Origin of the sequence: Sodalis sp. RH15, assembly GCF_047324255.1 — a bacterium.
Classification (GTDB): Bacteria; Pseudomonadota; Gammaproteobacteria; order Enterobacterales; family Enterobacteriaceae; genus Acerihabitans; species Acerihabitans ligni.
In genome coordinates, this window is sequence record NZ_CP178738.1 from 4,258,246 (window position 1) to 4,488,931 (window position 230,686).

Sequence of the window (230,686 nt, forward strand, 5' to 3'; positions counted from 1 at the left end):
CTCGGTGGTCTGGCCCGGCTTGATATTGAGGGAGTACTCCAGCGCGGCCTGAATGCCCTGGTAACCGGTGATATGGCATACCACGCTGTCGCAATAGCGGATGATATGCCGTCCCACCGGCTGACGAAAAATCTGGCTGTAAAAGGTGGCGACCCCTTCCACATCGCTGCCGGGGATGCCCAGCACCTCGGCGATGGCGTCAATGGCGCCGTCCGGCACCCAGCCTCGCTGCTTTTGCACAATCTTCAGCGCTTCGATGGAAACGGCGCGGGCATCTTCGTAATGCTGTTTTTCATGCTCGATGGCATCGCGCTCGAGGGCGCTCAGCACAAAAACCTCGGCCGCGGCCGGCTGGCCGGATGCAACGGCCTGTTCATGGGTGGCTTTAGATTCTGGCATAATTAGCGGTCCACATCTGACATAACAAAATCGATACTGCCCAGGTAAACGATGAGATCGGACACCAGGCTGCCGCGAATAACCGAGGGTATTTGCTGTAAATGCGGGAAACTCGGCGTGCGGATGCGGGTCCGGTAGCTCATGGTGCTGCCGTCGCTGGTCAGGTAATAGCTGTTGATCCCCTTGGTGGCCTCGATCATCTGGAAGGATTCATTGGCCGGCATCACCGGTCCCCAGGACACCTGGAGGAAATGGGTAATCAACGTTTCGATATGCTGCAACGTGCGTTCTTTGGGCGGCGGCGTAGTCAGGGGATGATCCGCTTTAAACGGCCCCTCCGGCATATTGTCCAGGCATTGCTGAAGGATGCGCAGGCTCTGGCGCATCTCCTCCACTTTGAGCATGACGCGGCTGTAGCAGTCGCTGATGCCGTCGCCCACCGGCACTTCAAAGTCAAAATTTTCATAGCCCGAATAGGGCCGCCATTTACGCACGTCGAAGGAAATACCGGTAGCGCGCAGCGCAGCGCCGGTAACGCCCCAATCCAATGCCTCCTGGGCATTGTAGGCGGCGACGCCCTCGGCCCTGCCGCGCAGCACGCTGTTCTTCAGCGCCGCTTTCACATAGGAGTCCAGGCGTTTGGGCAGCCAGTTGAGGAAATCGCGCAGCAAGCCGTCCCAGCCGCGGGGCAGGTCGTGGGCCACGCCGCCGATGCGGAACCAGGCCGGATGCATGCGGAACCCGGTAATGGCTTCCACCACGTCATAGATTTTCTGGCGATCGGTAAAGGCCAGGAACACCGGCGTCATACCGCCGATATCCTGAATATAGGTACTGATATACAGCAGATGGCTGTTGATGCGGAACAGCTCGGAGAGCATGACGCGAATGACATTTACCCGGTCCGGCACCACAATACCGGCCAGCTTTTCCACCGCCAGCACGTAAGGCATTTCATTGACGCATCCCCCCAGGTATTCCACCCGGTCGGTGTAGGGAATGTAGCTGTGCCAGGACTGCCGTTCACCCATTTTTTCCGCGCCGCGGTGGTGATAACCGATGTCGGGAACGCAATCGACTATCTCTTCGCCGTCCAGCTGCAAAATGATGCGGAACGCCCCGTGGGCGGAGGGATGGTTCGGACCGAGATTCAAAAACATGAAGTCTTCGTTTTCCCGGCTCCGCGTCATTCCCCACTCCTCGGGTTTAAAGGTCAGCCCTTCCATTTCCAGATCCTGCTTCTGCTTGGTGAGCGTGAAGGGATCGAATTCGGTGGCCCGCGCCGGATAGTCCTTGCGCAGCGGGTGGCCTTGCCAGCTTTTGGGCATCATGATACGCGTCAAATGGGGATGGCCGTCGAAGGTCATGCCGAACATTTCCCAGGTTTCACGTTCATACCAGTTGGCGTTGGGAAAAATCTTGGTGGCGGTGGGCAGGTGCAGGTCGCTTTCCGACAGCGCCACCTTAAGCATGACGTCCCGGTTCCGTTCAATGGAAATCAGGTGATAAAACACAGTGAAATCCGCCGCCGGCAGGCCTTCGCGGTGAGAGCGCAAACGCTCGTCCACGCCGTGGAGATCGTACAGCATCACATAAGGCTTCGGCAGTTTTTTCAAGAACAGCAGGACGTCGAGAATCTGCTCGCGTTTGACCCATACCACCGGGATACCGGTACGGGTGGGTTGTACGGTGAAGGCTTCCGGGCCGAAACGGTCACGCAATTCGCCGATAACCGGATCATCAAGGTGATCGCGGGTTTGCCAGGCCGGCTGGGCGAGGTTTTGCGTCATCAACTTTGTCATAGTTTTTTTCACCAAATTAAGGCTATACCGGCGTCATGCCATTGTGCGCGCTGACTGATTATGGCCGACAAATGTCGTGTTGATTCGCGCTTTAAAACTAAATTTCGTCGGGGGAACGCAGGTTGGTCACCGCGATTCTTTCACCCTGCTTACGATCGCGCTCCGCCTGCATATTGGCGCGATAGACCCCCTGGTCACCCACCACCCAGGACAAGGGACGCCGCTCTTTGCCGATGGATTCCTTCAACAGCAGCAACGCCTGAATATAGGCCTCGGGACGCGGCGGACAGCCGGGAATGTACACATCCACCGGCAGGAATTTGTCTACTCCCTGCACCACGGAATAAATGTCATACATGCCGCCGGAGTTGGCGCAGGCACCCATGGAAATCACCCATTTGGGCTCCAGCATTTGATCATAAAGGCGCTGGATAACCGGGGCCATTTTGGTGAAAGGCGTACCGGCAATGACCATGAAGTCCGCCTGGCGCGGAGAGGCGCGGATAACCTCGGAACCGAAGCGCGCCACATCGTGCACCGCGGTGAAGGAGGTGGTCATTTCCACGTAGCAGCAGGAAAGGCCGAAGTTATAGGGCCAAAGAGAATTACCGCGGCCCCAATTCACCACATCGTGCAATACCGTTTCAAGTTTGCCGAGAAAGACGCTGCGATTGACCTGGCCCTCCATGGGATCGGCGACAACTTCCTGTTTTTGCAGCGGATAGCGGTCATTCCCGTTATCACCGTCCGGATCAACCCGGGTAAGTGTATAATCCATTTTTTTGCCTCGCTGTTACGGCTGTCGACGTTGGTTTTCGGCGATGGGGCCGGACCGGCGCAGACGCAGGGAACGCTCAGGCGTCCAATCCAGCGCGCCAATCCGCACCAGGTAAACCAACCCCGCCAACAACACTAAAATGAAAACGGCTGCTTCGCAAAAGCCGCCCCAGCCCACTTCGCGGATAGAGGTGGACCAGGCGTACAAATACAATGCTTCCACGTCGAAAATGACGAAAAACATGGCAACCAGGTAATATTTGGCCGAAAGCCGCAACCTTGCGGTTCCAACGGGATCGATACCGGATTCAAACGGGACGTTTTTCGAGCGGGCATGGGCTTTTCCGCCCAGTAGGTAACCGCCGGACAACATAAAACAGCAGAGACCGGCGGCGCCAACGAAAAATACGGCAAGCGCCCAGTAATGGGCGGTGACTTCAGTGGTTATTGACATTCTCTTTGCTTACTCATCAAAAGTGGCGTTTTGCAGCCTGCTCTTTAACGGCAGTTCGACTCACCACATCGATTTATGGGAAGGATTTAAAAAACCGCATAGTGCTGCAGCCACCGGCAAACACAGTCATTATGTGGGGTTTTTACTCCTTTGCATAACCTTTTGTCAACTTGGACAAAGGAAACTTCATAGTAATTTACACCTGCAATATCTTATTAACATTTGATGCGTATGCTCGCCGCTTAATCGAGTCAGTAAACGACACGAAAAAGGGAATCCCCTTGTTCGGCGATTGCGTAACCTGAAAGACACTATACCATTTTCACGAGAAATCATGTTATTCCGCGTTTTTGGTAAGGGCAAAATATGATCCAGGACACAATTTTGCAACTTTTAGGAGTGAAAGTTGCACAGTACGTGCGCCCTGCAACGATTTTTTTTTCAGAAACAACGTTTTGATTTTTATTTGCACGAATAAAGAGATGCTTAACATTGCCGACGCAACAAAATCCGGCGCCGGAATGCCGCAAGGATAAATTAGGTAGAGAAAAGTGGAGGTAATAAGCTTTATAATCAAATAAAAATATATAATTGATATTTTAATAGATTTTAGTAGATTAAGCCCCATTAATCAGGGGCTTAATTAGGCTACTCAACACAGCTACTCATCACTGACGGTAAAGCTTTCTCCCTTCCCTTCCCCGTTCACTGCCCGTGGCAGAACAGGACTATAAGAACCGTTGCCGGCATTGATCGCGCTGAAAATCGCCATAGCCAGCTCATTTTCGCATTGAGGATTTTTACAGAGCACATACTGAGTGTCGGGCAAAGACGGCAATCCGTCGCTTTGCCCCAGTACCCGTAAATCCGCGCTCATCATCTCCACCGGCCGCGCGGTGACGCCGAGACCCGCTTTAACCGCCGCGCGGATAGCCGCCAGGGTAGACGCACTGTATGCGATACGCCATGGGATACCCGCATCTTGTAGAAACTCTATAGCCTGGGTCCGAAACGGGCTTGGCTCATCGGAAACCACCAGCGGGATCACATCACCGGGACTGAAACGGTAATCGGCGGCGCAATACCACAGGGTGGGAGAAGTACGCAGAGTGACATGGGAATGTTTTCCTTCACCCAGCGTAGTGATAGCCAAATCCACCTCTCCGCTGTTAAGCATTTCCTGCATCTGCGGGCCGCGTTTGACACAGACATCAATTGACAGCTTAGGGTATATCCTGGTGACCCTGCTGAGCAGGAAAGGCAGTATGGAGTCAGCCGTATCGTCCGATGCGCCGATTGTCAGCGAACCTTGGATATTACTGTACATAAGCGACGTACAGGCCTCGTCGTTGTAAAGTAAAATCTTCCTGGCATAACCAAGCAATTGAATCCCGTGTTCGGTCAAAAGCTTGTTCCGACCATGACGGGCAAACAATTCTTTTCCGACAAGCTGTTCTAATCGTTGCATCTGCTGGCTGACGGCCGATTGTGTTCGGCATACTGAAGCTGCTGCGGCCGCAAAGGTGTTGAGATCAGCGACGGCAACAAACGTTCTCAATAAATCAAGATCTAGATTGAGCACTGGACGATTTGCATTGGTCATAATATTGTCTTCACTTATGAATTCTAATTACACACTACTACCCTGGCGTTCAAAAAAATCGCATTTCCAAGCTATTACTGTTATGCACGTATCCCCACAGCCTTAACAACAAAATCCGGGGTCGTTTCGATAACCGATACGCACTTTAATCTTGCGGAGACTTTGCGATTTACAGGCAAAGTTCACACATATATAAATGGTAGCCAGCATCGTTGAAACATAGCGCCCGTAGTGGATAAAAGGCTAAATTTCGCAAGGATATCATCTACATAAAGCTAAATGTAAAACAAAGAAAGGCTTAACGGTAAACTAAAACTTAAATGTAATTAATTAAATGGCATGCTAACTTCAATTTCAAATGTTGAATATTAGTGGCTAGGTCCAATTTTTTTATCCCAACCCGCTTTATTTACATAAATTTTTCTTAACTATTGTTTCTTCGGTAAAATATATCTCATGGCAAAATTTTCTTACTGGTAAATGTATACCATAAATAGCTACCTTAAACGAAACAACAATAATTTGTAAGCATCAAAAGTTGACCTTTATTTTTCAATGGGAAAGTGCTCACATGCCGATGAAGTAGGGATACTTTACTTGGGTGAAAAATGTGATAAGTATCATGATACCTGGCTTCATCCCGGCCCTTTTGCGCTAAAAGGAATGCGAAAGGGATATTTACGCAATTTTTCTTAACATCTTAACCGCTGGTAACTAGACCGGTCGCCAACCGACCTCTTTTATCAGAGTAGACCCTATTCGCCATCATTAGTATATAAAATACTCAAACCGTGAAACCAAGCGGAATGTAAAGATTATCACATCAGAATAATATATCTAATGATTAATATTTTATGGATTTTTTAACTGAAAAAACGGTTAATGTAAAATTGTCTGTTGACATCCTGTTTTCAGCCTGAACATTACCGCTATTGACGCCCTGAAACCTTCTAAAGGACAAACCAGTGGAGTACATTATGCAGAATGCGCGATTTCCCGGTTAAAATACGTTTTCCCTGCATAAGGCATAATATCGTGAGCACTAGCGTTGAAAAATCCAGTAAATTGGAAAATGTTTGTTACGACATTCGGGGCCCGGTGCTCAAAGAAGCCAAGCGTCTCGAAGAAGAAGGTAATAAAGTCCTTAAGCTAAATATCGGCAATCCCGCTCCGTTCGGTTTTGAAGCGCCGGACGAGATTTTAGTGGATGTGATTCGCCATTTGCCCACCTCGCAGGGCTATTGTGATTCAAAAGGCCTCTATTCGGCCCGTAAAGCCATCATGCAGCATTACCAGGCACGCAATATGCTGGATATCACCGTTGAAGACGTGTATATCGGCAACGGCGTATCCGAGCTCATCCTGCAATCAATGCAGGCGTTGCTTAACACCGGTGACGAAATGCTGATACCCGCCCCTGATTATCCGTTATGGACCGCGTCAGTAGTGCTGTCCGGCGGCAACGCCGTACATTATCTCTGTGACGAAGGCGCCGGTTGGTTTCCGGATCTGGACGATATCCGCAAAAAAATTACGCCGCGCACCCGGGGACTGGTGATCATCAATCCCAATAACCCCACCGGGGCGGTCTACAGTAAAGAAATGTTATTGGAATTGGTAGAGATAGCCCGTCAACATAACCTGATTATCTTCTCGGATGAAATCTATGACAAAATACTTTATGACGAGGCGCAGCATCATTCAATAGCCGCCCTGGCGCCCGATCTGCTTACCTTGACCTTTAACGGCCTGTCAAAGACCTATCGTGTCGCTGGCTTTCGCCAGGGCTGGATGGTACTGAACGGACCGAAAAAACAGGCCAAAGGCTATATTGAAGGACTCGAAATGCTGGCGTCCATGCGATTATGCGCCAATGTGCCGATGCAGCATGCCATCCAGACCGCGCTGGGGGGCTACCAGAGCATCAGCGAATTCATTATGCCGGGGGGACGGTTATACGAACAGCGCAACCGGGCCTGGGAACTGATTAACGATATTCCCGGCGTCTCCTGCGTCAAACCCAGCGGTGCGCTTTATATGTTCCCTCGCATCGATGCCCGTCGTTTCAATATTCTTGACGATCAGAAATTGGTACTGGATTTGCTGCTGGAAGAGAAAGTGCTGCTGGTCCAGGGCACGGCGTTTAACTGGCCGTGGCCCGATCATCTGCGCATCGTCACGCTGCCAAGGGTGGATGTGCTGGAAAGCGCCCTCGGCAAATTCAGCCGTTTTTTGCAGAAATACCATCAGCAATAAGAGCGAGTTATGAACCAAAGCCATTTTTTTGCCCATCTGTCCCGGTTGAAGCTGATTAATCGCTGGCCGTTAATGCGTAACATCCGCACCGAAAATGTATCTGAACACAGCCTGCAGGTGGCGTTTGTGGCCCATGCCCTGGCGGTGATCAAAAACCGCAGGTTCGGCGGCCGGCTGAATGCCGAACGCATCGCTTTGCTGGCGATGTATCACGATACCAGCGAAGTGCTCACCGGCGACATGCCGACGCCGATTAAATATTTCAATGCGCAGATTGCCCATGAATACAAAAACATCGAGAAAATCGCCCAGGGAAAGCTTATCGAGATGCTGCCGGAAGAGCTGAGGGAGGATTTCCGGCCGCTGATTGACGAGCAATACTATGCCCCGGAAGAGAAAGCAGTGGTGAAACAGGCGGACACCCTTTGCGCCTATTTAAAGTGCCTGGAGGAGATTTCCGCCGGCAACAATGAATTCACCCCCGCCATGGCGCGGCTGGAGAAAACCCTCGAAGAGCGTAACAGCCCGGAAATGGACTATTTTATGACGGTGTTTATTCCCAGCTTCAGCCTCTCCCTGGACGAAATCAGCAACCACGATTCGCCGCTGTAACGGCTATGCCGGCCCGGCCGGCATAAATCTATCGGGAATGCATTGCCTGGCAATGGCGGCCGGAATGAAAGCGTCTTGAGCAAGCCTTAATCAGAAGGGAAAGAGCACCGGCACCAGCAGCACGCTCGCCGCCATCACCAACAGGGTGAAAGGAACGCCGAGGCGGATAAAGTCGCCGAATTTATAGCCTCCCGGCGCCAGCACCAGGGTGTTTACCGGCGATGAAACCGGCGTCATGAAAGCCGAGGAGGCGGCGATAGCCACAATCATGGCGAAGGGATACGGGGACACCGACATTTCATGGGCGGCGGCCACCGCGATGGGCGCCATCAGTACCGCCGTGGCGGTATTGGAAATGAACAGTCCGATGACCGCGCAAAGGACAAACAGGCTCAAGAGCATCATATGCGCTCCCGCCCCGCCCGATATGTCCATCAGCAAACGCACCACCAGCTCGACGCCGCCGGTCTTTTGCAGGGCCAGGGCGAACGGCATCATGCCGACGATAAGAATCAGGCTCGGCCAATGGATGGCGCGGTAAGCGCTTTCCATATCGATACAGCGGAACTTTCCCATCAGTACACAGGCGATAAGGGCGGCGATGGGATTGGGGACCTGATCGGTGAGCATCATCGCCACCATCAGCGCCAGGCAAAACAACGCATGGGGCGCCTGGCTCACCGCCGGCGCCACGTCGTCCACTTCCGCCGGCAAATTGAGCACGATAAAATTGTATTTTTGCATCTGCAGCTGGCGGATAAGCTTCCAATCGCCGATCACCAGCAAGATATCCCCCAGCGTCAGCTCTTCGTCGATGAGTTTGCCGGTCATCGCCTCGCCGCCACGGCGGATACCCACCACGTTGAGCCCGTATCGGCTGCGAAAGCCCACCTGCCGCAGGCTTTTGCCCAGCAATGCGGAGTCAGGAATCAGGCTGACCTCCGCCATGCCGACGTCCCGCGCCTGTTCGGAAAAATATTCGCCCCGCAGGATCATCGGCTCCAGCAGATGTTCGCTGCAAAATTGCCGTAGTCCCGCCTCGTTGGCTGAAATATCCACTAACAATACATCGCGCTGCTGCAGCTCGGTATTGCCCCCGGCGCTGATCATCACCCGGCGGAATTTGCGCCAGCGCTCTATACCCACCACGTTGGCACCGTAGCGATCGCGCAGCCGGAGATCGTCCAGCCGCTGCCCGATCAATGGCGAACCGGGCCGCAGCGCCAGGCGCCGCGCGCGTCCGCTCAGTTTGTAATCATGGATGAGATCGCGGAATGTCCGGCGTTTCCACCGCTCACGCTCCGGGTCGCTGTTGTTGCCGTTTAGCCAAAAACGCGCTACCAGCATGTAGCCGATACCCATGATCAACACCATGATACCGATGGGAGTCACGGCGAAGAAACCAAATCCCCGCGCGCCGTCCCTTACCAGTTCGCTATTGATTACCATATTGGGCGGCGTCGCCACCAGGCTCATCATGCCGCTGATAAGGGCGGCAAAACTCAAGGGCATCATTAGCCGGGCGGGGGACGTTTTCATGCGCGCCGCGACGCTCAGCACCACCGGGATGAAAATAGCCACCACGCCGGTGGAACTCATGAACGCCCCGAGGGAGGCCACGGTGATCATCAGGAGAATCAGCATGCGGGTTTCGCTTTTGCCCGCCGCCCGCATTAGCCACTCCCCCATTTGATAGGCTATGCCTGTGCGCACCAGTCCTTCGCCGATGACGAACAGGGCGGCGATAAGCAGGACGTTGGGATCGCTGAAACCAGCGGTGGCTTCCGCCAGCGTCAGCGTGCCGCTGAGCACAAAGGCGATAATCACCAGCAGCGCCACGACATCCATGCGCACTTTGCCGGTGGTAAACAACAGGATGGCGATCAACAGCAGGACGAGCACCCAGATGAGTTCATTAGTCACGACATTGTCCCTGATGATGTCGGTATCTCACGTGTTTCAGTCAGCGCGCTCTCCCTTTAACACGTCGTTGCACGTTCGGTGGTAGCGGGCCTAGCGCGCCGTGGGGCGCTCGGGCGGGCGGTAAAACCACGCCCGCTTCGACCCCATCGGCACGCTCTCCCTTTAACAGGTCGTTGCACGATCGGTGAACTCGGGCCTAGCGCGCCGTGGAACCCTCGGTTGGCTCGACCCCATGCAGCGGACGGGGATTTCGTCAGGCAATGAGACTGACCCTGGCGCCGTCGGCTTCACGCTCGATTCGCAGCTGCTCCAGGGAAGTGAGCAGCATGCCCACGGCATCCTTTTGCGGCGTTTGGGCCGGCGGGTTAACCGCAATCACCGGACAACCGGCGGCCAGCGCGGCCTGGATGCCGGCGATGGCGTCTTCCACCACGATGCATTCACGGGGCGCGAACCCCAGCTTTTCCGCCCCCAGCAGATAGGCGTCCGGCTGAGGCTTGCCCCGCGCCACCTGCTCGGCGGTAATCAATACCGCCGGCGCCGGCAGATTGCCGGCCCGGATGCGGGCGGAGGCCACCGGCATCGTTCCCGATGTCACGATGGCCCAGGGAATATCCAATTCATTCAGGCGGTTGAGCAGCGCCACCGCGCCAGGCAACGCCGTCACGCCGTCGATACACTCCGCTTCAAATTTTTCCAGGGCGAGGAATTCAGCCCGCAGCGTCTCCTCACTGGCACCCGGCATAAAATGACGCAATGAGGTAATCGCCTGTTTCCCATGGATAAAGTCAAATACGTCCTTAACGGAAACGCCTTTGCTTTTGGCCCAGTTACTCCAGGCTAACTCCACCACCGGTAATGAATCAATCAAGGTTCCATCAAGGTCAAACAAAAAACCTCTACAAAGCACTGGCATATCTCCGGATTAAGCCGTCAGGCATTGATGATTTGCGTAATTTCAACCGCGCTCAAATGGTATTGACGCGGGCAGGATTGCCAAACGGCGAGCATGCGCAGGTATTTATCCCACATTTTGGTCTGGGCATTAAATCCGTGCGTGCCGGAATCGAAGTGGGTGTAGCGCCCTTCGGTAAAGACCATAAAACGAACATAGGCCAGGTAACGGGATTCCGTGGCGGCATCGAAACCCAGGAATGATAAACGCCGTTCATCAATATCCTGGCGATCCTTCAGATTGCCCCAGGACACCTGCATGGCGTGATGCATTTCCATAATATCGATAATCGTGCGGCAGACATCTTCGCTTAACTGACCGAAATCCCGGTCCAGTTCGGCCATCTGCAAGCCGTATCCGCGCTCCACAATGGTCTGCTGGCGGCGGTAACGCTCGGCATTATCCGGATCCAGCATGATCATGATTTTATACTGGTTCGACAGAATAAGCCGCTGGGCGTTTGTCATCTCCATCATCCACTCCTGATTTTGTATCTTGAATCGCCTAAACTATCCCGTCGTTAGCATGTCATAATGCTGGCGGCGACGGTATCGGAAGCCGGCGCTTTTTTGATTTAAGACAGCCGATGATGAAATATCGGCCCGCTGTAACAAGAAGCGGGCACGAGGTTATAAATCGTCTAAAAAAGCTTTGTCGAGCAGCTTGAAGGCGCGTTTGAGAACATCCGCCAGCATCTGATAGGTGGGCGCGCCTTCCACCGGCGCCATGGCCTGCCCTGCCTCGGTAAGCTGGTGGCGCACTTCGTGGAACCAGTGCAGCAGGGTCGGCGGCAGCGGCGTGACCGAGCGCTTGCCCAGCCACCAGAGCCCTTGCATCGGCAGGCTGCAGGCGAAAACGGCCGTCGCCACCGCCGGACCGAGCTGTCCGCCGAGGGCGATTTGCCAGCTTAGCGTGAAGACGGCCACCGCCGGCATAAAACGCACGGCGAAACGGGTGGCGGTGATCATACGATTTTCCGGAAAAAGCGGCGCCAGGCGTTTGTCGGTCGGCCAGGTTTTCATATAGTCTTGTCCGCGCTGGAAGATTTTATACCAGCTTACCGAACCGGAGGGGATTGTCGCCATAGCGGACCTCAACTTTACGAATAAAAATTAAATTTTTTGTGCAAAAACACAAGATAATTTTAGAACATTTAAATATATTTTGTCTTTGCTGCCGGCAGTCGTTATCCTTGTTGCCGTCTCGCGGCAGGATAAACCGGCCCCGGACTGCAGGCTTTCAGTATCCTCCGCCGACGGCGGCGAGGGAATAGGTAAAATTACGTTTCAAAAAAAATTGATTAACTTCAACTATTTTCGATTTCATGTCAAAAAAATGACCTTTGGCATGATGTTAATCATAAATCTCAATGGGCTAATGCGCTACGCTTTAAGACTGATTGATGATTTATTAACCATGCACAATACATAGGTACTTCCATGTCGAGTAAGCTAGTACTGGTTCTTAACTGTGGCAGTTCATCCCTTAAATTTGCCATTATCGATGCTGCAAGCGGTGAAGAATTCCTTTCCGGCCTCGCTGAGTGCTTCAACCTGCCGGAAGCGCGCATCAAGTGGAAGATGGACGGCGCCAAACACGAAGCTGAATTGGGCGACCGTGCCGCACACAGCGAAGCATTACGCTTTATAGTTAATACAATTTTGGCGCAAAAACCAGAATTATCGGCACAAATCACCGCCATCGGCCATCGCGTCGTCAATGTCGGCGAAAAATATACCAGTTCCGCCGTCATCACGGACGCGGTGTTGCAGGCAATCAAGGATTCCATCCCGTTTGCGCCGCTGCATAACCCCGCCCATATCATCGGCATTAACGAAGCACAGAAGAACTTTCCGAAACTGGCGAAGAAAAACGTGGCGGTTTTTGATACCGCGTTCCATCAAACCATGCCGGAAGAAGCCTATCTTTATGCCCTGCCGTATTCCATCTATAAGGAACACGGCATTCGCCGCTACGGCGCCCACGGCACCAGCCACTTTTATGTGACCCGCGAAGCGGCCAAATTCCTGGGCAAGCCAATGTCGGCGGTTAACCTTATCACCTGCCACCTGGGCAACGGCGGTTCGATCACCGCGGTGCGCAACGGCGAAAGCGTGGATACCTCCATGGGACTGACTCCGCTGGAAGGCCTGGTGATGGGCACCCGCAGCGGCGATATCGATCCCGCCATTATGTTCTATCTGCATAATGCCATGGGGATGTCGGTTGATCAAATCGACCATATGCTCACCAAGGAATCCGGCCTGCTGGGCCTGACCGGCGAAACCAGCGATATGCGCTGGGTCATCGATAATTACGCCGCTAAACCGGAAGCCAAGCGTGCCATGGACGTGTTCTGCCATCGGCTGGCCAAATACATCGGCTCTTATACCGCGCTGATGGACGGCCGTCTCGATGCGATTATCTTCACCGGCGGCATCGGTGAAAACGCGGCGATGGTCCGCGAGCTGACCCTTAAGAAACTGTCGCTGCTGGGCTTTGAAATCGACCAAAAACGCAACGAGGCCGCCCGTTTCGGCAACAGCGGCATTATCACCACCGATACCAGCCGTCCGGCCATCGTGATCCCGACCAATGAAGAGTTGGTCATAGCCCAGGATGCCGCCCGTCTGACCGCGTAATGATTTCACCGTTCCGCCGCAGGCCTTCCCCGGCGGAACACTTGTTTGACCAACGAGCAACCGTATAAAAGAGGTTTAGCCGTGTCCCGTACAATCATGTTGATTCCCACCGGCACCAGTGTCGGACTGACAAGCATCAGCCTGGGTGTCATTCGCGCCATGGAACAAAAAGGCGTGCGACTCAGTGTCTTCAAACCGATCTCACAGCCCCGGTCCGGTGACGATGCACTTGATGCCACGACCAATATCATCCGCGCCAATTCCACCATTCCCTCCGCAGAACCGCTGCGGATGAGCCATGTGGAATCGCTGCTGGGCTCCAATCAGCAGGATGTGCTGATGGAAGAGATCATTGCCCGCTATCATGACAATACCAAAGATGCGGAAGTGGTGCTGGTGGAAGGGCTGGTCCCGACCCGCAAGCATCAATTCGCCAACGCGCTGAACTATGAAATCGCCAAAACCCTGAATGCGGAAATCGTTTTTGTGCTGTCATTGGGCAATGATTCTCCCGATCAGCTGAAAGAACGGATTGAACTGGCCCGTTCCAGCTTCGGCGGCAGCAAGAATAAAAACATCATCGGCGTTATCGTCAACAAGCTGAACGCGCCGGTGGACGAACAGGGCCGGACCCGTCCTGATTTGTCCGAAATATTCGACGACTCCAGCAAGGCCAGCGTCACCAATATCGATGTCAAGCAGCTGTTCGACAACACTCCTTTACCGATACTGGGTGTCGTACCCTGGAGTTTTGAACTGATCGCCGTGCGCGCCATTGATATGGCCAAGCATCTGGGCGCCACCATTATCCATGCAGGGGATATCCAGACCCGCCGCGTCAAATCAGTAACGTTCTGCGCCCGCAGCCTGCCGAATATGCTGGAACATTTCCGTCCGGGTTCGCTGCTGGTGACCTCCGCCGACCGTCCCGATGTCCTGGTGGCGGCCTGTCTGGCGGCCATGAACGGTGTGGAACTGGGCGCCATCCTGCTGACCGGGGGCTATACAATCGATCCCACCATCAACAGCCTGTGCGAACGCGCATTCCAGACCGGCTTGCCGATGTTCAAGGTCAATACCAATACTTGGCAGACGTCCCTTAATCTGCAAAGCTTTAGCCTGGAAGTCCCCGCTGACGACCATAGCCGTGTGGAAAAAGTGGCTAACTACGTGGCCGGCCATATCGACAATACGTGGATAGAATCCCTGACCGCCAGCTCCGAACGCTCACGCCGCCTGTCACCGCCTGCTTTCCGCTATCAGCTTACCGAACTGGCCCGCGCGGCCGGCAAACGTATCGTGATGCCGGAAGGGGATGAACCCCGCACCATCAAAGCCGCAGCCATTTGTGCCGAACGCGGTATTGCTCACTGCGTGTTGCTGGGCAACCCGGATGAAATCCATCGCGTGGCCGCCGTGCAGGGCGTGGAACTGGGCAAGGGCATCGAAATCATCGATCCGGAAGTCGCCCGTGAGCGTTATGTGCCGCGTCTGGTTGAGCTGCGCAAGAGCAAAGGCATGACTGAAGTGGTAGCGCGCGAACAGTTGGAAGACAACGTTGTGCTGGGCACCCTGATGTTGGAACAGGGGGAAGTGGACGGGCTGGTTTCCGGCGCGGTCCATACCACCGCCAACACCATTCGTCCGCCGCTGCAGTTGATCAAGACCGCCCCGGGCAGTTCGCTGGTATCCTCGGTGTTCTTTATGCTGCTGCCGGAACAGGTTCTGGTTTACGGCGACTGCGCCATCAACCCGGATCCCACCGCGGAACAACTGGCTGAAATCGCCATTCAGTCCGCCGACTCCGCCGCCGCTTTCGGTATCGAACCCCGCGTGGCGATGATTTCCTACTCCACCGGCACCTCCGGCGCCGGCAGCGATGTGGAAAAAGTGCGCGAAGCCACCCGTCTGGCCAAGGAAAAACGTCCTGATCTGGTGATCGACGGTCCGCTGCAGTACGATGCGGCCATTATGGCCGATGTGGCGCTGTCCAAGGCGCCGAATTCGCCGGTAGCCGGTAAAGCCACCGTGTTCATCTTCCCGGATTTGAACACCGGCAACACTACCTACAAAGCGGTTCAGCGTTCCGCCGACCTTATCTCCATCGGGCCGATGCTGCAAGGCATGCGCAAGCCGGTGAACGATCTGTCCCGCGGCGCCCTGGTGGACGATATCGTTTATACCGTCGCCCTGACCGCCATTCAGTCAAAACAGGCTGAAGGCAAGTAAACGCAGTTGCCATGACATGATGCCGGCGCAAGCCGGCTTTTTTTTGCCGGGCGTTCCCTCAACAGGTTCGCTGCGCGATCGGCGATTGCGGGCCTACCGCGCTGTGGGGCGCTCCGGCGGGCGGTAAAACCACGCCCGCCTCGACCCCATCAGCACGCTCTCCCTTTTACAGGTTCGCTGCGCGATCGGCGACGGTTATTGGTCGGCGGGCCTTTCCTGCGTCGGGGAAGGGGTGAGGGGCTTGCCGTGGCTTTGCTGGTTATTGCGGCTCATCCACAGGGAAAGGGCTTTGAGCGAGTCTGGGGTAAACTCATCGCAGCGGGCGGTGATCTCTTCCGGACGCAGCCATTTCACCGCTTCCACTTCCTCGGCCTGCAGGGCGAAAGGACCATGGGAAACGCAGCTGAACAGCGCGCCCCATACCCGGCAATGCTCGTTTTCAAAGTAGAATACGCCGTGCTCGGCAAAAGGAACGCCGGCGATGCCCAGTTCTTCCTCCGCTTCGCGGCGGGCCGATTCCAGCATATTCTCGCCGCTTTGCACCACGCCGCCGGCGGTGGCGTCAAGATAACCGGGGTAGAAATCCTTGGTCTCGGTACGGCGCTGCACCAGGATATTGCCGGCGCCGTCATGAACCACGATATAGCTGGCACGATGGCGCAGGCGTTCGGCGCGCATCTGCTGACGGCTGGCCTGGGCAATGACCTCATTCTCTTCGTTGACGATGTCAACCCATTCAATACCCGCAGCCTGACTCTGTTGCACCATCTTTCGAATCCCTTGTTATAAGACGCGGAAGAGCCGCGCACCTTTTGTAAAAATTTGAAAAAAAATCCTACCGAGATCCGTCATAAATTAGTGGTTAATCGCGACTTGCGCAATAGTTTCGCTCGTTTCCAATGAAACTACCCGCAAAGTGCCGTTTTCCAGCAGGCCGTAGCTGGGGGGAAAGCCGCCCTTGGGCAAACTTACCGACCCGGGATTAAAGCAGATTATCCCCTCGGCTTCTGCGGCCTGGGGAATATGGGTATGGCCGTAGGCCAGTACATCGCCCTGGCGCATCGGCGGACGGGCGTCGGGATTATACAAATGGCCATGGGTTAAAAACAGCCGGGTCCGCTCCAGCAACACCTGCTGCCATGGAGCGGTAATGGGGAAGTTCAGCAGCATCTGGTCGACTTCGCTGTCGCAATTGCCGCGGACCGCGATAATCCGGTCAGAGTAATTATTCAACAGGGCAGCCACATCCGCCGGGCGATACTCTTGCGGCAGCGCGTTGCGCGGGCCGTGATAAAGCAGATCCCCCAGCAGTATCAGCCAATCGGCCCGGCTGGCGTCATAGGCGGCCAGCATTTGCCTGGCGCCGGCCAGGGAACCGTGTATATCGGCGGCGAACAGCAGTTTCATTTACCTCTCCTCACGCTTGATGACAGGACAAGACAGTTATTATGGCCTAGCTTAACAAACTTCTCGGACCGGGTAACGATTCGGTTGTGAATGCCTTTAGGATGCGTTCCAGGGATATTTGTTTTAGAGTGTCTAGCGTTGATGTCAATACACGGCGACAAGGAGGAAATATGATTGACCTGTATTACGCCCCTACCCCTAACGGCCATAAAATCACCCTTTTTTTAGAAGAAACCGGCCTGCCTTATCAGATTCACCCCATTAATATCTCGGCAAATGAACAGTTTTCCCCGGCATTTCTCGCCATATCCCCCAACAACAAGATTCCGGCCATTGTGGACCGTGATCCCGCCGACGGCGGCGAGCCGCTGAGCCTGTTTGAATCCGGCGCCATTTTGCTTTATCTGGCGGAAAAAAGCGGCTTATTGCTGTCAAAGGATCTTCGGGAGCGGCAATCCACTCTGCAGTGGCTGTTCTGGCAAGCGGCGGGATTCGGTCCGATGCTGGGGCAAAACCACCATTTCAATCACTTCGCCCCCAAGCCGGTGCCCTATGCCATTGAACGTTACCAGGTGGAAACCGCGCGGCTGTATGGTGTTCTCAACCGGCAGTTGCAGCAACATCCCTACCTGGCCGGCGAGCACTACAGCATAGCCGATATCGCCACCTATCCCTGGGCGGCGTCCCATCAGCGTCAGCGCATCGATCTGGCGGACTATCCTGCGGTGCAGCGCTGGTTCGACCTTATCAAATCCCGCCCCGCGGTGGAACGGGCGTACCGGCTGGCAACCAGATAAAACATCTCCCTCGCGTTTCGTCCCCTGCCGGAACGCGTCATTTACCTGATCGGCGGTCGCTTTTTCCCGCCGGGCAGTCGCTAAATTCTCAATTAGCGGTGACGAAGCACTCATTTCTGCCGCAATATGTCCTATGATTGAACCATAACGGTATGGCAGCACCGGTGCGACAGGAGAGCGAAGATGAAGATATTGATTACCGGAGGAACCGGATTGATCGGGCGGCATCTGATAGTCAGACTGCTGGCGTTATCACATCGGATTACGGTGTTGACCCGCGATGCGCCCCGCGCCCATCAAAAACTGGGCTCGCATATTACCACGCTTACTTCCCTTACGTCCTGCGGCAACCTGAATGAGTTCGATGCGGTTATCAATCTGGCCGGCGAGTCCATTGCGGAAAAACGCTGGACTCCGGAACAAAAGGACCTGCTGTGCCGCAGCCGCTGGGATATTACCGAGCGGCTCAGCCAGTTGATAAACCAAAGCGATAATCCGCCCTCGGTCTTTATCTCCGGGTCCGCCGCCGGCTTTTACGGCAATCAGGATCAAATACTGGTCACCGAAGACGAGCCGCCGGCGGATGAGTTCTCCCATACCCTGTGCGAACGCTGGGAGGCCCTGGCGCTGGCGGCGCAAAGCGACAAAACCCGGGTGTGCCTGTCACGCACCGGCGTGGTGCTGGCTCATGACGGCGGCATGCTGAGCAAACTGTTGCCGCTGTTTAAAATGGGGCTGGGGGGGCCGGTGGGCGACGGACGCCAATTTTTATCCTGGATTCATATCGAGGATATGGTCAATGCCCTGCTGTTTTTGCTCACCACGGATAATCTGCGGGGTCCGTTTAACCTGGTATCCCCCTATCCGGTGCATAACGAACAGTTTGCCGCGACGCTTGGCGAAGTATTGCACCGGCCTGCGGTGATGCGCGCGCCGGCGAGAGCGGTTAAACTGCTGCTGGGAGAAGGCGCGACCCTGGTACTGGGGGGACAGCGCGCCGTGCCTAAACGCTTGGAGCAGGCCGGGTTTGTCTTCCGCTACAGCGAGCTGCGCGCCGCCCTCGAAGAGATCGTCGCCTCGGCGGCCTAGCCGCGCCGCCGGGACGTTATTTCAGCGCGCCGGAAAGGAACTGCTGCAGGCGCGGGCTTTTCGGATTACCGAACACCTCGGCCGGAGGCCCCTCCTCTTCGATAACCCCCTGATGCAGGAAAATCACGTGACTAGAGACGTGCCGGGCAAATTCCATTTCATGGGTCACCACCACCATGGTTTTACCCTCCTCCGCCAGTTTTTGCATGATGCGCAGTACTTCCCCCACCAGTTCGGGATCGAGCGCGGACGTCGGTTCGTCAAACAGCAGTACATCGGGCTCCATCGCCAGCGCGCGGGCAATGGAAACACGCTGCTGCTGTCCGCCGGAGAGATTGATGGGATATTTCGCCCGGGCGCGCTCGTCTATACCCACTTTATCCAGGTAGCGGACCGCCCGGTCATGGGCTTCCCGTTTGCTCAGGCCCAGCACCTGCACCGGCGCTTCCATGACATTTTCCAGCACCGTCATGTGGCTCCACAGGTTGAAATGCTGAAATACCATGGTCAGACGGGTACGCAGCAGCTGCAGCTGCTTTTTATCGAAAACCTTGAGCTGGCCGTCATGGTCGCGCACCATGTGGATATCGACGTTATTGACGCTGATAGACCCTTCGCTGGGCTTTTCCAGGAAATTGATACAGCGTAAAAACGTGCTTTTACCGGATCCGGAGGATCCGATAATGCTGATGACATCCCCTGCCCGCGCTTCCAGGGAAACCCCCTTGAGGACTTCCTGATCCCCATAGCGCTTGTGCAATTCTTGAATCAATAACTTAGTGTCTTGCATATCGTTACCCATAGTCAGCGCCTTAGGGATTATTGCGGCTTAACGTGTCGCAGCCAGCGTTTTTCCGCCTGTTTGAACAACCCGATCAGCACGAAAGAGATCATCAAATATATCACCGCCGCAATGCCGAACGCATAAAACGGCTGGTAAGTCGCCGCATTGATATCCCGGGCGATTTTCAGCACGTCGGGCACGGTGGCGGTAAACGCCAGCGCCGTGGAATGGAGCATCAGGATCACTTCATTGCTGTACGCCGGAATGGCCGAACGCAGGGCCGAAGGCAGAATGATGCAGCGATAGAGCTTGAACCAGGTAAAGCCATAGGCCCGGGCCGCCTCGATTTCGCCGCTGGGCACGCCGCGGATAAATCCGGCGAAAATTTCCGTGGTATAGGCGCAGGTATTGAGGGTCAAGGCCAGGACGGTACAGTTCAGGCCGCTGCGAAAAAACGTATTGAGGAACTCCGTGCCGCGGATAAAGTCCAGACTGTACATGCCGGAATAGAACACCAGCAACTGTACATAAAGCGGCGTACCGCGAAAGATATAGGTAAACAGCCAAACCGGAAACCGGAGCCACGGCAGCGGCGATACCCGCGCGACCGCCAGAAAAACCGCCAGTATCCCCCCCATGACCACCGAAGAAACCAGTAGCCAAAGGGTAATGGCCAGACCGGTGAAACGATAGCCGTCGCTCCACAATAATGCATGGCCGTATTGTTGAAGAATCTCAATCATAGTTCGGCCTTTTTAACACCGTGGGAGTAGCGGCGCGTCAGCCACAGCAAAACCCCGTTAGACAACGTGGTAAATATCAGATACACCACGCCGGCCACAATAGCGAAATAGAACGGATGGAAAGTGCCTTTACCGGCCAGTTGTGTGGTTTTCACCACGTCTTCCAGGCCCAGCAGGGACACCAGGGCGGTGGCTTTGAGGATAACCTGCCAGTTGTTACCGATGCCGGGCAAGGCAAAACGCATCATGGCGGGAAACATGATGCGGCGGAAAATTTGCCGGCTGGACATGCCGAAGGCCGTAGCCGCTTCTATTTGCCCTCTTGGCACCGCCATGAAGGCGCCCCGGAAGGTTTCGGTGAAATAGGCACCGTAAATGAAGCCCAGGGTGATGATGCCCGCCGACATGGGATCGATATCGATCTGATCCATGCCCACGGCCTCGGTCAAGCTGTTGAGGGCGATTTGCAGGCCGTAGAAAATCAGCAGCATCAGCACCAGATCGGGCACGCCGCGGATAAGCGTGGTATAGCCTTCAAAGATGCCCGTCAGCACACGGCTTTGGGATAGCTTTGCCCCCGCGCCGAAAAGACCGATAACCACCGAGAGCAAAACGGAGCTTATCGCCAGTTCGAGGGTGACCAGGGCACCGTTAAAAATAAGTTGTGCGTAGCCATAAAACATCGATCATATCCTGTCCTGGCGGAGGATAAAAACAGATATGCCCGCAGCGCTGGCGGGCATACCGCGTATGACAGGATTAACCGCCGTAAACGTCGAAATCAAAGTATTTCTTGGCAAACTTGTCGTATGTGCCGTCTTTGCGCATATCGGCAAAAGCTTTATTCAACGCGGCTTTCAGATCCGTTTCATCTTTACGCAGGCCCATACCGGTACCCACGCCAAAGAATTTATCGTCTTTCACCGACGGACCGGCAAAAACATAGCCTTTGCCCGCGGGCTGTTTCAAGAAGCCTTCGCTGGCGGCCACTTCATCCTGGAACGCCACATCGATACGGCCGGCGGCAAGATCGGCATAAATCAGATCCTGGTTCGCGTAGGCCACCACATCGATACCTTTGGGCTGCCAGTTGGCGTTGGCGTACGCTTCCTGGGTCGAACCCTGCAATACGCCCACGCGTTTACCCTTCAGGGAATCCAGCGTCGGGGTGATATTGGTGCCGGCTTTGGCAATCAGGCGCGCATCGGCGGCATACAGTTTGTCGGTAAAATCAATTTCCTGCTGGCGTTTTTCGGTAATGGACAAAGAGGAGATGATGGCATCGATTTTTTTGGCTTTCAAGGAGGGAATCAAGGCATCGAAATCACTTTCCACAAAGGTGCACTTTGTTTGGATACGCTTACAAAGTTCTTTCGCCAAATCGATATCGAACCCCACCAGCTGACCGCTGGAATCCTTGGATTCAAACGGGGCATAGGTAGGATCGGTGCCTATCTTGATGCTTTTTGGTACCGCCGCGAAAACGCTTCCGGCGTAAGCCATTGCCAATATAAGAGGAAGAACTTTAACCAGCTTATTCATACATTACCCTCTGAATTTTTTTAATTAGATAGACCCTGTGATGTTTTCAGGCTTTTCCAGGCTTTTCAGGCTGATTAACTGCACTTTCCGTGCCATTTTAATCATCGGCGCCGCCGCCCTAGCCGGGGCGGCGTAAAGAGACCTTCCCGTCTCCTTTTCGACGGCATCCTGACCGGAGATAGCGCAAGCCGGTTCCGGATTGCCTAAAAAGACATCACACTTTGCACCATGATTATACACAGCATGATCATTATTGGTGCAATGTTATAAGAACGCGCCATCAGGCAGCGTCCGCGGCAAAAGCCAAGGCCGTAAAATGGAACCGTCGGCCAGCTGGGGCGGCGGTTCAGGAACCCTGCCAGCGGGCAAACAGGTCGTGGGGAAGCTCAATGTCAAATTGATCCAGCACCCGGTTAACCGTTTGATCGATAATATCCTGTAGGGAAGAGGGTCGGTGATAGAACGCCGGCACCGGCGGCATGATTACCGCCCCCATTTCCGCCGCGGCGGTCATTAAGCGCAGGTGGCCCAGATGCAAAGGCGTTTCGCGCACGCAGAGCACCAGGGTGCGGCGTTCTTTTAATACGACGTCCGCCGCCCTGGACAACAGGCCGTCGGTGTAGCTGTTGACAATGGCGGACAGGGTTTTCATCGAGCAGGGCAGAACCGCCATGCCGGCGGTTTTAAACGAACCGGAACTGATACTGGCGGCGATATCGCGGCTGTCGTGCACCTCGTCAGCCAAGGCCTGCAGATCGCGCACGCTATAATCGGTTTCTAGCGCCAAAGTCTGGCGCGCGGCGTTGCTCAGCACCAGATGGGTCTCGACACCCTCAATCGATTTCAGCACCTGCAGCAGCCGTACGCCATAGATTGCCCCGCTGGCCCCGGTAAGGCCCACAATCAGTCGTTTTTTCGTCATACCGGAAGTTGTCCCCATGGCGTGTGCCCTAAATAAAAACACCCGGAGCGTTTAACCGCCCGGGTGCGTGAAATTTTGCCCTCTCCGGCGGCACGGTATGCCGCATGGTAGGGCAGTCTTTAAGCCAATGCACCGGGAAGGCGTGGATCAACCTTCGTTATACATTTCCAGATTTTCCACTTCATTCTGCATCCGGACCGCTTTGGCGTCATCATTACGCAAGGATTCCAGATAGTCCAGATAGCGCTGATCCACATCCTTGGTGACGTAAATGCCGTTGAACACCGAGGATTCAAACTGCGCAATATCCGGGTTATCCTCGCGCACCGCCTGTTCCAGGTCGCTAAGATCCTGGAATATCAACGCATCGGCGCCAATCAGCGTGCGGATTTCATCCACCTCGCGGCCGTGGGCAATCAGTTCGGTGGCGCTGGGCATATCGATGCCGTAGACATTGGGAAAACGGATTTCCGGCGCGGCGGAGGCCAGATAGACGTTTCGGGCCCCGGCCTCCCGCGCCATTTCCACGATTTGCTCGGAGGTGGTGCCCCGGACGATGGAGTCATCCACCAGCAGCACATTCTTATCGCGGAACTCGGCGCGATTGGCATTGAGTTTGCGGCGCACCGATTTGCGGCGAACCTGCTGGCCCGGCATGATAAACGTCCGGCCGACATAGCGGTTTTTCACAAACCCCTGACGATAGGGCAGATTCAGGATGCGGGCGATTTCAAGGGCGATATCGCAAGACGTTTCCGGAATCGGGATCACCACGTCGATATCCAGATCTTCCCATTCGCGGGCGATTTTCTCACCCAGTTTCTGGCCCATGCGCACCCGCGCGCTATAAACGGACACTTTATCGATAAAAGAATCCGGGCGGGCGAAATAGACATATTCAAACAGGCAGGGATGGTTCTGCGGGTTTTCAGCGCACTGGCGGGTAAACAGCTGGCCTTTTTCGGTGATGTACACCGCTTCGCCAGGAGCCACATCGCGCAGGAATTCAAAACCCAGGGTATCCAGCGCCACGCTTTCCGACGCCACCATATATTCGTTGCGTCCGTCGGCCAGGGTGCGTTTGCCGATCACCAGCGGACGGATGCCGTTGGGATCGCGGAACGCCACCAGCCCGTGGCCGATGATCATTCCCACCACGGCATACGCGCCGCGGATCTGCTGATGGGTCGCGGCCACGGCGGCAAAGATATTGTCCGCTTCCAGGGGATAATCCGGAAACCGGTCCAATTCGCTGGCGAAAATGTTCAGCAGAATTTCCGAATCGGACGTGGTATTGATATGCCGGCGCCCTTTATCGAACAGCTTGGTACGCAGCTCATGGGCATTGGTCAGGTTGCCGTTGTGGGCCAGGGTGATGCCGAACGGGGAATTGACATAAAAGGGCTGGGCTTCGGAAGCGCTGGAACTGCCGGCCGTGGGATAACGGACATGGCCGATGCCCATGTTGCCTTGCAGCCGTTGCATATGCCGGGCTTCAAAGACGTCTTTCACCAGGCCGTTGGCTTTGCGCAAACGAAAGCAGTTCAATGCATCGATGGTGACGATGCCCGCGGCGTCCTGCCCACGATGCTGAAGCACCGTTAACGCGTCATAAATCGACTGGTTGACCGGCATAAAACCGGCGATACCGACAATACCGCACATGTAGTCATTTCCTCATCAGCGTTACCGGAGCGATTAATGCTTCGGTAAAAAACTCGACGTGCTTGCCAGATAGTCAAAAAACCATCTGATGATACCGCTGAACTGCGGTATCAGCTCCGACTGATGCCAGTCAGCGCTTTGGGCAAAGCCGGTGAAGGTGTCCAGAAAGAACAGGATCGCCGCGACGATCAAGATGCCCCTGAGTGCGCCGAAACACACCCCCAGCACCCGGTCGGTGCCGGATAACCCGGTCCGCTCCACCAAAGAGCCAATCACGTAATTGACGATTGCCCCGACTATCAGGGTCGCCACGAACAACAGGGCAATCGCGATACCGTTGCGAACAAGCTGATCTTCAAAGCGGGTAAAATAGACTGCGAGATATACATAATAGTGGCTGGCGACAAAAAAAGCACATCCCCAGGTTATTAACGATAACGCTTCCCGGATAAACCCGCGAATCAGGCTTACCAAGGCTGAAAAGGCAATGATGCCGATGATGACATAATCAACCCAAGTCATGCGTACATCCCATGATAATCCGCCCCGACAACTGGTTCGCGGCGAATTCTATCAGAAAACGAAAACGTTTGCGCACCGGAATTCCGTCCTGTCATTAAATAAATAACGGCGATTAAAAAAAGCCGCCCGCCGCAGGAAGATAGAGCGGAACGGTGAAAAAGCCGGCATTTTTGCTCCGCGCCTCCCACGGTTAACGTACCTGATAGGCACGCAGCTGGCCGCTCAGGCCGCTTAACTGATTCATTTCCGGCAGCGCGCCCTGCAACTTATCCTTTGAGGCGTCCGGTCCGACAAAGATCCGGGTAATCTGGCCCGCCACCGGTTGGGACGGCACGGTATAGACCCGATAACCCGACAGCCTCAGCTTGGCGGTGATTTCAGTCACCTTGGCGGCGTTTTTCAACGCCCCCAGCTGTACCACCCAGGCCTGGCCCTTCGGCGCCTGCTCGGTGGTTTGCTGTGCTTCGGGCTTCGGCGCCGGCGTGGCGGGTTTCGGTGCCGCGGCCACGGGCCTGGGCGCCGTATCCTCCGCGGAGGGCGCCGGCTTGCTTTCCGGTCTGGCGATGGGTTTCGCCGGCGCCGTTTGAGCCGCCGGGGACGACGGTCTGTTTTCCGGCTTCACCGCCGGCTTGGCCTGCGCCGGACGGGGCGCCGGTTTCACCTGCTCCTGACGCGCGGCGGGCGCATTGGGCTTTGGCACCACAATGGCGGGTTGTTCCGGGGCATCGGGGACCGGCGCCGCCGACTGCGACTCCCCTGCCGGGGCGTTGTTAGCCTGCTCCACGGCAGCCCCCGCCCCTTCCGGCGGCTGGCTGGGCAACGCCTGGTTGGCCTGGGGAGACACCTCGGTTTCATCGGTATCCCCCGGTTTGGGCACCAGGGGGATGGCGGCGAATTCATCCTGATAATGCTTCTTTTTGCCGTCCAGCAGGCCCGGCAGCACTATCACTCCCAGCGCGACGATGATAATGGTGCCCACCAGGCGGTTTTGAAATTTACTCGCCACGTTGTTTCTCCGCGTTAACCACCGCCAGGACCGGCGCAACGGTATGAAACGACCCGAACACCAGTATGCAGTCCGCCGGATCGGCGTCCTGCAGCGCCTGGCGCCAGGCATCGACCACGTCGTCGAACCGGCGCGCCCTGTCCAGATGGGCCGCTACCTGAGCCGCGCTGGCGCCGCGCGGCCCGTCCAGGCCGGCGCAGTACCATTCGTCCACCTGTCCGCGCAGGCAGTCCAGGGTAGCGGGAATATCCTTGTCGGCCAGCATGCCCACCACCGCCCGGACTTTGCCCGCTACCGCCAGCTGCGAGAGCTGGGCGGACAAATAGCCGGCGGCATGGGGATTATGCGCCACGTCGAGGATACATAAAGGATGCCGCCGCACAATCTGGAAACGGCCCGGCAGGGACGCCGTCTCGAGTCCACGGCGGATGGCCGCCTCGTCGTACTTGAGAGACGAACGCCGCAGGGCGGCCAGGGCGGTGGCGGCATTGGCCAGCGGAATCGTCGGCAGCGGCAGGCCGGTGTATGAAACTTCTTCGTCACGCCAGCACCAGCTGTCCTCATTGCGTTCATACCACCAGTCGCGATCGCGGCAGTACAGCTTCGCCCCCACGGTTTGTCCGTAGAGGTCGATAGAGGACGGACGGTCCGGCTCACCGATTACCGCCGGTTTGCCGCCGCGCAGGATGCCGGCCTTTTCCCGGCCGATGCTTTCGCGATCCGGTCCCAATAATTCAGTGTGGTCAAGACCGATGCTGGTGATGACCGACACATCCGCATCGACGATATTGGTAGCGTCCAGGCGTCCGCCCAGCCCGACCTCGAGGATAACCACGTCCAGACGCGCCTGTTTAAACAGCCACAGGGCCGCCAGGGTGCCGAATTCGAAATAGCTGAGGGAGATGTCGCCGCGGCCGGACTCAATAGCCGCCATGGCCTCGCTGTGCCGCGCTTCGGGCAATTCTTCGCCGCGGATACGCACCCGTTCGGCATAATGCAGCATATGAGGCGAGCTGTAGACGCCGACGCTATAGCCCGCGGCCTGCAAAATCGTTTCCAGCAGACGGCAGGTGGTGCCTTTGCCGTTGGTGCCCGCCACGGTGAAAACCCACGGCGCGGGCCGCAGCAACAGCAGGCGGGCAGCCGCCGAACCTACCCGTTCCAGGCCCAGGTCGATGGTTTTGGCATGCAGGCGCTCAAGGTAATAAAGCCACGCGGCCAGCGGCGACGTGGCTTGAGGAGTAAGAAGCTTTTCCATACGTCCCGTTCATTGACTGTACTGATTTACTAAAAAGCCCCGGACCGATTGCAGCGGCGGGCTGAGTCCCGGTTATACCCCGTCCTGATGCTCCTCGGGAATGAATTCTTGTCGCGGCTCCGGCATATGGGTGGCTTCCGGCTGGGGCCGGTGGGTAAATTTGGCCAGCAGACCGGCCAGTTTCAGGCGCAGCTCCGGCCGGCGCACGATCATGTCGATAGCCCCTTTTTCCAGCAGGAACTCGCTGCGCTGGAAACCGGCCGGCAATTTTTCCCGTACCGTCTGCTCTATCACCCGCGGACCGGCGAAGCCTATCAGCGCTTTCGGTTCGGCGACGTTCAGATCGCCGAGCATGGCCAGGCTTGCCGAAACGCCGCCCATGGTGGGATCGGTCATCACGGAAATATAGGGTAAACGCCGGGCCCGCAGTTTTGCCAGGGCGGCGCTGGTCTTCGCCATTTGCATCAGCGACAGCAGCGCTTCCTGCATGCGGGCGCCGCCGCTGGCGGAAAAACAGATCAGCGGACATTCGTCTTCCAGCGCCTGCTCCACCGCCCGGACGAAACGCGCGCCCACCACGGACGACATGGAGCCGCCGATAAAGGCAAATTCAAACGACGCGGCCACCACCGGCATACCGTATAACGAGCCTTTCATGACCACCAGGGCGTCTTTTTCGTTGGTGGCCTTCTGGGCCGCCGCCAGGCGATCCTTGTATTTTTTCGAATCTTTGAATTTGAGAATGTCCCGCGGTTCGAGCTCGCTGCCCAGCTCCACTTCGCTGCCTTTATCCAGGAAGGAGAGCAAACGCGCGCGCGCGGTCATACGCATATGGTGATCGCATTTGGGACAAACCTCCAGGTTGCGCTCAAGCTCCGCACGATATAAAACCTGGCCGCAGCTATCGCATTTCGTCCAGACGCCTTCAGGGATATTCGCCCTGCGCGCCGGGGTGATAGTGCTCTTATTGAGAATTCGTTCAATCCAGCTCATCGATAACCTTTCTGTCTGAACCTGGCAAGCGCCAGTCCGCTATTCATAGTAAGACCACTGAGCGGGCATAACATTCGCCGCCATCTTCCGCAGGGGAAAGGAATGGTCTTTGAAAATGTTGCCCATTAAACCATAACCGCCAACGAGTTGGGATAGAAAACTCTGCCCGATGCGTATAATTCACGCCTAACGCAGCGGTAAAAAGCGCATTATCCTCGCCGTGCGGCCCGCCGGTGCCGCCACACTTCTATCAGACCGGGCAATACGGACAGTACGATAATGGCCACAATCAGTAAATTAAGATTACTCTGCACCACCGGCAAATCGCCGAACAGATAGCCGGCATAGGTGAACAGGGCAACCCATAACACGCCGCCGACAATGTTGAACAGGGCGAAATGACGATATGACATATGTCCCATGCCGGCCACAAACGGCGCGAAGGTGCGGACGATTGGCACAAAACGGGCCAGGATAATGGTTTTGCCGCCGTGGCGGGCATAAAACCCGTGGGTTTTATCCAGATAGCTGCGGCGGAAAATCCTGGAATCGGGACGGCTGAACAGCTTTTCGCCGAACAGCCGTCCGATGGTGTAGTTGACCGCATCCCCCAGCACCGCCGCACAGGCCATCAACAGCGCCATCAGATGCACATCCAGGCTGTTGGACGGCAGGGCGGCCAGCGCGCCGGCGACGAACAACAGCGAGTCTCCCGGTAAAAAAGGCGTCACCACCAGGCCGGTTTCGCAAAACAGAATCAAAAACAGGATGGCATAAATCCAGATGCCGTACTGCGCCACCAGCTCCGCCAAATGAACGTCAATATGCAAGATAAAATCTACGACAAAATGGATCAATTCCATATATAACCGTCCCCGGACGCGAAAAAGGTATCAATAAAATGTTATTCCGCCAAAAACAACGGTCCCAAGGCCGGCACGGGCAAAGCAAAGCTCGCCGGATAATCCACCGCCACCAAATATAAGCCTTCCGCTTTGGCGGTGGCCGCCGCCAGGGTTCTGTCGCGGGCCGCCAGCAGCTCTTCAATCCAGCCCTCCCCCTGGCGCCCGCACCCCACTTCCATTAGGCTGCCTACAATATTACGAACCATATGATGCACGAAAGCATTCGCTTTAATATCCACCACCACATAAGCGCCCTGACGGGTGACCGTTAAATGTTTAACATTGCGCCACGGGGTGCGGGATTGGCACTGCATGGCGCGAAACGACGTGAAATCATGCTCTCCCAGCAGGCAGCGCCCGGCCCGTTCCATTTTATGTTCATCCAGCTGATGATAAAAATGCGTCACGCCGCGGGACAATATGGCCGGGCGATAAGGATGATTATAAATAATATAGCGATAACGGCGGGCCGTGGCGCTAAAACGCGCGTGAAATTCCGCCGCCACGCCGGACACCCAGCGCACCGCCACGTCCGCCGGCAAATTGGCGTTCACTCCCAGGGTCCAGGCGGCATCCTCGCGACGGGCGCGGGTTTCAAAATGCACCACCTGGCCGGTGGCGTGCACGCCGGCATCGGTGCGACCGGCGCAAAACACCGTCACCGGTTCGTCCGCCACCTTGGACAAGGCCTGTTCCAGGCAAGCCTGGATGCTGACCACCTCCTGCTGCCGTTGCCAGCCGTAAAAACGGCTGCCGTCGTACTCAATGCCCAGCGCGATTTTCATCGGCGCCGAGGCGAATCCCGATACCGCCTGCGACATTAATTCAAATACTCCGTTACCAGAAACTCCGCGGTGAGCAACGCCATCAGCGCGCCGCCGAAGCGGACATTATCCGCCACCGACCAGAATTGCAGCAAATCCGGCATGCCGTAATCGTTGCGCAAACAGCCGATGCTCAGTTGCACCTGTCCGGACGCATCCTCCACCTGGGTAGGGTAATCCTGCTCTTCGCTGACGCTCAGATGTTCACCGCTGTCCAGCAAATCGCGAGCCTCCCCCGCCCCCATGGGACGCTGGGTTTCCATATGCACGATTTGCGCGTGGCCGTAAAACACCGGGGCCTGGACCGTACCCACTGAAATGGGCAGCCCTTCGTCCAGCCATATCTTGCGGACCTCGTCCACCAGGCGACGCTCGGTTTGCACGCTGCCCTCTTCATCCGGCAACAGCGGCAGCAGATTAAAGGCCAGCTGCCGGCTGAAAAATCCCGGTTCGGTGGGCAGCCCGTTCAGTAAACGCGCGCTCTGCCCTGCCAGGGCGTCCACCGCCGATTTGCCCTGCCCGGACACCGACAGCAGGTTTACCACATTCAGACGCGCTAACCCGGCCTGTTCGGTCAAGGGCTTGATGGCCAGCAACAGCTGACTGGTCAAACTGTCCGCCACCGCCACCAGGTTGCGGTTGCGATAGTCCGCCAGCACCTGGTCGTTCACGCCGGGCACCACCAGCGGCACATCCGGCTCGAGGGCATACAGGCCGCTGCTGTCGATAACCAGGCAGCCCGCCGCCGCGGCCTGATCGGCATAGCTTGCGCTGGCGGCGCTGCCGGCGATAAAAAACGCCAGCTGCGCCTGCGACCAGTCGAACTGCGCGGCATCTCCCACCAAATAGCTTTTGCCGTCATAACGCAGCGTCTCGCCGGCGCTTCGCTCACTGGACAATAAATAGAGTTCCCCTACCGGAAACTGCCGTTCCTGCAATAATTCCAGCAACGCAGTACCCACTGCGCCCGTCGCACCCAGTAGGGCGATATTCCAGCCGTCAGACATGATGTTCTCCAGAAAGGTTAAGAATCCGCGGGGACGGCGTTAAAACCGAGATCCCGTAACAGACCGATACTGACGGGGTCATCGCTTTCCACCCGCAGCGACGACCACTCGCGGCGCTCCTGATACTGCCGGCGCAGCCGATCGAATTCTCCCGGCACGGCCGCTTGGCGCCGCAGCGGCGCGTCATCGCGGCGCACATCATACACCAGATGCGCCAGCCGCCTTAGCATCCCTTCGTCCACGGGCCCGTGTATCCGCACCCGTTCAACCGCCGGAGCCGGCAGCAGCCGCTCCAGCGGGGCATGCATCGGCGTGCCGAGAAATTGGCTGTAAGCCTCGTAAACCTGGGTGGTGCCGCGCGCTTTGCCTTCCAGAGAGTAGCCGGCGATATGGGGCGTGCCGATATCCACCCGGCCAAGCAGCGGCAGAGACAGCGCCGGCTCCGGTTCCCAGACATCCAGGATAACGCTCAGCTTCTTGCCCCGTTCCAGGGCGGCCAGCAGGGCGGCATTATCCACCACCCCGCCGCGGCAGGCATTAACCAGGATCCGTCCGTCCGGCAGGGCCGCCAGCAGCTCATCGTCCACCTGATGCCAGGTCTGATAGGGCCCGGAACGGTTCAGCGGCGTGTGGAAGGTCAGCACATCCGCTTGCGCCACCAGTTTTTCCAGCGGGTAAAACGGACCGGCGCCGCCGCTGGCGGCCAGGGGCGGGTCGCACACCAGGGTACGTACGCCCAGTGACATTAAACGACGGTTCAACCGGCCGCCGACATTGCCCGCCCCGATAATGCCGATGGTTTTATCCTTCAGGGCAAATCCGTCCCGCTCCGCCAGCCACAGCAGCGAGGAAAAAACGTACTCAACCACCGCCACCGCGTTACAGCCCGGCGCCGCGGAAAAGCCGATACCGGCGCCGGTAAGCCACTCCTCGTCCACATGATCGGTGCCCGCGGTGGCGGTGCCGACAAATTTCACCCCGCTGCCCTGCAGCAGGCCGGCGTTCACCGGCGTAACGGAGCGCACCATCAGCGCGTCGGCCTCCCGCAGCTCCTCGGCGGTGATGTGACGCCCGGCAACCGGCCGCACCTCCCCTAACCGGCTGAACAGCTCTTGGGCGTAAGGCATGTTTTCGTCCACCAGGATTTCCACATCGGGCTCCGTCAGCCATGAACAGGCTGTCATTGAATATAAAAAAGGAGAATATTCTGCCACTGAAAGCCATGGAAACCCAATGCTAACATGCAAAATTTCAGCACAACCTGTTACCGAGAACGCTGCATGAAGCGGTTTTTTTTTCGACGCCGCACCCATTAACAGCAGAAAATGCCTTCCTGACGCTTGCTGCTACCCTATAATTGTGCGACTTGTTATTATTCGCCGCACTATTTTCAGACGCCCGCCGATATGACCGGGTTGAATGGCAGCAACCCTCTCTACGAAAGGATGAGTCATATGCAACCTGTACAAGGTCCCGGCAACCCGGTACCGGGGGAACAGCCACAGGGTCGGATGGGCGCTCCGTCTGTTGTGCGGGACGCTGACAGCCCGCTCAGCACCGCGCAACGCACCGCGCTTGAACGGCTGATAGTCAAAATCATGGCGCTGAGCAGCAGCAAGTCGCCCGAAATCTGGGCCGCTCTGCGCCATCAGCTGAATATACCCGGCGAGGGGGAACTGACCTCAGGTCAATTCCTGCCCGCGGAACAATTGCTGCAAGGGCGTCTCGATCAGGCGCAGCAGACCCATGCCGGGCGGCAGTTGATGCAACAGTTAACCGACCTGCTGCCACAGGGCAACAACCGCCAGGCGGTGAGCGATTATATCCGGCGGGAGTTCGGCCATACCGTCCTGAGCCAGCTGGATCCCGAACAGATGCAGCAGGTAGTGGAACTGTTGCAACAGGGCCGGCTGGACATTCCCAAACCGCAGCAGGCCGCCATCTCGGACCGGACCCTGCTGCCCGCCGAGCACAGTGCTTTGAATCAGCAAGTCATCCGGCTGGCGGCGGTAACCGGCGAATCGCCGACGGATACCTGGCAGAGCCTGATGACCATGATGGGGTTGAAGGCCGGCGATCCCATTCCGGCTCGCCATTTTCCCCTGCTGATGCAGTTTGTCCAGGGCCATGTGACACTGTCACAACAAGCCTCCCCCACCCTGGCAACGGTACAGGCCACCCTGAAACAGCCCACCAGCAGCGATGAGCAGCAGGCGATTGAAGCCTACTGCCTGCAGCATTTCAACGCCACCGCGCAAAGCGTGCTGACGCCCGCCCAGGTCAGCGCGGTGATGCAGTTCCTGTTTATCTACCGCCTGTCGCGTACCCAAAGCCAACACCAAACCGCCGACGGTCGCCTGTTGCAACCGGCCATGAATCCCCTGATCGCCACCGAACCGAGGGAACACACCGTGGGTATCGCCAAAAGCCGCTGGGCGGTGGTGCTGGCGCTGCTGGCGGTATTAGTGCTGATTTGGCTGCTGATTTAGCGCCGGGCGATTGTTCCTGCCATAACAAAAAACCACCTTCGACCGGTGACGGTATCCAGGTGGTTTAGGTTTGATGCCGGTGGAGGAAAGCCGACCGGTTTATTGATATTTACGCATCACCAATGTGGCGTTAGTGCCGCCAAAACCAAAGCTGTTGGTCATCACGGTGGTCAATCGGCGTTCGGTGGGCTCGGTGATAAGATTCATGCCTTCCGCCTGGGGATCAAGCTCCTCGATATTAATGCTCGGCGCAATAAAATTATGCTCCAGCATCAGCAGGGTAAAAATGGTTTCATGCACCCCCGCCGCCCCCAGCGAATGACCGGTCATGGCTTTGGTGGATGAAAACGCCGGCTGCTTGCTGCCGAAGGTTTCGCGAATGGCCCACAGCTCTTTCACATCCCCTACCGGGGTAGATGTACCGTGGACATTCAGGTAGTCAATGGGCGTATCGACATTTTTCAGCGCCATTTTCATACAGCGAATCGCCCCTTCCCCGGACGGCGCCACCATATCGGCACCGTCGGAATTGGCGCCGTAGCCGATCACTTCGGCATAGATATGCGCACCGCGGGCCAGCGCATGCTCCAGCTCTTCCACCACTACAATGCCGCCGCCGCCGGCGATGACGAAACCGTCGCGATTGACGTCATAGGTGCGCGAGGCTCTGGCGGGGGTTTCATTATAGCGGGTGGACAGCGCGCCCATGGCGTCGAATTCACAGGCCATTTCCCAGCACAGCTCTTCACCGCCGCCGGCAAAAACCACATCCTGCTTATCCAACTGGATCATTTCCACCGCATTGCCGATGCAATGAGCAGACGTGGAGCAGGCGGAACTGATGGAGTAGTTGACGCCGCGGATTTTAAACGGCGTCGCCAGACAGGCGGACACGCCGGAACCCATGGCTTTGGTAACCATATAGGGGCCGACGCCGCGCAGGCCGCGAGCGCGCATACCGTCCGAACCGGCCACCTGATTACGCGGCGAACCGCCGCCGGAACCCACGATAAGGCCGGTGCGGTCGTTGGAAACGTCTTCGGGACTCAGTCCGGAGTCCTGGATTGCCTGTTCCATGGAGAGATAAGCATAAATTGAAGCATCACTCATAAAGCGTGCAATTTTCCGATCGATGAGCCCGGTAGTATCGAGTTTGATATTGCCCCAGACATGGCTGCGCATGCCCGAATCCTTCAATTCCTGAGAGAAAGTGATTCCGGAGCGGCCTTGTTGCAGGGAGGACAGAACTTCTTTCTGGTCGTTCCCGATACTCGATAAAATTCCCAGGCCGGTAATCACTGCACGTTTCATTTAATACCTCTTGTATTTATATATGAGATTCTGTGTGGCACTTTAGCTTACAGTTGTACGCTGAACAAGTCCGATCAGACGAAGTTTGCAAAATTTGCGCCCCGAAGCACACATGGTTAGAATCGCTTCACTCCTTGATAAATGAGGCTATCGCCTTGAATCCCGCCCCTATCGGCCATGCGGTGCTTAATTGGAACGAACAGGGTACACCTGTATCCCGACAATTTGATGACGTTTACTTTTCCAATCAGGACGGGCTGGAAGAAACCCGCTATGTTTTTCTGCGGGGCAACGGCCTGCCAGCGCGTTTTACCGGGCATCGCCGGGCGTCTTTTACCGTGGCGGAGACCGGTTTCGGCACCGGTCTGAATTTTCTGGCCCTATGGCAGGCATTCCATCGGTTCCGCCGGGACAATCCTGACGCAATCCTGCGGCGGCTGCATTACGTCAGCGTTGAGCAATTCCCTCTGCGGGTCGCCGATCTGGCGCTGGCCCACGAACGCTGGCCGGAATTGGCCGATTACGCATCCCCATTGCGTGAATCATGGCCGCCGGCCATCGCCGGCTGTCACCGGTTGATCCTGGACGGCGGCGCGGTGACGCTGGACCTGTGGTTCGGCGAGGTGAACGAAGTACTGCCGGGACTGGACGACAGCCTGAACGGCCAGGCGGACGCCTGGTTCCTTGATGGCTTTGCTCCGGCGAAAAATCCCGCCATGTGGAGCGATAGGCTTTTTCAGGCCATGGCACGCCTGGCCGGGCCGCAGGGAACTTTTGCCACGTTTACCGCCGCCGGGTTCGTCCGGCGGGGATTGCAGGCGGCGGGATTCAAGGTCGACAAGCTGACGGGTTTCGGTCAAAAACGGGAAATGCTGTCCGGACAGCTTTCTACCGTCGCCCCCCGGATCAACGGCACGCCCTGGTATCACCGGCACAGTCCGGCCGAGCCGCAGGAAGTGGCGATAGTCGGCGGCGGTATTGCCGGCGCGTTATGCGCAGCGGCATTGCAGCGGCGCGGAGCAAGGGTTACCCTCTATTGCGCCGACGACGCCCTGGCTATGGGCGCCTCCGGCAACCGCCAGGGCGCGTTGTATCCCTTGCTCAATATTGAGGACGAGGCGCTGACGCAATTTTTCGCCGCCGCGTTCCCCTTCGCCAGTCGCTGCTACCGGGAATTCGCGCGCCAGGGCATTTCGTTTGAACATCAATGGTGCGGCGTAACGCAATTGGCCTATGATTCGCGCAGCGCCCGCAAGCTGCGCGACATCCTGGCGCTGGGTTTGCCCGAAACCCTGGTGCGCGGCGTGGAGAACGGGGAGATGGAGCAGCTGACCGGACTGGCTACCGGTACCGGCGGCATCACCTATCCCCAGGGGGGCTGGCTCAATCCGGCGCAGCTGATAGCCGGTATAGTGGAAAGGGGCCGGCAATACGGCATGAGTATCCATTACGGGCACCGTGCAGAACGTTTGGAGCCCACCGCCACCGGCTGGCAATTGCGGTTCTCCCACGGCGTCTTGGCCAATCATGCCGTGGTGGTGCTGGCCAACGGCCATCATTTGCTGCAGTGGCCGTTCACCAGCGCCCTGCCCCTCACCAGCGTGCGCGGGCAGGTGAGCCATATTCCCGCCGTACCGGCGCTGAACGCCCTGAAACAGGTGCTCTGCTATGACGGCTACCTGACGCCCGCCAGCCCCGGCTACCAGACCCACAGCCTGGGCGCCAGCGCGGTGTGGCATGATGAAAGCACCGATTTCAGCCCCGCCGAGCAGCGGCAGAATCTGGACCGGCTTACCGCCTGCCTGCCGCATCAGGCATGGACCGGCAGTGTGGATATCCATCATGACCAGGCGCGCTGCGGCGTGCGCAGCACCGCGCGGGACCATATGCCCATGGTGGGCAATGTGCCCGATTATGCCGCTACGCTGGCCCATTACCGGCACCTTCCCCAATTGCTGGAGAGCGGTGGCGCCATCGAACTTGCCCCCCACCACGCGAATCTCTTTATGCTGGGTGCCCTGGGCTCGCGGGGACTGTGCTCAGCGCCGCTGGCGGCGGAAATCCTGGCGGCGCAAATCTTCGGCGAGCCGCTCCCCATTAGCCGGGAGCTGTCGGCGGCACTAAGCCCCAACCGCTTCTGGGTAAAAAAGCTGTTGAAAGGGCGTGAGCTTTGAGCCAACGCCGTGAGGATCAAAAAGAGAGGTTCAGTTTCGCCCATACCGTTCGGCCCGGTTCATTCACCGGCTCGTTGGCGGAATAACCGAAACCGCTGTTGCCCGCCAGGTTCAAGTGCTCGCTATAGCGTTTATTAAAGATATTATCGATGCCGCTGCTTATCTTCACCTGTTCGGTCAGCTTGAACGCGACGTTGGCCGACAGTACGCCGAAACCGGCACCGGCATCAAAGTCCTTCCCCACCACGTTGCCTTCATTCAAGGCCACCCTACGCTGGGCGCTGACAACGCGCCATAACCCGGCGGCGCTCCATTGCTCTCTTTCATATACCAGGCCCACCCGCGCCTCCAGGGGCGGCATCTGCGGCAACGGCCGGCCGTCACGGCTATTTTTGCCCCATGAGTAGGCCAGCGCGGCATCGGCTTTCCACCGTTCGGTTAACGGATATTCCAGCCCCACTTCCCCGCCCATAATGACCGCATCGGTATTATCGGCCTGGCTGCGGTTGGCGTTTTGCGTATCGTATTTGATAAGGATGAAGTCGTTGACCCGCCCCAGGTAAGCCGAGATCCATCCATTGTATTTTGCTCCGCTGTAGTGGGCGCCGATATCAATCTGGCTGGTCTTTTCACTTTTCAAGTTAGTGAAAGGGGCGCCGCCGCCGGGCCCGGCAGAGGGAGAAAACAGCTCCCAATAGTCCGGAAAGCGCTCGATATAGCCCAATCCGGCATAAAACATGAACGGCAGCGCCGCCGGCCGGTGTTCGTAACGGACAAAACCGGCGGGGGTGGCGGCAGATCGGGATTGCTGGTTTTCAAAACCGTATTTTTTCCCCCGATGCCGATCGATACGCGCCCCGCCGACATAGCGGCTCGTCTCGCCGGCAAACCAGGTCAGTTCGCCAAATGCGCCGTAATGCGCAAATTGCGCGTCTTTGAACCAGGTCCGGTCGGTTTTGCCGCGGTGGCTATCGGCTTGCATATCCACGCCCGATTGCAGCTTGAGGTCCTGCCATAGCCAGTCGGTGACGACGCGCCCGCCGACGGTGCGCCGATCCAGGTTTTTGCGTTTGGCGGCGCTCACGGCATGCCGCATTGATTTGCAGCAGCAAGCCAATGGTTTGGCTGGGGTACGCAGGGTGGTATTGTCCATCACATGGTTGGCATAGCCGTAGTAAATCTGCGCGTCCAGTTTGTCCAATATCCGGCCGATATCCTGTTTCTCGAAACGGGCGCCGAGGCGCTCATGCCTGAACTGCGAACCGTCCATGCCACGGCCGGCATAGCTGGCCTCGCCGTCGCCCTTGCCGCCGCTGAACTCCACCAGCGTGTCGGCGTCCGGCGTCCAACCCAATACCGCGTCCCCGCTCCATTTATTCCAGCGGGACGGAACACGCCGATACGCACCGTCCCTATAATCCCCGGCCCGCGACTGCGTGCCGATCAACTGCAAATAGCCCCGATCGCTCCCCAGGCGAGCATCGATATTTTTATCGAGGCGCCGGTTGGATCCTGCCAGCAGGCCGGCATCGGCGCCGGCCATGCCTTGATCAAAACGGGGACGGGTCCGTTCGAACCGCACGACGCCCGCCGAAGCGCCGGGACCCCACAACACCGTTTGCGGTCCTTTTACCAGGGTCAAGAGGTCAAAGCTTTCCGGCGAGATATAGGCGGTAGGCGCATCCATGCGGCCGGGACAGGCGCCGAGGACTTCCGCTCCGGAGGCAAGTATCTTCAAGCGCGAGCCGAACATGCCGCGAAAGACCGGATCGCCGTTGGTCCCGCCGTTGCGGACCTGGGAAAATCCCGGAATGGTTTTAAGGTAGTCAGCGCCATCGCTGGCGGGAACCGGCTGGCGCGGCGTTCTGGGCGAGGTAACCACCGTCAGGGGAGAACCCCGCGGAGCGGTAACCGTCATGACCTCCGCATCCCCGTTTTTCCGCCGCGGATCGTCGCGCTCTTCCGGCAAGACGGGCTGTGCGGCGGCGCCATTGAGCGCCGCCAGGGTGAAAATGGGCACCAGACGGACAAAACCGCGATATCCGGGCAGGTTTTTAGGGAGAGAGAATTTGATAAACATCAACTTTCCTTATTTGTAAACGTCCTTTGACCAACGGTCGGTGGAGACAGGCCGAAGAGATAATGGCAATGCCGGGGAAAGAAGCCGGTTCGCCAGGCGGAAACTCCGTTCCGGCCGTTTTAATCAGCGGGAGAGCCGCCTGGATAACCTGACCACAGCCGTGGTCAGGCGTGTTAAGGCGAATCGCGGGACAAGGGATCGGGAAAGATGAAACCGGCCGGCAAGAAAGCGCTAACCACAGGGTGTGAATTTTACGTGATTAACGGCGCCGGCGGGCTAAAAACTTCAGTTTCGTTTACCTTTGGTAAGCGCAATGTTCAGATTTTTGCGCGCTCATACAGCTTGTGCCACATACCCAGCACCAATGCCTGATCCGGCGGCGACAGTTCACCGTTGCCGATGGCTTTGTTGATACCGCCCTGTACGCGCTCATGCAGGGCCTCCAGGGTATGCTCATTGTTCTCTTCGGCTTCAGCGACCGCAAGCGTCAGATGGCCGCGCAGGTAGCCGCCGGCAAACAACTCGTCATCGCTGGCGTGCTCCACCATATCGTCAATTATCGCCAGGATACGCGCTTCAAAATCTGCGATCATCAAATGTCCTCTATTGATTATTCTGCGCCGAAAACGCCGCGGGATCGGCGGGATGGCGAAACAGCGCCGGCGTCAGCGGCCGGGTCTGGTAATACGACTGCAATGCCCCGATAAAACGCCCTGCCCGCTGCGGGATACCGCGGGACAGATAGTCCATGACCTGATGGTGCACCCGGCCCTGGAAAGCGATGCGATCCGGTTCACAGTCGCCACTGAGATTATCGCAGCTGACATTGAAGGGAAAGTCCGCCGCGACACAAAACAGCCACTCCAGCGCCTGCGGCCTGATTTCCACCTGCTCGAACCGCTGCTGGGTCGGCGCGTCCCGTCCGTCGGGACAATACCAATAGCCGAAATCCACCTGCAGACGGCGGGACGCCCCGGCAATGCACCAATGGGAGATTTCATGCAGCGCGCTGGCATAATAGCCATGGGCGAACACAATGCGGTGATAGGGAATCAGATTATCGGCAGGCAGGTAAATCGGCTCCTCATCGCCCTTGACCAGGCGGGTATTGAGGCTGTCGGCGAAACATCGATTGAATATCTCAATCAGCTGCTGGAAATGATGGGTTTCGGTTTGCATGATCTCGTTATATTTTACCAATGGGAAGCCAGCCACAGCATGATGTCGGCGCCATGGCTGTCATAAAGGAGCTTCAGGCTCATTAAAAATGATACTGCCACAATCATCGGGCGAATCAATTTTTGCCCTTTGGTCAAAACCATGCGGGCGCCCAGCCGGGCCCCGAAAATCTGGCCGGCCAGCATGACAAATCCTACGCTCCACACCACTTTACCCGCAAGCATAAACAGTATCAGGCCGCCCAGGTTGGAGGTGAAGTTCAATACCTTGGCATGGGCGGTGGCTTTGGCCAGATTAAAACCACTCAGGGTCACATAGGCCAGGGCATAAAACGAACCGGCGCCAGGGCCGAAAAAACCGTCGTAAAAGCCTACCCCGCAACCGGCCACGAGGGCGAACGGCCAGGCGGACAAGCGACGCTGCCGATCCTCCTCGCCGATACGCGGCATCAGCAGAAAATAGAGGCCGATGCCGATGACCAGCAGCGGAAGGATCTGGCGCAGCAATCCGGCCTGCAGGTGCTGAATCAGGATAGCGCCGGTCATGGAGCCGAGGAACGTCATGGCGATGGTCAGTTTTTGCCCGCCCAGATCCACCGCCCGTTGACGAATAAAATAGAGGCTGGCGGAGAAAGAGCCGCCTACCGATTGAATTTTATTGGTGCCCAGCGTTTGCGCCGGCGACAGTCCCACTGCCAGCAGCGCCGGCAGTGTGATTAATCCGCCGCCGCCGGCAATGGAATCAATAAACCCCGCGAAGACCGCCACGCCGAACAGCAATATCAATACCGGGGGTGAAACCGCTAACCAATCCATGTTTTTTCCGTGACTCTTTTTCCAAGCCGGCAGCGGCCGGCGATACCGCCGGCCGTCTGAAAACGGCACGGCGCCGGCGCGCCGTCGGCAGTAAATTATTCCGCTACCAAGTGGTTATCCAGCAGTGCCTGACACGACGGCGGTAGCGGCGGCGGCGCCTTTTTCACCGGCGGCTTGCCGGGTTTGGGCGGCAGGAACCAGCTTTCCAGTTCGGCGCCGCAACCGTCGCCCGCCGGCGGCGGAGCCTGATCCTGGCACTTCCGGCTATCGGCAGGACAGCGCAGGCGCACATGCATGTGGGCACGGTGGCCGAACCACGGCCGCACCTTGTTCAGCCAGGCGCGATCCGGCCCGGCGACACGGCACAGCTGCTTTTTAATGGCCGGATTGACAAAAATACGCGTCACATCGCTGTCCTGGGCCGCCAGCTTAATCAGCATCATGGTTTGCGGCTGCCACAGGCGCGGATTGACGTCCCGTCCGTTGGCCGCCACCAAATCCAGCGGCTGCGGTTTTAGCAATTCCTGCGCCGTCCAGCGCTGACGCGGCGTCTGCAGCCAGATATCCGCATCCAGCCCTGACTGATGGCTGGCATGGCCGCTGCTGAAGCGGCCGCCGGCCGGCATCGCCATGTCCCCCACCAGTACCTCCCCCAGCCCCAGATTCCGGACCTGGTTGCTTAACCGCACGATAAACAGCAGCAGATCGGGATGGCCGAAGTAACGACGCTGATCCGGGCGCAGCACCTGATAGTTCGACGCCTCCAGCTGCAACGGCCGGGCGCCGACAATACAGCCGTTGGCGAAAGCGCCGATGGCCTGCGGACTGCCGGCCACCGGTTGGGTTATTTTTTGCCAGGGAGTGGGAACGGCCAACGCATTGAAAGCCAGCGCGGCCAATAACCCGACTATCCATTGTCGCATTTCATTTACCACCGGGGCAGGGTTGGGACGACATCGCCGTTTTGCGCGCGCTGCCGTAAGAGATGATCCATCAGCACGATGGCCAGCATGGCTTCGGCGATGGGCACCGCACGGATGCCGACGCAGGGATCGTGGCGCCCGCGGGTCACCATTTCCACCTGTTCGCCCTGGCGGTTGATGGTACGGCCGGGCACCATGATACTGGAGGTGGGTTTCATCGCGATATGGGCAATGATGGTTTGCCCGCTGCTGATTCCACCCAGCACCCCGCCCGCATGGTTACTGACAAAACCCGTCGGCGTGATTTCATCGCGGTTTTCGCTGCCGCGCTTGGTGACCACGGCGAAACCGTCGCCGATTTCCACCCCTTTTACCGCATTGATGCTCATCAGGGCATGGGCCAGATCGGCATCCAGACGATCGAATACCGGCTCACCCAGGCCGGCCGGCACCCGCTCGGCCATTACCGTTACCTTGGCGCCGATGGAATCGCCGTCTTTTTTCAGGTTGCGCATGAGTGTATCCAGCGCATCCAGCTTATCGGGATCGGGACAAAAAAACGGATTTTGCTCCACCTGTTGCCAATCTTTCAGCTCACAGCGGATATCGCCGATTTGCGCCAGATATCCCCGCACCAGGATGCCGTGTTTTTGCGCCAGGTATTTTTTCGCAATCGCCCCCGCCGCCACCCGCATAGCGGTTTCACGCGCCGAAGAGCGGCCGCCGCCGCGGTAATCCCGCAGGCCGTATTTCATTTCGTAGCTGTAATCCGCATGGCCTGGGCGAAACAGATCTTTGATGGCGCTGTAATCCTGGGAACGCTGATCGGTGTTTTCAATCAGCAATCCGATACTGGTGCCGGTGGTGACCCCTTCGAACACCCCGGAGAGGATCCGCACCTGGTCCGGCTCGCGCCGCGCCGTGGTATAGCGTGAGGTGCCGGGCCGCCGCCGGTCGAGATCGTGCTGCAAATCCGCTTCCGTCAACGGGATGCCGGGCGGAACGCCGTCCACCACGCAGCCCAGCGCCGCCCCGTGGGATTCGCCAAAGGTCATGACGCGAAATAATTCGCCAATACTGTTCCCTGCCATCGGGACTCCTTTGTTTAACCAGAATAAGTAATCAACCTGAGCTGCACGTTTATCAGTAATCTGTCAATAAATACCGATACCTATCAGTCCTTATACAGTGCAAAGGTTTCGCTGCAGGCCGCCAGCTGCGCCCGGGTCAGCATAAAGACGCCGTCGCCGCCGTTGTTGAATGTCAGCCAGGTGAAAGGAATGTCCGGATACTGCTCCAAAAGATGGACCATGCTGTTGCCCACTTCGCAAATCAGCACACCGTCTTCGCTCAGGTAATTCGGCGCGGCGGAGAGAATACGGCGCACCAGCTTCAGACCGTCGCTGCCCGCCGCCAGGCCTAACACCGGTTCCGCCCGGAACTCCTGCGGCAGGTCGCTCATGTCCTCTTCATCCACATAAGGAGGATTGGTGACGATCAGATCGTACTGTAACGCCGGCAGCTCACGGAACAGATCGGAACGAATGGGCGTGACCCGCTGATCCAGGCCATAGGATTGGATATTCATTTCGGCCACCGACAGCACATCGCCGGAAATATCAACCGCATCCACCTCCGCTTCCGGAAAAGCAAATGCGCAGGCGATGGCGATACAGCCGCTGCCGGTGCACATGTCAAGAATATGCGTCGGCGGTTTGGGGAGCAACGCCTGGAATCGATTGTCTATCAGTTCGCCGATGGGGGAACGGGGAATCAGCACCCGCTCATCCACATAAAACTCCAATCCGCAAAACCAGGCTTTATTGGTCAGATAAGGTACCGGGATACGCTCGTTAACCCGCTTGACCACCCGCTCCACAATACGGTAACGCTCACTGGAGGTCAGCCGGGAGTGGTACATTTCCTCCGGAAAATCCAGCGGCAAGAACAGGCTCGGCAGGACCAACAGTATCGCCTCGTCCCAGGAATTATCGGTGCCGTGACCGTAAAAAATCTGCGCGGCGTTAAACCGGCTGACCGTCCAGCGCAGCAGATCCTGTATCGTATGCAGCTCGGCCGCCGCTTCATCCACAAAAATTTTATCCAATTTGCTCTCCGCAAGGGCGATGTCATCTTATCTGCCGGTTAGTTTGCCATGAAGCGCCTCACAAAGCAGCAGGCACAACCGTCCCTGGACGGGTCGCACCGCACTTTTTTGCCGGAAATTTTCGCCGTTAAGGGAAAAGAGAGGGTAGACTTGCTAAAAATAGCAATTGCAGAGTGGGGAATGAAAAAAAGATATCAACTGGCCGAAGAGGAACGCCATCTGTTTCGCGAGTCCATAACCGGTACCAAACCCTTGCGGCAGGATACCGTTAAACCGCCAAAGCCTCGGCTGAATACCAATCATCTCCCCGCCCGGCGATTGCTGCATGAACAGGTGGACGCCAGCTTTTATTTTTCCGATGAGTTCCAGCCGCTGCTGGAGAGCGAAGGTCCGGCCCGCTATATGCGTCCTGACGTCAGCCCCTATGAAGTGAAAAAATTACGGCGGGGTGATTACATACCTGAATTATTTCTCGACCTGCACGGCATGACCCAGGCCGAAGCCAAGGAAGAACTGGGCGCCCTGCTGGCCGCCTGCCGGCGAGAACACGTACACTGCGCCTGCGTTATGCATGGCCACGGCAAACATATCCTCAAGCAGCAAACGCCGCTGTGGCTGGCGCAGCATCCGGACGTGCTCGGTTTTCATCAGGCGCCTAAAATGTTTGGCGGCGATGCCGCGCTGCTGGTGCTGATAGAGCTGGACGAATAGCGCTGACCCGGTAGGCTACAACCGGGGTCAGACCTTCGCCAGCAATTGCGCCGGGCTGATTTGCCAGTTCAATACCCCATTGCCGTCCGCCGGATCCAACTCCACGCAGGCCACCGCCGAGGTGGCAAACATCGGCGCCTGCTCCGTGGGACACAGATCGGCCACCAGGTAACCCACCAGCGGCAAATGAGAAATCACCAGCACGGTGCCCAGTCCTTCGTTGGCCAGCGCCTGCAAATAACAGCAAATCATGGCCACATCGCCGCCCGGCGTCAGCTCCGGCAGGGTCTCTTCACCGTCTGGCAGCACCAGTTCCTCACGCACGACATCCAGCGTTTGCCGGGCGCGCAAATAAGGGCTGACCAAAACACGATCGGTATCAATAATCTTGCTACTCAACCAACTCGCCATCAGGCGTGATTCATCACGGCCACGAACAGTTAAAGGTCTTTCAGCATCACTGGCGGCTTCTAACGCAGCGTCGCCGTGCCGCATAATCAAAACTTGCATAGTGCACCGTTGTTGTTTGACAAAAAACGCCATGGGGAAACAGGTTTTACCGTATTAAGCCATGCTGTCGCTAAATCTAGATTCTATGACAACCTGAAATACGCATAGCTAACCGTCCCCCCGAAGCGACCGGGCATTGAGAGCTCGAAATCACGTAATAAAACGCTGCTTTTTACATCAATACCCACTAGGTAGTCAACACATCGAACACAGATGCCCCTCCCGAAAACAAAATGTCATAACAAAAACGTCTACTGAGTGTAATGGCTATTAGCATAAGACAACGCTTTCAGACAAAGGTGCGCGTTAAGTAACAGTTTTGCAATTGACACCTGCCGACGCCCCCTGGGCGCCCTTTCGGCCCATCGCAACCCGGCCGCGGATCAAACCGGCTCCGACGGGGAAGAGGTTTCGGCTGCATGGCGATATTTAATATTCATAAAAAAACAATCTGCGGACAAACGAGCACAGCCGTCAAAGCGCCGGCAAAGATGCCTGCCCGCCCGGCGCCGGTACGTATTTTTATTGTATTGCTATTTAACTTGACGCAATAATCTGACCTGTATCAGTCAAGTTTTTATCGCCGACACCATTTTGTCAATAACGTCAACTTGCAATAAATGACATTCATGACTAACGATTCGGGGCTTTATCGGACCAGGCCAGGCGCATATTATACCCGCAGGCTTCTATTGCTATTTCATCCCTCCAATTGCCGTTAAGGCATAATTCAAAATATAGCATGCCGTCGATAACCTGCATCATTCTCGATCCATTGTGGCTGGCCCGGGCGTTTTTACCGTTTCGCTTCCCACCGGCCGGTACTTCTCCGGTACTTTTCCGGTACTTCTGCCGCCCCGTCGCTTTTTTTCGGGTTTATCATTCGACGGCGCCGGACGTATTACATCACGGCATACCAGGCCCGCTATTTCGAATAACAACTTAATTATCTTTATTAGGAATTCAACCATTTTATCCGCACGGTAAAACTTCAATAATTTTGCAAGCGCTGTTCGCCAGACACTCTATAGAATTTCAAGTGAGTGAAATAGCGGGCATGGGATTTTAGTGATCGGTAAGCAAACTTACGAAACTCACGGGACTTGATATTGCAGATATAACATTAAAGCTGAAAAAATAATGAGGTAAATCCGATAATCGCGGTCCGTTTGAGGACCGCGATATCAGTAAATTAGCGCAACCCGAGCTGGAATATCAGGCTCTCAGCCTCACAGCTGAAGTTAAAATCGGCCGTTAACGCCACACCGCCTTCAGCAGGCTCAATGCGACTGGTTATCTGGCAAGGATCGGATTCCACCGCGCGGGCTTTTTCCGTCAGTTTTGCCAGCATGGCTTCAGCCTGGTGGCGGTCCGCATAGACCTGGCTGAAAGATGCCTTGCGATCTTCGTTGTCGATAATGGTGCCGACATCGACACAACAGCAGGCGGCCGTTTCTTCAGCGCTGCATTTATTAATTGAATGAGCCATCGTTTTTTCTCCACAGGATAAACCTGTCTGACAATAATAACCTTACAAAGTATCTGTGCTTGATTATACGCTTCCCGGCAAGATGATAACAGGGATAAACCCACCGCCCCTGGCTTATCGCCTATGCATTAAGGGCGGAGGCCGGACCTTATCCGCTACGGCGCATCGATACTCTTCAGATCGCCTTGTATCGCCTTCGCGTTCGGGTTTTCCTGCGGCACCAGACGGCCGCCGCTGGCCAGGAAATCGTGCCGCTGGAAATAAGCCGCGCGCACCAGGGCGTACGGGTCGGCGGAGTTACGCAGCAGACTGTCCGAATCCAGCAATTCAGCGCGGGTTTCGATGCCCTGGAAGACAAATTTGCCGATGCTCATCCACCAGGTAAGATAACTCAGGGCCGGATAGAAATTATCCGCCAGGCCGCCGATATCTTCCCGAGGCGTAAAGCTGCCGTAAGCGGGCAGCACCACATACGGACCGTATCCTACGCCGTAGGTGCCAAGCGTCGTGCCAAAGCGCCTGGGCTGCTCCTTGGCCAGCTTGGGATTCGCCATGGAGGCCACATCAATCAGCCCGCCCATGCCCAGCAGGGTGTTCAGGAAGAAGCGGTTAAAATGAATCATGGCTTCGTACGGCTTGCCTACGGCGAAGTAGTTTACCATGGACGCCGGTTCTTCAAGGTTGCTCAGAAAATTGCTCAGTCCGTTACGGGCCGGCATCGGCACATAATCGCGCCATGCCACCGCCGCCGGACGCACCACATAAGGATCAAGGACATTGTAGTTGAAATTGAACATTGTCCGGTTGAACCCTTCCAACGGATCAGATCGTTTCTGAGCCGACTGATCGGTTTTACTGGCGCACCCCAGAATCAATATAGTGGCCAGCGCCACGCCTGACAGGCGGTAATTCATCATTCGACTCCGTTTTAATTTATTATGCCCGCCTCTAGGGCACTTGTTGATCGATTTGCACGGCAATCCGGCCGGCGCCATTGAAATCCTGTACAGCACTCTCGCCAAACCACTCTCCCGGTTTCGCCTCGGCGGTACCGTCCAAAGAGAGTCTGACCCGTACTTTCAGCTGAACCTGGGCGGAAAGTAAACGCTCCGGCATCATGGCGTTGCCGTCGTCGAGAGATAACGATAATGGAAAGCGACTCAGCGGTAACGTTTTTATCGCCACCGGCTGCGGACTTTTACCGTCGGTAACCGAGATAATCACGACGCCCCGCCGCGGTAATCTATCGGCTATCGCCGGCGCGGGCGTAACGGTAACATCGAGTTTAGCCGTCTCCTGGCCGGTTTGCTCACGGGCCAGGGCGATACTGTGCTTGATAGCCTCCACATGAACATCGCCCGCGGGCAATAATGTCAACAAACGCTGCCACAGTATAATAGCCTGTGGGAAATTATTCTGCTGATACTCACTGACGGCCAGCAGATCCAGCGTCGGGATATCGTCCGGATGACGCTGCGCCATCTGCCGCAGTAGCCGATTGCCGTCCAGGTTGTCACCCGCATCGGCGGATCGGGTCAGCACATCGGCATAATCGAGCTGGATGCCCTCGTCGTCCGGCGCCAATCGCCAGGCCCGCTCGAAAGCATGGGTGGCCATGGACGCGTCCTTCAATACCACCCCGATCCGCCCGAGAATCAGCCAATCCTGCACATTGTCCGGCCGCCGCTGCAGCGACGCGCGCAACCCCACCGCAAAATCCGACAGCTCGCCGGGCGTCAACTGCCGGGCCCGGGGGTCCATGATGCGGGCGCGCAGCGCAGGCAGTTCAGCCACCGTCTGCCGCCAGCGCCAAAGCTGCCCCAAACCACCGGTACCCGCGTAAAGACCCAGCGTCACCACCACCAGCGCCACCACTCCAGGTAGCAGCGCCCAGGCGCTCGACGTGCGCCAGGGCGCTTGCGGTACCGGTGGAATATCCGCCAGCAGGTTTTGCTGTAAATCTTCAATATGCCCGGAGCGGTCGTCGATCACGCCCTCCGCTTCCTCATGGGCCAGCTCGTCCAGGCGCCGCCGGTAAAACAGCGTATTCTGACCGTCGCGGGTCAACGCGCCTGGACGGGGACCGTGGCGCAGGGCCGGCCATACAAACGCTCCCCCCGCCGCCGCCAGCAGGACCAGCATGGCCACGCCCAATGCTATCATGATTGCTTCCCGTCCGGTTTATCCAGCAACTGCTCCAGGCGCCGCCGCTCATCGGATGACAGCGGTTCTGCGCGGCCGCCGGGCCGCGCGGCCTGTAATACCACCGCCAGACCGCCAAGCATCACCACCAGCAGAGGGCCAAGCCATAACATCAGCGTCAGGGGATTTACCGGCGGCTCATAGCTAACGAAATTACCGTAGCGCGCCACCATATAATCGATAATCTGCCGTTGAGTCCGGCCCTGCAGCATCAACTGGTAGACCTTGGCGCGCATTTCGGCGGCGATAATCGCATCCGAATCGGCAATGCTGTTATTCTGGCATTTCGGACAGCGCAGCTGCTCGGTTACTTCGCGATACTGCTGCTCTTGCGCCACGCTGTTAAAGTGCCGGGCATCAATGGCGGCGCCGGCGGCGGTGCTGCACAGCAGCAGAACCGTTAACAGATTGCGCAGGATCATTCAGGCTCCCCCGGCATATTTTTCATAGAGCGGCCGCACTTCCCGCTGCCAGACCCCGGCATTCATATCCCCGGCGTGCCGATAGCGGATAATACCCCGTCCATCAATCAGAAAGGTCTCCGGCGCGCCATACACCCCCAGATCCAATCCCAGCATGCCGTCGCCGTCATACAGGCTCAGCGCATAAGGATTGCCCAGGGTATTGAGCCAGTTCACCGCTTTGAGCCGGTCGTCTTTATAATCCATGCCCACCACCCTAATACCTTGTGCCGCCAGAGTATTAAGGAATTGGTGCTCTGCCCGGCAGGTGGGACACCAGGTGGCCCAAACGTTCAGCAGCAGCGGCTTACCGTCGCGCAATACCGATTGATCGTATTGCTTCGCCGGATCGTCCAGAGACTGCAGAGTGAAAACCGGCACCGGCTTGCCGATAAGCGCCGACTCCAGCAAAGTTGGGTCATCGCCATGGGCGTTGCGGGTCAACTGCACAACAAAGCTCGCCGCCAGCGCCAAAAACAGGAGCAGCGGGACCAGTAGCAGCAATCTGGTTTTCATTGCTCACCCGACTCGGACAACCGGGACTTTTTCTGGGCGCGATAACGGGGATCCGCCAGGCAGCACGCGCCGCCGGCCGCCATCAATAAACCGCCCAGCCAGATCCAGCGGACAAAAGGTTTGTAATAGAGCCGGACCGCCCAGGCGCCGTCATCCATTTCCTCACCCAGCGCCGCATACAGGTCGCGGGTTAAACCACCGCTGATGGCCGCTTCAGTGGTGACGGTCCGGCTCACGCTGTAATAGCGTTTTTCCGCCTGCAGCCTGGCCTCCGGCTTGCCGTTATGCGTCACGTCGAAGACCGCCGCCGCGCCGGTGTAGTTCGGCCCGGTCAGGCTTCGTAAAGCCTGGAAACTGAACCGGTAGCCGCCGATGTCCGCCAGATCGCCGGTTTTCATCCGTATATCCCGTTCCAGACTGTAATTCTGGCTGAAGGTGATGCCTATCACCGTGACCGCCACCCCCAGATGGCCGAGCACCATGCCCCAGTGGCTAGGGGTCAGATGAGCCAGACCTCGCCAGAACGAGCGGCGATGGCCGGCGCGCTCCCGTAACTCCATCAGGGTCAGAGTCATCACCCAAAGGGACATCATCAGACCGGTTACGGTCATGCCGCGAATGTCATCTCCCATCAGCCGGGGCAACAATAACGACATGGCCAGGCAGCCCGCGAACGCCCATGACAGGCGCTTGATCCATTTTTTTGCCTCATCCCGCCGCCAGCGGATAAGCGGACCAATCCCCATCAGCAGCGCAAACGGCGCCATCAGCCAGGTGAACATACTGTTAAAGAACGGCTCGCCGACGGAGATACTGCCCATGCCTAACTGTTTATGGATCAGGGGCAGCAGCGTACCCAGTAGTACCACCAGCATTGCCGCCATCAGCAGCACGTTATTGCTCAGCAAAAAGGTCTCGCGGGAGAACAGCTCGTTTTGCGCCCGGCTGCGTACTTTGCCGCCCTGAATGGCATACAGCAGCAGCGAACCGCCGATCAGCAGCACCAAAAATGCCAGGATAAACATCCCGCGCGCCGGATCGGAGGCAAAGGAGTGTACCGACACCAGCACCCCGGAGCGCACCAAAAATGTCCCCAGCAGACAGAGGGAGAAAACGGTAATGGCCAGCAGCACGGTCCATGATCTGAAGGTGCCGCGTTTCTCAGTCACCGACAGGGAATGCAGCAGCGCCGTGCCCGCCAGCCAGGGCATAAACGAGGCGTTTTCCACCGGATCCCAGAACCACCACCCGCCCCAGCCCAGTTCGTAATAGGCCCAGGAGGAGCCGAGCACGATGCCTAAGGTCAAAAAAATCCAGGCGGCCTGAGTCCAGGGACGCGACCAGCGCGCCCAGGCGGTGTCCAGACGACCGGCGATAAGGGATGCGATGGCGAAGGAAAACGCCACGGAGAATCCCACGTACCCCATATACAGCAGCGGCGGATGAAAGATTAACCCGATATCCTGCAGCACCGGATTCAAATCGTGCCCGTCAATGGGATAATCCGGCAGGGTACGGCTAAAGGGATTGGAGGTGAGTAAAATAAAGGCGAGAAAACCGGTATTTATCATCCCCATCACCGCCAGCACCCGTGCCACCGCCTCGTCGGGCATACGGCGGCTGAACAGCGCTACCGCCAGCGTCCAGCAGCCCAGCAGCAGCACCCACAGCAGTAACGACCCCTCATGAGCGCCCCAGATGGCGGCAATGCGGTAATATAGCGGCAGGCGGGTATTGGAATTATTCACCACGTAAATCAGGGTAAAATCATTGACCACAAACCCGTACACCAGACAAATAAAGGCCCCGCTGATGCACACAAACAGTCCGCAGGCCAGCGGACGCGCTGTCGCCATGAGCGTTGCATCCTGACGCGCCGCGCCCCACAGCGGATAGATGCTCAATAACAGCGCCAGCGCCATAGCCAGGCAGAGCAGGAAATCACCCAATTCGGGAATCACGGCGTCACCTTCGTTTGGATAATACTGAAGCTGCCGGAAGCGGAGCGCGAGCCAACGGAAGGAAGAATGGCCGAACTTTTCACGTCTTCCGCCACTTCGGGCGGCGTGTAATTTTCATCGTGTTTCGCCAGCACCTCCTTTGCCTGCACCAGATTACCGGCCTCCAGCACACCCTGCGCCACCACTCCCTGCCCTTCCCGGAACAGATCCGGCAGGATACCGTCATAACTTACCGTAATCGCACCGGCGGCATCATAAATTTTAAAGGTCACTTTCAGGGTTTGCGCATCCCGCCGCACGCTGCCGGGCATGACCAGGCCGCCGATGCGCAGACGCTGGCCGATATGCGGCAAAGCATGCTGCTCGCCTTTACCCAGCAGCATCTCACGCGGGGTATAAAACAGATCGATATTGGAACTCAGCGCATACAAGAAAAGCGTCACGGCAAGCGCAACGCCCGCCAGCATGCCGAACAACAGATAGAGGCGGTTTTTACGGCGAGGATTCACTGGCCATCCCCCCGTTGCGGGGCGGCGGCGCTGTGCGGCCCGGGGGCTGATGCGCTCTGGCGGATACGCCGCAGGCGCGCCTGCCGACGACGGATTTCCGCCAACAGGGCCCGGCGCTGCCACAGGGTATGCACGATTAACGCCGCCAGCGGCGCCAACGTCGAGGCCACCGCCAGCCAGACATAGAAAGCATACCCCCCCATGGCAAAAAAAGCCGTCCAGGAACTGAATGCGGGGTTCATGACGCACGTCCCTTTGCCGCCAATGCCACCACCCAGGGACGATGGCATTCTTGCCGCAGGATCAGATTGCGCAAACGCATCAGCGTTAGTGTCAAGAAAAACAGCAAATAACCGAGGATGGCCCAGCGCAGCGGGGTACGCATACTGGGATCAATGCTTTGCTGCATATGGCTAGAACCCTGATGCAGGGTATTCCACCACTCCACCGAATAATGAATGATGGGAATATTCACCACGCCCACCAAGATCAGAATACCGGCGGCCCGTCCGGCCAGGCGCCGATCTTCAAAAGCGTTATATAAAGCGATGACGCCCAGATATAAAAACAGTAATACCAGCTCAGAGGTCAGGCGGGCATCCCATACCCACCAGGTACCCCACATAGGCTTGCCCCAGGCGGAGCCGCTCACCAGCGCGATAAAGGTAAATACCGCGCCCACCGGCGCCATCGCCGCCGCCGCCAAGTCCGCCATCTTTATTTGCCAGACCAGGCCAACAGACGCCGCCAGCGCCATCGCCATATAAATTCCCATCGACCACATGGCGGCGGGCACATGTACATAGATGATGCGAAAACCATTACCCTGCTGATAGTCCGGCGGCGCAAAACCGAATCCCCAGACCCAGCCCACTATCAATGAGCCCGCCGTGGCCAGCGCCAGCCAGGGAATCAGACCGCCGCACAGCCGGTAAAGCCGCTCAGGCCTGCTCAATTGATGCAACAATTTCCACATGCAACATTGTCCACTGTCAAAACCATCCAACCGCCGCGGTGAAATTCATTGCAACGTTACGCGTAACGCCGCGGCGGCGGCAACAGGCGCCCACATGACGCTTAATACCAGGAATGCACCCAAGATCGCCAAAAAACCGTCAATGGGTAAACCCTGCGCCGCGTTATCAATGGCCGCGGTAGCGAAAATCAACACCGGAATAAACAAGGGTAACAATAATAAACTCAGCAAGACACCGCCTTTGCGTAAGCCGAGGGTTAATCCCGCGCCCACGGCTCCCACCAGGCTCAGCGTCGGCGTACCCAGCAACAATGACAGCGCCACGGCCCGCCAGGTGGCCAAATCCAGGGACAGCAGCAGCGCGGCCACCGGCGACAGCAGCAGCAGCGGCAAACCGGTCACCAGCCAGTGCGCGCAGACCTTGCCCAGCACCGCGATGGGAAGCGGCAACGGCAACAACAGCAGTTGCTCAAGGGTGCCATCATGAAAATCCTCCCCAAACAGGCGCTCCAACGATAAGAGACAGGCCAGTAAGGCCGCCACCCAGATGATACCGGGGGCGATACGGCGCAGTAATTGCGGTTCCGGCCCGATCCCCAAGGGAAACAAGGTTATCACAATCAGAAAAAACCACAGCGGATTGATAATATCGCTGCGGCTGCGTAATGCCGAGCGCAAATCGCGGCGAACAATCAGCCAGAACATGGCGTCTCCCGTACCGGCATCAAGGCCATTTTACGTATCGCCACCGACGCTGGGGGAAGCGCCTGATGGGTGGTAAGCAAAACCATACCCCGGGCCGCGCTGTGGCCGGCGAACAAGGACATCAGCTGCGCGGCGCCCTGTTTATCAATGGCGGTGAAAGGTTCGTCCAGGATCCACAAACGGGCCGGACTCAGCCATAAACGCGCCAGCGCCACCCGCCGCTGCTGGCCGGCTGACAAGCCGGCGGACGGCAGTTCCTCGTATCCCAGCAATCCCGCCTGCTCCAACGCCTGCCAAACGGCTTTTTCGTCCCGCTGACCGCCGCTGGCCGCCTGGTAAAACGCCAAATTCTCAAAAGGCGTCAAAGCAAGTTTGATGCCGGCTTGATGCCCGATATAAAGCAGATCCCGATGATAAATTTCACGCACCAGGCTGATATTTTCTTGCCCCCAGCAAACCTCCCCGCGCTCCGGGCGGGCGAGTCCTGCCAAAATACGCAGCAGGGAGGTTTTGCCGGCACCGTTGCCGCCTTCAATCTGGAGAATGTCCCCCGGCTCGACCCGAAAGCATAAACGGGAAAAAAGCTCGCGATCGTCGCGGATACAGGCCAGGTTTCTTGCTTCCAGCATCGGAAACTCAGCTCTTCATTAACAGGAACGCCATCATAGCACAGGCAACCGAAGCGGGAAGTTAGCCATCAATGTAATCACTTCAACCAAGAGGCTTATTGAATGAAATCAATAAATGCATTGAAGGCAACCCTACCCTGCGTGGCCGGCACTCGATTTGATTTACCCGTATAAATGGCCATGGCGCGTATCACCCGGCCCCCTGATAACCGGCCGGTGCCGGCTGCCGCGCCAGCCGTGAACACGGGGCGGAAAATGTTTTTTTCACCACCATTGACGACGGAATAAGCAATCGAATCGTTAAGTGCTTATTTTCGGGACCGAATCGGGTATAATGCCGTCCGCTATACGGTCCTCGTAGTTAAACGGATATAACAAGCCCCTCCTAAGGGCTAGTTACAGGTTCGATTCCTGTCGGGGACACCACTGATAGCTCAACTGGCATCTACCCACATCTACTAATTCCCCTCAAACCCGCGTCGTACTTGAAATCGAACTCTACCGAACTCAGCTGAAATAACTTCCAATCAACAATCATGTGGGGGTATTATCCGGGGTATCCCAAAACACCCCGCACCAGCACACCCCCACATGCCCTTATCAGTACGTCAAATCAAGACATTGAAATCTCAAGAAAGCTTTACAAGCTGGCAGACAGTGATGGCTTGTTTCTGCACATCATCATCGCCGGTAACAAATCCTGGCGATTAAAATGCCGCTTTGAAGAAAAAGAAAAACTGATGACGTTCGGTCTTTTCCCGGCCATCACGCTTGGTGAAGCAAGAAAACAGAGAGATAAAGCGCGGGCGTTACTTGCTGCTGGAGTTGATCCGTCTGAAGAAAAGAAGTCGCGCAAAGCTGAATCGCTCATTACGTCAGGCAACACGTTCAAGTCGATTACCCTGGAATGGTATGACAGCCGTAAACGCACTTGGTCAGAGAAATACGCTGACGAAATGATTAGCATGTTCGAGAAAGACATATTCCCGTTTATCGGAGAAACGCCAATTTCCGAGATAAAGCCACTGATGCTGCTGGGGGTATTGCGGAAGTTTGAAGAACGCGGGGCAATGGAGCGGGCAAGGAAAGCGCGGAGACGATGCGGTGAAGTCTTTAGGTATGCCATTGGTACAGGCAGGGCTGATTATAACCCGGCGCCAGACCTTTCTATAGCTTTGGGTGCACTAAAGCCCAGGCATTATCCATTCCTTCTTGAATCGGAGGTGGGGGTATTTAACCAGGCACTGGCGGCATATGGTGGGGGTATTTTGGTAAAGGTCGCCACGCAGGTTTTGCAACTTACCGGTCTAAGAACGGTGGAACTTAGGAAGTCTCGTTGGTCATTTATCGATTTCGAGAATGCAATATGGGGAGATACCCCCAGAGTTGATGAAATCCCGCCGACCGCATGTTGTGCCAATGTCTCGGCAGGTGATCGCGCTGCTTGAATTTTTGCGTCCTATAACCGGCCATTATTCCTACATTTTCCCAGGCCGCAGCGACAAGAAAAAACCTATCAGTGAAAACTCTATCCTTGGCGTAATAAAACGAATTGGTTTTGATGGCAGGGCGAGCGGACATGGATTCCGACACACCATGAGCACTATTTTAAACGATCATGGTTTCGATCCCGACTTGATAGAGCGCCAACTCGCGCATATTGACCGCAATAAAGTCCGAGGTATTTACAACCACGCCCAATACCTCGACAAGCGGCGCGAAATGATGCAGTGGTATGCAGACTATCTCGACGGGCTGTAATGGCTCTCCCCGCAAAATCCCTCCTATACTTAAAATCCCATAGCAACAAAGACGACACTATGTTCGGAAGATTCGCTCAGTTTGAAACACGCGAGGAATACCTCGAATTCCTGAACGCTGGCGTTGAATTTGTCGGCGCGCGCGATGGCGAGCCCATTGGCCGGTACAACGTTGCGCCAGGCACGCGTGTTCTGCTGCTGAACCAGCGCGATGACAAATTGCACCTCGATCCCGTCCATTGGGGCTATCAGCCTGCATGGGCGAAAGAGAGCGGTCGCCCTCCCCTTATAAATGCCCGCGTCGAGACGGCTGCCACCGGCCGGATGTTTAAACCGCTTTGGAATACTGGGCGCGCGCTGGTTATGGCTGACGGCTGGTATGAGTGGAAAAAATCCCCGGACGACGCGAAGATAAAACAGCCCTATTTTATCTACCACGAAAGCAAAGAGCCGATCTTCTTTGCCGCGATAAGCCGGTTTCACCCTGACGCCCTGGACGCACAGGAAGATGACGGTTTTGTTATCGTCACGGCGGCCAGTGATAAGGGTCTGGTAGATATCCACGACCGCCGGCCGCTGGTTATGACGAGAGAGGCTTCACTCGAATGGCTATCACCCGAGACAACGCCGGAACGCGCCGAAGAGTTGGCACATGATTGCGCTATACCAGCTGACGAATTCGCATTCCATCCTATCGGCAAAGCCGTAGGAAATATCCACAACAATGGCGAATCAATAATTAAGCGTATATACAATCCATTAGTTTAGATAGAATTACCATCCCCTGATCTAGCCCCTAAGCGACCGTTTAAATTTCACCATAACCATCCATTTCGTTTAATCTCTTTTAAGTTTCCCTGTGATTAATTAGTTTTAGCCTTCTCTTGCGTTGAAAATAGGCGTTATTACTGGCTTATTATCTGCAAAAGAATTTCAAATAAAATTAAATTTTAAATAATTAATCTAAGGAAAGAATATGTATAGTCCTTCAAGTCTAGGGAATTGTGGCTGGATTCCACAAGGCCAACCTGATTGCGCACCTCCCTTACAATTCAATAACCACCCAAATTTTAATTCTGAGAGTCTTCAACAAATTCAGGCAGCGCACAATGAAGCTCAGCAACAAATTAATATCCAAGTTAATGAGAACAGACATTATGCTGAACAGCAACAACGCGAAAATGCTGAAAGGGAGAGAGTAGAAAGGGAGAATCAAGCCAAATTAGCCCAAGAAGAAGCGGCTCGTCAGGCGCACGAAACGGAACTGCGTAGGCTGGAACATGAAAGATTTTGTGCAGAACATCCGCTTGAGGCTGCCGAAAAATACTTTAACGATACTTTCCACCACTTCAACAAAATGGCGAGTGAGGTGACCCACGCTGAAAATTCAGTTCGGGAAAGTGAACAAAAATTAGCCCATTTAAACGATGAATATCAAAAGACCGCTTTTGCTTATGGGGAAAAAATGCGGCATGCACCCGAACGTATAGGTGGAAAAAAAGGTGCATTGGAAACCAGATCATGGTTTCAAGCCGACCGAGACCGCGTATTGAAACATATACGTTATGAAATTTCCGTGGCCGAAAATGATCTTCATCACAGAAGGCCGTGCCTTGAACGGTTCAGGGAAGCACTACATAAAGCCACCGCTGAAAAAAATAACGCAGAAGCTCATCTTGCTCATGTTAAAGAGACTATCAGACACCAACAGGAAATCCATGCTGCCCACATAGCACAACAGGAAGTTCAACGTAAAGCCATTGAAGCAGACGAGGCACCGCGCAAAGTAGAAGCCTCAAATCTTAAGGAACAACATAAAACGCAAGGAAAAGCTGAGGAAGCGTCCAGAGTCGCTAAAGAAGTAATTGCAGTCAGGTCCGTAAACAACGAGAAGGTTAATTCATTAGCAAAAGATTTTAGTTTCCTGAGTACCACACAACGAGATTTGAAATCTAAGGAAATCGCCGCTTGTGAGACGTTGACATGTGAGGTTGGAGCGCAGGCTAAATGGAAATCCATAGAGGCGAGCCAAGCCCTCGCTTTCGCCGGTGGGATGGCCGCTGGAGTGCCTGCTGAATTTCACGATGCAGTGAAGGGTGTCTATGACATGGCGACTAATCCTGCCGAAACATATACGGCTCTTAAGGCCCTGGTAAATAGTAATAACGTGCTCGGTAATGTTACTGATGCGGTTAAGGAAAAGTGGCTAGCCCATATTGACAATATGATGACCGCACAGGAAAGAGGCGGCGTGGCGGGATACTTTGAAGCAGGTGTTGAAGGTGGCAAGCTTGTTACTGATGTTGCTTCGATAGGTCTTCTAGGGGTTGGCGCAGCGAAAACGGGTATATCTGTTCTGAAATCAGGGGTGATGGCCGGCGAAAAGATTCTTGGGAAATCAGTTAATAAAAATCCCAATCTTGTTAATAGTTTCAATCTACATCCGCCAATCAAAACATATGGTCCTCATCAATTAGGGCCGTTAGGTAATCCAAACGATCTTACCACTCCTGCCTCAACATTCAGAAGCGGTACATATGTTGAAAAAATAGCAACTGAAGAGTTATACTTTTATCGTGATCATGGAGGTTCAGCTAAAGCTAATGGCCGTTTTTGGACTACTGAACCATCAAATGGACCTTTGCAGTCTCAGCTTGACAGTGCAATTCTTCCAGAATGGGGAAATACTTTCGAAAATCACTCAGTTATAAAAATACCAACAGGTACCAAATATTATGAGGGATACTCTGCAAGCCAAGCTGGATCGCAGGGGATGCAAACAACATTACATGGTGGTGGGACACAGATATTTCTGCCATCTTTGAAAAATGAGTGGATATTAAATAAATGACCATTAAAAACAAAATTGAGAAATGGAAAAATAATAAAACTTCATTCTTTTTTTTCCTTCCTGATGGGCCATACGGGAGGCCTTTTGATAACCAATATGTTATCGAATCGATAGGTTTATCCCGTGATGGGCTTGAAATTATATTTTCCGACGACATTGTCTTAAGATTCTCTGGAGAGCCACAACTTTTAACTGAAGACGATAAAATTAGGATAATAGATTTCAAGGAACTTCTATTCATCGTGAAAGGAAAAATTTTAAAGCAATATGCCCATGGCGATGTGACCATCAATGGCTTTTGATAAGCTAACTCAAACGACCTGATTTTTCGATCGGTATAGTACTTCACTTTTAGCCGATACCAAGGCTGAAAAATCGTCCTGGCTCCGGTCGGGACATTCTAATTTGCCCTCACATTCGGCAAATCAGCATAACGCGTTTTATAAGCCGGGGACAGTAACGCCCGTTTCATCTGCCAAGCTTGTTGAATGCCCTGCCCTGCAAACCATATATTGCCTTTACCCGAGTGGTTTATCCCGTCTAGAACCCGCATCAGCGCTTCGCTATTTACACGCGGCTGATGTTCATCGAATAGCGCCAACTGTGCAACGCCGGCGCGGGGTGCGGCATGGCGCGTGTGCATGAAAAACGTGGCCGCCGGACGGCTGACGCACAGGGCGTCTAGGCTCAACGGTTTCTCTTCGTAGTCTTTCGCAGGTGATGGGAATGCCATTATATTAACCTCTAAATACTGTTCATGCGTACAGTATAGAGGGCTGATTTTGAGGTTGTAAACGGGTAATACAGCAGGTAAACGTGATCTCTTCCCATTAAACAGGACCAGGCTAAACTGGAGTTTTCTGCCCTTCTTTTCCTTAAAAAAGAGGCAATCCAGCCATGAAACAGATCCGTGAACTCCAGCGTCTTCTGGGTAAGAAAGCCATGGAAGCCGAGATCCTCAAAGAGGCGGTTGAATACGGCAAAGCAAAAAAATGGATTGCACACGGACCCTTATTGCCCGAGGACGACGAGTAAAACCGGTAAGTGAAGCCTTGGGAGTGTCGCGTGCGCAGCTCTCGCTTTATCGTTATCGGCAGGTTGACTGGCAGGATGGCCGCAAACAGCGGCATCAGGATGATGGCGAATTACTGGAACGCATCCGTGCCGAAGTTGTCGACCTGCCGAGTTATGGCGATAGACGCATCTGGGCTAACATGCGCCGCCGTTCGGAGCAGGAAGGTCTGCCGAAAACGGGTATGGCGCGTGATGCGTGATAACGGCTTGTTGTTAGAGTCGAAACCCCGGCCCAAACTGGATACCCGTCGTCACACTGGCCGGGTGGCGGTTGCCGACAGCAATCGCCGCTGGAGTTCGTATAGCCTCGAGTTCCGGTGTGATAACGGCGAAAAGCTACGAGTCACCTTCGCCATCGACTGCGGCGATCGGGAAGCATTGACGGGGCGGCCAGCACGGGTGGCTATGATAGCAATAGGATACAGGATGCGATGCTACGTTCGGTTGAGCGGCGGTTCGGTCAAAATCTGCCGACATCGCCCATCGAATGGCTGACGGATAACGGTTCGGCCTATCGCGCAGAAGAAACCCGCAGGTTCGCTAAAATGTTGGGCCTTGAGCCAAAGACAACCGCTATAAGAAGTCCTCAGAGTAACGGTGTAGCGGAAAGCTTCGTCAAGACGATGAAGCGTGATTATATCGACATGATGCCTAAGCCGGACAGCCAGACGGCGGTATTAAATCTGTCATTGGCGTTCGAACATTACAACGAATATCACCCGCACAGCGCTTTAGGATATCGCTCGCCAAGAGAATATCGGCGCCGGGGGAAACCATCAACCTAAGCGGGAATAGGTGCATGGATATATGGGGTCAAAACCATTAATCAAATCATATGCAGCATCTGTACGTACACTATTCACAACAAATTTATTAAATTAATTTGATCCTCATAAGAAGCGTCAGAATAATATTCTCAAACATTATTTACTGACGCCATCATTCATCTTTGCAATGATTTAATTTCATCTTTCATTAAATTTATAAGTCATTTTTAATCTCCATTATGAAGTTATTGCTGTTGAACCAACTGTACCAGAGCTTAACCATTGTGTACCATCCCAAACAATACCGATAATTCCACTTGCAGTAGGCAATAGATAATTTACAACATCTCCTTTATGGGGTAGATAAAAAGTTGATAAATTTGCCACTTTATTATAATCAGTGGAGGGATTTCCCACAATCCAACCATTGTTTTTAATATTGATTGGTCCTTTACATGCACCCCAACTTACCATTGGTGCAGTAGTAGAGTCAGAACGATTATTATTAATATCGCATATTTCTAATAATGCCGAAATTAAACGAAGACCAAATGTAGTTGCATTATTGTTAATAACATTATGTGTAATGCTACCAAACCGACTTGGATTATTAAAGCATGCTATAAAATTATAATGAGCAGTTAAACCTCCGGCAGCAATATCTTGATTTCTATAGACAACATTATATGATATTTCAAAATTTTGTAAAGAATTCATATAAATAGGATGACCCCCTCCCACCATAAATGAATCCGGTAGTGCTGCCCATGTATTCCCATTTAATTGCGCATGAAGTTGGCCGCCTAAAGTGACTGACCCAACATTGTGAAATACATTAGAATTAAATGTTATGCTTTTAATTTGACCATTGAAGTTAATTGTAAAGGGACCAGAATATTGATTATTATCAACGTTCCATAGGTTACCACCACTATCATTAGTGCCGAGTTGCATTGCTGTAGTGCCAAGATTTATGAACGTATTATTGGTCATTCTCAACACATCAGTATTAGTAATTCTTATATGTCCAGTAGTATTAACCATATCGGCATTAAATGTTATTGTATTACCAACAAATTCAGTCAAATAAATTGTATTTGTTGTTAATTGATCACACAGAGTTGCTTGATCAAACAGATTAAATCTACAATTGGTTATTCTATTATGTCCTTTAGAATTTACAATAGCATGGGCATGCCTACATGTAATTGTTGCTCCATCCATAATAAATATTGAATTTGGATAATTACCACTAAACGAACCATTAGCAACGGTAGAATCTTGAAAATAATATCCTCCTTGTGGATTTATTTTATAAGAACATTCAGCTTTATCAAAAATTCCACCTTGTACGAACATATTTGACGCATTTATTAATGGCAAATAACAATTAGTAGAAATACAATTCAACACTTTAACACTTGTAGTATTTTCACTTTTTATACCTAGAACGTATCCAGACACAGACACATTTTCAAATGTAACATATTGGGTTGTATCCGCATCTTTTAATAACACGCCAGAATGATCAGTTACAGTAGTTATTCCAGGGGGTACTTTGGAATTATTACTTACTCCCATTGGATATTCTGCATAACATCCTATATATCCTACTAAAGTTCCATTAATAACAACTCCTGTTTCAGGAGAAACAATAGAAGGATCACAGATATACACTTTCGTATTTATAAATTGTGAATTTTGTACTTTACCATTAGCACATCCCCACATGAAACAACCACTGCCAAATGAATCGGATTTTAATGTATTAGTAAGACGATTAATTAATTCATTAGCCGCAACATCTTTAACCAATACATTATCAACATAGGGGCCATTGCAATTTCGGAAACGCAAGGCATTTCCCCAACAATTTTGAAATGTACAATTACGTACAATAGGGTATGAACTACCCCATATATCTAACATAGTAGTGCCACAACTATAAGGGGTTGGGTGGGGCCCAACACCCATTGTTGCATAAGTATTACCGCCTTTATTAGCCTGATTTGAATAATCAAAGGTAAACCCTTCAATAACGAAGGAAGGGAAATAATCACCTCGTCCATAACCTGTGGGATCAGCACCAAAAAATAGTAAAGCGGTCTCACTTGAATAGTTAGTGGTTGTAATATCTATCGGTATTGGATCTACATTTTCCCAAATAATTTTACATCCATAACCTGTAATTATAAATGAAGGACCATTCATTGCTGTAGTAACATATCTCATTGTTCCTAAATTAACAGTCCCTTTCGGAAAAATAAGAGTTCCACCCTTTTTTATAATATAATCAAATGCGGCTTTTACATATATTCCCCTATCTACCCCATCACCGGTGACTCCAAACCATGTTGCATTTATTGCTGATTTTAGTGCCCTCCTCCAGATATAATCATCGTTTACCCTAAAAATAGTACCTCCGTCGTCATCCGATGTTGCGTCGGCCGTATAAATAAATTCTCCACCACCACATTCCAGTCCGGGAAAATAGGATGCAAGAGATATTCTGGTACCCGATGTCGATATTGTTACTCTTAAAGTTGCAACGCTGTCTACCTGGCCAATAAAAGATAACCCTGTAGTTGATGCTAAATTAAGTGCCAATGCTGCGGAGTCATTAACAACCCAGGCCCCGGAACGATAGATTTTATAAACGTTATCCGTTGTGCTGAAAAACTCATCTCCTTCGATTGCCGTTGCGGGGTCCGTTGCGCTTGGAGCCAAATTATGCACTATTCTGGCTTCATCTGCCGTAAATCGCTCCTCTACCGTGCCGGTGCTGGTATTGACTAACGTTCCCCCGCTAGATGATGACAGTTCCGTTGAAAACGCGCCAATAGCGGCTGTTAATTCTTCTTGAGTAACGAGATCACTGTATTCTTCAGATGTCGGGATCACACCGGTGACTGATATCGATGTTGGCATAACCTACCTCCAAATGGTACTGTCAATGAAGGCAAAGCCTCCCACTGGAAGACGCTTTGCTTTGTGGTCATACACGAACTACTGTATATAATTACAGGCTATGCCACCGGGTAGGATTTGTGAAGCAATAAAACTGCATTTAAACGCAACGCATTGAGAAATAGAGAAATTTATCTATTTCGGCATGATGAGCTCCTTTCCCTTAGGTTCCATTTGCTGCGGACGTTTGGGCCCTATCCTGGCCTTTTTTTTAACCCTCTCGCTAAGACATACTCTGATTTTCTCCCACCTCAATCACTTTATCCTTCAATGAGAATATCGTTAGGTTTCCTAATGATTACTGAGTAAGGAAAAATCATGCCAGGTATTCCTTTGCTAGATATCAATAATCTGTCAGATGTAAGCGATGCCGCCACGGCGCGGGAGAATTTGGATGTGTATGACAAGGATGAAATTGACAATTCCTCTTGGAGCGGGCGGGCAAGCGGTTCGATAACGGACGATACGACAGAGCAGCTTGGACTAAAGCTTCCCGCCATAAGCAATTCGTTAAGTACTGATGTGGGAAGATTGCGGGATGCGCTAGGAGGTATTGATATATTTGCCACTTCAGTTATGAAATTAATGGACCTGTTTATTTATCCTGACGCTTATTATCAAACAGCGGATGGCAATGATTGGCAACCAGCACTGACAAGAGCGAATGCCTATGCTGTCGAGAATAACCGAGTGCTTATCCTCCAGAGAAAATATCAGGTTCTCAGCACGTGGAATCTGACTAGCGGTACAAATATATATGCTACTGATGGTGGCGGATTATTTACGCTTCCAGATACTCCTATAACGCTCCTGAAATCATCTAATACAACGAATATAACTATTACAGGTTTAGATGTAGATGGTGGTGTAAGTGCAGCCATTACGACAAAAAATTCTACACGCGCTATAAGATTTATTAACGTTGAAGGGTTATACTTGAAAGAATGTCGTGCGGGAAACTCTGCTGATTGGTGTCTCTCTATTGAAACATGTATGACCGTCAGAATATACGATACCACAATTTATGGAGGCGGTAGAGGATTACCAGGGGGACGCGACGGAATTCATATTTTGGACGGAACAAATGTAGTCGTTGATCGTGCAGATATTGATTCCGGCGACGATTGTGTTGGTATCACCTCTGAATACCTTGGGACAAAAAACATAACAATTCGTCGTATCGTTGGTAAATCTGATTTTGCTTCTGTTGTCATTTATAATGAGGAAGCGCCCGGAGGAACGTATGCATCCATGCCTTGCAGCAATCTCGATATTAGCGACGTAAAGACTGCCAATGACACCATTGCTAGGGATGTTATCAGAGTCATTAAGTATGGTACAAACTCAGTTATTAATAATATTTTTATAAGTAAGGTGAGGGGTAATGCTTTTAGTCATGCATTATATGTTTCAGGCGTGACAAAACTAAGGCTTCATGATATTCAGGTCCATAGCACTCAAGCACATGGTATTTATATTTCTAATTGCCAAGATGTTGCAGGAGAGGCAGAGGGTTCATCTGATGTATCAAATGCAACCTACCAAGGAGTGAGCATATTTAATTGCAGCCGCATATATGCCAAATATATAAGCAGCAATTCGAATGGGTATGGTCTGCAATTGAATGGAGTAACAAGGTCTGTAATAAAACCGTTTTGTCTCAATTGCGGCGCTGGTTTGTTTTCCTCGAATACTGGCGGAGGTGCCAGGGTCGTAAACTGCACCGATCTGATCCTATCGGAAGGGATCCTCGATGGTGATGATGGAACTACCTATGCCGGACTTAATACAGATGGAGGGGGTAATTCAAACGTTATCAGGGGAGCCGGATTGATAGTTAAAGAAATTCCTTTACCCAATTTTGGCCTCGCTGATGGAGCACCCGCAGAAAATGGGTTAGATCTAAACACATTATATAAAACTACGCTAGGTAGAATATTGGTAACACCAACCAATGCGCCAACTGAAAGCGGGACTTGGTTTCTTACCGCAATAGGATATTATGTGTCTAACAGCTACCGCACTAGGCAAATATTATACGGTTACGGAACATCTGGTAGTAATGGAGACTCTATTTATACCCGTGTCTATAATGGGACTACATGGAGTCTGTGGAAACAGTTCACATTATCCTAATCGCATATATCAGTGTACATGTGTTATTTCTCAAACTTGGGCCTAACCTGGCCTGAGTTATTTAACAGCTATAAAATGAAAAATTTATCGGATTCATCGTCTGCGAAATTTTAACTTCTGGTACTTTATGCGTAATCATGAATATCTCTTTTTAGGTTAATTTAAAATTAACGACAGGAGACTATTAATTTAACATTTTCGCGAGAACTGAACTAAAGGTCAGTTTACTGAAAATAATTGGGTAGAATCTACCCTTGAAGCAAAACCATTTTTCGGCAAATATAGCCAATATTAAAATGAGAATTTTAAAGCCATAATTATCTATTCAGTTTTAAAAGAGGGCGCCAAGATTGCAAAGACGGAAATTTGATTAAAATTTCATCATTTTTTTTGCTACATCATACAAATCTCAGCTATCTTTAACGGGCCGGACCCAGTGCAGCAACGGCGGTCGAGTTTGGATAACAATGAGCCTGACCCTGTTGACGGAAGTTCGGCAATAAAGAACCCCTTTGTCCCTCCCAACTATAGCCACTGAGTCTGGATGACCTTTGTTACAGCCTGTATTCGCTTTCCGGTTACAAAGATAAAACGCCGATAAAGGCCGATTATCAACCGGTTATACATTCGCTTCTGACTAAAGGTTCTTGATATGACCAAGACTCTGATGATCGTCTTTATGAGCCAAACGCTTTTAGCTTGTAGCGCCGTGGGGCAATACCACGTTGACAAACAGGCCGAGGAAAAAGCAGATTTACACTTCATTGGCATCCCGCTTCTGGCCGGCGCGGTGGGTTCAAGTTTCCCGATAACGGAAAATTACAGTCTGACAGCGGGTCATGTCGCCAGGATAATGATGTTAGAGGTTAAAGCCTACAATCCTCTGTGCGACGTGGCGCTGATCTATCAGGACAATCATGGCAAGTCCATTCCCCAATTGGCTCCAGCCGCTGCGGGAGAGCATGTCAAAATGTATGGCTATAACGCGTATACCACCGAGCCCACTTCGTCCTCAGGCGCTATAGCCGCGTTTGGCTGGTGGGACAAGCCAAAACAGAGCTGCTACATTGCTCTCAGTAGCGCGGGCGGCATACAGGGTATGAGCGGTGGTCCGGTTTATGCGGATGATGGCAAGGTGGTGGGAATATTTACCGCAACGCATCCTCAAAGGAATCAAACCATATTTGTTCCTTATCAGGAGATTGCCCGCTGGGTCAGCTTGGAAACACGTAGCTGATGCAGATGACTCTCCAGGGTCTATTTGGGCCGACCATGACCCATTTTTTTTTAAGCCGGCTAAACATCCCTTATTGATTGTCAGGGAGCTGCCGTCTCAGGTCTGGCACCAATTCTGGATTAACGTCCATACCGCAGTCGCCGCCGGGGAGAGCGAACGATTGCGCCGGCGCGCCAGCTGCAGGCGCCGGTTCTCCAATGGCCACAGCTGACGCGTGGCCAGGCCGGACCCTTCAAGGGATGACAAAGCCAGTTGCGGGATGACCGAAACCCCGATACCTGACTGCAAAATACGAAATATTGTTGTTACATGTCCCAGTTCCTGAATGACTCGGGGAGTAACGCCATGACGAATCAACGCATTATCGATCAAGGGCCGGCTACCGGAGGCATAATCCAGTAACACCAGCTCCTGATTCTGCAAGTCACTCCAATTTACCTGTTTCTGACGCGCAATCTCGTGGGTCTCAGGCAGCACCAGACAAAAGGGTTCCTCCATGAATGTCTCGGTGTAAAGATCTGAGGGCACGGAAGGCTCGATAATCACACCAAAATCAACTTCGCCATTCACCACCATCTGTAAAGTCTGTTGCTGCACCTGATCATGTATTATCAAATTGATTTGTGGATAATTTTCCACAACCTGCGTAATGCAGTCAGGCATAATTCCTGCGGAGATAGTCGGGCTGGTGGCCACATGCACCAGTCCACGGTGCCGCTCGCTCCGGCGCTGGGCATTAGACAGCGTGTTGGCGAGTTCACCCATTAAATGGCGAAGCTCTTCCGCCAGATCGGCCCCCTCTTTCGTCAACAGAACCTCCCGGGTGGTCCGATCAAATAATCGGATCCCCAGCTCATTTTCCAGCTCACCGATACTATGGCTCATGGCTGATTGCGTCAAAGAAAGCATGTTGCCCGCACGGCTGAAGCCATGATGATCGGCAACCGCTAAAAAAATACGTAACTGCCTTAAAGATATGTTTGAGATATTCATGATTTAAAATCATCGATAGAGTAAAAAAAAACATTTCCCCATTCGGTTCCCGTGGGTCTTAATAAACACCAGAAACAGGATGAAGAGCCTTGGTGTTTCGATACTAATTAAATAATCATTAAAATTATTAGAAACACCTCTCAAATTTATTTAATAAAACGCAAAAGAAGAAAAAATGATGAATAAAACAGTGACAGGCGCCCATAGTAACAGATGGATTCCATTTTGTTATTAATACGCTACAGTTGAATAACATTCAAAACCGGAAATTTAAAATATCGCGGTTATATCAAACTATTCTGATTCACTATGTAAACGGGTCAATAAATATCAAGGGATTTGCAGAATCCTGTGTTTCATTCAGTAGAGCTGAGCACAGTTTCCGCTGGCGTGATACTGCATATTCAAGTTAATGAGTATAAGCGTTGAGTGCAACACACTGCGAATAAGCTGTCATTTCTTTCGTTGAATGTTTCCTTGCGTGTTTCACTTTAAACCTTACGTTTTAAAGCTTCCTAATTTAGGAGATACTGTTATGAGTGAGACTATAACTACGCAGAATCGTACAGACAAAGAAATATTAGGTTTCAGCCGATGGTGGCTTTTTGTATTGGCTTTCCTGGCAATGTCTGTTATTAGCCCTTATGAATATGCCTGGTCGGTTATTGCGCCGCATTTTGCAAAAATCTATGGCTGGCAGCCAACTAAACTTTCGTTGATGTTTACTACGTTTGTCATTTTCCAGGCATTCGGCACATTGCCTGGAGGGATTCTACGCGACAAGTTTGGACCAAAGATTGTTTCTGTCGTCGCCGGCATCGTTTCGGGGCTGGGCATTCTGATCTGTGCATATGGCCAAACTTTCTCTTATGGCATCATTCTCATTGTCTGGTGTATCGGTTGTTTCTTCTGCGGATTCGTCTACAACGCGGCGGTGACGACCTGCAATAAGTGGTTCCCTGACCATAGAAACATCACAATAGGCATCATATCCGCTGCTTTCTCCTGGGGTGCCATTCCTTTTATTTTTCCTATTCAAGCTATACCAGACAGTGCCCCGGACAGTACCTTTTTTAGCGTGATTTACGTTATGACTGCGATTATCGCTGGCGTCATTATCATTACCGGCCTTTTTATGAAAGATCCGCCGAAGGGTTGGAACCAATTTGCGCCGTCGATGACCGCCAAGAACAAAACGGCAAAACGACCTTGCGACAAGCAGTACAGTATGGGAGAAGCAATGCGCACATGGCAGTTCTGGATGTTGGTTGCCTCTTTCGTTTTAGCCTCATCGGCGGGTTTGACCTTTATTTCTAATAGCATCAAATTTGCAGCAGCGTTCCACTTCAGTGTGACTGCGGGAACGGTTGTAACCGTTGGGATTGCCATTACCAGCGGTCTAAGCCGAGTTATTGGCGGTTGGATTGCTGATAAAATTGGCGTCGACAAAACGATGACGGTTTTTTATATTCTTTGCGGCCTGTTTTCGCTGGTAGCGCTGTTCTTTGCTGAAGCAGGCAGCTCAACGGGCTTTATCAGCAGCTGTATTATATCCATCTTCTTCTGGGGGGCGCTGTACTCGCTATTTGCTTCCATCGTAGGTTATTACTATGGCGAAGTCGCTTCCGGATCCAATTATGGCATGTTGTATGCCACAGCCAAGGGGCTGGGCGGAATATATGGCGGTGTGCTATCCGCTTATTTAATTACCACCTACGGTCATCCTTTCACCATTATCGTCTCTTCAGTGATGGCTTTACTTTCTGGTTTCATTCTCATTCCGCTATGGAAACATCCTCCCGTCTGGAAGGAAGCGGATGGAATATTGATCTCAACGCATTTTACGCACAAAGCATAAACCACCTGGATTTATTACAGAGCCTAATAACATAGCAAATTAAAGAGAGTCACTATGTCTTCTATCAGCGAAATTGACACCGAAATTGATGCAGTATCTGAAACTCCTGTATTGATTGACGGATTCCATCTTTTCCTCGATGCGCTCAAACTGAACGACATCAATACCATCTTTGGCTTGCCTGGAATCCCTATTACCGATCTCCTGCGAATGGCCCAGGCTGAAGGCATGCGTGTTATATCATTCCGTCACGAGCAGCATGCCGGTAACGCAGCGGCGGCAGCGGGTTTCCTGACCGGTAAGCCAGGCATCTGCATGACTGTTTCCGCCCCTGGCTTTCTGAACGGCCTGACCGCCCTGGCCAATGCGACGACCAACTGTTTTCCCATGATTCTGATCAGCGGCTCAAGCGAGCGCGAGATAGTCGATCTGCAGCAAGGCGATTACGAAGAAATGGATCAACTCGCCATCGCCAAGCCGCTGTGTAAGGCCGCCTTTCGCGTGCTGCATGCGAAAGATATCGGCGTAGGTATTGCCCGGGCTATCCGTGCGGCCGTATCCGGCCGTCCCGGCGGGGTCTACCTGGATCTGCCGGCCAAGCTGTTCTCGCAAACCCTGCCGCTTGAGGCAGGCCGCGGATCGTTGATTAAGGTGGTAGACCCTGCGCCGAGACAGCTGCCCGCACCTGAGTCGGTTGCGCGCGCGCTTGATCTGCTCAGAAACGCCAAGAGACCGCTGATTCTGCTGGGCAAGGGAGCTGCCTACGCGCGCGCTGATGCCGATATCCGAGCGCTGGTGGAAAAAACCGGCATCCCCTACCTACCGATGTCCATGGCCAAGGGTCTGCTGCCGGATACCCACGAGCTGTCGGCCGCCGCGACGCGTTCCTATGTCTTGCAGGAAGCCGATGTGGTTCTGCTGGTGGGTGCCCGCCTGAATTGGCTGCTCTCCCACGGTAAAGGCAAAACGTGGGGACAGGAAAAAGGGCCGAAAAAATTCATACAGATCGATATAGCTCCCACCGAGATTGACAGCAATGTGGCCATCGACGCGCCGCTCATAGGCGACATCGGTTCTTGCGTGAGCGCCTTGTTGAACGGCATCGGCAGCGACTGGGCCAAACCATCCATTGAATGGACCGGCGCCATCGCAGACCGCAAGGCGAAAAACTTCGGCAAAATGGCCGCTACATTGGCCGCCCGTCCGTCGCCAATGAACTTCCAGAGCGCACTGAGCATAGTGAAAGAGGTAGTCAAGGACAATCCGGAAGCCATTGTCGTCAGCGAAGGTGCCAACACCCTCGATTTTGGCCGCAGCATCGTGGACATGTACCTGCCGCGCAAGCGTTTGGATGTGGGAACGTGGGGGATCATGGGCATAGGTATGGGCTTCGCCGTCGCGGGCGCCGTAGTGACAGGCAATCAGGTTATCGCTATTGAGGGCGATTCAGCCTTCGGCTTCAGCGGCATGGAGGTTGAAACCCTCTGCCGGTACAACTTGCCCGTGTGCATCGTCGTGTTCAACAACAACGGCATTTACAAAGGTACTGACAAGAATGGCTCTGGCGGGGCCGATATGGCGCCCACGGTATTCGTCAAGAACGCACGCTACGACATGATGATGCAGGCTTTTGGCGGCGTGGGCGTGCAGGTCGCCACCACCGATGAGTTGCATAACGCCATGAAACAGGCAATCGCCTCCGGCAAGCCGACGCTGATTAATGCCGCTATCGACGAGACGGCCGGCACCGAAAGCGGCCGCATCACCAACCTGAACCCCGCTAAAGCGATCAGGAAATAAAGACTAAGGAGATTATATTATGAGTAATAATAAAAGCTTGCCTTTGGCCGGCGTTAAAATCATCGACTTCACCCATGTTCAAGCCGGCCCCGCGTGTACACAAATGCTGGCCTGGTTCGGCGCGGACGTGATCAAAATCGAACGTCCTGGCTCAGGCGATATAACCCGTAATCAATTGCGCGATATTCCCAATGCGGACGCGCTTTATTTCACCATGCTCAACAGCAACAAGCGTTCTCTGACGCTGGATACCAAGAAGCCCGAAGGCAAGGAAGTCCTGATTAAGCTAATCAAAGAGAGTGATGTGATGGTTGAGAACTTCGGTCCCGGCGCGCTGGATCGTATGGGTTTCACTTGGGAATACATTCAAGAACTGAACCCGCGCATGATTCTCGCCTCTGTTAAGGGTTTTAGCGAAGGTCATCATTACGAACACCTCAGGGCCTATGAGAATGTTGCACAATGTGCCGGAGGTGCCGCCTCCACCACCGGCTGGTGGAAGGGAGAAAATTCCGGTCCGACAATTTCGGCGGCGGCATTAGGCGACAGCAACACCGGCATGCACTTGGCCATCGGAATCCTTACCGCCTATATTGGCCGCCAGAAGACCGGCAAAGGGCAGAAAGTCGCCTGTGCCATGCAAGACGCCGTACTCAACCTCTGCCGTGTCAAGATGCGCGACCAGCTTCGTTTGGACAAAGTGGGCTACCTGGAAGAGTATCCGCAGTACCCCCATGAACCCTTCACGGACGTCGTACCGCGCGGCGGCAATGCCGGCGGCGGCGGCCAACCCGGCTGGATTCTCAAGTGCCTGGGCTGGGAGACCGATCCCAACGCTTACATCTACTTTACGGTACAAGACCTGGTATGGACCCCTATTTGCGACGCGATAGAGCGTCCGGAATGGAGGGAAGACCCCGCCTACACGACGCCGAAGGCGCGTCAGCCGCACATTATGGATATTTTTGCCGCCATTGAAAATTTCATTTTGACCGCGGGCAAGAACAAGTATCAAGCGGTGGATTATTTCGGTAAGTTCGGCATTCCTTGCGCGCCGGTGATGTCGATGAAGGAACTGCTGCACGATAAATCACTGCTTGCGAGCGGTTCCATCGTCGAGGTACCGCACAAAGTGCGCGGCAGCTATTGGACCGTCGGTTGCCCGATCAAATTCTCTGATCTCAAGCCTGAAGTGACCGCCTCGCCGCTGCTGGGTGAGCACACCGACGAAGTGCTGGCCGAACTGGGCTACTCGAAAGAGCAGATTGCGGTCATTCACACATCCAAAGCAGTATAAGCGCCATGGCACTCACTCTAGAGCAGTTCCTCACGGTGATTGGCGACGCGGTCGTTATTTCCGATGTTTCCGGGACCATCGCCGCCTGGAACCCGGCCGCCGAACGTTTGTTCGGCTTCACCGCCGGCGAGGCGTTAGGCGCCTCGCTCGATATTATCATTCCCGAGCGGCAACGCCGGCGGCACTGGTCCGGCTACGACCAGACCATGCATACCGGCATCACGAAGTACGGCACATCACTGCTCCAAGTACCGGCCTTAACGCGTGATGGCAGCACTATTTCCATCGCGTTCACCGTGGCTTTGCTGCCTGGGGAGGACAGCAAGCCTGCGTTAATCGTCGCCGTCATCCGCGATGAGACCGCCCGCTTCAGTGAAGAACGCGCAGTGCGCAAGCGTCTGGCCGAGGCACAAGCCGAAGTGCAATCCAAGTCGCCTTCATAGAAGGCGGCTTTTCAAGCGGACCGGCGGTTTTGGCATGCTCTTAGGGTGAGCAAAACGGATGAATATACGGAATTAATTCGAGGGAAATTTTCATGAGCAAGGCATTGGACGGGATCAGAATTATAGATTTTACCCATGTGCAGTCCGGCCCGAGCTGTACCCAGTTGCTCGCCTGGATGGGCGCCGATGTGATCAAGATAGAGCGCGTCGGCGAGGGGGACGCGACACGCAAGCAATTGCGCGACATTCCCGATGCGGACAGTCTTTACTTTACGATGCTTAACCACAACAAACGTGCGATCACGCTCAACACCAAGACACCCGAGGGCCTGCAGGTGTTAGACAGCCTCGTCAAACGTTGTGATGTGCTGGTTGAGAACTTTGCTCCCGGCGCGCTGGACCGCATGGGTCTAACCTGGGAGCATATTCACGCCACCAATCCACGCATGATCCTCGCGTCGGTCAAGGGCTTCGGGCCGGGTCGCTATGAGGATTGCAAATCCTATGAGAACGTAGCGCAATGCGCGGGCGGCGCCGCGTCAACCACCGGCTTCGACGATGGACCGCCGGTGGTTACAGGTGCGCAGATCGGCGATTCCGGCTCGGGCCTGCATCTCGCCCTTGGCATCGTCTGCGCCCTTTACCAGCGTCACGCCACCGGGCGCGGACAAAAAGTGTCGGTGTCAATGCAAGACGCGGTGCTCAACTTATGCCGTGTCAAACTGCGTGACCAACAAAGGCTGGAACGTACCGGCGTGCTGGATGAGTATCCACAATTCCCCGATGGCCACTTTGGCGAGGCGGTGCCCCGTGCCGGCAATGCCTCCGGCGGCGGCCAGCCGGGATCGATTCTCAAATGCAAGGGGTGGGAAACCGACCACAACGCCTATATCTACTTCATCACCCAAGCAGCGGTCTGGCCGGCGGTGTGCAAAGTGATCGGCGAAGAGGGCTGGGCTGAGGACGAAGGCTACAAAACGCCCGCCGCCCGCCTGCCAAAATTGAAATCGATCTTCGGGCGCATCGAGCAATGGACTATGACCAAGACAAAATTCGAGGCTATGGAAATTCTTAACCATTATGACATCCCCTGCAGCCCGGTTCTCTCAATGAAGGAGATTGCCGAGGATGACGCCCTGCGCGCCAATGGCACTATCGTCGAGGTTGATCATCCGGTGCGTGGCAGATACACGACGGTTGGCATGCCCATCAGGATGTCTGACAGCCCGGTGAACATCACCTCTTCGCCCTTGCGCGGCGAACATACGGTTCAGGTTTTGCGTGAGTTGGGCTATGGCGACGAGGCGGTGGCGGCCCTGCGCAACAAAAACGTGATTTGATAAGGAGTAGTGTTGATATCAGGGTTATCCATGCAGGCGTAGTCGCTTGTTGCTTAAGTAGATTACGCCGTTCCTTGAATGAATAATGTCCCTTCTTTCACTGATAGTTCCAACTGCCCTTTTATCTTTTGGCCATCTTTAGCCCGCAGACCGGCGGGCACCGCCATCGGCGCCGATGGAAGCCAGGACTTCACCGGCGACCCCGCCATGTCCATTACATTCCATGGACATTTGCTCTCAATGAGATACAATGAGTAAATTATTTTTTTTATTTCTTTGATATGAATAGATTATTTTATCGTTATGTATCCGTTGGGATAGTCAATACGTTAATACACTGGGCGGTTTTTGCGATAATCCGTCATGAGTTTACTAACAACCAAGCCATATGCAACGTCATCGGCTTCTCCTTCGCCGTGACGTTCTCATTTTTTGCCAACGCGAAATTCACATTCAAGCGCAAATCGACGATAAAACGTTACATTCTTTTTGTCGGCTTTTTGGGATTGATGAGCATTGTTTTCGGCCTGATCGCTGACACGTTCAATATCCAAGGGCTATATACGCTGATTTCGTTCTCAATATTCAGTTTGATTTGTGGTTTTTTATATTCAAATTATATCGTTTTCAAAGGAAGTAATGATTAGCTTGTTTTATCGGGGCATATTACCCCAGATAAAGCGATAATGTTGCCTAAAATTTCGGTTTGTTAAGGCATTTTTCTTTTGATATAATCGCCTAAAATATGAACACCGGATGACTGCGATGCTGCCAACCTTGAATTTTATCAACGAGTTACTTCGTCTCCTTCACCATCTATTTTAGCCCGTTTTTATAATGCAAATCTGCTTTACATTGATAGCACAGAAAAACGCTCGCAGAAACATGATAAAGAAAACCATACTCTATGGTGGGTCTGTATATCAAAAACTCGCCGAGATATAACGTTGACATTTCATTGTACATAATACCTTGATGTCAACAAAATAATCCGATGAATTTCCAGAATATAATAATTTTCTATTTTAATCCCTAGTCAGGTTATTCGTTTTAAGTAGCCCGCAATATCATTCATTTCCAAAATTCTTTTATTGATAATCAGCCTGGGTCATTGTCCTTTTCCCGTCCGTTCTGGAGCAATTGAAGACTATCAGCGCGTTCTCTTTCCACAGTTTAAGGGTATAAAGTACGCCGGAATCGATGATAATCTTGGCGGGGTAGTTGCCGATGGACGAGGTATAGGTTTCATTCCCTTGGTTGCGGCATTCGCTAAAATCCATAGCGGTGTCATCGATTGTTACCGCCGGACCGACCTTGGGAAGCTTTCCTTTTGAATACAAAGTAGTGAGATTTTCTTTCGTATAGGTAACGCTGGCGAAAGCAGGCACCGCCGTGACTATTAATAACAATGCAAGTATCAATGTCTTCATAAGGGGTTTCCGGGAAAATTTTTCACATCATAGCATCCCATGGCAAAACCGCCAGATAGCGCGTTTGAAGCATGGCGTATCGAACTCATTCATGGCCCAGGCGTAAACGCAGTTCTTGTCACTGTTGCCCGTTTTACTTCTACCGCATAGTGGCGCTGGGCATTAAAACAGTTCTGGTTTGGCCGCTATACCTTGAATGGCGATTTTCTCAGACCAGTGCTTCACAAAAATTTTGAATAGGTAACGATATGAGTCAACGTTTAGATTACTTCAAGCTGTCGGCCGGATTCGCCGGGAAATATCTCGACTTCAATGCGGCCCTGGCCGCCAAACCCGTCATTAAAGAATTCAGCCACCTGGTGACCATCCGGGCTTCGCAAATCAATGGCTGTGGGTTTTGCCTCGACATGCATGTCAAGGAAGCGAAAATTCATGGCGAGCGTGAACTGCGTTTATACCATATTGCCATTTGGCGTGAGTCAACGCTGTTTACGCCAAGGGAAAAGGCCGCATTAGAATGGACCGAGGCCTTGACCACCCTCTCAACGCACGGCGTCAGCGACGTCATCTATGAAGCGGTGCGCGCGCAGCTCTCCGAAGAAGAGGTGTCGGATCTCAGCTTTTTAATCGTTGCCATCAATGGTTGGAACCGGCTGAACGTGGCGTTCAGAGCGGTCCCGGGCTCAGCGGACGCCGCCTTTGGATTGAGTAAGGCCGGGTTAAATTAACTTTGAATGGCACCAGTCTTCCTAAAGCCCGTGATACCCGCAAATACATGCCTGAATGAATAGAAACAGCAAAAAAAATTGTGATGAACATCACATAAACTTGATTTTATGTGACGCAGATCATACTATTAATGCCGTAGACAACATTCATATTACATTGCCAAACGGGCTGGACAGATGAAATTACGTAACTTGTTGAAAAAAATGCTGGCTTCATATCTTAACACTGTAAAAGATGTGCCGCCTGGCGCGATGTTTTAAGACCACGCATATAAAAAAAAGCTGCTACGGCAGCTTTTTTTATGCTTCTACCCGGTTGATGCCGCTTTTTCCCGCCTACTTTCTCTTTACGGAAGTATTAAGCGTCTATCGGAGGGGAACCTGCTCCGGCCATCACGGCGTTACGCAATGGCTTGATTAAGGGATAAAACCCGTTTTACGAGCTCTCGGCGTTGGTTTCCTCACCATTCACTTCAACGAATTGCGAAACCGAAATCAAGCGGACAAAATGCGACAACAGCAAATCAACGTCCGTTTGCAGTATTTCTTCACTGGCGCTGGCAGCGGACAGTATGGCTTTTTCAATATTGGTCGCCATTACTGGAGAGCTTCCTTTACCCACGGTTAGCATTAACGCGGCTAAAAGAAGGGACTGAGCCTCTACTTGCGCTATCAAATCCTTGGTAGCGGCATCAACTTTCGCCAATTTTCTCAGGATATCAATGACAAGGTTTTGCATATTATATTTCTCGAAAAAAAAAAGGCGGTAACGACACTGTCACAACCCAAACATAGCCTGATCATGATACTCTTTTAATGATTAAGATCACATCCACGGACTGTAAGTATTCACATCAAAGCTCTCCCAATCACTAGATCCGTCCGGTTCCGCTCCCTTTCGCGAAGATGAAACTCTGCTGGCAATCATACTAAACATTAATTTATCTTATGTAATAACATCTCCTTAATCATTCTTTCTGCGAAACAACTTTTCAGCCGGGATTAAAGAGCGCCAGCGATAAGGAGCTATCTCCAGGCGAGTTTTTGACGATTCGCTTCTAAGGGTTTCTTCCGACCGGGAAAAAGTGATCGCTTGGGCAATGAGATGGTCCGGGGGATGTTATATGACGCTATAAATTTAACAAAAGTTTATCCGCCGGGCCGATAAAAAGGATAGGTAAAAAATAACAGATGTATCAGATTAAGCAGAAAATGAAACAACGTCGAAACCCATAGTTTGCCGCTCCATAACCAGGCCAAACCATAAATAACTCCGGCCAGGGTGGCAAACAGTACCAACATCCAGCCGCCGGCTGTATGCGCCAACCCGAATAGCAGCGACGATACGCCCAGGGCAATGGCGGGATTATGAGTCCAGTCCTGTAAACGCTGCATCAGATAACCACGAAACAATGCTTCTTCCGCCAGGGCGACAAAAAAAAAGTTGGACAGGATAAACCAACCCAGCCAAGAGGGAAAATGGGGCTCAACACGAAGCCCGCCAAGCAGGGTTGCCAGGCAGAGCAAGGCAAATATGCTCAGTGCCAGTCCCGCCCAATAAAACCAGCGTGGATGCGTCGGCACTGGTCTTGATAACAATGTGGGCATACATGCCAGCAGCAAGACCGGCACCAATGCTTTATCAATATTGAGATACAAACTGAATCGGGCGCTCAAGGGACCTATGGCTATATTGTCGACAACGCGGGGATTATGAAAACCCGGGAACAGGTGCATAAACAATCCCAGACTGCCGAGTAAAAGAAGGGCTTCGCCGCCGACGGTGAATGCTCGGCTGCTGCGGAAAAAACTTTTAGCCGCTGCCGTCAATTGGAAGAAAATCAGCGCCAGTATCGCCGGCCAGCCCAAAATCTTTTCATACACCGCCAGGAGCAAGGCCGTGAAAAAAACAGCCGCGGTGATTCGCCGATCCAAACGTGGGAAGACTCCGCAGGTGAGTGCGGCGGCCAGAAGTACCCACATAGCATTGCATCCTATAAAATAATAAAAAACGAAGCGGAATAGTCAATAATGTGGGATGAATTGTAAACCGGGCGGCAATAGTGCTTTTACGAGCCGGATTTCTGCGTAATGAATTCTTTATATTGATGAGCTGAAGTCTAGCAGGAATATCTAAAGGCTCAACCGGGCATAGCCCGGTTGCAGTATTCTCATAATGCCTGATCGGCGACATGTTTGGCGGAGCTGGGTTTCAATTGCCCGTCGGCGCGGAACATGGCTTTGATGCCCCGCACCGCCTGCCGGATACGATCCTGGTTCTCAATCAAGGCGAACCGGACGTGGGTATCGCCGTAATTACCGAAACCGATCCCGGGAGAGACACAGACCTTGGCCTCCGACAGCAATTTTTTGGCGAATTCCAGCGAACCCATGGCGGCATAGTGTTCCGGGATTTTCGCCCAGACATACATGGAGGCCTTGGGATTCTCCACCATCCAGCCCGCCTCGTGGAGACCGCGCACCAGCACGTCCCGGCGCTGGTGATACTGTTCGGCGATATCCAGCACGCACTGCTGGTCCCCTTCCAGCGCGGCGATGGCGGCCACTTGCAGTGGTGTGAAGGTGCCGTAATCGTGGTAACTTTTAATGCGCGCCAGCGCGTTGACCAGTTCGGCATTGCCCACCATAAACCCGATGCGCCATCCCGCCATATTGTAACTTTTTGATAGGGTAAAGAATTCCACCGCAATCTCTTTGGCGCCCGGTACCTGCATAATGGAAGGCGCTTTCCAGCCATCATACACAATATCGGCATAGGCCAGATCGTGGACCACCAGGACCCCATACTGGCGCGCCAGCGCCACCACCCGCTCGAAAAAATCCAGCTCGACGCATTGAGCGGTGGGATTTGAGGGAAAGCCGAGGATCATCATTTTCGGGGTGGGAATGCTTTCACGAATGGCCCGCTCCAGCTCGCGGAAAAAGTCCACGCCCTCCACCAGCGGTACGGAACGTACCTGCGCGCCGGCGATCACCGCGCCATATATATGAATGGGGTAGCTGGGATTGGGCACCAGCACCGTGTCACCATGATCAAGGGTGGCCAGCATCAGGTGCGCCAGGCCCTCTTTCGACCCGATGGTGACAATTGCTTCGCTATCAGGATCGATCTCCACCCCATAGCGATCGCCATACCAGCGCGAAATTGCCCGCCGCAGACGCGGAATGCCCCTGGAGGTGGAATAACCATGGGTATCTTCGCGCTGAGCCACGGTGCAGAGTTTTTCTACGATGTGCGGCGGTGTCGGCCCGTCGGGATTGCCCATGCTGAAATCGATAATATCTTCACCGCGACGGCGCGCCGCCATTTTCAGCTCGGAAGTGATATTAAATACATAAGGGGGGAGACGATCGATGCGTGTAAAACGCCGTGGTGAACCGGATTCGGCCATAATTTCCTCAATGTACGTTAGCGCCCGGACCATCCGAGCGACGCTGACCCTATTTAAGGTCTGGTTAAAACCTATCCCAGAATCAGCGGCAATACAATGGATAACCGTTCCGCGTCGGTACAAGAGAATATTCGTCGGCGGTTCTTTCTCCGGGGCAGAACTAAGATACCGGTTAAGGCCGGCTTTATTGTCGAACGTGCTTTGTTTAGCGGTTAAGGGAAACTTTTTGCGCTGTAGATACAAAAGCGCGGACATTAAAAGAGGTAAAAAACTCAATCCAAGACAGCATAATTTCCTCTTTTCAGCGTCTAACTCACTCTAGCTAATGCATAATTGGGGAAAATAGGCTTCCTCTTTATTTTACTCAAGTTTCCTCAATTATATATTCCTCACGCGAAGCCCGGGACGGCGCGGCTGGAACATTGACCGCCTTTTGCTTATAGTAGCGGCAGTACTGTTAGATGAGCGGGACGGGGTTGTGAAAGAGATGTTTGATATGCTGCTGGCGGTCTATGAACGCGCGGCATTGATGTTGATTTGTCTGTTTTTATTGACCAGAACCCGTCAATTTCGGCAGCTATTGCAAAAAGAGCAGCATACCGGCCAGGAATTGTTGGCGGTCACCGCCATCTTTTCCCTGTTCGCGATTTTCAGCACCTATTCCGGTATCCATGTGGAAGGCTCGCTGGTTAACGTACGGATTATCGCGGTCATGTCCGGCGGTATCCTGTTTGGCCCCTGGGTCGGCATTACCACCGGCATCATTGCCGGTGTACATCGTTATCTCATTGATATCAATGGTCCCACGTCGGTCCCCTGCCTTATCAGCAGCGTAGTGGCGGGGTTTGTTTCCGGCTACATCAAATTAAAAATCATTAAAGAGCATCGCTGGGGGATCGGCATCATCGGCGGCATGCTCTGCGAGTGCCTGACCATGCTGCTGGTGGTGCTGTGGGCACAGCCGATGTCGCTGGGGCTGGATATCGTATCAAAGATTGCGATGCCGATGATTCTGGGCGGCGTCAGTATCGGCATGATTGTGCTGCTGGTGCAGGGGGTGGAAGACGAAAGAGAAGTGATTGCGGCGCGGCAGGCCAAGCTGGCCCTGGATATTGCCAACAAAACATTACCCTATTTCCGACATATCAACAGTGAATCCCTTAATACCATTTGCGATATCATCCGCACCGATATCAAGGCCGACGCGGTGGCCATCACCAATGAGCACAATATTCTGGCTTATGTCGGTGTTGGCGCCGAATTTTATAACATCGGCCATGAAATCATCAGCGATATGACCAAAGAGAGTATCCAGAGCGGCAAAATCACCATCAAGAATAATGATGAGGCGGAACGCACTCCGCAAATACATTCTCTGATCATTATTCCCCTATGGGAAAAAGGCGTCGTGACCGGTACGCTGAAAATTTATTATCGCCATGCCCATCAGATCACCAATTCCCTGAAGGTTATGGCCATCGGCCTGTCGCAAATCATCTCGACCCAAATTGAGGTTTCCCGCATCGAACAGCTGCGGGAAATGGCCGACCAGGCTGAGCTGCGGGCGTTGCAAAGCAAAATCAATCCGCATTTCCTGTTTAATGCCCTGAATGCCATTTCATCGTCTATCCGCATCAATCCGGATACTGCCCGCCAGCTTATTATCAATCTTTCACGTTATCTGCGCTATAACCTGGAGCTTAATGATGCCCAGATTGATATCAAAAAGGAGCTTTATCAAATCCAGGATTATGTCGCCATTGAGCAGGCGCGGTTCGGCAGCAAATTAAGCATCATTTACGATATTGACGAGGAATTGTCTTTTTCTATTCCCAGTCTGCTGATCCAACCCTTGGTGGAAAATGCTATCGTCCACGGTATACAGCCTTGCCGAGGTAAAGGGGTAGTGGTGATTTCCGTCAGAGAAGACGGCGGACGTATTCGCATCTCGGTGAAGGATACCGGCAACGGCATCAGCCAAGAGGTGATTGAACAGGTGAAGCGCAACGAATTACCGGGTAAAAAAATCGGCCTGCTGAATGTGCATCATCGCGTATCGTTATTATACGGCGAGGGTCTCCATATCCGCCGTCTTGAACCAGGCACTGAAATCTGGTTTTACATTCCCCATAAAAGCAATAAGCTGGCCGCCTGACAGCCGGGATTTATTGTTCAGAGAAAGCGAAACCGTATGAAAGCCGTTATTGTCGAAGATGAGTTCTTATCGCAGGAGGAATTGAGCTATCTCATCCGTAAACACAGCAGTCTGACCATTGAAGCCACCTTTGAAGACGGCCTGGACGTGCTGCGGTATTTACAGGGCCATGAAGTGGATGTGATTTTTCTGGATATCAATATTCCCTCTCTGGATGGCGTTTTGCTGGCGCAAAGCATCAGCAAATTCATTCATAAGCCGCAGATAGTTTTTATTACCGCCTATAAAGAACATGCAGTGGAAGCTTTTGAGCTGGAGGCCTTCGATTACATCCTCAAGCCCTATCAAGAATCGCGCATTGTCACCATGCTGCAGAAACTGGAAGCGCTGCTTGCCGCTCCCGCCGCTACGCTCCCCAGTAGTAACAATTCCTCTTCCGACCGCCATTCCATAAATTTGCTAAAAGACGAACGTATTATTGTTACCGATATCAATAACATCTACTATGCCGCGGCACAGGAAAAAGTGACGCTGGTGTATACCCGTAAAGAAATTTTCACCATGCCGATGGTGATCACCGAATTTTGCACCCGGTTGCCGGAAGCATTTTTCTTCCGCTGTCATCGATCTTACGTGGTGAATTTGACGAAAATTCGCGAAATCGTCCCGTGGTTTAACAATACCTATCTGCTACGGTTAAACGACCTGGATTTTGAGGTGCCGGTGAGCAGAAGCAAGGTCAAAGCCTTCCGCCAGCTGATGCGGTTGTGAATAAAGCAGACAGCGCCTCATGGCACGCTAGGCCCGCTATCACCGGACGTGCAACGGTCGTGTTAAAGGGAGAGCGCGCCAATGAGGTCGAATCGGGCGTTTTTTTCCGCCCGACCGAGCGCCTCATGGCACGCCAGGCCCGCTATCACCGAACGTGCAACGATCGTGTTAAAGGGAGGCCGGGCGCTTTAAAGCTCGCTGCCCATCAATTGCCGCAAATGGGCGCCGGCACCCAGCAGGCCCGGCTGCTCATGGGTAATCAGATAAACCGGAATGGCGGCCAGATAACTTTTGAAACGGCCCTTATCCTCGAAAGCCGCCCGAAACCCGGACGCGCGGAAAAAATCCTTAAAGCGCGGCACCAGACCGCCCGCAATATACACCCCGCCAAAGGTTCCCATGTTCAGCGCAAGATTCCCGCCGAAGCGGCCCATGATTTCGCAGAATACCGACAACGCGCGGCGACAGTCGGCATCAGCGCCGTCAATGGCCCGATCGGTAACCTGCGATGGACGTAAATCTTCCGGAGTCCGGCCCTCGGCGGACATCAGGCTGCGGTAGATATTCACCAAGCCCGGTCCGGACAGTACCCGTTCGGTCGAAACATGTCCCCGTACGGCATGCAGTTGGGTCAGAACAGCGATTTCATCGTCGCTGCCTGCGGCAAAACCCACATGCCCACCCTCGCCGGGCAAACTTATCCAGCGTTTGTCCTGACGCAGCAAATGACAGACGCCCAACCCGGTACCCGCGCCATAGACCACGATCGGTCCCGGCCGGGGCTTGTCGCCGCCGAATTGTTCCACATCGGCCTCGCCTAAGACCGGTACCGCCATCGACACGGCGGTAAAATCATTGATAACTTCCAACAGCGCGAAACCAAGGTTCGCTTTCATCTCTTTGATGGAGAAGGTCCAGGAATTATTGGTCATCTCCACCCGATCGCCGGTAATGGGGCAGGCAATGGCGATACAGGCTTCGGCGGCGGCAACCTTCTGCGCCTCGAGATAGTGCCGGATCACGGCTTCAAGGGTGCTGTATTCCTGGGAAGAATAGGTATGGATATGGGAAATTGCCCCGCTGTCCACATCGCACAGCGCCAACCGGGCATTTGTCCCGCCGACATCACCCACCAGGGCGTATTTAGTCATTATATTCAAGGCTCCACTTACTTTGCACATTGCCGTAGGGCAAACGTCGGACAAAAAGTATAAATAATAAAATAATGATACCAGTTATAATAACCATTGCTATATGTTGGCAAAGCTTTAAATAGGATGAGCCTTCCATCCTCCTCTTACCCTTCGTCTCCCAGCGCAAACGCAACGGCCGAGGCGGCATGAATCGCCGTAGTATCGAACAAGGGTACAGCGGCGTCGTCCTGACTGATTAACAATCCTATCTCGGTGCAACCCAGAATGAGCCCCTCAATGCCTTGGCTCTCAAGTTTGGCGATGATACGTGCATAAGCCTCACGGGATTCGGGACGGATCCGGCCAAGGCATAACTCCTCGAAAATCACCCGATGGATAATATCGCTGTCATGATCATCCGGAACCACAACCTCGATACCGTGGGATTGCGCCAGCCGTTGGCGGTAAAAATCCTCTTGCATGGTGAAGCGGGTGCCCAGCAATCCCACCCGGCGCAGCCCTTGACGGTTTATGACCCGGCCGGTGGCATCGGCGATATGCAGCAAAGGCAAGGTGCAAGTCTGTTCTATATTATCCGCCACTTTATGCATTGTGTTGGTACATAACACAATAGCCTCCGCGCCCGCCTGCTGTAACGCCACTGCTTTATCCGCCAGCAATTGCCCGGCACGGCGCCACTCCCCGCCGGCCTGCATTTGCGCGATGTCGGCGAAATCCAGGCTGCAAAGAAGCAGGCTTGCGGAATGCAAGCCGCCCAGCCGCTCGCTAATCCCTTGGTTGATCATACGATAATAGGGTAAGGTAGATTCCCAGCTCATGCCGCCGAGCAGTCCGAGCGTTTTCATGGCATTGTCCTTTTGATCCCGGCGGCGGTATACGGCCGGGCGGATTATACATCACAGAAAAAATAATTTAACCGAATGTATCCTTGTCACAGGTTGAGTTCAATGTCCGCATCAGCTTGAATTGAGAGCTTTAAGATTACAGACACCCAAAATGTGATCGCCTACCGGGCGGCGGCGGTCAATAATGGCTACCCTACCGTCCCGCTTAATGATTTGAGGAATTTGTATGGTTTATTTGGCCAGTCCTACCCGTTATGAGGACATGGTTTATCGTCGCTGCGGTGCCAGCGGCCTTGAGCTTCCGGCGGTGTCACTAGGACTGTGGCATAATTTTGGCGATATAACCCGGTTTGAAAACAGCCGCAATATGGTGCGTCGCGCTTTCGATCTGGGTATTACCCATTTCGACCTTGCCAATAATTACGGGCCGCCTCCAGGTTCGGCGGAAGAAAATTTCGGCCGTTTGCTGCGTGAGGACTTGCATCCCTACCGCGACGAGCTGATCATTTCCACCAAAGCGGGTTACACCATGTGGCCGGGGCCTTACGGCGATTGGGGATCTAAAAAATACCTGGTATCAAGCCTTAACCAGAGCCTGCGGCGCATGGGCCTGGATTATGTGGATATTTTTTATCACCACCGTCCCGATACCGCCACGCCGCTGCTTGAAACCATGACCGCCCTGGATCTGCTGGTGCGTCAGGGCAAGGCTTTATATATCGGATTGTCGAATTACCCGGCGGAGCTGGCCCGGCAGGCATTCAAGATTCTGCAGGATTTGGGCACCCCGTGCCTGATACACCAACCCAAATACTCGATGTTCGAGCGGTGGGTCGAACCGGAATTACTGGATGTGCTGGCGGATTCCGGTGTTGGCTCCATCGCCTTCTCACCGCTGGCGGGCGGTCTGCTTACCGATCGTTATCTGGACGGTATTCCGGAGGATTCGCGGGTGGCCACCGGCAGTCATTTCCTGACCAAGGAACGGCTGGATAGCCGGACGATGGATAAAGTGCGCGGGCTTAACGCCATCGCCCTTGCCAGGGGACAAAAATTATCGCAAATGGCCTTGGCCTGGATACTGCGCGGCGACCGGGTGACATCGGTACTTATCGGCGCCAGCAAGCCGGAACAAATCGAGGATGCGGTGGGCATGCTGTCCAACCGCGAGTTCAGCGCAGACGAACTGAGCCAGATAGACGCCATCCTGGGCTGACGACAATCGCCTCACAACACGCCGTCAAAAAAGGCCCGAACATAGTCCGGGCCTTTTCAATGATTATTACCGGAGCAGGGTTTATGCCAGCGCCGTACACACCAGCAGGTAGATATTCAGCGACACCACCACCACCACGATGCACCAGCCGATAATCTTTACCAGACGGGTATTGACCATCTCATTCATCAACTGCCGATTGCCGGTAAAGACCAGCAGCGGTATCAGCGCCAGGGCGATGCCGAAACTCAGCAGCACCTGGCTTAACACCAGGATTCGGGTGGGATCCAAACCGGCCATGATGACGATAAAAGAAGGCAGCATGGTGACAAGACGACGCACCAGCAGCGGAATATGGAAATGGACAAACCCCTGCATCACCACCTGCCCCGCCATGGTGCCCACCACGGTTGAGGAGAGGCCGGCCGCCACCAGGCTCAGACCGAACACCGTCGCCGCGGTATGGTTCAACAGCGGCGTCAAAGTCAGATAAGCCTCGCCCAGATCGGAAATACCGGCATGTCCGCTGAAATGGAACGCCGCCGCCGCGGTGGCCATCATGGCCAGGTTAACAAACCCGGCGGTGGTCATAGCGATAGCGACATCCAGTTTGGTGGAGGAATAACGCTGGGCTCGGGTGCCCTTCATGGCGTTCTGCGTCAGCGACGAGTGCAAATAGATAACATGGGGCATAATGGTCGCACCCAGCACCCCGGCCGCCAGAAACACCGAGTCGGCGTTCGGCAGGGTGGGAATCAGCATACCCCGGCCCAGCTCGGCGATATTCGGTTGGGAAAAAAACAGTTCGGCGATATACGCGGCGGCGACGAATACCAGCAACCCGCCAATCACCACTTCAAGCGGTTTCTGGCCCCGGTGCTGCAGCATGAGGATTAGGAAGGTGGCAATGCCTGTTAATATCGCGCCCTGCAGCAGCGACACCCCCAGCAGCATCTTGAAGCCGATGGCGGCGCCGACAAATTCCGCCAGGTCGGTGGCCATGGCGATAATTTCCGCCTGGATCCAGTAAGCCCACACCGCCGGACGCGGAAACCGGTCACGAATATGCTCGGCGAGGTTTTTACCCGTGGCGATGCCCAGTTTTGCCGACAGGAGCTGGATAAGCATGGCCATAAAGTTGGCCCAGACCACAACCCACAGCAGACGATAGCCGAAGCTGGCCCCGGACTGGATGTTGGTGGCGAAGTTACCCGGATCGATGTACCCGATAGCGGCGATGAATGCCGGCCCGAGCAGGGACAGCTTGATCTTTCGCCCGGAGCTCTTTACCTCATCAACGGTTCGGCTATTCAACATATCGGTTACCCTTATGATCCATCGAGTCAGCTTCATCGTACCCAAACGATAATAATTATCAAGTGCATTTGGAACGTTTCAGCTTATCTCTGTGATAGATGACGATGATGAGCATATAGGGCGTTAATAACCCAATCTGATGGCAGTTGCATCCCGCGCTGGAGATGATGTAGAGCGTTTTTTGGGCTACTACCAAATGTTAGCACATCAAAAACATATATGGCTACAATTATAACAATTTTTTTAATTACACCTCTAACCACCTGTGCCTGACCTAGGTTGCTAGATGATTTTTCTATATTTGCAACTTATAACTCGTTTTTAATGCTGCCGTTCCATAGAATAAGCGGCGAATTATTGCATGGCTTACGATTGGAGCTTCTATGTCCCGGATTTTTCATTTTATTCTCGCCCTTGTCGTCGTGGCGATTTTAGCATTGCTGGTCAGTCGCGATCGTAAAAACATCAGACTGCGCTACATTGTTCAATTGCTGGTGATCGAGATTTTACTTGCTTATTTTTTCCTCAACTCATCGATAGGACTGGGGTTCGTTCAAGGTTTTTCCGCATTATTCGATAAATTATTAGGCTATGCCGCCGAAGGGACCGGCTTCGTTTTTGGCAATATGAACAAACAAGGACTGGCGTTCTTTTTCCTGAACGTTTTATGTCCGATTGTTTTTATCTCGGCGCTGATCGGCATTTTGCAACATATCCGCCTGCTGCCCTGGATTATCCGGATCATCGGTACCCTGCTGTCCAAGGTTAACGGCATGGGTAAACTGGAGTCGTTCAATGCCGTCAGTTCACTGATCCTCGGCCAATCGGAAAATTTCATCGCCTATAAAGATATCCTGGGCAAAATGTCTGAACGCCGGATGTACACCATGGCCGCCACCGCCATGTCAACGGTGTCGATGTCCATCGTCGGCGCCTATATGACCATGCTTCAACCGAAATACGTGGTGGCCGCCCTGGTATTGAATATGTTCAGCACCTTTGTGGTTTTATCGCTGATTAACCCTTACCGGGTCGAGAAGGAAGAAGAGCTGCAGATGAGCAATCTGCACGCGGGACAAAGCTTCTTCGAAATGCTGGGGGAATATATCCTGGCGGGTTTTAAAGTGGCTATCATCGTCGCGGCCATGCTGATTGGTTTTATCGCCATTATTTCCGCTATCAATGCATTGTTCAACGTCATCTTCGGCATCAGTTTCCAGGGGATATTAGGTTATATCTTCTTTCCGTTCGCCTGGGTCATGGGCGTTCCCGCTCACGAAGCGCTGCGGGTCGGCAGCATCATGGCCACCAAACTGGTATCCAATGAATTTGTCGCCATGATGGATCTGCAAAAAATCGCCGGCCAGCTGTCGCCGCGTTCGGAGGGGATTCTTTCGGTGTTCCTGGTCTCATTCGCTAACTTTTCCTCCATCGGGATAGTAGCCGGGGCAATCAAAGGCTTGAATGAGCACCAGGGCAATGTGGTGTCGCGCTTCGGTCTGAAGCTGGTCTATGGATCCACTCTGGTTAGCGTGCTGTCCGCGGCCGTTACCGGACTGGTCATGTAATAGCGAATAAAAAAATCGTTATCATTAGGGCCGCAAGGCCCGTTGGGGTCGGGGAAATCTGACCCTTTTTTTGCTTTGTTGGGATAATGATAGCCTTAAGATGTTTTCAATTATTGATAAAAAATACTTATTCGTAAGAGACCCGGTCTGGTTTATTGCGATTGCTCATACAATACGACCCGGCATTTCCATTTATTCTCCTTTCGTAGCATTCAACAAAGCTCGTACCACAAATTCCTTGTATGCTGCACATTACACCATGGATGAAGTATATCCGAAGGATTTGATCTCACAACAGCAATCAATTGCCTATGAAAGACATGCAGGTATGAGCTTTGCTGAGAATAACCTAGTTCGTGCTACACGAATTGTTTTTCCTTACGGGAACGATCCTTAGCAAAGACTGCGATTTGATTAGCACCAAACAAAAAACGAGAATAGTCAATAATAGATAAACCTGCTTCTCGACCGACCTCCTCGAGCCTAGACCGATCCAGTAAATCCTCATGCTCTTCACTGGCATGCTTGGAGAACAGCCCAAGGGAAGCCCCTAGATGATGAACCCAATCTACCGAAGGATGTGGTGTAGTAATAATGATGTTTGATGCTGGGTTATCATCAAGATAAGCAGCAAGAGTTCTTAAAAATTCAACGGGATTTTTTACATGTTCAATAACCGCCAGAGAAACCACAGTGTCAAATTTATTGGTTATTTCCGACAATTCTGGAACAAAGGTATGAATAGAGAAATGCTCCCGGGCGATTTGAAGAGATACAGTATCCCTTTCGACGCCGAGATAACAATCAGCATCTATGTGTGCGGCAAGCGTACCCGATCCACAGCCAAAATCAAGCACACGGCCCTTGAGATAGGGGACTGCACGCCGGATACGTTCTCTACGCAAGTAGGGTGACAATAATCCCTCCGCCCCTTGGTCAGCCATTTTACATTTTCCTCAAGTCAGAAACTGCTCTGTTTGTTAGGTAGGGGATATCTGAATAAATTTTTTCATACAATTCGCAACAACGTTGATACTTTTTCACCCCTAACGAATTTTTTCCATAAGAATAAAAATGATAAAGAAGCGAGTACCCTTACTCAATTATCATATTGCTCTAATAATCAGTGCCTAATTAATTCAATTTTCTCCAGAGCAATACCAATAGTCCTTATATCTTCATTAATGCCTAGATTGTGAGGCGATGTAGCCTGTGGGACAGAAATTTCAATTTGCTGGTTCCCTTCAAGATGGCTTAACGGTAGGGAAACCCTATAATCATCATCACTAACAGATATGAGTTCTTTTTGCCATATTTTCCCAGATTGCATAGTGGAAAATTTTACCAGAACAGGCCTGGCTGCGCTTGAACCATAAACATAAAAATGTCGCGCTGCAGAACAAGATCCTTCCACGCAGTCCTTAGGGACAGGGAGACGTAGCGTCGATTTTTGCTTAGACCAGACATGATCTTTGCCGAAATTGATAGTATAAATAAAATTGCACTGTTAGCCATAGATATGTTTTCTCTAAAGATAGGTAAAACTAACCACCCGTACAAAAAAGCGGCTATAGCAATCGCTAGGTTGTATTACTAACTAATGTTCTTTTGGAAAATTAGCAGCTTTAAAACGAATATCTTCCAATAGTTTACGATTTGCTGACAATAAATCGGCTATAAATGCAATTAAGATAGTCTGAAAACCCATACCTAGAAGCACGGAAGCAAGAATAAGTGACTGGATATGTCCCTCTCCCTCCCTTGCAAAAAAAAACCAAAGGAAACGGATACCGATTAAGAAGCCAGCGCCAAATAAAACGGTACCAATAGTGCCAAAAAATCTAAACGGTCTGTATATTATGAATATACGTACTATAGTTGCTATACTTCTATTAATATACGCAGGGATACTTTTCACCAGCCTTGAAGGACGCAACTCTTCATTAACTCTGATAGGTACAGAAGTAATGATGATGTTTTTTTGTCCCGCCTGAATAATCGTTTCAAGCGTATAAGTATAGTCATTAAAAACCATAAGCTGTTGTGCCGCAGTACGGCTCATTGCCCGAAAACCGCTTGGAGCATCTGGAACATCAGTTTTACTGGCAATTCGCACAACCCAGCTACCCAATTTTTGCAAGAATTTTTTTATGAGAGAAAAACTTTCTATTGTGTGTATTGGGCGAGCACCAATGACTATTTCTGCTTGGTGTCCAAGTATGGGCTCGAGCAACAGGGGGATATCGTCAGCATTATATTGATTATCGGCATCGGTATTAACAATTATATCAGCACCCAGTCTTAGACAGGCATCTAATCCAGTCATAAACGAGGCAGCCAATCCTTTGTTACCCGCGTGTCTAATTATATGATCAACACCATATTCTCTAGCCACTTCTGCTGTATTATCCTGGCTACCATCATCGATGATAAGCCATTCGACGGTTGTAAAACCCGGAAGCATTCTAGGCAGCGCAGATAGCGCAATAGGAAGCGTTTGTGCTTCATTGAAGCAGGGTATTTGTATGATTAGTTTCATTATATTCGTTCCAAAAGTCTGTCAGTCTTTTGACAATAGACAATGAATACTGAGTATATTCTCTATTAAATAAGTAAAAAAACGACATTTGATGTACAATTCACAAGCCAAAACTTAAATTATATTAATATGATTAATAAATATTTGAATCCTTGCGTCTAATCCTAGCGCCTTTTTACATACTTTTAGTTAAAATTCTTAAACTTAGATTTTTATAACATATTTAACTAGTTAATGTAAGTCTACTTGAAGGTGAAATCAGCTTTATCTACTCCATAATGACTCAATTTGAATCTTAGCCGGTTTGAATCAGCGAACAGTGTCCTTTAGGTAGACAGCGACATGAAGATTGGGACGTCTCAGCCCTCTTAAGGATTTAGTAGGATATTGTCCCGACATAAAAAAACCGGCTCTAGGCCGGTTTTTTCAACATAAAGAATTTGGTGGAGCTAAGCGGGATCGAACCGCTGACCTCTTGCATGCCATGCAAGCGCTCTCCCAGCTGAGCTATAGCCCCAACGTACTGCTTTTCAGAATCACGATTCAAACCAATCCTGCGATTGGTGGAGCTAAGCGGGATCGAACCGCTGACCTCTTGCATGCCATGCAAGCGCTCTCCCAGCTGAGCTATAGCCCCGTTCCATACATATCATATTCTGTGGACGGGGCGCATGATATGAAACCCGGCAAACGGTGTCAACGGCTAAATGTATTAAACGCATCAAACGCTGAAAAAGCCGCCAAATCAGCGGCTCCGAACCTGTTTATTGTTCACGCCGGGTAATAAACGCCAAGGCCATGTCAATTCGAGCCAGGGTGCGGGCCCGGCCTACCGCATGCACCGTCACATCCAATGCCGGCGATTGGCCGGCGCCGGTGACGGCGACCCGCAGCGGCATCCCCACCTTGCCCATGCCCACTTCAAGCTCCGCTGCGGTCTGTTCGATGGCCTGGTGAACCCGCTCCGGCGTCCAGTCGGTCAATGCGGCCAGCTTGGCGCGCGCCAGCTCCAGCGGCTGCCGGGCAACCGGCCGCAAATGCTTCTTGGCGGCGTCGGCATCGAATTCCTCGAAATCCTGATAAAAGTAGTGGCAGGAAGACGCCATCTCCTTCAGGGTCTTGCAGCGTTCCCCCAGCAGGCCAATCAGCGCCGTGAGCTGCGGGCCATTGCTGGTGTCGATACCCTCTTGCTCCATATGCCAGAGCAAATGGGTGGCCACATACTCCGCCGGCAGATGATTGATATAATGATGGTTAAGCCACAGTAACTTTTCGGTATTGAACGCGCTGGCGGACTTGTTGATATCTCCCAGGCTGAACAGCTCTTTCATCTCGCCGATGCTGAATATTTCCTGATCGCCGTGTGACCAGCCCAGACGCACCAGATAGTTCAGCAGCGCTTCGGGCAGGAAGCCATCGTCGCGATACTGCATCACCCCAACCGCCCCGTGGCGTTTGGAGAGTTTTTTGCCATCGTCCCCCAATATCATCGAAACATGGGCGTACTCAGGCACCGGCGCCCCCAGCGCTTTCAGGATATTGATTTGGCGCGGGGTATTATTGATATGGTCTTCGCCCCGGATAACATGGGTGATTTCCATATCCCAGTCATCGATCACCACGCAAAAATTATACGTGGGGGAACCGTCGGTGCGGCGGATAATCAAATCGTCCAGTTCCTGATTGCTGAACTCGATGGGGCCGCGGATTTTATCGTCAAAAATCACCGAACCCTCTTGCGGGTTGGCAAAACGCACCACGCACGGCTCATTCGCGTCATGATGCTCATGGCTGTCGCGGCAACGTCCGTCATAACGGGGCTTTTCCCCTTTAGCCATCTGCTCTTCACGCAGCGCTTCCAACCGTTCCTTGGAGCAGTAGCATTTATAAGCGGTGCCTTGTTCAAGCATCTCATCGATAACCGCGTTATATCGGTCAAAGCGTTTGGTCTGGAAATACGGACCTTCATCCCAATCCAGATTAAGCCAATTCATCCCATCCATAATGGCATCAATAGCAGCCTGGGTTGAGCGCTCCAGATCGGTATCCTCGATACGCAGCACGAACTCGCCGCCGTGATGGCGGGCAAAAAGCCACGAATAAAGAGCGGTACGGGCGCCGCCGACGTGCAGATAGCCGGTGGGGCTGGGCGCAAAACGGGTTTTAATTTTCATTGGGGATATTGCCTTAATCACGCTTGGCTGACAGTGGGAAGCGCGGCTTCCCGCCGTATATAAAAAGTGGACAATATTCTACCACTCCCCCTCGATTCCTCAACGCCGTTTGACTTTAGCGGCGTTTTTTACCTATATTCCGGTAGCGGCAAGTCAATTCTTGACTAATTTTACGACGAACACACTTTTTACTTTGAAAAACCGTTGACTCACTTGGCAGTATCCCTATAATGCGACACCACACGGCGGGGGTGATTAGCTCAGCTGGGAGAGCGTCTCCCTTACAAGGAGAGGGTCGGCGGTTCGATCCCGTCATCACCCACCACTTCATTTTGGGTGGCTCCGCTGTGAGAAATAGAAGTAATACGCTGTAAGAAGTGGGTGATTAGCTCAGCTGGGAGAGCGTCTCCCTTACAAGGAGAGGGTCGGCGGTTCGATCCCGTCATCACCCACCACTTCTTAAGTCAGTATTGTTTTGATTTTCGGTTTTCAGAAATGGGTGATTAGCTCAGCTGGGAGAGCGTCTCCCTTACAAGGAGAGGGTCGGCGGTTCGATCCCGTCATCACCCACCATTTCTGATCTTTAAGTGGGTCGTTAGCTCAGTTGGTAGAGCAGTTGACTTTTAATCAATTGGTCGCAGGTTCGAATCCTGCACGACCCACCACTTTCAAAATACTTCCCCTAGCAGCAAATTTCCGCTTAACGCTTATATCGCACGAGTCGTGCTGGATGAGAACCTGCGCAGGTTCGAGCCGAGCGAAGCGAGACAGCGTTGCCGTATGGCAACGACCCGAAGGGCGAGGCCAAAGGCCGAGTCATCCTGCACGACCCACCACTTTCAAATAAAAACTCTCCCCGGCAAATGTTCTCTTTACGCTTATATCGCACGAGTCGTGCTGGATGAGAACCTGCGCAGGTTCGAGCCGAGCGAAGCGAGACAGCGTTGCCGTATGGCAACGACCCGAAGGGCGAGGCCAAAGGCCGAGTCATCCTGCACAACCCACCACTTTCGAAAAACACTCCTTTGCAGCCCACTACTTCAAACCCTTAGCAACATGAAATCCGCAGACAATTCTTATTGCCGGCATTTTTAACCTACTGATTTATAATCATATCCTTACCTGCCATAAAAATTTTTGAAACTTATCAATTAAATATCTTGCTATTTAATAGCGAACTATTTAAATTAGCTTTCATTGGATGCACAACGGCAAAAGGTGAAGCGAAAATTTCCCCTTAGCGCTTAGTGTAAACGTTGCAGGTATAGCTCTGATTAACTAAATAGCACACTACTAATTTGCAAAATACTTAATTGAGAGCAATACAAGAAGCTTACCCGTCGCCTCGGCGACATCACATTCACTGACAGAAGGAAATTGACCATGTCCAAATTAGCCACCATTTTCACCGCCTCCCTGCTGACCATGGGAATGAGCAGCGCCTTTGCCGCGACCCAGCTTCCCGCCGCCGATCGCCAGGTGCAATCGTTCCTGAACGTACTGAACAGTTCCGGCGGCAAACCCATGGAACAGCTTTCGCCGAAAGAGGCACGCCAGGTTCTCACGGACGCCCAGGCCAATGCCAAGCTGCCGCCGGCCGACGTCTCGGATAAGACCATTACCGTCGACGGGCAGGAAATTTCGCTGAAAATCGTTAAACCGGTAGGCGCCACCGGCACATTACCGGTATTTATGTTCTTCCATGGCGGCGGCTGGATCCTGGGGGATTTCCCTACCCATGAACGCCTGGTGCGCGACCTGGTGGTGGAATCCGGCGCGGCGGCGGTATTTGTGAATTACACCCCCTCTCCGGAAGCGCATTATCCGGTGGCCATTAACCAGGCATACGCGGCAACCCGCTGGGTAGCGGAACATGGCGATGAAATCGGTGTGGACGGCTCACGCCTGGCGGTAGCGGGCAACAGCGTCGGCGGGAATATGGCAACGGTGGTTTCCCTGATGGCGAAAGAAAAAGGCGCGCCGAAGATTCGCTTTGAAGCCTTAATGTGGCCGGTAACGGATGCCGACTTTGATACCGGCTCCTACAAGACCTACGCCCAAGGCCATTTCCTCACCCGCAATATGATGAAGTGGTTCTGGGACGCCTATACCAAAGATGCCAAACAGCGCAGTGACATCCACGCCTCACCGCTGCGCGCCACCGAAGCGCAGTTAAAAGGCCTGCCGCCGACGCTGATTCAAACCGCCGAGCTGGATGTACTGCGTGATGAGGGGGAAGCCTATGGCAGGAAGCTGAATGCCGCCGGCGTTGACGTAACCGTAACCCGCTATAACGGCATGATCCATGACTTCGGATTGCTGAATCCCTTGAGCCAGGTCCCGGCGGTACGTTCACAGATCCTGCAGGCCGCCACCGAACTGAAGACCCACCTGCAATAACCCCAGCCTAGATAGCGGCCATACCGGCCGCTATCTCAGGACGTACAACGAGCCGGTTAAAGGGAGACCGCGGGCGAAATGAAAAACCTAATGCCCGCCCCCGCCGCCCTGGGCGACAAACGGCGGTTTGGCCAGAAATATCACGATCACCAGCGAAAAGAAAATCCAGCCCAGAAGGGTGAAATAATCGACGGTGGACATCATATAGGCCTGCCCTTCCACCAGCTTGTCCAACTGCGCCATGGCCCTCTGGCTGCTACCCCCCAGCTGTGCAATGTACGACTGCGTATTCTGGCTGTAAGGCGTGATATTCTCCACCAGCTGCGCATGATGGAATATCTCCCGACGCTGCCAGATCCAGGTGGTCAGCGAGGAGGCAAAACTCCCTCCCAGCACCCGCAAAAAGGTCGCCAAACCCGAACCGTCGGCAATCTCCCGCGGCGCCAGGCTGGACAGCAGGATACTGGTGGTAGGCATGAAAAACAGCGCAATGCCGATACCCATAAAACCCTGGATCATCGCTATATGATAATAATCCACCATGGTATTAAAATCGGCCCGCATAAAGCACGATACGCCGATCACCAGGAACGATCCCCCCGACAGCAAGCGCAAATCGAACATATGGGCATAACGCCCCACCAGCGGCGACAACAGGACCGGCAATACACCCATCGGCGCCGCCGCCATCCCCGCCCATACCGGCGTATAGCCCAGCTGGGTTTGCAGCCATTGCGGCAACAGCAGGTTTATGCCGAAGAAACCGGAATAACCCAGCACCAGCGCCAGGGTACCGAAAGAGAAATTGCGATAGCGGAACAGGCGCAGATTGACAATAGGATGTTTGTCGGTGAATTCCCAGATGACCAGCGCTATCAGCGAAACCGAAGAAATTACCGTGCCGACGACAATGAAATTGGAACTGAACCAATCGAGATCGTTGCCTTTGTCCAGCACCACCTGCAATAAGCCCACCCCCAGCACCAACAGCCCCAGGCCGATATAATCGATAGGCTGATGCTCCACCTCTTCCGGCCGTTCCTTCAACTGGGTGAAAACCAGCATGGCGGCGAAGATACCGATGGGCACGTTGATAAAAAAGATCCACGACCAAGAGTAGTTATCGGTAATCCAGCCCCCCGCCAGCGGCCCGATAATGGGCGCCACCACCGTCACCATCGCCAACAGGGACAGCGCCATTCCCCGCTTGGCCGCGGGGTAAATGGACAACAGCAGGGTTTGCGCCATGGGATACAGCGGTCCGGCGAAAAAGCCCTGCAGCGCACGGAATATCACCAATTGCGTCATGCTTTGGGAAATACCGCACAGAAACGAGGTGATAATAAACAGTATCACCGAAGCCAAAAACAGCTTGGTCTGGCCGAAACGCCGGGACATCCAGCCGGTCAGCGGCAATGCGATGGCGTTGGATACCGCAAACGAAGTAATAACCCACGTCCCTTGATCAGAGCTGACGCCCAGATTGCCGGAAATGGTCGGTAAGGCCACATTGGCAATCGTGGTATCCAGCACCTGCATAAACGTCGCCAGCGACAGTCCGATAGTGGCCAGGACCAGGCTGGGCGGACGAAATGATTGATCACTCATGGCGGCCCCGCATTAATTTTGTCCTTGACCGGCAACCCGGGCCTGCTCGCCATTTTCATGGATGATGCGCGCCACTAAACTGTCAGCCTCTGCCAACTGATGATCGTAAACATCGGTGGCAAAACGCGGTTTTTCCTGAGGATGCGGTGCCAGCACCGGCCCGTCCTGGTTATGCAAATCCACGGTGACATTGGTGGATAAGCCGATACGCAGCGGGAACTTTTCCAGATGGTCCGGCTCCAGGCGGATTCGCACCGGTAAACGCTGGACGATCTTAATCCAGTTGCCCGTGGCGTTTTGAGCCGGCAGCAGGGAAAACGCGCTACCGGTACCGACGCCAAGGCTTTCCACTTTACCGCGGTAGCTCACCTTGCCGCCGTAGAGATCGGCATCGATTTCCACCGGTTGGCCGATACGCATGTCCACCAGCTGGGTCTCTTTGAAGTTGGCGTCGATCCAGATCTGGTCGAGGGGAACCACGGCCATCAACGGAGTGCCGGGCTGCACGCGGCTGCCCACCTGAACCGAACGTTTCGCCACGTAGCCGGTCACCGGCGCCACCATGGTGCTGCGTTCATTATCCAGGAAAGCCTGGCGTAACTGCGCGGCGGCCGCTTTGACATCGGGATGGTTGCTGATGGTGGTATCGTCCACCAAGGCAAAGGTCGTGCTCAATTGCTGTTGCGCCGAGGTCAGCGAGGTTTCCGCCGAGGTCAGCGTATCGCGGGAATGGGACAGTTCTTCCTGGGAAATCGCCCCGTCCCGCGCCAGGTTGGCGCGGCGCTGATAGTCGTCCTTGGCGCGCTGCAATTCAATTTTACGCGCGGCCACCTGGGCCTTGTAATTGTCCACATTGCTGTATAATCCGCGGACCTGACGGACCACTTTCGCCAGGTTGGCCTCGGCGCTTTGCTGTCTCACCCTGGTATCGCTGGGATCCAGGCGCACCAGCACCTGCCCTTGCTTCACGAAATCGCCGTCGTCCGCGGCAATGGCGGTTACCGTACCCGCTACCTGGGGAGTGATTTGCACTAAATTGCCATTAACATAGGCATCGTCGGTATTTTCAAAAAACCGTCCATGGAACCAGTAGTAAAGGCCGAAGCCTACGACGGCCACAATGATTATCGCCAGCAATATCAACAACAGCAGTCTGCGTTTACCCGGCTTCGCCCGCGGGGTCGCAGGCGTTGCGTTTTGATCTGCTTGTTCAGAATTGGAATTCATCTCAGCCATAAAAATTATTCTCAGTGTGCTTGATTTACGGCCACGGTTTGCGCGGCGGTCGATGGAACGGAAGAGTTGAAACCACCACCCAGCGCCTGCATCAACAGGATAGCGGTATCGGTACGTTCGGCATTCAAACTGGCCAGTTGACGCTGGGCCTGGATGAGCTGTTGCTGCACGCTCAACGCATCGAGATAATTGCCGACCCCGGCGCTATAGCGCTCCATAGCGTTTTTCCATGAGTCATTGGCGATATCGCAGGCGCGCTGCTGCTGTTGGATCTGAACCGCTAACGAACTCAGGCGGGTAATGGTGTCGCCGATGTCCCCCAGCGCATTCACCAGCGACTGGTTGTATTGCGCCACCGCCAGATCGTAATCGGCGTTGCTGCCGGCCAGGTTCGCCCGCAGGCGACCGCCGTCAAAGATAGGCAGGGATATGGCCGGCCCGACGCTGAAATAGCGGCTTGGGGCGCCGAAGAAGGCATCTCCCAGCAGCGATTGGGCACCCGCCGCCGCGGTCAGATTAAGATTGGGATAGAAGGCGGTACGGCTGACCTTGATGTCTTTGGTTGCCGCTTCTACCCGCCAGCGGGCCGCCACCAGATCGGGCCGGCGGCCTAACAGTTCCGCCGGAAGCCGGGCCGGCAGGGTTACCGCCGCCGGAGCAATCAGATGCGGACGGGGTATATTCATTGCCCGGTCCGGTCCCTGTCCAAGCAACACCGCCAGGCGGATGCCGGCCGCGCGCACCTGCTGCTGGGCGTCGGTCAAGGTGGATTCCGCCGAGGCTTCCAGGCTTTCGGTTTGCTGATATTGGAATTTACTGTCCAGTCCGGCGGTATACCGTTTGGACGCCAGATCCAGCATGGTATGGGTACGCGCAAGATCCTGTTTCGCCAAATCTTCCATCACATAGGCCTGGCCGAGGGTATTGTAGGCGCGGGCGACATCGGCGGAGAGGGTAAGTCGCGCGGACTGTCTGTCCACCTCGCTGGCGTTGGCGCGGCCGACGGCGGCTTCCCAGGCGGCACGCTGGCCGCCCCACAGATCAAAGGTATAATTGAACTGCGCCGACAGATCCCGCTCGGTGAAATACTCTTTCCCTTTACCCTGCGGGTCTTGCACCTCGGACAGCCGCTCACGGGTAATGCCGCCGCTGGCGTCCAGGGTCGGCATGCGGTCGGCCTGCGCCGACATGACCGCGGCGCTGGCCTGGCGGGCGCGGGCATCGGCCACCTGCATATCGGGGCTGGATTGCAACGCCTGCTGAACCAGTATGGCAAGCTGCGGGTCGCCGAGGCTGTTCCACCAGTCCGCCGCAGGCCAGGCCGCGGTGGAGTGCGGGATCGCCGACAAGGTACGATCGCTTTGTAACGTCGAGACGTCCAGCGTACGGCCTTCGGTATGTAAACCATTAGGCAAAGCACACCCCGCCAGAACGAATGAACAGAGCAGCGGTAATAAACGAATGCGCAACGGCATGGTGAAATTTACTCCTTAACTATCGGCAAGAACCGCCAGCTTTTTCAGCAGGCGATCAAATTCATTGAGTTCGGCGGGCGTCAACGGAGCTAACAAATCATTAAAGGCTTTGACGGCAATCCCGCCGATTTCCTGGCAGAACAATTGCCCTTTTTCGGTCAAGGCCAAGTGGTGCTGGCGACGGTCGGCGGTGCTGCGTACGCGCATGATCATGTTTTTATTTTCAAGGCGATCGAGCATGCGCGACATGGCGCCGCTGTCCAACGATATGCAACGGCAGAGTTCCGCCGACGTACTGGCCCTTTTCTGATTCATCAGCAGCATAACTTTGAATTGCGCCGCGGTAATTTCGTAGGGCGCCAGGTATCGTTCTAGAAACCGGTCTTTAGCACAATTCAACCGGTTGATGTTCCTTCCCCAGGTATAAACGGTATCAACATCATCTGAGGTAAAGTGACTCATGAAATCTATGCCTAGGCAACTATTAGGCTGGCAACTATACCGCCTGGTGCAGAGGTAAACAACAGTCAGTTTTGTAACAAAATGTATTTTAGCGTGCGTTGAAAACGGTGCCGGTTTTCGGCGTAGATTACCTTTCAGCCCAGTCGCTGCGGGCTTTGAGACTTTTTATTCCGGCGTCGCGGCACCGGTAACAAAACAGTTCAACGTCACGACGCTGACGGTCATGACGGCGGGACTGAGATAGCCTGACCCGCTGATTATCCCTTATTCGACGGCGACCCGGCAACGCAAACGGGCAGAGGCTACCCTAAGAAAAGCATGAATAATCAATTATTCCCTCCCGCCGGCGAAAGAATAAGCAATGGTATACCCAAACGGCGGGCGCGCCGGCACAGCAATGGCCTTTATATCGGCGGCCGCGGAAAAAAATTGAGCAAAAGCGGGAAAATCAATCTCAGCCCACCGTCAGCAGGGTCAACACCTCTTGCGGGGAGAGGGCATAAGCGCAGTCAAAACGCATCCCCGCCGGCAGATGCGGCGCCAGCTCTGTGGTCAGTTCAAGGCTGATTCGCCGATCGGTCAGTTGGATAACCCTGGCATCCAGAAAGTCGAAATAGCGTTTGACGTGCGGATAAAGCGCCTTAAACAGGCTCTCTTTGGCGGAAAAGGCCAGCGTCAGGCCAGCGGTAAAGGGCAGCGACGCGCTGTCCAGCAGTTCGCGCTCCCCGGCGGCGATGATGCCGGGCCACAGGGTCGGCGTCCGTGCGTCGGCAATCATGGTCTCCACGTCAATACCCACCCCGGCCCACCCTTGCTGTGGGAGCAATCGGCCGATACACACCGCAAGGGTTTCATCGTGAGACAGGGAGCCTTGTATCGATTCGGGCCAGCAGGGGGCACGATCCGTCCCGGCCAGCAGCGGGAATGAACCGGCCCCCAATCCACGCAGCACCCGCGCGGCAACGATCCGTCCGGCCAGATACTCGGACCGGCGTTTGCGCGCCGCGCCGGCGATGGAAGGCGGCAGCGGAATGTCATGCAGGCCGTAATCGGCATCCCGATAGCTCAGGGTATCGAACCGGCAGTGCCAGATGCTCAGATGCAACGCCGGATCGACAAGATCGGCAGGACCGAACGGCAAGCCTTCGGCCAGAGACAGGATATACGGCGCAGGAAGAACCATAAAATAAAAACGTCCTCAAAATCACCTGGAGATATTCACCAGTATATCTGTCATCTTGATCCATCATCACAATTTCGCCGGCGGAAGATGCGGTTCCTCCTGGCCGAACAGCGGTTTGACCACACCGTATAGCGCCGGGTTGTCGCTTTCATCCTTAAGCCCGATGCCCGATAAACGACGATGCAGGGACTGCTCCAGCAGCCACGCCAGCTTAAAGGCCGCCTGGGGATAATCCAACCCCTCGGGCCGGATATTGGAAATACAGTTGCGCTCCGATTCCAGGCGCCGGGTATTCGGTCCCCAGGTAAAATAGATCCCCAGGCTGTCCGGCGAGGACAGGCCGGGGCGTTCGCCGATAAGTATCGCCACCGTTTTGGCCCGGAGGCACTCGCCGATGTCATCCCCCAATGCCACCCGCGATTGATGCGCCAGCACCACCGGCGCCGGCTTGAGGCCGAGGACAGCCAGATAGGGCAGCAATGCCCGGATAAACGGCACCGCCTGCCGGTGAACGGCCTTGGAAGATAGGCCGTCCCCCACCACCAGCAGCAGGTCGGCCTCTTTATCAGGATATTCCAGCAGCATTCGCCGACTGTCATCGCCCAGCCTGCGGCCGAGATCGGGCCGGCATAAAAAAGTCTCCCGGCTGGCGGCCGCGCTGTGCACCGTCAGGGTAGTCAGGCCGTCCGCCGCCAACCGGGCCGCCAGCGCCTCGCTGTCGAAGGGCTGGTGCACCGCATCGCGGGCCTGGGCATGGGCCAGGCCGAACTTCAGTACTTCCCGCGTCGGCAGGCTGGCGCCGGCGCGGCCCAGGGCGATACGGGCCGCGGTGAATTCCCGCAGGCTTTCCCATGGATTATCGTGAATCACATTACCCACCGGAAATTTGCCGGCCAAGGGCGGATCGATTTTACTCATAGCTCACTCCCGCCGCCCAGATGGGGTAAATGCTGCAATAGCGGATGCCGGCTGCCGGTATCGCGCAGCCGCCCGTCGGCATCGATGATTTGCATGCGTTTTAGCCAGTCGGAAAATTCCGGCGCGTGCTTGAGTCCGAGCAGTTCACGTATATACAGCGCATCGTGAAACGACGTGCTCTGGTAGTTGAGCATAATATCGTCCGCCCCCGGCACGCCGATTAAAAAGGTCAGCCCGGCGGCCCCCAGCAGCGTCAGTAAGGTATCCATGTCATCCTGATCGGCTTCGGCATGGTTGGTGTAACAGACGTCGCACCCGAGGGGAACCCCCAGCAGTTTACCGCAGAAGTGATCTTCCAGCCCGGCGCGGATGATCTGCTTGCCGTCATAGAGGTATTCCGGCCCGATAAATCCCACCACGGTATTGATCAGCAGCGGCTTGAAGCGCCGGGCGATGGCGTAGGCCCGTGCTTCGCAGGTCTGCTGATCGACGCCGTGATGGGCATTGGCGGACAGGCAGCTGCCCTGCCCGGTCTCGAAATACATGACGTTATCACCCAGGGTGCCGCGCCGCAGGCTTAACGCCGCCTGCCTGGCCTCCTCCAGCAGTGCGAGGTTGATACCGAAGCCGGCGTTGGCCGCCTCGGTTCCGGCAATGGACTGGAAGACCAGATCCACCGGCGCCCCGCGCTCAATCAGCTTGATGGTATTGGTGACATGGGTCAATACGCATGACTGGGTGGGAATGGCGAAGTGGCTGATAACATCGTCGAGCATATAGTTGAGTTTTTCCAGCAGCGGCAGGCTGTCGCTGGCCGGGTTGATACCAATTACCGCGTCGCCGCAGCCATACAGCAAACCGTCCAGCATGCTGGCGGCGATCCCTTTCAGGTCGTCGGTGGGATGGTTGGGCTGCAGCCGCACGCTCATATGGCCGGGTAGACCGATGGTATTGCGAAAGCGGGTGATCACCCGGCATTTTTTCGCCACCAGAATCAAATCCTGGTTGCGCATGATTTTGCTCACCGCCGCCGCCATTTCCGGCGTTATGCCGGGCGCCACATAGGCCAGGCGGGCGCTGTCGGTGCGCTCGGAAAGCAGCCAGTCGCGAAAATCCCCCACCGTCAGATGGGAAACCGGGGCGAACGCTTCCTCGTCATGGCTGTCGATAATCAGGCGCGTGACCTCATCCTCTTCATAGGGGATCAGGGGTTGCTGCAAAAAAACGCGCAGCGGCAAATCCGCCAGCGCAATACGCGCCGCCATACGCTCTTCGGCGCTGGCGGCGGCAATCTCCGCCAGATAATCGCCGGAGCGCGGCGGCGACGCCTTGGCCATCAGGTCCCGTAAATCGGCGAAACGATAATGACGATGGCCTAATGTGGCTTGAAACATCGCTCCTCCCGGATTACTCCGTTAACGTCAACTGTGCATCCGGCGCCGCCCGGTCGCGGGCGTGGCGGGTCAGGCGGAAATAAGCATAACCCAGCAGCATCATGACGGCGAAAATCATGAACAAGAGCTGGTTATAATAAATCATGGCCACCAGGCAGATGACCGCCATCACCAGCGCGAACGCCGGCGCCAGGGGGTACATGGGCGCCCGGAACGGCCGGGTCAGCCGCGGTTCCAGACGGCGCAGCCTGAATAGCGACGCCATGGAGATAATGTACATCACAATAGCACCGAATACCGACATGGTGACGATGTTTGCCGTCAGGGGCTGGCCGCCGATAATAATCAGCGAATCGGAAAATATTGCCGCGATACCCACCACGCCGCCGGCGATAATGCCCCAATGGGGCGTGCGGAACCGGCGGTTGACCCTGGAGAGGGGTTTTGGCAGATAACCGGCGCGCGCCAGGGCAAAGATCTGCCGCGAATAGCCCATGATGATACCGTGAAATGACGCGATAAGACCGAACAATCCCAGCCACACCAGCATATGCAGCCAGCCGCTGCTGCCGCCGACAATGATTTTCATCGCCTGGGGCAGCGGGTCGTTGATGTCGGCAAGCTTGGTCCAGTCGCCGACGCCGCCGGCAAAGATCATAACGCCAAGAGCCAGCACCGTCAGGGTTAAAATACCGCCGATAAATGCCCTTGGAATGGTGCGCTGGGGGTCTTTCGCTTCCTCCGCCGCCATGGACGCCCCCTCTATGGCTAAAAAGAACCAGATGGCAAAGGGAATGGCGGCGAAAATACCGGAAATCGCGCCGACGCTGAAGTGTTCCGCGCCGGCCCAGCCGCCGCGGGTAAAATTGGCAAAATCGAATCCCGGCGCCACGACGCCCATAAAGACCAGCAGTTCGAATATGGCCAGCAACGTGACCAGCAGCTCAAAGGCGGCGGCGATACCGACGCCGAGTATATTGAGTATCATGAACACAACGTAGGCCCCCACCGCCACCCATTTGGGCTCCACCGCCGGAAACTGGACGTTGAGATAGGCGCCGATGGCCATGGCGATGGCCGGCGGGGCGAAAACGAATTCCACCAGGGTGGCGAAGCCGGCGATAAAGCCGCCGGTGGGGCCGAAGGCACGGTGGGCATACGCGAAAGGACCGCCGGCGTGGGGAATGGAGGTGGTCAATTCGGTGAAACTGAAAATAAAGGCGCAGTACATGGCGGCGATGGCCAGGGCGGTAATCAGGAACCCCAGCGTCCCCGCCTGGGCCCAGCCATAGCTCCAGCCGAAATACTCACCGGAAATAACCAGACCGACCGCGATACCCCAGAGATGAAAACTCCCCAGCGTGCGTTTCAGTCCGGGTACCGTTTTGTTGTTTTCCATGGCGATGTCCTTTGATACGTAAGTATTTGTAAATTGCAAAGGTCATACCAATTTAGGCAATGATAAGACAACCGGCTGATTTAATAGAATTTTCAATATGATAATAGCATACTGCGCCGTTTTGACCGTCGGGCGATAACAAGACCGCCCTGTTCCGGTGCGTCATTTTACCCTTAACCAACGTCAATGGCCTGCGGCGGTGCACGCAAAGCAAAGACGACCTTCGCCACGCGGGGGAACAGCATGGTTCCCCCTTGCCGAATACAGTTTTTCGGTATCTTCCAGGGTGAAACGGCCCAGGGGATTTTGATCGAAATTCTTGATGTTCTTGCGGCTGACGTTGCGGTACGGGCTGTAGTAAAGATCGATCCAGTTCGCATCCGCTTTCGCCAATCCTGGGCGGTACAACCGCCCACCGGCGGCGCAAAATATTTACTCCCCCGCCCTACTTTCATCCTGTTCCCCGAAAGCGCATGATATTGCGCGCTGAACGTTGTGGACATCCCCCTTAATCCGGCCGGCAGGCCACAGATCCGGCAAGGCTTGCACAGGTGAGGGCAATCGATTGCGGACGTTCTCCCCGCCCGGTGGGCAGGATAACCTCGCTGCGGGTTTGCCAGGATTGACCTTCGGCGCCGCACCAGATGCGCTGCACCGGCATCCGGTCCTGATGCTCGTTAAGGATAATCACTTCGCCGCTGGCGAGATTTTTCCATAGCGGCGCGGAGATTTTTTTGCCGGCCGCCACCCGGCCCAGATCCAGGGAATACCAGTGGGCGGTGGTGGCCTGGCAATCCAAGGGGGATGTGCCGCCATTGCCGACGGTAAGTGAAAAAGGCAGCAGGCCCTGGGCGCCGCGCTGGCTTTCAGCCGGTTCACCGGCATAGATTGCGGTGGTGAAAAATAAAAAACAGGACAATACTAGCCCCTTTGATTTCATTGCATCCTCGTGTAAGAACTGGTCTGCCGGACGGAAAGCAACAGGAAAGAGCGTATTCGCTGCGTTGTCAATCATATTATTTATTAAGGAAAAAGCATGATGGTGAAGAGGTGGTTAACATATGCAACCCTGGCGTCGGCCATGATAGCGGGGTGTCCGGCGACGTTCGCTGCGCAAATCAGTTCCATTGCGATATTAACCCCCGAACCCGGCACCGATTTCGGCTGGAATCAGCAGGGGATCGCCGCCGCCAAGGCGGCGGGCGCCAAAGAGGGCGTAAAAGTCCAGGTGGCGGAGAATCTCGGTTACGGCGATGTGCGGCCCACTCTGCGCGATTTGGCGGATGACGGGGCGCAGTTGATTATCGCCCATGCCAGCGGCTACAACCAGGCGGCGCCGGAAATCGCGGCGCAAACCAAGATTGCGGTGGCGGTGACCGACAGCCCGTCGTCCCTGAAAGCCGGCAAAGTGGCGGACTATACCGTCAGCGGGCAGGAAGGAGCCTATCTGGCCGGCACCCTGGCGGCTAAAATGTCCCGCAGCGGCATTGTCGGCATCGTGGTGTCCGGCGAACCGCCCGCCTGGAACGCTCAGGCCACGGCGTTTATCCTGGGGGCCCGTGCGGCCAGGAAAGACATCAAAATCCGCTATGCGGTCATCGGCCCGGCGGCCTACAGCGATGCCGCCGGCGGCAAGCGGGTTACGGCATCGGTTATTGCCGCCGGAGCGGATATCATCTTCGGCCAAGGCAACGGTTCGAGCTTCGGCATGCTGCAAGCGGTGGAAACCACCCCGGCTCTGGACGGCGGTAAAGTCTATTTCATCGATGTGGTGGGCGATAAATCCAGCATTGATAAAGGCAATCTGCTCAGTTCGGTATTATGGAATTTAACGCCGGTCTTCACCGCCATGATTGAAGACCTCAAGCAGGATAAATTCGGCACCCACAACTATAAAACCTCCCTGGCGGACGGCTCTATCAGTCTGTTGAAAACCAAACATATCCCCGAGGACATCTGGCAAAGCGTCAATCAGGTGCGCGACGAGATAATCAGCGGGAAAATCACCGTGCCGGCGGATTACGACGCTAAAACGCTACACGACCTGCTGGCGGCAAAAAGCGAATAGCCCTGTTGCTGTCGCCTCGCCGGAGTCTTGCCCATCCGTAACGCTCCGGCCATTTCACAAGAAGAGAATATGATGAGCCAGAATCTGCCCGCAGCGGCATCTCCCGTCGTCACCGTCAATGGGCTCACCAAACGTTTCCCGGGTATTGTCGCCAATGACCATATCGATTTGACGCTGTGGGCCGGAGAGGTTCACGTATTGTTGGGAGAAAACGGCGCCGGTAAATCCACCCTGGTGGCGATGCTGGCCGGTTTGCAGCGGCCGGATGAGGGTGAAATCGCCGTTAATGGCCGGGGAGAGGTTCTATACTCGCCGCGGCGGGCGCTGGCGTTGGGGATCGGCACGGTATTCCAGCATGCCATGATGGTGCCCGGTCTGAGCGTGGTGGATAATATCGCCCTGGGAGATCCCTGGTGGCGGCGGCCGGCCCGCCGTTTTTACGCCGAGCGGGTCGGACAGATTGCCCGGGATATCGGGGTGCGGGTAAACCCGTTCGCCCTGGCGGGGTCGCTGTCCCTGGGAGAGCAGCAGCAGGCGGAGATCGTCCGCTCCCTGTTGCGCGGCAGCCGGGTGCTTATATTGGATGAAGCCACCGCCATGCTGACGCCGAACAACGCCGATGAATTGGGTCAATTGATGCGGCGGCTGGTGGCGCAGGGAATGGCGGTGGTATTTATTACCCACAAACTCAACGAAGCCCTGGCCTGGGGCGACAGAATCTCGGTATTGCGCCGGGGACGCAAGGTGGGTGAAATCAACCCGCAACGCCTGAAAACCCTGACCACGGAACAGGCCACTCGCGAAGTGATGCAACTGATGTTCAATTTATCCGCCGATGACGGCGACACTACCCCTGTTGGTTCTCCCACGAGTACCGGGAACGGTGCAATCCTTGACGGCTCCTCGGCAAATGAGATGCCGACTGCTGCAAGCCGCCTCGCGGCCATCGGGAACGATGATACCGCTTACGACGCGCGCGCCGGGAAAAATGCCGATACCAAGGACACATTCGACGTCCATGTCGCCGCCGGGCCGGTGCTTGCAGTCCAGGCACTGGCGGTGAACGATGCGTTGGTTCCCCTGAGGGACATTAATCTTGAGGTGTCCGCCGGGGAAATCGTCGGCATTGCCGGTATTGACGGCAACGGACAAAAACAGCTGGCGGAGGCGCTGGCGGGTCAGCGCCCCCTGGCCGGCGGCCGGATTTTGCTGGCGGGGGAAGCCATTGAACAGCTAAGCATCGGCCAGCGGCGCAAGCTCGGCCTGCGATATGTCACCGACGATCGGCTGGGTGAAGGCACCGTGGGGGGGTTCCCGGTGTCTATCAACCTGCTGTTGAAACAAATAGGCGAAGCGCCTTTCTGGCGACGGGGCATTGAACAGCCGGAGGACATAGCCCGCCATGCTCGTGAGCGTATCGCCGAATATGATATCCGCACCCCGGAAGTTGATACACCCATCGGCAAATTATCCGGCGGAAATATTCAGAAAGCGCTGCTGGCCCGGGAACTCGGCGGCCCGGCCCGGATGGTAATATTTGCCAAACCCACCCACGGACTGGACGTACGGAATATGACGGCGGTCCGCGAGCGCATACGCCGGTCGGCCCGCGCCGGCATGGCGGTCATTCTGATCTCCACCGATATGGAGGAGTTACTGGGGCTGGCGGACCGCATCGGGGTGATGTCCGGCGGCAGAATTGTCGGCATGGTGGCCAAGGGACCCCGCGCCCGCAGCCAAATCGGCGAACTGATGAGCGGAATAACGCTATGAGCGGCCAATCCGAAGGTGCTCGTGCGCTGTCCCGCCGCGGGCCGGCGCTGGCCCGGTTGAAAAATGTCTTGGCCCAGGTCGGCTGGTCTGTGGGACCGGTCATTATCGCCCTGCTGATCACCGGCGGCCTGCTGCTGCTCATGGGCGTCAATCCCCTGGAGTATTATGGTTTTATCCTGCGCAAAGGGCTGCTGACGCCGGTGGGATTCCAGGCCACGCTGACCCGCATGGGGCCGCTGCTGCTGATCGGCGCCAGCCTGATTGTCGCGTTTCGCGCCGGATTGTGGAACCTCGGCGGCGACGGGCAGTTTTTATTGGGAGCGGTTCTGGCCTCGGCGCTGGCGGCGCCTCTTGATAGCCTCGGCTCGCCGGTCTGGCTGACATTGACAACGGGGCTGGCGGTAGGAGCGGTGATGGGGGCGCTGTGGTCGTTATTGCCCGCCATGCTCAAAGCCTGGCAGGATATTAACGAAATCATCACCAGCCTGATGATGTCATTTTTAGGCGTTTCCCTGGCGAACGTGCTGGTGAAACTGGTGTTTTTCGATGCCGGCACCACGGTGCCGGAGACCCGAACCCTGCCCTATGAGCACCGGCTACCGTCTTTATTCGGCACGAATATTTCCAGCGGTCTGCTTATCGGCCTGGCGGCGGTTATCGCGGTGCATGCCCTGATGACGCGAACGGCATTCGGTTTACAGCTACGCACCATCGGCGCCAACCCACGGGCGGCGATCCATGCGGGTTTGCCGCTGGGGCTTCTGACCGTAGCGGTGTTCGCCCTGTCAAGCGCGCTGGCCGGCCTGGCGGGCGCGGTGGAAGTGCTGGGCATCGAGGGCAATGTGCGGGCGGACTGGAACCCGGCCTACAGCCTGGTGGTGGTGCCGCTGGTATTCCTGGCCCGGTTCAACGGCTACGGCACCATCGCATTTGTCTTTATTTTTTCGGTGCTGTCTATCGGCAGCGAGAGCGCGGCCCGCAGGATGGGCGTACCCAACCATTTTACCCTGGTGACGGTGGCCATCCTGCTGTTCGTGTTCGCACTGCTGGAGATGGTGGCGCAGCGGCGACGCGACAGGGACGGGAGTCTGTGATGGATCTACTGAGCCAGGGGTTTTTGAGTTCACTGCTGCTGGGGGCGATTGTCGCCGGCGTGCCACTGCTGCTGGCGGGGCTGGGGGAACAGTTGTCCGAAAAGGCCGGAGTGTTGAATATCGGTCTGGAAGGCATGATGCTTACCGGCGCGTACCTGGGGTTTTATATTGCCTGGCATACCCAGTCCATGAGCCTGGGTCTGCTGGCGGGCGCCCTGGGCGGTATGGGCGTCGCCGCGTTGATGTCCCTGTGCTGCGTCTGGCTGCGCCTTAATCAGATCGTGATCGGCATCGCCCTCACCCTGGGAGCCGAAGGGGCCACGGCCCTGCTGCAATATATCCAGTTCAGCCGCACCTATCCGCGGCTGGGCAGCGTCGATACCCTGCCCCTGCCGCTGCTCTCCCATATTCCCTTTATCGGCCGGATCCTCTTCAATCAGCCGCCCATTGTCTACCTGGCCATCGCCGCCGTGGCGCTGTTCGCCCTGATCTACCGTTATACCAACCTGGGATTGTCCCTGCAGGCCGCCGGCGAAAAACCCGTCGCCCTGGATGCCGCCGGGGTGGATGTGCTATGGATCCGCACGCTGGCGGTGCTGACCACCGGCCTGCTGGCGGGCGCGGGCGGCGCGTTTATGTCGCAAATCGGGGCGGGAATATTTGTGCCTTACATGACGCAGGGCAACGGGTTTATCGCCATCGTGCTGGCGATGCTGGCGCGCGGCAGGCCGTTATGGGTGCTGGGGGGGGCATTATTATTCGGCGCCTGTTTATCCCTCACCACCGCGCTGCAGGTCCTGGGGGTGGCGGTGCCCACCGATGTCATCCAGATGCTGCCGTTTATTGCGGTGATGCTGGTACTGTTAATCTTCGGACGACGGGCCAATCTGCCCAGCGCGCTGGGTACTCCGTATATCCGTGGATCTCGCTGAGGCAAGGGGAGTTGCGGCCACTGAGACGCCGTATTCATTGCAGGGTCGCGACTCGGTTTTTCACCGTACATTGTCTGCCGCAATTTAATTTACCGCGATGTATTGTCCTGCGCCAGGCGGGATAACGTCTCATTAATCGTGGCGGTCATGGCATCAAGGGTTTTGGTCAGGCTCCCCAATCCATTCACATGCACCAGGCAAAGGCTTATCGGCTGCAAAAAATCCTGCACATCAACGATACTGACCTCGTATTTGCCTGTCCCATGGTAAAGAAATTCCCGCGATATCAGGCCCAGCCCCAGGCCGGAGGCGATAAAACGCAGCTGTTCGTCAATGCTCTGCGATTCGACGCAGATACGCATATCAACGCCGCGGCTATGCATCTCGCGGACAAATGCATCCCGGTAGCCGCAGCCTTTGGCGTTCAAGATCCAATTTTGTCCGCTCAGCCCGGCCAGGGTGGCTGAACCGGTAAAGGCCGGGGCTTTCCTGCTTTGAATGACCACGGCATGCAGGGTGGCCAGGGATCGGACCTCGAGGTAAGCGGGAGGGCGGACACCGGCGGCGAACATCACCACAGCGGCGTCCACCTGGGCGGCATCGATTTTCTGCAGCAGGCCGGCGGTCCAGTCAGAACACAATTGCACATCAAGGGCGGGAAATTCGGTTTTTAATCGGGTCAATAACGACAGCGAAACCACATCGCCGATGGCGTGAGTCACACCGAGCCGCAATGTGCCGGTTGGCTCGCTCTCCACGTTGGCCAGCGCAAACAGCTCCTCGGCGTTACGCAACAGTTCCCATGATCTGGCATGGATACGATGAGCCAACGGTGTCGGTTTAAGGGGTTTGCTTGACCGATCGAATAATGCGCCGCCGAGCGTGACTTCCAATTGTTGAATGCGCCGCGACACGGCGGACTGTGTCAGCGACAGCTTATCCGCCGCCTTACTTAACGACTGCCCTTCGAATACCGCTAAAAACGCCCTCAAGCCATCAATCATTATGCTTATCTCGAATATTAGAGATGAAAATCTTACGCTTGATTCATATTAGTATCAACCTTACCTTGAATGGGCGACGTTTGGCGCTGCCTGGGGGTGCAAATAGACCCTCTTTAACAATATGGATTCATAACGGTTTTCAGCCATTCCTTAGGACACAATAGTATGCCGACTCAGACGATGTCCCATCCCCCCGGCCGAAAAACCATCGGGGGTTACATATTTTCAGGCTTATGCGCCAGTCTGGTGAGCATCGGACTAGCCCGTTTCGGCTACGCGCCGCTGCTTCCGGTCCTTATCCAGCAGCATTGGTTTCCCGCCGGAGACGCCGCTTACCTCGGCGCCGCGAATTTGGCCGGTTATTTATTGGGCGCGCTGGCGGCCCATCGATTGATCGGCCATGTGTCGAATGTCACCGCGCTGCGCCTGATGATGGTGTTGGCCACGGTTGCATTCCTGGCCTGCGGGTTTCCGGTATCGGTGGCGTGGTTTTTTGGCTGGCGGCTTCTGTCGGGCGTCGCCGGCGGCATCATTATGATACTGGTGACCTCCACCATACTTCCTCATGTCCCCGGCACGCGCAAGGGATTGGCAAGCGGCGGGATTTTTCTCGGGATGGGGCTCGGCATCGCCGGCTCCAGCACCCTGATTCCATTTTTACTGCACATGGGATTACGGGAAGCCTGGTTCGGACTGGCGGCGCTGTCCGCGCTGTTTACCGCGGCGAGCTGGTTCGGCTGGCCACCCTCGTCGCCGCTGACCTTAAACAGTCCGGGGAAGAACGCCAAGACTCACGGCCCGCATCGTTCCAACGCCGCTTTTCGCCTGTTCTACCTGGAAACCGCATTAATGGCCGCCAGCCTGGTTCCGGGGACGGTATTTCTGGTGGATTTCATCACGCGGGAACTGGGCGCCGGGGCCGGGGCGGGAGCTCGTTTCTGGATGTTATATGGCGTCGGCGCAATTTTCGGTCCGCCGTTGTATGGAGTACTCGCCGACCGTATGGGGATCCGTATATTTACCCGGCTGGTTTTGCTGCTTCAGGGGCTGGCTGCCGGCTGCCTTTACCATACCGGCAGCTATACGGTGATTGCCTTATCAACCCTGGTCATCGGCAGCTTCGCCACCGGCGTGGTGCCGGTATTTCTGGCCAGGACGCACGATTTGATCCCCCACGACACCGGAACGCAAAATGTCGTCTGGGCCCGGGTGACCATTGTCACCGCAGCATCCATGGCCGCTGCCGGCTACGCCTGCTCGGGGATCCTCAGCATCTCCGGAGACAACCATCGGCTGCTGTTCCTGAGCGCCGCCATCACGCTGCTGCTGGCGTTGGTCATCGGCCCGCTGGTGAAAAGCCTCAGGCTCATTCCGTTGCTATTTCCGTTTTAACGGCTTGATAAGCCCTTCCAGCCCTTCGATTTTAATCGCCAGGGTGATGGACATCAGCTCACCCAGCCGGCCGGCGGGGAACTCACCCTGCCGGGCAAACCAAAGCAGGTACGGCTCGGGCAAATCGATAAGCGCCCGGCCCTGGTATTTACCGAAGGGCATTTCGGTATTGGCGATGGCGACCAGATCTTCTTTTTCCATTTTCCCCTCCCGGCACCGCGTTATTCACCCAACAGGCGCATCATTTCCGCTTCATCGATAACCTTGATATTCAACTGCTGGGCCTTGGTCAGCTTGGAACCGGCCGCTTCCCCGGCAATCACCAGATCGGTTTTCGCCGAGACGCTGCCGCTGACCTTCGCCCCCAGGGCCACCAGGCGATCCTTGGCCTCATCCCGCGACAGGCCGGATAGCGACCCGGTCAATACCACGGTTTTGCCGGCAAAAGGATGGTCGATGTCCCCGGCCGCGGGGGCCATCACCGGCGCCGGCCAGTGAATGCCGATCTCCGGCCCGATAAGCTCGGCGATAACGTCCAGATTATGCTGCTCTTCAAAGAAATTACGCACATGAGCCGCCACTATCGGGCCGATATCCTGCACCGCCACCAGGTCTTCGATGTCAGCGGCATACAGTGCGTCCAGGGTTTTAAACTCCGCCGCCAGGCTTACCGCCGTGGCTTCCCCTACTTCGCGAATCCCCAGCGCGTAAAGGAAACGGGCAAAGGTGGTCTGTTTTGCGGTTTCCAGGGCTTCCACCAGATTTTGCGCCGACTTGGGACCCATGCGTTCCAGGCGCGCCAGGCTCTCTTTGCCAAGACGGAACAGATCGGCGGGGGTTTTTACCAGTTCGCGCTCCACCAGCTGATCAATGATTTTATCCCCCATACCGTCCACATCAAGGGCCCGGCGTGAAACGAAATGCTTCAGCGACTCTTTACGCTGGGCCCCGCAGACCAGGCCGGCGGTACAGCGCGCCGCCGCTTCCCCCTCCACCCGTTCCACGTCTGAGCCGCACACCGGGCAGTGGGTGGGGAATACCACCGGCCGGGCATCCGCCGGCCGCCGGTCCAGCACCACACCCACCACCTGCGGAATAACGTCCCCGGCGCGGCGGATTATCACGGTATCACCGATACGTACCCCCAAGCGCTCGATTTCATCGGCGTTATGCAGGGTGGCGTTGCTGACCATGGCCCCGGACACCAGCACCGGCTCCAGACGGGCCACCGGCGTGATGGCGCCGGTACGGCCCACCTGGAACTCCACATCCCGCACCCGGGTCATTTGCTCCTGGGCCGGGAATTTATAGGCGATGGCCCAGCGCGGCGCGCGGGCGACGAACCCCAGGCGCTGCTGCAGGGCCATGGAATCCACTTTAATCACCACGCCATCGATATCAAAACCCAGCGACGACCGTTCTGCCTGGATCCGGCGATAGAAATCCAGTACCTGCCCGCTGCCGGTGCAGCGCTCGATACGATTGCTCACCGGCACGCCCCAGGTCTTGAACAGCTGCAAACGCTCCCAGTGGCTGCCCGGCAGTTCGCCCTCTTCAAGCAGGCCGACGCCATAACAGAAAAATGTCAGCGGGCGTTTAGCGGTAATGGACGGATCAAGCTGTCGCAGGGAACCGGCGGCGGCGTTACGGGGGTTGGCGAAGACTTTTCCCCCCTCCCGAGCGGCGGTCTCATTGAGCTTACGAAAACCGTCTTCGGACATGAACACTTCACCGCGGATTTCCAGGCGGCGGGGAATGGCTCCGTTGCCGTCTCGCAAACGCAGCGGGATGGTGCGGATAGTGCGGACGTTGGAGGTGATATTCTCGCCGGTGGTGCCATCGCCCCGCGTTGCGGCGCGTACCAGCTCACCGTTTTCATACAGCAGGCTCACCGCCAGGCCGTCCAGTTTCAGTTCACAGCAAAACGTCAGGTCGTCGTCGCTTCTCAGGCGATCCATCACCCGTTTGTTAAAGGCCAGAAAGCTCTCTTCGTCGAACACATTATCCAGGGAGAGCATCGGCACTTCATGGCGGACCTGGCTGAAAGCGGTAAGCGGCGCTCCGCCGACCCGCTGAGTGGGGGAATCGGCAGTGAGCAACTCCGGATGCTGGGTTTCAAGCTCGCGTAATTCCGCCATCAACCGATCGTATTCCGCATCCGGCACTTCCGGCGCATCCAGGACATGGTACTGATATTCATGATGACGCAGCTGGGCGCGCAGCGCGTTGATTTTTTGGTCGATCTGTTCCATAGCTCACCGTCAGCGAAAAAAACCCCCGCAAGCGGGGGTTATTATGACCGAATCGTTAAAACGTAAAAACCGGCACGAAAACCTCGTCACCTCAGGCGCCGTTCTTCACCTCAAGCACCTCGCGGATCCGCGCTTTGTACGTATCCAGCTTCTGCGGCGTCAGCATGCGGCGCTCATCATCCAGCACCACGCCGCCGCAATCATCGGCGATACGCTGCGCCGATTGCAGCATGAGTTTAAAGTTCTGATTAGCGTCGCCGTAGGAAGGCACCATCATGAACATCGACACGCCGGGAGTGGTGAAGGAGCCCATTCCTTCCGGATCGAAAGACCCCGGTTTCACCATATTCGCCAGGCTGAACAGTACCGGGCCGCTGCCCGCCGGATTGAGGTGGCGGTGGAAAATATTCATTTCACCGAACTGCAATCCCGACTGCAAGATGCTTTGCAGCAGCTCCTCGCCGCCTATGAGCGTGCCGTTGTGGGCGGCGACATGCAGCACCAGCACCGTCTCTTTGCGTTTAACCGGTTCCGCCGGCTCCTGCGGCGAACGGCGCTCTTCCCCGGCGGGGACCGATGCCGACGACGTGGGGACATGCCTGAGGTCATCGTCGCCGAACAGCTCCGGCTGATGGGCCGAAGCCGCCGACTCCTCGGCGCGGGCCGATGCGCGCTTGGCGAAAAAGGATTTATGGCGGGGTCTCGGCGCGGCCGCGGGCTCTTCGTCTTCTTCCGCCGCGTCATCCAGCAGGGGATCGAAATCCGATCTGGAACGCGCCGGCGTTTTTAACACCTCCGGCGGCCTGGAATCATGTTCAGGGGTATCATATTGCCCAAACGAAGGTTCGTCGGTTCGCAGCTTGGTAACCCGAACCTCGCCCACACCTTCTTCACGCTCTTCAAGCGGAGGCTCGTCCTGTTCCTGACGATCTTGTTTCAGTCGTTTAACCGGTCGATCGCGAAAAACCGATGAGCGCTCTTTACGGCTGGTCCACAGGCCGTGTAATAGCAACGCTATGATAGCGATCGCACCAACAACGATTAATATCAGACGCAAATCCTGCATCATTGCCATCTCAGTTGTTCTAATTCATTGCCAACGCGGCAAACATTTACTCTCTTAACTCTATTTGCCTGCGTAGACAAGTGCAAGTCCGCACGGTACTTTCTGACAATAAAGATAGCGTCAGCACATTTTTTTGCTGTTTTTTCGAACAAAAGTCCCAAAACAGCAGAATTTCATGATAACCCATACACCAATTTTTCTTTTTATCGGTGAGAAAACGGCGAAAAAAAATGCTTAACGACATAAAATCCCGTAGTGGCTTCCATTATTTTGTCCGCGGATGGCGATTGATCACCCTGCCCGGCATCAGGCGATTTGTCATTCTGCCGCTGCTGGTGAATATTTTGCTGCTGGGGGGCGCTTTCTGGTGGCTCTATTCCCGTCTGCACCTGTGGATCCCGCAATTGGTGGAACATATGCCCGCCTGGCTGCACTGGCTGGGCTATATCATCTGGCCACTCTCCATTCTGGCGGTGGTGCTGATCTTCAGCTATTTTTTCAGCACCGTGGCCAACGCCATCGCCGCCCCGTTCAGCGGCATGCTGTCGGAGCAGCTGGAGGCGCGGCTGACCGGCCGGCGACTGCCCGACAGCGGGGTGGTGGCGCTGCTCAAAGACTTGCCCCGGGTCATGCACCGCGAATGGCTGAAGCTGCGCTATTACCTGCCGCGGGCGCTCATACTGCTGATTCTGCATTTTATCCCTGTTTTCGGCCAGACGGCGGCGCCGGTGCTGTGGTTTTTTTTCGGCGCCTGGATGATGACCATACAATATTGCGACTATCCTTTCGATAATCACAAAGTCGGTTTCGCGGCCATGCGCCATGCGCTGCGGCGCCATAAAATCCGCAATATGCAGTTCGGCGCCATGGTGGGGATTTGCACGGCGATTCCGGTGCTGAACCTGCTGATTATGCCGGTGGCGGTTTGCGGCGCCACCGCCATGTGGGTGGACAGCTATCGTGACGAATTCACCAAACCCACGGGACAGTGAACCTGTTCTTAAAACTTATGTCTTAATAACATATCGATATACTTTTCTTTCACTTCCGTCATCAACCTGAAAGGGTATGCTCTGATTATCATTCCCTAGATTGGCATAAACAGTAAAGGATCGGTCATGAGCAATATTTACGAAGATAATTCCTATACCATCGGCCACACCCCGCTGGTACGTTTGAACCGCATCGGCAACGGCCGCATCCTGGCCAAAGTGGAATCACGCAATCCGAGCTTCAGCGTGAAATGCCGTATCGGCGCCAACATGATCTGGGACGCGGAAAAGCGCGGCGTCCTGAAACAGGGTGTGGAACTGGTTGAGCCCACCAGCGGCAATACCGGTATCGCGCTGGCCTATGTCGCGGCGGCGCGGGGTTATAAACTCACCCTGACCATGCCGGAAACCATGAGTATCGAACGTCGTAAATTGCTCAAGGCGCTGGGTGCCAACCTGGTGCTGACCGAAGGCCCGAAAGGGATGAAAGGGGCCATTGCCAAGGCCGAAGAAATCGTCGCCACCGATCCCAAGCGTTACCTGATGCTGCAGCAGTTCAGTAACCCGTCCAATCCAGCCATTCATGAACAAACCACCGGCCCGGAAATCTGGGAAGACACCGACGGCGACGTGGATGTCTTTATTGCCGGGGTAGGCACCGGCGGTACCATCACCGGCGTGAGCCGCTATCTGAAGAACACCAAGGGCAAAAAGGTGATTTCCGTGGCGGTCGAGCCCACCGATTCACCGGTGATAAGCCAGGCGCTGGCAGGGGAAGAAATCAAACCCGGTCCGCATAAAATCCAGGGCATCGGCGCCGGATTCATCCCCGACAATCTCGATTTGAGCCTGATTGACCGCGTCGTCAAAATCACCAACGACGAAGCCATCAGCACCGCGCGCCGCCTGATGGAAGAAGAAGGCATCCTGGCGGGTATCTCCTCCGGCGCCGCCGTGGCCGCTGCCCTCAAGCTTCAGGAAGACGAAGCTTTCGCCAACAAAACCATCGTGGTGATCCTGCCCTCTTCCGGCGAACGTTATCTGAGCACCGCGCTTTTTGCGGATCTGTTCACAGAAAAAGAACTACAGCAATAAGTGTACGGCTCCCTCGCCCACAATTCACCTCTATCAAGCACCCGTCCGGGTGCTTTTTTGTGGACTGGATCATATTTTTGCCCCCTGCATAACTGATTTTGTTGGCTCTGCCTTGTATTTAAGCGGACAATTATTTCGATGTATGAAATTAATCAGGCTATTAATTGTTCTTGTAGCTGAATCGATTAACGCCCTATAGATTTTGATTAAAAAACGGCATAATGATTGGTAGCGTAACGGCATAACAAAGCCTTCACAAGATTTAGCCAGAAATGCTTTTATACCGTTTTTTGCTCGCATACATCTTCGCCTTTGTAACATACTCAGGCACTAACCATATAGGCTAAAGTCCGCCTTTAAGCTAAACTTTAGCCCCACAACATTGATATCATCTAATAAGTTGGGGAAACATAATGTTCCAGCAAGAAGTTACAATTACTGCACCTAACGGTCTTCATACCCGCCCCGCCGCACAATTTGTAAAAGAAGCCAAAGGCTTCGTTTCCGACATCACGGTTAGTTCCAACGGTAAAAGCGCCAGCGCCAAAAGCCTGTTCAAATTACAAACCCTCGGCCTGACTCAGGGCACCGTCGTTTCCATTATCGCCGAAGGCGAAGACGAACAAAAAGCGGTTGAACACTTGGTTAAATTGATGGCAGAGCTTGAGTAATCCCGGCCCGGTCTTTTAAGTCAACGCGAGATATGAGTGAGTAAGGTAGGGTTATGATTTCAGGCATTTTAGCATCACCGGGTATCGCCTTTGGTAAGGCGCTCCTCCTGAAGGAAGATGAGATTATCATCAACCGGAAGAAAATTCCTGCCAGCCAGGTTGAGCAGGAAATCGAGCGTTTTCTGGCCGGGCGTGCCAAAGCATCCGCACAGCTGGAAGCGATTAAAACCAAAGCCGGCGAAACCTTCGGTGAAGAAAAGGAAGCAATCTTCGAAGGCCATATCATGTTGCTGGAAGACGAAGAGCTTGAGCAGGATATCATAGCCCTTATCAAAGACGAACTCGCGACGGCGGACGCCGCCGCTTACAACGTTATCGAGACCCAGGCCAAGGCGCTGGAAGAACTCGACGACGAATACCTCAAGGAGCGCGCCACCGATGTCCGCGATATCGGTAAACGGCTGCTGAGGAATATCCTCGGCATGCCGATCATCGATTTAAGCTCGATCAGCGAAGAAGTCGTGCTGGTGGCCACCGATTTGACGCCGTCGGAAACCGCCCAGCTCAATCTTGATAAGGTGCTGGGGTTTGTCACCGACCTGGGCGGCAGGACCTCTCATACCTCCATTATGGCCCGTTCCCTCGAACTGCCGGCCATCGTGGGCACCGGCAGCGTCACCAAGTCAGTGAGCAATGGTGATTATCTGATTTTGGACGCGGTGAATAACCAGGTCTATATCAATCCGACGCCGGAAAAAATCGAACAACTCAAGGCGCTCTACAGCCAGTATGTGCAGGAAAAGACCGAACTGGCCAAACTCAAGGACCTGCCCGCCATTACCCTTGACGGCCATCAGGTGGAAGTCTGCGCCAATATCGGTACCGTGCGCGATGTGGCCGGGGCGGAACGCAACGGAGCCGAAGGCGTCGGCCTGTACCGTACCGAGTTCCTTTTTATGGACCGCGATACCCTGCCCAGCGAAGAAGAACAATTCCAGGCTTATAAAGCCGTGGCGGAATCCCTGTCCACCGGCTCCATCATTGTGCGTACCATGGATATCGGCGGCGATAAAGATTTGCCCTATATGAACCTGCCCAAAGAAGACAATCCTTTCCTCGGCTGGCGCGCCATCCGTATCGGGCTGGATCGCAAGGAAATGCTGCATGCGCAGCTGCGCGCCATTTTGCGGGCCTCCTCGTTCGGCAAGCTGCGTATCATGTACCCGATGATCATTTCGGTAGAAGAAGTGCGCGAACTGAAAGGCGAATTGGATCTGCTGAAAGAGCAATTGCGCGGGGAAGGCAAGGCGTTCGATGAAGAAATAGAAGTAGGCGTTATGGTGGAAACACCGGCCGCCGCCACCATTGCCCACCATCTGGCTAAAGAAGTGGATTTTTTTAGTATTGGAACAAATGACTTAACGCAATATACTCTGGCGGTGGATCGCGGTAACGAATTAATTTCGCATCTTTATAACCCAATGGCTCCCTCCGTGTTGACATTGATCAAACAGGTTATCGACGCATCCCACGCGGAAGGTAAATGGACCGGTATGTGCGGCGAGCTGGCAGGTGACGAACGTGCTACACTACTGTTATTAGGGATGGGACTGGATGAATTCAGCATGAGTGCTATCTCTATCCCGCGCATCAAGAAAATTATACGTAATACAAATTTTGGTGATGCAAAAGCGTTAGCAGAGGAAGCTTTAGCTCAGCCTACCGCGGAAGAGCTGATGAATCTGGTGAATAAGTTCATTGAAGAAAAAACGCTCTGCTGATTTCACGACGCTGACCCGATATAAATGCTTAGGAGAAGATCATGGGTTTGTTCGATAAACTGAAATCTCTGGTTTCCGATGATAAGAAAGACACGGGAAGCATTGAAATTGTTGCACCACTATCAGGTGAAATAGTTAACATTGAAGATGTGCCAGATGTCGTTTTCGCCGAAAAGATCGTCGGCGACGGTATTGCCATTAAGCCCAGTGGGAACAAAATGGTGGCACCGGTGGACGGCACCATTGGAAAAATTTTTGAAACCAACCATGCTTTTTCCATCGAATCGGACAGCGGCATCGAGCTTTTTGTCCATTTCGGCATCGATACCGTTGAGCTAAAGGGCGAAGGATTCAAACGTATCGCCCAAGAAGGTCAGCGCGTGAAAAAAGGCGACGTGGTTATCGAGTTTGATCTTCCGCTGCTGGAAGAAAAAGCGAAATCCACCCTGACACCGGTGGTCATTTCCAACATGGATGAAATCAAGGAACTGATCAAATTATCCGGTAGCGTCGTAGTAGGCGAAACCCCGATCATCCGCATTAAAAAATAACCGCCGGCAACCGGCGGGTTAACAGCAACGTTGTGAAATCTTGACCAGCGGCGGCACTCACTATAATTACGGTGAGTGCCGTTTGCGTTTTTGCATGTGCATGGCTAACGCCAATGTGGAATGCGGATAAGGATCAACAGCCCGCCGCCGGATTCGTTATGCGCTTCCACCTGTCCGCCATGGGCCAGCACCACTTTGCGCGTGATGGCCAGTCCCAGACCGTAGCCTTTGCCCGCCTGGGGGGAATTCACCCTGACAAAGGGGTCGAAGATGCTGGACAATTTGCTCTCATCCACCCCTGGGCCTTGATCGCTCACCGTCACCACCAGCCAAGCATCTTCCCGGCTCAAGGTTACCGTGACCTGCTGACCCTGGGTGGAAAAACGCAGCGCATTGCGCACGATATTTTCCACCCCGCGCCGCATCATTTCCGCATTGCCTTTGACGGTATAATCCTCCGGCTGATGGGCTATCAGCCGGATTTCCACTCCAGGGACCTGCGCCTCGTAGCGGGCGTCATTCACCACCGCCTCAAGCAGGCCCAGCAGGTCAAAATAGTCATCCCCCGGCGTGCCCTGGTTTTCCGCACGGGACAGCGCCAGCAGTTCGCCGATCATCCGGTCCAGCCTGCCGGCTTCATGTTCAATGCGATCCAGCGAAGAGCCGACATTTTTCGGATTCTGGTGCGCCAGTCCGATAGCCAACTGCAACCGGGCCAGCGGCGAGCGCAGTTCATGGGAGACATCGTGCAGCAGGGCCTCCCTGGCGCTCACCAGCACGTGCAGCCGCTCGGCCATGGCATCGAAATCCCGGGCCACATCGGTTATCTCATCATGGCGGCGGCGCATCACGGGATATAAACGCACCGTCAGATCCCCCTGGGCCACCCGGGCAAAGGCCCGGCGCAACTGCCGCATCGGCCGCGTCAGGTTCCAGGCCAGCAACAGGCTGAACAGCAATCCCACCGCCATGCCCAGCCAGAACAGCGGGCTGGGCATATGTAAAATGCTGCCGCGCGAACCGGGATGGGAGGACCGGCGCAACGATTGAATATCGTAGCGCAGTTGATACGCCCGGCCGTCGGGCAGCGTCACTTGCCGGGTAATGAAAGGCTCGGAAAAACGGTTTTGCTCCGATGGCGCGACGTCAGTGCCGGCAGCCGGACTTAAGCCGGGAGCCGGGCCGAATGAAAAGAATTGCCGCTGTGGGGCCGGCCAGTCGGCCATCAGGGCGTTCAGCGCCGGCAAACCGCCGCGGGCCATAACCGAGGCCGCCGAAGCTAACTGAAGCTCAGCCATGCGCCTGGCCATGCTCTCTTCAGGGGGTTCATGATGGCTGCCGTACAATGAAAAGCCCGCCCACAGCAGCTGGGTTATCAATAAAAATATCAGCCAGAATCCCAGCAGGATTTTCCAGAATAACCTTCCGCGGGTGCTCATTAACGGATCCGGTATCCTATGCTGCGTACCGTTTCAATGCTCAGGCTGCTGTCAGCCAGCAGCGCAAGCTTCTGCCGGATATTGCTGATATGCACATCCACGCTGCGATCGTAAGCCTCGCGGCGGCGCCCCAGCCCTTTTTCCGATAAATCATCTTTCGATACCACGCGATCCGGCGTGCGCATCAGCAATTCGAGCAAATTGAACTCCGACGCGGTAAGGTCGAACGACTTGCCCTGCCAATGGCTGCTGCGCGTGGCCGGGTTCAACACCAGGTCGCCGTAAACCACCGCGCCCGCATCGGCCGGTTCCTCATGCTGCTCGTCAAAACGGCGCAGCACCGCCCGCAGGCGCGCCACCAGTTCACGGGGATAGCAGGGTTTGGGCATATAATCGTCGGCGCCCATTTCCAGCCCGATCACCCGGTCGATATTGTCCCCTTTGGCGGTCAGCATGATGATGGGGATTCGGCTGTCTTTACGCACCAGCCGCAGCACATCGGTGCCGCTCATGTCCGGCAGCATGATGTCCAGGATCATCGCGGTATAGTCACCTGACAACGCGCCCGACACGCCCTGTTTTCCCGTTGGGACCCATGACGTGGCAAACCCCTCGGCGGTAAGATAATCGCTCAGCATCTTGCCCAGTTCCTTGTCATCATCAACCAGTAAGATATTCATATTCGTTCTCCATTGAAGCCGCGACTGATTAAGGTATGCCCCGGCACAGCATAAATAACCAGAGTGTATGCTATGACCTGATAATGGCGCCGGCGTTCCAGGGATTATAGACCTCCTGTTACAATTATCGCGGTAATTACATTATTGTGGGCAGACATCATTTTTCCGCCGCCACGTCAATGGCGGCATGAGGGTATTACCGGGAGCGTGCGGGGGATACAGCAGCGACGTTGCTCATTAAAACACGCCGGTGGAAAGGTAACGATCGCCGCGATCGGCAATGATGGCCACAATCAGGCCGCCCGGCCGCTCGGCGGCAATCCTCAGCGCTCCCGCCACCGCGCCGCCGGAGCTGACCCCGCAAAAAATACCCTCTTCACGGGCCAGCAGGCGCATGGTCTCTTCGGCTTCGGATTGTCCGATATCCAGAATCCGGTCCACCAGTTCCGGACGGAATATTCCCGGCATATAGGACAGCGGCCAGCGGCGAATACCGGGTATGGCGCTACCCTCCTCCGGCTGCAGCCCGATGATCTGCACCTCGCCGCGCCGGCTTTTCAGAAACCGGGCGACGCCGGTGATGGTGCCGGTGGTACCCATGCTGGAAACAAAATGCGTTACCTTCCCCTCGGTTTGCCGCCAGATTTCCGGCCCGGTGGCCGCGAAATGCGCAAAGGCGTTGTCCGGGTTATTAAATTGATCCAGTACGCGGCCCTCGCCCCGGCGCTGCATCTCCTGCGCCAGATCCCGCGCGCCCTCCATGCCCTGTTCCCGTGGCACCAGTATCAATTGAGCGCCATAGGCCCGCATGGCCGACTGCCGCTCTATGCTCATGTTATCAGGCATCAGCAGCGTCATCCGGTAACCTTTCAAGGCGGCGATCATCGCCAGGGCGATACCGGTATTGCCGCTGGTGGCCTCGATAAGCCGGTCGCCGGGAATAATTTCGCCGCGCAGCTCCGCCTGTTGAATCATCGCCAGCGCGGCGCGATCTTTCACCGACCCGGCCGGGTTATTCCCTTCAAGCTTGACCCGGATATCACAGCCGGTTTCCCGCCCCAGGCGCTGTAATGCCACCAGCGGGGTATTGCCTATGCATTGCTCTAGTGTTGTCACGGCCGAATTCCGATAAAGACCAGCGGCCATCGGGCCGCTTTGAAGGGGGTGGGCAGATCGCGAAAAATCATGTGTTATCAATAATTCATAAAATACATCAATTTTTATAATATCAGATTATATATAAAATAAAACCGGTCCCGATGGCGCGGCCCCCGTCAGGCGCTTTCGGCCAGCGCCATGGATTGCAGGGCCTTATCGCCGACGTACAGACGGGCGTTCCGGCCGCTCAGATAATAACGTTCGCCTCTGTGCGGCGGCATGGTGCCGGCCAGCGGCAATACCACGCTCAGGGGCTCATGATGCCAGCCCGCCGGCTGGACAATCAGCTGCCAGTAATGGCCGCGGGGGCTGATATCGCTCACCACTACCGGCAGTTGGCAGTGTTCACCGGGCTGCGAGCTGATTTCCATCTCCCAGGGGCGCAGGAACAGGTCTATTTTGCCCTGGTATGCCGGCGTATAGGACAACGGCCAGTGGTAGCCGCCCACATGGATTTGCGACCCGCGGATCTCCCCGTCAAGGCGGTTCACCTCTCCCATGAACTCCAGCACAAACCGGCTGGCAGGTTCGCGCCATACTTCCGCCGGCGTACCCACCTGCTCGATATTGCCCTGGCTCATCACCACCACCCGATCCGCCACTTCCATGGCTTCTTCCTGATCGTGGGTTACAAAAACGCTGGTGAATTTCAGATCGTCGTGCAATTGGCGCAGCCAGCGGCGCAGCTCTTTGCGCACCTGGGCATCCAGCGCGCCGAAAGGTTCGTCCAGCAACAACATCTCCGGCTCCACCGCCAGCGCGCGCGCCAGGGCGACCCGTTGTTTTTGCCCGCCGGAGAGCTGCGAGGGGTAGCGATTGGCCAAATGGCCCAGTTGCACCATCTCCAGCAGCCGGGCCACTTTTTGCCTGATGGCGGCGCCATTAGGGCGTTCGCGCCGCGGCAGGACGGTCAGGCCGAAGGCGATATTGTCGGCGACGGTCATATGGCGGAACAGCGCATAGTGCTGGAAAACAAATCCCACCTTGCGATCCCGGGCGTGAATATGGCTGACGTCCCGGCCGCCGAAGCGCAGGTAACCGCTGTTATGATGCTCAAGCCCGGCAATGATGCGCAATAAAGTGGTCTTGCCGGAACCCGACGGCCCCAGCAGCGCCACCATTTCGCCGGTGGAGATATCAAGGGAGATGTCGTTCAGCACTTTGGTGCTGTCGAAATATTTGCTGATGTGATCAATCTCGATACTCATTGAGGATCCTCCTGTTTAAGATGGGCCTGCTGGCGCGCCAGGCGCCACTGCATGCCGCTCTTGAGGAATAACGTCACCATTGCCATCAGCGTCAGCAGCGCGGCGGCGGTAAACGCCCCCACGGTGTTGTAATCCTGATGCAGCAATTCAATCTGCAGCGGCAAAGTATAGGTTTCGCCGCGAATGGAACCCGATACCACCGCCACCGCCCCGAATTCGCCAATGGTGCGGGCATTGGTCAAAACCACGCCGTACAACAGCGCCCAGCGGATATTGGGCAGCGTGACGCGGCGGAACATTTGCCAGCCGGACGCCCCCAGCAGGATCGCCGCTTCATCCTCCTCGCTGCCCTGGCTAAGCATCACCGGCACCAGTTCACGTACCATAAAGGGGCAGGTCACGAAGATGGTGACCAATACCATGCCCGGCCATGAAAACATCAGCTGGATATTATGATTCTCCAGCCAGCCGCCAAGAGGGCCGTTGACACCGTAAAACAGCAGGCACAGCAAGCCGGCCACCACCGGCGATACCGCAAAGGGAATATCCAGCAGGGTCAGCAGCAATTGCCGGCCGCGAAAGTTAAAACGGGTCACCAGCCAGGCCAGCAGCGTGCCGAACAGGATATTCACCGGTACGCAAATCAAGGCTATCAATACCGTCAGCCAAATAGCGTGCAGCATGTCCGCGTCACGCAGATTCTTCCACACCGCCACCAGCCCGTCCCCCAGGGCGGAGATAAAGATAAAGCCCAGCGGAATCACCAGTATCAGCAGCGAAATCACCACGCCGGTGCCTATCAAGGCCCACTTGGCCCAATTGGTGCGGGCGCGCACAGCGCCGTTGAAGACGGGCATATCGGCCATCAGTGTCCTCCCAGGCGTCGGCCAAAGCGTGACTGTAATACGTTGATGCCGAACAGCAGGAAAAGCGACGCGGCCAATATCACCGACGCCACGGCGCTGGCGGCGGGATAATCGAATTCCTGCAGACGAATGAAAATCATCAGCGAGGTGACTTCCGTCTTCCAGGCAATATTGCCGGCGATAAAGATCACCGCGCCGAATTCCCCCAGGCTGCGGGTAAATGAGAGGGCGGTCCCGGCCAGCAGCGCCGGCGCCACTTCAGGCAACACCACCCGGCGAAAGGACTGCCAGCGGCCGGCCCCGAGGGTTTCCGCCGCCTCTTCGTATTCCGGTCCCAGTTCTTCCAGTACCGGCTGTACGGTGCGCACCACAAACGGGATACTGGTGAACGCCATGGCCACGGCGATACCGAGCCAGGTGTAGGACACTTTAATGCCGAACTGCGCCAGCCAGGCGCCATACCAGCCGGTGGTGGAAAACAGCGTCGCCAGGGTCAGGCCGGCCACCGCGGTGGGCAGGGCAAAGGGCAAATCAATCAATCCGTCCAGCAGCCGTCGCCCCGGAAACTCATAGCGGGTGAGGATCCAGGCCATCAACATGCCGAACAGCGCGTTAAACAGCGCGGCGACGCCGGCGGAAAGCAGCGTCACCTTATAGGCGGCAACCAGCTGCGGACCGGTTATCACCTGCCAGTATTGCTGCCAGGTCATTTGCGCCAGCTGCATCACCAGCGCGCTCAGCGGCAGTAATATAATCAGGCAGACAAACAGCAGACTGCTGCCCAGGCTCAGACCGAAGCCGGGCAGCACGCGTTTGCCGGGCATGGACAATATCATTGCCGGTGCCCTGCCGCGATCAGGCTATCCAGCTCGCCGCCGTCGCCAAAGTGGGTCTTCATCACCTGCGGCCAGCCGCCGAACTGATCTTCCACCCGGAAAAGCTTCACATCGGGGAATTTGTCCTTGGCGGCCGCCATGATGGCCGGGTCGTTGACCCGATAATAGAAACTGGAGATGATCCGCTGCGCCGCCGGGCTGTAGAGATAGTTCAGATACTCCTTGGCGGCCTGTTCGGTGCCGTTTTTCTCAACATTCTTATCCACCCACGCCACCGGGAACTCCGCCAGGATATTGGTCTTGGGGATAATGACCTCGTACTTGTCGTCACCGTACTGATGGCGGATATTGTTCACTTCCGACTCAAAGGAAATCAGCACATCGCCCTGGTTGCGCTCGGCAAAGGTGGTGGTGGCGCCTCGGCCGCCGGTATCGAATACTTCGACATTGGCGAGGAATTTCTGCATCCAGGCGCGGGTTTTCGCCGCATCGCCGCCGTCCGCCAGATTGGCGGCGCCCCAGGCCCCGAGATAAGCGTACCGGCCGTTGCCGGAGGTCTTCGGATTCGGGAACACCAGCTTCACATCCCCGCGCGCCAGATCGCTCCAGTCATGAATGTTTTTCGGATTGCCCTTGCGCACCAGAAAACCCATGGTGGAGTAGAAAGGAGAGCTGTTGTGGGGCAAACGGCTTTGCCAGTCGGCGGGGATCAGGTTGCCGCGATCGTGCAAAATCTGCACGTCGGTAACCTGGTTATAGGTGACCACATCGGCCCTTAATCCCTGCAGGATAGCCAGCGCCTGTTTGGACGATCCGGCATGGGATTGCTTGATGGTCAGCGTATCCCCCGGATGTTCCTTTTGCCATTGCTGCTCGAACGGCGGGTTCAGCGCCACGAACAGCTCCCGCGCCACGTCATAGGAGCTGTTAAGCAGCTCGGTGGACTGCGCCGGAACACAAGCCAGCAATAGTGCCGCGATACCGCCCTTTATTGCACGGCCTGTAAACAGCGTTCGATTCATTCTATGCCTTAGTCGGAGTGATGCGGATAGGGTCTTGGAGGGTTAGTTTATTTATAACTGGGGTATAACCTGTAACGGTTTTATATATCCTTTTGTGCTTTGGCAGCATGAAAAGCTATAAGCCCCCGGATGGTGCAAAAATATGACAAACGGCGTGTCCGTTATCGGGGTAAAGCGGCGGCGTTTAAGGGCACATAATCAATGAAGGCGAGCTTGTTGACAAAGTGCTCGGTCGGGGCAAACCGCCGGATCCTAAACACGCCGTAAATACTTCCTTGTAGGCTCGATCCGCGCGATTACGGCTACCCTCTCTGGTGGCCTGTCCCGCCTTATTGACTCCGAGTATGTTTGTCAGCAATCTGGCGCCACCGTTCCGGTGGCGCCATTTATTATTGCGCGGCGTTAGCCTGCCAGACGATTTTGCTTATCTGCCAGTCTTTCAGGGTGTCGTCGGCAGGCATCAGCGAATCGGGTCCGTGCCAGTTGCCGGTAAAGACATAGCTCACGTGCGCGCTTTGCTGCGCGGCGCAGACCACGCCGTCCTGATCCTCATCCGTGCCCTTGCGGCAGGCGCCGAAGGCTTTACTGTAGAGCGAACTGAAACGGTCGCCGATCTTGACGCCCCATTCGGTGGGCACGGTCTTATCCGCCACCACCACCCGTTCAACCCGGCCGGCGGAAGAACCGTATACCGTCAGTTTCACCTCGTTGTCCTTTACCGCCTGGTAAAACGACCGGATACCGCCGTTATGGGTTTCCATACCGTTGCGCAAACGGTAATCGTTGTTCAACGCTTTATTCAGCGCCTGCTGGTCCAGCGCGGTGCCGGCGTTGATGCCCCCCACCCCGCTGTCCTTAACGGTGACCGCGCTGCCGAACCAGTTAAACGGCGACAGGCTCGACCATGAGAAGTCGGATAGGGTAGAACAACCGGCCAACAGGATGGGTAGCCCGATGACTAACGGGCGTAACTGCTTCATATTTTCTCCTTAAAAACGGCAAAGACGGCATGGATTTCCACGCACCGCCATTGGATACCGCCGGGGCCAAAAAGTGCCATAATTTCACATGCGGCGCCGGCGGTGCGTTAATGTCTGATTTACCCAAAGTTTTTCCTGAAAACTCGCAAACCTTGCCCGCTGTGCCATGCTTAACCTGGCTGAGACAAAGAGAGGATACGGGATGAAAAAATGGGCTATGGCCGCGCTGATTGCGTTCTTTGGACTGCCGGCATTGGCGCAATCCGGCGGCTTTCGCGGCGATGAACCGCCTCCGCCGCCGAATAAGCAGGAAAGCGGCTATCGGGGAACCGTGGACGCCAGGCACACCAGCATCGCTTCGGCCAAACGAATGAAGACAAATGCCTGGGTTACGCTGGATGGTCATATCGAAAAAAAGATCGGCAATGATAAATATTTTTTCCGCGACGCCACCGGTACCGTTCTCCTGGAAATTAAAGGGGATAAATGGAACGGCCAGGAAATCACGCCCAAAGATCTGGTCAGCATCAGCGGACGCCTGTTGAAAGATCGCCACGGAACCCATATCAACGTGGGGCGAATTCTGAAACAATAATGTTATCCCGCCGGGGCCCGCAGCACTGCGGCCCCCAATTAATTAATATTCCTGATCCACAATCAACCGCTTGCCCAGCGTCACGCTGTCCACCAATTCGTAGTCCAGCTTTTCATACATACCAATCACCGCTTCGTTATCCTCCCGCACCATCAGCTGGATTTTCGGGCAACCGCGGGCGATAAGTTTTTTCTCCAAACGGCTGATGAGCGCATTGGCAATACCGCGCCCGCGAAAATCCGGATGTACGCCGAGATAATAAGCTGAACCGCGATGGCCGTCGTAGCCGCCCATGACGGACCCCACTACTTCTCCCGCCACTTCGGCGACCATAAACAAATCGGGATCGTAATTCAATTTCCGTTCAATATCCATTTCCGGATCGTTCCAGGGGCGCAATAAATCACAGCGTTCCCACAGCGTAATCACTTCTTCAAAATCGTCTTGGCGAAATACACGGATTTCCATAGCTGACCGCCGTCATCTCAGATAATAAACTTACTATACCCTTAATAATTCGAGTAGCAGGAAGGCGGCGACGCAGCGGCCCCGAAGGGGCGAGGCCCATGGTGGAGCCGAGTATTGCCAACGCGCCTGCAACTTGAAGTATGACGGGTATAAATTGAATATCACGTTATTTCCCATAAAGGCAAATAACATTATCCCGCGCTAGACCGTTTACCGCCGGGGCAATTAAAGCGACCGGGCAATAGATGGACATAGTTCCTTTGTCGCTCCTTTCGCGGGACTATGTTATACCCTAACATTTCCAGCCTGTTTTCAGTGAACTATCCCTCATTATTATGGTAATGAACAAAAATCATCGCGAATCCCTGCTTACTGTTCTACAGAGCCGCCGTCGGCTATTGCTGTCCGGCCTGGCCATGTTCGCCATGGCTAACCGTTCGGTCATGGCGGCGGACGGCCTGCTGCGCACCGGCCAGCCTCAGCGGAAAGACGCCGGCAGGCCCCGCTGCGTCATGATAGATCCCGGCCACGGCGGCATCGACCCCGGCGCAATCGGCCATCTGGGTATCGAGGAAAAACACGTGGTATTACGCATTGCCAATAAGGTTCGGGCCAACCTGGCGATGCAGCCTCATATTCAAACCAGACTGACCCGTGAACAAGACGAGTTCATTCCCTTATTTCGACGGGTCGAACTGGCGCAGGAACACCGGGCGGATCTTTTTGTCTCCATCCATGCCGATGGCTTTACCGACGCTTCCGCAGCCGGCGCATCGGTTTTTGCCCTGTCCAACCGCGGCGCCAGCAGCGCCATGGCCGCCTACCTTTCCAATCGGGAAAATGCCGCCGACGACGTGGCGGGGGCAAAATACAAACAACAGGATAATTACCTACAGCAGGTCCTGTTCGATCTGGTGCAAACCGACACCATCAAAAACAGCCTGACGCTGGGCCGCCATCTGCTCAACCATATCCGCCCGGTCCACCAGCTGCACAGCCAGCATACCGAACAGGCGGCTTTCGCCGTGCTCAAATCCGCGTCGATACCCTCGGTGCTGGTGGAAACGTCTTTTATTACCAACCATCGGGAAGAGCAGTTGCTGGAAACCACTGATTTTCAGGATCGTATCGCCCTAGCCATCAGCAAAGGAATAATGGATTTTTTTGACTATTACGACGCTCATGAACGCCATTTCACCAGTAATAGCGGAGGTTGACCGGCGTTACCCATTAGGCATGGCCCCGGCGGAAGGTTATACTGGATACCGTTTATAACGGCGCGCCATCAACCATGAGTGAGTTGAATGAATCAACCCGATATTGAGCATATCAAAGATTATCTGCTTGCTTTACAAGACCGGATTTGCGCCGCCCTGAGCGGCGAGGACGGCGGCGCGGCGTTCAAAGAGGACATCTGGCGGCGGGAGGAAGGCGGCGGCGGACGCAGCCGCGTTTTGACCGGGGGCAGCGTGTTCGAACAGGCCGGCGTCAACTTTTCCCACGTGTCCGGAGCAACGCTGCCCGCCTCCGCCACCGCCCACCGTCCCGAGCTGGCCGGACGGGCTTTCCAGGCGCTGGGGGTTTCGCTGGTGGTCCATCCCCTTAATCCCTATGTCCCCGCCAGCCATGCCAATGTTCGTTTTTTTATGGCCGAAAAGCCCGATGCGCCCCCCGTCTGGTGGTTCGGCGGCGGTTTTGACCTGACGCCGTTTTACGGCTTTCGCGAAGACGCGGAACACTGGCACCGCACCGCCCGGGATCTCTGCGCCCCCTTCGGCGAAGAAGTGTATGCCCGCTATAAAGCCTGGTGCGACAGCTATTTTTTCCTCAAGCACCGCAATGAAGCGCGCGGTATCGGCGGACTCTTCTTCGACGATCTGAACCAACCGGATTTTTCCCGGACATATGCCTTTGCCCGCGCCGTCGGAGAAGGTTATCTCGACGCTTACCTGCCCATCGTTCAACGGCGCCGGCATTTGCCCTGGGGCGAGCGGGAACGGCAGTTCCAACTCTACCGGCGCGGACGTTACGTTGAATTCAATCTGGTATGGGATCGCGGTACTCTCTTTGGACTACAATCCGGCGGACGTACCGAGTCTATCTTGATGTCCATGCCGCCGCTGGCGCGCTGGCAGTACGATTACCATCCGGAGCCGGAGAGCCCGGAAGCCGCACTGTACCGGGATTTTTTACCGGCGCGCGATTGGCTGTCACAGAGGGGGAACTAATGGCTATTTGGGTTGACGCCGATGCTTGCCCCAAAGTCATCAAAGAAATCTTGTTTCGCGCCGCACAGCGCGAGTCCATCCAGACCACGCTGGTGGCCAACCAGACGCTGGCGGTACCGCCGTCACCCTTTATCCGCACCCTGCGCGTAGGCGCCGGGTTTGACGTAGCGGACAATGAAATCGTCCGACGCGTCGGCGTGGGCGATCTGGTGATCACCAGCGATATCCCGCTGGCGGCGGAGGTGATGGGGAAAGGCGCGGTGGCGCTCACTCCCAGGGGAGAACGCTACCGGCCCGAAACCATCCGTGAACGCCTCACCATGCGCGACTTTATGGACACCCTGCGCGCCAGCGGCATCCAGACCGGCGGGCCCCCGCCCCTCAGCCAGCGGGAACGCCAGGAATTCGCCCGGGAATTGGATCGCTACCTGCAGCAGTCAAGGGGATGATCGTTATAAGCGACCCGCCATCGGTTTCAACCATCAAAATAATCAGAAAAAGCGCATTTCATTCTCCGTCTTGTTGAGGCAGTGTTATCCTTAAGTTAACTCTTCCTTCAACAAGATGTACCATTTCTTCCTTCATGGAGTTGAGAATGAATCAGCTAGAAGCGCTAAAACAATTCACCACCGTTGTGGCCGACAGCGGCGATATTGATTCGATCCGCCATTACACCCCGCAGGACGCCACCACCAATCCGTCATTGATCCTCAAAGCCGCCAGCCTTACCGCCTATCAGCCGCTGTTTGAAGACGCGCTGGCCTATGCCCGCAAGCAGGGCGGCACACGGGAAACCCAAATTATCAATGCCAGCGACAAGTTAGCGGTGAATATCGGCGTGGAGATCCTGAAAAGCGTGCCGGGGCGAGTCTCCACCGAAGTGGATGCCCGGTTATCGTTCGATCGCGGCATGTGCGTCGCCAAAGCCCGCAAGCTGGTAGGCCTATACCATGAACAGGGGATCGATAAATCCCGCATCCTGATTAAGCTGGCGTCCACCTGGGAAGGCATCAAAGCGGCGGAAGAGCTGGAGCGCGAAGGCATCAACTGCAACCTCACCCTGCTGTTCTCCTTCGCCCAGGCCCGAGCCTGCGCTGAAGCCGGGGTTTATCTTATCTCCCCCTTCGTCGGCCGCATCTATGATTGGTATAATCAGCGCAAACCCCTGGACCCCTACGATGTTGAACAGGATCCGGGCGTAAAATCGGTGCGTGCCATCTATGAATATTATAAACAGCATCGCTACCAAACGGTGATCATGGGCGCCAGCTTCCGTAAAACCGAACAAATCCTGGCGCTGGCCGGCTGTGACCGTTTAACCATTTCCCCGGCGCTGCTGGAAGAGTTGCACAAAAGCGACCTGCCGGTAGAACGCAAGCTCACGCCGTCCACCACCGGGCTGCATCAGCCGGCGCCGCTGTCCGAACCCGAGTTCCGCTGGGAACACAACCAGGATCCGATGGCGGTGGACAAATTGGCCGAAGGCATCCGTCAATTTGCGGTAGATCAGCAGAGCCTGGAAGATCTCCTCTCGGCAAAACTCTAATTCGCGGAGCCTGTATGACTACACGTAAAGTACTGGCCAACGCCATCCGGGCATTAAGCATGGATGCGGTGCAAAAAGCCAATTCCGGCCACCCCGGCGCGCCGATGGGCATGGCCGATATCGCCGAAGTCCTCTGGCGAGACTTTCTGCAGCACAATCCCGCCAATCCGAAATGGATGGACCGGGATCGTTTCATCCTCTCCAACGGCCATGGCTCGATGCTGCTTTACAGCCTGCTGCATCTTACCGGCTATAACCTGCCGATGTCCGAACTGCAAAACTTCCGCCAGCTGCACTCCAAAACGCCGGGCCATCCGGAATACGGCTACACCGATGGCGTTGAAACCACCACCGGCCCCCTGGGGCAGGGCATCGCCAACGCGGTGGGTATCGCCATCGGCGAACGTACCCTGGCGGCGCAGTTCAACCGTCCGGGCCACGACATCGTCGATCATTATACCTATGTCTTTCTCGGTGACGGCTGCATGATGGAGGGGATCTCCCACGAGGTTTCCTCTCTGGCCGGCACCATGAAACTGGGCAAGCTGGTGGCGTTCTACGACGACAACGGCATTTCCATTGACGGCCACGTGGAGGGCTGGTTCACCGACGATACCGCCAAACGGTTTGAAGCCTACGGCTGGCACGTGGTGCGCGGCGTGGACGGCCATGACAGCGACGCGGTAAAGAGCGCCATTGAACAGGCCAAGGCCGTTACCGACAAACCCTCGCTGCTGATGTGCAAAACCGTTATCGCCTTCGGCTCGCCGAACAAGGCCGGTACCCATGGCGCCCACGGTGCGGCGCTGGGTAACGACGAAGTAGCCGCCACCCGCCGGCATTTGGGCTGGACCTCGCCGCCGTTTGTTATCCCGCAGGAAATTTACGACGCCTGGGACGCCAAAGCCGCCGGCGCCGCCCGCGAGGCCGCCTGGAACGAAAAATTCGCCGCCTACGAACAGGCCTACCCGGAGCTGGCGGCGCAGTTCAAGCGCCGCACCGAGGGTCGACTGCCCGATGACTGGCAGCGGCAAAGCCAAGCCTATATCGAAAAGCTACAGGCCAACCCGGCCAAGATAGCCAGCCGCAAGGCATCGCAAAACGCCCTGGAAGCATACGGTCCGCTGCTGCCGGAGCTGTTGGGCGGTTCTGCCGATCTCGCCCCCAGCAATCTGACTATTTGGTCGAAGTCGGTTCCCCTGGCGGAGGATCCGGCGGGCAACTATATCCACTACGGCGTGCGCGAGTTCGGCATGACCGCCATCGCCAACGGTATCGCCCATCATGGCGGCTTCGTGCCTTATACCGCCACCTTCCTGATGTTCGTGGAGTACGCCCGCAACGCGGTGCGTATGGCGGCCCTGATGAAAGCACGGCAGATTATGGTCTATACCCATGACTCTATCGGCCTGGGGGAGGACGGCCCAACCCATCAGCCGGTGGAACAACTGGCCAGTCTGCGTCTGACGCCGAACATGAGCACCTGGCGGCCCTGCGATCAAGTGGAAACCGCGGTGTCCTGGCAGCAGGCCGTTCAGCGCCATAACGGCCCCACCGCGCTGATTCTTTCCCGGCAGAATCTGGCCCAGCAGGAACGTACGCCGCAGCAGCTGTCGGATATCGCCCGCGGCGGCTATATCCTCAAAGATGCCGACGGCGCCCCTGAGCTGATTATCATCGCCACCGGTTCGGAAGTCGAACTGGCGGTATCCGCCTGGGAAAAGCTGAGTAAGGAAGGCCGGAAGGTGCGAGTGGTATCGCTGCCCTCCACCGATGTATTCGACCTGCAGGATGCGGCATATCGCGAAGCGGTGCTGCCGGGTGCGGTATCGGCGCGGCTGGCCATTGAAGCCGGTATCGCCGATTACTGGTATAAATATGTGGGATTGAAGGGGGCCATCGTCGGTATGACCACGTTCGGCGAATCGGCACCGGCCGAGGCGCTGTTTGAAGCGTTTGGCTTTACCATTGAGAATGTCATGGAAAAAGCCCGCTCCCTGCTGCATTAAGGCGCTATGCCACCGCGCCCCGCAAGCTTTCAGCCAGATACTCGGCCCACAGGCCGGCTATCCACTTCACCCCCTTTACGGTGAAGCGCGTCTGGGAAAAGGGATGGCGGCTTTCACTGGTGCCGGTATGGACTTCAAAACGTCCGGCATCCAGGTGCTGCCGATGAGGGGTCAGCACGCCGCCTAGGCGGTACATGATTTGGCGCTCCAGCAGGAACCGCCGAAAATCCGCCTCTTTGACCTTCAGCAGCTTGCAAACCTGGCGAAAGCCCATAGCCTCTTCCACCACGACATAGCGATCAAAAAAATCCGCTTTCGGCGCGATGAGGGCCACACGCCTTTCCAGGGCCTGGCGCCGCTCATACTCCTCGGCCCAGGCACGGGCGGCCAGCGCCGGATTGGTAAAATCGGGCAGGTCGTGCTGCAACTCCCGTTCATGCCAGCGGTCGAGGACCAACGGCGTGAAGGCCGGGGACAAACGCGCGATGACCATCAGCGAATCCCTCTTGTTCAACTGATATTCCTGACGGATTTTCCCCTCCCGCTGATAGTCCGATGTACATAACGGCTGGGGGAATCGCCGGCTGGTTTCCAGGCTTTTGATCAGGCGCGTCACTTCGCCATGAGGGGTCCCGGTCAAGTCGGCCAGTTCACGGCTGCTCATCGAGACCGTTTGATGAAGGGTTTCAAAACCCGCTGCGGATATCTTCATCTCGTTCACCACTTAGTGTCGGAAAGCTACAGCTCCTCATAGGGAGTTGATTAAATATACAACACTACTGTGTATTTATCCAGCACTACGTTACATGTTCAGGTAATCCCTGTGCATTGTCCATGGGTGCCAAGCGCAGGCACCGAGGGCTTTACGGGCTATAACGCACAGGTTTGATCCTGTTTGAACAAGGTATTGATAGCGATTTACCCAATCATCAGTCAGACAATAATCCCAACGGGACGCTGATTTATGCCTTTAACCACCCTTTTAATTGGGCATGCTGCAACAGCATGATGGTTTTTCCGTCCCGGATGCGTCCGTCCCGCACCATTGCCAGGGCTTCGCCAAAGGTCAATTCCACCACCTCAATATCCTCGTCCTCAATGCCGCCGCCCTCATTATCGCGGCTGGACTCGTCATATTCAGCGGCGAAGAAATGCACAATTTCGGTTACGCCTCCGGGAGACATATAGGCGGAGAACAATTTCTCCACTTTACCCACGGCGTAACCGGTTTCTTCTACCGCCTCGCGCCGGATGCACTCTTCCGGCGAATCGTCATCCAGCAAACCGGCGCAGGTTTCCAGCAGCATCCCGGTGGGATTGCCGTTCATATAGGTAGGCATACGGAATTGCCGAATCAGCACCAGCGTATTTTTCAGGCTGTTATACAACAAAATAGTGGCGCCATTGCCCCGGTCATAGACTTCGCGCATCTGCTGTACGGCGGTGCCGTCTTTTTTTTGCAGGCTGAATACCAATTTGCGCAGGACGAACCAGTGATCGGATAACAACTTATTTTCCAGTATTTTAATATTTAACGGCATAGCGCCCTCTATAATCCGACAGAATGCGATGTAAGTGTGATCGGGATCATAACTCAATGTCCAGCATAGACGGGAGCGATTCACGGCAAAAATCATCAACCGGGTTGAGTAATATAAGAAATAATGGCTTTACCGGGCGGGTATTAGTGACGAAGGAAGATAATGTGCGTTGATCACTTTTTTACACTATCTCCTTTTTTTCTCCACGTTTTCTCACGTACTAACGCGTAAAGTACTACGGCGATGGCGCCTCGCATGCATGTCGCCTCACAATAACAGACCAGTCGCCTTGAGGTTTAGATTGAATGGCTAACTTTTTTATTGATCGCCCGATTTTCGCCTGGGTTTTGGCAATCATTGTCTGTTTAACCGGTACATTGGCCATTTTTACGCTGCCGATCGAGCAATATCCCAAATTGACGCCCCCCACCATCCGCATCACCTCCAAATATCCCGGTGCTTCCGCCAAGACGCTGGAAAATACCGTCACGCAAATTATCGAACAAAATATGACGGGCCTGGATAATTTGCTTTATATGGCGTCCCAAAGCAGTAACTCCGGACAGGCCACCACCACGCTGACGTTTGAGGCGGGGACCAATCCCAACGAAGCCATGCAGGAAGTGCAAAACCAACTGCAGGTTGCGCAGCACCGCTTGCCCCAGGCGGTTCAGACCCAGGGGATTACCGTCACCAAAACCGGCGACAGCAACCTGATGATGATAGCGTTTGTGTCCACCGACGGCTCCATGAACAAAGCCGATATTGCGGACTATATGGTGAGCCATCTGCAGGAACCCCTTAGCCGGGTCAACGGCGTGGGCGAAATCGATGCCTACGGTTCGCAATTCTCCATGCGTATCTGGCTAAATCCGGACAAGCTAAACAGTTTTCAACTCACTACCGACGATGTCGTGACGGCCATCGAGTCGCAAAACAGCCAGGTGGCGGTGGGTCAGCTCGGCGGTACGCCATCGGTGGACAAGCAGGCGCTGAACGCCACCATAAACGCCCAGTCGCAGTTACAGACCCCGGAGCAGTTTCGCGCCATTACCCTTAGGGTTAACAGCGACGGTTCGGTGGTTACCCTTGGCCAGGTGGCGGATATCGAGCTGGGCTCGGAAAACTACGATTACCTCAGTACCTATAACGGCATGCCCGCCGCCGGCATGGGGGTGAAACTGGCCTCCGGCGCCAATGAGCTGGAAACCAACGTCAATGTCAAAAAGCGGCTGGCGGAGCTGGCTCCCTACTTTCCACGCGGTTTGAAAGCCGAAATCGCCTATGAAACCGCCCCCTTCGTCACCGCCTCCATTGAAGATGTGGTGAAGACCTTGCTGGAAGCCATTCTGCTGGTATTCCTGGTCATGTACCTGTTCCTGCAGAATTTCCGCGCCACGTTAATTCCCACCATCGCCGTGCCGGTGGTGCTGCTGGGCACCTTTGCCATACTGGCCTCCTTCGGTTTTACCATCAATACCCTGACCATGTTCGCCGTGGTATTGGCCATCGGCCTGCTGGTGGACGATGCCATCGTGGTAGTGGAAAACGTGGAACGGGTAATGAACGAGGAACATTTATCGCCGCGGGACGCCACCCGAAAATCCATGGGACAAATCCAGGGCGCCCTGGTGGGGATCGCCTTGGTGCTGTCGGCGGTGTTTGTGCCCATGGCGTTTTTCGGCGGCACCACCGGGGCGATTTACCGGCAATTCTCCGTGACCATCGTCTCGGCGATGGTGCTCTCGGTTTTGGTGGCCCTGATTTTAACTCCCGCCCTGTGCGCCACGCTGCTAAAACCGGTGAAAAAAGAGGATCACCACGAGAAGAAGGGCTTCTTCGGCTGGTTTAACCGCTGGTTCGACAAAGGGGCCAACCGTTACCAGCGCGGCGTTACCAATATCCTCCAGCGCAGCGCCCGCTGGCTGCTGCTGTATGCCCTTTTGCTCGGCGGCATGGTGCTGCTGTTCCTGCACCTGCCCACCTCGTTTCTGCCCACGGAAGACCTCGGGGTATTAATGGCCCAGGTGCAGCTTCCCACCCAGGCCACCCAGCAACAGACGTTAAAAGTGGTGGGCAAGGTAGAACAGTATTTCCTGACCAAGGAAAAGGACAACGTCCTGTCGGTATATTCCACTATCGGCACCGCGCCTGGGGGCAACGGACAAAACGTCGCGCGGATGTTTATCCGGCTAAAACCCTGGGATGAGCGGGCCAGCAGTTCGACGCGCTCCGCCGCCGCCATCATCGAACGGGCCACCAAGGCCTTCGCCAAAATCCCGGAAGCCCAGGTGCTGGCCAACAACCCGCCGGCCATCTCCGGTCTGGGCAATGCCGCCGGCTTTGATATGGAACTGGAAGATCATGCCGGCCTGGGGCACGCTCAGCTGATGGCGGCTCGGGATGAGCTGCTGGCCAAGGCCAACGCCTCGCCTCTGCTTACCCGTATGCGGCATAACGGTCTGGATGACAGCCCGCAGCTGCAAATCGATATCGATCAGCGCAAAGCGCAGACATTGGGCGTTTCCATTGATGATATTAACGACACGCTGCAAACCGCCTGGGGGTCGACCTACGTTAATGACTTTATCGATCGTGGGCGTATCAAACGCGTTTATGTGCAGGCGGCGGCGGAATACCGGATGTTGCCCGGCGATATCAACCACTGGTATGTCCGCAACGGCAGCGGCACCATGGTGCCCTTTTCCGCCTTTGCCACCTCGCATTGGGAATATGGTTCACCTCGTCTGGAACGCTATAACGGCCTCTCCTCGCTGGAAATCGTCGGTGAGGCCGCCGCGGGCGTCAGTAACGGTACGGCGATGGATCTGATGGAAAAACTGGTGGCGCAATTGCCCACCGGCTTTGGACTGGAGTGGACGGCAATGTCCTACCAGGAACGCCTCTCCGGCTCGCAGGCGCCGGCGCTGTACGCCATCTCCCTGCTGGTGGTATTTCTGAGCCTGGCGGCGCTGTATGAAAGCTGGTCCATTCCTTTCTCGGTCATGCTGGTGGTGCCGTTGGGGGTAATCGGCGCGCTGCTGGCCACCTGGCTGCGCGGTCTGGAAAACGATGTTTATTTCCAGGTGGGATTACTCACCGTTATCGGCCTGTCGGCGAAAAACGCCATATTGATTGTCGAGTTCGCCAATGAGCTGCATATCAGAGGCCAGGGGCTGGTGGAAGCAACGCTGCACGCTTCGCGCATGCGCCTAAGACCCATCCTGATGACCTCGATGGCTTTTGTCTTCGGGGTCATGCCGATGGCGCTCAGCACCGGCGCGGGGTCCGGCAGCCAGCACGCGGTGGGGACCGGGGTTATCGGCGGCATGCTTTCCGCCACCATCCTGGCCATCGTGTTTATCCCGCTGTTTTTCGTTTTGATTCGCCGGCGCTTCCCGTCCCATACGCAGCCGCATCCCGAGTCAAACATTCAGCTGTTAACGGAAAGCAGCGAGCATCCGGAGCCGTAAGCTGAAAAGGCGTGGACGTAGAAATGATAAAGGCCGCTCCGATGGGGCGGCCTTTATTCTAGAGATGTTATTTTCAAGGTGTTCAAAATTACATAAATATAAAATTGGGGCCTTGTTTTCGGCATATGTTTACTTGCGTAACATTGCTTCAATAAAATCTTTCCAGTTACCTAACTCTGTATCAATCATACCTGCCTCTCTGTTCTTGTGCGCTTATTATACAAATACGCCGTGAAAAGAGAAGAGCCGCCGGGATAATTTTAGTATATTTCTCGAGCTGCTTCACAAAACGAATTTGCATATTAGAATTAATGCACTATCCTGATGCATTTTCATCATCCAGGTTACAGAACATATCACTACGGGTTAAGACTATGCTGCCGCAAACCCCATTGGCCGGTCAGCGTCAGCGCGTATCTGCCGGGCCTGGCACCGCCTTTCCCGATAAAAAACAGCGGGAGTGTCTACATTGGCCCGATAAATCTCAGGCATTTGCCCTAAGGCGGTTTTATTAATATTCCTAATCGAATGCCAAATTTACGCGTTTTTATTAACAATACACAGCATTAATGAAAGTTATTTCCTCTTCCGATTGCCGCAGCGGCCGATTTATGCGAAAAGCGACAATTATATACCCCTTCCTTTTTATTACCTGATTAATAACACCACCGGCCCCCTGGTCGAAAATATCATTATATTTAATAAGGTCATTAGCGGGATTATGCCTGATGTAGGAATTAAATCAGTTTAAAACCCTGGTTATGACAATGAGCGGAAGGCTATTGTCCTGGGAAAGACGTCTCCCCATTGACCGTCCAAAGCCGAGAGGTTTACCCTTGTCTGGATTCATACTCCGTTTTCACGCATTATGAAGGTCATTCTGATAAAGGTAGCCTTTCCCCATGCATGAGCAAGATGTCTCATTAACGATCTACGGAATCAAAAACTGCGATACGATGAAAAAGGCCCGACGCTGGCTCGACGAGGCGCAGCTTCCCTACCGGTTTCATGATTACCGGGCCGACGGCGTAACCGGCGAACTGCTGCAGGGCTTTATCCGGCGGACCGACTGGCGAGTGCTGCTGAATACCCGCGGCACCACCTGGCGCAAGCTCGGCGAGGAGCAGCGCAGGCAGGCCGAAGATGCCGCCGGGGCGCTGGCATTGATGTTAAGCCAGCCGGCCATTATCAAACGTCCGGTTTTGCAGCGGCAGGACGGCGCCCTGCTGGTGGGTTTTGACCCGGCGGAGTATCAGAAATTTACCGGCCGGGGGGTGTAATATGGCCTGTCCGGTTCTGGAATTAACCCAACAGCTTATCAGGCGGCCTTCCCTGAGTCCCGACGATGCGGGCTGCCAGGCGCTGCTGATATCCCGTCTTCAGGCTGCCGGTTTCACCGTTGAGCCGATGCCGTTCGGCGATACCCTGAACTTTTGGGCCTGGCGCGGCGAGGGGCGGACCCTGGCCTTTGCCGGCCATACCGACGTGGTTCCGGGCGGCAACGGGGAGCACTGGTTTACGCCTCCCTTCGAACCCGCCCTTCGCGACGGTATGCTATACGGCCGGGGCGCCGCCGATATGAAAGGTTCGCTGGCCGCCATGACCGTGGCCGCCGAGCGCTTTGTCGCCCAGCATCCGGATCATCGGGGACGGCTGGCGTTTCTTGTCACCTCCGATGAGGAAAGCACCGCCGTCAATGGCACGGTAAAGGTGGTGGAAGCGCTGATGGCGCGCGGAGAACATCTGGATTATTGCCTGGTGGGAGAACCTTCAAGCCACCGGCATGTCGGGGATATCGTGAAAAACGGCCGGCGCGGTTCCCTGACCGCCAATCTGGTGGTCCAGGGTATCCAGGGCCATGTGGCCTATCCGCAATTGGCGGATAATCCGGTGCATCGCGCCATACCGGCGCTGAATGAACTGGTATCCACCGTCTGGGATCGGGGCAATGCGTTTTTCCCCCCCACCACGATGCAGATTGCCAATATCCAGGCCGGCAGCGGCAGCAATAACGTGATCCCCGGTGAGCTCAAGGTGCAGTTTAATTTCCGCTTCAGCACCGAGCTGACCGACGGACAAATCCGATCCCAGGTGGAGGCATTGCTGCAGCGCCACGGCCTGCGCTACAGCCTTGACTGGTGGTTATCCGGCCAGCCTTTTCTTACCGCCCGCGGCGAACTGGTGGAGGCGGTGGTCAACGCGGTGGAGCATTACCAGGAATTCACCCCTTCCCTGGAAACCACCGGCGGCACGTCGGACGGCAGATTTATTGCCCGCCTGGGCGCCCAGGTGGTGGAGCTGGGGCCGGTGAACGCCACCATCCATAAAGTGAATGAGTGCGTCAGCGCCGCCGACCTGCAATTGCTGAGCCGAATGTATCAGCGCATTATGGAGCAACTGGTCCTATGATGACCCCGGATATGCTTACCGGCCAAACCGACCGGCATGTGATCCTCCTTTCCGAGGGGCATCGTCTGCAATCGGAGGCCGCGGCCGCGTTTAACGGCCTGCGGCAGGCCGGCAGATTGCAGGGATTCAATCTGCGGCCCGCCAGCAGTTTTCGCGATTTTGACCGGCAATTGGCTATCTGGAATGGAAAATTTCACGGTCGGCGACCATTATTAGATAAAGAGAGCCGTCCGCTGGACAGTCAAAGCCTGAGCGTACCGGAGCGTTGTGAAGCCATATTGCGCTGGTCGGCCCTGCCCGGCACCAGCCGCCACCATTGGGGCAGCGACGTTGACGTTTACGATTCCGATCTGCTGCCCGCCGGCCGCGCATTGCAATTGACCCCGGCGGAGTATCAGCCCGGGGGCTATTTCGCCCCGTTGACCGAGTGGTTAACCGAACATATGGCGGACTATGGTTTTTATCGTCCTTACGCCCGCGATCGCGGCGGTGTCGCCATAGAACCCTGGCATCTGAGTTATCGTCCGCTGGCCTGCCAGGCCGAATGCTTGTTAACGCCGGACATTGTGTCGGCGTCATGGAAAGAGTATGAAGTGGCGGGGTCAACGTGGATTCTTCCGCAGTTACCGGCCATTTTTCGCCGTTATATCGGCAATGTCGATAAGGAGTAATATCATGGAATGGTTGGCGAAATATTGGTGGATCATCTTGATCCTGCTGGCGGGCATGCTGATCTCCGGCATCAAGGAACTGCGCCGGGTGGATGTCAAGCGCTACCTTAAAGACAAGCCGGAGTTGCCGCCCCATCGGGACAATAACGCCAAATGGGATGAGGACGATGACTGGCCGAAAAAGAAATAGTCGCCGGCCGGGGAACCACCAGGACCCTTTAGATATCGCTTACGTCTGCCAGGTAGCCGCCGGGTTCACTTACCCGTCGCCAGATGCCGCAGGCTTTTTCATCCAGCGACAGCAGCGCCGCCGCGGTTTCCTCCCGCCGGCGGATCAATAACGCCTTTTTGCCGGTAACGCCGATGCGGGCCACCATCTCGGCGTCGCCGAGCCGCTGCTCCAACTCGCCGCGCAGGGCCGGCAGCGGCAGCGGGGAGAGCCGCAGCAGACGCAGCAACGCGGCCCGGCAGGCTTCCGGCGGCCGGTGGGCAAAGGCAAAACCGGCCAGATCCCGCCAGTCGCCATCATCCAGTTCCCATCCGCCATCATCAGTCGATAGCCTCTGTGCCCGGGCGAATCTCACCTCTGCCCGCTGCGTCATTCGCTGCCCGGCGGCGCTGAGGGGCAGCAGCGCCATGGCGCTGTAGCATCCGCTGCTGGCCTCAAGACGGGATCCGATATGGACTAACCTAAATCCGGACGCCTGCCAGAATTGCCGCAACTCATCGGTGAGGCCGAAACTCACCGACAGGAAATCCAGGCCGTCTTCCGCCGCCCGCATACGCGCCTGGCGCAATAATTCCCGCCCCACGCCCCGGCGACGGTGAGCGGCGGCCACCGCGATCCGGCTTACCCGGCGGGATAGCAGCTGCGCCGCGGTCCGGATGCCGCCATGAGCCGCCAGGGACTGCGCCACCAGATTGCCCGGCGGGCGACGTCGTCCCGCCCAAACCTCATGGGCCATCTCGGGCGTTAAACCGCCCTCGTCCACCGTCCATAGCCCGCCAATCACTGCATCCTGGCTACGTGCGACAATAAAATGCTGGCCGGGAGCATCCATCAGGCGGCGCAGATCCAGCGGCGAGGTGCGGTAGTGGGCGCCGGTAAGCAAATCGTAAAACGCCCTCAGGGCCTGCGGATGCCGCTCCCAGCTCTCCTGCCCCGGCTCGCTAAAAGACGGCGCGCCGCCATAATATCCGGCTGAACGGTCTTGCGCCGGCTCGTCGCCATGATGATGTAGTGACGGATCTTGCGCCGGCTCGACGCCACCAGGTTCCTGCGGAGCCGGGATGGGCACAGGTCCGGCGGAGTCCGGCGGGTTGCACGATAAGCGAGGGTTGCCGCCGCCGCCGGATGAAACGGGATCCAGCAGCAGCGCCTCCGCCAGCCAGGATTCCAACGGATCGGCGGCGGCCCAGCGCAGCGGCTGTTGTAGTGTCAGACTGTGCCACTGCGGCAGCGAGGCGCAGAACTTCAGCAGAAACCCGCGGCCGGTGCCTTCGTAGCCCTGTACCGTGGTGGTCAGCAAGACCCGTGGAAAATAGCTTATCAGCTGCCGCAATAACGGCAGAGGAATGGCGGCGGCCTCATCCACCAGCAGCCAGTCCGCGGCCGGATGGGTGCGGCAGTGCTCCAGCAGCGCGTCGGGCGAGAAAAACCTGGCCCGGTTCGCCGCGTATTGCGCCAGCACATCGGCGGCCTGCCTGGCCGGGGCCGCCACCCAACAGTGTGCCTTGGTCCCGGCCGCCAGCATGCCGGCCAGGGTGGATTTGCCGCGCCCGCGCGGGGCGGTCAACACATAAATGCCGCTCTGCGCCGCCAGGAGCCGTTCCAGCAGGGCTTGTTGTTCAACCGTCGGTCCACCCTTGGGCGGCTGCCACCGGGGCCGCGCCGCCCACACCGGCAGCGAGGGGGTTTGATGCTGCCTAAACAGCGCCGTTTCATGGCAGTGCTGCAGGCTGTGCTGGAAATGATGAATAAATGAAGGGGTGGCGATAGGCTCGGGCTGTTCGCTCCAGCGCAGGGAATCCCGGTCGGGCAGCAAGGGCCAGTCATCCCAGGGGGGGGTGAGCAAAACCAGCCAGCTGCCGGCGGTGAGCATCCCGGCCAAGGCCGCCAGGGCGTCCGCCGCCAGACCGGTGCGGGCGTCGAAGACCCCATGCTGAAACTCGCGTCCCAGCAGGGATTTAATGGCGGCCGGGGTAGTCGTGATACCGGCGCCGTCTTCCGCCCGGCCAACCCAAAGCCAATCGCCGGGCAACAGCAGGCGCAGCTCGCGGACCAGCGAAGCGCTCCAAAGCGGGTCGCCGCTTAATACCAGCAGCCGCCGGATGCCGGAACGGCGCATGGATGCCGCGGTCTCGGCCAACCAGTCCGCCATAGCAGGCGACAGGCCGGGCATATCAATGTTTGCCAATCACTAATGACAAAAGACCGGCGGCAATCAACGGGCCTACCGGCACGCCGCGCAGCAGCGCCACCCCAAGTACCGTGCCCACCAGCAGGCCGGCCACCACCGAAGGCTGGCTCGACATCAGGGAAACACCGCGGCCGCCCAGCCAGGAAACCAGCACCCCGATCAAAATGGCCAGCAGGGATTTCCAATGCAAAAAAGAGTGCATGACGCTGCTGGCGGAAATCGTGCCGCTGGCTATGGGGGCCATAACACCGATGGTCAGGATGATAATACCGAGGGTCAGTCCCTGCTTTTCCACCCAGGGAAAAAAATGGCTCAACGGGGTCAGACGAACGATAAGCAAGAACAGGATGGCCACCGTGACGGTGTTGTTATGGCTGATAATGCCCAGTGCCGCCAGCGCCAGTAAAATCAGTAGCGTCGGATCCAAAAAAGTCATGAGAATTTCATCCCGGATTATCATTCAGGGCAAAACGCCGCCAGCGCGGCGGCAACGGCCCGTCACTCTTGCTCTCCCGCCCGCCGGCGGGTCTGTTTATGCCGGTACACGCCGGGGGAGCGCGGGGCTCAACGCGCCGGCGGTACCATTACGCCGCCTCACAGAGGTAGAGGGAAACGATTGCGTGTCAGTCCAGTTCAACGCCGATACGGTGTGCGACTTCCTCATAGGCTTCAATCACGCCGCCCAGACTTTGACGGAAACGATCCTTGTCCATCTTATTGAGAGTGGCTTTATCCCACAAACGGCTGCCGTCCGGTGAGAATTCATCACCGAGCACCACCTCGCCCTGGAACAAACCGAATTCCAGCTTGAAATCCACCAGGATCAGGCCCGCATCGTCAAAAATCTTGCTTAAAACGTCATTGGCCTGATAGGTCAACTGCTTCATACGGGCCAGATGCGCTTCGCTCGCCCAGCCGAAGGTGGCGCAGTAAGATTCGTTAATCATCGGATCGTGCATGGCGTCGTTCTTCAAAAACATATCGAACAGCGGCGGATTGAGGATCTCGCCTTCTTTGATGCCCAGACGTTTCACCAGGGATCCGGCCGCGCGGTTGCGCACGACGCACTCTACCGGAATCATGGATAATTTTTTAACCAGTACCTCGGTATCCGACAACAGGCGGACCATTTGCGTGGGAATACCGGCTTCGGCGAGTTTGGTCATGATAAAATAGTTGAATTTATTATTAACCAAGCCCTTACGCTCGAATTGTTCAATACGTTGGCCATCCAATGCTGACGTATCATTGCGGAATTCTAAAATCAGCAAATCCGGATCCTGGGTGGTATAGACCGTTTTCGCCTTTCCGCGATACAACTCAGCTAACTTTTGCATCTTGATTCACTCCAATTGCAAATAACGCTTAACGATAAAAAAAGGGGCGCCGGCCCCTTTTTTGGATTAGTGGGTAGACGACTTGCTGAGAGCCGCCTGGAATACCTGCACCAGGGCGTCGTTTTGCGACTGGGTGAGGGTATGGCCTTTGGGATCGGTAAACTGCAGGGTGCTGCGGTTGCCCAGATCTCCCACCTGCAGCTTGTAATCGCCGTTAACCAGGCCGGGGTCTTTGGCGCCCAGGTCATCCCAGGTACCGCTGCTCGGAGAATCATAGGTGACGGAGATGGTCCCCAGCGGACGGCTGGTATCCTTCACCTTCATGCCGATCTTATCCAGCGCCGACGGCAGATGCTGCCACACCACCGCATAGGATGAGCGCACCACCAGCAGCGGCAGACCGGAGTCATCCGCCCCGCTTTCAACGCTTAAATCGGCGGTCTGGCCGGATATCCGGCTCTTGTCCTGATCCTCGTTGAGCTGTTCGAGCCCCTGCGCCACGCTGTTCAGCATCGACACGGTGTAACGCTGGACCATGGCCGGCGCCGCCACCGGGTTGTTTTGCTGTTCAAGCGCCAGTGACTTAACCATCAGCGAGGTTTGATAACCCTCGGTACGCAGGCTCACCTGGTAGCGGCCGCGATATTGCACATCCTCGTCGGCACGGGACCATTGCACCCAATCGGTGTTTAATGTCTGGTCGGCGTCCTGGCGGGAGGCGATGGTGTAGCCCTTGCTTTGCACCACACCCACGACCCGCGACCACAAATCCCGGGCCTGAGCGCTGTTTTCAATCTGGATGACCGCGGTATCGCCGCTATACTGCGAACGGGAACCGTCCAACAAAGCCAATGGCTGCGCCGGCGGCCGGACATCCAGTTCCTTGCCTACCTGGCCTTTCAGCGATCCGGGGGGTACTTCGTAATCCCCGTTCTCAACGGGCAGAATCATACCGGATGGACTGTTAAGCGCGCTAAGTGCCGGTGCCTGCAGGTAATCTTCATTGCCGTTTACCTGACGTTTATAACGCTGATCGCTGGTACAGGCCGCAAGCAGCATGAACAACGACGCGCCCACCACTTTTGCCACCACCGACTTTTGTAATGAATAAGCCATCAATTCTCCCTAACAGAGTTACAGCAAACCGGCATCCGTTAACGCTTGTTCAACAACACGGCTATCATTCTCGGTCAGCGGCGTCATCGGCAAACGTAACGTATCGGTTGCCATTAATCCCAATGCTTTACAGGCCCACTTAACGGGAATTGGGTTGGATTCTATAAATAATTTCTGATGCAACGGCATCAGGCGCTGATTCAACCGGCGCGCTTCAAGAAAATTGCCCTGCGCCGCCAGCGCGCACATTTGCGCCATTTCGCGGGCGGCGACGTTCGCCGTGACGGAAATCACGCCCCTGCCGCCCAGTTGCATGAAGTCCAGCCCAGTGGAATCGTCCCCGCTGAGCAGGATAAAATCATCATCAACCAGCTCTTGGATCTGGCTGACACGGTTTAAGTTCCCCGTGGCTTCTTTTACCGCGACGATATTTTTAATTTTGGACAAACGCGCAATCGTGGGCGGCAACATATCACAACCGGTACGCGACGGCACATTATACAGGATTTGCGGCAAGTCTGTGTGTTCGGCGATCGCCTTGAAATGCTGGAACAGGCCTTCCTGGGTCGGTTTGTTGTAATAAGGCGTCACCGTCAGGCATCCCACCACGCCGCTGTTGTTAAAACGCTGCGTCAGGCAAATCGCTTCCGAGGTTGAATTGGCGCCGGTGCCGGCGATCACCGGGATGCGGCCGTCGCTCAGTTCCAAGGTCCGCATCACCACTTCGCCATGCTCATCGTGGCTCAGGGTGGATGACTCGCCGGTGGTGCCGACGGAGACTATCGCCGACGTTCCGCTGGCGACATGATAATCGATTAATTTTTTTAAACTCGCCCAATCGACGGCACCCTTGTCATCCATTGGTGTAACCAGTGCAACTATGCTTCCCGTAAACATTGACCATCCCCTCCACAAACAGGTTATTCATGGTACTTTTGTCACCTATCCAAAAGCAAGCAAACATCGGTCATGTAAGCCCTTGGCAGCAGGTTTTTTTTAGGGTTACCATGTAAATCACATCTCGCTGGACAGGAAGCGCAATTTTGCCGCAGCAACAACAACATTATCTGGTCATCACCGCGCTGGGCACCGACCGTCCCGGTATTGTCAATACCATCACCCGGCATGTCAGCGGGTGTGGCTGTAATATTGAAGATAGCCGCCTCGCCATGCTGGGGGAAGAATTCACGCTGATCATGTTGTTATCCGGCAGTTGGAACGCCATCACGCTTATCGAATCCACCCTGCCCCTCCAGGGTGTCGACCTGGATTTGCTTATCGTGATGAAACGAACCGTCGCCAGTGAACAAAAAGAGACGCCCACCACGGTCTGGGTTAAGGTGGAAGTGGAGGATTCCCCCCACCTGATTGAGCGTTTTACCGATTTGTTCGACAGCCATCATATGAATATCGCCGAGCTGGTTTCCAAAACGCAGCCGGCTCAGGGTGAACATCCGCCGCGGCTTTATATCCAGATTACCGCCCATGGCTCGTCGGATCGGCCGGTGGGAGAGATCGAAGATACGTTTCATCAACTCTGTACAGAACTGAATGCGCAAGGCAGTATTAGTGTTGTGAATCATCCAAAGAATTAATAGATAGATGGAGTATTGCAATGACGCCACTGAAAGCCGGTGATACTGCGCCGAAATTTAGCTTGCCCGATCAGGACGGTGAACAGGTTAGTCTGACCGACTTCCAGGGACAAAAAGTATTGGTTTACTTTTATCCCAAGGCCATGACCCCTGGCTGTACCGTGCAAGCCTGCGGGCTGCGTGATAATATGGACGAACTGCATAAATCGGGCGTGGAAGTTCTCGGCATCAGCACCGACAAACCGGAAAAGCTGTCGAAATTCGTTGAGAAAGAGCTGCTTAATTTCACCCTGTTGTCCGATGCCGATCACAGCGTGGCCGAAGAATTCGGCGTATGGGGTGAAAAATCCTTTATGGGTAAAACCTATGACGGCATACATCGCATTAGCTTCCTGATCGGACTCGACGGCAAGATTGAGAAGGTGTTCGACGACTTCAAAACCAGTAACCATCACGATATCGTGCTGGCCTACCTTAAAGGCGCCTGATTCATCATGCCGGCCATGATTGTCCGGCCTGCGGGCCGGTCAGTGCTTGCCGGCGCGAAAAAAAGCCAGAACGCTTAGTTGCCGTCGCTGTCAAAGACTGTATCGCTACGGCTCAGGTAGAGGATGGAGTTTATGCTACCAAGGATGAAAAACAGCCTTATCGCCGGCCTGCTGGCCGCCATGGCCCTGACCTATTGCCCGTTTCTGTTGGCTGATGATTCGGACCAGCTGCCCGATATGGGCACCACGGCCGGCAGCACGCTGAGCATCGGCCAGGAAATACAGATGGGGGATTTTTATGTCCGTCAGTTGCGCGGCAATTCGCCCCTGATTAACGACCCCCTGCTCGAGGCCTATATCAACCATCTGGGCAACATTCTGGTGTCCCATGCCCATTCGGTGAATTTCCCGTTTCACTTCTTCCTGATCCGCAACGACGAACTGAACGCCTTTGCCTTTTTCGGCGGCAACGTGGTGGTGCATTCGGCGATATTCCGCTATACCGATAACGAAAGCCAGCTAGCCTCGGTGCTGGCCCATGAAATATCCCATGTGACCCAGCGCCACCTGGCGCGCGCCATGGAAGATCAAAAACGCAGCGCGCCTCTGACCTGGGCCGGCGCGCTGGGGTCCATATTGCTGACCATGGCTAACCCGCAGATGGGCATGGCGGCGCTCAGCGGTACCCTCGCCGGGACGCAGCAGGGAATCATCAGCTTTACCCAGGGCAACGAGCAGGAAGCGGATCGCGTCGGCATTCAGGTGTTGCAGCGCTCCGGTTTTGATCCGCAGGCCATGCCTGATTTTTTGCAAAAGCTGGCGGACGATACCCATTATTCCACTACCCCGCCGGAAATGCTGTTGACCCACCCCCTGCCGATGAGCCGCCTGGCGGATATCCGCAACCGGGCCAACCAGATGCGGCATGTGGTGATGGATTCGTCACAGGACTTTTATCTGGCCAAGGCGCGGATTCTCGGCATGTACAGCACCACCAACAACGTTCTGGGGGACGACACCCTCACCCACTGGAAAAAGGGCAACGCGCGTCAGCAAATCGCCGCGCAATATGGTGAAGCGGTGCTGTTTCTAGAGGCGAAAAAATACGACGATGCCCGCCGATCCCTGCAACCGCTGCTCAGCAAACAGCCGGCCAGTATCTGGTTCGTGGATTTGATGACCGATATCGACCTGGCGCAGCAGCGCGCGCCTCAGGCCATTGCCCGGCTGGAGGCGCTGGTAAAGGTACAGGACAATTCCGCCAATCCGGTTTTGCTGCTTAATCTGGCGAACGCTTACGTGGAAGGCCATCGTTATAATGATGCCATCCATCTTCTTAACCGTTACACCTTCAATCATCAAGACGATACCAACGGCTGGGATCTCCTGGCGCAAGCCTGCGCCGGCTTGGGAATGAGGGATCAGGAACTGGCGGCGCGCGCGGAAAGCCTGGCGCTGAACGGCCAGCTCGATCAGGCCGTCCGGGCATTAAGCAATGCCAGCTCGCTGGTGAAATTGGGCAGTCTGCAACAGGCCCGTTACGATGCCCGGATCGATCAGCTGCGGGATTTGGAAAAACGCTTCAAGCCTTACCAGAAATCCTGAGGGCAGGACGCCCTGAGCTTGTTGACAAAATGCCCGGTCGGAACAGGCTGCCAGATCGTAAACACGCCGTGAATACATCCTTGTAGGCTCGATCCGCGCCATCCTTGGCGCGGACGGTTTACTCTTCCGGCAGCCTGTCCCGCCTTGTTGACTCCAAATACCTTTATCGGCAGTCTGAGGGCGGGACGCCCTGTGGTTATCGACGGTTCGGGCGCCGTTGAGCGCCGCCTTTATAAATGCAAAATCTCTTTGACAAAGGGAATGGTCAGCTTGCGCTGGGCACTGATGGAAGCGTGATCGAGCTGATCCAGGGTTTGTGACAAGGTCCGCATATCCCGCTCCAGCCTTTTAAGCAGAAAACGGCTGACGTCTTCCGGCAGCTCGAAACCACGCAGTTTGGCCCGCAGCTGCAGGGCGGCGCCTTTCTCCTCGTCGGACAAAGGCTGAAGCCGGTAGATTTGTCCCCAATCCAGACGCGAGGCCAAATCCGGCAGGTTCAGTTTCAGCTGGCGCGGCGGGCAGTTGCCGCTGATGATGAGACGGGTTCGCCCGGTTTCCTGTATCCGGTTGTAGAGATTGAAAATAGCCATTTCCCAAGGCTCGTCACCGGCGATGCATTCAATATTATCAATGGTGACCAGCGCCAGTTGCTCCATGCCGTCCATCACCTCCGGCACGAACCAGGTCCGTTTATCCAGCGGCACATAGCCGACGGCTTCCCCGCGGCCGGAGAGTTCGGCGCAGGCGGCGTGCATCAAATGGCTGCGCCCGCCCCCCGTGCGGGACCAGAAGTAAAGATAACTCCCGTGCTCTTCGGTTAACATGCTGTGCAATGCCGCCAGCAGCGACAGATTTTCACCCGCATAAAAGCTGGCGAACGTTTCGTCATCTGGCAGATAAAGCGGTAAAGAGAGTTGTGCCGGCGTAGTCAGAATTACCTCAATGCAAACAGGCAGGATAACAGGTTTAGTTTAACATAAAATTCAAAAGGGGATAATATGGAAAGGATGGCTTGGCAAAGTTAATTTGCCTGATACATAATCCGTTTTTCCATAAGTAACTAGAAATCTTTTTTTATCATAACGCTCATTGGGAACGGCAAACCTCGTTTGTTCCGTGACAGGAGAGGCTTATCGTTCCCATGGGGTATTAATGGAATTGAAGTTTTTTTAAAACCATCCGATTAGCTATTTCAATGAATATTGCAGGGAGTAAAGAACATGAAACATCAGCCGTTGGAGTGCTCGGAAATCATAAATAACTTAAACAATCAGACCACATCGGCCGGCGCCCCGCCGTTATTAACGGTATTAATTATCCGGCTTGCCTACGTGAGCGGACATAGCAGGGAAGAGGTTGCCGCACTACTGCTTAAGCCGTATAAACAAGGGTTTATCAATACGAATGATGCTGAAATTATTACCCGGCATTTCCCGTTTTTAGAAAAGGTCGCCCTGAAACTGGATTTGATTAATTATACTATTACATTAATGGCCGCTTATATGGAAATAGAGGTGGCTTATGCCAAAGGAATAATCCTGCCAAGAAATATAGTGACGGATATTATGACAAGTTATCATTAATGGTCAGTCTGATAAAAGAATGAGTAATGTTTTATTCGACGACGGGCGAACGTAATGCCGTCAAGATACTGCATGCGTTCATGCGTTTCTGCCGGTAGCGGCGACGTAGCTCATAAAGCTTTATTTCCGGCACCGCCGGTGGGCTAATCCTTTCCTGCACCGCGGCAAGATGCCGCTCCAGCGGAAAATCAATATCAGGACAGGCGCGCTCCCTTCAACATGTCCGCTTCACGCGCGGCGATCGCGGGCCTACCGCGCCATGGGGCACTTCGGCCGCCGCCGGACGGCGGCTTCGGCCCCATTGTCACGGTCTCCCTTTAACACGTCCGCTTCACGCAGGGTGATCGCGGGTCTAGCGTTCCGGCTTTTCCAGATTGGCGGCGTCAAGGACCGGCGTGCTGTCAGCGTCGATTATCACTTCTTCACCGCGGACCAGGGTAATCACCTTGAATAGCAGGCTCAAGCCGATACCCACGACGGTAGCCAGGGCCATGCCCTTCAGTTCGGCGGCGCCGATATGTATTTTCGCGCCGCTGACGCCGATAATCAGGATGACCGAGGTCAGGATGAGATTTTGCGGCTTGTTATAATCCACTTTCGATTCAATCAGTACCCGGATCCCCGAGGCGGCAATCACCCCGTACAGCAGCAGCGAGACGCCCCCCATCACCGGGACCGGCACCGCCTGGATCGCCGCGGCAAGCTTGCCGATACATGACAATAGGATGGCGAATATCGCCGCGCCGCCGATTACCCAGGTGCTGTAAACCTTGGTGATGGCCATGACGCCGATATTCTCGCCGTAGGTGGTGTTGGGGGTGGAGCCGAAAAAGCCTGAAAGCATGGTGGAAACGCCATTGGCGAACATTGAACGATGCAGGCCGGGATCGCGCAGGAGATCGCGCTTGACGATATTGGCGGTGACCACCAGATGGCCGATATGCTCGGCAATCACCACCAGCGCCGCCGGCAGGATGGTCAGAATGGCCACCCATTCAAAACGCGGTGTGTAAAAGGTCGGCATGGCAAACCAGTGCGCGGCCGCCACCGGCGATAAGTCCACCGCGCCCATAAACCAGGCCAGGGCATAACCCGCCAGTACCCCGATAAGGATCGGGATAATCGCCAGGAAACCGCGGAACAGTACGGACCCCAGCACCGTCACCGCCAGGGTCACCATGGAAATGATGACGGTGGAGTGATCAACGCTTGCCCCGTCGGCAGGCAGTAGCCCCGCCATATTGGCCGCAACGCCCGCCAGTTCCAGGCCGATAACCGATACGATGGCTCCCATCGCCGCCGGCGGGAATACCACCTCGATCCAGCCGGTGCCGGCCACTTTGACAATCCATGCCACGATGCAAAACAGCGCGCCGCAGGCGATAAAGCCCCCGAGGGCCGATTCGTATCCCATCGGCAGCAGCAGCAGCACCGGCGATATAAAGGCAAAGCTTGACCCCAGATAGGCCGGGATTTTTCCTTTGCAAATGAACAGATACAGCAGGGTGCCGATGCCGTTGAACAACAGCACGGTGGCGGGATTGATTTTGAATAAAATCGGCACCAGGACGGTGGCGCCGAACATGGCGAACAGGTGTTGTAAGCTCAATGGGATGGTTTGCAGCAACGGCGGGCGTTCATCCACTGCGATGGCGCGACGGGTCATGTGAGTTCCTCAATTTAAAATCAAAAAAAACCGACCCTTCCGGTCGGCTTGATGTTATTTGGTACCGAATAACTTATCGCCCGCATCGCCGAGGCCCGGCATGATGTAGCCTTGCTCGTTGAGGCCCTCGTCAATGGCCGCCGTGTAGAGTTCAATATCGGGATGCGCCGCTTCCAGCGCCGCCAGCCCTTCCGGCGCCGCCACCAGTACCAGCACCTTGATAGCTTTGCAGCCGGCCTTTTTCAGCAGATCGATTGTGGCAATCATCGAGCCGCCGGTGGCAAGCATAGGATCCACCACCAGGGCCATGCGCTCGTTGATATCCGACACCAGCTTTTGAAAATAGGGCACCGGCTTGAGCGTGGTCTCGTTGCGGTAGATGCCCACCACGCTGATACGCGCGCTGGGGACGTTTTCCAATACGCCGTCCATCATGCCCAGGCCGGCGCGGAGGATAGGCACGACGGTAATTTTTTTGCCCTTGATCTGATCGATTTCAACCGGACCGCACCAACCCTCGATGGTGACTTTTTCAGTCTCGAGATCGGCGGTTGCCACATAGGTCAGTAAACTACCCACTTCCGATGCCAATTCGCGAAAACGCTTGGTGCTGATGTCATTTTCACGCATTAAACCAAGCTTGTGTTTAACGAGCGGGTGTTTTACTTCAACGATCTTCATCATTACTCTCCCCAGGAAGCATTGAACGGTCAAAAAAATCGCGAGATTATAACCCCTTTTTTTTGCCGCGCCCTATGAAAATAGCTGATCCCGATCAATGGATTATTAAAATTCACTATAGACAATGAAAAGCCAAATGGTTTGACAACACCACTCGCAAACGTTTGCCCGCGCTGTTAGAATTGCCCGCGCCCTATTTAAACCGCAACATATCATCTCCGTGGGGATCTTGCAGTGACCGAAAAAACCTCTCTCAGCTATAAAGACGCAGGTGTGGATATCGATGCCGGCAACGCATTGGTAGACCGCATTAAAGGTGTGGTGAAACAGACGAAACGTCCCGAAGTCATGGGCGGGCTGGGTGGCTTCGGTGCGCTGTGCGCGATACCGCAGAAATACCGCGAGCCGATTCTGGTTTCCGGCACCGACGGTGTCGGCACGAAACTGCGTCTGGCGATGGATCTGCAACGTCACGATACCATAGGTATCGATCTGGTGGCGATGTGTGTGAATGATCTGGTGGTGCAGGGAGCCGAACCGCTGTTTTTCCTTGATTACTTCGCTACAGGAAAACTGGATGTGGATACCGCCGCCCAGGTCATCACCGGCATCGCGGAGGGCTGCAAGCAGGCCGGCTGCGCGCTGGTGGGGGGCGAAACGGCGGAAATGCCCGGCATGTACCACGGTGAGGATTATGATGTCGCCGGTTTCTGCGTCGGCGTGGTGGAGAAATCAGAGATCATCGACGGCAGTAAAGTCCGGGCGGGGGATACGCTGCTGGCTCTGGCTTCCAGCGGTCCCCACTCCAACGGCTACTCCCTGGTGCGTAAAATTCTGGAGTTCAGCCAGACCGATCCGCTGCAAACGCAGCTTGAGGGCGCGCCTTTGGCGGATCATCTGCTGCAGCCTACCCGCATCTACGTCAAGGCGCTGCTGCAGCTTATCGCCCAGACGGAAATCCATGCCATCGCCCATCTTACCGGCGGCGGTTTTTGGGAGAACATCCCCCGGGTATTGCCGGCGGATACCCGTGCGGTGATTAACGAAAGCAGCTGGCAGTGGCCGGCGGTATTCCATTGGCTGCAGCAGGCCGGCAACGTAAGCCGCCATGAAATGTACCGCACCTTTAACTGCGGCGTCGGCATGGTGATAGCGGTTCCGGCCGAGAGCGCGGACAGCGCGCTTGCTATGCTGGGCGCCCTGGGGGAAACCGCCTGGAAGCTGGGGGAGATCGAACCCCTTACCGGCGAGGACCGGGTGATCATCCGCTGATGAAAAAGATTGTCGTGCTTCTCTCCGGCGAAGGCAGCAATCTTCAGGCGGTAATGGATGCCTGCCGGGACGGTAAAATTCCGGCGCGGATCGCCGCGGTGTTCAGCAACCGCGCCGATGCCTACGGATTACAGCGCGCCGCCCAGGGAAGCCTGCCGGCCCATGCCCTTAATCCCGGCGATTATCCCCATCGGGCCGCCTTTGACCTGGCGTTGATGGAACGCATTGATGAACACCGGCCGGACGCGGTCATCCTGGCGGGTTATATGCGTATCCTGTCGCCGGCGTTTGTCAGCCATTATGCGGGCCGGCTGCTGAATATCCACCCTTCCCTGCTGCCGCGCTATCCCGGCCTGCACACCCACCGCCAGGTCTTGGCCAACGGTGATGCTGAACACGGCACGTCAGTGCACTTCGTCACCGAGGAACTGGACGGAGGGCCGGTGATTTTGCAGGCGAAGGTGCCGGTGTTTCCGGACGATAATGAAGCGGAGCTGGCGGCGCGCGTCAAAACCCAGGAACACGCCATTTATCCCCTGGCTATCCGTTGGCTGCTGCAGGGCCGCCTGGAATTGCGGGACGGCATGGCGCGGTTGGACGGGCTGCCGTTGCCGCCGGCCGGCTACGCGGCGGATTAGGCCTAGCGCAGACGTCCGGTAATATACTCTTCGGTTTTACGTTCCGCCGGCGAGGTAAACAAACGATCCGTGGCGCTGAATTCCACCAGGCGGCCCTGGTGGATAAACGCGGTATAATCCGATACCCGCGCCGCCTGCTGCATGTTATGCGTCACCAGCACCAGGGTGAAATGCGCTTTCAGTGAGATCATCAGCTCCTCGATGGTCAGCGTGGTGATGGGATCAAGCGCCGATGTCGGCTCATCCAGCAATAAAATTTCCGGCTCGACGGCAATGGCCCGGGCGATGACCAGCCGCTGCTGCTGGCCGCTGGAGAGGCGGAAGGCGTTTTCCCGCAGACGATCCTTCACTTCATGCCACAGCGCGGCGGCGCGCAGCGCCTGTTCAGCCGCGATATCCAACGCCCTACGATCGCGGATCCCCAGCAGCCGCAGGCCGTAGACCACGTTATCATAGATGGATTTCGGAAAAGGATTGGGGCGCTGGAATACCATGCCCACCCGCCGGCGCAAGGCCACCACGTCCTGCTGCGGATGATAGATATTTTCTCCTCCCAGACGGACCTCTCCCTCTACGCGGCAATCTTCGGTAAGATCGTTCATGCGGTTAAAACAGCGCAGCAACGTCGATTTGCCGCAGCCCGAGGGACCGATAAGCGATGTGATGTGCCGCTTGGGTATGCGCAGGCTGATATCCTCCAGCGCCGGCCGTCCGTTGTAATACACCGCGAGGCTTTTCGCCTCCAGCGCCGTTTGCCCGACATCCAGCAGGCTGATATCCGGCACCGGCGGGAAAATACCCTGCTTTACCAATGACATGGCTTGTTCTCCATTAAAGCGTCAGCGCGCGGTATTTTTCCCGCAGGCGGTGGCGCAGGCCGATGGCCGCCAGGTTCAGTCCGATGACAATAAGTATCAGCAACAGCGCCGTGGCAAACAGCAGCGGACGTGCGGCATCGCTGTCCGGGCTTTGAAACGCCATATCGTAGATCTGAAAGCCAAGATGCATAAATTTCCGTTCTGGATGTAGATAAGGAAAGACGCCGTCGATGGGCAGCATGGGGGCGGATTTTATCACGCCCACCAGCATCAGCGGAGCGGTTTCGCCCGCCGCCCTGGCCACCGCCAGAATCAGGCCGGTTATCATGGCGGGCGCCGCGCCGGGCAGCACCACGCGCCACAGGGTCTCCGCCCGGGTCGCTCCCAGGGCCAGCGATCCGTGGCGCAGCGAAGAGGGGATACGCTCCAGTCCCTCCTCGGTAGCGACGATAACCACCGGCAGCGTCAGCAATGCCAGGGTCAACGACGCCCACAGCAGGCCGGGGGTGCCGAAGGTGGGGTTGGGCAAGGCATCGGCATAAAACAGCTTATCCAGCGTCCCCCCCAGCACATACACAAAAAATCCCAGCCCGAAAACGCCGTATACGATGGACGGCACTCCCGCCAGATTGCCCACCGAGATCCGTATCAGGCGGGTGAGCCAGTTTGAACGCGCATATTCATGCAGATAAATCGCCGCCATCACCCCCAGCGGCATCACCATCACCGACATCAGCATCACCAGCAACAGCGTGCCCACCATGGCCGGGAAAGCGCCGGCGCGGGCGTCGGCGTCTTCTCCCGAGCCACCGACAAACCGGCTCACCTGTCCGCTCCACAGCCGCACTTTTTCCAGGGTCGTCATATGGTTGGGATACCAGGCGCTTTCTATCTCCCGCAGCGGTATCATCCGCACGGCGCCCTCCGCGTCCCGCAGCACCAGCTGATCCCGATCCAGCTCTTTCTCCACCGTCGCCAGTTGCCGGTCCACCTGGTCCATCCGGCGCGCAAGTTCAGCCTGCGCGGCGCCGAAGTCCGCCTGATTGCGGGCCGACCATTGCCCGGCCTTTATCCATTGCCGCCGCTGGCTATCCAGGCGTTCCGCCCGCTGATCCAGTCCTGACCGTTCGACGCCGCGCAGTTCCCGTGCCAGCCGGCGCTGGGTCTCCATCAGCGCCAATCGTTGCCGCAGCGCGCGGGGCATATCGACGGCGGTCAGCGGCTGCCCGTCTTCCAGCATTCCTTGTAAATAACCATATTCCTTACTGTAAAAGCTCCGCTGCACCACCAGTACATCGGCAGGGCGTTGCCGTGCGCTCACCCGGTCAGCCGCCACGGTATAAAAGTCACGATCCGCATCCGTGCCGCCGATACGAATCACATATTTCCTCCCGTCCGCCGTCCGCGCCGCGCCGCTGCCGGCCGAAGCCCCTTGTCCCCTGACGGCGACTATTTCCCCCAGCAATCGGCCCGGTTGCCCGGCCATGGCGCTCAGCTGGAACTGGTAAACCGGCTGAGGCCAGAACAGCCGCATTGCCTGCCAGCTCAACAGCGCAATCAACGACAGCATGGCCAGCAAACTGATACTGACCGAACCGGCGGTAAGCCAAATCCAGGGACGGCCGGAACGAAACCAGGCGTTCATCCGTTCTCTCCGTCCTGTTGCCGATAACGCTCGCGCAAACGCATTCGCAGCGCCTCCGCCAGGGTGTTAATCAGAAAAGTGAATACAAACAGCACCAGCGCGGTAAGCAGCAATATGCGGTAGTGGTCGCCGTTTTGCGCCGCTTCCGGGATTTCAATGGCGATATTGGCCGCCAGCGCCCGCAGTCCTTGAAACAGGCTGCCGTCAACCCGCGGCATATTGCCGCTGGCCATCAGCACAATCATGGTTTCGCCAATGGCGCGGCCCAGCCCCAGGATCAGCGCCGAAAACAGGCCGGCGCCGGCGGTGGGCAGGGTGACGCCCAACAAGGTCTGCCAGGGAGTGGCGCCCAGGGCCAGCGAGCCTTGAACCAGCCTCACCGGAACGTTGAACAAGGCATCCTCCGCCAGCGAGAACATCAACGGGATCAGGGCAAATCCCATGGCAATGCCCACCACCAGCGCATTCATCGGGTTGTAATGCTCACCCAGCCGCTCCGACAGGGGAACGCCGAACAGCACCCGGTCAATCCACGGCGATAGACGGCACATCAGGACGACGGTGAACGCCGCCAGGGGCAGCAATACCAGGCAATCCCAGCCAGGGGCGAACCGGTTGCGCCAACCGGCCGGCAGCCGGCTTACACCCCAGCCGGCGGCCAATATCACCGCCGGCAGCACCGCCGGCAGCAGTAAAACGCCGCTCAGCACCCGGGTAACATGGGGCGCCAGCCATACACCGGCGATCAGCCCGATAATCACGCTGGGCACCGCCCCCATGATTTCCATGGCGGGCTTGACCCAGCGCCTCAATACCGGCGCCATAAACCAGGCGGTATACATCGCCGCGGCCAGAGCCAGCGGGGTGGCGAACAGCATAGCGTAACCGGCGGCCTTCAGGGTGCCGGCCAGCAGCGGCACCAGGCTGAATTTACCGCTGTCACGGCCGTCTGCGGAGGTGGACTGCCAGGTCCAGGCCGGCGCGGGATAATGTCCGTACCAGACCTTTTGCGTCAGCGTGCGCCAGCTGACTTCAGGAGACCCCAGGCTAAGGCGCCAGCTGTGCCATCCGTGACCGTCCACCGCCACGATGCCGGCCTCCCGCGGCGCGAACGCGGCCCGTGCCCCGGCAAGAAGCCTGGCGGACCAGCGCCGGCTGCTTTCACGGGCGCTGAACAGCGAAAAGTCACCGTTGGGGGCCAGTACGCCAAACAGCGGCCGCTGCGGCGAAACCATGATTTGCGCGCCGGGCCGGATCGGGCCGGTAAAGCGCCGGATGGCGGTGAGGTGGTTCCCGCCGGGCGCCGGCACGTCGGACCATAACGTCAATTTCTCCTCACTGTCCCGCACCAGCAGCGAACCGTCCGCGGGCAAGGGCGTTATCTCCACCGGCCCGCCGGCCGCCAGCGCCACCTGCTCCCGCAGACGCGGCGTACCGTCGTCCCCCCATTGATAAAGGCTCAGACGCGTGCCGGACACCACATAGAGCTGGCGTCCGTCGGCGGACAGGGATAATCCATCGACGGCGGCGTTAAGGGGCGGCGGCAGCCGGCGTATCCTATCCCGGGCGCCGATGCGGGCTAAGACAATTTCTCCGGAGGCCGATTGCGCCGCAATGGTCGCCGTATCGTCATCCGTTTGCGCCAGCGTCACATGGCGCAGCGGCAGTCCGTCATCGCTGAGTGCGCGCGGCCCCTCGCCGAAGGGGAAAGTCCATTGCGCCGTTTCGGCCGGATGAGGGCTGAACACCGGCCGCGTTACCCTGATATTGCCGCGGCGGTCGGCCATGATATACAGCGGCTGTCCGCCCGTGGCGGCCGCCAGGGAGGAAAAATCCGCCATCAGGGGCACCGCCGCCGGCGTTTCCCCGTCCCGCAGCCGGATAAACCGCCCCAGGCCGCCTTTATCGATGCCATATCCCCAGGAAAGAGATTCATCGGCGCCCCAGGCCAGCGGCGCCGATGACGCAGGCAACGCGACGCCGGACGCCGGTTCGATGGCCGGGGAGCGGAACAGGGGCAATACCGCATATAACAGATAGAAAAACATCAGCAGCAGCGCCAGCAGCACCAGTAAACCGCCGGCGCTGACAATACAACGGGTCAGACGGTCGTTTATGCGGCGGTGGCGCGCTGTTTGCAGTGTGGAAAGCCGTTTTTCTGTCATATTATCCTGTTATATAGGAACAATCTCACCGATTAGGCGGATGAAGGAAGCCTATGTTGCCTGTAAGATATTATGATGACAATCTCTAGACAATTGTTGTTATGGACTTTACCCCTTAGGAGTCGATAATAATGACAACACAGGACCTTCCTTCCTGAACAAATTAACGGAGCGGCAATGGGTCAGGAAAAGCTATACAGCGAAAAAGAATTGAGTTGGTTATCTTTCAACGAGCGGGTACTGCAAGAAGCCGCAGACAAAACCAATCCCCTTATCGAACGCATGCGTTTTCTGGGCATTTACTCCAATAATCTTGATGAATTCTATAAAGTCCGGTTCGCCGAATTAAAGCGGCGGATTCTGATCAGCGAAGAACAGGGTTCGCAACTGGCGTCCCGCCATCTGCTTAATAAAATTCAGTCTAAAGTGCTCAATACCGAGCAGGAATTTGACAATCTTTATAATGACCTGCTGTTGGAAATGGCCCGCAACCAGATCTTTTTGATTAACGAGCGCCAGCTTTCGCCCAACCAGCAGGAGTGGCTGCGTTCCCATTTCAAGCATCAGCTCCGCCAGCACGTTACGCCCATATTAATCCAGCACGACACCAATCTGGTGGAATTCCTGAAGGATGATTACACCTACCTGGCGGTGGAAATCATCCGCGGACAGAAAACCAGCTATGCGCTGCTGGAAATACCGGCGGACAAGGTGCCCCGCTTTATCAATCTGCCGGCGGAACCGCCGCGCCGTCGCAAGCCGATGATCCTTCTGGACAATATACTTCGCTATTGCCTGGACGATATTTTCACCGGCTTTTTCGATTATGACACCCTCAACGCCTACTCGATGAAAATGACCCGCGACGCCGAGTATGATCTGGTGACGGAAATGGAATCCAGCCTGCTGGAGCTTATGTCCTCCAGTTTGAAACAGCGGCTGACCGCCGAGCCGGTGCGTTTTGTCTATCAGCGGGATATGCCCAACGACATGGTGGAAATGCTGAAAGACAAGCTCGGCATTTCATCCTATGACTCGGTCATCCCCGGCGGACGCTACCATAATTTCAAGGATTTCATTACCTTCCCCAATGTCGGCAAAGCCAACCTGGTGAATAAGCCCCTGCCCCGCCTGCGTCATAACTGGTTCGAGCATTTTCGCAACGGCTTTGACGCCATCCGCGAGCGCGATATCCTGCTGTATTATCCTTACCACACCTTTGAGCACGTGCTGGAATTGCTGCGCCAGTCTTCGTTTGATCCCAGCGTCATCTCCATCAAAATCAACATATACCGCGTCGCCAAGGATTCACGCATTATCGATGCGATGATCCACGCCGCCCACAACGGCAAGAAGGTGACGGTGGTGGTGGAACTGCAGGCGCGCTTCGACGAGGAGGCCAATATCCACTGGGCCAAGCGCCTCACCGAAGCGGGGGTGCACGTTATCTTCTCCGCGCCGGGGCTCAAGATCCATGCCAAGCTGTTTTTAATCAGCCGCCATGAAGGCGACGATATCGTGCGTTATGCCCATATCGGCACCGGCAATTTCAACGAAAAAACCGCCCGGCTGTATACCGATTACTCCTTGATTACCGCCGATCCGCGCATTACCAACGAAGTCCGCCGGGTATTCAACTTTATTGAAAATCCCTATCGCCCGGTGAGCTTCGATTATCTGCTGGTCTCGCCGCAGAATTCGCGGCATATGCTGTACCAGATGGTGGATCAGGAAATCGCCAATGCCCAGGCCGGCATTGCATCAGGCATTACGCTAAAAATCAATAACCTGGTTGATCAGGGACTTATCGACCGCCTCTATGCCGCTTCCGGCGTCGGCGTACCTATCAATATCATGGTGCGCAGCATGTGTTCGTTAATTCCCGATTTACCCGGCATCAGTGAGAATATCCGCGTCATCAGCGTCGTTGACCGGTATCTGGAGCACGATAGGGTTTATGTCTTTGAAAACGGCGGCGATAAAAAGGTTTACCTCTCCTCGGCGGACTGGATGACCCGCAATATCGATTATCGGATTGAGGTGGCGGTGGGTTTGCTGGATCCCAGGCTGAAAAAACAGGTGCTGGATATCCTGGCATTGCTGTTCAGCGACACGGTGAAAGCACGATATATTGATGCCGAACTCAGTAACCGCTATGTCCCCCGCGGTAATCGGCGTAAGGTACGTGCGCAGACTGCCATCTATGATTATATTAAACGATTGGAACAATCCGGAGATCAGGCCTGACGTATGCCACTAAACAACTCAACCTCGTCCAAACCCGAAGAATTCGCGGCCATCGATCTCGGTTCGAACAGTTTCCATATGGTAGTCGCCCGGGTGGTAAACGGGGCGCTGCAGATTCTCAGCCGATTGAAACAGCGCGTGCATCTGGCGGACGGCCTCGATGCCGGCAATCGTCTGAACGAGGAAGCCATCGTTCGCGGTTTGAACTGTCTGGCGCTGTTCGCCGAGCGTTTGCAGGGTTTCCCGCCGCAGCGGGTTACAATGGTCGGCACCCACGCCCTGCGTGAAGCGATTAACGCCGAGGAGTTTCTCAGCCGGGCGGCAAAAGTAATCCCCTACCCCATTGAAATCATTTCCGGCCATGAAGAAGCGCGGCTGATTTTCATGGGCGTGGAACACACCCAATCCGAGAAGGGCCGCAAGCTGGTCATCGACATCGGCGGCGGCTCCACTGAACTGGTGATTGGCGAAAATTTCGAACCGATACTGGTGGAAAGCCGCCGTATGGGCTGCGTCAGCTTCGGCAACCAGTTTTTTCCCGGCGGCGTCATCAGTCCGGTGCATTTCCGCCGCGCCCGGCTGGCGGCGGCGCAAAAACTGGAAACCCTGGCCTGGCAATACCGTCTGTTGGGGTGGCAGGTCGCCCTGGGCGCCTCGGGGACCATCAAGGCCGCCTGCGAGGTTTTGGCCGAGCTGGGGGAGAAGGACGGCGGCATCACCCCGGAACGCCTGCAGCTACTTTATGACAAAGTGATGAAATTCAAAAGTTTTAGCGCGCTTAATCTCCCCGGTCTGTCCGAAGAACGTAAAAGCGTTTTCGTGCCGGGGCTGGCTATCCTGTGCGGCGTGGTGGATACGCTGGCCATCAGCGAATTGCAGTTCTCCGATTGCGCCTTGCGCGAAGGCGTCCTGTATGAAATGGAAGGCAGGTTCCATCACCAGGATATCCGCAGCCGTACCGCGCGCAGCCTGGCTGAACATTATAATATCGACAGCGAACAGGCCAAACGGGTCAGCGATACCACCGATGAGCTGTATCAGCAGTGGTACAACCAAAACGAAGATTTGCGCAACGAACAATTGGAAGCCCTGCTGAAATGGGCGGCCCTGCTGCATGAAGTGGGTTTGGGCATAAACCACAGCGGGATGCAGCGTCATTCCGCGTATATCCTGCAGCAAACCAATATGCCGGGATTCAATCAGGAGCAGCAGCTATTGCTGGCCACCCTGGTGCGTTTTCACCGCAAGGCCATTAAGCTTGAGGAAATGCCCCGCCTGAATCTTTTCCGGAAAAAACATTTTTTGCCCTGTCTGCAGTTGCTCCGGCTGGCGGTTTTGCTCAATAATCAACGTCAGGCCACCACGCCCATGCAATTGAGGCTTACCACCGACCAGAATCATTGGACCTTGACGTTCCCGGCCGGATTTTTTGCCCAGAACAACCTGGTGCAGCTGGATTTGGAACGTGAGCAGAGCTACTGGTCGGACGTTCCCGGCTGGCAACTGGACATTACAGAGGACACAGCACCCTGAGAGACAAAGACGGATTAATGAAACTGGCTTATCCGCGTAAACGGCGACGAACCTCGGTTCGGATGACCCGTTGGATTTTGCTTATCAGTTTTATTATATTATTCGGTCGCTTAATCTATGCCACCATCGGCGCTTGGCAGCATCAGCAGGATGGGACCGCGGAGCCGACGGAGCAAGTCGTTAACGACGATTCCCGGCCGGATGACTAAGCCCTGGCATGAAATTTAACGTATGCCAGGGTTGTTGCGGCGAAAACTTCGTGTTTTGCCACGCCCCTCCCCAACGTTTAAAGCGCCTTAAAATCACTTAATTATATCTTATCCGCTTGCTTTGGTCCGTTGTAGACAGGATTCTATCATTCTCTATATGAAGTGGCTGGGCGTTCAGCCTGTCTTCAATTCTGCTCCGGTTAGAGCCCTCCATTGTTTTAACAAGCGAATCATTTCCTCAATAGAGTATTTTATAGCAGTATCAAACATAGTGCCTTCCGGGTTGGGATTATCGAATCCTTTGTTAGCATCAACCAGTCCGCGCTCTAAAAAAATGCTCGATATCTCAGTGCCTTGTCAACCCTGTAACATAAGGAATGTTGCCGTTATGCCCGTGGTGAAACATAATGCCTCGCAACCGGCGAAAGCAAGACATCAGGTCTTCTCGCTATTACTGGACAACCGCCCCCTGGTGGACAGCATCCTGGGCCGGCCCGGCCGCAAATCCACCGTTTCGCCGGAGAGACTCCTGGATCAAACCGCCCGACTTGCCGATATACAACGACAACTGCGCGCGGCGGATGCGGCGGATATATTGGAAAGCCTGCCGCTGGACAAACGGTTGGCGTTCTGGCGTCTGATTGATAATGACAAACGCGGTAAAATCCTGGTGGAAATCTCGCCGGTCATCCGCCACCGCCTGATAGCCGACATGAACCCCGGCGATATTCTGAAAGCCGTCAGGCCGCTGGAGGTGGATGAGCAGGCCTGTCTAGCGCATTATTTGCCGCGGGACATCGTCAGCCGGATGCTCACCGCCCTGGAGCCCCGGCAACGGGCACAGGCGCGGGCGATGATGAATGCCGAGCGGGACAGCGTCGGCCGGTATATGGATGTCGAGCTGGCGACGGTTCGCCCCGATGTGACGCTGGCCGTGGTGCAACGCTATTTGCGCCGGTGCCGAACGCTGCCAAAGAACAGCGATAAACTGTTTGTGGTGGATCGGAAAAACCAGTTGGTGGGAGAACTGGCATTGACCGCGATTTTACTTAACCCGCCGGGCAAACAGGTAGCCGAGGTCATGGAGGCCAACCCCGCCGCCTTCCTGCCGGATGATGCGGCCAGGGACGCGGCCGGCGCCTTCGAACGCTACGATCTCGTCACCGCCCCGGTTGTGGATATCAAGGGCAAGCTGGTAGGCCGGCTGGGTATCGAACACATGGTTGATGTGATTATTGCCGAAAACGACGAGACCCAGCGCCGTCTTGGCGGTATCGGCCCGGCGGCGGACATCTACGCCCCGATACGCAACACGCTGCGCGCCCGCTGGGGCTGGCTGGCGATAAATCTCGCCGCCGCGTTTATCACATCCCGCGTCATCGACCTGTTTGAAGGCACGCTATCGGTCTTGGTGTCATTGGCCGCCCTGATGCCCATTGTGGCCGGTATCGGCGGCGCGGGGGGCAACCAGGCCATGACCATGATTGTGCGGGGACTGGCGCTCCGTCAATTGGCAAAGGGCAGCGCCGTTTTTCTGCTATTGCGCGAACTGGGCGCAGCCGTCATCAACGGCTTGTTATGGGGCGGCATCATGGGGTTGGCCACTTGGTTTTTATACCGTAATGCGGGGCTGGGAGGGGTAATAATGCTGGCTATGCTGTTTAATTTTATCCTGGCGGCGTTGATGGGGGTAATGATTCCCCTCGCCATGGCACGGCTGGGGCGCAATCCGGCGGCACGCTCCAGCGTCATGATCGCTGCAATAACCGATACCGGCGGTTATTTTATTTTTTTGGGACTGGCGACCGTTTTTTTAGCGCACCAAGCATAAGAGATAATCATCCTTTTCAGTAGTGAACTGCTATTCTAAATATAAGAATCCTCAGGATATAATTATGGGCGCCAGCAATAAGCTCTCCATTAACCATAATAATTATTGGCCCATCATTACGGCAATCGCCCTGCTTGTTTTCATAATAACCCTGTGGTGTTTGTCCATGGGCAGCACGGACCTTTCCGTTTCGCCATTGTGGTTTACCACGGCGATCCTGCTGGCGGCGCTATTCTCGCTGCCGTTGCGGCGCTGGGCAGCGCTGATACTCGCCAGCGCCCTGGCCCTGACGGCCGCAAATCTCCTGGCCGGCGCCGGCCCGGCCAGCGGCCTGCCGTTAACGGCGGCCACCCTGCTGGAAGCGGTATTCGGCGCCTGGCTGTTGAAATACGCACTGGATCCGCTGGACCCTTTAAACGGCATCGTCTCCTGGCTGAAGTTTTTCTTCATCGCCGTGGTATTGGTTCCCGCCATCGCCGCCGCAACCGCCGCGCTTTTTTTTCACGTTCCCCCGGCGCGCCTGGCGCCGTTTATTATACATTGGCTTACCGCGGAAGGGGTGGGTATTCTCGCCCTGACTCCAGTGGGAATATTGTGCCGGCGGCCGGCCTTAATCCAGATGCTCAAGCAGAAAACCTGGATTGAAATGTTCATAACGGCGTTATTTACCCTTGCCGTGAGTTATCTGGCGATAAAATTACTGCCCTTCCCGTTTACCTTCGCGGCCTTGCCGCTGTTCTTCGGCGCCATACGGTTGCCGCGTTTTGAAGCCTTCTGCCTGTTTCTTATCGTCACCGTGACGCTGTTTTTCGCCCTGATAACGGGTTTCCTCCATCTCAATATTCCACAAATTATCAATCCGGGATTATTACCGCAAATGCCCTTGTTGATAATATTGATTCCCGCCCACGCCATGGCCATGGTCATGTATGCCTTTCGGGTTGAACGCAGCAATATTTTGCAAAGCGAAACCCGCTTTCGCTATGCCATGGAATATTCCGCCATCGGCATGGCATTGGTATCCCTGGAGGGAACCTGGTTACAGGTAAATAAAGCCCTGTGCCGCTTTTTAAAATACAGTCCCCGGCAGTTGGAACAGCTCAGTTTTCAGGAGATTACCCACCCGGACGATTTGACCACCGATCTCGAACAGCTCAATGACTTGATTAACGGGGTCATTGAGAGCTATACGCTGGAAAAACGCTATATCCGCAGCGACGGTGAAATTGTCTGGGCACTGCTGGCGGTTTCACTGGTGCGCGATCAGCATGAAGTACCGCTCTATTTTATCTCCCAGATTGAAGATATTACCGAAGTTAAACACAGCGAGATTGTCAACCGCCGCTTAATGGAGCGGATTACGCTGGCGAACGAGGCCGGCGGCGTGGGCATATGGGAATGGAATATTGTTTCCGATGATATGAACTGGGATAAGCGCATGGAGGAGATCTATTCCTTGCCGCCGGGCCAGAAAGCCACCTATGACTATTGGTTGGCCTGTATCATTGACGAAGACCGGGATATGGCGCTGCAGGTTTTCTATAAAGCCATGGACGAACGCAAACCCTTCTCCTTTGAATTTCGTATCCGCGGGCCCGATCAAGAATTGCGCCATATTCGCCTGTACGCCAATGTCCTGGCGGATGAAAACGATCGGGCCGTGCGTATGCTGGGCATCAGCCTTGATTTTACCAGTGAGGCCAGGCTCACCGACGCGCTGCATGAAGAAAAGGAACGGCTGCACATTACCTTGGACTCCATCGGCGACGCGGTCATTTCGATGGATAAACAGATGTGCATCAATTTCATGAATCCGGTGGCGGAAAAAATGACCGGCTGGCTGCAAAGGGAAGCCCACGGCAAACATATCGACAGTATCATACGGCTTACCCTGGGCCATGACGGACCGGCGCTGCCGACCTTATTGCAATCACAGATCGCGTCCAGGCAAAAGGGATCTTCCCTGCAACACTCCCTGGTGCTGCACAGCCGCGGCGGGCAGTTTTTCGATATCCAGCACAACTGCACGCCGCTGAAAAATATCAGCGGTTCCCTATTGGGGGCGGTGCTGGTCATTAAGGATGTCAGCGAGTCCCGTCATTTGATGCAGCAACTGAGCTACAACGCGCTGCATGATGATTTAACCGGGCTGCCTAACCGCGCCAATTTCGCACAGCATCTGGACCAGGCGCTGCATACCGCCATTGCCCAAAAAAGGCGTCATGCGCTGGTATTCATTGATTTGGATCGTTTCAAGGAAATCAACGACCGGGCCGGACATGCGGCGGGGGATGCATTGCTACTGGAGCTGGGCCTGCTGATGCAGAAAAATATCCGGCAGTACGACTGCCTGGCCAGGCTCGGCGGGGACGAATTCGGCTTGATTCTGCCCGACTGTACCCAGGCGGATGCCAAAAAACAGGTCCAGCGCATCATCGATGCCATCAACAGCTATTCATTCCATTGGGAAGATAAATTATATTCTATCGGCGGCAGCGCGGGCATCACCGTGATAACGGAAGAGAATTTCCATACCAAGGAAGTGATGACCCAGGCCGATATCGCCTGTTATACCGCTAAACACAGCGGGCGCGGACAGGTCATCCTGTTCGAGCCGGAGCTCAAGCATCCCGGACTGGTCATGCAGACGCCGGCCATCAGCCGCGACCGGGTTGTGGCGATGATGAAAAACGGCGAGCTGGAAATTATGGCCGGTCCGGTGGCGCCGCCGGCGACGCCGCTCGCCGTCGGTTTTTACCAGCTCTCCGTCGCGGTGGGGCCGCAGGAGCATCGTTCACTGGCCCAGGATGTATTTTATCAGTCGGCGCAGCAGCAGGATTTGCCGCTGCTGCTGGATCATTGGCTGGTGGATCAAATTATGGAGGTTTACGGCGCCGCCATCGCGCATAAAGGCATGACCCTGGTCATTCCCCTCTCCCTGGCGGGTCTGAAGGACCAAGCGCTGTTGGACAAACTGCTGTCCCGGTCGGGTTCAGGCACCAGCCCGGGGGCCAATCCCTTAATCATCAGCGTCAGCGGCGCGGCCTTCATGGAAAACTATCCGGCCATTCAAGCGCCATTGCAACGGCTGCGCCGGCAGGGTAATCAGCTTATGCTTGATCAATTCGGCGATAATTTCAGCGCCTTTAACAAATTACCCACCGGCACCATTGATTACATTAAACTGCCGAACCGGTTTGTCCACTCCCTGCACAATAGCCAAATGGACGAGATGATGGTGACCATCATCAATGGGCATATTCATCGCCTCAACGCCCGCTCCATTGCCGGGCCGGCCCATTTGCCGGCGGTACTGGAGAAGCTGTGCCTGCTGGGTATCGATATGGCGGAGGGGGACAGCATAAGCCGCGCCATACCCTTGACCGCCGTGCTCGATAGCGGCTATGCCGCCATAGGCTGATCCCGCGCTCAAGTCGTTGCCATAATGTGCCGGGAACGCTCCCCCTGATAACATTGTTCACTTTCCACCCAGCAGAATTTACCGCCCGAGGCCGTTATCCATTGCCTGCTTTGCTACATTATTGTAAAGTTTGCCGCCTCATTGGCATGGGGAGATGATAATGTTTATCGGATTCGATTACGGTACCGCCAATTGCTCAGTGGCGGTGATGGAGGGCACCCAGCCGCGCTTGCTGCGGCTGGAAGACACCTCGCCCTATATGGCGTCTATGTTATGCTCGCCGACGAGGGATGCGGTGAGTGAATACCTGTATCGCTTCTGGCAGGTGCCCGCCGGCAGCGACGAGAACCAGCAGCTGTTGCGCCGCGCCATCAACGCCAATCGCGAGGACGATATCATCCTCACGGATCAAAGCCTGCAATTCGGCCAGCGCGCCCTGGCCAACTATATCGCCGACCCGGAAGACGTCTACTTTGTGAAATCCCCGAAGTCTTTCCTGGGCGCCAACGGTCTCAAGCCGCAGCAAATCGCCCTGTTCGAGGATTTGGTCTGCGCCATGATGTGCCATATCAAAAGGCAGGCGGAAACGGCTTTATCGGCTCCTATTACCCAGGCCATGATCGGCCGGCCGGTGAACTTCCAGGGCACCGGCGGGGAAGAGTCCAACCGGCAGGCGCAGAATATTTTGCAACGCGCCGCCACGCGCGCCGGCTTTTCAGACGTCGCTTTCCAGTTTGAACCGGTGGCGGCGGGTCTTGACTTCGAAGCCACCCTGCGGGAGGAAAAAATCGTCCTGGTGGTGGATATCGGCGGGGGCACCACCGACTGCTCCTTGCTACTGATGGGACCGGAGTGGCTCAAACAGCGTGATCGCCGGGCGAGCCTGCTGGGGCACAGCGGCTGCCGGGTCGGCGGTAACGATCTGGATATCATGCTGGCGTTTAAACAGCTGACGCCGAGCATCGGTATGGGAGGCATGACCAACAAGGGACTGGCGCTGCCGGCGCTGCCCTTTTGGCAAGCGGTGGCGATAAATGATATCCCGGCGCAAAGCGAGTTTTACAGTACCGCCAACGGACGCTTTTTGCGTGAGCTGATGCTGGGGGCCGCCGACCCCGATCGCTTGAGCGGACTGCTGCAGGTTTATCGGCAGCGATTGAGCTACCGGTTGGTGCGCAGCGCCGAACAGAGCAAAATCGCCCTCTCCTCCGAATCGCGCACGGTCGCCCCGCTGGATTTTATCCGCAGCGGCATAGAGGTGCCCATCAGCCAGGCGGAACTGGAGGACGCCATCCGCCAGCCCATGAACCGGATTCAGCAGCAGGTGGACGAGGTCCTGGCGCAAAGCGGCGCCCCGCGCCCGGATGTGGTCTATCTCACGGGCGGCAGCGCGCGCTCCCCTTTGCTGCGAGCGGCGGTGGAACGCAGCCTGCCGGGCATTCCCCTCACCGGCGGCGATGATTTCGGTTCGGTCACCGCCGGTTTGGCGCGCTGGGCGCAGCGGCAGTTCGCCGAATAACTCCGTACCGCATGGGCTTATAGCGAGGGGCTGTGGGCGAGCATTCCCTGTTTGAGGATAAAGGCTATCAGCGTTTCCAGCCCCTCGCCGGTTTTCAGGTTGGTAAAAGCCCAGGGCCGCTGCGGCCGCATCCGGTCGGTATCTGATTTCATTACCTCCAGGGAGGCGCCCACGTAAGGGGCCAAATCGATTTTATTTATCACCAGGAAATCCGATTTGGTAATGCCCGGACCGCCTTTGCGGGGGATTTTTTCCCCTTCGGCGACATCAATAACGTATACCGTCAGGTCCGCCAGCTCAGGGCTGAAGGTGGCGCTGAGGTTATCGCCGCCGCTTTCCACAAAAATGATGTCCAGATTGCCGAATTTCCTCGCCAGATCGTCCACCGCCGCCAGATTCATCGATGCATCTTCACGGATGGCGGTATGAGGACAGCCGCCGGTTTCCACGCCGACGATACGCTCAGCCTCCAGGGCGCCGGCTTCGGTAAGAATGCGCTGGTCTTCCTTGGTATAGATATCATTGGTGACCACCGCCAGCTGATAGCGATGGCGCAGGGATTTGCACAACGCCTCCAGCAGCGCGGTTTTACCGGATCCCACCGGACCGCCCACACCTACACGTAACGGTTGTTTGTACTGTTGCATCATCTTTTCCTAAACGTTATTCGAACAATCAGCGGTCTTGCTCCTTCAGGAACGGAACAAGCGGGAATACTGGGTTTCATGGCAGGAGGATGCAATAGCCTGCAGCGGAAAGCTGCCGCCCAATTCATCGTCCTCAAGGGTCATGGCCTTGGCAAACACCTCGGGCAGGGTGGCCGAAAGAACGCGCAGCAGGCTTTGGGCTTTCTGCTGGCCGAACGGCACCAGCTTGAGTCCCGCCATCACGCTGCTTTCCAGCCAGCTGTAGCCATAACCCAGCGCCAACGCCCGTAGCGGAACGCCCCATTGCCATCCGAGCCAGGCGAACCCCGCCAACTGGCATTGGCGTACCGCCGGTTGCCACGGCGGGGTGAAAGGCAGGTCCGGCCATTCGGCGATTAACCGTGCCAAGGCCTGGCCCCGCTGCTTCTCTTCGTTGCGCAGCTCGCCGGTTTCCCGGTTCGCCAGCAAAAAATCGCTCCAGCAGGCAAACCCATGGCTATCGTCTTTTTCGCAGGCGCGATATAACCGCACCAGAACCGGCCAGTCTACGCCGCCGAGAGTATCCTCGATAATCCGCTGCTGCCAGCGGACAAAATCCGTATCCGAGGCGACCCAGCCCGCCTCCACCGCGTATTCAAGCCCCTGGGAGTAGGAAAATCCCCCCACCGGCAGGCTGGGACTGATTAACTGCAGCAGGCGCAGCAGCGCCAGATCAGGCATGTCAGTGATGATGATGGCCGTGCGGCGCGCTTTGGTACGCGCCGGCCTCCGGTTCAAAGGGCGCCTGTTCAGTGCCGACCTTCGCCCCCAATCCCCGCGCCATGTCATCCAGCACGTGATCGTGCTGATATCGTACCCAGCCCTGCTCGATTTGCAGCGGCACATGGCGGTTGCCCAGGTGATAACACAGGCGCGCCAGCAGCAGCGGATTCGCGGCGTAGGCGGTGGAGACGGTTTCCACCGCGGCGATAATGCGCACCACCTCGGCGCCGTCCTCGGTGGACAGCAGCTCGCCGCCGCGCAGGATCTGCCCCCGCGGCAGCATCAAACCGGCCTCGCGGCCGTCATCGAGCATAACCTGCGCCCGGCTTTTCAACCGGGTATCCAAATCGATGGTCAGGGTAGCGGTGGTGTCATGGGCATGATCGAGACGTTTTGTTAACACTATCATCCGGGTTCTCTGGCTCTGTTAAAAGTCGGGTATAAAAAGATCGAATCAACACGGTTTGCACAGGCAATCGCCGCACTCGAAAAAACGCATCAGAACAAAAAGTACCGTTGCGCCATGGGCAAAACGCTCGCCGGCTCACACACCAGCAGCTGTCCGTCGGCGCGCACCTGATAGGTTTGCGCATCCACATCGATGGTCGGCTGCCAATGATTATGGATCATATCGGCTTTCCTGACTTGCCGGCATGCCCGCACTTCCCCTATCAGGCTGGCCAGCCCCAGGCGACCGGCCAGTCCGTTGCCGCAGGCCGCCTGGGATAAAAAGGTCATGCGGGTGGCGTGGCGGGCATTGCCCAGCGTGCCGAACATCGGCCGGTAATGCACCGGTTGCGGCGTGGGGATGGAGGCGTTGGCATCCCCCATCGGCGCCATGGCAATCATGCCGCCTTTGATGATCAAAGCGGGCTTAACGCCGAAAAACGCCGGCGACCACAGCACCAGATCCGCCAGTTTCCCCGGTTCGATTGACCCCACCTCATGGGAGATGCCATGGGTAATGGCCGGGTTGATGGTGTACTTGGCGATATAGCGTTTCACCCGGAAATTGTCGTTACGCTCGGTATCCGGCGCCAGCGGGCCGCGCTGCACCTTCATCTTGTGTGCCGCCTGCCAGGTGCGCAGGATAACCTCCCCTACCCGGCCCATGGCCTGGGAATCAGACGACAGCATGGAAAAGGCGCCCAGGTCGTGCAGGATATCTTCCGCGGCAATGGTTTCCCGGCGGATGCGCGATTCGGCAAAGGCCACGTCTTCAGCGATGCCGGCGTCCAGATGATGGCAGACCATCAGCATATCCAGATGCTCGTCGATGGTATTGACGGTATAGGGCATGGTGGGGTTGGTGGAGGACGGCAGGATATTGCCGTAGCCGCACACCCGGATGATGTCGGGCGCATGTCCGCCCCCCGCCCCTTCGGTATGGTAGGTATGAATGGTGCGATCGCCGATGGCCGCCAGGGTATCTTCCACAAACCCCGCTTCATTCAGGGTATCGGTATGGATAGCCACCTGGACGTCGTATTCATCCGCTACCCCGAGGCAGCAGTTGATGGCCGCCGGCGTTGATCCCCAGTCCTCATGCAGCTTCAGGCCGATGGCGCCGGCTTCCACCTGCTCCGCCAGGGCTTCCGGCCGGGAAGCGTTGCCCTTGCCGGTAAACCCGATGTTCACCGGCAAAGCGTCCGCCGCCTGCAGCATACGCGCCAGATACCATGGCCCCGGCGTACAGGTGGTGGCATTGGTGCCGGCCGCCGGCCCGGTGCCGCCGCCGATCATGGTGGTCACGCCGGAGCAAATGGCTTCTTCCACCTGCTGCGGACAAATAAAATGTATATGGCTGTCGATGCCGCCGGCGGTGACGATTTTGCCTTCCGCCGCCACCACTTCGGTACCCGGACCGATGGCAATGGTCACTCCCGGCTGTATATCGGGATTGCCGGCTTTGCCGATAGCCATAATACGGCCGTCTTTAACGCCGATATCCGCCTTGACGATGCCCCAGTGATCGATGATAAGCGCGTTGGTCAGCACCAGATCGGCGCAAAACGCCGAGGTCATCTGGCCTTGTCCCATGCCGTCGCGAATCACCTTGCCGCCGCCGAACTTCACCTCTTCGCCGTAAACGGTGAAATCTTTTTCCACTTCAATCCACAGTTCGGTATCCGCCAGCCGCACCCTGTCGCCCTGGGTCGGACCGAACATTTCGGCATAAGCGCGCCGTGAGATTTTGCTCATGAGGATGGCTCCAGCTTGCCCATTATCTCGCCGCGAAAACCGTATACTTCGCGCCGGCCGTCATAGGCCACCAGTTCAACGTCCCGGGACTGGCCCGGTTCGAAGCGCACCGCGGTACCGGCGGCGATGTCCAGCCGGAAACCCCGAGTCGGCCCGCGATGGAAATGCAGCGCCGGATTGACTTCAAAAAAATGGTAATGGGAACCCACCTGCACCGGCCGATCGCCGTGATTGGCCACCGTTACCGAGATTCGCGGCCGGCCGGCATTCAGGTCGATGTCACCGGAGGCGATACGCATTTCACCTGGAATCATGATAAATATCCTGTCAGATAATGGGGTCGTGAACGGTCACCAGTTTGGTTCCGTCCGGAAAGGTGGCCTCAACCTGCACATCGGGGATCATTTCCGGCACCCCTTCCATCACATCGTCACGGGTCAAGACTTCACGGCCGGCGCTCATCAGCTCGGCCACCGTCAAACCATCGCGGGCCCCTTCCAGGATAGCCGCGCTTATAAGGGCCACCGCTTCCGGATAGTTGAGTTTCAAGCCGCGGGCGCGGCGGCGCTCCGCCAGCAGCGCCGCGGTAAACAGCAGCAATTTATCTTTCTCTCTCGGGGACAGCTCCATATCTTGCTCCTAAAGTCGCCCAATTGTTTTTTATGAGAAAAAACCTGTCGCACCAGAACCCTGGCCAAAACCATAGCATTGCAAATATCACGCCAGCGATAACGGGCGGTTATCATCCCGCCAGGCACGGTTCCAGGTCAGCCGCCGCACCATGGCGGCGCAGCGGCGACGATTTGCACCATCCGGGGGCATGTCACGCATTCAGGTGGACCAGATGCGCGGCGGCACCGCCTGCCGGTCCAGCATTAGCGGCCTTAGCAGGGCCCATATTCCGTGCAGAATCTCCTGCAAGCGCTGATTGTCATTATCCAGCAGCCGCACCATCAACAGCTGGTCCACCAGCGTGGCGCCCGCTGCCGGCAGCGCTGAGCGGGATAATAAAACGCGGACGTTATCCAGCATCTCACCGCTGGCGGGCGCGGCGAAAAAGGTGCCGATCAGGGGATAACCGGCCAATTTATCCAGTTTGCCCCCCTCGATGCCCAGCCGTTCATAAAGCCCCGCCGACCCGGGGAGGCGGATACGCAGCACGCTGTGGCATCGGCCGCGATGAAAACTTTCCCCCATCACCGGGCGCCCCAGGCAAAAGGTCTCGAATCCCAGCAGACGCGCGCCGGCTTGCAGGGTAAATTCACTGTTTATCGCAACATTGGCGGCAGGAAATAGAATATTCCCCTGCGGCAGCCATTCCAGCACGCTGTCCTCTTCAAGGGAGAATTTTTGCGTCAGCCGTGCCTCGGCTCCGGCGCTGCGGTAAAATTTGGTCGACCCCGGCATGGTCATCACGGCATGGCTGCGTTGTTCCAGACGCACCGACAGCTCAAGCCGGTCGCCCCCCACCACTCCGCCCGGCGGATGCAGGAGATAGACATGGGGATGGTCCTCTTCCGGGTAAAACGCGCGCTGTACGGTGAAGGGGCCGCTATGGGCGCACCGGATCATCGCCGTACGCCGGCCGCGGCGAGCAAAGGTCAGATCCAACCGGCCAAGCCAGCCGGCCGCCTCGTCATCAGCTGTCCGATTCACCGGCATTTCATCATTTGCTGCGCCAGGGTGCATTTTGTCCTTAAGTCTCGCCTCGACTCTCGCCTCAACTCTTGTCTCAAAGAAAAGGTCTCAAAGAAGTCATCGCAAAAAGAGGGTTAATCATGTCCCCGGCAAACGGTCGGGGCTCGAGATACCGTACTCACTGGGAAAGGGATTACCGCCAGGCGCTGGCCTGCTCCAGTAACGCATAGTCATCGTCACGCAGGGTCAGGGTCAAGGCATTCGCCACTTCCTCCAGCTGTTCGAGGGAGGTGGCGCTGACAATGGGCGCGGTGATGCCGGGCCGCTGTATCTGCCAGGCCAGTGCCACCTGGGTAGGCGTGGCCCGGTAGCGCTCGCTCACCGCATCCAGGGCATGCAGGATACGCAGGCCGCGGGTATTGAGATAGGTGCTGATGACCTTCTCGCCCCGTTTGCTTTTCGCGGCGTCCTCTTTGGCGCGGTATTTGCCGGACAGAAAGCCGCTGGCCAGGGCGTAGTAGTTAATGACGCCGACGCCGTGGGCGGTGACAACGGGCTCCAGATCCTGCTCATACTCCTGCCGATCGTAGAGGTTATATTGCGGTTGCAGGGTTTCGTAGCGTGCCAGCCCGTTCTGTTCGCTGATGCGCAGCGCCTGCGCCAGCCGGGGGCCGGAATAATTGGATGCCCCGATGGCCCGCACCTTGCCCTCTTTGATTAACGCGTCGAACGCGCCCAGGGTTTCTTCCAACGGCACGGATTCGTCATCGGAATGGGACTGGTACAAATCGATATAGTCGGTTTGCAGCCGGTGCAGAGAAGCCTCCACCGCCTGCTTGATATAGGCGGCCGACAGTCCTTCTTTACCCGCGCCCATCGGCTTGCCCACTTTGGTGGCGAGGATAATCCCGTCGCGCTTGCCGGTTTTCTTCAGCCAATTGCCGATGATAGTCTCCGACTCGCCGCCCTGGTTGCCGTCAACCCAGGCGGAATACACATCCGCGGTGTCGATGAAATTAAGTTCTCTTTCCGCCAAGGCATCGAGGATGCGAAAGGAGGCGGCCTGATCGATGGTCCAGCCGAAGACGTTGCCGCCGAAACAGAGTTTGGGAACGGCAATGCCTGAACGGCCCAGCGTTCTGGTTTTCATACTCTCTCCTTGATCTGTCATGTTGATATGGGAAGTGTAAAACGTTATTGCGCCCGCGGGTATTAATCTGTTTTACCAAGTATTACCGGCTATGGAAACGAGATTCTCGTCGTCCGGCATAATGTCCCGCTGGCGCTGCCGGCTGTGCCGCGCTTCCTGCTGCAGCCACTCCGTCAGCAGCCGCAACGCCGGCGATAGCGCGGATTGTTCGGGAAAGACCAGATAATAGGCCGCGCCGCTTCGCAGGCAGTGGGAAAACGGCGTGATTAAACGGCCGGCCTGCAGCTCATACTCAATCAGGCACAGATCGCCTATGGCGATGCCATAGCCTTGTATGGCCGCGGTCATGGCCAAATCAAGGGTATCGAAATGCTGCGCCTTGGCCGCCGGCAGGCCGTCCCGGCCGGCGGCCTTCAGCCACGCCAGCCAGTCGCGTCCGTCGCGGGTGGGATGCAGCAGGGTTTTATCCGCCAGTCCGTCCGCGATGGCGGCGTTTTCCCGCCAGAGTTCCGGCACGCACACCGGCGTCAGCACCTCGTCGAACAAATGGATGGCGCACAGCTGTTTATCCGCCGGCCGGCCATAGAGCACCGCCGCATCAAAATGCTCATGGCGAAAATCCACGCCGTGGGTGATGGAGGTGGTCAGCGCGATGTCGATTTCCGGATGCCCGGCCTGCAGTTGGATTACCCTTGGCAGCAGCCAGCGCATGACGCAGGTGGGACATTTAACCCGCAGCGTATCCGGCTTGGCGTTGAACCCGTCCAGGGCGGTATCGATTTGTGCCATAGCCTGCTGCAGCGGGGCCAATAATGCGGCGCCTCGCGCAGTTAACACCAGCCCGCGGGCCCGCCGGATAAACAGCGCGGCCCCCAGATGCCGCTCCAGGCCGGCAATCTGCCGGCTGACCGCCCCCTGGGTAATATGCAGCCGCTGCGCCGCATGGGTGAAGTTCAGCTGTTCCGCCACAATCACAAAGGTTTTCAATACATCCAGTGAAGGAAGTGCGCCCATGACCCTACCCGCTATAATTTTTCCATGACAATAAAGATCACCCCGGTCCAAGGCCATACTGCCATTGGAGCCATGATCCCGCAACATGGCAACCATGATGAATTATCCATTGTCCGCCGGTGGGATCTGTTGCTTAATCGTTGAACATTGTCCATTACACAACCTTACCCCCGGTATTTTGCCCCCGGCCGGTATCCATAGAGGGACCATTCCATGCAGAGCGTTATTCCCGCCCGCTCTAAGCTGCCTGACGTCGGCACCACCATATTTACCACCATCGGCCAGTTGAGCGCCGAACATAATGCCGTTAATCTCGCCGCGGGCTCGCCGAGTTTCGATTGCGATCCCCAACTGGTGGACTACACCGCCGAAGCCATGCGCGCCGGACATAATCAGTATTCGGCGATGACCGGCCTGCCGGCGCTGCGCGAAGCCTTGGCGGAAAAGGTGGCGAGACTGTACGGCGGTCATTACGACCCCGCACGGGAGGTCACCATTATCGCCAGCGCCAGCCAGGGGCTATACAGCGCCATAAGCGCCCTGGTCCATCCGGGGGATGAAGTCATCTATTTCGAGCCGGCCTTCGACAGCTACGCGCCCATCACCCGCCTGCAGGGGGCGGTGCCGGTGCCGGTGAAAATCTCCCTTGACGACCTGCGTATCGATTGGGACGCGGTGTCCGCGGCCGTTACGTCCCGCACCCGGATGATCATTGTCAACAGTCCCCACAATCCCACCGGCATGGCTTTTAGCGAAGAGGATATCCGTCGGCTCACCGCCTTGACCGAGAATACGGATATCCTGATTCTCTCCGATGAAGTGTACGAGCATATGGTATTCGACGGCCAGCCCCACCGGAGCATGGCCGCCTACCCGGCTCTCGCCGCGCGCAGCGTGGTGGTGTCGTCCTTCGGCAAAACCTACGGCGTCACCGGCTGGCGGGTGGGTTACTGTCTGGCGCCGGCGGAGCTCATGTGGGAGATCCGCAAAGTGCATCAGTTCATGGTATTCGCCGCCGACACGCCGATGCAATACGCCTTCGCCACGGCGCTGGAAAACCCCGACAGCTATTTGCGCCTGCCGGCATTTTACCAGCACAAACGCGACCTGCTGACGCAGGCGCTGGCGTCCTCGCCTTTCCATGTGATGCCAAGCGCAGGGAGTTTTTTCCTATTGGCGCGCTTTCGCCATTTTTCCTCTATGAGTGATAATGACATGGCCGTGGGATTGATACGGGACGCGAAAGTCTCTTCCATACCCTTGTCGGCGTTTTACAGTGACGGCACCGAGACCGGCATGATAAGGCTCAGCTTTGCCAAGGACGACGAGACATTGCTCGAAGGCGCGCGCCGGCTGTGCGCCTGGGGCACCGTCTGAGGAATCGCGATCTTTATCCAGAAGCATCGTATTTACCTTTGACCATTGACCTTTAACAGGACTTAAAATGAATAAATTTTCCGCCTTAGTGCTCATTACCTGTGGATTGGCCGTTTTGCCGGCGCTGGCCGCCGAAGGAACGATCCGTTTTGGCCTCGAAGCGCTTTATCCCCCCTTTGAATCGAAATCCCCCACCGGCGAACTGCAAGGTTTCGATATCGATTTAGGCAATGCCGTCTGCCAGGCCGCCAAAGCAAAGTGCCAATGGCTGGATACCTCATTTGACGGCCTGATCCCGGCGCTGCAGGGCCGCAAATTCGATGCCATCAATTCGGCGATGAACGTCACGGAGAAACGCAGGCAGGCCATCGATTTCACCGATGTGATATATCGCGTGCCGACAAAGCTCATTGCCCGCGCCGACAGCGGATTAACCGCCACCCCCGAGGCGCTGAAAGGCAAAAACGTCGGCGTCCTGCAGGGCTCCATTCAGGAATCCTATGCCAATGCCCATTGGGCAAGCCAGGGCGTCCATGTGGTGTCCTACCAGGATCAAAACCAGGTCTATATGGATCTGGCTTCCGGCCGCCTGGATAGCACGCTGGTACTGGCGCCGGCCGGCCAGTCCGGTTTCCTGGCCCAGCCGCAGGGCAAAGGTTTCGCTTTTGTCGGCGATGCGGTGAGCGACGATAGCATTCTTGGCAGCGGTATCGCTTTTGGTGTCCGTAAAGGCGATGATGCCTTGAAACGGCAGTTGAACGCGGCTATCGCCAAGGTAAAAGCACAGGGTACGATTAAAATCCTGGCGCATAAATATTTCGGCGATATCGACGTTTCGGCGCCGCAATAATATTCCATCACTATCGCTTGGTCCCCATTGCCAACCCTTGCCAGAGGAATGGGGACGCTACCGCCATGGAAATCGAATTGACTGAAAATAAATAAATTTTAAAGAGACACACTAATATTATTCATTTTCCAAGAAAATCGACCTTCATTTGAAAACCGTTAATCCCATACCCTGCGAAATAGCCCGCCGTCAATGAAGCGCGGCAGGCCAACCGGTTTTCCGGGCCCTTATCGCAATATTTCAGCAATCGATTCTATTTGTATAACCAGTTGGTAAAAAAATGCTGTTACTCCTACATTGGTCCCAGAGCGAGAGGGAATACACCGTCAATCCTGCCTTATAGGAAAAGGCGTTTCAGGATGGGTGAATGTGGTTCGGCAGTTAACCGTAAATGGTCAATGTTGGCATATATAATCGAGTTCATTTATAACTAACTGAACATTCTGACAAATATTAATAAGGACTGGTATATGTATACATTCTCTCGTTATCAGGCAAAAGAGCTGGCTTTAGCCTATATGAGCAGTAAACAGCATGTTCTGTCCCCAACTGAATTTTTACAGCAAATGAAAAAAATCGAGAGATTATTTGATGATTTACTCAAACAAAAGAGTGAAAGCATCAGCGCATAGCCACGGGCGACGGCAATGTCATTATACTGAACGCAGCGTCGTCTGCCAAAACATCACTACCGGTTCGGCTAAAACCATCGCGCCGTTCCGGTAATAAACGCTTTTGTCAGCGCTTTCGGCGCGCCGCTGACAGATTCACGGCCTACCCTGACGGTACCTCCATACTTCCTCCATATTTACCGGCCCATTTCTGACTAAAATAACTATAGGAATTTCCCTTTTCGCAGGGACATGCGATCCTTGTGCCCTGCTCGCATGACGTGAAGGTAAAGATATCAATGAAGGGTAAACGCATTGGACGCTTACTTGGCTTAACAGTAGTGCTATTGATTATTGTCATTGGCGCCGTGGTGGTCTGGCGTCATTTCCATCAGCCGTCCATACCCGCGACGGCGGAAGGCGGACGCCATCACGGCGGCGAACGGCAACACGCCGCCCAACAGGGCGGCGGACGGCGTCAGCAGCAGGCTTTGCCGCCGGTTCAGGCGGCGCAGGCGCAGCAAAAGTCAGTGCCCTATTATCTCTCCGGCCTGGGCACGGTTACCGCCGCCGCAACCGTGACGGTGCGCAGCCGCGTGGACGGCCAGCTTATGGCGCTGCATTTTGACGAAGGGCAGTGGGTGAAGGCCGGAACCTTGCTGGCGGAAATCGATCCCCGGCCGTTCGACGTGGCGTTGCAGCAGGCCAGGGGGCAGTTGGCCAAAGATCAGGCCACCCTCGCCAACGCGCGGCAGGACTTGACCCGCTACCGGAATCTGGTGAAAACCAGTATGGTCTCCCGCCAGCAGATGGATACCCAGCAATCCACGGTGAATGAATATGAAGGCCAGATCCAGGTAGACCAAGGGGCGGTGGCCAGCGCCGAGCTGCAGCTGGCTTACAGCCGCATTACCGCGCCTATCGACGGACGCGTGGGTCTGCGACAGGTGGATGTGGGCAATTATATTACCAGCGCCGATACCACCGGCATTGTGATAATAACCCAAACCCGGCCCATCGACGTGGTGTTCACTCTGCCAGAAAACGATATCCCTACGGTTATCAAGGGGCAAAAAAACGGCGTACTGCCGGCACAAGCCTGGGATCGCACCAATAAGCAAAAGCTCACCGACGGTAAATTACTGAGCCTGGATAACCAGATTGATACCGCCACCGGCACGGTGAAACTGAAAGCGCGTTTCGACAATACCGACGACAGCCTGTTCCCCAATCAATTCGTCAATATACGGATGAAAGTGGATACCCTGCAAAATGCGGTGGTGGTTCCTCCCGCCGCGGTGCAAATGAATAACGACGGGCATTTCGTTTGGGTGTTGAATGATGATAATCAGGTCAGCCAGCATCGCGTCACCACCGGTATGGAGGACAGCCGGCAGGTGGTGATTACCGCCGGACTGGAAGCGGGACAGCGGGTGGTTACCGACGGCATCGATCGCCTGACCGAAGGCGCCAAAGTTGAAGTGGTATCCCCGGTCAATACGGAAACATCCCCGGTTTATATACCGAAACACCGGGGAGAAAAGTCCTGATGGAGGTTTTGCCCAGCCACAACGGCGGTCCCTCAAGGCTGTTTATACTCCGGCCGGTGGCCACTACGCTGCTCATGATAGCCATTCTGCTGGCCGGCATCATCGGCTATCGGACGCTGCCGGTATCGGCGCTGCCGGAAGTGGATTACCCCACCATCCAGGTGGTGACTTTGTACCCCGGCGCCAGTCCGGATGTCGTAACCTCCGCCATCACCGCGCCGCTGGAGCGCCAGTTCGGCCAGATGTCGGGACTGCAGCAGATGTCATCCCGAAGCTCCGGCGGCGCGTCGGTCATCGTCCTGCAATTCCAGCTGTCGCTGCCGCTGGACGTGGCCGAACAGGAAGTGCAGGCGGCAATCAATAACGCCACCAACCTGCTGCCGTCCGATTTGCCCAATCCGCCGGTGTACAGCAAGGTCAACCCGGCCGACCCGCCCATCATGACCCTGGCGGTCACCTCCACCTCCATGTCGATGATCCAGGTGGAAGACATGGTGGAAACCCGGGTGGCGCAAAAGATTTCCCAGGTTACCGGCGTCGGCCTGGTGTCCATATCCGGCGGGCAGCGTCCGGCGGTACGGGTAAAGCTGAACGCCCAGGCGCTGGCGGCCTATGGCCTGGACAGTGAAACGGTGCGCACCGCCATCGCGGACGCTAACGTCAACACGCCCAAAGGCAGTCTGGACGGGCCTGAGCGGTCGGTGACCCTGTCCGCCAACGATCAGATGAAATCCGCCGATGATTACCGCCGGCTGATTATCAGCTGGCAGAACGGCGCCCCGGTCAGGTTAGGGGATGTGGCCACCATCGAACAGGGAGCGGAAAACGTCTATCTGGGCGCCTGGGCCAATCGCCAGCCGGCCATCGTAATGAATATCCAGCGTCAGCCCGGCGCCAACGTCATCACCACCGCCGACAATATCCGCGCTTTATTGCCGGCCCTTACCGCCAGCCTGCCCAAATCCGTTACCGTATCGCTGCTGGCGGATCGTACCGTCAATATCCGCGCATCGGTCAGCGACGTACAGTTTGAACTGCTGCTGTCCATTGCCCTGGTGGTCATGGTGATCTACCTGTTTTTGCGCAACGCCGCGGCAACGGTGATCCCGGCGGTGGCCGTGCCGCTCTCCCTGGTGGGCACCTTTGCGGTGATGTATATGCTGGGCTTCTCCATCAATAACCTGACGCTGATGGCGCTCACCATTGCCACCGGGTTTGTGGTGGATGACGCCATCGTGGTAATTGAAAATATCTCCCGCTACATCGAACAGGGGGAAAAGCCCCTGGCGGCGGCGCTGAAAGGCGCCGGGGAAATCGGATTTACCATTATTTCATTAACGGTGTCCCTGATCGCGGTACTGATTCCGCTGCTCTTCATGGGCGATATCGTCGGCCGGCTGTTCCGGGAATTCGCCGTCACCCTGGCCATCGCCATCCTGATTTCCGCCGTGGTGTCGCTGACGCTGACGCCGATGATGTGCGCTCGCATGCTGAGCTACGAATCGCTGCGCAGGCAGAATCGGTTTACCCGCGCCAGCGAGCGGCTGTTTGAACGGGTGGTGGCCGGTTACGGCCGCTCCCTGGAAAAGGTGCTTCGCCATCCCTGGCAAACGCTGGTGGTGGCCCTGAGCATGCTGGCCCTGACGATTTTGCTCTATCTGTTCATTCCGAAAGGCTTCTTTCCCACCCAGGACAACGGCGTCATCCAGGGAACGGTCCAGGCCGCGCAGAGCGTTTCGTTCAGCAACATGGCCCGGCGCCAGCAGGCCGTGGTATCCACCATCATGCGCGACCCGGCGGTTGAAAGCGTCTCTTCCCTTATCGGCGTGGACGGCACCAACGCCACGCTGAACAGCGGCCGGCTGCAGATCAATCTCAAACCCCTGGGACAGCGGGCCGATCGTGTGGATGTGGTTATCTCCAGGCTGCAGCGGGCCGTCGACGGATTAACCGGCATCCGGCTCTATTTGCAGCCGATACAGGATCTCACCATTGATACCCAGCTCAGCTATACCCAATATCAGTTTACCCTCCAGTCCCTGTCCCTGGAGGATTTGAATAAATGGGTGCCGCGACTGCTGGAACGCCTGCAGGCCCTGCCGCAGCTAAGGGATGTGGGCAGCGATTTGCAGGACCAGGGCCTGGAAGCCTATATCAGGGTGGATCGCGACAGCGCCAGCCGCCTGGGCATCAGCATGACGGATGTGGACAATGCCTTGTACAACGCGTTCGGCCAGCGATTGATTTCAACGATTTACACCCAGGCCAGCCAGTACCGGGTGGTGCTGCAACATGACACCGACGCCAGCCCCGGCCTGGCGGCGCTGGCGGATATCCGCCTGAAAGGCAGCGATGGCAATATTGTCCCCTTGAGCGCCATCACCAGCGTGCAGCAGCGCCTGGGGCCGCTGTCGATAAACCATCAGGAGCAGTTCCCTTCCGCCACCGTCTCGTTCAACCTGGCGCCGGGCTACTCGCTGGGAGAAGCGGTATCCGCCATCAAACAGGCCGAGCAGTCGCTGGAGCTCCCCGCCACCATCAGCACCCGCTTCCAGGGCAGCACCATGGCGTTCCAAGCGGCGCTGAACAGCACCGTCTGGCTGATTGTGGCGGCCATCGTGGCGGTTTATATCGTGCTCGGGGTGCTGTATGAAAGCTTTATCCACCCGGTTACCATCCTCTCCACCCTGCCCACCGCCGGGGTGGGCGCACTGCTGGCGCTGATTATCTCCGGCCACGAACTGGACGTCATCGCCATCATCGGCATTATCCTCCTGATCGGTATCGTCAAAAAGAACGCCATCATGATGATAGACTTCGCGCTGGCCGCCGAGCGGGAAAAGGGCATGACGCCTTACGATGCCATCTATCAAGCCAGTTTGCTGCGCTTCCGGCCGATTCTGATGACCACCCTGGCGGCGCTGTTCGGCGCCCTGCCGCTGATGTTCAGCACCGGGGTCGGCGCCGAGCTGCGCCGTCCGCTGGGGATCTGCATGGTGGGCGGCCTGGTGGTCAGCCAGGTGCTGACGCTGTTTACCACGCCGGTGATTTATCTGCTGTTTGATCGCCTGTCGCGCAACCGCCCCCAGGTGGAAGAAACGCCGGAGTCGGTATGAAATTTCTCGCCCTGTTCATCTACCGCCCGGTGGCCACGTTATTGCTGATGCTGGCCATTGCGTTATGCGGCGTGCTGGGTTTCAGGCTATTGCCGGTGGCGCCGCTGCCCCAGGTGGATTTTCCGGTGATTGTGGTATCGGCCTCGCTGCCGGGCGCTTCCCCCGATACCATGGCCTCCTCGGTGGCCACGCCGCTGGAGCGGGCGCTGGGCCATGTGGCCGGGGTGAACGAAATGACCTCCAACAGCACCCTTGGCTCGACCCGCGTTATTCTGCAATTCGATCTGGATCGTGATATCAACGGCGCCGCACGCGACGTGCAGGCGGCCATCAACGCCGCGCAGAACCTGCTGCCAAGCGGCATGCCCGGCCGGCCGCAGTACCGTAAGGTCAATCCCTCCGACGCCCCCATCATGATCCTGACCCTCACCTCGGATACCTACAGCCAGGGTCAATTGTATGATATCGCCTCCACCGAGCTGGCGCAGAACATCTCGCAGATGGAGGGCGTCGGCGATGTCACGGTGGGCGGGGGTTCGCTGCCGGCGGTGCGGGTGGAGCTAAATCCTTTGGCGCTGTTCAACCAGGGGGTTACCCTTGACCAGGTGCGCGACGCCATTAGCCAGGCCAACGTCCGGCTCCCGCAGGGGGTGGTGGAAGACCGGCAGTCCCGCTGGCAAATCCGCACCAACGATGCCCTGCATACCGCCAAGGAGTATCAGCCGCTTATCGTGCATTACAGCGACAATAGCGCCGTGCGGCTGCAGGATGTGGCCCAGGTGAAAGACTCCGTGCAGGACGTGCGCAACGCCGGCATGGCCGGCGGCAAGCCGGCGATATTGATTGCCATCCAGCGTTCGCCGGATGCCAATATCATCTCGACGGTGAAAACCATCCGCGACTCACTGCCCGCGCTGCGGGCCTCCATTCCCGCCGGTATCGATCTGGCCGTCGCCCAGGACAGATCCCCCACCATCCGCGCGTCCCTGGCGGAAGTGGAACAATCATTGGTAATAGCGGTGGTGCTGGTTGTCCTGGTGGTGCTGCTGTTCCTGCGCTCCTGGCGCGCCACGCTGATACCGGCGCTGGCGGTGCCGGTATCGCTGATCGGAACCTTCGCCGCCATGTACCTGTGCGGTTTCAGCCTGAATAATATTTCGCTGATGGCGCTGACCATCGCCACCGGTTTTGTGGTGGACGACGCCATTGTGGTGATGGAAAATATCACCCGCCACGTGGAAAACGGCATAAAGCCTCTGTCGGCGGCGCTGCTGGGGGTGCGGGAAGTGGGGTTCACCGTCTTGTCCATGAGCCTATCGCTGATTGCGGTATTTATTCCCCTGTTATTGATGGGCGGCTTACCGGGCCGGCTGTTTCGGGAATTTGCCGTGACCCTGTCCGTGGCCATCGCCATTTCCCTGGCGGTATCGCTGACGCTGACGCCTATGCTGTGCGCCCGGTTATTGCGCAGCCGTCCCCACGCCGCGGCCCGCCGCTACAGTTTCGCCGCTTTGCTGCAAGCCTTGCAGCTGCGCTATGCCCGCTCGCTGCAATGGGTACTGACCCACGCCCGCTGGGTATTGCTGCTGTTTATCGCCACCCTGGCGCTGAATATCTGGCTCTATATCGCCATACCCAAAACCTTTTTGCCGGAGCAGGACACCGGCCGGGTGCTGGGTTTTATCCAGGCCGACCAGAGCATATCGTTCCAGGCCATGCGCGGCAAGCTGCAGGATTTCATGCGCATCGTCCGAGAGGATCCGGCGGTGGACAACGTTACCGGTTATACCGGCGGTTCGCGCACCAACAGCGGCTCGATGTATATTTCACTGAAACCGCTGTCCGAACGCAAGGACAGCGCGCAGCAGATTATCGACCGCCTGCGGCTCAAGCTGGCGAAAGAGCCCGGCGCCAGCCTGTTCCTCATGGCGGTGCAGGACGTCCGTATCGGCGGGCGCCAGGCCAACGCCAGCTATCAATACAGTTTACTGGCCGACAATATCGAGGATTTGCGCGAATGGGAGCCGAAAGTGCGTCAAGCGCTGATGGCGCTGCCGCAGTTGGCGGATATCAGCTCCGACCAGCAGGATAAGGGCTCGGAGCTGGATCTGGTTTACGATCGCGATGTGCTGGCGCGGCTGGGGCTGTCAGTCTCCGATGTGAACAATCTGCTGAACAACGCCTTCGGCCAGCGGCAGATCTCCACCATTTATCAACCCCTCAATCAATATAAGGTGGTGATGGAAGTGGCCTCTCCCTATACACAGGACCCTAGTACGCTGGAACATATGTTTTTGAATAACAGCGAAGGCCAGCCGATTCCCCTGTCGTCCTTCGCCCATTGGCAGCCGGCCAATGCGCCGCTGGCGGTGAACCATCAGGGACTGTCCGCCTCGTCCACCATCGCCTTCAATCTGCCGGACGGCGTGGCGCTGTCGGACGCGACGGCGGCCATCGAGCGGACCATGACGCAGCTGGGCGTGCCCCCCAGCGTGCGCGGCGGTTTTTCCGGCACCGCCCAGGCTTACGAGCAGAGCGAGCAAACCCAGCTGCTGCTGATTCTGGCGGCGGTGGCGACGGTCTATATTGTCCTCGGCATTCTGTATGAAAGCTATGTCCACCCGCTGACCATACTGTCGACGCTGCCCTCGGCCGGAATCGGCGCATTGCTGGCCCTGGAGCTTTTTAACGCGCCGTTCAGTTTAATCGCCCTGATAGGCATTCTGCTGCTGATAGGCATTGTGAAGAAAAACGCCATCATGATGGTGGATTTCGCCCTCACCGCCCAACGGCAAAGCGGCATCAGCGCCCATGACGCCATTTTCCAGGCCTGCCAGCTGCGCTTTAGGCCCATCATCATGACCACGCTGGCCGCGCTGTTCGGCGCGCTGCCGCTGGTTCTGAGCCGGGGCGACGGCGCTGAGCTGCGCGAGCCCCTGGGCATTACCATTGTCGGCGGATTAATCGTCAGCCAGCTGATGACGCTGTATACCACCCCCGTCATTTACCTGTTTTTCGATAAATTACGGATCAAGCGCCGTACGGTTCCTCATTTCTCAACCCCCAAAGAAGAGTAACGATCGCATGAGATGGCATCCTTTCCAACACCACGTAGCGACCGCCGATCCCCGCCCTTCCGCGTCGGTACACTGGCAACTTTGGACAGTCGCGTTCGGCTTTTTTATGCAGACGCTGGACACCACCATCGTCAATACCGCCCTGCCCTCCATGGCGAAAAGCCTGCATGAAAACCCGCTGCATATGCATTCGGTAATCGTCTCTTATGTGCTGACGGTGGCCATGATGCTGCCGGCCAGCGGCTGGCTGGCGGACCGTTTCGGGGTCAAAAAGGTCTTCTTCAGCGCGATTTTACTGTTTACCCTGGGGTCGCTGCTGTGCGCCCGTTCCTCCACCCTGCATGAACTGGAGATTTCCCGGGTTATCCAGGGTATCGGCGGGGCGATGATGGTGCCGGTGGGGCGTCTGACGGTGATGAAAATCGTGCCCCGATCCCAGTATATGGCGGCGATGGCCTTTGTCACCATGCCCGGGCAGGTCGGCCCGCTGCTGGGACCGGCCCTGGGCGGTTTTCTGGTGGAATATGCCAGCTGGCATTGGATATTTTTGATCAACCTACCGGTGGGCGCCGTCGGCGCGGTGATAACCTGGCTGCTGATGCCCAATTATACCATGCAGACCCGCGGCTTCGATTTTTTCGGGTTTGTGCTGCTGGCGGTGGGCATGGCCACCCTGACCCTTGCCCTGGGTGGGAGCCGGAGCCTGGAGCTCGGCCCGCGGTATATCGCCCTGCTGGCGGTGGTGGGCGTTCTGGCGCTGCTGGGCTACTGGCTGCACGCCAGACGTAACGAAGACGCCCTGTTCAATCTCAAGCTGTTTGAAACCCCCACCTTCTCTCTGGGTCTGCTGGGCAGCCTGCTGGGGAGAATCGGTAGCGGGATGCTGCCGTTCATGACGCCGCTGTTTTTACAGTTGGGAGTGGGTTTCGCCCCGTTTCACGCGGGTCTGATGATGATTCCCATGGTGATAGGCAGCATGGGCACCAAGCGCATGATCGTGCAGATCGTTAACCGCTTCGGTTACCGTGCCGTGCTGACCGGGGCGACGCTGGCGCTGGCGGCCGTCAACCTGGTTTTCCCGCTGGTGGCGCTGATGGGCTGGATTTATGCCATACCGGTGGTGCTGTTTTTCCAGGGCGTGGTTAACGCCATGCGTTTTACCTCCATGAACACCTTAACGCTGAAAGATTTGCCGGACACCCTGGCCAGCGGCGGCAACAGCTTGTTGTCCATGGTCATGCAGCTGTCCATGAGCCTGGGAGTCACCACCGCGGGGATTCTGCTTGGCCTGTTTGTCGCCTCGCACGCTCCCTCCACCAGCCCCGCCAATATGCACGGGGTGTTTATCGCCACCTACCTCTGTATGGCGGTGGTTATCGCCCTGCCGGCGCTGGTTTTTCTCAGGGTACCGCCGGATACCGTGAAAAATGCCGTACTGACGGAACAGGAAGACAAAAGCTAACGAGGTCATCATGAAATTCGGCGTTACCGCTAAATTGTTCCTTGCTATTTTCGCCACGTGCATGCTGGTGGTGATCACTATGCATTGGGGCGTAAGGCTGAGTTTCGAACGGGGCTTTATCGATTATATCAAACGCACCAATAACCAGCGGATTGCGCTGTTGGACAATGCCTTGACCGAGCAATATCAATTGCACGGCAACTGGGGTTTCCTGCGCAATAATGAGCGGTTCGTCTACCAATTGCTGCGTTCGTTTGAACAAAACCCCGATGAGGGGAGAAATTATCCCCCCCACGGCCTGCGCACCCAAATCTGGGTAGTTGACGGGGAATTGCACAAGCTGGTGGGTCCCGACGGCCCCCTGCCCGACGAAGGACCGCGCCTGCCCATTACCGTCAACGATGAAGTGGTGGGCTGGGTGATGTCGACCCCGGTGGAGCGGCTGACGCGGGAGGCGGATATCAGTTTTGACAAACAGCAGCAGCGCACCAGCTGGCTGATTGTCGCCCTGGCCGGCCTGTTGGCGGCAGCGGTGGCCTGGCTCACCGCCCGCGGTCTGCTGGCGCCCGTCAAACGGTTGGTAAAGGGCACCCACCAGTTGGCCGCCGGCAACTTTTCCGCCCGCGTCATGGCCGATACCCAGGATGAACTGGGGCGATTGGCCAGCGATTTTAATCAGTTGGCGGCATCGCTGGAAAAAAATGACGCCATGCGGCGGGAATTCATGGCCGACATCTCACATGAATTACGCACTCCGCTGGCGATATTGCGCGGCGAACTGGAAGCGCTGCAGGACGGCGTCAGAAAACCTACCGCCGACTCCCTGTCCTCGCTCCAGGGAGAGGTGTTGATCCTGACGAAGCTGGTGGACGATTTGCACCAATTATCACTGTCGGATTCGGGGGCTCTGGCCTACCGCAAAAGCCGGGTCGACGTCATACATCTTCTGCAGATTGCCGTGGCGGCCTGCCGGGAAAGGTTTAGTCTCAAGGGGCTGGATATTTCCCTGTCGCTGCCCGAACAGGCCTTGGTATTCGGCGATCCGGACCGCTTGACCCAACTGTTCCATAACCTGCTGGAAAACAGCCTGCGTTATACCGACCCGCCGGGACGACTGGTTATCAACGGTCTTATCCAGGGTGATTCACTGACCCTGCGCTGGCAAGACAGCGCGCCGGGGGTGGCGGAGTCGCAGCTATCGCAGATTTTCGAACGTTTTTACCGCGCCGAAGGCTCGCGCAATCGCTCCAGCGGCGGATCCGGCCTGGGGCTGCCCATTTGCCAAAACATTGTTGAGGCCCACGGCGGCAATCTGAGCGCAGCACATTCAACTTTAGGCGGCCTGCAAATAGCGGTAGTATTACCTCTGGATTCCAGAACGGCCAGGATCTTATGACTGAACATGACGCCCAACCGTTGACCATTTTAATTGTGGAAGATGAGCCCAAACTGGGACAGCTGCTGGTGGATTACCTGCAGGCGGCCGATTTTCACACCCACTGGCTGACCCGCGGCGATAAGGTGGTGGATTATCTGCACCAGTCGCCGCCGGCGCTGATATTGCTGGATCTTATGCTGCCCGGCCGCGACGGCCTCTCCCTGTGCCGCGATATCCGGCATTTTTCCGATGTACCCATTGTCATGATGACCGCAAAAACCGAAGAAATCGATCGGCTTCTGGGGCTTGAGATCGGCGCGGATGATTACATCTGCAAACCCTATAGCCCGCGGGAAGTGGTGGCCCGGGTTAAGGCCATTATCCGCCGCAGCTACCGCCCCCCTGCCGCGTTACCCGCCCCCAGTCCATTGCTGATTGATGAAAACAGGTTCAAAGCCAGCTACCGCGCCATGCCGCTGGACTTGACCCCGGCGGAATTCCGGCTGCTGAAAATCCTGGCCAGCGAACCGGGCAAGGTTTTTTCGCGGGAAACCCTGCTCAACCAGTTGTACGATGATTATCGCGTGGTCACCGACCGCACCATTGACAGCCATATCAAAAACTTGCGCCGCAAGCTTGAAAGCCTGACGGAAGATGTCCCCTTCATACGTGCGGTTTACGGTATGGGATACCGTTGGGAAGCAGAGCCCTGTGAACTAATTTAACCGATTCAGCCACGGTATATTGTCGGACTTCTCCTATACTGATAAGTGAACGCAAGTGCGTTCAGGCGGTTTAAAAGGAGGCCCGCTATGGCTACCGTGCATTATGAGCTGCAAAAAGTAAGGAACGGACACTATCTTTTCAAACTAAAAGGAAAAAATGGTGAAATCATTCTTGCCAGCGAAACGTTTTGCAGCAAAGCGTCCGCGGAGAATGCCATCACCTTCGCCCGCTATAACGCTCCGGACGAACACAATTACGAGCTTAAAAAGAGCACCGACGAGCACCCCTATTTTATATTACGGGGCAAAAATGAACAGATTCTCGGATTAGGCGGCCCCTACAGCAGCGAATCCGATGCTCGCCTAGGTATCAAAGCGGCCATGGAATGCGCCGCCACGGAAGAGATTATGGATTTGACTCATTGAGGGTATTTTGACGTTATGAGCATAGCTTCGCCGGGGCTCTCCTTGTGACTCCGGCGATATAACCTCCGTCTGCCGTTGTACTCTCTCGCCTCATCAGCGGAAAAACGCCCGGAAAGCTCAAGATCAGGGCGGTCAATGCATTTTTTGCTGATTTTTTCCCCTTCCGGGTCTAAAATCGCGTCCTTCCCACAGACGCCCGGTCTTTCACCGGGCGCCGGGCAAACTGACTTGACATCAGACGAGATTAGACATGTTTATTCCGGAACTCCTCTCCCCCGCCGGCTCATTGAAAAATATGCGCTACGCGTTTGCCTATGGCGCCGACGCCGTGTATGCCGGCCAGCCGCGCTACAGCCTGCGGGTGCGCAATAATGAATTTAACCACGAGAACCTGGCCATCGGCATCGCTGAAGCCCATAGCCTGGGGAAACAATTTTACGTTGTGGTAAATATCGCGCCCCATAACGCCAAACTGAAGACCTTTATCCGCGATCTGCAGCCGGTGGTGGCGATGGGCCCCGATGCGCTGATCATGTCCGATCCCGGCCTTATCATGATGGTGCGCCAGGCTTTTCCGGCAATGCCTATCCACCTGTCGGTGCAGGCTAACGCGGTAAACTGGGCAACGGTGAAATTCTGGCGGCAGGCCGGTCTAACTCGGGTGATCCTGTCTCGTGAACTGTCATTGGAAGAGATTGCTGAAATACGCCGGGAAGTGCCGGATATCGAACTGGAAGTGTTTGTCCACGGCGCGCTGTGCATGGCTTATTCCGGCCGCTGCCTGCTGTCCGGTTATATCAATAAACGGGATCCGAACCAGGGCGCCTGCACCAACGCCTGCCGCTGGGAATATAACGTCCGGGAAGGCAAGGAAGATGATATCGGCAATATTGTCCATCAATATGAGCCCATTCCGGTCACCGCCGTCGAGCCTACCCTTGGCATCGGCGCTCCCACCGACAAGGTCTTCATGCTGGAAGAAAAGCAGCGTCCCGGAGAGTACATGACCGCCTTCGAGGATGAGCACGGAACCTACATCATGAACTCGAAAGATCTGCGGGCCATCGCCCATGTGGAACGGCTGACGGCGATGGGGGTGCATTCGCTGAAGATCGAGGGCCGCACCAAATCCTTCTATTATTGCGCCCGGACCGCCCAGGTCTATCGCCGGGCGATTGATGATGCGGCCGCCGGCAAACCCTTTGACCCGACACTGCTGCGCACCCTTGAAGGCCTGGCGCATCGCGGCTACACCGAAGGTTTTCTTCGCCGCCATGTCCATGAGGACCAGCAAAATTACGATTACGGTTATTCGGTATCCGACACTCAGCAGTTCGTGGGAGAATTTACCGGCCACCGCCGCGACGGCCTGGCGGAAGTGGCGGTGAAAAATAAATTCTCCCTGGGGGACAGCGTCGAATTGATGACCCCCCAGGGCAATATCACGTTTACCCTCGAACAGATTACCGATATTAAAGGAAACGCCGCCCAGGTTGCTCCCGGCAACGGCCATACCGTCTATTTACCGGTGCCTGAAGCGCTGGATATCCGTTTCGCACTGCTGCTGAGGAACCTGGACGGCACCACCACCCGCGATCCGCACGGTAAATCCGCTGCCCTGCCGCTTAAGGATCGTGAAATATCCGGAAGTTAGAATTGTGTCACAATACGCCTAGCTGGCAACGCGTATGATGCGCTTGCTGAAACCAAACGGATAATAACGACCCAGCTACACCAGGAACCACCTCTTTCGCCAGCTCATCCTCCCTTGAGCTGGCTTTTTATTTTGCATTGCCGTTCCTTTACGGTTTTGACCCGCCCGCGGCAAAACGCGTTTTGTTCCTCGACTTTCCCGACGCCGACGTTAGTATCTAAACTAGATAAAGGCACTACGCCCGCCGTTGAACATCGTGCCGGGCTGGGACCACATCTCTCCCGCCCTAAGATCAACAGACAGGATTAATGGAATCAGCCATGCCACCCATACCCGCTTCATTGATTATTTTAAACGGCAAGAGCGCTGGCAACGAAGAGCTCCGGCAAGCCGTGCAGCAGCAGCGGCACGACGGCTATCCGCTGTATGTCCGCGTAACCTGGGAACACGGCGATGTGCATCGTTATGTGGAAGAAGCCGTCAAGCTGGGAGTGCAAACGGTGATTGCCGGCGGCGGCGACGGCACCATCAATGAAGTGGCGTGCGCGCTGGCGTTGTTGCCGGTAAAAGGCCGCCCAAGCCTCGGCATCCTGCCGCTGGGCACCGCCAACGACTTTGCCCAAAGCTGCGCCATCCCGGCGGAGCTGGATAAAGCGCTGGCGCTGGCCGTGCTGGGCAAAGCGACGGATATCGATCTCGCCCGGGTCAATCAGGATCGTTTTTTCATCAATATGGCCACCGGCGGCTTCGGTACCCGTATCACCAGCGAAACACCGGCGAAATTAAAATCGGTGCTGGGGGGCGCATCCTATTTCATTCACGGTTTGCTGCGCATGGACACCTTGAAAGCCGATAGCTGCGAAATCCGCGGGCCCGGCTTCAGCTGGACCGGCGACGCCCTGGTGATCGGTATCGGTAACGGCCGGCAGGCCGGCGGCGGCCAGGTATTATGTCCGGGAGCGCTTATCAATGACGGTAAGCTGCAGTTGCGTATCTTCGCCGTGGAAGAGTGGTTGCCAATACTGCTCAATAGCCTCTCCACCGACACCGAGAATCCGCATATCGTTTCCGCCACTCTGCCCTGGCTGGAGATAATCGCGCCCCATGAGGTCACCTTCAATCTGGACGGTGAACCGCTGAGAGGAAAAAAATTCCGGATCAAAGTGCTGCCGGCGGCGCTCTCATGCCGTTTGCCGCCGCAATGCCCGTTATTGGCATAAAGATTTTGATCTTACGCACAATATTGGCCGTCAAAGGCGCGTGGGTAAAGAATTTGTATAACAACTTAAGGTAATCTGTACGCAATAGATTTCAAGTTGCAGCTGTGCCGGCTGCAACTTGAAAGATGAAGGTTATATGGCATATCGCTTACCCAGGAAATTATAATGCAAGCTTTTTCACCCGACCTACCCATGCCAGAAAGCCTTTATTACAGCGCCAAAGAGACACATCCCCTGTCGACGTTAGACGAAAAGAACATTTGCTCCATGGTGGATGACCTGAAGCTCACCGACAGCGATAAAGAACATTACGTCACCGGATGGATGGGTGAAGACAGCGTGGTGGTGATTCACAATTATCGCGAAAAGCGCGGTACCTCCAACGGCTTTGTGCTGTCCAAGGAGAATCAATACCGTCTTAGCGTGCAGTCCATCGCCTTTCGCATCCCCAAAATATTTCTCTGGTTATCGCTGCGCCGCAAGCCGCGCAATGCCACCTTGATTACCTATGACACCATCGGTGAGCTGCGCAGTCCCATCGTCCAATACCGCAACCTGTTCGACAAGTCGTTAAAACTTAAATTGGAACAGGATTGGCAGGCGCTAAACGACTATATCGGTTTAGCCTGCTGGCAATTGGAAAACGGCTGCCCGCTGTGGAAACAGCTGGAACAGGCCATTACTCCTGCGGCATTGACCGCATGGGTCAACGCACCGGTTTTCGAAGAGAAGCGCCTGCAAAAGGACGGACTGTTCGAGGGCTTTTGGTCCGGCAACGTTTTTATCGCCCGTTCCAACCCCCCCTATCCGTCATTGCAGTTATTATGGCGCGATGAAGACAACCGCCTGCAGCCGGGATATATCTTTACCGCGGTACCGGATAAAAAGCAGGACAAACTCGTGCCTTCGCTGCGCATTCGTCCCCACCGCGCCGAGAAACACTATCCGCTTAACGTCTTCGACGCCCGCCATCTGCAATATGCCCGCTCGCTGTTGAGCTACGCCGAAGGTGTGTTAACCGGCATGTCACCACCACTGGTGGAAATGATGGACGGGTCCAATCCCCTGCCCGACCTCTAAATCATCGGCATGCAGCAACGCCTGCTGCAAATAGGCTTTCGCCGCCCGCAGGGTTTGCTCCCAGTCGTCATATTGCGGGCGCAACGCCGCCAACGCGGCGGACAGCGTACAGCCGGTGCCGTGGGTATGGCGGGTATTGACCCGCAGGGCATCGAACCGCAGCTCCCCGTCGGCGGTAATCAGCCAATCGGGACTGGATTCTCCATGCAGATGGCCGCCTTTCATCACCACCGCCCGGCAACCCAACGCCAGCAGCGCCCGGCCCTGCTCACGCATGCCGCTTTCATCGTCTGCCGGCGGGCAGTTCAATAATGCCGCCGCCTCCGGCAGGTTGGGGGTGATGATGGATGCCAGCGGCAACAGTTCATCCCTTAGCGCCGACACCGCATCCGGCGCCAGCAGGAAATCACCGCTTTTTGCCACCATAACCGTGTCCAGCACCACGAAGGGGATGGGATATCGCCGGAGTTTTTCCGCCACTACCCGGACGATATCCCCCTGCCCCAGCATGCCGATTTTGGCGCTGTCGATACGCACATCGCTGAGCACCGAGTCCAGCTGTTCACCTACAAACTCAGGAGTGATGGGATAGATGGATTGCACGCCGCGGGTATTTTGCGCCACCAGGGCGGTAATTACCGTGGTGCCGTAAGCGCCGAGGGCCGAAAAGGTTTTCATATCGGCCTGGATGCCGGCCCCGCCGCTGGGATCGGTACCGGCGATGGTCAAGAGATTCCGGATGCGGCTCATTGCAGCTGCTCTCCCTGGAGAGTATAGAGTCTATCAAGGAAATCCACGGCAAAACTGCCGGGCCCCTTGACGTCAGCCGCGGTGAGCCGGCCGGCGCGGGCCATGACTTTGCAGGCGGCGGCCACGTGCGACAAACGATCCCCCGGCAGCGCGCAAAAGGCCGCCACCACCGCCGATAACGCGCAGCCGGTCCCCGTCACCCGGGTCATCAGCGGATGGCCGTCATTGATGGACCATATCCGCTCCCCGTCGGTGACAAAATCCACCCGTCCTGTTACCGCCACCAGCGTGTGATAGTCCGTGGCCAGCTTCCGGGCGGCGGACAGGGCCAGGCTGGAATCATCGGCACTGTCCACGCCGCGTCCCAGAGCGCTCTCGCCGGCCAAGGCCAGGATCTCGGAGGCATTGCCGCGGATGGCGGCCGGGCGCAGCGGCAGGAGACTATGGGCGAACCCGGTTCGATAGGCAAGAGGTCCCGCCGCCACCGGATCGAGTACCCACGGAGTGCCGGCCTCGTTAGCGGCCTGGACGGCGGCCAGCATGGCCTCCGCCTGGCGGCGGCGCAGCGTGCCGATATTCACCAGCAGGGCATCGGCCACGGCGCTGAATTGCGCCGCCTCTTCCGGATCGACCACCATTGCCGGCGCGGCGCCGAGCGCCAGCAGGGTATTGGCGGTAAAAGCCTGCACCACGTCATTGGTCAAGCAATGCACCAGCGGCGCATGCTGCCGAAGCAAATCAAGGGAGGCGGCCGCGGTCAGGCCGGGAAATTCCATAGGTTGTACAGTCATATTGCTCCCAGCCGGCGTTTAAGAAGACGGGATCCGGAGGAAGGGACGCCGTGACTTCCCTACGCTGGCATTATCCAGATCAGGTTATGCGGGTTAAATCTCAGTCCGCTGCGTAACAACGGACACCCCGAGTCAAGTCTGTTGATTATCCGGGTGCGGGAAGAAAAGATCAACGATCGCAGGGGACTTCCTGCAAGCCATGCCGCAACAGCATCCGGCCGATGCACCCATCGCCGGTGCGAGGCGAGGAACCTGCGCCGGTGGGGGTCAACAGCCAGACGGGGCGATTATCAAGCCAGGCCGGCTGAACCAGCCCCGACTCGGCCAAGGCCTCGAGACGGCCCAAGAGCCAGGGATCGTTATCCACCGGCAGGGAGATTGGCCAGGCCGGATTGCCAAGGCACTCATGGGAAACGTTATTCAAAATGCGTTGCAGCACCTCTTTATCAACAACATTGGAGGCGAAGGCCGTCAATGGGAATAAAAAAAGCAGATAAGAGGCAATAATTTTACACATGTAATATAATCAATCCTATTTGCTTCCTGCTGTATTTTCAATGTCTATTACCGACACTGTCTACAACTTCGCGGCGCCGGTATCCCGTCCGATTAGATTAAAAGAGAGGGTATAAACGCAGCTACAATAAACATCAGGTTTTAGCTTTCCGAGGTGAAACCCTGAGAAAATGAATGTAATTAGCACATCAATATATGGATCTGGTTTAATAAAAATTAAATAATTTTTATTTTGGATAATAAAACAGAACACACAAGACCAGCGAAGATAATATTATCCAACCTTATCGTTCATAAAGCATTAACTGAAAAGCTTGAGCTCCATGGCACGGCTAATGGCATGTTTAGCATTGACAACGCCAAGCTTATCAATAATATTTCTTATATGAAATTTTACCGTTCCTTCTCTGATGGTAAGAATAGTGGCCACCTCGCCATAGGTTTTACCCGCGCTGGCCCAGAATAATACTTCTTTTTCCCTGGGCGATAGCAGTGCATGGGTGGGTGGGCCGCCGTAAGGCTGCATAGCGCGCATTTCGGCGCGCATAAAATTGATCACTTTTTCATGGGTGGTAATCAACAGCATCTGGAATTTTTCCTTATTTTGCTCGATGATACGATAAAAATCCGAGCTGCCGGTGCGATTGGTGAGGCTCAGCGTCGCCAGATTGTCGTCGCCGTCATGCAACGTGAAGGTATAACCGCTGTTCAGACGATAAAATTTCGACAGATTGAAAAAACTGTGCTGATGGATTATCGCCGGATTGTCAGGCCAAATAAATGGCGAAAATTTCCGGCATGCGATGATCATGACCGGATCAATTTTTTGATAGCCATGGTTTTTATATTGATTAATCCAGCCCGCCGGATAATCGGATATTATAGAGGCAGGAAAACTGTGTGATTTGTTCATCATTAAGTAAGCAAAACAAAAAACATGAGTATTCTTGAAAATCTGGATAAGATAGAGCTTAAGTTCTTTTTTCATGGCTGTGATAAAAACATCTTGGCTGTTTTCAACTGATTTTTCCATAATCTATGCCTGCAATATTAACTAATACTCATCATTTAATATTCCCGCCAGGTAATTAATGACTGGCTGAAAGGTTAATTTCAAGAGGATTTTCGATAATATAAGAGGCCAGGTATTGATGCAACTACTAATAGAACAAGGGATATCCTTATCTGTTAGGAAAATTGACCCACTGATACCTTAATACCGTCGCCGCCTCCCGCCGCCCGGCGGTCCGTTGTTACCGGCCGAAACCGCGGATTCGGTCCGGAAGGGCCACAACCATCAAATTATTGACAAATTGTCTGATATAATTAAGCACCGAGTGCTTTCCCAAGAATCCATCCACTGCACCGGGTAGTTGCAGTAAGGAGAAGCTGTGCTTGTCAGGACTTATCGAGAATCAGACCGACCCTTTTTACGCACCCTGTACCTCTCTTCCCGCAAAAAATGCTGGACCTGGCTGGACGGCAGACAGTGGCATCTGGAGGATTTCGACGGTGCGACATTTGGCGAAAAGATTTTGGTGGCCGAAGAGCAAAATCACATTGTCGGCTTTGCCTCCCTTTGGCTGCCGGACAGCTTTTTGCACAATCTATTTGTTGATCCTGCCTGGCAGCGGCAGGGGGTGGCCACCGCGCTGCTGGAAGCCTGCTATCCGCTGTGCGGCGATAAGATGGCCCTGAAGTGCCTGACCAAAAATCGCCGAGCCCTGGCGTTTTACCAGCGTCACGGCTGGAAGATCATCTCATCGGGCATCGCAGAACACGGGGAATATTTCCTCATGCACCGCGCCATAGAGCAACACAAATTATTCTTTCGCTAAACAAAAGGATAATTATTCAATATGTGCTCTATACCGCTTTGCGAAGCCGGGCAGCCAGTCCTTTAAGAAAGTAACGCAGGACCTGATCGCCGCATACCCGATAATTTTTATGCCCCGGAGACCGCAGCATGGCGGTCACCTCCGGCAGGGAGAGGCGAAAGTCCTGGGACTGGAGAATGTCCTGCAGGTCGTTGGTTTTCAGTGAAAAGGCGACACGCAGCTTTTTCAGGATAATATTATTGGTGATTTTTCGTTCAATTTTAGCTTCCGGCATCGTTTCATCCCGGCCGCGTTTATGAATCACCAGGCCATGAAGAAAACAGCCCATCACCATGTCCGGACAGGGCGCATAGCCCTCTTCCTCTTCTTTTTTAACGAAGCCGGCCATCTGTTGCGGCGTAATGACGCACTCCGCTAACGCCAATATGCCCAGGAGCTGTTCATTATGCAGATTCAGCATATAGCGTACGCTGCGCAGCACATCGTTATTCATCATGACCCCGGTCCCTTATCGCGCAATTATCTTTATGGCCGGACAGTATAATGATATCCGGCGTTAAACATAGGGCTGATGAATACAACCGCCCGGCTTTTTATCCCAGGCGGTCATTCTCGTCCTCAAAACCAGTGTTCATATTCCAGTCTGGCTTATGAGAAACCTACCACGCTATGGGGAACATACGGCGCCTCGAGCCGGGCTATCTCCTCGGCGCTCAATACCAGATTCAGGGCGGCGACGGCGTCGTCAAGATGACCTGGCTTGGAGGCTCCGACAATGGGAGCGGACACCGCTGATTTAGCCAGTACCCAGGCAAGAGCCACCTGCGCGCGGGGGACGTGGCGTTCCTCCGCCACCGCCGTCACCGCTTCGACGACCCGGTGATCGGCATCGGCGGTATGTTCATAAAGCGTCTTGCCGAACTTGTCGGTCTCGGATCGCTTAGTACTGTCATCCCATGGCCTCGTCAGCCGGCCGCGCGCCAGGGGGCTCCACGGGATCACGCCAATGCCCTTGGCCTCGCACAGCGGGAGCATTTCGCGTTCTTCCTCGCGATAGAGCAAATTGACATAGTTCTGCATCGTGGAGAACTTCGTCCAGCCATGGGCTTCGGCGACATGGAGCATGGTGGCGAATTGCCAGGCATACATGGAGGAAGCGCCGATATAACGGGCCTTGCCTGCTTTTACGACATCATGAAGCGCTTCCAGCGTCTCTTCGATGGGCACGCTGTAGTCGAAGCGATGAATCTGATAAAGATCGACATAATCGGTACCAAGCCGGCGCAGTGAATTGTCGATTTCCTGCATGATGGCCTTGCGGCTGAGACCCGCGCCGTTCGGTCCCGGATGCATGCGGCCGTGCACTTTTGTGGCAATCACTATCTCTTCGCGGCGCGCGAACTCTTTAAGCAGCCGGCCGACGATTTCCTCGGAAGTGCCGTCGGAATAAACGTTGGCAGTGTCGAAGAAGTTAATGCCCGCTTCCACCGCGCGGCGAATAAGCGGACGGCTCTTTTCCTCATCCAGCGTCCATTCGTGACCGCCACGGTCAGGCACGCCGTAGGTCATGCAGCCAAGACACAGCCGCGACACGTCGAGGCCGGTTCGGCCGAGTTTTATGTAATCCATGGTCTTCTCCTGAGAGCGTTGAATAATCCTGCCGGGTCGGCACCGGGCGCCCACCCAACAGAACCGGCCACACGGCCTTAACTGCGAGAACTGTAGGATAGTCCCTTCCGTTATGAATAATAATCCGCTATTTTTGAGAAACATATTCTCTGTGAATGGAATAATGGATGGACAAGCTCGAGGCGATGGCGATTTTCGTCGAAGTGGTGGATCGCGGAACGCTGTCCGCGGCGGCCCGTTACCTGCACATTCCGCTGCCGACCCTGAGCCGAAAACTGGGGGAGCTGGAGAATCACCTGGGAACGCGCCTGCTGGTTCGCACTACCCGACGCCTTGAGCTCACCGATGCCGGCGCCGACTACCTTCAGGCCGCCAAGCGCATACTTGAGCAGGTGAACGAGGCCGATCGCGGCGCCGTCGGCGAGTACGTCACCCCCAAGGGCGAGCTGTTGATCACGGCGCCGCTGACCTTCGGCCGTCTGCACGTGCTGCCCATCATCAACGCATTCCTGGCGCAGTATCCTGACGTGAACGTGCGCCTTGCCCTGTCGGACGCCCGTCTGGAACTTATCAGCGAACATATCGACGTGGCGGTACGCATAGGTCCGCCGGGGAATGGCAACCTCTCTTCAACGCGCATCGGCGAGCTGCGCTGGATGGTGGTGGCCAGCCCGGATTTTCTCAAGAAGCACGGCGCGCCCAAGACCCCGGCGGACCTGGCGGCGCGCCCTTGCGTGGGCGTGGATCACGTCAATTTGTCCACCCATTGGCGGTTTCGATCCCCCGCCTCCGGCGCAGTTGTCAACACCCCCATCCGTGCCCGCCTGTCGCCCACCTCGGCGGAAGCCGCGGTGGATGCCGCCATCGCCGGCGTCGGATTGACACAGGTGCTTCATTACCAGGCCGCCGACGGCCTGGCGGCCGGTAAGCTTTGCGTGGTGCTGGCGGAGTATGAGGCCGAACCGATGCCGCTGTGGCTGGTGTATACCGGACAATCTCGCCTGCCGCTGAAGGTGCGCAGCTTTCTCGATTTCGCCACGCCCAGGCTTAAGGAGACCATCCGGTTTACCGGCCGCTAGCGTTGGCCGGCAAGCTTATCCTGGGTTTTGGTCTCAAAGTCGGCGGCGTCATGACGTTCGTGCAGTTGGCTTGACGGCTCGCCAAAGACTCGATTGACCATCCGCCCGCGCTGCACGGCCGGCCGTTGTTCGATAGTGTCGGCCCAGCGCTGGAGATGCTTATAGTCCTGAACGGCCAGAAATTCCGCCGCGTCGTATATCCAGCCCTTCACCAGGCCGCCATACCACGGCCAGATAGCCATATCGGCGATGGTATATTCACTGCCCGCAATATACTCATTGTCCGCCAGCCGCTTGTCGAGCACGTCGAGCTGGCGTTTTGCTTCCATCGCGAACCGGTCGATGGCATAGGCAATCTTGGTGGGGGCGTAGGCATAAAAATGGCCGAAGCCTCCGCCTATATAGGGCGCGCTGCCCATCTGCCAGAACAGCCATGACAGGCATTCGGTGCGCGCGCCGATCTCTTTTGGCAGAAATGCGCCGAACTTTTCGGCCAGGTATAACAGTATCGAGCCGGACTCGAATACCCTGATTGGCTCGGGGCCGCTGCGATCCATCAGAGCCGGGATCTTGGAGTTCGGGTTTACCGCCACGAAGCCGCTGCCGAACTGGTCGCCGTCGCCGATCCTGATAAGCCAGGCGTCATATTCCGCGCCGCTGTGGCCAATAGCCAGCAGTTCCTCCAGCATCACCGTCACCTTCACGCCGTTCGGTGTCGCCAGCGAATAGAGCTGAAGGGGATGGCGTCCCACCGGCAGCTCTTTGTCGTGGGTCGGCCCGGAAACCGGGCGGTTGATATTCGCGAAGCGGCCGTTGCTATCCTTGTTCCAGGTCCATACCTTCGGCGGCACGTAATCGGATTGATTGCTCATGCTCAATGCTCCTTTCGCTTTAGTTTTGGGAGATCGTGGTAAAAGTCATCATACCGTTCCTCGATCCGCGGCGATAGAAAAACAAAATGTCGATATATTTACGTGATGCCGGATAAGATCAAAACTCAGGTTTTATCCCTTGCCACCTTTTCATAGCCAAGCCGGCCGATAAAAGGCAAACGCAGCGCCGGGGACATCACATCAACGCCCATATTAAATCCCAAAATATTGACCTCGACCCCCTCTTCCACCCCCAGCGTCAATCCCAGCACGCCCAGTAACGACACCTGCACGCCCCTGCCCGACGGGGATAATCCAATGGGATGCAGCAACGTCCGATAATCCTTGCCGATGGCGTTGGCCGGCAGATCCAGCCCCAGTTCAGGCACTTCTCTGCCGATATGGGCCATAAAGGTATTGCTGTTGGGGCCGGGCCAGGCATGGTAGGTATGCGGATAGGGATAGCTGCCGATGGCGGCCTCAATGCGCGGGATCATGGCTTCGGCGCGGGGTCCGCGATGATCCACCAACAGCTTGGGCCGGGAGCCGTACCAGTAGCCGTCGGGGAGGGCGAAGTCACGGCGAACCACGTCATCACTGCCCCAGCTGATGACATCATACCGGCTAAAGCGGGTTTCCCCCGCTTTTTTAAAGATGATCCAGGGATGAACCGCCACCAGGCCCCGCCATCCATAGGTGGGCGCGGCATAGATCTGCACTATCGCCAAATCGCGCAATTGCGCCGGATTCGGCGCAATGCCGGCGGAATCGCGCCGGGCCGTCCACCAATGCTGACCGGTAAATACCTCCCCGCCCTGCTTTGCCTTGGACCAGCTTTGCCCGAATGATAAAACCATGACGCAGATAAAACCGATAAAGAACGCTTTCAGGTAGGTCATATAAGCTTAGCCTGCCGGTTTACAATGGATTGACGGATATCCAGCAGCGTAATCCCCCCGGCAGGCTTTGCTGTAGAGACTTTACAAAAGTAGACTCTCACGAAACCGCCGGCGACCCTGCTTTCACATCCGGGTCCGCTGTGAAGCAGGATGGCACCGGGCCGGATTTAGCGAGACAACGCGGTTTGCTTGGTTATATCGTTAAAGATCTGCCACGCCGCCCGGGCTCGCTCGGTATTCGGATAGTTGCGGTTGGCCAGCATGACGATGCCGATTTTTTTCTCCGGAATAAACGCTACATAGGCGCCAAAGCCGTCGGTAGCGCCGGTTTTATTCAGCAATACCGCCTGCAGGGGAGGCGTGGCGGGAGTGATGATTTTAACCGGATTGACATTATAGGTCATGTCATTCGAGTTGCCCGCCATAACCGTACTGAGCGCCACCGGCCAGGGATATTGTTCCCAGAGCATGTCCTGGGTGTAGTGCGCCGTGGAGAAATAACCCCGGTGTGTTTCAATAACGGCTTTCTGCACATCCGATCCCTCCCCCGCCTGCTTCATATTGGCTTCCACAAACCGAATCATATCGGCGGAGGTGGATTTAACGCCATAGGCTTCATCGCTCAATATGCCGGCATTGAGGCGTACCGGCTTATCCTGCTTGTTGTACCCCCAGGCATAGTTTTTCATCTCTTTATCGGGCACATTGATCCAGGTATGGTTCATGCCCAGCTCCGGCAGGATAACCTTCTGCAGCAAATTGGCATAGCTATCCCCCATTGTCCTGGCGGCGATAAGCCCCAGTGTGCCGATGCTGATATTGGAGTACGAACGCCCCTGGCCTGCCTTTTCCCGGGGATGCCACGCGCGCAGGTAGTCCATCAGTTTCGCCTCGGTGTTCACCTGGTCCGGAGCCTGCAGCGGCATTCCACCCGTGGTATGGGTAGCCAGGTTGATAAGGGACAACTCGCCGAAAGAGGTATCCTTCAAAGAAGGCAGGTAATGACTGACTTTTTCCTCCAGGGATAATTTTTTTTGCGCATCGGCATAGGCGGCCAGCGTCACGTTAAAGGTTTTGCTCACCGAACCCAGTTCAAACAATGTATCGGCCGTGACTTCCCTCTGAGGGGTTATAGAAGCCAGCCCGTAGTTATAAAAATACTGCCGGCCGTCAACCGTTAAAGCAACAGCCATACCGGGGATATTATGCGCCTTTATTAAGGGAAGGATTTCACGGTCCACCTCGGCGCGATAAGCATCCGGCCCTTGGGTAGCGGCACACTGGGCGCCTGTTGCCGCGAGCAGCATGCATAGGGCAGCCAAGGGGATTGCCATTGTTTTATTCATAAATTTCTCAAAATTATGTAAAAAAGATCGCTATTAATGGATTAGTAATAACCATCTTGGATTTTGGTTTCCAAAGAATAGATAGAGTTAACTACAATGGCGGTCGAGTCAAAATATTTTTTCGATGGGTTATGAATAAACATTCTGAAAATGATTATTTTATAATTAATAAACTCAATAAAATATATGATGAGAATATATAATATAACTTCATCACCTAAAAAGCATCGTTACGTGAGGCGTGGCGGCTAATCTTTACCGATCGCTAAACACTCCGGTCTGATAACGGATAATTGCTTTTTTAATTTCACAACGCCAAGTAAACCGCTCTTAACTTCCTCTCCCTTTCAAAAGGCATTATCATGAGAAATACGCAGTGAATTACGGGCCCCTTTCCTATTCCATGTTCTCCCGGTAACGAAAGCAAGCGGGATCGTGGTCGTTGACGATGCCCACCGCCTGCATCCAGGCATAGACAATCGTCGGCCCGACGAACTTGAAGCCACGCCGCTTCAGATCCTGTGAAATTTTGCCGGACAGCGCTGTTTCGGTAACATAGCCCGTACCGAGCAGCGGCACACCGTGGGTGTAAGACCAGCAATATTCCGCGAAGTCCTCGCCGTTTGCCTGCATCTCATTGAAGATCTGCGCGCCTCGAATCGTCGCCTGGATCTTTGCACGGGCCCGCACGATCCCCGAATTGCCAAGCAGGCGCTCGATATCGTCGGCGCCATAAACCGCCACGGCCCGAGGATCAAAACCGTCAAAGGCCAGGCGGAAAGCGTCCCGCTTGCGCAGAATGATGTCCCATGACAGACCGGCCTGGAACCCCTCCAGCATCAGCGTCTCCCACAGCCTGCGCGGATCGCGTTCCGGGATGCCCCATTCCGTATCGTGATAATGCCGCATCAACGGGCCTGAATCAGCCCAGCTGCAGCGATGCTGTTTTTCCGACATCCGCGTCCTCCTGGACGATTACATTTCGTTGACTGCCGTGCCTTAATCATCATGCTATGGCGTTAACGTCCTGAGGCCGCAAGAGACGTGCCGATGTGGCGGGAACGCCCTGCCAATGAGCCGAATAGTGCCATAAGGACGGAAAGAACAACACCGATGGCCAGCGGAATATGCCAGTTTCCGGTAATATCGTGAGCCTTACCGGCAAGCGTTGGCCCGCAGGCCGCCAAGAGATAACCGATGCACTGCGCCATGCCGGAAAGCGCAGCCGATTGATGAACATCCCTCGCGCGCATACTCATGAACATCAGCGCCAGGATAATGGCGGCCCCCGATCCAAAACCAAATAGGGCCGACCAAAGCAGCGCCCAGGCCGGCGCAAACAGCAAGCCCAGCAGCGATACGCCCAGCATAAAACCGGTACCGGCGGCTATCAGCCGCTGATCTTTCAATCGGCCGACTACCAGGCTCAAGACCAATCCCGGCACAGCGCAGGAGAGCTGCATAACCCCATGTATCGAGCCCGCGGCGGCGGGGGTAAAGCCCGCATTGGTCAAAATGGTCGGCAGCCAGGCGACCATAATATAATACAACGTCGAATTCGTCCCCATGAACAGCGTAACCTGCCAAGCGATCATTGAACGCCAAACACCTCCGCCATGGACAGGCGCCGCGGGTCCGTTTATCGGTGTTTCTGTTACGGGAATTCCTTTTAAGGGAGTTCCTTTTGGAGGAGTTCCTTTTAAGGGAACAGTACGGCCGCCAACTGCAAAAATCCAAACAGCAATGGCCGCCAAAGGAAAAACAATCACCATCCCTAACGCTATGCGCCAGCCAAACACGTCGGCCAACGGGACCACGCTCATGGAAACCATCGCCGCGGCCACCCCCATCGTCACCGCGCAGACGCTGGTGATGACCGGCACCCTGCTGGGGAAATCACGCTTGATAAGGCCTGGCAGCAGCACATTGCCAAGGGCAATGCCGGTGCCGACGATCGCGGTACCCAGGTAGAGGCCCACGACAGTCCCCGTCGAGCGAACAACCACCCCCGCCGCAATAAGCAATAATGCGCCGAATAAGCAGCGCTCAATCCCGTATTTCCGGGCAAACAGAGCCGCGAACGGCGATATGGCGGCAAAAGCGACAAGCGGCAACGTCGTCAATAAGCCCGCATCGGTGGGAGATAATCCCAGATGAGAACGGAGCAGGTCTAATACGGGCGCCACGCCGGTGACAGGCCCCCGAAGCGTGGCCGCTATCAGCAGCAAGCCTGCGACAAGCAGGAACGAACGCGACGCGGTTGCGGTATGTCTGGCCATGAATAATATCCCGAAGAGCAATAAAGCAGAGCGACAATCTTACCCCTTTCGCGAATGCCGGAATTTGGATATATTGACAATAAATACTCAAAAACTGACAACCTGCATTGATGCTCTCCCTTGAAGACTCGCTTCGCTACTTCGATCAGGACCAGCCTTACGGATTGGTGGCCGGCCTAAAGACGCATTCACCTGGCGCCAGTGAAGTGCCTGTCCACCAACATCGGCAAGGACAGCTGCTTTTCGCGGTCAAAGGCGGCATAACATGCGAAGTCGACGACGCCATTTGGATGGTGCCCCCCAACAGCGCCGTGTGGATACCCGGCCAAACCCGCCACAGCGTTCGCGCAACGGCGAACGCCGAGATAAGCTTTCTCTTCATCCAGCCGGGCGCCGCGCCGCTTCCCGCCACCTGCTGTACGCTCTTCATCTCCCCCTTGGTGCGCGAGCTCATTCTTCATATGGCGGGCCAGCCGCCGAAATATGCGCCGGACAGCCCCACCGGACGCAAGGCCGTCGTGCTGCTGGAGGAGCTTGCTCATATGCCGGTAGAGCGGCTGCATCTGCCTATCTCGGAAGAACCCCGTATGAGAAAGATTGCGAAAATACTCTCAGACGATCCGGCGGATCGCCGTACGCTTGCGCAATGGGGAAACATGGTGGCCATGAGCGAGCGTTCGCTGGCTCGCCTTGTGCGTCAGGAAACGGGATTGACTTTTGGCCGGTGGCGCCGGCAACTGCATTTGATCGTTGCCCTGCGCGAACTCGCCGCCGGCCAAAACGTACAGAACATTGCTGAAATTCTCGGCTATGAATCGGTGTCGGCGTTTATCATCATGTTCAAGAAATCCTTAGGGGAAACGCCGGCGAAATACTTTTCCTCCATTGCTCAGACGGCGGAACCTTGATCCGCGATCGGCGGCATTAACGATCCCCTTGCCGCCCGCCTCGGCTTGGCCAACCCTTGTCAGGTCCCCTTTAACGGCAGAGCGAGACGGGACGGGTCTTTGCCTCCGCAATGCACGGCGATCGTGGTTTTTCTCGATCTCGTCGCCATGGACATGCGCTCACCCAGCCCGAGGTTACGGGCATAGCGCGGAAAAGCACCGCCGGCGATAAGCAGTTGGAGCCGATGGCCGGCGGCGACGCGCCAATAGGCCGGCAGCAGCGGCAGCGTAACCGTGCGGCGCGTATCCGCAGCAAAACCCGGCAGGCGCTGATAGCCATCGGTTATGTTGGTCGCCCGGCCTTTTTCATCCACATCGCACAGGCAAATAAACAGGTCGTGTTCGGGCCCGTCAGCCGAAACGTTAATCGTCAAGACTGGCCGGCCGGCTATCTCGGTATCCTGGTCCAAAACCGGCCCGATAAAGCTAAGCACATCGGCGCGCGCCGCAAGGGGCCTCATGTCGCCACGCCCGGTGGCGTCGGACAATGTAGGACCGGCCAAACTCGGCGTAGGGTCTTTCGGATCGTAGACGAATCTTCGCTCGGCCTCGGCGATCCCGCCTTCCCCCAGTCCGCCGCTGCCGGTAAGCTGCAACGCGCGCGACACGCTACCGGCCGGCGGCCATGCGGTCTCGTTGCGCCATTCGTTAGCACCAACCACCCAGAGCTTGACGTGATTTAACGCGTCCTTACCGGATTCCCGACCTTTGAGATGAATATCGAACCAGTCAAATGCATCGGCCATCGCGCCGGCCAGGCTTTTGAGAGAGGTGTGCGTCCACGGATCCACGGTAAGCCTTACCGTTTTGCCGCAGGCCTGCAGCTCGGCATAGTCGTGAAGCTGATGGCCAATAAAAAGATCGGACCAACCCGCCACCATTGATACGGGGGCGGTCACCCGCGCAAGCGTACAGCGGTCTCGGATCGGCTGCCAGAACGGATCGGCGGGATGGTCATGGGCCATCCACTCCCGCCAGCAGTCAATGGCGGCGCCGGACACCTGCTCATCCAACGTCTCAAGCGGCAAGGCGGCATAATGCCGGGCATGAGCATCGCCGAAAAAACGACGCCTGAGGGCCTGGACGATAGCGTTGCTCTTCTCCTGGGCCTCCACCAGGCAGATCCAGCTAAGGAAATCCTCCAGCCGCAGGCCGTCGCCGCCCCAAATGGCGGCGGCGAAATCCGACGTACTGCGCACGATGGCGATGGCGGCGACCCGTTCCCCCAGTTCGGCGGCCATGGCCCAGTGCACCTGACCCATATAGCTCGCCCCCCAAAGCCCCAAGCGGCCGCCATACCACGGCTGGCGCTCGATCCAGCCGACGGCGTCCAGCCCGTCGTCACGCTCCTGGAAGAACGGATGGAAACGCCCGCCTGAGCCGAAGGTACCGCGCACGCTCTGGACCACCGCCGTGTAGCCGCGTTCGGCAAAAAGACGCGCGCACAAACCGACGATGTTTTTGCGCCCGTAGGGTGAACGCAGCAGCACGATGGGTGGCCGATCGATACCGATGGGATGATAGACATCGGTCATCAGCGCGACACCGTCCCGCGCGGTCACGGCAATGTCCCGATCCACACGCACGGCGTTTTCCGCCGGCGGCAGCCGCCACAGGCGCCCGGCGAGGCGCGTCATTATCGTCATGGGCCGTAAACCTCCTGGACTATGCCGGTGAGGGCATCAGCGGTCTACATGATACGATATTTTTTTACTCATGGGCTTGGCCGGTAGCATCAGATCGTTAGGGGCGGCAATCGGCGAGTTTCTTTTGCCACATTGACCTGCATCGCTACCTCCGCCAATTCCAGCATATCTTGCGCCAAGCGGTAGTTTCCCCTGCCCTGCAACCAAGACAAAATATCCGTCAGGTGCCAAATCGATGCGCTGCCTTCATGGACCGGCGCCGGAAAATTACCCGGATGGGCCAGCATCAGCTTGCGCATATTCTGCCTCGACACACCTACAATCTCCGCCGCATCTGTCAGTCCCACCAGATCCGGCGCCGCTTCGATAAGCGTCGCCGAGGGTACGGCGCGACGAACATCCGCCAGCGCACTGCGTACGGCGGCCTCGGCATTCCCGGCTTCTCGTGTGAATTCCAGCGCCAGCCTGCCCGGCAACCCTATGCCCACCAGAGCATCGTCGCAGCCGGCTTCACCCAGACGTTCAACAATCGCATCCGTTTCGCAGTCCTCAGCGGCAAGCTGGTATTTTAAGGTAAAGGTGTATTCCATCATTTCTCCTTGTCGTCAGGATCACGCTATTTGCGATGCTTTGTGCAGTTATCCACAACCCTGCGCAGGGCGCGAGCATGGTTGCCGGGATTCTTCGGCGTGCTCCAGACGCTGGTAATGCAAAACTCTCCGCAGCGACACTCATTTTCATTATAAGGGCAGTAGATCTTCCCCCATGCATGACTGCCGCCAACATCGATTCGCCAACGTTGTTCTTCAGCATATCTGAGCGCCTCTTCCACCTCTTTCTTCGAATGCGAGGGACGGGTCATCATTGACCTCCAGAATAGATTTTTGCCGTTGAGTTGTCAAGTGACAACTCGATTATCTTGGACTTGCCTATCAAGACGTCTCAGCACGAGTCCGTAAGTAATAATCTCCGGCAACGGCGTTTACCATGAGTTCCGGCAGCCGATCAGGTCTTTAGCAATGCTGGAAGCACTGTTGCAAAATTTTCCCGCGACTGGGCAGAAAGTGAGATTGTTCAACCAGATGACGATAAGCATGGGGGATTTTCATTCAGGGCTTGGTGGATTGTAGGCAGACCAGCGGGGCAATTTAATGCTTAGAGTAGCCCGCACTTTACCGGAAATCGGCGATAGCTCATATTGATGCAAAATGATTCCCGGTTCGTTCATAGCGTGCCCTCCGGCATTTCTCTCTGGTACGCATGAGCCCCCGCCACCGTGGCCTCAATGGAAGGCCGCATCAGAACCCGCCCTATCCACCGTTGTGGAGATAAAGGGTCTATTTCTCTCACGCAATAGCAGCCGAACCTTTTGCGCATACGACGAGCGCGGGTACTCCAACAACACGATCTCGTTCATGACGAACCTTTTCCCCATGATATTGCTAGCGGGGTAACTCTATTCGTCGTCATCTTTGCCGAGCGCTAATCGACGTGAAGCGGCGGCGGCGCCCGGTCATCCCAATCGGCGCCGATGCGCGGATATAACCAGGCAAGGCAGATGCCGCGCGCCACCATGAACAACAGGAAAGCGCCCCAAAGCCCATTATTGTGCGCGACCGGGATCAGGAGCCAAGCCGCGGCCAGGAACACGGCGAGCGACAGAATCATGCTGTTGCGCAGTTCGCGCGCGCGAGTGGCGCCGATAAAGATGCCGTCAAACTGGAAGCCCCAGACCGAAGCGACCGGCAGCGCGATCACCCTGGGTAGGTAGGCCTTGGCCACGGCGCGCACCGGCTCTTGGTTGGTCAGCCCGTCAATCATCATCGGTCCGACCGCGACATAGGCGAGCGAAAATCCGAGCGCCCCAATCGCGGCCCACAACAAGGAAATGCGGCTCGCCGCCCTAAGCGACGCCCGGTCGCGGGCACCGACCGCGAGTCCCACCAGCGCCTCCGCCGCATAGGCGAAGCCGTCGAGCCCGAAGGCGGTGAAAGTCTGGAAGTTAAGCAGCACGGCATTGCCGGCCAGCACTTTGTCGCCGAGCCCGGCGCCGAGGCGTGCGAAAAGCGCGGTGACGCCGATGATGCAGATGGTGCGCAGGAAAATGTCACGGTTGATGCCGAACAGCCTGAGCAGGGGTTCTCGCGCCCAGAGCGCCGCCTGAACGAGCCGCGGTAGCCCGCGCGGGCTGAGGCGCTTGAGCACAAGGAGGCCCAGGACCAGTCCTATGCCGTCGGCGAGCGCCGTCGCCGCTCCGATGCCGCCGACACTGAGGTGTGCGCCATAGACCAGGCCGATGGCAAAGCCCATGTTGAGGAAGTTCAGCACCAGTTGCAGGACGAATCCCAGCCTGGCTCGCTGGCGACCGATCAGGTAGCCCAGCACGACCGTATTGCCGAGCGCCGCCGGAGCCGACCAGATGCGTGCGTCGCAGTAGATGCGCGCCGCACGCTGCACCTCGGCACCACCGCCGAGCAGGTGGAGCGCGCCCGTGAGCAGCGGCCGCTGCACCGCCAGGATGACGAGGCCCAGCAACACCGCCAGCAACAGCGCCCGTACTTGCACGATCCGGGCCTCAGTATCGTCTCCGGCGCCTACCGACTGGCCGACCAGCCCGGTCGTCGCCATGCGCAGAAAGCTCAGGCCCCAGATCATGGCATTAAAGACCAGCCCCCCCAGCGCTACGCCGCCAAGCGCCGCCTGGTCGGGGAGATGACCGGCGACGGCAGTGTCCACCGCGGACAGCAGCGGCACCGACAGATTAGCCAGCATTATCGGCACGGCCAGGGCCACAATCCGCCGGTGCCAACCGGGTGTCGCTCCAGCTATGCCGCCGTTATCATTGATTCGCGCCACTGTTTTCACCATCATTCTGCCCGGCGGACATGACCTTATTGTCCTCAAATGCAGACCGCACAGCCTCCACGACATGCTGCGCCGTAAGCTCATCCTCCAATCGCGGATACTCCGCTTTCAATTTACCGGACACCCGCCAGCCGTTTTGTTTGATAGAACGGATAATCCTGTTCGCGTCCTGGCTTGGCATTTCAATGACATCCTTAAGGCTTTCCTGCGCGAGCTGAAAGGTGGCCAATTCCCTGGCCTCGTCTGCCATCTCATATCTTACCGTATGCTCAATCACCCGCGCGGTGAACAGCACATGCTCGGTCAGATCCGGATAGCGCCAGGCAAAACAAGCGTCCTCATAGTCATCGAAAATAAAGTTGCTGCGGGTACCATCGTCGCATGCCACCACTTCACCAAACCGGTAAGCCGTTGCATAGCGCCGCATAAACGGGCGGGAAAACACCTCGAGCGTGCGATTGTAAGCCGCGCGGAAATGGGGAGAACTAATGATAGTGGCCGATACAGGCAGAATGATGCCGTCAGGGATCGCCCTGTCGCGTACCAGTGCGTCATTTATCAGAAAACGGTGGATCCGGCCATTGCCGTCTCTCATTGGATGGATATAGACAAAAGCAAAGGCCAACGCCCCGGCACGCACCACAGGCTCGGCCCCTCGGGTCGCAACTTCAAATGCTTTGAGGCCCTCCAGCATGACACCCGCTTCCTCGAAGTGGGGGGCAATATAGTGGACAATGTTTTGACGCAGGGTGGACTGCCCGACAAACACCGGCGAACGACGCAGGCCCAGTCCTACGGCATCCCGGCCCAAAATGCCGGCTTGCAAGGTATATAAACTGCCGCTACCCAGCGGGTCTTCAATGTGGCCGCAATATTGTTCAATAACATGGGCGAACCGCTGGATCCGATCGGTATGGTCAGACTCCTTTTCGATCAAAAAGCTTGCACGGGACTCATTAAACGTCAGCCAGCCGGCGGTACGCATCAGCAGATCGGCGCCAAATGCTTTGTCAAATTCAGCCAGCGCGGCAGCGAGATCAAAATCCAACGCATTTTGGAGCGCTGTAGTACGACGAATCAAAGGGCAGAACGAAGCCGTTCCCGGCAGATTATTATTGATTCGCCAGCGCCTCTCGCGCAGCGGTTCGACCCTGGTGAAATAGTCTAGACCGGAGATCGCATCGATATATTTGCCGTTGGTCAGGTCCGGCACATCCAGCCGCGTTCCGGTCAGCCACTCGTATAGAAAACCCGTACGGCGCGCATACTGGCCGAAAGGCTCGCGTCGGCACCATGCCGCGATAGGCTCGGGGCCGATGGCGGCAAACAGGCGGGCAAAGAACTCCAAATGGATCTCTTCGTATTTGAGCCCGAATTCGAAATGCCCCGCGAAGTCATCCGCCGGCCGGTAGCTGGCCGGATACTGATTTTTTATCAGTCCGCCCTCAACCTGAAGGACGCGCCCCGTACCAATAGTTGACTCGACACGCAGCGGTTGCGCCAACATGATGCCGTTAAGCCGTTCCAATACCTTGAAGCCAACCTGCATAAGATAAAATCCTGTATTTTGGCCGCGAAAATGATACTGAAATCATAAAATACCAGGAAAACGATAACATGAGAGCGGTTAAAAGGCTATCGGAACAACGAAACCGATACTGGATGATGGTTTTTAAGCGAAAATAATACTCTCTAACGCTGAAACCAAGCGCAGCTGTCTGGGAGGCAAAATCTCAGTGAGCCGTTACACTGGTAGAAACCGCATTTAAGGGAGGTATTATGAAGCTTGGATTCGCCTGTAAATATTTTTCTTCAGAAGCAGTACAGCCATTCCCCTTTAAATCCCCAACGCGTAAACGATTTTTAACGTTGGACAATGATAAAAAGCTCGATTTTCTTTGGGAAAGTTCGAGCGAAAACCTAACCAACCTCCTGTTGATTTTTGAGCAATTGGCTTTACTTCCTAATAATCTGAGAATGATGAGGATAGGGAGCGATTTGCTGCCATTATATACCGTCCCCGAAGCCACTGTGCTTTACAAGGAAATTTTACCCGATTTATATCCTTTTTTTAAGAACTGCGGGAATTTTGCAAAGCAGAACGATATTAGATTATCCTTTCACCCCGGACAATACACCGTACTGGCATCAGACAACCCATCGGTAGTGGAAAGGTCTATTGAAGACATCGAATACCACGCGCTCTGCGCGAAATCGATGGGGTATGGCAAGCATTTTCAGGACTTTAAAATAAATATCCATATGAATGGGAAAAAAGGCTTTGCCGGCTTCAAAAACGCGTTCCTAAAGCTCAGTCCTGAAGCAAGGCTGATGTTGACGGTGGAGAATGACGAGATTTCCTGTTCAGTGGATGACGTATTACAGGCAACATCCTTATGCCCCATTGTATTGGACATTCACCATCACTGGGTAAAGGAAAATGAATTCATCAAACCTGAGGATGACCGTATTAAATTAATAAAAGAATCATGGCAAGGAGTAAAGCCTGTGCTGCATTATTCTGTTTCTCAGGAAGGTTTGATCCCGGAGCACGGCTTTCCCGATCAAAATACGCTGGGCTTGTCAAAATCCATATTACGCGCTCATTCAAATTACTATTTTAATGATACGCTAAATGACTGGGCTTTATCCTTTGACGATTTCGATATCATGTGTGAAGTGAAAATGAAAAATCTCGCCAGGGAAAAATTGTATCAGTACGCATTGCTGAATAAAACAATGCCGGCAAATTCATCCTTAGGCTTATAGCGTACCGGGCACTGGTTTATGACGCGTCCCCCCGTCGTGATGGATGAGCATTGACACGCCTGTTGCCCCGATGCGCAACGGCTGTACCGGCATGATGCCGTAAACAACGTACAGCCGACCTGTAATAGAGGGAATGATTTACGTGGCAGTATTGTGACCTTCCGGCGCTGCCACACTGGCCTGTTTATCTTTTTTCATTTGATAGCGGGAAGGCCAGATCTCTTCCGGTCGTTTTCCTATCACATCTGCAATAAGGCGTTCTCCCTTTGGCCAGTGTCTGGTCAACGTATTCGCCAGCGTAGACGAAGCCAGCCCCGCCGAGCGCGAAATCGCAGCCATCGTCGTCCCTTTCTTCTTTATTCCTGCAACAATATCAGCTGGGTGCCAGTCTTGGTCGTTCATGTGATCTCTCTTCGCCATGTTGACTATGAGTCACAATGATACCACAAGAATTTACGGTTGTGACTAATAATCCGTGGACTGATAGGCATCAAAATACAATGCTTATCCTATGAAAAGATCTGACCCAACAAGAGTCCTGCTAGGACGACATGTCAAAAAACTCAGATTACAAGCTGGTCTGTCTCAGGAAGCCTTTGCGGATCTATGCGGGCTCGATCGCACCTACATCAGCGGTATTGAACGCGGTGTAAGAAACCCCACGCTGGAAGTCCTCGCTATCATTGCTGCCGCATTACATATCGATTTGATTACGCTGTTCAATTTTGATGGTTGCGACTGAATTCACGCCATTAGCTGTCTATTGTTAAACCATCTTCATTTGTGACTCATCGTCCGTGGTCTGATAAGCAACAAAAGATAATGCTTAACGGCATGGAAAAATCTAAAGACATTACTGCCCTCTTCGGGCAACGTATTAAAGCACTTCGCTTGCAGGCGGGACTTTCGCAGGAAGCCTTCGCCGACAAGTGCGGGCTTGATCGCACTTATATCAGCGGGATTGAGCGGGGTGTGAGAAACCCGACGCTGGAGGTGATAGTTGTGATTGCTGGCGGACTGGGTATTGAATTGGTAACGCTGTTCGATTACTGAATTTGTACCGTTTCCTGACATTGAGCCTTGAGCCGGCTATTTTGTAATCGTACTGATGTCCGCTCTGATTCATTCAAACACGACGCCGGCCAATTCCTCGGAAACCGTCCACAAGCGTGCTGCGGTCTCGACGTCCAGCGCCTGACGCGGAATCTTCGCTACCGCTGGAAATCCGCGCATTTCATTTATCTTGTCCGGTCCGTAGTACACGCCGCCCTTGGCGGCGGGCGCCGTAGCCGCATAAAGCGTCGGCAGCGCGCCTTGGGCCGCGGGCTGGAACATGAACCACAGGTACTTGCGCATCAGGCCGAAGACGCTGCTCGCCCCGGCCCCATTGGGAAGCAGATCCGTGCGCGAGATGCCAGGGTGCGCGGGGATGCTGGCGATGCCCCAGCCGGCCGAATCACTCTGCCGCTGGAGTTCCAGGGCAAACATGAGACAGGCAAGCTTGGACTGGCTGTAGACCCGCATAGGCTTATAGTCCCGCTCGGCCTGCAGGTCGTCGAAATTGATCGCGCCATCGCGCGCGGCGATGCTCGAGAGCGTCACGACGCGCGGGCTTTTGCCCTTGCGCAACAGAGGCAGCAAGTGCGCGGTCAGCGCAAAATGACCGAGATAATTGGTGCCGAATTGCAATTCGATATTATCCTCGGTGACCCTGCGCTGCGGCGGGGTCATGACGCCTGCATTGTTGATAAGGATGTCCACGCTGCCAAGGGTGGAGCGCAGACGCGAACCAAAGGCGGCCACCGACTTGAGGCTGGCCAGATCGAGTTCTTCGAAGCGCACGGTGGCATGGGACACAGCCTGGCGAATACGCGCCACCGCGTCCTTGCCTTTGGAATGATTGCGTCCGGCGATGATCACATCCGCACCGGCGCGAGCAAGCGCAAAGGCGTCTTCAAAGCCGAGGCCGCCGGTGCCGGTGATGATTGCCGTGCGTCCGCGCTGGGACGGAATATCCGATGCAGTCCAGTTGCTCATGTTTCTTGCCCTTAAGTTTGCTTTTTAGTACACTAGGTGCATAAATTAATGCACTAAGTGCAATATTGCAAGGCAATTTTAAGTGACGTTGAAAAACACAGGGGGCCAGCCTGTGCGCCCAGGCCTGCGCGAACAAAAACAGCGTGAAACCCGATTACGCATCGCAAACACAGGCCTGAAGCTATTTCTGGCCAACGGCTACGAGGGGACGACGCTCGATGCCATTGCCGAGGAGGCGGGCATCTCGCGCCGCACGTTCTTCTCCTATTTCAAGTCGAAGGAGGACATCTTGCTGACGTGGCAGGAAGGCGCATGGGATGCAATGCGAGCGGAACTGCTGAAAGTCTCACCTGACGAAACGCCGTTGGATGCCGTGCGCAAAACGCTGATAACCGATGTCTCGCGCTACGAATCAGATCAAATGATTGCCATTGATCGGGTGATGCGTGCGAGCGAAACACTCAAGGTCCGTAAACAAGCTGCCTACGCGGCGCAGGAAAATGCGCTCTATACCACGCTGTGCGAGGTCTGGCGACAGCCGCAACGCCGCCAGGCGCTGCGCGTCGTCGCGATGGTATCCGTCGGCGCTATGCGGCTGGCCATTGAAGCTTGGTCCAACCAACGTGGCGAGCGGCCAGTGGCGGAATTCCTCGAGGAAGCCTTCGCGAATGTGAAGGCGGTGGTGAGATAAAAAATCACGGCATCGTCCATGTGCCGCTGCGTGTCGATAAGCGACTCGCACCCTGCCCCGCTTTTCAAGTGGGGCAAGATCATCCGGTTGCGCGTGCCTGCGCTGTTTTAATCCGACAGCGACCGGGACCACTGTAATCACTGTGATGAGTACATCCGCAGCCACCCATGCGGTGGAGACAGGCGCGTTTCACAGCGATGTGGGGCCGCTGGATATACTGCGCGTCCTTTCCGGCGTGGCGACCATCAGAGTGAGCGAAACTGGAAGCGTTCGGCGGTTCGGATGGTTGACCTTTTGCTCGCAGGCATGTCGGCAACGACTCCCGGCCCCGGCGATTCAGCCAATGCTAATGGCGAACCGACCCGATCAAGCTGACCGTCCGGCACGGCGAGGCGGTCGGGTCGGTTACAGCTCAGAACCGTATACGTCAGACAGTTACAACGATCTTGCCCACTTGATTGTTCGATTCCATATAGCGGTGGGCTTCTACGATTTCGTCGAAGCGAAACGTCCTATCGATAAGGGGCTTGAAAGCGCCGGATGCGAGATGATCGAAAATATACTGCTTCGCTTCTTGAAGATCTTTATGCTGCGCCAGTTCCACAACCACATAGGCCCGGACGGTAAGGTACTTGGCAAGGGCCGTGGACAGCGGAAAAAGGGTTTGCTCAGAGGCCAACACCCCGTATTCGACGATGATTCCCTTATGGGCTGCGGCCGCGGCGAGCGACGCCAGCATCTTGCCTCCGATGGGATCGAAGCTGACGCGTGCGCCTTTGCCACTGGTGATTTCATTGACTCTACCGGCCAGGTCTTCTTCATCAGTGACGATGACGTGATCGGCGCCCAGTTCGTGGAGCCGGGCTTTCTTGGCTGCAGTTCGGGTGACGGCGATGCTGGTGCCGCCCTGCGCTTTAACCATCTGGATGGCGGCCACCCCAACGCTGCTGCTGGCTGCGGTGATGATGACAAAGTCCCCTTTACTTACCCGGCCTAGCCAGATAAGCGCACCATACGCAGTTAAATATTGCATCCAGATGGATGCTCCTTCTTCGTACGAGAGAGTGGCCGGGTAGACAGCAATTGAACGAAAGGGAACGACGGCAACTTCGCCATAGACGCCATATCCATTCAGGCTGCAGGTTCCCGGTACAGTGCTGACGGTTTTACCTATCCAGCTCGAATCGACGCCTGGTCCCACGGCTTCAATGATGCCGGAAGCCTCATAGCCGTTTTTGGAAGGAAGAATCGGCGTTTCCATATATTGCCCGGATCGGTACATGACCTCCGCACGATTCAGTCCAAGCGCTTTAACTCGCAGACGCACTTCGTTTTCACCAGGTTCGGGCAGGGGGAGCTCGTCAAACTGCAGGACTTCAGCGCCTCCGGTCTTATGAAAGCGAACAATCTTGACGGTATTAGACATGTAATACTCCTGGGTTCAAGAATTCTTTTGAATGGGATCGGCCTGAACGTTCTTTTGTCAGCTCCAATCATTGTGACACCTGTTCATGTACTGAGGTGTGACGGTATCACCTCTATTCAGGTGGCCGAATTCACTGCGTGCTACTTCAGCCAGTCCCTAAGTACCGTTTCCAGCTTATCCAGCGCCTCGGCGCGCTTACTTTCTGACATCCGACCGATGTTCTGTAGCTTCCATTTTACTGCGGGCAGGTGTTGAATCTGGCTTTCTGGCGCTAGCGATCCAAGGCGGCGCAAAGCTTGCCACCATAAAGATCGGCCGGGGAAACCACCTGAATGGAGGCAAAACCAAACTCATCCTGTACCGCGTCGACTGTGTCGCGATCTATAGGCCAAATCGATATCCACCGAAAGACGGGGGAAGTCGCGTACAAACAAATTGATTGCGTCCCCCCCTTTTAGCGCAAAACAGCGCTCCTTTGCCACTGCCGGCACCGCATTTATCAAGTCGGCAACATCAAAGACGCGGTCAGGAGTTCGATGTATGCGCCAAATCCCCCGCACGTCCTGACCCGCGTAGCGCTATAAAGATGACAATGGCGGTGATTGCCGTTACTGCCGAAAGCACTTCGAGCAGGATGCTGAACGCGCTCTGGTAGATTCCGGTCAGCACCTTAAGCGAGGAAGCCCCGAGAATGGCCCCTGCCCCCGCCAGATCGCCGCCAACCAGGTGCTGTGCGGCCTCACTTGCTGACGAAGAAGCGTCCGGTAGGATGTTAAGCCGCGAGACAAGCAGTGCAACGAGTAACGCGTTCACAATGGCAAGTGCGACGCCTTCACCCGCTACGCGGGTCGTGTTAAAAATCCCCGTTGCCATGCCGGCGCGTTCGCGAGGTACGACACTGAGGGCGAGCCCGTCCATCAGTCCCCATGGAAGACTGATACCCATGCCGATTATCAGCAGCGGAGAGACGAGCGCCAAACCGGCCTCGCCGTCCTCCCAGCGGCTGAGCCATAAGAGGCCACAAGCCGATACCAGCAGCCCTGCTCCGCAGAGCGTGGCGGAGGAGAGCCATCGCGTGAGGAAGCTTGCGGCCAGCGGAAGGACCAGCAGCGGACTGCAGAGCGCCATCATGATCCATCCAACCTTCAGTTCAGTCATGCCATTGATGCCGACGAGCCTGACGGGAAGAAGCACCAGCAGGACGACAAAGGCATAGGCGGGCGCCGAGGCCAGCAGTTGTACAGCCACGAAGCGCGGAATGCGAAAAAGCGAGAGATCGAGCATTGGCCGCCTTGCATTGCTTTCAACGAAGACGAAAACGGCACCCAGAATCAGTGCTCCAACCAAAGAAACAACCACCGGCGTTTCCATCCAGCCCACCGTCGGCGCAACCAGTATTCCGTTAGTGAGGAAAGCCAACGCGGCGGTAAAGGTGAACGCACCTTTCCAATCGAGGCCGGCGGCGTTGGGATCACGGGAGTCCCGCACCACGCTTGAGCCGAGAACGAACGCCGCCCCGGCGATGATTGCCACCAGAAAAAAGATTGAGCGCCACCCGAAGGCTTCAATCAGCAGTCCTGAACTTACCGGCCCGAAGGCCAAACCGATGCCAAAGCTCGTGCCGACAAGACTGAAAGCCCTCATGGCGGATGGGCCGTGGAACTCCTGTGCAAGCGCCGCCATCACGCCGGAGAATGCCAGCGCCGACGCGACGCCCTGGGCTGCGCGCAACACATCGACGACGAGTAGGTTTGGCGAGAAGGCAAGCGCGACCGAGAAGATACACAGGGCGCAGGCCCCGAAAAGGAAGATCTTTTTCCGTCCGAAGCTGTCGGCGAGCGCTCCGGCGGCCATCAGGCAACTGCCGAAAGTAAGCATGAAAGCATTGGAGATCCAGGCCAGTTCAATAGAACTGCCTGCCAGCGCTCGGCCTATCGCCGGAATGGCCACGGCCGGCCCTGTGAAAGCGAGAGGGTTGGCCACCGCAATCAGGCAGGCGGTCAGGAGTACCAAGGCCTTTTGAAGCGCGCCTCGTGAAGTCCGGTTAGTGTTCAAAGAAACCTCGTTGATGATACTAATGTGCATTCATTGAGCTAAGTTGCCCAATATGATTCAATGGGGAGTTTAATCGAAACATTGGCGAATAGGTGTCGCCAGAGCGGCGACGCCTATGAGGCGAGGATATGGGATGAGAGGCACCAACACCGGAGATATCGTCGCCTTCACGACGGCAGTCAAAACCGGCAGCTTCGCCGATGCCGGCCGCGGGCTGGGTCTGTCCCGTTCCGCGGTAGCGAAGGCTGTCGGCCGTTTGGAAGCGAGGCTGGGTGTCCGGCTTCTCAACCGGACCACGCGGGCCTTCAGCGTTACCGAGGAAGGCCAGCGATTCTACGAGCAGTGTATTGCCATCCTTGACGATCTTGAAGCCGCTGAGAACAACGCCGCAGGACGCGATGCCAAGCCGAAAGGAACCTTGCGAATCACGGCGCCTGGCGCCTACGGGCAATTACACGTGATGCCTGTCGTACGACGCTTCCTCGCGGATTGGCCCGAAGTCTCCGTCGAACTGAGCCTGACAGACCGCGTCGTGGATATCGTGGAGGATGGATTCGACCTGGCCATCCGGATCGGCGGCCTTGAAAACACCCCGCAAGATCTGATCTCGCGCGGCATAAAGCGCTATCCGACGATCTTCTGTGCCTCGCCTGAATACCTGGCCTTGCGCGGCGCGCCGGAAACGATTGAGTCCTTGCGCGATCATACATGCTTGTTCTACTTCGCTTCGAAGGCCCGAGCCACCAGCCAGCACTCTTGGCGTGTAAGGGGCCCGGACGGATCGTGGCAATCGATCTCCGGCAGGCAACGTTTCGTATCGGATCGGGGCGAAGCGCTGCTGGAGGCGGCCCTGTTTGGAATGGGCATCGCTTATCTGCCTGCATTTCTTTTCGAACCTCATGTCGAAGCAGGACGGCTCATAAGGGTATTGCCCCAGTACCAAACAGAGGAAGTGCCAATCTCGGTTCTATATCCCTCGAAGCGCTACCTACCCGCGAAAGTGCGCGCCTTCATCGATGCGTTGGTGGATGCATTTGAATCATCCTAACGTCCGCTCCCGCCACTAAGCCCTCGTTGATATACTGGCAGCGCCAAAACATATCATTTACAATCCGAAGAATATGGCAATCAACTTTTTTGGCTTTATGCCTGCATTACTGCCTGTCGCCCTCTCCCCCGGGGCAAGCTTCACTCTTGTCATGAGCGGCGCTCTCGCCGGCGGACGCAGTGGGCTTTTTAGGACGCTGGCCGGAACGGCTTTGGGCATATACACACACGCGCTTCTTATCGGGCTCGGAATAACCGCTGTCATTGTCTCGTCTCCAGCGATTTTTGGTGCACTGAAAATTGCCGGGACAGTCTATCTCCTTTGGTTAGGATTAATGCTCGTCGTCAGCGGCATTAAATCAAAGCGTACCGAACTCACCATCAAAATCACTTCGATTACAATAAAACAGGCCTGGCTGGCTAACGTTCTGAATCCTAAGGCCATCATGTTCTATCTGACAGTGGTTTCACAATTTGCCGGAATAGATGGCGGCATCAGCAACTATCTGACTCTTGCTTCCGTGCATGTGGGGGTTATGAGCATCTGGCTTATCGCCATCAGTCATGCACTCATTTTCTCAGCTAAAAAAACCGATCCATTACTGCTGAAAAAATACGTCAACATCGCTGGCGGTCTGCTACTGATTATTTTTTCATTACACAGCATAATAAAATGAGGGTTCGGGCAAATCTCGATCAAATCGGTGTTATAGACCGCCTCGTGCAGCTGTGTGCTTGCCGTTCGTCGCAGATCATGTGGCCCATATTTGGCAAGCCGAGCCGCAAAATAAGAGCAACATTCCCCTGACGCGGAGCTTCAGATCAGCCCGCTCCTCAGGCTGGCACCAAGCTAAATTCTCGAAGACTAACTCTTCTTCAGGAGTTCGGCCGATCAGATGAGATCT

Annotated in this window: 208 protein-coding genes, 7 tRNA genes, 2 other RNA genes, 5 pseudogenes and 1 riboswitch (1 of these 223 cut by a window edge); of the genes and pseudogenes, 91 read left to right on the forward strand and 131 right to left on the reverse strand. The window is 55.8% G+C overall.

Translation table 11 applies throughout. The features are described from left to right. The 5 genes from nuoE to lrhA form a co-directional block, all read right to left on the reverse strand. A protein-coding gene (nuoE, locus tag ACL2XO_RS19295) for an NADH-quinone oxidoreductase subunit NuoE (RefSeq protein WP_413741310.1) crosses the window boundary here: on the reverse strand, positions 1-399 show its 5' portion. It extends 135 nt beyond the left edge of the window; the window shows 399 of its 534 coding nt (coding positions 1-399); the start codon lies at positions 397-399; its stop codon lies beyond the left edge, outside the window. A gap of 2 nt (positions 400-401) precedes the next feature. Further along, on the reverse strand, positions 402-2,201 hold the full coding sequence (gene nuoC, locus ACL2XO_RS19300) for an NADH-quinone oxidoreductase subunit C/D (protein ID WP_413741311.1): 1,800 nt from the start codon (positions 2,199-2,201) through the stop codon (positions 402-404). 97 nt (positions 2,202-2,298) lie between these two features. Further along, the gene (locus tag ACL2XO_RS19305; protein ID WP_413725121.1) at positions 2,299-2,979 is read right to left on the reverse strand and encodes a NuoB/complex I 20 kDa subunit family protein; all 681 of its coding nucleotides are present in this window, start codon (positions 2,977-2,979) and stop codon (positions 2,299-2,301) included. Positions 2,980-2,994: 15 nt separating this feature from the next. Beyond that, entirely contained in the window at positions 2,995-3,432 is a 438-nt protein-coding gene (locus ACL2XO_RS19310; RefSeq protein ID WP_132927224.1) for an NADH-quinone oxidoreductase subunit A, read from the reverse strand. Positions 3,433-4,093: 661 nt separating this feature from the next. After that, positions 4,094-5,035: a transcriptional regulator LrhA gene (gene lrhA, locus ACL2XO_RS19315; protein ID WP_132927222.1), complete on the reverse strand. Its 942-nt coding sequence runs from the start codon at positions 5,033-5,035 to the stop codon at positions 4,094-4,096. 1,035 nt (positions 5,036-6,070) lie between these two features. On the opposite strand from lrhA, the gene ACL2XO_RS19320 reads away from it, so the two are divergent. Beyond that, a complete protein-coding gene (locus ACL2XO_RS19320) occupies positions 6,071-7,291 on the forward strand; it encodes a pyridoxal phosphate-dependent aminotransferase (RefSeq protein ID WP_132927220.1) in 1,221 nt (406 codons plus the stop codon). 9 nt (positions 7,292-7,300) lie between these two features. Next, complete coding sequence (gene yfbR, locus ACL2XO_RS19325; protein WP_132927218.1) at positions 7,301-7,903, forward strand: 5'-deoxynucleotidase; 603 nt, start codon at positions 7,301-7,303, stop codon at positions 7,901-7,903. Between the two features lie 90 nt (positions 7,904-7,993). Here the strand turns inward: yfbR and ACL2XO_RS19330 are convergent, their stop codons facing one another. The 4 genes from ACL2XO_RS19330 to yfbV form a co-directional block, all read right to left on the reverse strand. Next, complete coding sequence (locus ACL2XO_RS19330; RefSeq protein ID WP_413741312.1) at positions 7,994-9,826, reverse strand: SLC13 family permease; 1,833 nt, start codon at positions 9,824-9,826, stop codon at positions 7,994-7,996. A 253-nt stretch (positions 9,827-10,079) separates the two neighbouring features. Then, positions 10,080-10,736, reverse strand: coding sequence for a sugar phosphatase (locus ACL2XO_RS19335; RefSeq protein ID WP_203523492.1), 657 nt, complete (start codon positions 10,734-10,736; stop codon positions 10,080-10,082). A gap of 23 nt (positions 10,737-10,759) precedes the next feature. Beyond that, positions 10,760-11,254, reverse strand: coding sequence for a YfbU family protein (locus tag ACL2XO_RS19340; RefSeq protein WP_413743092.1), 495 nt, complete (start codon positions 11,252-11,254; stop codon positions 10,760-10,762). Between the two features lie 156 nt (positions 11,255-11,410). Beyond that, entirely contained in the window at positions 11,411-11,866 is a 456-nt protein-coding gene (yfbV, locus tag ACL2XO_RS19345) for a terminus macrodomain insulation protein YfbV (RefSeq protein ID WP_132927212.1), read from the reverse strand. Between the two features lie 354 nt (positions 11,867-12,220). Between yfbV and ACL2XO_RS19350 the strand changes: the two genes are divergently transcribed. Continuing rightward, positions 12,221-13,423, forward strand: coding sequence for an acetate kinase (locus ACL2XO_RS19350; protein WP_132927210.1), 1,203 nt, complete (start codon positions 12,221-12,223; stop codon positions 13,421-13,423). Between the two features lie 81 nt (positions 13,424-13,504). Next, complete coding sequence (gene pta / locus ACL2XO_RS19355) at positions 13,505-15,652, forward strand: phosphate acetyltransferase (protein ID WP_132927208.1); 2,148 nt, start codon at positions 13,505-13,507, stop codon at positions 15,650-15,652. 195 nt (positions 15,653-15,847) lie between these two features. On the opposite strand, the gene yfcD is transcribed toward pta, so the two are convergent. Then, entirely contained in the window at positions 15,848-16,420 is a 573-nt protein-coding gene (gene yfcD / locus ACL2XO_RS19360) for an NUDIX hydrolase YfcD (protein ID WP_413725123.1), read from the reverse strand. Positions 16,421-16,507: 87 nt separating this feature from the next. Then, a complete protein-coding gene (gene yfcE / locus ACL2XO_RS19365) occupies positions 16,508-17,059 on the reverse strand; it encodes a phosphodiesterase (RefSeq protein WP_132927204.1) in 552 nt (183 codons plus the stop codon). Positions 17,060-17,229: 170 nt separating this feature from the next. On the opposite strand from yfcE, the gene yfcG reads away from it, so the two are divergent. Continuing rightward, positions 17,230-17,856, forward strand: a complete 627-nt coding sequence (gene yfcG / locus ACL2XO_RS19370) for a GSH-dependent disulfide bond oxidoreductase (RefSeq protein WP_413741313.1) — start codon at positions 17,230-17,232, stop codon at positions 17,854-17,856. Positions 17,857-18,039: 183 nt separating this feature from the next. Continuing rightward, the gene (locus ACL2XO_RS19375; protein ID WP_413741314.1) at positions 18,040-18,945 is read left to right on the forward strand and encodes a TIGR01777 family oxidoreductase; all 906 of its coding nucleotides are present in this window, start codon (positions 18,040-18,042) and stop codon (positions 18,943-18,945) included. A gap of 16 nt (positions 18,946-18,961) precedes the next feature. Here ACL2XO_RS19375 and hisP read toward each other — a convergent pair whose 3' ends face one another. The 15 genes from hisP to pdxB all read right to left on the reverse strand — a co-directional run bounded on the left by hisP (position 18,962) and on the right by pdxB (position 32,267). Beyond that, positions 18,962-19,735 carry a histidine ABC transporter ATP-binding protein HisP gene (gene hisP, locus ACL2XO_RS19380; protein ID WP_132928068.1) on the reverse strand — a complete coding sequence of 258 codons (774 nt, stop codon included), beginning with the start codon at positions 19,733-19,735 and terminating at the stop codon, positions 18,962-18,964. 29 nt (positions 19,736-19,764) lie between these two features. Further along, positions 19,765-20,472: an ABC transporter permease gene (locus tag ACL2XO_RS19385; protein WP_132927198.1), complete on the reverse strand. Its 708-nt coding sequence runs from the start codon at positions 20,470-20,472 to the stop codon at positions 19,765-19,767. Further along, complete coding sequence (locus ACL2XO_RS19390) at positions 20,469-21,155, reverse strand: histidine ABC transporter permease HisQ (protein WP_413741315.1); 687 nt, start codon at positions 21,153-21,155, stop codon at positions 20,469-20,471. The genes ACL2XO_RS19385 and ACL2XO_RS19390 overlap by 4 nt, the downstream gene beginning before the upstream one ends. Positions 21,156-21,231: 76 nt before the next feature. Next, on the reverse strand, positions 21,232-22,014 hold the full coding sequence (argT, locus tag ACL2XO_RS19395; RefSeq protein ID WP_132927194.1) for a lysine/arginine/ornithine ABC transporter substrate-binding protein ArgT: 783 nt from the start codon (positions 22,012-22,014) through the stop codon (positions 21,232-21,234). A gap of 24 nt (positions 22,015-22,038) precedes the next feature. Further along, positions 22,039-22,254 carry a hypothetical protein gene (locus ACL2XO_RS19400; RefSeq protein WP_413741316.1) on the reverse strand — a complete coding sequence of 72 codons (216 nt, stop codon included), beginning with the start codon at positions 22,252-22,254 and terminating at the stop codon, positions 22,039-22,041. 106 nt (positions 22,255-22,360) lie between these two features. Then, positions 22,361-22,936: a UbiX family flavin prenyltransferase gene (locus ACL2XO_RS19405; RefSeq protein WP_132927192.1), complete on the reverse strand. Its 576-nt coding sequence runs from the start codon at positions 22,934-22,936 to the stop codon at positions 22,361-22,363. A gap of 147 nt (positions 22,937-23,083) precedes the next feature. Continuing rightward, the gene (purF, locus tag ACL2XO_RS19410; protein WP_132927190.1) at positions 23,084-24,601 is read right to left on the reverse strand and encodes an amidophosphoribosyltransferase; all 1,518 of its coding nucleotides are present in this window, start codon (positions 24,599-24,601) and stop codon (positions 23,084-23,086) included. Positions 24,602-24,634: 33 nt separating this feature from the next. Continuing rightward, positions 24,635-25,123: a colicin V production protein gene (cvpA, locus tag ACL2XO_RS19415; protein ID WP_132927188.1), complete on the reverse strand. Its 489-nt coding sequence runs from the start codon at positions 25,121-25,123 to the stop codon at positions 24,635-24,637. A gap of 190 nt (positions 25,124-25,313) precedes the next feature. Continuing rightward, the gene (gene dedD, locus ACL2XO_RS19420; RefSeq protein ID WP_413741317.1) at positions 25,314-26,129 is read right to left on the reverse strand and encodes a cell division protein DedD; all 816 of its coding nucleotides are present in this window, start codon (positions 26,127-26,129) and stop codon (positions 25,314-25,316) included. Beyond that, a complete protein-coding gene (folC, locus tag ACL2XO_RS19425) occupies positions 26,119-27,387 on the reverse strand; it encodes a bifunctional tetrahydrofolate synthase/dihydrofolate synthase (protein WP_413741318.1) in 1,269 nt (422 codons plus the stop codon). The genes dedD and folC overlap by 11 nt, the downstream gene beginning before the upstream one ends. Before the next feature lie 72 nt (positions 27,388-27,459). Beyond that, positions 27,460-28,380, reverse strand: a complete 921-nt coding sequence (accD, locus tag ACL2XO_RS19430; RefSeq protein ID WP_132927183.1) for an acetyl-CoA carboxylase, carboxyltransferase subunit beta — start codon at positions 28,378-28,380, stop codon at positions 27,460-27,462. A gap of 209 nt (positions 28,381-28,589) precedes the next feature. Beyond that, positions 28,590-29,243, reverse strand: a complete 654-nt coding sequence (locus ACL2XO_RS19435) for a DedA family protein (RefSeq protein WP_413725129.1) — start codon at positions 29,241-29,243, stop codon at positions 28,590-28,592. A gap of 41 nt (positions 29,244-29,284) precedes the next feature. Further along, positions 29,285-30,106 (reverse strand): tRNA pseudouridine(38-40) synthase TruA, encoded by an 822-nt coding sequence (gene truA / locus ACL2XO_RS19440; RefSeq protein WP_132927179.1) that lies wholly within the window; start codon positions 30,104-30,106, stop codon positions 29,285-29,287. Continuing rightward, the gene (locus tag ACL2XO_RS19445) at positions 30,106-31,116 is read right to left on the reverse strand and encodes an aspartate-semialdehyde dehydrogenase (RefSeq protein WP_413741319.1); all 1,011 of its coding nucleotides are present in this window, start codon (positions 31,114-31,116) and stop codon (positions 30,106-30,108) included. Before ACL2XO_RS19445 ends, truA begins: the two co-directional genes overlap by 1 nt. 17 nt (positions 31,117-31,133) lie before the next feature. Continuing rightward, complete coding sequence (gene pdxB, locus ACL2XO_RS19450) at positions 31,134-32,267, reverse strand: 4-phosphoerythronate dehydrogenase PdxB (RefSeq protein ID WP_413741320.1); 1,134 nt, start codon at positions 32,265-32,267, stop codon at positions 31,134-31,136. 303 nt (positions 32,268-32,570) lie between these two features. On the opposite strand from pdxB, the gene flk reads away from it, so the two are divergent. Continuing rightward, on the forward strand, positions 32,571-33,605 hold the full coding sequence (gene flk / locus ACL2XO_RS19455; protein WP_413741321.1) for a flagella biosynthesis regulator Flk: 1,035 nt from the start codon (positions 32,571-32,573) through the stop codon (positions 33,603-33,605). Between the two features lie 99 nt (positions 33,606-33,704). Here the strand turns inward: flk and fabB are convergent, their stop codons facing one another. Then, positions 33,705-34,916, reverse strand: coding sequence for a beta-ketoacyl-ACP synthase I (gene fabB, locus ACL2XO_RS19460; RefSeq protein WP_132927171.1), 1,212 nt, complete (start codon positions 34,914-34,916; stop codon positions 33,705-33,707). A 155-nt stretch (positions 34,917-35,071) separates the two neighbouring features. Here fabB and mnmC point away from each other — a divergent pair, with 155 nt between their 5' ends. Continuing rightward, entirely contained in the window at positions 35,072-37,090 is a 2,019-nt protein-coding gene (gene mnmC / locus ACL2XO_RS19465) for a bifunctional tRNA (5-methylaminomethyl-2-thiouridine)(34)-methyltransferase MnmD/FAD-dependent 5-carboxymethylaminomethyl-2-thiouridine(34) oxidoreductase MnmC (protein ID WP_413741322.1), read from the forward strand. 16 nt (positions 37,091-37,106) lie between these two features. On the opposite strand, the gene ACL2XO_RS19470 is transcribed toward mnmC, so the two are convergent. The 7 genes from ACL2XO_RS19470 to prmB form a co-directional block, all read right to left on the reverse strand. Continuing rightward, complete coding sequence (locus ACL2XO_RS19470; protein ID WP_413741323.1) at positions 37,107-39,170, reverse strand: TonB-dependent copper receptor; 2,064 nt, start codon at positions 39,168-39,170, stop codon at positions 37,107-37,109. A gap of 317 nt (positions 39,171-39,487) precedes the next feature. Beyond that, entirely contained in the window at positions 39,488-39,763 is a 276-nt protein-coding gene (locus ACL2XO_RS19475) for a YfcL family protein (protein WP_132927165.1), read from the reverse strand. A 10-nt stretch (positions 39,764-39,773) separates the two neighbouring features. Beyond that, the gene (locus ACL2XO_RS19480) at positions 39,774-40,349 is read right to left on the reverse strand and encodes an elongation factor P hydroxylase (RefSeq protein WP_413725133.1); all 576 of its coding nucleotides are present in this window, start codon (positions 40,347-40,349) and stop codon (positions 39,774-39,776) included. A gap of 14 nt (positions 40,350-40,363) precedes the next feature. Then, positions 40,364-41,164: a sulfite exporter TauE/SafE family protein gene (locus ACL2XO_RS19485; protein WP_132927161.1), complete on the reverse strand. Its 801-nt coding sequence runs from the start codon at positions 41,162-41,164 to the stop codon at positions 40,364-40,366. Positions 41,165-41,259: 95 nt separating this feature from the next. Then, positions 41,260-42,087: a penicillin-insensitive murein endopeptidase gene (gene mepA, locus ACL2XO_RS19490; RefSeq protein WP_413741324.1), complete on the reverse strand. Its 828-nt coding sequence runs from the start codon at positions 42,085-42,087 to the stop codon at positions 41,260-41,262. 5 nt (positions 42,088-42,092) lie between these two features. After that, positions 42,093-43,178 carry a chorismate synthase gene (aroC, locus tag ACL2XO_RS19495; protein ID WP_413741325.1) on the reverse strand — a complete coding sequence of 362 codons (1,086 nt, stop codon included), beginning with the start codon at positions 43,176-43,178 and terminating at the stop codon, positions 42,093-42,095. A gap of 83 nt (positions 43,179-43,261) precedes the next feature. Next, a complete protein-coding gene (gene prmB, locus ACL2XO_RS19500; RefSeq protein WP_413725135.1) occupies positions 43,262-44,194 on the reverse strand; it encodes a 50S ribosomal protein L3 N(5)-glutamine methyltransferase in 933 nt (310 codons plus the stop codon). Between the two features lie 180 nt (positions 44,195-44,374). Here prmB and smrB point away from each other — a divergent pair, with 180 nt between their 5' ends. After that, positions 44,375-44,905, forward strand: a complete 531-nt coding sequence (gene smrB, locus ACL2XO_RS19505; RefSeq protein ID WP_203523790.1) for an endonuclease SmrB — start codon at positions 44,375-44,377, stop codon at positions 44,903-44,905. 27 nt (positions 44,906-44,932) lie between these two features. On the opposite strand, the gene sixA is transcribed toward smrB, so the two are convergent. The 12 genes from sixA to ccmA form a co-directional block, all read right to left on the reverse strand. Next, a complete protein-coding gene (sixA, locus tag ACL2XO_RS19510; protein WP_132927153.1) occupies positions 44,933-45,415 on the reverse strand; it encodes a phosphohistidine phosphatase SixA in 483 nt (160 codons plus the stop codon). 1,192 nt (positions 45,416-46,607) lie between these two features. Continuing rightward, entirely contained in the window at positions 46,608-46,904 is a 297-nt protein-coding gene (locus ACL2XO_RS19515; RefSeq protein ID WP_132927151.1) for a YfcZ/YiiS family protein, read from the reverse strand. A gap of 155 nt (positions 46,905-47,059) precedes the next feature. Further along, the gene (gene mlaA / locus ACL2XO_RS19520) at positions 47,060-47,818 is read right to left on the reverse strand and encodes a phospholipid-binding lipoprotein MlaA (RefSeq protein WP_413726979.1); all 759 of its coding nucleotides are present in this window, start codon (positions 47,816-47,818) and stop codon (positions 47,060-47,062) included. Positions 47,819-47,852: 34 nt separating this feature from the next. Further along, on the reverse strand, positions 47,853-49,064 hold the full coding sequence (gene ccmI, locus ACL2XO_RS19525; RefSeq protein ID WP_413743093.1) for a c-type cytochrome biogenesis protein CcmI: 1,212 nt from the start codon (positions 49,062-49,064) through the stop codon (positions 47,853-47,855). After that, positions 49,064-49,528, reverse strand: coding sequence for a cytochrome c-type biogenesis protein (locus ACL2XO_RS19530; protein WP_413741326.1), 465 nt, complete (start codon positions 49,526-49,528; stop codon positions 49,064-49,066). The genes ccmI and ACL2XO_RS19530 overlap by 1 nt, the downstream gene beginning before the upstream one ends. Continuing rightward, the gene (locus ACL2XO_RS19535; protein ID WP_203523515.1) at positions 49,529-50,083 is read right to left on the reverse strand and encodes a DsbE family thiol:disulfide interchange protein; all 555 of its coding nucleotides are present in this window, start codon (positions 50,081-50,083) and stop codon (positions 49,529-49,531) included. It abuts the gene before it with no gap. Continuing rightward, positions 50,080-52,044, reverse strand: coding sequence for a heme lyase CcmF/NrfE family subunit (locus ACL2XO_RS19540; protein ID WP_413741327.1), 1,965 nt, complete (start codon positions 52,042-52,044; stop codon positions 50,080-50,082). The genes ACL2XO_RS19535 and ACL2XO_RS19540 overlap by 4 nt, the downstream gene beginning before the upstream one ends. Continuing rightward, positions 52,041-52,553: a cytochrome c maturation protein CcmE gene (gene ccmE / locus ACL2XO_RS19545; RefSeq protein ID WP_203523516.1), complete on the reverse strand. Its 513-nt coding sequence runs from the start codon at positions 52,551-52,553 to the stop codon at positions 52,041-52,043. Before ccmE ends, ACL2XO_RS19540 begins: the two co-directional genes overlap by 4 nt. Next, the gene (gene ccmD, locus ACL2XO_RS19550; protein ID WP_413725138.1) at positions 52,550-52,795 is read right to left on the reverse strand and encodes a heme exporter protein CcmD; all 246 of its coding nucleotides are present in this window, start codon (positions 52,793-52,795) and stop codon (positions 52,550-52,552) included. The genes ccmE and ccmD overlap by 4 nt, the downstream gene beginning before the upstream one ends. Further along, a complete protein-coding gene (locus ACL2XO_RS19555; RefSeq protein ID WP_413741328.1) occupies positions 52,792-53,529 on the reverse strand; it encodes a heme ABC transporter permease in 738 nt (245 codons plus the stop codon). The genes ccmD and ACL2XO_RS19555 overlap by 4 nt, the downstream gene beginning before the upstream one ends. 45 nt (positions 53,530-53,574) lie before the next feature. After that, complete coding sequence (gene ccmB, locus ACL2XO_RS19560) at positions 53,575-54,234, reverse strand: heme exporter protein CcmB (protein ID WP_413741329.1); 660 nt, start codon at positions 54,232-54,234, stop codon at positions 53,575-53,577. After that, entirely contained in the window at positions 54,222-54,863 is a 642-nt protein-coding gene (gene ccmA, locus ACL2XO_RS19565) for a cytochrome c biogenesis heme-transporting ATPase CcmA (protein WP_413741330.1), read from the reverse strand. Before ccmA ends, ccmB begins: the two co-directional genes overlap by 13 nt. 351 nt (positions 54,864-55,214) lie before the next feature. On the opposite strand from ccmA, the gene ACL2XO_RS19570 reads away from it, so the two are divergent. From ACL2XO_RS19570 to ACL2XO_RS19590, 5 genes and pseudogenes are all read left to right on the forward strand, one after another. Next, positions 55,215-55,289 (forward strand) — tRNA-Arg (locus ACL2XO_RS19570). A gap of 165 nt (positions 55,290-55,454) precedes the next feature. Further along, a pseudogene (locus ACL2XO_RS19575) lies at positions 55,455-56,624 on the forward strand (tyrosine-type recombinase/integrase). A 59-nt stretch (positions 56,625-56,683) separates the two neighbouring features. Next, positions 56,684-57,391, forward strand: coding sequence for an SOS response-associated peptidase family protein (locus ACL2XO_RS19580; RefSeq protein ID WP_413741331.1), 708 nt, complete (start codon positions 56,684-56,686; stop codon positions 57,389-57,391). 208 nt (positions 57,392-57,599) lie between these two features. Next, positions 57,600-59,474, forward strand: coding sequence for a hypothetical protein (locus ACL2XO_RS19585; protein WP_413741332.1), 1,875 nt, complete (start codon positions 57,600-57,602; stop codon positions 59,472-59,474). Further along, positions 59,471-59,776 (forward strand): hypothetical protein, encoded by a 306-nt coding sequence (locus ACL2XO_RS19590; RefSeq protein ID WP_413741333.1) that lies wholly within the window; start codon positions 59,471-59,473, stop codon positions 59,774-59,776. Before ACL2XO_RS19585 ends, ACL2XO_RS19590 begins: the two co-directional genes overlap by 4 nt. Positions 59,777-59,874: 98 nt before the next feature. Here ACL2XO_RS19590 and ACL2XO_RS19595 read toward each other — a convergent pair. Further along, positions 59,875-60,087 (reverse strand): annotated as a pseudogene (locus ACL2XO_RS19595) (DUF4113 domain-containing protein); the annotation flags it as partial. Between the two features lie 281 nt (positions 60,088-60,368). On the opposite strand from ACL2XO_RS19595, the pseudogene ACL2XO_RS19600 reads away from it, so the two are divergent. Then, positions 60,369-61,374: pseudogene (locus tag ACL2XO_RS19600) on the forward strand (IS3 family transposase); the annotation flags it as partial. A gap of 178 nt (positions 61,375-61,552) precedes the next feature. Here the strand turns inward: ACL2XO_RS19600 and ACL2XO_RS19605 are convergent. Next, positions 61,553-64,243 (reverse strand): hypothetical protein, encoded by a 2,691-nt coding sequence (locus tag ACL2XO_RS19605; RefSeq protein ID WP_413741334.1) that lies wholly within the window; start codon positions 64,241-64,243, stop codon positions 61,553-61,555. 357 nt (positions 64,244-64,600) lie between these two features. On the opposite strand from ACL2XO_RS19605, the gene ACL2XO_RS19610 reads away from it, so the two are divergent. Together ACL2XO_RS19610 and ACL2XO_RS19615 are read left to right on the forward strand one after the other, a co-directional pair. Beyond that, positions 64,601-66,418 (forward strand): glycosyl hydrolase family 28 protein, encoded by a 1,818-nt coding sequence (locus tag ACL2XO_RS19610; protein WP_413741335.1) that lies wholly within the window; start codon positions 64,601-64,603, stop codon positions 66,416-66,418. A 652-nt stretch (positions 66,419-67,070) separates the two neighbouring features. After that, entirely contained in the window at positions 67,071-67,655 is a 585-nt protein-coding gene (locus ACL2XO_RS19615) for a S1 family peptidase (protein WP_413725148.1), read from the forward strand. A 96-nt stretch (positions 67,656-67,751) separates the two neighbouring features. Here ACL2XO_RS19615 and ACL2XO_RS19620 read toward each other — a convergent pair whose 3' ends face one another. After that, entirely contained in the window at positions 67,752-68,648 is an 897-nt protein-coding gene (locus ACL2XO_RS19620; protein ID WP_132927119.1) for a LysR family transcriptional regulator, read from the reverse strand. Positions 68,649-69,183: 535 nt separating this feature from the next. On the opposite strand from ACL2XO_RS19620, the gene ACL2XO_RS19625 reads away from it, so the two are divergent. The 6 genes from ACL2XO_RS19625 to ACL2XO_RS19650 all read left to right on the forward strand — a co-directional run bounded on the left by ACL2XO_RS19625 (position 69,184) and on the right by ACL2XO_RS19650 (position 76,033). Beyond that, the gene (locus ACL2XO_RS19625) at positions 69,184-70,506 is read left to right on the forward strand and encodes an OFA family MFS transporter (RefSeq protein ID WP_132927117.1); all 1,323 of its coding nucleotides are present in this window, start codon (positions 69,184-69,186) and stop codon (positions 70,504-70,506) included. A gap of 54 nt (positions 70,507-70,560) precedes the next feature. Continuing rightward, positions 70,561-72,306 carry an oxalyl-CoA decarboxylase gene (oxc, locus tag ACL2XO_RS19630; protein ID WP_413741336.1) on the forward strand — a complete coding sequence of 582 codons (1,746 nt, stop codon included), beginning with the start codon at positions 70,561-70,563 and terminating at the stop codon, positions 72,304-72,306. Between the two features lie 19 nt (positions 72,307-72,325). Continuing rightward, complete coding sequence (frc, locus tag ACL2XO_RS19635) at positions 72,326-73,603, forward strand: formyl-CoA transferase (protein WP_413725150.1); 1,278 nt, start codon at positions 72,326-72,328, stop codon at positions 73,601-73,603. A 5-nt stretch (positions 73,604-73,608) separates the two neighbouring features. Beyond that, the gene (locus tag ACL2XO_RS19640; protein ID WP_413741337.1) at positions 73,609-74,046 is read left to right on the forward strand and encodes a PAS domain S-box protein; all 438 of its coding nucleotides are present in this window, start codon (positions 73,609-73,611) and stop codon (positions 74,044-74,046) included. 92 nt (positions 74,047-74,138) lie between these two features. Further along, complete coding sequence (frc, locus tag ACL2XO_RS19645) at positions 74,139-75,386, forward strand: formyl-CoA transferase (protein ID WP_413741338.1); 1,248 nt, start codon at positions 74,139-74,141, stop codon at positions 75,384-75,386. Positions 75,387-75,667: 281 nt separating this feature from the next. Next, on the forward strand, positions 75,668-76,033 hold the full coding sequence (locus ACL2XO_RS19650) for a GtrA family protein (RefSeq protein WP_203523607.1): 366 nt from the start codon (positions 75,668-75,670) through the stop codon (positions 76,031-76,033). A 441-nt stretch (positions 76,034-76,474) separates the two neighbouring features. On the opposite strand, the gene ACL2XO_RS19655 is transcribed toward ACL2XO_RS19650, so the two are convergent. Beyond that, the gene (locus tag ACL2XO_RS19655; protein ID WP_132927105.1) at positions 76,475-76,816 is read right to left on the reverse strand and encodes a hypothetical protein; all 342 of its coding nucleotides are present in this window, start codon (positions 76,814-76,816) and stop codon (positions 76,475-76,477) included. Positions 76,817-77,064: 248 nt separating this feature from the next. Between ACL2XO_RS19655 and ACL2XO_RS19660 the strand changes: the two genes are divergently transcribed. Further along, entirely contained in the window at positions 77,065-77,544 is a 480-nt protein-coding gene (locus ACL2XO_RS19660) for a carboxymuconolactone decarboxylase family protein (protein WP_413741339.1), read from the forward strand. Between the two features lie 177 nt (positions 77,545-77,721). Beyond that, positions 77,722-77,805, forward strand: a complete 84-nt coding sequence (azuC, locus tag ACL2XO_RS19665; protein WP_132928064.1) for a stress response protein AzuC — start codon at positions 77,722-77,724, stop codon at positions 77,803-77,805. A gap of 175 nt (positions 77,806-77,980) precedes the next feature. Here the strand turns inward: azuC and iraP are convergent, their stop codons facing one another. The 3 genes from iraP to alaC all read right to left on the reverse strand — a co-directional run bounded on the left by iraP (position 77,981) and on the right by alaC (position 80,957). Beyond that, entirely contained in the window at positions 77,981-78,283 is a 303-nt protein-coding gene (iraP, locus tag ACL2XO_RS19670) for an anti-adapter protein IraP (protein ID WP_413725155.1), read from the reverse strand. Between the two features lie 410 nt (positions 78,284-78,693). Beyond that, positions 78,694-79,527, reverse strand: a complete 834-nt coding sequence (locus ACL2XO_RS19675; protein WP_413725156.1) for a CPBP family intramembrane glutamic endopeptidase — start codon at positions 79,525-79,527, stop codon at positions 78,694-78,696. A gap of 188 nt (positions 79,528-79,715) precedes the next feature. Beyond that, complete coding sequence (gene alaC / locus ACL2XO_RS19680) at positions 79,716-80,957, reverse strand: alanine transaminase (protein ID WP_132927097.1); 1,242 nt, start codon at positions 80,955-80,957, stop codon at positions 79,716-79,718. Positions 80,958-81,444: 487 nt separating this feature from the next. Here alaC and ACL2XO_RS19685 point away from each other — a divergent pair, with 487 nt between their 5' ends. Together ACL2XO_RS19685 and ACL2XO_RS19690 are read left to right on the forward strand one after the other, a co-directional pair. Beyond that, positions 81,445-83,112: a LytS/YhcK type 5TM receptor domain-containing protein gene (locus tag ACL2XO_RS19685; protein WP_413726981.1), complete on the forward strand. Its 1,668-nt coding sequence runs from the start codon at positions 81,445-81,447 to the stop codon at positions 83,110-83,112. Between the two features lie 36 nt (positions 83,113-83,148). After that, positions 83,149-83,883: a LytR/AlgR family response regulator transcription factor gene (locus ACL2XO_RS19690; protein WP_203523615.1), complete on the forward strand. Its 735-nt coding sequence runs from the start codon at positions 83,149-83,151 to the stop codon at positions 83,881-83,883. Positions 83,884-84,071: 188 nt separating this feature from the next. Here the strand turns inward: ACL2XO_RS19690 and glk are convergent, their stop codons facing one another. Together glk and ACL2XO_RS19700 are read right to left on the reverse strand one after the other, a co-directional pair. Beyond that, a complete protein-coding gene (gene glk, locus ACL2XO_RS19695) occupies positions 84,072-85,034 on the reverse strand; it encodes a glucokinase (protein WP_413741340.1) in 963 nt (320 codons plus the stop codon). 146 nt (positions 85,035-85,180) lie between these two features. Continuing rightward, positions 85,181-85,882, reverse strand: coding sequence for an aspartate/glutamate racemase family protein (locus tag ACL2XO_RS19700; protein ID WP_413725158.1), 702 nt, complete (start codon positions 85,880-85,882; stop codon positions 85,181-85,183). Between the two features lie 226 nt (positions 85,883-86,108). On the opposite strand from ACL2XO_RS19700, the gene mgrA reads away from it, so the two are divergent. Then, positions 86,109-87,098 carry an L-glyceraldehyde 3-phosphate reductase gene (mgrA, locus tag ACL2XO_RS19705; protein ID WP_132927087.1) on the forward strand — a complete coding sequence of 330 codons (990 nt, stop codon included), beginning with the start codon at positions 86,109-86,111 and terminating at the stop codon, positions 87,096-87,098. A gap of 81 nt (positions 87,099-87,179) precedes the next feature. On the opposite strand, the gene ACL2XO_RS19710 is transcribed toward mgrA, so the two are convergent. Continuing rightward, a complete protein-coding gene (locus ACL2XO_RS19710) occupies positions 87,180-88,415 on the reverse strand; it encodes an Nramp family divalent metal transporter (protein WP_413725159.1) in 1,236 nt (411 codons plus the stop codon). Between the two features lie 383 nt (positions 88,416-88,798). Here ACL2XO_RS19710 and ACL2XO_RS19715 point away from each other — a divergent pair, with 383 nt between their 5' ends. Continuing rightward, positions 88,799-89,983: a NupC/NupG family nucleoside CNT transporter gene (locus ACL2XO_RS19715; RefSeq protein WP_132927083.1), complete on the forward strand. Its 1,185-nt coding sequence runs from the start codon at positions 88,799-88,801 to the stop codon at positions 89,981-89,983. A 359-nt stretch (positions 89,984-90,342) separates the two neighbouring features. Here ACL2XO_RS19715 and ACL2XO_RS19720 read toward each other — a convergent pair whose 3' ends face one another. The 5 genes from ACL2XO_RS19720 to gltX form a co-directional block, all read right to left on the reverse strand. Continuing rightward, a complete protein-coding gene (locus ACL2XO_RS19720; protein WP_413725160.1) occupies positions 90,343-90,927 on the reverse strand; it encodes a class I SAM-dependent methyltransferase in 585 nt (194 codons plus the stop codon). A gap of 653 nt (positions 90,928-91,580) precedes the next feature. After that, a complete protein-coding gene (locus ACL2XO_RS19725; RefSeq protein ID WP_413725161.1) occupies positions 91,581-92,522 on the reverse strand; it encodes a glycosyltransferase family 2 protein in 942 nt (313 codons plus the stop codon). 441 nt (positions 92,523-92,963) lie between these two features. Next, positions 92,964-93,039 (reverse strand) — tRNA-Ala (locus tag ACL2XO_RS19730). 44 nt (positions 93,040-93,083) lie between these two features. Continuing rightward, positions 93,084-93,159: transfer RNA gene (locus ACL2XO_RS19735), tRNA-Ala, on the reverse strand. Positions 93,160-93,286: 127 nt separating this feature from the next. Continuing rightward, complete coding sequence (gene gltX, locus ACL2XO_RS19740; protein ID WP_413725162.1) at positions 93,287-94,696, reverse strand: glutamate--tRNA ligase; 1,410 nt, start codon at positions 94,694-94,696, stop codon at positions 93,287-93,289. 249 nt (positions 94,697-94,945) lie between these two features. Here gltX and ACL2XO_RS19745 point away from each other — a divergent pair. The 7 genes from ACL2XO_RS19745 (at position 94,946) to ACL2XO_RS19775 (ending at position 97,096) form a co-directional block, all read left to right on the forward strand. Then, a tRNA-Val gene (locus ACL2XO_RS19745) sits at positions 94,946-95,021 on the forward strand. 54 nt (positions 95,022-95,075) lie between these two features. Further along, positions 95,076-95,151 (forward strand) — tRNA-Val (locus ACL2XO_RS19750). A 42-nt stretch (positions 95,152-95,193) separates the two neighbouring features. Continuing rightward, positions 95,194-95,269: transfer RNA gene (locus tag ACL2XO_RS19755), tRNA-Val, on the forward strand. A gap of 16 nt (positions 95,270-95,285) precedes the next feature. Next, positions 95,286-95,361, forward strand: a tRNA-Lys gene (locus ACL2XO_RS19760). Between the two features lie 44 nt (positions 95,362-95,405). Next, a non-coding RNA gene (locus ACL2XO_RS19765) (RtT sRNA) lies at positions 95,406-95,532 on the forward strand. A 44-nt stretch (positions 95,533-95,576) separates the two neighbouring features. Next, positions 95,577-95,703, forward strand: a non-coding RNA gene (locus ACL2XO_RS19770) — RtT sRNA. 376 nt (positions 95,704-96,079) lie between these two features. Beyond that, entirely contained in the window at positions 96,080-97,096 is a 1,017-nt protein-coding gene (locus tag ACL2XO_RS19775) for an alpha/beta hydrolase (RefSeq protein ID WP_413741341.1), read from the forward strand. A gap of 87 nt (positions 97,097-97,183) precedes the next feature. Here ACL2XO_RS19775 and ACL2XO_RS19780 read toward each other — a convergent pair whose 3' ends face one another. The 10 genes from ACL2XO_RS19780 to ACL2XO_RS19825 form a co-directional block, all read right to left on the reverse strand. Continuing rightward, positions 97,184-98,704 (reverse strand): DHA2 family efflux MFS transporter permease subunit, encoded by a 1,521-nt coding sequence (locus ACL2XO_RS19780; RefSeq protein WP_413741342.1) that lies wholly within the window; start codon positions 98,702-98,704, stop codon positions 97,184-97,186. 12 nt (positions 98,705-98,716) lie between these two features. Beyond that, complete coding sequence (locus ACL2XO_RS19785; RefSeq protein ID WP_413726982.1) at positions 98,717-99,931, reverse strand: efflux RND transporter periplasmic adaptor subunit; 1,215 nt, start codon at positions 99,929-99,931, stop codon at positions 98,717-98,719. Positions 99,932-99,951: 20 nt separating this feature from the next. Further along, complete coding sequence (locus tag ACL2XO_RS19790; protein WP_413725165.1) at positions 99,952-101,415, reverse strand: efflux transporter outer membrane subunit; 1,464 nt, start codon at positions 101,413-101,415, stop codon at positions 99,952-99,954. Positions 101,416-101,430: 15 nt separating this feature from the next. Next, positions 101,431-101,877: a MarR family winged helix-turn-helix transcriptional regulator gene (locus ACL2XO_RS19795; RefSeq protein ID WP_132927073.1), complete on the reverse strand. Its 447-nt coding sequence runs from the start codon at positions 101,875-101,877 to the stop codon at positions 101,431-101,433. A 454-nt stretch (positions 101,878-102,331) separates the two neighbouring features. Continuing rightward, positions 102,332-103,060 (reverse strand): 4'-phosphopantetheinyl transferase family protein, encoded by a 729-nt coding sequence (locus tag ACL2XO_RS19800; RefSeq protein ID WP_413725166.1) that lies wholly within the window; start codon positions 103,058-103,060, stop codon positions 102,332-102,334. A gap of 66 nt (positions 103,061-103,126) precedes the next feature. Beyond that, on the reverse strand, positions 103,127-103,978 hold the full coding sequence (gene eutC, locus ACL2XO_RS19805; RefSeq protein WP_165934263.1) for an ethanolamine ammonia-lyase subunit EutC: 852 nt from the start codon (positions 103,976-103,978) through the stop codon (positions 103,127-103,129). Then, the gene (locus ACL2XO_RS19810; protein ID WP_413725167.1) at positions 103,975-105,372 is read right to left on the reverse strand and encodes an ethanolamine ammonia-lyase subunit EutB; all 1,398 of its coding nucleotides are present in this window, start codon (positions 105,370-105,372) and stop codon (positions 103,975-103,977) included. Before ACL2XO_RS19810 ends, eutC begins: the two co-directional genes overlap by 4 nt. A gap of 13 nt (positions 105,373-105,385) precedes the next feature. After that, positions 105,386-106,771: an ethanolamine permease gene (gene eat, locus ACL2XO_RS19815; protein WP_132927067.1), complete on the reverse strand. Its 1,386-nt coding sequence runs from the start codon at positions 106,769-106,771 to the stop codon at positions 105,386-105,388. A 183-nt stretch (positions 106,772-106,954) separates the two neighbouring features. Beyond that, complete coding sequence (locus ACL2XO_RS19820) at positions 106,955-107,179, reverse strand: hypothetical protein (protein ID WP_413743117.1); 225 nt, start codon at positions 107,177-107,179, stop codon at positions 106,955-106,957. A gap of 100 nt (positions 107,180-107,279) precedes the next feature. Next, positions 107,280-107,690, reverse strand: coding sequence for a hypothetical protein (locus ACL2XO_RS19825; RefSeq protein ID WP_132927049.1), 411 nt, complete (start codon positions 107,688-107,690; stop codon positions 107,280-107,282). Positions 107,691-107,807: 117 nt separating this feature from the next. On the opposite strand from ACL2XO_RS19825, the gene ACL2XO_RS19830 reads away from it, so the two are divergent. From ACL2XO_RS19830 to ACL2XO_RS19845, 4 genes are all read left to right on the forward strand, one after another. Beyond that, positions 107,808-108,839 (forward strand): putative B6 ABC transporter substrate-binding protein, encoded by a 1,032-nt coding sequence (locus ACL2XO_RS19830; protein ID WP_413725169.1) that lies wholly within the window; start codon positions 107,808-107,810, stop codon positions 108,837-108,839. 69 nt (positions 108,840-108,908) lie between these two features. Further along, on the forward strand, positions 108,909-110,612 hold the full coding sequence (locus ACL2XO_RS19835) for a putative B6 ABC transporter ATP-binding protein (RefSeq protein ID WP_413741343.1): 1,704 nt from the start codon (positions 108,909-108,911) through the stop codon (positions 110,610-110,612). Then, entirely contained in the window at positions 110,609-111,706 is a 1,098-nt protein-coding gene (locus tag ACL2XO_RS19840; protein WP_413741344.1) for a putative B6 ABC transporter permease subunit 2, read from the forward strand. Before ACL2XO_RS19835 ends, ACL2XO_RS19840 begins: the two co-directional genes overlap by 4 nt. After that, positions 111,706-112,638 carry a putative B6 ABC transporter permease subunit 1 gene (locus ACL2XO_RS19845; protein WP_413741345.1) on the forward strand — a complete coding sequence of 311 codons (933 nt, stop codon included), beginning with the start codon at positions 111,706-111,708 and terminating at the stop codon, positions 112,636-112,638. The genes ACL2XO_RS19840 and ACL2XO_RS19845 overlap by 1 nt, the downstream gene beginning before the upstream one ends. A gap of 89 nt (positions 112,639-112,727) precedes the next feature. Here the strand turns inward: ACL2XO_RS19845 and ACL2XO_RS19850 are convergent, their stop codons facing one another. Further along, entirely contained in the window at positions 112,728-113,642 is a 915-nt protein-coding gene (locus ACL2XO_RS19850) for a LysR family transcriptional regulator (protein WP_203523631.1), read from the reverse strand. A gap of 165 nt (positions 113,643-113,807) precedes the next feature. On the opposite strand from ACL2XO_RS19850, the gene ACL2XO_RS19855 reads away from it, so the two are divergent. Further along, positions 113,808-115,034 (forward strand): YbfB/YjiJ family MFS transporter, encoded by a 1,227-nt coding sequence (locus tag ACL2XO_RS19855; protein ID WP_413741346.1) that lies wholly within the window; start codon positions 113,808-113,810, stop codon positions 115,032-115,034. Here ACL2XO_RS19855 and ACL2XO_RS19860 read toward each other — a convergent pair. The 3 genes from ACL2XO_RS19860 to zipA all read right to left on the reverse strand — a co-directional run bounded on the left by ACL2XO_RS19860 (position 115,020) and on the right by zipA (position 118,355). Further along, positions 115,020-115,235, reverse strand: a complete 216-nt coding sequence (locus ACL2XO_RS19860) for a DUF3820 family protein (RefSeq protein ID WP_132927044.1) — start codon at positions 115,233-115,235, stop codon at positions 115,020-115,022. The two genes, ACL2XO_RS19855 and ACL2XO_RS19860, sit on opposite strands and share 15 nt — an antisense overlap. A gap of 20 nt (positions 115,236-115,255) precedes the next feature. Next, positions 115,256-117,286, reverse strand: a complete 2,031-nt coding sequence (gene ligA / locus ACL2XO_RS19865) for an NAD-dependent DNA ligase LigA (protein ID WP_413725172.1) — start codon at positions 117,284-117,286, stop codon at positions 115,256-115,258. Positions 117,287-117,377: 91 nt separating this feature from the next. After that, the gene (zipA, locus tag ACL2XO_RS19870) at positions 117,378-118,355 is read right to left on the reverse strand and encodes a cell division protein ZipA (protein WP_413741347.1); all 978 of its coding nucleotides are present in this window, start codon (positions 118,353-118,355) and stop codon (positions 117,378-117,380) included. Between the two features lie 227 nt (positions 118,356-118,582). Here zipA and cysZ point away from each other — a divergent pair, with 227 nt between their 5' ends. Together cysZ and cysK are read left to right on the forward strand one after the other, a co-directional pair. Further along, positions 118,583-119,344, forward strand: a complete 762-nt coding sequence (cysZ, locus tag ACL2XO_RS19875) for a sulfate transporter CysZ (protein WP_132927038.1) — start codon at positions 118,583-118,585, stop codon at positions 119,342-119,344. 126 nt (positions 119,345-119,470) lie between these two features. Further along, the gene (cysK, locus tag ACL2XO_RS19880; RefSeq protein ID WP_132927036.1) at positions 119,471-120,439 is read left to right on the forward strand and encodes a cysteine synthase A; all 969 of its coding nucleotides are present in this window, start codon (positions 119,471-119,473) and stop codon (positions 120,437-120,439) included. A gap of 69 nt (positions 120,440-120,508) precedes the next feature. On the opposite strand, the gene ACL2XO_RS19885 is transcribed toward cysK, so the two are convergent. Continuing rightward, positions 120,509-120,739: a hypothetical protein gene (locus tag ACL2XO_RS19885; protein ID WP_413741348.1), complete on the reverse strand. Its 231-nt coding sequence runs from the start codon at positions 120,737-120,739 to the stop codon at positions 120,509-120,511. A gap of 113 nt (positions 120,740-120,852) precedes the next feature. Between ACL2XO_RS19885 and ptsH the strand changes: the two genes are divergently transcribed. Genes ptsH through crr form a run of 3 tightly spaced genes read left to right on the forward strand, consistent with a single transcriptional unit; the run spans position 120,853 to position 123,442 of the window. After that, positions 120,853-121,110 (forward strand): phosphocarrier protein Hpr, encoded by a 258-nt coding sequence (ptsH, locus tag ACL2XO_RS19890; RefSeq protein ID WP_132927032.1) that lies wholly within the window; start codon positions 120,853-120,855, stop codon positions 121,108-121,110. 53 nt (positions 121,111-121,163) lie between these two features. Further along, positions 121,164-122,891, forward strand: a complete 1,728-nt coding sequence (ptsI, locus tag ACL2XO_RS19895) for a phosphoenolpyruvate-protein phosphotransferase PtsI (protein WP_413741349.1) — start codon at positions 121,164-121,166, stop codon at positions 122,889-122,891. Between the two features lie 41 nt (positions 122,892-122,932). Beyond that, positions 122,933-123,442 (forward strand): PTS glucose transporter subunit IIA, encoded by a 510-nt coding sequence (crr, locus tag ACL2XO_RS19900; RefSeq protein ID WP_132927028.1) that lies wholly within the window; start codon positions 122,933-122,935, stop codon positions 123,440-123,442. A gap of 104 nt (positions 123,443-123,546) precedes the next feature. Here crr and ACL2XO_RS19905 read toward each other — a convergent pair whose 3' ends face one another. The 8 genes from ACL2XO_RS19905 to ACL2XO_RS19940 form a co-directional block, all read right to left on the reverse strand. Then, entirely contained in the window at positions 123,547-124,881 is a 1,335-nt protein-coding gene (locus ACL2XO_RS19905; RefSeq protein ID WP_413725177.1) for an ATP-binding protein, read from the reverse strand. After that, on the reverse strand, positions 124,881-125,561 hold the full coding sequence (locus tag ACL2XO_RS19910; protein ID WP_132927024.1) for a response regulator transcription factor: 681 nt from the start codon (positions 125,559-125,561) through the stop codon (positions 124,881-124,883). Before ACL2XO_RS19910 ends, ACL2XO_RS19905 begins: the two co-directional genes overlap by 1 nt. A 237-nt stretch (positions 125,562-125,798) precedes the next feature. Next, positions 125,799-126,677 carry a cysteine synthase CysM gene (cysM, locus tag ACL2XO_RS19915; RefSeq protein ID WP_413741350.1) on the reverse strand — a complete coding sequence of 293 codons (879 nt, stop codon included), beginning with the start codon at positions 126,675-126,677 and terminating at the stop codon, positions 125,799-125,801. Positions 126,678-126,835: 158 nt separating this feature from the next. Continuing rightward, entirely contained in the window at positions 126,836-127,927 is a 1,092-nt protein-coding gene (gene cysA, locus ACL2XO_RS19920; RefSeq protein ID WP_203523639.1) for a sulfate/thiosulfate ABC transporter ATP-binding protein CysA, read from the reverse strand. After that, on the reverse strand, positions 127,924-128,793 hold the full coding sequence (gene cysW / locus ACL2XO_RS19925; RefSeq protein ID WP_413725178.1) for a sulfate/thiosulfate ABC transporter permease CysW: 870 nt from the start codon (positions 128,791-128,793) through the stop codon (positions 127,924-127,926). Before cysW ends, cysA begins: the two co-directional genes overlap by 4 nt. Next, positions 128,793-129,626: a sulfate/thiosulfate ABC transporter permease CysT gene (gene cysT, locus ACL2XO_RS19930; RefSeq protein ID WP_413726984.1), complete on the reverse strand. Its 834-nt coding sequence runs from the start codon at positions 129,624-129,626 to the stop codon at positions 128,793-128,795. The genes cysW and cysT overlap by 1 nt, the downstream gene beginning before the upstream one ends. After that, the gene (locus tag ACL2XO_RS19935; protein ID WP_413741351.1) at positions 129,626-130,651 is read right to left on the reverse strand and encodes a sulfate ABC transporter substrate-binding protein; all 1,026 of its coding nucleotides are present in this window, start codon (positions 130,649-130,651) and stop codon (positions 129,626-129,628) included. Before ACL2XO_RS19935 ends, cysT begins: the two co-directional genes overlap by 1 nt. Before the next feature lie 389 nt (positions 130,652-131,040). Continuing rightward, positions 131,041-131,631, reverse strand: a complete 591-nt coding sequence (locus ACL2XO_RS19940; protein ID WP_132927014.1) for an RpoE-regulated lipoprotein — start codon at positions 131,629-131,631, stop codon at positions 131,041-131,043. Between the two features lie 202 nt (positions 131,632-131,833). Here ACL2XO_RS19940 and ACL2XO_RS19945 point away from each other — a divergent pair, with 202 nt between their 5' ends. After that, a complete protein-coding gene (locus tag ACL2XO_RS19945) occupies positions 131,834-132,226 on the forward strand; it encodes a YgiW/YdeI family stress tolerance OB fold protein (RefSeq protein ID WP_413725180.1) in 393 nt (130 codons plus the stop codon). A gap of 42 nt (positions 132,227-132,268) precedes the next feature. On the opposite strand, the gene ACL2XO_RS19950 is transcribed toward ACL2XO_RS19945, so the two are convergent. Beyond that, a complete protein-coding gene (locus ACL2XO_RS19950) occupies positions 132,269-132,694 on the reverse strand; it encodes a GNAT family acetyltransferase (RefSeq protein ID WP_203523643.1) in 426 nt (141 codons plus the stop codon). Between the two features lie 341 nt (positions 132,695-133,035). Between ACL2XO_RS19950 and amiA the strand changes: the two genes are divergently transcribed. The 5 genes from amiA (at position 133,036) to tkt (ending at position 138,477) form a co-directional block, all read left to right on the forward strand. After that, entirely contained in the window at positions 133,036-133,911 is an 876-nt protein-coding gene (gene amiA / locus ACL2XO_RS19955; protein WP_132927008.1) for an N-acetylmuramoyl-L-alanine amidase AmiA, read from the forward strand. 87 nt (positions 133,912-133,998) lie between these two features. Beyond that, the gene (hemF, locus tag ACL2XO_RS19960; RefSeq protein WP_413741352.1) at positions 133,999-134,922 is read left to right on the forward strand and encodes an oxygen-dependent coproporphyrinogen oxidase; all 924 of its coding nucleotides are present in this window, start codon (positions 133,999-134,001) and stop codon (positions 134,920-134,922) included. After that, positions 134,922-135,371 carry a YaiI/YqxD family protein gene (locus ACL2XO_RS19965; RefSeq protein WP_132927004.1) on the forward strand — a complete coding sequence of 150 codons (450 nt, stop codon included), beginning with the start codon at positions 134,922-134,924 and terminating at the stop codon, positions 135,369-135,371. Before hemF ends, ACL2XO_RS19965 begins: the two co-directional genes overlap by 1 nt. Positions 135,372-135,517: 146 nt before the next feature. After that, positions 135,518-136,468 carry a transaldolase gene (tal, locus tag ACL2XO_RS19970; protein WP_132927002.1) on the forward strand — a complete coding sequence of 317 codons (951 nt, stop codon included), beginning with the start codon at positions 135,518-135,520 and terminating at the stop codon, positions 136,466-136,468. A gap of 14 nt (positions 136,469-136,482) precedes the next feature. Beyond that, positions 136,483-138,477 carry a transketolase gene (gene tkt, locus ACL2XO_RS19975; protein ID WP_413725182.1) on the forward strand — a complete coding sequence of 665 codons (1,995 nt, stop codon included), beginning with the start codon at positions 136,483-136,485 and terminating at the stop codon, positions 138,475-138,477. A 4-nt stretch (positions 138,478-138,481) separates the two neighbouring features. Here the strand turns inward: tkt and ACL2XO_RS19980 are convergent, their stop codons facing one another. Further along, the gene (locus ACL2XO_RS19980; protein WP_413741353.1) at positions 138,482-139,189 is read right to left on the reverse strand and encodes a phage antirepressor KilAC domain-containing protein; all 708 of its coding nucleotides are present in this window, start codon (positions 139,187-139,189) and stop codon (positions 138,482-138,484) included. 250 nt (positions 139,190-139,439) lie between these two features. After that, positions 139,440-140,018, reverse strand: a complete 579-nt coding sequence (nudK, locus tag ACL2XO_RS19985; RefSeq protein ID WP_413741354.1) for a GDP-mannose pyrophosphatase NudK — start codon at positions 140,016-140,018, stop codon at positions 139,440-139,442. Positions 140,019-140,323: 305 nt separating this feature from the next. Between nudK and acrD the strand changes: the two genes are divergently transcribed. Next, positions 140,324-143,491: a multidrug efflux RND transporter permease AcrD gene (acrD, locus tag ACL2XO_RS19990; protein WP_413741355.1), complete on the forward strand. Its 3,168-nt coding sequence runs from the start codon at positions 140,324-140,326 to the stop codon at positions 143,489-143,491. Positions 143,492-143,620: 129 nt separating this feature from the next. Here acrD and ypfM read toward each other — a convergent pair whose 3' ends face one another. After that, entirely contained in the window at positions 143,621-143,680 is a 60-nt protein-coding gene (ypfM, locus tag ACL2XO_RS19995; RefSeq protein WP_132928056.1) for a protein YpfM, read from the reverse strand. Between the two features lie 713 nt (positions 143,681-144,393). Between ypfM and ACL2XO_RS20000 the strand changes: the two genes are divergently transcribed. From ACL2XO_RS20000 to ACL2XO_RS20015, 4 genes are read left to right on the forward strand one after another with little or no spacing between them, the layout of a single operon-like run. After that, positions 144,394-144,771, forward strand: a complete 378-nt coding sequence (locus tag ACL2XO_RS20000) for an ArsC family reductase (protein WP_132926994.1) — start codon at positions 144,394-144,396, stop codon at positions 144,769-144,771. A gap of 1 nt (position 144,772) precedes the next feature. Beyond that, positions 144,773-145,900: a succinyl-diaminopimelate desuccinylase gene (dapE, locus tag ACL2XO_RS20005; protein ID WP_132926992.1), complete on the forward strand. Its 1,128-nt coding sequence runs from the start codon at positions 144,773-144,775 to the stop codon at positions 145,898-145,900. After that, positions 145,897-146,571, forward strand: a complete 675-nt coding sequence (locus tag ACL2XO_RS20010; protein ID WP_413741356.1) for a M15 family metallopeptidase — start codon at positions 145,897-145,899, stop codon at positions 146,569-146,571. Before dapE ends, ACL2XO_RS20010 begins: the two co-directional genes overlap by 4 nt. A 4-nt stretch (positions 146,572-146,575) precedes the next feature. Beyond that, on the forward strand, positions 146,576-146,761 hold the full coding sequence (locus ACL2XO_RS20015; protein ID WP_132926988.1) for a YpfN family protein: 186 nt from the start codon (positions 146,576-146,578) through the stop codon (positions 146,759-146,761). A gap of 28 nt (positions 146,762-146,789) precedes the next feature. Here the strand turns inward: ACL2XO_RS20015 and ACL2XO_RS20020 are convergent, their stop codons facing one another. The 5 genes from ACL2XO_RS20020 to dapA all read right to left on the reverse strand — a co-directional run bounded on the left by ACL2XO_RS20020 (position 146,790) and on the right by dapA (position 152,341). Continuing rightward, entirely contained in the window at positions 146,790-148,952 is a 2,163-nt protein-coding gene (locus ACL2XO_RS20020; RefSeq protein ID WP_413741357.1) for a tRNA(Met) cytidine acetyltransferase TmcA, read from the reverse strand. 22 nt (positions 148,953-148,974) lie between these two features. After that, the gene (locus tag ACL2XO_RS20025; RefSeq protein ID WP_132926985.1) at positions 148,975-149,427 is read right to left on the reverse strand and encodes a DUF441 domain-containing protein; all 453 of its coding nucleotides are present in this window, start codon (positions 149,425-149,427) and stop codon (positions 148,975-148,977) included. Between the two features lie 187 nt (positions 149,428-149,614). Continuing rightward, positions 149,615-150,328, reverse strand: coding sequence for a phosphoribosylaminoimidazolesuccinocarboxamide synthase (gene purC / locus ACL2XO_RS20030; RefSeq protein WP_203523651.1), 714 nt, complete (start codon positions 150,326-150,328; stop codon positions 149,615-149,617). 66 nt (positions 150,329-150,394) lie between these two features. Then, complete coding sequence (bamC, locus tag ACL2XO_RS20035) at positions 150,395-151,444, reverse strand: outer membrane protein assembly factor BamC (protein WP_132926981.1); 1,050 nt, start codon at positions 151,442-151,444, stop codon at positions 150,395-150,397. 18 nt (positions 151,445-151,462) lie between these two features. Next, complete coding sequence (gene dapA, locus ACL2XO_RS20040; RefSeq protein WP_132926980.1) at positions 151,463-152,341, reverse strand: 4-hydroxy-tetrahydrodipicolinate synthase; 879 nt, start codon at positions 152,339-152,341, stop codon at positions 151,463-151,465. Positions 152,342-152,487: 146 nt separating this feature from the next. Here dapA and ACL2XO_RS20045 point away from each other — a divergent pair, with 146 nt between their 5' ends. The 3 genes from ACL2XO_RS20045 (at position 152,488) to ACL2XO_RS20055 (ending at position 155,132) form a co-directional block, all read left to right on the forward strand. Further along, complete coding sequence (locus ACL2XO_RS20045; protein WP_413725187.1) at positions 152,488-153,039, forward strand: glycine cleavage system transcriptional repressor; 552 nt, start codon at positions 152,488-152,490, stop codon at positions 153,037-153,039. Positions 153,040-153,059: 20 nt separating this feature from the next. Continuing rightward, positions 153,060-153,527, forward strand: coding sequence for a thioredoxin-dependent thiol peroxidase (gene bcp, locus ACL2XO_RS20050; RefSeq protein WP_132926976.1), 468 nt, complete (start codon positions 153,060-153,062; stop codon positions 153,525-153,527). 132 nt (positions 153,528-153,659) lie between these two features. Then, positions 153,660-155,132: a M48 family metalloprotease gene (locus ACL2XO_RS20055; protein WP_413725188.1), complete on the forward strand. Its 1,473-nt coding sequence runs from the start codon at positions 153,660-153,662 to the stop codon at positions 155,130-155,132. Positions 155,133-155,362: 230 nt separating this feature from the next. Here ACL2XO_RS20055 and hda read toward each other — a convergent pair whose 3' ends face one another. After that, entirely contained in the window at positions 155,363-156,076 is a 714-nt protein-coding gene (hda, locus tag ACL2XO_RS20060) for a DnaA inactivator Hda (protein WP_413726985.1), read from the reverse strand. A gap of 276 nt (positions 156,077-156,352) precedes the next feature. Here hda and ACL2XO_RS20065 point away from each other — a divergent pair, with 276 nt between their 5' ends. Next, positions 156,353-156,715: a hypothetical protein gene (locus tag ACL2XO_RS20065; protein ID WP_413725189.1), complete on the forward strand. Its 363-nt coding sequence runs from the start codon at positions 156,353-156,355 to the stop codon at positions 156,713-156,715. 352 nt (positions 156,716-157,067) lie between these two features. Here ACL2XO_RS20065 and uraA read toward each other — a convergent pair whose 3' ends face one another. Continuing rightward, on the reverse strand, positions 157,068-158,381 hold the full coding sequence (gene uraA, locus ACL2XO_RS20070; protein WP_132926969.1) for a uracil permease: 1,314 nt from the start codon (positions 158,379-158,381) through the stop codon (positions 157,068-157,070). A gap of 54 nt (positions 158,382-158,435) precedes the next feature. Then, positions 158,436-159,062: a uracil phosphoribosyltransferase gene (gene upp, locus ACL2XO_RS20075; RefSeq protein WP_132928055.1), complete on the reverse strand. Its 627-nt coding sequence runs from the start codon at positions 159,060-159,062 to the stop codon at positions 158,436-158,438. A 234-nt stretch (positions 159,063-159,296) separates the two neighbouring features. Here upp and purM point away from each other — a divergent pair, with 234 nt between their 5' ends. Next, entirely contained in the window at positions 159,297-160,334 is a 1,038-nt protein-coding gene (purM, locus tag ACL2XO_RS20080; protein WP_413725190.1) for a phosphoribosylformylglycinamidine cyclo-ligase, read from the forward strand. Further along, positions 160,334-160,972, forward strand: a complete 639-nt coding sequence (purN, locus tag ACL2XO_RS20085) for a phosphoribosylglycinamide formyltransferase (protein ID WP_413725191.1) — start codon at positions 160,334-160,336, stop codon at positions 160,970-160,972. Before purM ends, purN begins: the two co-directional genes overlap by 1 nt. A 2-nt stretch (positions 160,973-160,974) precedes the next feature. Here the strand turns inward: purN and pstB are convergent, their stop codons facing one another. The 3 genes from pstB to ACL2XO_RS20100 are packed head-to-tail and all read right to left on the reverse strand — an operon-like array spanning position 160,975 to position 165,600. Next, on the reverse strand, positions 160,975-161,790 hold the full coding sequence (pstB, locus tag ACL2XO_RS20090; protein WP_132926963.1) for a phosphate ABC transporter ATP-binding protein PstB: 816 nt from the start codon (positions 161,788-161,790) through the stop codon (positions 160,975-160,977). 13 nt (positions 161,791-161,803) lie between these two features. Continuing rightward, on the reverse strand, positions 161,804-163,435 hold the full coding sequence (gene pstA, locus ACL2XO_RS20095; RefSeq protein WP_413741358.1) for a phosphate ABC transporter permease PstA: 1,632 nt from the start codon (positions 163,433-163,435) through the stop codon (positions 161,804-161,806). Next, positions 163,432-165,600 (reverse strand): phosphate ABC transporter permease, encoded by a 2,169-nt coding sequence (locus ACL2XO_RS20100; protein WP_413741359.1) that lies wholly within the window; start codon positions 165,598-165,600, stop codon positions 163,432-163,434. Before ACL2XO_RS20100 ends, pstA begins: the two co-directional genes overlap by 4 nt. Positions 165,601-165,777: 177 nt before the next feature. Between ACL2XO_RS20100 and ppk1 the strand changes: the two genes are divergently transcribed. Genes ppk1 through ACL2XO_RS20115 form a run of 3 tightly spaced genes read left to right on the forward strand, consistent with a single transcriptional unit; the run spans position 165,778 to position 169,589 of the window. Further along, positions 165,778-167,847 (forward strand): polyphosphate kinase 1, encoded by a 2,070-nt coding sequence (gene ppk1 / locus ACL2XO_RS20105; RefSeq protein ID WP_413725194.1) that lies wholly within the window; start codon positions 165,778-165,780, stop codon positions 167,845-167,847. A 3-nt stretch (positions 167,848-167,850) separates the two neighbouring features. Continuing rightward, positions 167,851-169,380, forward strand: a complete 1,530-nt coding sequence (gene ppx / locus ACL2XO_RS20110) for an exopolyphosphatase (protein ID WP_413725195.1) — start codon at positions 167,851-167,853, stop codon at positions 169,378-169,380. Between the two features lie 17 nt (positions 169,381-169,397). After that, positions 169,398-169,589: a YfgG family protein gene (locus ACL2XO_RS20115; RefSeq protein WP_132926953.1), complete on the forward strand. Its 192-nt coding sequence runs from the start codon at positions 169,398-169,400 to the stop codon at positions 169,587-169,589. A gap of 174 nt (positions 169,590-169,763) precedes the next feature. On the opposite strand, the gene ACL2XO_RS20120 is transcribed toward ACL2XO_RS20115, so the two are convergent. Beyond that, positions 169,764-169,934 carry a T3SS effector OspC family protein gene (locus ACL2XO_RS20120; RefSeq protein WP_413726986.1) on the reverse strand — a complete coding sequence of 57 codons (171 nt, stop codon included), beginning with the start codon at positions 169,932-169,934 and terminating at the stop codon, positions 169,764-169,766. On the opposite strand from ACL2XO_RS20120, the gene ACL2XO_RS20125 reads away from it, so the two are divergent. The 3 genes from ACL2XO_RS20125 (at position 169,933) to yegD (ending at position 176,360) form a co-directional block, all read left to right on the forward strand. Continuing rightward, a complete protein-coding gene (locus ACL2XO_RS20125; RefSeq protein ID WP_413743094.1) occupies positions 169,933-171,420 on the forward strand; it encodes a magnesium transporter in 1,488 nt (495 codons plus the stop codon). The two genes, ACL2XO_RS20120 and ACL2XO_RS20125, sit on opposite strands and share 2 nt — an antisense overlap. Positions 171,421-171,484: 64 nt before the next feature. Then, entirely contained in the window at positions 171,485-174,841 is a 3,357-nt protein-coding gene (locus ACL2XO_RS20130) for a diguanylate cyclase (RefSeq protein WP_413741360.1), read from the forward strand. A gap of 160 nt (positions 174,842-175,001) precedes the next feature. Next, positions 175,002-176,360 (forward strand): molecular chaperone, encoded by a 1,359-nt coding sequence (yegD, locus tag ACL2XO_RS20135; RefSeq protein WP_413741361.1) that lies wholly within the window; start codon positions 175,002-175,004, stop codon positions 176,358-176,360. A 17-nt stretch (positions 176,361-176,377) separates the two neighbouring features. On the opposite strand, the gene ureG is transcribed toward yegD, so the two are convergent. The 9 genes from ureG to ACL2XO_RS20180 all read right to left on the reverse strand — a co-directional run bounded on the left by ureG (position 176,378) and on the right by ACL2XO_RS20180 (position 183,773). Continuing rightward, entirely contained in the window at positions 176,378-177,007 is a 630-nt protein-coding gene (gene ureG / locus ACL2XO_RS20140; protein ID WP_132926945.1) for an urease accessory protein UreG, read from the reverse strand. Positions 177,008-177,052: 45 nt separating this feature from the next. Next, entirely contained in the window at positions 177,053-177,727 is a 675-nt protein-coding gene (locus tag ACL2XO_RS20145) for an urease accessory protein UreF (protein WP_413743095.1), read from the reverse strand. A 1-nt stretch (position 177,728) separates the two neighbouring features. After that, on the reverse strand, positions 177,729-178,178 hold the full coding sequence (ureE, locus tag ACL2XO_RS20150; protein ID WP_413725197.1) for an urease accessory protein UreE: 450 nt from the start codon (positions 178,176-178,178) through the stop codon (positions 177,729-177,731). An 89-nt stretch (positions 178,179-178,267) separates the two neighbouring features. Then, a complete protein-coding gene (ureC, locus tag ACL2XO_RS20155; RefSeq protein ID WP_132926941.1) occupies positions 178,268-179,971 on the reverse strand; it encodes an urease subunit alpha in 1,704 nt (567 codons plus the stop codon). After that, complete coding sequence (locus ACL2XO_RS20160; protein WP_132926940.1) at positions 179,968-180,285, reverse strand: urease subunit beta; 318 nt, start codon at positions 180,283-180,285, stop codon at positions 179,968-179,970. Before ACL2XO_RS20160 ends, ureC begins: the two co-directional genes overlap by 4 nt. A 13-nt stretch (positions 180,286-180,298) precedes the next feature. Then, on the reverse strand, positions 180,299-180,601 hold the full coding sequence (locus ACL2XO_RS20165; protein ID WP_132926938.1) for an urease subunit gamma: 303 nt from the start codon (positions 180,599-180,601) through the stop codon (positions 180,299-180,301). Positions 180,602-180,802: 201 nt separating this feature from the next. Continuing rightward, positions 180,803-181,627, reverse strand: a complete 825-nt coding sequence (locus ACL2XO_RS20170; protein WP_413741362.1) for an urease accessory protein UreD — start codon at positions 181,625-181,627, stop codon at positions 180,803-180,805. A 175-nt stretch (positions 181,628-181,802) separates the two neighbouring features. Further along, on the reverse strand, positions 181,803-182,759 hold the full coding sequence (locus ACL2XO_RS20175; RefSeq protein WP_413725200.1) for an aldo/keto reductase: 957 nt from the start codon (positions 182,757-182,759) through the stop codon (positions 181,803-181,805). Between the two features lie 72 nt (positions 182,760-182,831). Then, entirely contained in the window at positions 182,832-183,773 is a 942-nt protein-coding gene (locus ACL2XO_RS20180; RefSeq protein ID WP_413741363.1) for a LysR substrate-binding domain-containing protein, read from the reverse strand. A gap of 213 nt (positions 183,774-183,986) precedes the next feature. On the opposite strand from ACL2XO_RS20180, the gene ACL2XO_RS20185 reads away from it, so the two are divergent. From ACL2XO_RS20185 to ACL2XO_RS20245, 13 genes are all read left to right on the forward strand, one after another. Next, on the forward strand, positions 183,987-185,150 hold the full coding sequence (locus tag ACL2XO_RS20185; RefSeq protein WP_413725202.1) for a methionine aminotransferase: 1,164 nt from the start codon (positions 183,987-183,989) through the stop codon (positions 185,148-185,150). 67 nt (positions 185,151-185,217) lie between these two features. Further along, positions 185,218-186,000 carry an ABC transporter substrate-binding protein gene (locus ACL2XO_RS20190; RefSeq protein ID WP_413741364.1) on the forward strand — a complete coding sequence of 261 codons (783 nt, stop codon included), beginning with the start codon at positions 185,218-185,220 and terminating at the stop codon, positions 185,998-186,000. A gap of 470 nt (positions 186,001-186,470) precedes the next feature. Further along, a complete protein-coding gene (locus ACL2XO_RS20195; RefSeq protein ID WP_165934259.1) occupies positions 186,471-186,632 on the forward strand; it encodes a hypothetical protein in 162 nt (53 codons plus the stop codon). A 272-nt stretch (positions 186,633-186,904) separates the two neighbouring features. Beyond that, positions 186,905-188,161: an MdtA/MuxA family multidrug efflux RND transporter periplasmic adaptor subunit gene (locus ACL2XO_RS20200; RefSeq protein WP_413726989.1), complete on the forward strand. Its 1,257-nt coding sequence runs from the start codon at positions 186,905-186,907 to the stop codon at positions 188,159-188,161. Beyond that, positions 188,161-191,277 (forward strand): MdtB/MuxB family multidrug efflux RND transporter permease subunit, encoded by a 3,117-nt coding sequence (locus ACL2XO_RS20205; RefSeq protein WP_413741365.1) that lies wholly within the window; start codon positions 188,161-188,163, stop codon positions 191,275-191,277. Before ACL2XO_RS20200 ends, ACL2XO_RS20205 begins: the two co-directional genes overlap by 1 nt. Then, the gene (gene mdtC / locus ACL2XO_RS20210) at positions 191,274-194,354 is read left to right on the forward strand and encodes a multidrug efflux RND transporter permease subunit MdtC (protein ID WP_413741366.1); all 3,081 of its coding nucleotides are present in this window, start codon (positions 191,274-191,276) and stop codon (positions 194,352-194,354) included. The genes ACL2XO_RS20205 and mdtC overlap by 4 nt, the downstream gene beginning before the upstream one ends. 7 nt (positions 194,355-194,361) lie before the next feature. Beyond that, positions 194,362-195,816, forward strand: coding sequence for a multidrug transporter subunit MdtD (mdtD, locus tag ACL2XO_RS20215; RefSeq protein ID WP_132926922.1), 1,455 nt, complete (start codon positions 194,362-194,364; stop codon positions 195,814-195,816). 10 nt (positions 195,817-195,826) lie between these two features. Then, the gene (gene baeS, locus ACL2XO_RS20220) at positions 195,827-197,212 is read left to right on the forward strand and encodes a two-component system sensor histidine kinase BaeS (protein WP_413725206.1); all 1,386 of its coding nucleotides are present in this window, start codon (positions 195,827-195,829) and stop codon (positions 197,210-197,212) included. Next, positions 197,209-197,919 carry a two-component system response regulator BaeR gene (gene baeR, locus ACL2XO_RS20225; RefSeq protein ID WP_413725207.1) on the forward strand — a complete coding sequence of 237 codons (711 nt, stop codon included), beginning with the start codon at positions 197,209-197,211 and terminating at the stop codon, positions 197,917-197,919. Before baeS ends, baeR begins: the two co-directional genes overlap by 4 nt. An 87-nt stretch (positions 197,920-198,006) precedes the next feature. Continuing rightward, on the forward strand, positions 198,007-198,345 hold the full coding sequence (locus tag ACL2XO_RS20230; RefSeq protein WP_132926916.1) for a YegP family protein: 339 nt from the start codon (positions 198,007-198,009) through the stop codon (positions 198,343-198,345). 250 nt (positions 198,346-198,595) lie between these two features. After that, a complete protein-coding gene (gene yegQ / locus ACL2XO_RS20235; RefSeq protein WP_132926905.1) occupies positions 198,596-199,999 on the forward strand; it encodes a tRNA 5-hydroxyuridine modification protein YegQ in 1,404 nt (467 codons plus the stop codon). A 320-nt stretch (positions 200,000-200,319) separates the two neighbouring features. Continuing rightward, positions 200,320-201,219 (forward strand): lipid kinase YegS, encoded by a 900-nt coding sequence (yegS, locus tag ACL2XO_RS20240; protein WP_413725208.1) that lies wholly within the window; start codon positions 200,320-200,322, stop codon positions 201,217-201,219. Between the two features lie 165 nt (positions 201,220-201,384). Next, positions 201,385-202,299 carry a hypothetical protein gene (locus ACL2XO_RS20245; protein WP_413741367.1) on the forward strand — a complete coding sequence of 305 codons (915 nt, stop codon included), beginning with the start codon at positions 201,385-201,387 and terminating at the stop codon, positions 202,297-202,299. Here the strand turns inward: ACL2XO_RS20245 and thiD are convergent. The 4 genes from thiD to ACL2XO_RS20265 all read right to left on the reverse strand — a co-directional run bounded on the left by thiD (position 202,246) and on the right by ACL2XO_RS20265 (position 205,389). Continuing rightward, positions 202,246-203,049, reverse strand: coding sequence for a bifunctional hydroxymethylpyrimidine kinase/phosphomethylpyrimidine kinase (thiD, locus tag ACL2XO_RS20250; RefSeq protein ID WP_413741368.1), 804 nt, complete (start codon positions 203,047-203,049; stop codon positions 202,246-202,248). The genes ACL2XO_RS20245 and thiD overlap by 54 nt on opposite strands. Continuing rightward, the gene (thiM, locus tag ACL2XO_RS20255) at positions 203,046-203,840 is read right to left on the reverse strand and encodes a hydroxyethylthiazole kinase (protein ID WP_413741369.1); all 795 of its coding nucleotides are present in this window, start codon (positions 203,838-203,840) and stop codon (positions 203,046-203,048) included. Before thiM ends, thiD begins: the two co-directional genes overlap by 4 nt. Before the next feature lie 39 nt (positions 203,841-203,879). Next, positions 203,880-203,980, reverse strand: a riboswitch (TPP riboswitch). 29 nt (positions 203,981-204,009) lie between these two features. Further along, positions 204,010-204,357, reverse strand: a complete 348-nt coding sequence (locus ACL2XO_RS20260) for a hypothetical protein (RefSeq protein ID WP_413741370.1) — start codon at positions 204,355-204,357, stop codon at positions 204,010-204,012. Between the two features lie 300 nt (positions 204,358-204,657). Next, entirely contained in the window at positions 204,658-205,389 is a 732-nt protein-coding gene (locus tag ACL2XO_RS20265) for a helix-turn-helix transcriptional regulator (protein WP_413725213.1), read from the reverse strand. Positions 205,390-205,747: 358 nt separating this feature from the next. On the opposite strand from ACL2XO_RS20265, the gene ACL2XO_RS20270 reads away from it, so the two are divergent. Then, on the forward strand, positions 205,748-206,194 hold the full coding sequence (locus ACL2XO_RS20270; protein WP_132926892.1) for a GNAT family N-acetyltransferase: 447 nt from the start codon (positions 205,748-205,750) through the stop codon (positions 206,192-206,194). Between the two features lie 28 nt (positions 206,195-206,222). On the opposite strand, the gene ACL2XO_RS20275 is transcribed toward ACL2XO_RS20270, so the two are convergent. Continuing rightward, on the reverse strand, positions 206,223-206,690 hold the full coding sequence (locus ACL2XO_RS20275; protein WP_132926890.1) for a DUF1456 family protein: 468 nt from the start codon (positions 206,688-206,690) through the stop codon (positions 206,223-206,225). 152 nt (positions 206,691-206,842) lie between these two features. Beyond that, positions 206,843-207,823, reverse strand: a complete 981-nt coding sequence (locus ACL2XO_RS20280) for an aldo/keto reductase (protein WP_413741371.1) — start codon at positions 207,821-207,823, stop codon at positions 206,843-206,845. Positions 207,824-207,990: 167 nt separating this feature from the next. On the opposite strand from ACL2XO_RS20280, the gene ACL2XO_RS20285 reads away from it, so the two are divergent. After that, on the forward strand, positions 207,991-208,902 hold the full coding sequence (locus ACL2XO_RS20285; protein WP_132926886.1) for a LysR family transcriptional regulator: 912 nt from the start codon (positions 207,991-207,993) through the stop codon (positions 208,900-208,902). On the opposite strand, the gene yghU is transcribed toward ACL2XO_RS20285, so the two are convergent. The 5 genes from yghU to ACL2XO_RS20310 form a co-directional block, all read right to left on the reverse strand. Then, positions 208,899-209,774 carry a glutathione-dependent disulfide-bond oxidoreductase gene (gene yghU / locus ACL2XO_RS20290; RefSeq protein WP_413741372.1) on the reverse strand — a complete coding sequence of 292 codons (876 nt, stop codon included), beginning with the start codon at positions 209,772-209,774 and terminating at the stop codon, positions 208,899-208,901. The genes ACL2XO_RS20285 and yghU overlap by 4 nt on opposite strands. 125 nt (positions 209,775-209,899) lie before the next feature. Further along, on the reverse strand, positions 209,900-210,673 hold the full coding sequence (locus tag ACL2XO_RS20295; RefSeq protein WP_203524558.1) for a DUF3750 domain-containing protein: 774 nt from the start codon (positions 210,671-210,673) through the stop codon (positions 209,900-209,902). A gap of 167 nt (positions 210,674-210,840) precedes the next feature. Next, complete coding sequence (gene ampC / locus ACL2XO_RS20300) at positions 210,841-212,019, reverse strand: class C beta-lactamase (RefSeq protein WP_413741373.1); 1,179 nt, start codon at positions 212,017-212,019, stop codon at positions 210,841-210,843. 396 nt (positions 212,020-212,415) lie between these two features. Beyond that, positions 212,416-212,976 (reverse strand): DNA-3-methyladenine glycosylase I, encoded by a 561-nt coding sequence (locus ACL2XO_RS20305; protein WP_413725216.1) that lies wholly within the window; start codon positions 212,974-212,976, stop codon positions 212,416-212,418. A 62-nt stretch (positions 212,977-213,038) separates the two neighbouring features. After that, complete coding sequence (locus ACL2XO_RS20310) at positions 213,039-214,298, reverse strand: MFS transporter (RefSeq protein WP_413741374.1); 1,260 nt, start codon at positions 214,296-214,298, stop codon at positions 213,039-213,041. Between the two features lie 110 nt (positions 214,299-214,408). Between ACL2XO_RS20310 and ACL2XO_RS20315 the strand changes: the two genes are divergently transcribed. After that, positions 214,409-215,206, forward strand: a complete 798-nt coding sequence (locus ACL2XO_RS20315) for an AraC family transcriptional regulator (RefSeq protein WP_413741375.1) — start codon at positions 214,409-214,411, stop codon at positions 215,204-215,206. 59 nt (positions 215,207-215,265) lie between these two features. On the opposite strand, the gene ACL2XO_RS20320 is transcribed toward ACL2XO_RS20315, so the two are convergent. The 5 genes from ACL2XO_RS20320 to ACL2XO_RS20340 all read right to left on the reverse strand — a co-directional run bounded on the left by ACL2XO_RS20320 (position 215,266) and on the right by ACL2XO_RS20340 (position 221,263). Further along, positions 215,266-216,891, reverse strand: coding sequence for a CocE/NonD family hydrolase (locus ACL2XO_RS20320; RefSeq protein WP_413741376.1), 1,626 nt, complete (start codon positions 216,889-216,891; stop codon positions 215,266-215,268). A gap of 89 nt (positions 216,892-216,980) precedes the next feature. Then, positions 216,981-217,481: a helix-turn-helix transcriptional regulator gene (locus ACL2XO_RS20325; protein ID WP_413726990.1), complete on the reverse strand. Its 501-nt coding sequence runs from the start codon at positions 217,479-217,481 to the stop codon at positions 216,981-216,983. 26 nt (positions 217,482-217,507) lie between these two features. Continuing rightward, positions 217,508-217,753, reverse strand: coding sequence for a hypothetical protein (locus ACL2XO_RS20330; protein WP_132928049.1), 246 nt, complete (start codon positions 217,751-217,753; stop codon positions 217,508-217,510). A 620-nt stretch (positions 217,754-218,373) separates the two neighbouring features. Further along, the gene (locus ACL2XO_RS20335) at positions 218,374-219,762 is read right to left on the reverse strand and encodes an MATE family efflux transporter (protein ID WP_413741377.1); all 1,389 of its coding nucleotides are present in this window, start codon (positions 219,760-219,762) and stop codon (positions 218,374-218,376) included. Next, positions 219,731-221,263 carry a Fic family protein gene (locus ACL2XO_RS20340; protein ID WP_413741378.1) on the reverse strand — a complete coding sequence of 511 codons (1,533 nt, stop codon included), beginning with the start codon at positions 221,261-221,263 and terminating at the stop codon, positions 219,731-219,733. Before ACL2XO_RS20340 ends, ACL2XO_RS20335 begins: the two co-directional genes overlap by 32 nt. 272 nt (positions 221,264-221,535) lie before the next feature. Here ACL2XO_RS20340 and ACL2XO_RS20345 point away from each other — a divergent pair, with 272 nt between their 5' ends. Further along, the gene (locus tag ACL2XO_RS20345; protein WP_413741379.1) at positions 221,536-222,525 is read left to right on the forward strand and encodes a UV damage endonuclease UvsE; all 990 of its coding nucleotides are present in this window, start codon (positions 221,536-221,538) and stop codon (positions 222,523-222,525) included. A gap of 138 nt (positions 222,526-222,663) precedes the next feature. On the opposite strand, the gene ACL2XO_RS20350 is transcribed toward ACL2XO_RS20345, so the two are convergent. Further along, positions 222,664-222,927, reverse strand: coding sequence for a helix-turn-helix domain-containing protein (locus ACL2XO_RS20350; protein WP_413741380.1), 264 nt, complete (start codon positions 222,925-222,927; stop codon positions 222,664-222,666). A 109-nt stretch (positions 222,928-223,036) separates the two neighbouring features. On the opposite strand from ACL2XO_RS20350, the gene ACL2XO_RS20355 reads away from it, so the two are divergent. After that, on the forward strand, positions 223,037-223,267 hold the full coding sequence (locus ACL2XO_RS20355) for a helix-turn-helix domain-containing protein (RefSeq protein ID WP_132926860.1): 231 nt from the start codon (positions 223,037-223,039) through the stop codon (positions 223,265-223,267). A 92-nt stretch (positions 223,268-223,359) separates the two neighbouring features. After that, entirely contained in the window at positions 223,360-223,578 is a 219-nt protein-coding gene (locus ACL2XO_RS20360) for a helix-turn-helix domain-containing protein (RefSeq protein WP_132926858.1), read from the forward strand. A gap of 69 nt (positions 223,579-223,647) precedes the next feature. Here the strand turns inward: ACL2XO_RS20360 and ACL2XO_RS20365 are convergent, their stop codons facing one another. Continuing rightward, complete coding sequence (locus ACL2XO_RS20365; RefSeq protein ID WP_413725225.1) at positions 223,648-224,562, reverse strand: SDR family oxidoreductase; 915 nt, start codon at positions 224,560-224,562, stop codon at positions 223,648-223,650. A gap of 82 nt (positions 224,563-224,644) precedes the next feature. On the opposite strand from ACL2XO_RS20365, the gene ACL2XO_RS20370 reads away from it, so the two are divergent. After that, positions 224,645-225,253 carry a TetR/AcrR family transcriptional regulator gene (locus tag ACL2XO_RS20370; RefSeq protein WP_413725226.1) on the forward strand — a complete coding sequence of 203 codons (609 nt, stop codon included), beginning with the start codon at positions 224,645-224,647 and terminating at the stop codon, positions 225,251-225,253. Between the two features lie 427 nt (positions 225,254-225,680). Here the strand turns inward: ACL2XO_RS20370 and ACL2XO_RS20375 are convergent, their stop codons facing one another. The 3 genes and pseudogenes from ACL2XO_RS20375 to ACL2XO_RS20385 form a co-directional block, all read right to left on the reverse strand. Then, positions 225,681-226,679, reverse strand: coding sequence for a zinc-dependent alcohol dehydrogenase family protein (locus tag ACL2XO_RS20375; RefSeq protein WP_413741381.1), 999 nt, complete (start codon positions 226,677-226,679; stop codon positions 225,681-225,683). 140 nt (positions 226,680-226,819) lie between these two features. Further along, positions 226,820-227,221: pseudogene (locus ACL2XO_RS20380) on the reverse strand (nucleotidyl transferase AbiEii/AbiGii toxin family protein). Continuing rightward, positions 227,205-228,764: an MFS transporter gene (locus ACL2XO_RS20385; RefSeq protein ID WP_413741382.1), complete on the reverse strand. Its 1,560-nt coding sequence runs from the start codon at positions 228,762-228,764 to the stop codon at positions 227,205-227,207. The pseudogene ACL2XO_RS20380 and the gene ACL2XO_RS20385 overlap by 17 nt, the downstream one beginning before the upstream one ends. A gap of 103 nt (positions 228,765-228,867) precedes the next feature. Between ACL2XO_RS20385 and ACL2XO_RS20390 the strand changes: the two genes are divergently transcribed. Together ACL2XO_RS20390 and ACL2XO_RS20395 are read left to right on the forward strand one after the other, a co-directional pair. Then, a complete protein-coding gene (locus ACL2XO_RS20390) occupies positions 228,868-229,782 on the forward strand; it encodes a LysR family transcriptional regulator (protein WP_413725229.1) in 915 nt (304 codons plus the stop codon). A 73-nt stretch (positions 229,783-229,855) separates the two neighbouring features. Further along, positions 229,856-230,458, forward strand: a complete 603-nt coding sequence (locus ACL2XO_RS20395; RefSeq protein WP_413741383.1) for a LysE family translocator — start codon at positions 229,856-229,858, stop codon at positions 230,456-230,458. Between the two features lie 8 nt (positions 230,459-230,466). On the opposite strand, the pseudogene ACL2XO_RS20400 reads toward ACL2XO_RS20395, so the two are convergent. Further along, positions 230,467-230,556 (reverse strand): annotated as a pseudogene (locus ACL2XO_RS20400) (integrase); the annotation flags it as partial. Between the last annotated feature and the right edge of the window lie 130 nt (positions 230,557-230,686).

Excerpts from the sequence above, each read along its gene's own strand:
- nuoC (WP_413741311.1), bottom strand. The coding sequence starts at position 2,201 with ATGACAAAGTTGATGACGCAAAACCTCGCCCAGCCGGCCTGGCAAACC.
- ACL2XO_RS19305 (WP_413725121.1), bottom strand. The coding sequence starts at position 2,979 with ATGGATTATACACTTACCCGGGTTGATCCGGACGGTGATAACGGGAAT.
- ACL2XO_RS19310 (WP_132927224.1), bottom strand. The coding sequence starts at position 3,432 with ATGTCAATAACCACTGAAGTCACCGCCCATTACTGGGCGCTTGCCGTA.
- lrhA (WP_132927222.1), bottom strand. The coding sequence starts at position 5,035 with ATGACCAATGCAAATCGTCCAGTGCTCAATCTAGATCTTGATTTATTG.
- yfbR (WP_132927218.1), top strand. The coding sequence starts at position 7,301 with ATGAACCAAAGCCATTTTTTTGCCCATCTGTCCCGGTTGAAGCTGATT.
- ACL2XO_RS19340 (WP_413743092.1), bottom strand. The coding sequence starts at position 11,254 with ATGGAGATGACAAACGCCCAGCGGCTTATTCTGTCGAACCAGTATAAA.
- yfbV (WP_132927212.1), bottom strand. The coding sequence starts at position 11,866 with ATGGCGACAATCCCCTCCGGTTCGGTAAGCTGGTATAAAATCTTCCAG.
- ACL2XO_RS19350 (WP_132927210.1), top strand. The coding sequence starts at position 12,221 with ATGTCGAGTAAGCTAGTACTGGTTCTTAACTGTGGCAGTTCATCCCTT.
- yfcD (WP_413725123.1), bottom strand. The coding sequence starts at position 16,420 with ATGGTGCAACAGAGTCAGGCTGCGGGTATTGAATGGGTTGACATCGTC.
- yfcE (WP_132927204.1), bottom strand. The coding sequence starts at position 17,059 with ATGAAACTGCTGTTCGCCGCCGATATACACGGTTCCCTGGCCGGCGCC.
- yfcG (WP_413741313.1), top strand. The coding sequence starts at position 17,230 with ATGATTGACCTGTATTACGCCCCTACCCCTAACGGCCATAAAATCACC.
- ACL2XO_RS19375 (WP_413741314.1), top strand. The coding sequence starts at position 18,040 with ATGAAGATATTGATTACCGGAGGAACCGGATTGATCGGGCGGCATCTG.
- hisP (WP_132928068.1), bottom strand. The coding sequence starts at position 19,735 with ATGCAAGACACTAAGTTATTGATTCAAGAATTGCACAAGCGCTATGGG.
- ACL2XO_RS19385 (WP_132927198.1), bottom strand. The coding sequence starts at position 20,472 with ATGATTGAGATTCTTCAACAATACGGCCATGCATTATTGTGGAGCGAC.
- ACL2XO_RS19390 (WP_413741315.1), bottom strand. The coding sequence starts at position 21,155 with ATGTTTTATGGCTACGCACAACTTATTTTTAACGGTGCCCTGGTCACC.
- argT (WP_132927194.1), bottom strand. The coding sequence starts at position 22,014 with ATGAATAAGCTGGTTAAAGTTCTTCCTCTTATATTGGCAATGGCTTAC.
- ACL2XO_RS19405 (WP_132927192.1), bottom strand. The coding sequence starts at position 22,936 with ATGACGAAAAAACGACTGATTGTGGGCCTTACCGGGGCCAGCGGGGCA.
- purF (WP_132927190.1), bottom strand. The coding sequence starts at position 24,601 with ATGTGCGGTATTGTCGGTATCGCCGGTTTTATGCCGGTCAACCAGTCG.
- cvpA (WP_132927188.1), bottom strand. The coding sequence starts at position 25,123 with ATGACTTGGGTTGATTATGTCATCATCGGCATCATTGCCTTTTCAGCC.
- folC (WP_413741318.1), bottom strand. The coding sequence starts at position 27,387 with ATGGAAAAGCTTCTTACTCCTCAAGCCACGTCGCCGCTGGCCGCGTGG.
- accD (WP_132927183.1), bottom strand. The coding sequence starts at position 28,380 with ATGAGCTGGATTGAACGAATTCTCAATAAGAGCACTATCACCCCGGCG.
- ACL2XO_RS19435 (WP_413725129.1), bottom strand. The coding sequence starts at position 29,243 with ATGGAATTGATCCATTTTGTCGTAGATTTTATCTTGCATATTGACGTT.
- truA (WP_132927179.1), bottom strand. The coding sequence starts at position 30,106 with ATGTCGCAGGCGGTATCGGGATTCGCCTCGGCGCCGATGAAAATCGCG.
- ACL2XO_RS19445 (WP_413741319.1), bottom strand. The coding sequence starts at position 31,116 with ATGTCTGACGGCTGGAATATCGCCCTACTGGGTGCGACGGGCGCAGTG.
- flk (WP_413741321.1), top strand. The coding sequence starts at position 32,571 with ATGCAACCTGTACAAGGTCCCGGCAACCCGGTACCGGGGGAACAGCCA.
- fabB (WP_132927171.1), bottom strand. The coding sequence starts at position 34,916 with ATGAAACGTGCAGTGATTACCGGCCTGGGAATTTTATCGAGTATCGGG.
- ACL2XO_RS19470 (WP_413741323.1), bottom strand. The coding sequence starts at position 39,170 with ATGTTTATCAAATTCTCTCTCCCTAAAAACCTGCCCGGATATCGCGGT.
- ACL2XO_RS19475 (WP_132927165.1), bottom strand. The coding sequence starts at position 39,763 with ATGATCGCAGATTTTGAAGCGCGTATCCTGGCGATAATTGACGATATG.
- ACL2XO_RS19480 (WP_413725133.1), bottom strand. The coding sequence starts at position 40,349 with ATGCAAACCGAAACCCATCATTTCCAGCAGCTGATTGAGATATTCAAT.
- ACL2XO_RS19485 (WP_132927161.1), bottom strand. The coding sequence starts at position 41,164 with ATGGATTGGTTAGCGGTTTCACCCCCGGTATTGATATTGCTGTTCGGC.
- mepA (WP_413741324.1), bottom strand. The coding sequence starts at position 42,087 with ATGCGACAATGGATAGTCGGGTTATTGGCCGCGCTGGCTTTCAATGCG.
- aroC (WP_413741325.1), bottom strand. The coding sequence starts at position 43,178 with ATGGCAGGGAACAGTATTGGCGAATTATTTCGCGTCATGACCTTTGGC.
- smrB (WP_203523790.1), top strand. The coding sequence starts at position 44,375 with ATGAAAAAAAGATATCAACTGGCCGAAGAGGAACGCCATCTGTTTCGC.
- sixA (WP_132927153.1), bottom strand. The coding sequence starts at position 45,415 with ATGCAAGTTTTGATTATGCGGCACGGCGACGCTGCGTTAGAAGCCGCC.
- ACL2XO_RS19515 (WP_132927151.1), bottom strand. The coding sequence starts at position 46,904 with ATGGCTCATTCAATTAATAAATGCAGCGCTGAAGAAACGGCCGCCTGC.
- mlaA (WP_413726979.1), bottom strand. The coding sequence starts at position 47,818 with ATGAATTACCGCCTGTCAGGCGTGGCGCTGGCCACTATATTGATTCTG.
- ACL2XO_RS19530 (WP_413741326.1), bottom strand. The coding sequence starts at position 49,528 with ATGATCCTGCGCAATCTGTTAACGGTTCTGCTGCTGTGCAGCACCGCC.
- ACL2XO_RS19535 (WP_203523515.1), bottom strand. The coding sequence starts at position 50,083 with ATGAAAACCAGATTGCTGCTACTGGTCCCGCTGCTCCTGTTTTTGGCG.
- ccmD (WP_413725138.1), bottom strand. The coding sequence starts at position 52,795 with ATGAACCCCGCATTCAGTTCCTGGACGGCTTTTTTTGCCATGGGGGGG.
- ACL2XO_RS19555 (WP_413741328.1), bottom strand. The coding sequence starts at position 53,529 with ATGTGGAAATTGTTGCATCAATTGAGCAGGCCTGAGCGGCTTTACCGG.
- ccmB (WP_413741329.1), bottom strand. The coding sequence starts at position 54,234 with ATGTTCTGGCTGATTGTTCGCCGCGATTTGCGCTCGGCATTACGCAGC.
- ccmA (WP_413741330.1), bottom strand. The coding sequence starts at position 54,863 with ATGCTGGAAGCAAGAAACCTGGCCTGTATCCGCGACGATCGCGAGCTT.
- ACL2XO_RS19580 (WP_413741331.1), top strand. The coding sequence starts at position 56,684 with ATGTTCGGAAGATTCGCTCAGTTTGAAACACGCGAGGAATACCTCGAA.
- ACL2XO_RS19585 (WP_413741332.1), top strand. The coding sequence starts at position 57,600 with ATGTATAGTCCTTCAAGTCTAGGGAATTGTGGCTGGATTCCACAAGGC.
- ACL2XO_RS19590 (WP_413741333.1), top strand. The coding sequence starts at position 59,471 with ATGACCATTAAAAACAAAATTGAGAAATGGAAAAATAATAAAACTTCA.
- ACL2XO_RS19605 (WP_413741334.1), bottom strand. The coding sequence starts at position 64,243 with ATGCCAACATCGATATCAGTCACCGGTGTGATCCCGACATCTGAAGAA.
- ACL2XO_RS19610 (WP_413741335.1), top strand. The coding sequence starts at position 64,601 with ATGCCAGGTATTCCTTTGCTAGATATCAATAATCTGTCAGATGTAAGC.
- ACL2XO_RS19615 (WP_413725148.1), top strand. The coding sequence starts at position 67,071 with ATGACCAAGACTCTGATGATCGTCTTTATGAGCCAAACGCTTTTAGCT.
- ACL2XO_RS19620 (WP_132927119.1), bottom strand. The coding sequence starts at position 68,648 with ATGAATATCTCAAACATATCTTTAAGGCAGTTACGTATTTTTTTAGCG.
- ACL2XO_RS19625 (WP_132927117.1), top strand. The coding sequence starts at position 69,184 with ATGAGTGAGACTATAACTACGCAGAATCGTACAGACAAAGAAATATTA.
- oxc (WP_413741336.1), top strand. The coding sequence starts at position 70,561 with ATGTCTTCTATCAGCGAAATTGACACCGAAATTGATGCAGTATCTGAA.
- frc (WP_413725150.1), top strand. The coding sequence starts at position 72,326 with ATGAGTAATAATAAAAGCTTGCCTTTGGCCGGCGTTAAAATCATCGAC.
- ACL2XO_RS19640 (WP_413741337.1), top strand. The coding sequence starts at position 73,609 with ATGGCACTCACTCTAGAGCAGTTCCTCACGGTGATTGGCGACGCGGTC.
- frc (WP_413741338.1), top strand. The coding sequence starts at position 74,139 with ATGAGCAAGGCATTGGACGGGATCAGAATTATAGATTTTACCCATGTG.
- ACL2XO_RS19650 (WP_203523607.1), top strand. The coding sequence starts at position 75,668 with ATGAATAGATTATTTTATCGTTATGTATCCGTTGGGATAGTCAATACG.
- ACL2XO_RS19655 (WP_132927105.1), bottom strand. The coding sequence starts at position 76,816 with ATGAAGACATTGATACTTGCATTGTTATTAATAGTCACGGCGGTGCCT.
- ACL2XO_RS19660 (WP_413741339.1), top strand. The coding sequence starts at position 77,065 with ATGAGTCAACGTTTAGATTACTTCAAGCTGTCGGCCGGATTCGCCGGG.
- azuC (WP_132928064.1), top strand. The coding sequence starts at position 77,722 with ATGAAATTACGTAACTTGTTGAAAAAAATGCTGGCTTCATATCTTAAC.
- iraP (WP_413725155.1), bottom strand. The coding sequence starts at position 78,283 with ATGCAAAACCTTGTCATTGATATCCTGAGAAAATTGGCGAAAGTTGAT.
- ACL2XO_RS19675 (WP_413725156.1), bottom strand. The coding sequence starts at position 79,527 with ATGTGGGTACTTCTGGCCGCCGCACTCACCTGCGGAGTCTTCCCACGT.
- alaC (WP_132927097.1), bottom strand. The coding sequence starts at position 80,957 with ATGGCCGAATCCGGTTCACCACGGCGTTTTACACGCATCGATCGTCTC.
- ACL2XO_RS19685 (WP_413726981.1), top strand. The coding sequence starts at position 81,445 with ATGTTTGATATGCTGCTGGCGGTCTATGAACGCGCGGCATTGATGTTG.
- ACL2XO_RS19690 (WP_203523615.1), top strand. The coding sequence starts at position 83,149 with ATGAAAGCCGTTATTGTCGAAGATGAGTTCTTATCGCAGGAGGAATTG.
- glk (WP_413741340.1), bottom strand. The coding sequence starts at position 85,034 with ATGACTAAATACGCCCTGGTGGGTGATGTCGGCGGGACAAATGCCCGG.
- ACL2XO_RS19700 (WP_413725158.1), bottom strand. The coding sequence starts at position 85,882 with ATGAAAACGCTCGGACTGCTCGGCGGCATGAGCTGGGAATCTACCTTA.
- mgrA (WP_132927087.1), top strand. The coding sequence starts at position 86,109 with ATGGTTTATTTGGCCAGTCCTACCCGTTATGAGGACATGGTTTATCGT.
- ACL2XO_RS19710 (WP_413725159.1), bottom strand. The coding sequence starts at position 88,415 with ATGTTGAATAGCCGAACCGTTGATGAGGTAAAGAGCTCCGGGCGAAAG.
- ACL2XO_RS19715 (WP_132927083.1), top strand. The coding sequence starts at position 88,799 with ATGTCCCGGATTTTTCATTTTATTCTCGCCCTTGTCGTCGTGGCGATT.
- ACL2XO_RS19720 (WP_413725160.1), bottom strand. The coding sequence starts at position 90,927 with ATGGCTGACCAAGGGGCGGAGGGATTATTGTCACCCTACTTGCGTAGA.
- ACL2XO_RS19725 (WP_413725161.1), bottom strand. The coding sequence starts at position 92,522 with ATGAAACTAATCATACAAATACCCTGCTTCAATGAAGCACAAACGCTT.
- gltX (WP_413725162.1), bottom strand. The coding sequence starts at position 94,696 with ATGAAAATTAAAACCCGTTTTGCGCCCAGCCCCACCGGCTATCTGCAC.
- ACL2XO_RS19775 (WP_413741341.1), top strand. The coding sequence starts at position 96,080 with ATGTCCAAATTAGCCACCATTTTCACCGCCTCCCTGCTGACCATGGGA.
- ACL2XO_RS19780 (WP_413741342.1), bottom strand. The coding sequence starts at position 98,704 with ATGAGTGATCAATCATTTCGTCCGCCCAGCCTGGTCCTGGCCACTATC.
- ACL2XO_RS19785 (WP_413726982.1), bottom strand. The coding sequence starts at position 99,931 with ATGAATTCCAATTCTGAACAAGCAGATCAAAACGCAACGCCTGCGACC.
- ACL2XO_RS19790 (WP_413725165.1), bottom strand. The coding sequence starts at position 101,415 with ATGCCGTTGCGCATTCGTTTATTACCGCTGCTCTGTTCATTCGTTCTG.
- ACL2XO_RS19795 (WP_132927073.1), bottom strand. The coding sequence starts at position 101,877 with ATGAGTCACTTTACCTCAGATGATGTTGATACCGTTTATACCTGGGGA.
- ACL2XO_RS19800 (WP_413725166.1), bottom strand. The coding sequence starts at position 103,060 with ATGGTTCTTCCTGCGCCGTATATCCTGTCTCTGGCCGAAGGCTTGCCG.
- eutC (WP_165934263.1), bottom strand. The coding sequence starts at position 103,978 with ATGAGTAAAATCGATCCGCCCTTGGCCGGCAAATTTCCGGTGGGTAAT.
- ACL2XO_RS19810 (WP_413725167.1), bottom strand. The coding sequence starts at position 105,372 with ATGTTTCAAGCCACATTAGGCCATCGTCATTATCGTTTCGCCGATTTA.
- eat (WP_132927067.1), bottom strand. The coding sequence starts at position 106,771 with ATGGAAAACAACAAAACGGTACCCGGACTGAAACGCACGCTGGGGAGT.
- ACL2XO_RS19830 (WP_413725169.1), top strand. The coding sequence starts at position 107,808 with ATGATGGTGAAGAGGTGGTTAACATATGCAACCCTGGCGTCGGCCATG.
- ACL2XO_RS19835 (WP_413741343.1), top strand. The coding sequence starts at position 108,909 with ATGATGAGCCAGAATCTGCCCGCAGCGGCATCTCCCGTCGTCACCGTC.
- ACL2XO_RS19840 (WP_413741344.1), top strand. The coding sequence starts at position 110,609 with ATGAGCGGCCAATCCGAAGGTGCTCGTGCGCTGTCCCGCCGCGGGCCG.
- ACL2XO_RS19845 (WP_413741345.1), top strand. The coding sequence starts at position 111,706 with ATGGATCTACTGAGCCAGGGGTTTTTGAGTTCACTGCTGCTGGGGGCG.
- ACL2XO_RS19850 (WP_203523631.1), bottom strand. The coding sequence starts at position 113,642 with ATGATTGATGGCTTGAGGGCGTTTTTAGCGGTATTCGAAGGGCAGTCG.
- ACL2XO_RS19855 (WP_413741346.1), top strand. The coding sequence starts at position 113,808 with ATGCCGACTCAGACGATGTCCCATCCCCCCGGCCGAAAAACCATCGGG.
- ACL2XO_RS19860 (WP_132927044.1), bottom strand. The coding sequence starts at position 115,235 with ATGGAAAAAGAAGATCTGGTCGCCATCGCCAATACCGAAATGCCCTTC.
- ligA (WP_413725172.1), bottom strand. The coding sequence starts at position 117,286 with ATGGAACAGATCGACCAAAAAATCAACGCGCTGCGCGCCCAGCTGCGT.
- zipA (WP_413741347.1), bottom strand. The coding sequence starts at position 118,355 with ATGATGCAGGATTTGCGTCTGATATTAATCGTTGTTGGTGCGATCGCT.
- cysZ (WP_132927038.1), top strand. The coding sequence starts at position 118,583 with ATGCTTAACGACATAAAATCCCGTAGTGGCTTCCATTATTTTGTCCGC.
- cysK (WP_132927036.1), top strand. The coding sequence starts at position 119,471 with ATGAGCAATATTTACGAAGATAATTCCTATACCATCGGCCACACCCCG.
- ACL2XO_RS19885 (WP_413741348.1), bottom strand. The coding sequence starts at position 120,739 with ATGCGAGCAAAAAACGGTATAAAAGCATTTCTGGCTAAATCTTGTGAA.
- ptsH (WP_132927032.1), top strand. The coding sequence starts at position 120,853 with ATGTTCCAGCAAGAAGTTACAATTACTGCACCTAACGGTCTTCATACC.
- ptsI (WP_413741349.1), top strand. The coding sequence starts at position 121,164 with ATGATTTCAGGCATTTTAGCATCACCGGGTATCGCCTTTGGTAAGGCG.
- crr (WP_132927028.1), top strand. The coding sequence starts at position 122,933 with ATGGGTTTGTTCGATAAACTGAAATCTCTGGTTTCCGATGATAAGAAA.
- ACL2XO_RS19905 (WP_413725177.1), bottom strand. The coding sequence starts at position 124,881 with ATGAGCACCCGCGGAAGGTTATTCTGGAAAATCCTGCTGGGATTCTGG.
- ACL2XO_RS19910 (WP_132927024.1), bottom strand. The coding sequence starts at position 125,561 with ATGAATATCTTACTGGTTGATGATGACAAGGAACTGGGCAAGATGCTG.
- cysA (WP_203523639.1), bottom strand. The coding sequence starts at position 127,927 with ATGAGTATCGAGATTGATCACATCAGCAAATATTTCGACAGCACCAAA.
- cysW (WP_413725178.1), bottom strand. The coding sequence starts at position 128,793 with ATGGCCGATATGCCCGTCTTCAACGGCGCTGTGCGCGCCCGCACCAAT.
- ACL2XO_RS19935 (WP_413741351.1), bottom strand. The coding sequence starts at position 130,651 with ATGAATCGAACGCTGTTTACAGGCCGTGCAATAAAGGGCGGTATCGCG.
- ACL2XO_RS19940 (WP_132927014.1), bottom strand. The coding sequence starts at position 131,631 with ATGAAGCAGTTACGCCCGTTAGTCATCGGGCTACCCATCCTGTTGGCC.
- ACL2XO_RS19945 (WP_413725180.1), top strand. The coding sequence starts at position 131,834 with ATGAAAAAATGGGCTATGGCCGCGCTGATTGCGTTCTTTGGACTGCCG.
- ACL2XO_RS19950 (WP_203523643.1), bottom strand. The coding sequence starts at position 132,694 with ATGGAAATCCGTGTATTTCGCCAAGACGATTTTGAAGAAGTGATTACG.
- amiA (WP_132927008.1), top strand. The coding sequence starts at position 133,036 with ATGAACAAAAATCATCGCGAATCCCTGCTTACTGTTCTACAGAGCCGC.
- hemF (WP_413741352.1), top strand. The coding sequence starts at position 133,999 with ATGAATCAACCCGATATTGAGCATATCAAAGATTATCTGCTTGCTTTA.
- ACL2XO_RS19965 (WP_132927004.1), top strand. The coding sequence starts at position 134,922 with ATGGCTATTTGGGTTGACGCCGATGCTTGCCCCAAAGTCATCAAAGAA.
- tal (WP_132927002.1), top strand. The coding sequence starts at position 135,518 with ATGAATCAGCTAGAAGCGCTAAAACAATTCACCACCGTTGTGGCCGAC.
- tkt (WP_413725182.1), top strand. The coding sequence starts at position 136,483 with ATGACTACACGTAAAGTACTGGCCAACGCCATCCGGGCATTAAGCATG.
- ACL2XO_RS19980 (WP_413741353.1), bottom strand. The coding sequence starts at position 139,189 with ATGAAGATATCCGCAGCGGGTTTTGAAACCCTTCATCAAACGGTCTCG.
- nudK (WP_413741354.1), bottom strand. The coding sequence starts at position 140,018 with ATGCCGTTAAATATTAAAATACTGGAAAATAAGTTGTTATCCGATCAC.
- acrD (WP_413741355.1), top strand. The coding sequence starts at position 140,324 with ATGGCTAACTTTTTTATTGATCGCCCGATTTTCGCCTGGGTTTTGGCA.
- ACL2XO_RS20000 (WP_132926994.1), top strand. The coding sequence starts at position 144,394 with ATGCATGAGCAAGATGTCTCATTAACGATCTACGGAATCAAAAACTGC.
- dapE (WP_132926992.1), top strand. The coding sequence starts at position 144,773 with ATGGCCTGTCCGGTTCTGGAATTAACCCAACAGCTTATCAGGCGGCCT.
- ACL2XO_RS20010 (WP_413741356.1), top strand. The coding sequence starts at position 145,897 with ATGATGACCCCGGATATGCTTACCGGCCAAACCGACCGGCATGTGATC.
- ACL2XO_RS20015 (WP_132926988.1), top strand. The coding sequence starts at position 146,576 with ATGGAATGGTTGGCGAAATATTGGTGGATCATCTTGATCCTGCTGGCG.
- ACL2XO_RS20020 (WP_413741357.1), bottom strand. The coding sequence starts at position 148,952 with ATGGCGGACTGGTTGGCCGAGACCGCGGCATCCATGCGCCGTTCCGGC.
- ACL2XO_RS20025 (WP_132926985.1), bottom strand. The coding sequence starts at position 149,427 with ATGACTTTTTTGGATCCGACGCTACTGATTTTACTGGCGCTGGCGGCA.
- purC (WP_203523651.1), bottom strand. The coding sequence starts at position 150,328 with ATGCAAAAGTTAGCTGAGTTGTATCGCGGAAAGGCGAAAACGGTCTAT.
- bamC (WP_132926981.1), bottom strand. The coding sequence starts at position 151,444 with ATGGCTTATTCATTACAAAAGTCGGTGGTGGCAAAAGTGGTGGGCGCG.
- dapA (WP_132926980.1), bottom strand. The coding sequence starts at position 152,341 with ATGTTTACGGGAAGCATAGTTGCACTGGTTACACCAATGGATGACAAG.
- bcp (WP_132926976.1), top strand. The coding sequence starts at position 153,060 with ATGACGCCACTGAAAGCCGGTGATACTGCGCCGAAATTTAGCTTGCCC.
- ACL2XO_RS20055 (WP_413725188.1), top strand. The coding sequence starts at position 153,660 with ATGCTACCAAGGATGAAAAACAGCCTTATCGCCGGCCTGCTGGCCGCC.
- ACL2XO_RS20065 (WP_413725189.1), top strand. The coding sequence starts at position 156,353 with ATGAAACATCAGCCGTTGGAGTGCTCGGAAATCATAAATAACTTAAAC.
- uraA (WP_132926969.1), bottom strand. The coding sequence starts at position 158,381 with ATGACCCGTCGCGCCATCGCAGTGGATGAACGCCCGCCGTTGCTGCAA.
- upp (WP_132928055.1), bottom strand. The coding sequence starts at position 159,062 with ATGAAGATCGTTGAAGTAAAACACCCGCTCGTTAAACACAAGCTTGGT.
- purN (WP_413725191.1), top strand. The coding sequence starts at position 160,334 with ATGAAAAAGATTGTCGTGCTTCTCTCCGGCGAAGGCAGCAATCTTCAG.
- pstB (WP_132926963.1), bottom strand. The coding sequence starts at position 161,790 with ATGTCATTGGTAAAGCAGGGTATTTTCCCGCCGGTGCCGGATATCAGC.
- pstA (WP_413741358.1), bottom strand. The coding sequence starts at position 163,435 with ATGAACGCCTGGTTTCGTTCCGGCCGTCCCTGGATTTGGCTTACCGCC.
- ACL2XO_RS20100 (WP_413741359.1), bottom strand. The coding sequence starts at position 165,600 with ATGACAGAAAAACGGCTTTCCACACTGCAAACAGCGCGCCACCGCCGC.
- ppk1 (WP_413725194.1), top strand. The coding sequence starts at position 165,778 with ATGGGTCAGGAAAAGCTATACAGCGAAAAAGAATTGAGTTGGTTATCT.
- ppx (WP_413725195.1), top strand. The coding sequence starts at position 167,851 with ATGCCACTAAACAACTCAACCTCGTCCAAACCCGAAGAATTCGCGGCC.
- ACL2XO_RS20115 (WP_132926953.1), top strand. The coding sequence starts at position 169,398 with ATGAAACTGGCTTATCCGCGTAAACGGCGACGAACCTCGGTTCGGATG.
- ACL2XO_RS20130 (WP_413741360.1), top strand. The coding sequence starts at position 171,485 with ATGGGCGCCAGCAATAAGCTCTCCATTAACCATAATAATTATTGGCCC.
- yegD (WP_413741361.1), top strand. The coding sequence starts at position 175,002 with ATGTTTATCGGATTCGATTACGGTACCGCCAATTGCTCAGTGGCGGTG.
- ureG (WP_132926945.1), bottom strand. The coding sequence starts at position 177,007 with ATGCAACAGTACAAACAACCGTTACGTGTAGGTGTGGGCGGTCCGGTG.
- ACL2XO_RS20145 (WP_413743095.1), bottom strand. The coding sequence starts at position 177,727 with ATGCCTGATCTGGCGCTGCTGCGCCTGCTGCAGTTAATCAGTCCCAGC.
- ureE (WP_413725197.1), bottom strand. The coding sequence starts at position 178,178 with ATGATAGTGTTAACAAAACGTCTCGATCATGCCCATGACACCACCGCT.
- ureC (WP_132926941.1), bottom strand. The coding sequence starts at position 179,971 with ATGAGCAAAATCTCACGGCGCGCTTATGCCGAAATGTTCGGTCCGACC.
- ACL2XO_RS20160 (WP_132926940.1), bottom strand. The coding sequence starts at position 180,285 with ATGATTCCAGGTGAAATGCGTATCGCCTCCGGTGACATCGACCTGAAT.
- ACL2XO_RS20165 (WP_132926938.1), bottom strand. The coding sequence starts at position 180,601 with ATGGAGCTGTCCCCGAGAGAGAAAGATAAATTGCTGCTGTTTACCGCG.
- ACL2XO_RS20175 (WP_413725200.1), bottom strand. The coding sequence starts at position 182,759 with ATGAAAACCAGAACGCTGGGCCGTTCAGGCATTGCCGTTCCCAAACTC.
- ACL2XO_RS20180 (WP_413741363.1), bottom strand. The coding sequence starts at position 183,773 with ATGGGCGCACTTCCTTCACTGGATGTATTGAAAACCTTTGTGATTGTG.
- ACL2XO_RS20185 (WP_413725202.1), top strand. The coding sequence starts at position 183,987 with ATGCAGAGCGTTATTCCCGCCCGCTCTAAGCTGCCTGACGTCGGCACC.
- ACL2XO_RS20190 (WP_413741364.1), top strand. The coding sequence starts at position 185,218 with ATGAATAAATTTTCCGCCTTAGTGCTCATTACCTGTGGATTGGCCGTT.
- ACL2XO_RS20195 (WP_165934259.1), top strand. The coding sequence starts at position 186,471 with ATGTATACATTCTCTCGTTATCAGGCAAAAGAGCTGGCTTTAGCCTAT.
- ACL2XO_RS20205 (WP_413741365.1), top strand. The coding sequence starts at position 188,161 with ATGGAGGTTTTGCCCAGCCACAACGGCGGTCCCTCAAGGCTGTTTATA.
- mdtC (WP_413741366.1), top strand. The coding sequence starts at position 191,274 with ATGAAATTTCTCGCCCTGTTCATCTACCGCCCGGTGGCCACGTTATTG.
- mdtD (WP_132926922.1), top strand. The coding sequence starts at position 194,362 with ATGAGATGGCATCCTTTCCAACACCACGTAGCGACCGCCGATCCCCGC.
- baeS (WP_413725206.1), top strand. The coding sequence starts at position 195,827 with ATGAAATTCGGCGTTACCGCTAAATTGTTCCTTGCTATTTTCGCCACG.
- baeR (WP_413725207.1), top strand. The coding sequence starts at position 197,209 with ATGACTGAACATGACGCCCAACCGTTGACCATTTTAATTGTGGAAGAT.
- ACL2XO_RS20230 (WP_132926916.1), top strand. The coding sequence starts at position 198,007 with ATGGCTACCGTGCATTATGAGCTGCAAAAAGTAAGGAACGGACACTAT.
- yegQ (WP_132926905.1), top strand. The coding sequence starts at position 198,596 with ATGTTTATTCCGGAACTCCTCTCCCCCGCCGGCTCATTGAAAAATATG.
- yegS (WP_413725208.1), top strand. The coding sequence starts at position 200,320 with ATGCCACCCATACCCGCTTCATTGATTATTTTAAACGGCAAGAGCGCT.
- ACL2XO_RS20245 (WP_413741367.1), top strand. The coding sequence starts at position 201,385 with ATGCAAGCTTTTTCACCCGACCTACCCATGCCAGAAAGCCTTTATTAC.
- thiD (WP_413741368.1), bottom strand. The coding sequence starts at position 203,049 with ATGAGCCGCATCCGGAATCTCTTGACCATCGCCGGTACCGATCCCAGC.
- thiM (WP_413741369.1), bottom strand. The coding sequence starts at position 203,840 with ATGACTGTACAACCTATGGAATTTCCCGGCCTGACCGCGGCCGCCTCC.
- ACL2XO_RS20260 (WP_413741370.1), bottom strand. The coding sequence starts at position 204,357 with ATGTGTAAAATTATTGCCTCTTATCTGCTTTTTTTATTCCCATTGACG.
- ACL2XO_RS20265 (WP_413725213.1), bottom strand. The coding sequence starts at position 205,389 with ATGGAAAAATCAGTTGAAAACAGCCAAGATGTTTTTATCACAGCCATG.
- ACL2XO_RS20275 (WP_132926890.1), bottom strand. The coding sequence starts at position 206,690 with ATGATGAATAACGATGTGCTGCGCAGCGTACGCTATATGCTGAATCTG.
- ACL2XO_RS20280 (WP_413741371.1), bottom strand. The coding sequence starts at position 207,823 with ATGGATTACATAAAACTCGGCCGAACCGGCCTCGACGTGTCGCGGCTG.
- ACL2XO_RS20285 (WP_132926886.1), top strand. The coding sequence starts at position 207,991 with ATGGACAAGCTCGAGGCGATGGCGATTTTCGTCGAAGTGGTGGATCGC.
- yghU (WP_413741372.1), bottom strand. The coding sequence starts at position 209,774 with ATGAGCAATCAATCCGATTACGTGCCGCCGAAGGTATGGACCTGGAAC.
- ACL2XO_RS20295 (WP_203524558.1), bottom strand. The coding sequence starts at position 210,673 with ATGACCTACCTGAAAGCGTTCTTTATCGGTTTTATCTGCGTCATGGTT.
- ampC (WP_413741373.1), bottom strand. The coding sequence starts at position 212,019 with ATGAATAAAACAATGGCAATCCCCTTGGCTGCCCTATGCATGCTGCTC.
- ACL2XO_RS20305 (WP_413725216.1), bottom strand. The coding sequence starts at position 212,976 with ATGTCGGAAAAACAGCATCGCTGCAGCTGGGCTGATTCAGGCCCGTTG.
- ACL2XO_RS20310 (WP_413741374.1), bottom strand. The coding sequence starts at position 214,298 with ATGGCCAGACATACCGCAACCGCGTCGCGTTCGTTCCTGCTTGTCGCA.
- ACL2XO_RS20315 (WP_413741375.1), top strand. The coding sequence starts at position 214,409 with ATGCTCTCCCTTGAAGACTCGCTTCGCTACTTCGATCAGGACCAGCCT.
- ACL2XO_RS20320 (WP_413741376.1), bottom strand. The coding sequence starts at position 216,891 with ATGACGATAATGACGCGCCTCGCCGGGCGCCTGTGGCGGCTGCCGCCG.
- ACL2XO_RS20325 (WP_413726990.1), bottom strand. The coding sequence starts at position 217,481 with ATGGAATACACCTTTACCTTAAAATACCAGCTTGCCGCTGAGGACTGC.
- ACL2XO_RS20330 (WP_132928049.1), bottom strand. The coding sequence starts at position 217,753 with ATGACCCGTCCCTCGCATTCGAAGAAAGAGGTGGAAGAGGCGCTCAGA.
- ACL2XO_RS20335 (WP_413741377.1), bottom strand. The coding sequence starts at position 219,762 with ATGATGGTGAAAACAGTGGCGCGAATCAATGATAACGGCGGCATAGCT.
- ACL2XO_RS20340 (WP_413741378.1), bottom strand. The coding sequence starts at position 221,263 with ATGTTGGCGCAACCGCTGCGTGTCGAGTCAACTATTGGTACGGGGCGC.
- ACL2XO_RS20345 (WP_413741379.1), top strand. The coding sequence starts at position 221,536 with ATGAAGCTTGGATTCGCCTGTAAATATTTTTCTTCAGAAGCAGTACAG.
- ACL2XO_RS20350 (WP_413741380.1), bottom strand. The coding sequence starts at position 222,927 with ATGAACGACCAAGACTGGCACCCAGCTGATATTGTTGCAGGAATAAAG.
- ACL2XO_RS20355 (WP_132926860.1), top strand. The coding sequence starts at position 223,037 with ATGAAAAGATCTGACCCAACAAGAGTCCTGCTAGGACGACATGTCAAA.
- ACL2XO_RS20360 (WP_132926858.1), top strand. The coding sequence starts at position 223,360 with ATGGAAAAATCTAAAGACATTACTGCCCTCTTCGGGCAACGTATTAAA.
- ACL2XO_RS20365 (WP_413725225.1), bottom strand. The coding sequence starts at position 224,562 with ATGAGCAACTGGACTGCATCGGATATTCCGTCCCAGCGCGGACGCACG.
- ACL2XO_RS20375 (WP_413741381.1), bottom strand. The coding sequence starts at position 226,679 with ATGTCTAATACCGTCAAGATTGTTCGCTTTCATAAGACCGGAGGCGCT.
- ACL2XO_RS20385 (WP_413741382.1), bottom strand. The coding sequence starts at position 228,764 with ATGCACATTAGTATCATCAACGAGGTTTCTTTGAACACTAACCGGACT.
- ACL2XO_RS20390 (WP_413725229.1), top strand. The coding sequence starts at position 228,868 with ATGAGAGGCACCAACACCGGAGATATCGTCGCCTTCACGACGGCAGTC.
- ACL2XO_RS20395 (WP_413741383.1), top strand. The coding sequence starts at position 229,856 with ATGGCAATCAACTTTTTTGGCTTTATGCCTGCATTACTGCCTGTCGCC.